General features: G+C 64.5%; 223 protein-coding genes, 1 tRNA gene, 1 pseudogene and 1 riboswitch. Of the genes and pseudogenes, 100 read left to right on the forward strand and 125 right to left on the reverse strand.

The window, feature by feature from the left end:
• Positions 1-1,027, forward strand: a 1,027-nt coding sequence (locus AAG821_RS02715; RefSeq protein ID WP_341916207.1) for an ABC transporter substrate-binding protein, incomplete at its 5' end; no start/stop codon positions are given.
• Here the strand turns inward: AAG821_RS02715 and AAG821_RS02720 are convergent.
• Entirely contained in the window at positions 1,024-1,890 is an 867-nt protein-coding gene (locus AAG821_RS02720; RefSeq protein WP_341910379.1) for an EamA family transporter, read from the reverse strand. The genes AAG821_RS02715 and AAG821_RS02720 overlap by 4 nt on opposite strands.
• A gap of 78 nt (positions 1,891-1,968) precedes the next feature.
• On the opposite strand from AAG821_RS02720, the gene AAG821_RS02725 reads away from it, so the two are divergent.
• Positions 1,969-2,571, forward strand: a complete 603-nt coding sequence (locus tag AAG821_RS02725) for an alpha/beta hydrolase (protein ID WP_341910378.1) — start codon at positions 1,969-1,971, stop codon at positions 2,569-2,571.
• Between the two features lie 321 nt (positions 2,572-2,892).
• Here the strand turns inward: AAG821_RS02725 and AAG821_RS02730 are convergent, their stop codons facing one another.
• Positions 2,893-3,846, reverse strand: coding sequence for an acetyl-CoA carboxylase carboxyltransferase subunit alpha (locus tag AAG821_RS02730; protein ID WP_341910377.1), 954 nt, complete (start codon positions 3,844-3,846; stop codon positions 2,893-2,895).
• Between the two features lie 145 nt (positions 3,847-3,991).
• Here AAG821_RS02730 and purH point away from each other — a divergent pair, with 145 nt between their 5' ends.
• From purH to AAG821_RS02745, 3 genes are all read left to right on the forward strand, one after another.
• A complete protein-coding gene (gene purH, locus AAG821_RS02735; protein WP_341910376.1) occupies positions 3,992-5,581 on the forward strand; it encodes a bifunctional phosphoribosylaminoimidazolecarboxamide formyltransferase/IMP cyclohydrolase in 1,590 nt (529 codons plus the stop codon).
• 2 nt (positions 5,582-5,583) lie between these two features.
• Positions 5,584-6,243, forward strand: coding sequence for a glutathione S-transferase family protein (locus tag AAG821_RS02740; RefSeq protein ID WP_341910375.1), 660 nt, complete (start codon positions 5,584-5,586; stop codon positions 6,241-6,243).
• Between the two features lie 128 nt (positions 6,244-6,371).
• Complete coding sequence (locus AAG821_RS02745; protein ID WP_341910374.1) at positions 6,372-7,616, forward strand: cyclopropane-fatty-acyl-phospholipid synthase family protein; 1,245 nt, start codon at positions 6,372-6,374, stop codon at positions 7,614-7,616.
• An 18-nt stretch (positions 7,617-7,634) separates the two neighbouring features.
• Here the strand turns inward: AAG821_RS02745 and AAG821_RS02750 are convergent, their stop codons facing one another.
• Positions 7,635-9,014 (reverse strand): MFS transporter, encoded by a 1,380-nt coding sequence (locus AAG821_RS02750; RefSeq protein ID WP_341910373.1) that lies wholly within the window; start codon positions 9,012-9,014, stop codon positions 7,635-7,637.
• A 260-nt stretch (positions 9,015-9,274) separates the two neighbouring features.
• Here AAG821_RS02750 and AAG821_RS02755 point away from each other — a divergent pair, with 260 nt between their 5' ends.
• From AAG821_RS02755 to AAG821_RS02795, 9 genes are all read left to right on the forward strand, one after another.
• The gene (locus tag AAG821_RS02755) at positions 9,275-9,694 is read left to right on the forward strand and encodes a globin family protein (protein WP_341910372.1); all 420 of its coding nucleotides are present in this window, start codon (positions 9,275-9,277) and stop codon (positions 9,692-9,694) included.
• A gap of 13 nt (positions 9,695-9,707) precedes the next feature.
• Positions 9,708-10,652 carry an alpha/beta fold hydrolase gene (locus AAG821_RS02760; protein WP_341910371.1) on the forward strand — a complete coding sequence of 315 codons (945 nt, stop codon included), beginning with the start codon at positions 9,708-9,710 and terminating at the stop codon, positions 10,650-10,652.
• Between the two features lie 94 nt (positions 10,653-10,746).
• Positions 10,747-11,457, forward strand: coding sequence for a response regulator (locus tag AAG821_RS02765; RefSeq protein WP_341910370.1), 711 nt, complete (start codon positions 10,747-10,749; stop codon positions 11,455-11,457).
• A 23-nt stretch (positions 11,458-11,480) separates the two neighbouring features.
• Entirely contained in the window at positions 11,481-13,391 is a 1,911-nt protein-coding gene (locus AAG821_RS02770; RefSeq protein WP_341910369.1) for a PAS domain S-box protein, read from the forward strand.
• A gap of 188 nt (positions 13,392-13,579) precedes the next feature.
• Positions 13,580-14,557, forward strand: coding sequence for a TRAP transporter substrate-binding protein (locus tag AAG821_RS02775; RefSeq protein WP_341910368.1), 978 nt, complete (start codon positions 13,580-13,582; stop codon positions 14,555-14,557).
• 62 nt (positions 14,558-14,619) lie between these two features.
• Positions 14,620-15,129: a TRAP transporter small permease gene (locus AAG821_RS02780; protein ID WP_341910367.1), complete on the forward strand. Its 510-nt coding sequence runs from the start codon at positions 14,620-14,622 to the stop codon at positions 15,127-15,129.
• Positions 15,130-15,141: 12 nt separating this feature from the next.
• The gene (locus AAG821_RS02785; RefSeq protein ID WP_341910366.1) at positions 15,142-16,455 is read left to right on the forward strand and encodes a TRAP transporter large permease subunit; all 1,314 of its coding nucleotides are present in this window, start codon (positions 15,142-15,144) and stop codon (positions 16,453-16,455) included.
• A gap of 13 nt (positions 16,456-16,468) precedes the next feature.
• Positions 16,469-16,822, forward strand: coding sequence for a RidA family protein (locus AAG821_RS02790; RefSeq protein WP_341910365.1), 354 nt, complete (start codon positions 16,469-16,471; stop codon positions 16,820-16,822).
• Between the two features lie 4 nt (positions 16,823-16,826).
• Complete coding sequence (locus tag AAG821_RS02795; protein ID WP_341910364.1) at positions 16,827-17,180, forward strand: RidA family protein; 354 nt, start codon at positions 16,827-16,829, stop codon at positions 17,178-17,180.
• Positions 17,181-17,186: 6 nt separating this feature from the next.
• On the opposite strand, the gene AAG821_RS02800 is transcribed toward AAG821_RS02795, so the two are convergent.
• Positions 17,187-17,750: a cupin domain-containing protein gene (locus AAG821_RS02800; RefSeq protein ID WP_341910363.1), complete on the reverse strand. Its 564-nt coding sequence runs from the start codon at positions 17,748-17,750 to the stop codon at positions 17,187-17,189.
• A gap of 157 nt (positions 17,751-17,907) precedes the next feature.
• On the opposite strand from AAG821_RS02800, the gene AAG821_RS02805 reads away from it, so the two are divergent.
• Positions 17,908-19,257, forward strand: coding sequence for an aspartate aminotransferase family protein (locus AAG821_RS02805; RefSeq protein WP_341910362.1), 1,350 nt, complete (start codon positions 17,908-17,910; stop codon positions 19,255-19,257).
• Between the two features lie 61 nt (positions 19,258-19,318).
• Here AAG821_RS02805 and AAG821_RS02810 read toward each other — a convergent pair whose 3' ends face one another.
• The 3 genes from AAG821_RS02810 to AAG821_RS02820 are packed head-to-tail and all read right to left on the reverse strand — an operon-like array spanning position 19,319 to position 21,694.
• A complete protein-coding gene (locus AAG821_RS02810) occupies positions 19,319-19,723 on the reverse strand; it encodes a carboxymuconolactone decarboxylase family protein (protein ID WP_341910361.1) in 405 nt (134 codons plus the stop codon).
• Between the two features lie 17 nt (positions 19,724-19,740).
• Entirely contained in the window at positions 19,741-20,346 is a 606-nt protein-coding gene (locus tag AAG821_RS02815; RefSeq protein WP_341910360.1) for a 2-hydroxychromene-2-carboxylate isomerase, read from the reverse strand.
• Positions 20,347-20,371: 25 nt separating this feature from the next.
• The gene (locus AAG821_RS02820) at positions 20,372-21,694 is read right to left on the reverse strand and encodes a deoxyguanosinetriphosphate triphosphohydrolase (protein ID WP_341910359.1); all 1,323 of its coding nucleotides are present in this window, start codon (positions 21,692-21,694) and stop codon (positions 20,372-20,374) included.
• 129 nt (positions 21,695-21,823) lie between these two features.
• On the opposite strand from AAG821_RS02820, the gene AAG821_RS02825 reads away from it, so the two are divergent.
• From AAG821_RS02825 to AAG821_RS02845, 5 genes are all read left to right on the forward strand, one after another.
• Positions 21,824-23,527, forward strand: coding sequence for a PAS domain-containing sensor histidine kinase (locus tag AAG821_RS02825; RefSeq protein WP_341910358.1), 1,704 nt, complete (start codon positions 21,824-21,826; stop codon positions 23,525-23,527).
• Between the two features lie 96 nt (positions 23,528-23,623).
• A complete protein-coding gene (locus AAG821_RS02830; protein WP_341910357.1) occupies positions 23,624-24,604 on the forward strand; it encodes a tripartite tricarboxylate transporter substrate-binding protein in 981 nt (326 codons plus the stop codon).
• A gap of 8 nt (positions 24,605-24,612) precedes the next feature.
• A complete protein-coding gene (locus AAG821_RS02835; protein WP_341910356.1) occupies positions 24,613-25,086 on the forward strand; it encodes a tripartite tricarboxylate transporter TctB family protein in 474 nt (157 codons plus the stop codon).
• Positions 25,086-26,567, forward strand: coding sequence for a tripartite tricarboxylate transporter permease (locus AAG821_RS02840; protein ID WP_341910355.1), 1,482 nt, complete (start codon positions 25,086-25,088; stop codon positions 26,565-26,567). The genes AAG821_RS02835 and AAG821_RS02840 overlap by 1 nt, the downstream gene beginning before the upstream one ends.
• A gap of 258 nt (positions 26,568-26,825) precedes the next feature.
• A complete protein-coding gene (locus AAG821_RS02845; protein WP_341910354.1) occupies positions 26,826-27,260 on the forward strand; it encodes a PaaI family thioesterase in 435 nt (144 codons plus the stop codon).
• Positions 27,261-27,281: 21 nt separating this feature from the next.
• On the opposite strand, the gene AAG821_RS02850 is transcribed toward AAG821_RS02845, so the two are convergent.
• Complete coding sequence (locus AAG821_RS02850) at positions 27,282-28,172, reverse strand: hypothetical protein (protein WP_341910353.1); 891 nt, start codon at positions 28,170-28,172, stop codon at positions 27,282-27,284.
• A 200-nt stretch (positions 28,173-28,372) separates the two neighbouring features.
• On the opposite strand from AAG821_RS02850, the gene AAG821_RS02855 reads away from it, so the two are divergent.
• Entirely contained in the window at positions 28,373-29,116 is a 744-nt protein-coding gene (locus AAG821_RS02855; protein ID WP_341910352.1) for a transporter substrate-binding domain-containing protein, read from the forward strand.
• A gap of 5 nt (positions 29,117-29,121) precedes the next feature.
• Here the strand turns inward: AAG821_RS02855 and AAG821_RS02860 are convergent, their stop codons facing one another.
• From AAG821_RS02860 to AAG821_RS02975, 24 genes and pseudogenes are all read right to left on the reverse strand, one after another.
• Complete coding sequence (locus tag AAG821_RS02860; protein ID WP_341910351.1) at positions 29,122-29,940, reverse strand: sulfotransferase; 819 nt, start codon at positions 29,938-29,940, stop codon at positions 29,122-29,124.
• A 147-nt stretch (positions 29,941-30,087) separates the two neighbouring features.
• On the reverse strand, positions 30,088-32,232 hold the full coding sequence (gene pnp, locus AAG821_RS02865) for a polyribonucleotide nucleotidyltransferase (protein WP_341910350.1): 2,145 nt from the start codon (positions 32,230-32,232) through the stop codon (positions 30,088-30,090).
• A 274-nt stretch (positions 32,233-32,506) separates the two neighbouring features.
• Complete coding sequence (rpsO, locus tag AAG821_RS02870) at positions 32,507-32,776, reverse strand: 30S ribosomal protein S15 (protein WP_341894269.1); 270 nt, start codon at positions 32,774-32,776, stop codon at positions 32,507-32,509.
• 17 nt (positions 32,777-32,793) lie between these two features.
• A complete protein-coding gene (truB, locus tag AAG821_RS02875; protein WP_341910349.1) occupies positions 32,794-33,666 on the reverse strand; it encodes a tRNA pseudouridine(55) synthase TruB in 873 nt (290 codons plus the stop codon).
• 46 nt (positions 33,667-33,712) lie between these two features.
• Positions 33,713-34,150, reverse strand: coding sequence for a 30S ribosome-binding factor RbfA (gene rbfA, locus AAG821_RS02880; protein ID WP_341910348.1), 438 nt, complete (start codon positions 34,148-34,150; stop codon positions 33,713-33,715).
• Between the two features lie 37 nt (positions 34,151-34,187).
• The gene (infB, locus tag AAG821_RS02885; RefSeq protein WP_341910347.1) at positions 34,188-37,079 is read right to left on the reverse strand and encodes a translation initiation factor IF-2; all 2,892 of its coding nucleotides are present in this window, start codon (positions 37,077-37,079) and stop codon (positions 34,188-34,190) included.
• A 129-nt stretch (positions 37,080-37,208) separates the two neighbouring features.
• Entirely contained in the window at positions 37,209-37,691 is a 483-nt protein-coding gene (locus AAG821_RS02890; protein WP_341910346.1) for a DUF448 domain-containing protein, read from the reverse strand.
• A 31-nt stretch (positions 37,692-37,722) separates the two neighbouring features.
• Complete coding sequence (gene nusA, locus AAG821_RS02895; RefSeq protein ID WP_341910345.1) at positions 37,723-39,243, reverse strand: transcription termination factor NusA; 1,521 nt, start codon at positions 39,241-39,243, stop codon at positions 37,723-37,725.
• A 37-nt stretch (positions 39,244-39,280) separates the two neighbouring features.
• The gene (gene rimP / locus AAG821_RS02900; protein WP_341910344.1) at positions 39,281-39,802 is read right to left on the reverse strand and encodes a ribosome maturation factor RimP; all 522 of its coding nucleotides are present in this window, start codon (positions 39,800-39,802) and stop codon (positions 39,281-39,283) included.
• Positions 39,803-40,020: 218 nt separating this feature from the next.
• Positions 40,021-40,662 (reverse strand): hypothetical protein, encoded by a 642-nt coding sequence (locus AAG821_RS02905; RefSeq protein ID WP_341910343.1) that lies wholly within the window; start codon positions 40,660-40,662, stop codon positions 40,021-40,023.
• Positions 40,663-40,681: 19 nt separating this feature from the next.
• Positions 40,682-41,401 carry a tRNA (guanine(46)-N(7))-methyltransferase TrmB gene (locus tag AAG821_RS02910; protein ID WP_341910342.1) on the reverse strand — a complete coding sequence of 240 codons (720 nt, stop codon included), beginning with the start codon at positions 41,399-41,401 and terminating at the stop codon, positions 40,682-40,684.
• Positions 41,402-41,419: 18 nt separating this feature from the next.
• Entirely contained in the window at positions 41,420-42,634 is a 1,215-nt protein-coding gene (gene metK, locus AAG821_RS02915; RefSeq protein ID WP_341910341.1) for a methionine adenosyltransferase, read from the reverse strand.
• A gap of 164 nt (positions 42,635-42,798) precedes the next feature.
• Positions 42,799-43,239 carry a helix-turn-helix domain-containing protein gene (locus AAG821_RS02920; protein WP_341910340.1) on the reverse strand — a complete coding sequence of 147 codons (441 nt, stop codon included), beginning with the start codon at positions 43,237-43,239 and terminating at the stop codon, positions 42,799-42,801.
• Between the two features lie 69 nt (positions 43,240-43,308).
• Positions 43,309-44,886, reverse strand: a complete 1,578-nt coding sequence (gene lnt / locus AAG821_RS02925; RefSeq protein WP_341910339.1) for an apolipoprotein N-acyltransferase — start codon at positions 44,884-44,886, stop codon at positions 43,309-43,311.
• A gap of 6 nt (positions 44,887-44,892) precedes the next feature.
• Complete coding sequence (locus AAG821_RS02930; protein ID WP_341910338.1) at positions 44,893-45,774, reverse strand: hemolysin family protein; 882 nt, start codon at positions 45,772-45,774, stop codon at positions 44,893-44,895.
• A gap of 128 nt (positions 45,775-45,902) precedes the next feature.
• A pseudogene (gene ybeY / locus AAG821_RS02935) lies at positions 45,903-46,397 on the reverse strand (rRNA maturation RNase YbeY); the annotation flags it as partial.
• A 35-nt stretch (positions 46,398-46,432) separates the two neighbouring features.
• Complete coding sequence (locus AAG821_RS02940; RefSeq protein WP_341910337.1) at positions 46,433-47,497, reverse strand: PhoH family protein; 1,065 nt, start codon at positions 47,495-47,497, stop codon at positions 46,433-46,435.
• A 47-nt stretch (positions 47,498-47,544) separates the two neighbouring features.
• The gene (miaB, locus tag AAG821_RS02945; protein WP_341910336.1) at positions 47,545-48,924 is read right to left on the reverse strand and encodes a tRNA (N6-isopentenyl adenosine(37)-C2)-methylthiotransferase MiaB; all 1,380 of its coding nucleotides are present in this window, start codon (positions 48,922-48,924) and stop codon (positions 47,545-47,547) included.
• 301 nt (positions 48,925-49,225) lie between these two features.
• Positions 49,226-49,546: a DUF3325 domain-containing protein gene (locus AAG821_RS02950; RefSeq protein WP_341910335.1), complete on the reverse strand. Its 321-nt coding sequence runs from the start codon at positions 49,544-49,546 to the stop codon at positions 49,226-49,228.
• Complete coding sequence (locus AAG821_RS02955) at positions 49,543-51,018, reverse strand: PepSY-associated TM helix domain-containing protein (protein ID WP_341910334.1); 1,476 nt, start codon at positions 51,016-51,018, stop codon at positions 49,543-49,545. Before AAG821_RS02955 ends, AAG821_RS02950 begins: the two co-directional genes overlap by 4 nt.
• A gap of 14 nt (positions 51,019-51,032) precedes the next feature.
• Positions 51,033-51,278 carry a hypothetical protein gene (locus AAG821_RS02960; protein WP_341910333.1) on the reverse strand — a complete coding sequence of 82 codons (246 nt, stop codon included), beginning with the start codon at positions 51,276-51,278 and terminating at the stop codon, positions 51,033-51,035.
• Between the two features lie 64 nt (positions 51,279-51,342).
• Positions 51,343-53,820, reverse strand: a complete 2,478-nt coding sequence (locus AAG821_RS02965; RefSeq protein WP_341910332.1) for a TonB-dependent siderophore receptor — start codon at positions 53,818-53,820, stop codon at positions 51,343-51,345.
• Between the two features lie 101 nt (positions 53,821-53,921).
• A complete protein-coding gene (locus tag AAG821_RS02970; protein WP_341910331.1) occupies positions 53,922-54,857 on the reverse strand; it encodes a FecR domain-containing protein in 936 nt (311 codons plus the stop codon).
• A gap of 35 nt (positions 54,858-54,892) precedes the next feature.
• Positions 54,893-55,429, reverse strand: a complete 537-nt coding sequence (locus tag AAG821_RS02975; RefSeq protein ID WP_341910330.1) for an RNA polymerase sigma factor — start codon at positions 55,427-55,429, stop codon at positions 54,893-54,895.
• Positions 55,430-55,542: 113 nt separating this feature from the next.
• Between AAG821_RS02975 and AAG821_RS02980 the strand changes: the two genes are divergently transcribed.
• The gene (locus tag AAG821_RS02980; protein WP_341910329.1) at positions 55,543-57,366 is read left to right on the forward strand and encodes a tetratricopeptide repeat protein; all 1,824 of its coding nucleotides are present in this window, start codon (positions 55,543-55,545) and stop codon (positions 57,364-57,366) included.
• On the opposite strand, the gene AAG821_RS02985 is transcribed toward AAG821_RS02980, so the two are convergent.
• The 4 genes from AAG821_RS02985 to tsaB form a co-directional block, all read right to left on the reverse strand.
• A complete protein-coding gene (locus tag AAG821_RS02985; protein WP_341910328.1) occupies positions 57,363-58,196 on the reverse strand; it encodes a lysophospholipid acyltransferase family protein in 834 nt (277 codons plus the stop codon). The two genes, AAG821_RS02980 and AAG821_RS02985, sit on opposite strands and share 4 nt — an antisense overlap.
• Before the next feature lie 39 nt (positions 58,197-58,235).
• Positions 58,236-58,670, reverse strand: a complete 435-nt coding sequence (locus AAG821_RS02990; RefSeq protein ID WP_297685249.1) for a Fur family transcriptional regulator — start codon at positions 58,668-58,670, stop codon at positions 58,236-58,238.
• Between the two features lie 134 nt (positions 58,671-58,804).
• The gene (locus AAG821_RS02995) at positions 58,805-59,233 is read right to left on the reverse strand and encodes a MucR family transcriptional regulator (protein ID WP_341910327.1); all 429 of its coding nucleotides are present in this window, start codon (positions 59,231-59,233) and stop codon (positions 58,805-58,807) included.
• 145 nt (positions 59,234-59,378) lie between these two features.
• The gene (gene tsaB / locus AAG821_RS03000; protein ID WP_341910326.1) at positions 59,379-60,518 is read right to left on the reverse strand and encodes a tRNA (adenosine(37)-N6)-threonylcarbamoyltransferase complex dimerization subunit type 1 TsaB; all 1,140 of its coding nucleotides are present in this window, start codon (positions 60,516-60,518) and stop codon (positions 59,379-59,381) included.
• Positions 60,519-60,571: 53 nt separating this feature from the next.
• On the opposite strand from tsaB, the gene ddpX reads away from it, so the two are divergent.
• Complete coding sequence (ddpX, locus tag AAG821_RS03005) at positions 60,572-61,141, forward strand: D-alanyl-D-alanine dipeptidase (RefSeq protein ID WP_341910325.1); 570 nt, start codon at positions 60,572-60,574, stop codon at positions 61,139-61,141.
• Here ddpX and AAG821_RS03010 read toward each other — a convergent pair.
• The 5 genes from AAG821_RS03010 to sppA are packed head-to-tail and all read right to left on the reverse strand — an operon-like array spanning position 61,078 to position 64,853.
• Positions 61,078-62,280 carry an FAD-dependent oxidoreductase gene (locus AAG821_RS03010; protein WP_341910324.1) on the reverse strand — a complete coding sequence of 401 codons (1,203 nt, stop codon included), beginning with the start codon at positions 62,278-62,280 and terminating at the stop codon, positions 61,078-61,080. The two genes, ddpX and AAG821_RS03010, sit on opposite strands and share 64 nt — an antisense overlap.
• Positions 62,277-63,236 carry an ornithine cyclodeaminase family protein gene (locus tag AAG821_RS03015; RefSeq protein WP_341910323.1) on the reverse strand — a complete coding sequence of 320 codons (960 nt, stop codon included), beginning with the start codon at positions 63,234-63,236 and terminating at the stop codon, positions 62,277-62,279. The genes AAG821_RS03010 and AAG821_RS03015 overlap by 4 nt, the downstream gene beginning before the upstream one ends.
• 29 nt (positions 63,237-63,265) lie before the next feature.
• Entirely contained in the window at positions 63,266-63,559 is a 294-nt protein-coding gene (locus tag AAG821_RS03020; protein WP_341910322.1) for a LapA family protein, read from the reverse strand.
• A gap of 20 nt (positions 63,560-63,579) precedes the next feature.
• The gene (gene ihfB, locus AAG821_RS03025) at positions 63,580-63,885 is read right to left on the reverse strand and encodes an integration host factor subunit beta (protein ID WP_341910321.1); all 306 of its coding nucleotides are present in this window, start codon (positions 63,883-63,885) and stop codon (positions 63,580-63,582) included.
• Positions 63,886-63,923: 38 nt separating this feature from the next.
• Positions 63,924-64,853 (reverse strand): signal peptide peptidase SppA, encoded by a 930-nt coding sequence (gene sppA / locus AAG821_RS03030; protein ID WP_341910320.1) that lies wholly within the window; start codon positions 64,851-64,853, stop codon positions 63,924-63,926.
• A gap of 77 nt (positions 64,854-64,930) precedes the next feature.
• On the opposite strand from sppA, the gene AAG821_RS03035 reads away from it, so the two are divergent.
• On the forward strand, positions 64,931-65,857 hold the full coding sequence (locus AAG821_RS03035) for a hypothetical protein (RefSeq protein ID WP_341910319.1): 927 nt from the start codon (positions 64,931-64,933) through the stop codon (positions 65,855-65,857).
• A gap of 2 nt (positions 65,858-65,859) precedes the next feature.
• On the opposite strand, the gene AAG821_RS03040 is transcribed toward AAG821_RS03035, so the two are convergent.
• Together AAG821_RS03040 and AAG821_RS03045 are read right to left on the reverse strand one after the other, a co-directional pair.
• Positions 65,860-66,435, reverse strand: coding sequence for a PAS domain-containing protein (locus AAG821_RS03040; RefSeq protein ID WP_341910318.1), 576 nt, complete (start codon positions 66,433-66,435; stop codon positions 65,860-65,862).
• A gap of 137 nt (positions 66,436-66,572) precedes the next feature.
• A complete protein-coding gene (locus AAG821_RS03045) occupies positions 66,573-67,103 on the reverse strand; it encodes a sigma-70 family RNA polymerase sigma factor (protein WP_341910317.1) in 531 nt (176 codons plus the stop codon).
• 180 nt (positions 67,104-67,283) lie between these two features.
• On the opposite strand from AAG821_RS03045, the gene AAG821_RS03050 reads away from it, so the two are divergent.
• From AAG821_RS03050 to AAG821_RS03060, 3 genes are read left to right on the forward strand one after another with little or no spacing between them, the layout of a single operon-like run.
• Entirely contained in the window at positions 67,284-67,913 is a 630-nt protein-coding gene (locus AAG821_RS03050; protein WP_341910316.1) for an invasion associated locus B family protein, read from the forward strand.
• A gap of 2 nt (positions 67,914-67,915) precedes the next feature.
• On the forward strand, positions 67,916-69,109 hold the full coding sequence (gene rlmN / locus AAG821_RS03055; protein ID WP_341910381.1) for a 23S rRNA (adenine(2503)-C(2))-methyltransferase RlmN: 1,194 nt from the start codon (positions 67,916-67,918) through the stop codon (positions 69,107-69,109).
• Between the two features lie 3 nt (positions 69,110-69,112).
• Entirely contained in the window at positions 69,113-69,607 is a 495-nt protein-coding gene (locus AAG821_RS03060; RefSeq protein WP_341910315.1) for a hypothetical protein, read from the forward strand.
• Positions 69,608-69,613: 6 nt separating this feature from the next.
• On the opposite strand, the gene AAG821_RS03065 is transcribed toward AAG821_RS03060, so the two are convergent.
• From AAG821_RS03065 to AAG821_RS03085, 5 genes are all read right to left on the reverse strand, one after another.
• Positions 69,614-71,779 carry a methyl-accepting chemotaxis protein gene (locus tag AAG821_RS03065; RefSeq protein WP_341910314.1) on the reverse strand — a complete coding sequence of 722 codons (2,166 nt, stop codon included), beginning with the start codon at positions 71,777-71,779 and terminating at the stop codon, positions 69,614-69,616.
• Positions 71,780-71,974: 195 nt separating this feature from the next.
• Entirely contained in the window at positions 71,975-72,424 is a 450-nt protein-coding gene (gene cynS / locus AAG821_RS03070; protein WP_341894236.1) for a cyanase, read from the reverse strand.
• A 40-nt stretch (positions 72,425-72,464) separates the two neighbouring features.
• Complete coding sequence (locus AAG821_RS03075) at positions 72,465-73,316, reverse strand: ABC transporter ATP-binding protein (RefSeq protein WP_341910313.1); 852 nt, start codon at positions 73,314-73,316, stop codon at positions 72,465-72,467.
• A 4-nt stretch (positions 73,317-73,320) separates the two neighbouring features.
• The gene (gene ntrB, locus AAG821_RS03080; RefSeq protein WP_341910312.1) at positions 73,321-74,160 is read right to left on the reverse strand and encodes a nitrate ABC transporter permease; all 840 of its coding nucleotides are present in this window, start codon (positions 74,158-74,160) and stop codon (positions 73,321-73,323) included.
• Between the two features lie 24 nt (positions 74,161-74,184).
• Entirely contained in the window at positions 74,185-75,576 is a 1,392-nt protein-coding gene (locus AAG821_RS03085; RefSeq protein ID WP_341910311.1) for a CmpA/NrtA family ABC transporter substrate-binding protein, read from the reverse strand.
• Between the two features lie 189 nt (positions 75,577-75,765).
• Here AAG821_RS03085 and AAG821_RS03090 point away from each other — a divergent pair, with 189 nt between their 5' ends.
• From AAG821_RS03090 to AAG821_RS03100, 3 genes are all read left to right on the forward strand, one after another.
• On the forward strand, positions 75,766-77,694 hold the full coding sequence (locus AAG821_RS03090) for a sigma 54-interacting transcriptional regulator (RefSeq protein ID WP_341910310.1): 1,929 nt from the start codon (positions 75,766-75,768) through the stop codon (positions 77,692-77,694).
• Between the two features lie 128 nt (positions 77,695-77,822).
• Complete coding sequence (locus tag AAG821_RS03095; RefSeq protein WP_341910309.1) at positions 77,823-78,068, forward strand: AbrB/MazE/SpoVT family DNA-binding domain-containing protein; 246 nt, start codon at positions 77,823-77,825, stop codon at positions 78,066-78,068.
• Between the two features lie 164 nt (positions 78,069-78,232).
• Positions 78,233-79,042 (forward strand): MipA/OmpV family protein, encoded by an 810-nt coding sequence (locus tag AAG821_RS03100; RefSeq protein ID WP_341910308.1) that lies wholly within the window; start codon positions 78,233-78,235, stop codon positions 79,040-79,042.
• 132 nt (positions 79,043-79,174) lie between these two features.
• On the opposite strand, the gene AAG821_RS03105 is transcribed toward AAG821_RS03100, so the two are convergent.
• The gene (locus AAG821_RS03105) at positions 79,175-80,371 is read right to left on the reverse strand and encodes a M20 aminoacylase family protein (RefSeq protein ID WP_341910307.1); all 1,197 of its coding nucleotides are present in this window, start codon (positions 80,369-80,371) and stop codon (positions 79,175-79,177) included.
• A 149-nt stretch (positions 80,372-80,520) separates the two neighbouring features.
• On the opposite strand from AAG821_RS03105, the gene AAG821_RS03110 reads away from it, so the two are divergent.
• The gene (locus AAG821_RS03110) at positions 80,521-81,804 is read left to right on the forward strand and encodes an MFS transporter (RefSeq protein WP_341910306.1); all 1,284 of its coding nucleotides are present in this window, start codon (positions 80,521-80,523) and stop codon (positions 81,802-81,804) included.
• A 60-nt stretch (positions 81,805-81,864) separates the two neighbouring features.
• On the opposite strand, the gene AAG821_RS03115 is transcribed toward AAG821_RS03110, so the two are convergent.
• From AAG821_RS03115 to AAG821_RS03130, 4 genes are all read right to left on the reverse strand, one after another.
• Positions 81,865-82,695, reverse strand: a complete 831-nt coding sequence (locus tag AAG821_RS03115; protein ID WP_341910305.1) for a DUF4886 domain-containing protein — start codon at positions 82,693-82,695, stop codon at positions 81,865-81,867.
• A gap of 95 nt (positions 82,696-82,790) precedes the next feature.
• The gene (locus AAG821_RS03120; protein WP_341910304.1) at positions 82,791-84,167 is read right to left on the reverse strand and encodes an MATE family efflux transporter; all 1,377 of its coding nucleotides are present in this window, start codon (positions 84,165-84,167) and stop codon (positions 82,791-82,793) included.
• 41 nt (positions 84,168-84,208) lie between these two features.
• The gene (locus tag AAG821_RS03125) at positions 84,209-84,433 is read right to left on the reverse strand and encodes a hypothetical protein (RefSeq protein ID WP_341910303.1); all 225 of its coding nucleotides are present in this window, start codon (positions 84,431-84,433) and stop codon (positions 84,209-84,211) included.
• Positions 84,434-84,441: 8 nt separating this feature from the next.
• Complete coding sequence (locus tag AAG821_RS03130) at positions 84,442-85,509, reverse strand: class I SAM-dependent methyltransferase (protein ID WP_341910302.1); 1,068 nt, start codon at positions 85,507-85,509, stop codon at positions 84,442-84,444.
• A 124-nt stretch (positions 85,510-85,633) separates the two neighbouring features.
• Between AAG821_RS03130 and AAG821_RS03135 the strand changes: the two genes are divergently transcribed.
• Entirely contained in the window at positions 85,634-86,653 is a 1,020-nt protein-coding gene (locus AAG821_RS03135) for a helix-turn-helix domain-containing protein (protein WP_341910301.1), read from the forward strand.
• A 71-nt stretch (positions 86,654-86,724) separates the two neighbouring features.
• Positions 86,725-87,759, forward strand: a complete 1,035-nt coding sequence (locus tag AAG821_RS03140; protein WP_341910300.1) for a methionine synthase — start codon at positions 86,725-86,727, stop codon at positions 87,757-87,759.
• 8 nt (positions 87,760-87,767) lie between these two features.
• Here AAG821_RS03140 and AAG821_RS03145 read toward each other — a convergent pair whose 3' ends face one another.
• From AAG821_RS03145 to AAG821_RS03155, 3 genes are all read right to left on the reverse strand, one after another.
• Positions 87,768-89,090 (reverse strand): Hsp70 family protein, encoded by a 1,323-nt coding sequence (locus AAG821_RS03145; protein ID WP_341910299.1) that lies wholly within the window; start codon positions 89,088-89,090, stop codon positions 87,768-87,770.
• Positions 89,091-89,199: 109 nt separating this feature from the next.
• Positions 89,200-89,691 (reverse strand): hypothetical protein, encoded by a 492-nt coding sequence (locus AAG821_RS03150; RefSeq protein WP_341910298.1) that lies wholly within the window; start codon positions 89,689-89,691, stop codon positions 89,200-89,202.
• A gap of 3 nt (positions 89,692-89,694) precedes the next feature.
• Positions 89,695-90,510, reverse strand: coding sequence for a MipA/OmpV family protein (locus AAG821_RS03155; RefSeq protein ID WP_341910297.1), 816 nt, complete (start codon positions 90,508-90,510; stop codon positions 89,695-89,697).
• A 165-nt stretch (positions 90,511-90,675) separates the two neighbouring features.
• Here AAG821_RS03155 and AAG821_RS03160 point away from each other — a divergent pair, with 165 nt between their 5' ends.
• Together AAG821_RS03160 and AAG821_RS03165 are read left to right on the forward strand one after the other, a co-directional pair.
• Entirely contained in the window at positions 90,676-91,434 is a 759-nt protein-coding gene (locus AAG821_RS03160; RefSeq protein WP_341910296.1) for a response regulator, read from the forward strand.
• Between the two features lie 10 nt (positions 91,435-91,444).
• The gene (locus AAG821_RS03165; protein WP_341910295.1) at positions 91,445-92,872 is read left to right on the forward strand and encodes an ATP-binding protein; all 1,428 of its coding nucleotides are present in this window, start codon (positions 91,445-91,447) and stop codon (positions 92,870-92,872) included.
• On the opposite strand, the gene AAG821_RS03170 is transcribed toward AAG821_RS03165, so the two are convergent.
• The 6 genes from AAG821_RS03170 to groES all read right to left on the reverse strand — a co-directional run bounded on the left by AAG821_RS03170 (position 92,869) and on the right by groES (position 98,075).
• On the reverse strand, positions 92,869-93,279 hold the full coding sequence (locus tag AAG821_RS03170) for a DUF2177 family protein (protein ID WP_341910294.1): 411 nt from the start codon (positions 93,277-93,279) through the stop codon (positions 92,869-92,871). The two genes, AAG821_RS03165 and AAG821_RS03170, sit on opposite strands and share 4 nt — an antisense overlap.
• 187 nt (positions 93,280-93,466) lie before the next feature.
• A complete protein-coding gene (locus AAG821_RS03175; protein ID WP_341910293.1) occupies positions 93,467-93,991 on the reverse strand; it encodes a PAS domain-containing protein in 525 nt (174 codons plus the stop codon).
• Between the two features lie 231 nt (positions 93,992-94,222).
• Positions 94,223-94,864, reverse strand: coding sequence for an isochorismate family cysteine hydrolase YcaC (gene ycaC, locus AAG821_RS03180; protein WP_341910292.1), 642 nt, complete (start codon positions 94,862-94,864; stop codon positions 94,223-94,225).
• A gap of 150 nt (positions 94,865-95,014) precedes the next feature.
• The gene (locus AAG821_RS03185; protein WP_341910291.1) at positions 95,015-95,968 is read right to left on the reverse strand and encodes a LysR family transcriptional regulator; all 954 of its coding nucleotides are present in this window, start codon (positions 95,966-95,968) and stop codon (positions 95,015-95,017) included.
• A 91-nt stretch (positions 95,969-96,059) separates the two neighbouring features.
• Positions 96,060-97,715: a chaperonin GroEL gene (gene groL, locus AAG821_RS03190; protein WP_341910290.1), complete on the reverse strand. Its 1,656-nt coding sequence runs from the start codon at positions 97,713-97,715 to the stop codon at positions 96,060-96,062.
• A gap of 42 nt (positions 97,716-97,757) precedes the next feature.
• Positions 97,758-98,075 carry a co-chaperone GroES gene (gene groES / locus AAG821_RS03195; protein WP_341894209.1) on the reverse strand — a complete coding sequence of 106 codons (318 nt, stop codon included), beginning with the start codon at positions 98,073-98,075 and terminating at the stop codon, positions 97,758-97,760.
• 241 nt (positions 98,076-98,316) lie between these two features.
• On the opposite strand from groES, the gene AAG821_RS03200 reads away from it, so the two are divergent.
• From AAG821_RS03200 to AAG821_RS03215, 4 genes are all read left to right on the forward strand, one after another.
• Positions 98,317-98,709, forward strand: coding sequence for a PaaI family thioesterase (locus tag AAG821_RS03200; RefSeq protein ID WP_341910289.1), 393 nt, complete (start codon positions 98,317-98,319; stop codon positions 98,707-98,709).
• 13 nt (positions 98,710-98,722) lie between these two features.
• The gene (locus AAG821_RS03205) at positions 98,723-99,868 is read left to right on the forward strand and encodes an alanine racemase (protein ID WP_341910288.1); all 1,146 of its coding nucleotides are present in this window, start codon (positions 98,723-98,725) and stop codon (positions 99,866-99,868) included.
• A gap of 77 nt (positions 99,869-99,945) precedes the next feature.
• Complete coding sequence (locus AAG821_RS03210; protein WP_341910287.1) at positions 99,946-101,700, forward strand: HAMP domain-containing sensor histidine kinase; 1,755 nt, start codon at positions 99,946-99,948, stop codon at positions 101,698-101,700.
• Positions 101,701-101,863: 163 nt separating this feature from the next.
• The gene (locus tag AAG821_RS03215) at positions 101,864-103,615 is read left to right on the forward strand and encodes a HAMP domain-containing sensor histidine kinase (protein ID WP_341910286.1); all 1,752 of its coding nucleotides are present in this window, start codon (positions 101,864-101,866) and stop codon (positions 103,613-103,615) included.
• 5 nt (positions 103,616-103,620) lie between these two features.
• On the opposite strand, the gene AAG821_RS03220 is transcribed toward AAG821_RS03215, so the two are convergent.
• The 7 genes from AAG821_RS03220 to rsmI form a co-directional block, all read right to left on the reverse strand.
• Positions 103,621-104,775 (reverse strand): DUF2336 domain-containing protein, encoded by a 1,155-nt coding sequence (locus tag AAG821_RS03220; RefSeq protein WP_341910285.1) that lies wholly within the window; start codon positions 104,773-104,775, stop codon positions 103,621-103,623.
• Positions 104,776-105,084: 309 nt separating this feature from the next.
• A complete protein-coding gene (locus AAG821_RS03225; protein WP_341910284.1) occupies positions 105,085-105,219 on the reverse strand; it encodes a hypothetical protein in 135 nt (44 codons plus the stop codon).
• A 100-nt stretch (positions 105,220-105,319) separates the two neighbouring features.
• Positions 105,320-106,276, reverse strand: a complete 957-nt coding sequence (gene gshB / locus AAG821_RS03230; protein WP_341910283.1) for a glutathione synthase — start codon at positions 106,274-106,276, stop codon at positions 105,320-105,322.
• 60 nt (positions 106,277-106,336) lie between these two features.
• The gene (locus tag AAG821_RS03235; protein ID WP_341910282.1) at positions 106,337-107,164 is read right to left on the reverse strand and encodes a transglutaminase-like domain-containing protein; all 828 of its coding nucleotides are present in this window, start codon (positions 107,162-107,164) and stop codon (positions 106,337-106,339) included.
• Between the two features lie 26 nt (positions 107,165-107,190).
• Positions 107,191-107,814, reverse strand: coding sequence for a BON domain-containing protein (locus tag AAG821_RS03240; RefSeq protein WP_341910281.1), 624 nt, complete (start codon positions 107,812-107,814; stop codon positions 107,191-107,193).
• Between the two features lie 17 nt (positions 107,815-107,831).
• Positions 107,832-108,200, reverse strand: a complete 369-nt coding sequence (locus AAG821_RS03245; protein WP_341910280.1) for a YraN family protein — start codon at positions 108,198-108,200, stop codon at positions 107,832-107,834.
• Positions 108,187-109,005 (reverse strand): 16S rRNA (cytidine(1402)-2'-O)-methyltransferase, encoded by an 819-nt coding sequence (rsmI, locus tag AAG821_RS03250; protein WP_341910279.1) that lies wholly within the window; start codon positions 109,003-109,005, stop codon positions 108,187-108,189. Before rsmI ends, AAG821_RS03245 begins: the two co-directional genes overlap by 14 nt.
• A 223-nt stretch (positions 109,006-109,228) precedes the next feature.
• Between rsmI and AAG821_RS03255 the strand changes: the two genes are divergently transcribed.
• The 3 genes from AAG821_RS03255 (at position 109,229) to AAG821_RS03265 (ending at position 111,914) form a co-directional block, all read left to right on the forward strand.
• Positions 109,229-110,638, forward strand: coding sequence for a penicillin-binding protein activator (locus AAG821_RS03255; protein ID WP_341910278.1), 1,410 nt, complete (start codon positions 109,229-109,231; stop codon positions 110,636-110,638).
• A 227-nt stretch (positions 110,639-110,865) separates the two neighbouring features.
• Positions 110,866-111,399: a response regulator gene (locus AAG821_RS03260; RefSeq protein WP_341910277.1), complete on the forward strand. Its 534-nt coding sequence runs from the start codon at positions 110,866-110,868 to the stop codon at positions 111,397-111,399.
• A gap of 26 nt (positions 111,400-111,425) precedes the next feature.
• Entirely contained in the window at positions 111,426-111,914 is a 489-nt protein-coding gene (locus tag AAG821_RS03265) for a hypothetical protein (protein WP_341910276.1), read from the forward strand.
• Positions 111,915-111,926: 12 nt separating this feature from the next.
• On the opposite strand, the gene AAG821_RS03270 is transcribed toward AAG821_RS03265, so the two are convergent.
• Complete coding sequence (locus AAG821_RS03270; RefSeq protein WP_341910275.1) at positions 111,927-112,685, reverse strand: sulfite exporter TauE/SafE family protein; 759 nt, start codon at positions 112,683-112,685, stop codon at positions 111,927-111,929.
• Entirely contained in the window at positions 112,678-113,292 is a 615-nt protein-coding gene (locus AAG821_RS03275; protein WP_341910274.1) for a HupE/UreJ family protein, read from the reverse strand. The genes AAG821_RS03270 and AAG821_RS03275 overlap by 8 nt, the downstream gene beginning before the upstream one ends.
• A 101-nt stretch (positions 113,293-113,393) precedes the next feature.
• A riboswitch (cobalamin riboswitch) is annotated at positions 113,394-113,637 on the forward strand.
• Positions 113,638-113,770: 133 nt separating this feature from the next.
• Here AAG821_RS03275 and cobW point away from each other — a divergent pair.
• The 10 genes from cobW to cobM are packed head-to-tail and all read left to right on the forward strand — an operon-like array spanning position 113,771 to position 125,863.
• On the forward strand, positions 113,771-114,811 hold the full coding sequence (gene cobW, locus AAG821_RS03280) for a cobalamin biosynthesis protein CobW (protein ID WP_341910273.1): 1,041 nt from the start codon (positions 113,771-113,773) through the stop codon (positions 114,809-114,811).
• A gap of 18 nt (positions 114,812-114,829) precedes the next feature.
• Positions 114,830-118,597 (forward strand): cobaltochelatase subunit CobN, encoded by a 3,768-nt coding sequence (cobN, locus tag AAG821_RS03285; protein WP_341910272.1) that lies wholly within the window; start codon positions 114,830-114,832, stop codon positions 118,595-118,597.
• Positions 118,594-119,238 carry a cob(I)yrinic acid a,c-diamide adenosyltransferase gene (gene cobO / locus AAG821_RS03290; protein WP_341910271.1) on the forward strand — a complete coding sequence of 215 codons (645 nt, stop codon included), beginning with the start codon at positions 118,594-118,596 and terminating at the stop codon, positions 119,236-119,238. The genes cobN and cobO overlap by 4 nt, the downstream gene beginning before the upstream one ends.
• Entirely contained in the window at positions 119,235-119,618 is a 384-nt protein-coding gene (locus AAG821_RS03295) for a RidA family protein (RefSeq protein ID WP_341910270.1), read from the forward strand. Before cobO ends, AAG821_RS03295 begins: the two co-directional genes overlap by 4 nt.
• 16 nt (positions 119,619-119,634) lie before the next feature.
• Positions 119,635-120,717 (forward strand): sirohydrochlorin chelatase, encoded by a 1,083-nt coding sequence (locus tag AAG821_RS03300; RefSeq protein ID WP_341910269.1) that lies wholly within the window; start codon positions 119,635-119,637, stop codon positions 120,715-120,717.
• On the forward strand, positions 120,714-121,358 hold the full coding sequence (locus AAG821_RS03305; protein ID WP_341910268.1) for a precorrin-8X methylmutase: 645 nt from the start codon (positions 120,714-120,716) through the stop codon (positions 121,356-121,358). Before AAG821_RS03300 ends, AAG821_RS03305 begins: the two co-directional genes overlap by 4 nt.
• A complete protein-coding gene (cbiE, locus tag AAG821_RS03310) occupies positions 121,355-122,560 on the forward strand; it encodes a precorrin-6y C5,15-methyltransferase (decarboxylating) subunit CbiE (RefSeq protein WP_341910267.1) in 1,206 nt (401 codons plus the stop codon). Before AAG821_RS03305 ends, cbiE begins: the two co-directional genes overlap by 4 nt.
• A complete protein-coding gene (cobI, locus tag AAG821_RS03315; protein ID WP_341910266.1) occupies positions 122,557-123,276 on the forward strand; it encodes a precorrin-2 C(20)-methyltransferase in 720 nt (239 codons plus the stop codon). The genes cbiE and cobI overlap by 4 nt, the downstream gene beginning before the upstream one ends.
• Entirely contained in the window at positions 123,273-125,075 is a 1,803-nt protein-coding gene (cobJ, locus tag AAG821_RS03320; RefSeq protein ID WP_341910265.1) for a precorrin-3B C(17)-methyltransferase, read from the forward strand. The genes cobI and cobJ overlap by 4 nt, the downstream gene beginning before the upstream one ends.
• Entirely contained in the window at positions 125,072-125,863 is a 792-nt protein-coding gene (cobM, locus tag AAG821_RS03325) for a precorrin-4 C(11)-methyltransferase (protein WP_341910264.1), read from the forward strand. Before cobJ ends, cobM begins: the two co-directional genes overlap by 4 nt.
• Here cobM and AAG821_RS03330 read toward each other — a convergent pair.
• Positions 125,860-126,633 carry a cobalt-precorrin-6A reductase gene (locus AAG821_RS03330; protein WP_341910263.1) on the reverse strand — a complete coding sequence of 258 codons (774 nt, stop codon included), beginning with the start codon at positions 126,631-126,633 and terminating at the stop codon, positions 125,860-125,862. The two genes, cobM and AAG821_RS03330, sit on opposite strands and share 4 nt — an antisense overlap.
• Positions 126,617-127,753, reverse strand: a complete 1,137-nt coding sequence (locus AAG821_RS03335) for a cobalt-precorrin-5B (C(1))-methyltransferase (protein ID WP_341910262.1) — start codon at positions 127,751-127,753, stop codon at positions 126,617-126,619. The genes AAG821_RS03330 and AAG821_RS03335 overlap by 17 nt, the downstream gene beginning before the upstream one ends.
• Positions 127,754-127,797: 44 nt before the next feature.
• Here AAG821_RS03335 and cobA point away from each other — a divergent pair, with 44 nt between their 5' ends.
• The 4 genes from cobA to AAG821_RS03355 all read left to right on the forward strand — a co-directional run bounded on the left by cobA (position 127,798) and on the right by AAG821_RS03355 (position 131,214).
• Positions 127,798-128,619, forward strand: a complete 822-nt coding sequence (gene cobA, locus AAG821_RS03340; protein ID WP_341910261.1) for a uroporphyrinogen-III C-methyltransferase — start codon at positions 127,798-127,800, stop codon at positions 128,617-128,619.
• Complete coding sequence (locus tag AAG821_RS03345) at positions 128,601-129,911, forward strand: cobyrinate a,c-diamide synthase (protein ID WP_341910260.1); 1,311 nt, start codon at positions 128,601-128,603, stop codon at positions 129,909-129,911. Before cobA ends, AAG821_RS03345 begins: the two co-directional genes overlap by 19 nt.
• 112 nt (positions 129,912-130,023) lie before the next feature.
• Positions 130,024-130,632, forward strand: a complete 609-nt coding sequence (locus tag AAG821_RS03350) for an SH3 domain-containing protein (protein WP_341910259.1) — start codon at positions 130,024-130,026, stop codon at positions 130,630-130,632.
• A 57-nt stretch (positions 130,633-130,689) separates the two neighbouring features.
• A complete protein-coding gene (locus tag AAG821_RS03355) occupies positions 130,690-131,214 on the forward strand; it encodes a group III truncated hemoglobin (protein WP_341910258.1) in 525 nt (174 codons plus the stop codon).
• Between the two features lie 4 nt (positions 131,215-131,218).
• On the opposite strand, the gene AAG821_RS03360 is transcribed toward AAG821_RS03355, so the two are convergent.
• The 7 genes from AAG821_RS03360 to irrA form a co-directional block, all read right to left on the reverse strand.
• Positions 131,219-131,887: a glutathione S-transferase family protein gene (locus tag AAG821_RS03360; protein ID WP_341910257.1), complete on the reverse strand. Its 669-nt coding sequence runs from the start codon at positions 131,885-131,887 to the stop codon at positions 131,219-131,221.
• 11 nt (positions 131,888-131,898) lie between these two features.
• Entirely contained in the window at positions 131,899-132,312 is a 414-nt protein-coding gene (locus tag AAG821_RS03365) for a VOC family protein (RefSeq protein ID WP_341910256.1), read from the reverse strand.
• Positions 132,313-132,322: 10 nt separating this feature from the next.
• A complete protein-coding gene (locus AAG821_RS03370; protein WP_341910255.1) occupies positions 132,323-132,931 on the reverse strand; it encodes a pyridoxamine 5'-phosphate oxidase family protein in 609 nt (202 codons plus the stop codon).
• Between the two features lie 114 nt (positions 132,932-133,045).
• The gene (locus AAG821_RS03375) at positions 133,046-133,636 is read right to left on the reverse strand and encodes a DUF3501 family protein (RefSeq protein ID WP_341910254.1); all 591 of its coding nucleotides are present in this window, start codon (positions 133,634-133,636) and stop codon (positions 133,046-133,048) included.
• A 45-nt stretch (positions 133,637-133,681) separates the two neighbouring features.
• The gene (locus AAG821_RS03380; protein WP_341910252.1) at positions 133,682-135,046 is read right to left on the reverse strand and encodes a heterodisulfide reductase-related iron-sulfur binding cluster; all 1,365 of its coding nucleotides are present in this window, start codon (positions 135,044-135,046) and stop codon (positions 133,682-133,684) included.
• A 92-nt stretch (positions 135,047-135,138) separates the two neighbouring features.
• The gene (locus tag AAG821_RS03385; RefSeq protein ID WP_341899001.1) at positions 135,139-135,558 is read right to left on the reverse strand and encodes a rubrerythrin family protein; all 420 of its coding nucleotides are present in this window, start codon (positions 135,556-135,558) and stop codon (positions 135,139-135,141) included.
• A 217-nt stretch (positions 135,559-135,775) separates the two neighbouring features.
• Complete coding sequence (irrA, locus tag AAG821_RS03390; RefSeq protein ID WP_341910250.1) at positions 135,776-136,231, reverse strand: iron response transcriptional regulator IrrA; 456 nt, start codon at positions 136,229-136,231, stop codon at positions 135,776-135,778.
• Between the two features lie 255 nt (positions 136,232-136,486).
• On the opposite strand from irrA, the gene fabA reads away from it, so the two are divergent.
• The 8 genes from fabA (at position 136,487) to AAG821_RS03430 (ending at position 142,802) form a co-directional block, all read left to right on the forward strand.
• Positions 136,487-137,011, forward strand: a complete 525-nt coding sequence (fabA, locus tag AAG821_RS03395; RefSeq protein ID WP_341910248.1) for a bifunctional 3-hydroxydecanoyl-ACP dehydratase/trans-2-decenoyl-ACP isomerase — start codon at positions 136,487-136,489, stop codon at positions 137,009-137,011.
• 127 nt (positions 137,012-137,138) lie between these two features.
• Complete coding sequence (fabB, locus tag AAG821_RS03400; RefSeq protein ID WP_341910246.1) at positions 137,139-138,374, forward strand: beta-ketoacyl-ACP synthase I; 1,236 nt, start codon at positions 137,139-137,141, stop codon at positions 138,372-138,374.
• A gap of 47 nt (positions 138,375-138,421) precedes the next feature.
• Entirely contained in the window at positions 138,422-139,255 is an 834-nt protein-coding gene (locus AAG821_RS03405) for an SDR family oxidoreductase (RefSeq protein ID WP_341910245.1), read from the forward strand.
• A 100-nt stretch (positions 139,256-139,355) separates the two neighbouring features.
• Positions 139,356-139,868 carry a PAS domain-containing protein gene (locus AAG821_RS03410; RefSeq protein WP_341910243.1) on the forward strand — a complete coding sequence of 171 codons (513 nt, stop codon included), beginning with the start codon at positions 139,356-139,358 and terminating at the stop codon, positions 139,866-139,868.
• A 25-nt stretch (positions 139,869-139,893) separates the two neighbouring features.
• Positions 139,894-140,529, forward strand: coding sequence for a glutathione S-transferase N-terminal domain-containing protein (locus tag AAG821_RS03415; RefSeq protein WP_341910241.1), 636 nt, complete (start codon positions 139,894-139,896; stop codon positions 140,527-140,529).
• 60 nt (positions 140,530-140,589) lie between these two features.
• Entirely contained in the window at positions 140,590-141,159 is a 570-nt protein-coding gene (locus tag AAG821_RS03420; RefSeq protein ID WP_341910239.1) for a PAS domain-containing protein, read from the forward strand.
• Between the two features lie 109 nt (positions 141,160-141,268).
• The gene (locus AAG821_RS03425) at positions 141,269-142,174 is read left to right on the forward strand and encodes an MBL fold metallo-hydrolase (RefSeq protein WP_341910237.1); all 906 of its coding nucleotides are present in this window, start codon (positions 141,269-141,271) and stop codon (positions 142,172-142,174) included.
• Positions 142,175-142,232: 58 nt separating this feature from the next.
• The gene (locus tag AAG821_RS03430) at positions 142,233-142,802 is read left to right on the forward strand and encodes a PAS domain-containing protein (protein WP_341910235.1); all 570 of its coding nucleotides are present in this window, start codon (positions 142,233-142,235) and stop codon (positions 142,800-142,802) included.
• 12 nt (positions 142,803-142,814) lie between these two features.
• Here the strand turns inward: AAG821_RS03430 and AAG821_RS03435 are convergent, their stop codons facing one another.
• A complete protein-coding gene (locus AAG821_RS03435) occupies positions 142,815-143,978 on the reverse strand; it encodes an aminotransferase class V-fold PLP-dependent enzyme (protein ID WP_341910233.1) in 1,164 nt (387 codons plus the stop codon).
• 201 nt (positions 143,979-144,179) lie between these two features.
• On the opposite strand from AAG821_RS03435, the gene AAG821_RS03440 reads away from it, so the two are divergent.
• Entirely contained in the window at positions 144,180-145,070 is an 891-nt protein-coding gene (locus tag AAG821_RS03440) for an EamA family transporter (RefSeq protein ID WP_341910231.1), read from the forward strand.
• Here the strand turns inward: AAG821_RS03440 and AAG821_RS03445 are convergent.
• The 5 genes from AAG821_RS03445 to AAG821_RS03465 form a co-directional block, all read right to left on the reverse strand.
• A complete protein-coding gene (locus AAG821_RS03445; RefSeq protein WP_297685710.1) occupies positions 145,060-145,212 on the reverse strand; it encodes a hypothetical protein in 153 nt (50 codons plus the stop codon). The two genes, AAG821_RS03440 and AAG821_RS03445, sit on opposite strands and share 11 nt — an antisense overlap.
• Before the next feature lie 97 nt (positions 145,213-145,309).
• Positions 145,310-145,591, reverse strand: a complete 282-nt coding sequence (locus AAG821_RS03450) for a hypothetical protein (protein WP_341910229.1) — start codon at positions 145,589-145,591, stop codon at positions 145,310-145,312.
• Between the two features lie 76 nt (positions 145,592-145,667).
• Positions 145,668-146,258 carry a hypothetical protein gene (locus AAG821_RS03455; protein ID WP_341910227.1) on the reverse strand — a complete coding sequence of 197 codons (591 nt, stop codon included), beginning with the start codon at positions 146,256-146,258 and terminating at the stop codon, positions 145,668-145,670.
• Between the two features lie 140 nt (positions 146,259-146,398).
• Positions 146,399-146,758: a hypothetical protein gene (locus AAG821_RS03460; protein ID WP_341910225.1), complete on the reverse strand. Its 360-nt coding sequence runs from the start codon at positions 146,756-146,758 to the stop codon at positions 146,399-146,401.
• Positions 146,759-146,864: 106 nt separating this feature from the next.
• On the reverse strand, positions 146,865-147,050 hold the full coding sequence (locus AAG821_RS03465; RefSeq protein WP_341910223.1) for a hypothetical protein: 186 nt from the start codon (positions 147,048-147,050) through the stop codon (positions 146,865-146,867).
• 238 nt (positions 147,051-147,288) lie between these two features.
• Between AAG821_RS03465 and AAG821_RS03470 the strand changes: the two genes are divergently transcribed.
• Together AAG821_RS03470 and AAG821_RS03475 are read left to right on the forward strand one after the other, a co-directional pair.
• Positions 147,289-147,633, forward strand: a complete 345-nt coding sequence (locus AAG821_RS03470) for a hypothetical protein (protein ID WP_341910222.1) — start codon at positions 147,289-147,291, stop codon at positions 147,631-147,633.
• A 19-nt stretch (positions 147,634-147,652) separates the two neighbouring features.
• The gene (locus AAG821_RS03475; protein WP_341910220.1) at positions 147,653-148,216 is read left to right on the forward strand and encodes a cysteine hydrolase family protein; all 564 of its coding nucleotides are present in this window, start codon (positions 147,653-147,655) and stop codon (positions 148,214-148,216) included.
• A gap of 12 nt (positions 148,217-148,228) precedes the next feature.
• On the opposite strand, the gene pssA is transcribed toward AAG821_RS03475, so the two are convergent.
• The 3 genes from pssA to AAG821_RS03490 all read right to left on the reverse strand — a co-directional run bounded on the left by pssA (position 148,229) and on the right by AAG821_RS03490 (position 150,922).
• On the reverse strand, positions 148,229-149,119 hold the full coding sequence (gene pssA, locus AAG821_RS03480; RefSeq protein WP_341910218.1) for a CDP-diacylglycerol--serine O-phosphatidyltransferase: 891 nt from the start codon (positions 149,117-149,119) through the stop codon (positions 148,229-148,231).
• 68 nt (positions 149,120-149,187) lie between these two features.
• On the reverse strand, positions 149,188-149,880 hold the full coding sequence (locus AAG821_RS03485; RefSeq protein ID WP_341910216.1) for a phosphatidylserine decarboxylase: 693 nt from the start codon (positions 149,878-149,880) through the stop codon (positions 149,188-149,190).
• Positions 149,881-150,019: 139 nt separating this feature from the next.
• On the reverse strand, positions 150,020-150,922 hold the full coding sequence (locus tag AAG821_RS03490) for a LysR family transcriptional regulator (RefSeq protein WP_341910214.1): 903 nt from the start codon (positions 150,920-150,922) through the stop codon (positions 150,020-150,022).
• Between the two features lie 105 nt (positions 150,923-151,027).
• On the opposite strand from AAG821_RS03490, the gene AAG821_RS03495 reads away from it, so the two are divergent.
• Both AAG821_RS03495 and AAG821_RS03500 read left to right on the forward strand, forming a co-directional pair.
• The gene (locus AAG821_RS03495) at positions 151,028-151,642 is read left to right on the forward strand and encodes a glutathione S-transferase (protein ID WP_341910213.1); all 615 of its coding nucleotides are present in this window, start codon (positions 151,028-151,030) and stop codon (positions 151,640-151,642) included.
• Between the two features lie 14 nt (positions 151,643-151,656).
• Entirely contained in the window at positions 151,657-152,595 is a 939-nt protein-coding gene (locus tag AAG821_RS03500; protein ID WP_341910211.1) for a pyridoxamine 5'-phosphate oxidase family protein, read from the forward strand.
• On the opposite strand, the gene AAG821_RS03505 is transcribed toward AAG821_RS03500, so the two are convergent.
• Positions 152,592-154,421: an ABC transporter ATP-binding protein/permease gene (locus AAG821_RS03505; RefSeq protein WP_341910209.1), complete on the reverse strand. Its 1,830-nt coding sequence runs from the start codon at positions 154,419-154,421 to the stop codon at positions 152,592-152,594. The two genes, AAG821_RS03500 and AAG821_RS03505, sit on opposite strands and share 4 nt — an antisense overlap.
• Before the next feature lie 143 nt (positions 154,422-154,564).
• Here AAG821_RS03505 and AAG821_RS03510 point away from each other — a divergent pair, with 143 nt between their 5' ends.
• Complete coding sequence (locus tag AAG821_RS03510; RefSeq protein WP_341895488.1) at positions 154,565-155,413, forward strand: fumarylacetoacetate hydrolase family protein; 849 nt, start codon at positions 154,565-154,567, stop codon at positions 155,411-155,413.
• A gap of 155 nt (positions 155,414-155,568) precedes the next feature.
• Here AAG821_RS03510 and AAG821_RS03515 read toward each other — a convergent pair whose 3' ends face one another.
• From AAG821_RS03515 to AAG821_RS03565, 11 genes are all read right to left on the reverse strand, one after another.
• A complete protein-coding gene (locus tag AAG821_RS03515; RefSeq protein ID WP_341910207.1) occupies positions 155,569-156,615 on the reverse strand; it encodes a quinone-dependent dihydroorotate dehydrogenase in 1,047 nt (348 codons plus the stop codon).
• A complete protein-coding gene (locus tag AAG821_RS03520; RefSeq protein WP_341910205.1) occupies positions 156,612-157,244 on the reverse strand; it encodes a hypothetical protein in 633 nt (210 codons plus the stop codon). Before AAG821_RS03520 ends, AAG821_RS03515 begins: the two co-directional genes overlap by 4 nt.
• Positions 157,241-157,588 (reverse strand): DUF952 domain-containing protein, encoded by a 348-nt coding sequence (locus AAG821_RS03525; protein WP_341910203.1) that lies wholly within the window; start codon positions 157,586-157,588, stop codon positions 157,241-157,243. The genes AAG821_RS03520 and AAG821_RS03525 overlap by 4 nt, the downstream gene beginning before the upstream one ends.
• A 72-nt stretch (positions 157,589-157,660) precedes the next feature.
• Positions 157,661-158,107 (reverse strand): hypothetical protein, encoded by a 447-nt coding sequence (locus AAG821_RS03530; RefSeq protein WP_341895484.1) that lies wholly within the window; start codon positions 158,105-158,107, stop codon positions 157,661-157,663.
• Between the two features lie 49 nt (positions 158,108-158,156).
• The gene (locus tag AAG821_RS03535; protein ID WP_341910201.1) at positions 158,157-158,561 is read right to left on the reverse strand and encodes a 3TM-type holin; all 405 of its coding nucleotides are present in this window, start codon (positions 158,559-158,561) and stop codon (positions 158,157-158,159) included.
• Between the two features lie 12 nt (positions 158,562-158,573).
• Entirely contained in the window at positions 158,574-159,002 is a 429-nt protein-coding gene (locus AAG821_RS03540; RefSeq protein WP_341910200.1) for a cell wall hydrolase, read from the reverse strand.
• Positions 159,003-159,230: 228 nt separating this feature from the next.
• Positions 159,231-159,965: a hypothetical protein gene (locus tag AAG821_RS03545; protein ID WP_341910196.1), complete on the reverse strand. Its 735-nt coding sequence runs from the start codon at positions 159,963-159,965 to the stop codon at positions 159,231-159,233.
• A gap of 42 nt (positions 159,966-160,007) precedes the next feature.
• The gene (locus AAG821_RS03550; RefSeq protein ID WP_341910194.1) at positions 160,008-160,235 is read right to left on the reverse strand and encodes a hypothetical protein; all 228 of its coding nucleotides are present in this window, start codon (positions 160,233-160,235) and stop codon (positions 160,008-160,010) included.
• Positions 160,232-161,878 carry a portal protein gene (locus tag AAG821_RS03555; RefSeq protein ID WP_341910192.1) on the reverse strand — a complete coding sequence of 549 codons (1,647 nt, stop codon included), beginning with the start codon at positions 161,876-161,878 and terminating at the stop codon, positions 160,232-160,234. Before AAG821_RS03555 ends, AAG821_RS03550 begins: the two co-directional genes overlap by 4 nt.
• 11 nt (positions 161,879-161,889) lie before the next feature.
• Entirely contained in the window at positions 161,890-162,063 is a 174-nt protein-coding gene (locus tag AAG821_RS03560) for a hypothetical protein (protein WP_341910190.1), read from the reverse strand.
• Between the two features lie 115 nt (positions 162,064-162,178).
• A complete protein-coding gene (locus AAG821_RS03565; protein WP_341910188.1) occupies positions 162,179-162,571 on the reverse strand; it encodes a hypothetical protein in 393 nt (130 codons plus the stop codon).
• A 227-nt stretch (positions 162,572-162,798) separates the two neighbouring features.
• Between AAG821_RS03565 and AAG821_RS03570 the strand changes: the two genes are divergently transcribed.
• The 3 genes from AAG821_RS03570 (at position 162,799) to AAG821_RS03580 (ending at position 166,748) form a co-directional block, all read left to right on the forward strand.
• Positions 162,799-163,434: a helix-turn-helix transcriptional regulator gene (locus AAG821_RS03570; protein WP_341910186.1), complete on the forward strand. Its 636-nt coding sequence runs from the start codon at positions 162,799-162,801 to the stop codon at positions 163,432-163,434.
• Between the two features lie 2 nt (positions 163,435-163,436).
• Positions 163,437-166,211 (forward strand): ATP-dependent DNA helicase, encoded by a 2,775-nt coding sequence (locus AAG821_RS03575; protein ID WP_341910184.1) that lies wholly within the window; start codon positions 163,437-163,439, stop codon positions 166,209-166,211.
• Positions 166,212-166,316: 105 nt separating this feature from the next.
• Positions 166,317-166,748: a tellurite resistance TerB family protein gene (locus AAG821_RS03580; RefSeq protein ID WP_341910182.1), complete on the forward strand. Its 432-nt coding sequence runs from the start codon at positions 166,317-166,319 to the stop codon at positions 166,746-166,748.
• 8 nt (positions 166,749-166,756) lie between these two features.
• Here AAG821_RS03580 and AAG821_RS03585 read toward each other — a convergent pair whose 3' ends face one another.
• Positions 166,757-167,710: a diacylglycerol kinase family protein gene (locus tag AAG821_RS03585; protein WP_341910180.1), complete on the reverse strand. Its 954-nt coding sequence runs from the start codon at positions 167,708-167,710 to the stop codon at positions 166,757-166,759.
• A gap of 105 nt (positions 167,711-167,815) precedes the next feature.
• Here AAG821_RS03585 and AAG821_RS03590 point away from each other — a divergent pair, with 105 nt between their 5' ends.
• The 8 genes from AAG821_RS03590 to AAG821_RS03625 all read left to right on the forward strand — a co-directional run bounded on the left by AAG821_RS03590 (position 167,816) and on the right by AAG821_RS03625 (position 173,470).
• Positions 167,816-168,346, forward strand: a complete 531-nt coding sequence (locus AAG821_RS03590; protein ID WP_341910178.1) for a thermonuclease family protein — start codon at positions 167,816-167,818, stop codon at positions 168,344-168,346.
• A gap of 87 nt (positions 168,347-168,433) precedes the next feature.
• A complete protein-coding gene (rplU, locus tag AAG821_RS03595) occupies positions 168,434-168,742 on the forward strand; it encodes a 50S ribosomal protein L21 (RefSeq protein WP_341910176.1) in 309 nt (102 codons plus the stop codon).
• Positions 168,743-168,776: 34 nt separating this feature from the next.
• Positions 168,777-169,037: a 50S ribosomal protein L27 gene (gene rpmA / locus AAG821_RS03600; RefSeq protein ID WP_297687143.1), complete on the forward strand. Its 261-nt coding sequence runs from the start codon at positions 168,777-168,779 to the stop codon at positions 169,035-169,037.
• Positions 169,038-169,129: 92 nt separating this feature from the next.
• Positions 169,130-170,179 (forward strand): GTPase ObgE, encoded by a 1,050-nt coding sequence (gene obgE, locus AAG821_RS03605; RefSeq protein ID WP_341910175.1) that lies wholly within the window; start codon positions 169,130-169,132, stop codon positions 170,177-170,179.
• Positions 170,172-171,287, forward strand: a complete 1,116-nt coding sequence (proB, locus tag AAG821_RS03610) for a glutamate 5-kinase (RefSeq protein WP_341910173.1) — start codon at positions 170,172-170,174, stop codon at positions 171,285-171,287. Before obgE ends, proB begins: the two co-directional genes overlap by 8 nt.
• A gap of 23 nt (positions 171,288-171,310) precedes the next feature.
• Entirely contained in the window at positions 171,311-172,597 is a 1,287-nt protein-coding gene (locus tag AAG821_RS03615; protein ID WP_341910171.1) for a glutamate-5-semialdehyde dehydrogenase, read from the forward strand.
• A gap of 43 nt (positions 172,598-172,640) precedes the next feature.
• Complete coding sequence (locus AAG821_RS03620; RefSeq protein WP_341910169.1) at positions 172,641-173,249, forward strand: nicotinate-nucleotide adenylyltransferase; 609 nt, start codon at positions 172,641-172,643, stop codon at positions 173,247-173,249.
• Positions 173,246-173,470: a hypothetical protein gene (locus AAG821_RS03625; protein WP_341910167.1), complete on the forward strand. Its 225-nt coding sequence runs from the start codon at positions 173,246-173,248 to the stop codon at positions 173,468-173,470. The genes AAG821_RS03620 and AAG821_RS03625 overlap by 4 nt, the downstream gene beginning before the upstream one ends.
• A 7-nt stretch (positions 173,471-173,477) precedes the next feature.
• On the opposite strand, the gene AAG821_RS03630 is transcribed toward AAG821_RS03625, so the two are convergent.
• The 4 genes from AAG821_RS03630 to thrS form a co-directional block, all read right to left on the reverse strand.
• On the reverse strand, positions 173,478-174,692 hold the full coding sequence (locus tag AAG821_RS03630) for a class I SAM-dependent methyltransferase (RefSeq protein WP_341910165.1): 1,215 nt from the start codon (positions 174,690-174,692) through the stop codon (positions 173,478-173,480).
• Positions 174,689-175,681, reverse strand: a complete 993-nt coding sequence (locus AAG821_RS03635) for an NADPH:quinone oxidoreductase family protein (protein WP_341910163.1) — start codon at positions 175,679-175,681, stop codon at positions 174,689-174,691. Before AAG821_RS03635 ends, AAG821_RS03630 begins: the two co-directional genes overlap by 4 nt.
• Before the next feature lie 90 nt (positions 175,682-175,771).
• A complete protein-coding gene (gene infC / locus AAG821_RS03640; protein WP_341896672.1) occupies positions 175,772-176,314 on the reverse strand; it encodes a translation initiation factor IF-3 in 543 nt (180 codons plus the stop codon).
• A gap of 71 nt (positions 176,315-176,385) precedes the next feature.
• On the reverse strand, positions 176,386-178,371 hold the full coding sequence (gene thrS / locus AAG821_RS03645) for a threonine--tRNA ligase (protein WP_341910162.1): 1,986 nt from the start codon (positions 178,369-178,371) through the stop codon (positions 176,386-176,388).
• Positions 178,372-178,636: 265 nt separating this feature from the next.
• Here thrS and AAG821_RS03650 point away from each other — a divergent pair, with 265 nt between their 5' ends.
• The gene (locus AAG821_RS03650) at positions 178,637-179,668 is read left to right on the forward strand and encodes an amino acid ABC transporter substrate-binding protein (RefSeq protein ID WP_341910159.1); all 1,032 of its coding nucleotides are present in this window, start codon (positions 178,637-178,639) and stop codon (positions 179,666-179,668) included.
• 58 nt (positions 179,669-179,726) lie between these two features.
• On the opposite strand, the gene AAG821_RS03655 is transcribed toward AAG821_RS03650, so the two are convergent.
• Complete coding sequence (locus tag AAG821_RS03655; RefSeq protein ID WP_341910157.1) at positions 179,727-180,863, reverse strand: glycosyltransferase family 4 protein; 1,137 nt, start codon at positions 180,861-180,863, stop codon at positions 179,727-179,729.
• Positions 180,864-181,029: 166 nt separating this feature from the next.
• Between AAG821_RS03655 and AAG821_RS03660 the strand changes: the two genes are divergently transcribed.
• From AAG821_RS03660 to AAG821_RS03670, 3 genes are read left to right on the forward strand one after another with little or no spacing between them, the layout of a single operon-like run.
• Positions 181,030-182,280 (forward strand): DUF2927 domain-containing protein, encoded by a 1,251-nt coding sequence (locus tag AAG821_RS03660; RefSeq protein WP_341910155.1) that lies wholly within the window; start codon positions 181,030-181,032, stop codon positions 182,278-182,280.
• Positions 182,281-182,319: 39 nt separating this feature from the next.
• Positions 182,320-183,561, forward strand: a complete 1,242-nt coding sequence (locus tag AAG821_RS03665) for a DUF2927 domain-containing protein (RefSeq protein WP_341910153.1) — start codon at positions 182,320-182,322, stop codon at positions 183,559-183,561.
• Positions 183,562-183,566: 5 nt separating this feature from the next.
• Positions 183,567-184,322, forward strand: coding sequence for an alpha/beta hydrolase (locus tag AAG821_RS03670; protein ID WP_341910151.1), 756 nt, complete (start codon positions 183,567-183,569; stop codon positions 184,320-184,322).
• Here the strand turns inward: AAG821_RS03670 and AAG821_RS03675 are convergent.
• Complete coding sequence (locus AAG821_RS03675) at positions 184,312-185,184, reverse strand: SDR family oxidoreductase (protein ID WP_341910150.1); 873 nt, start codon at positions 185,182-185,184, stop codon at positions 184,312-184,314. The genes AAG821_RS03670 and AAG821_RS03675 overlap by 11 nt on opposite strands.
• 90 nt (positions 185,185-185,274) lie before the next feature.
• Between AAG821_RS03675 and AAG821_RS03680 the strand changes: the two genes are divergently transcribed.
• Entirely contained in the window at positions 185,275-186,045 is a 771-nt protein-coding gene (locus tag AAG821_RS03680) for a tetratricopeptide repeat protein (protein ID WP_341916210.1), read from the forward strand.
• Here AAG821_RS03680 and queG read toward each other — a convergent pair.
• The 3 genes from queG to AAG821_RS03695 are packed head-to-tail and all read right to left on the reverse strand — an operon-like array spanning position 186,032 to position 188,124.
• Positions 186,032-187,093: a tRNA epoxyqueuosine(34) reductase QueG gene (gene queG, locus AAG821_RS03685; RefSeq protein ID WP_341910146.1), complete on the reverse strand. Its 1,062-nt coding sequence runs from the start codon at positions 187,091-187,093 to the stop codon at positions 186,032-186,034. The genes AAG821_RS03680 and queG overlap by 14 nt on opposite strands.
• Positions 187,077-187,427 carry a RidA family protein gene (locus tag AAG821_RS03690; RefSeq protein WP_341910144.1) on the reverse strand — a complete coding sequence of 117 codons (351 nt, stop codon included), beginning with the start codon at positions 187,425-187,427 and terminating at the stop codon, positions 187,077-187,079. Before AAG821_RS03690 ends, queG begins: the two co-directional genes overlap by 17 nt.
• A gap of 28 nt (positions 187,428-187,455) precedes the next feature.
• Positions 187,456-188,124, reverse strand: a complete 669-nt coding sequence (locus AAG821_RS03695; RefSeq protein WP_341910142.1) for a glutathione S-transferase family protein — start codon at positions 188,122-188,124, stop codon at positions 187,456-187,458.
• Between the two features lie 60 nt (positions 188,125-188,184).
• Between AAG821_RS03695 and AAG821_RS03700 the strand changes: the two genes are divergently transcribed.
• The 5 genes from AAG821_RS03700 to AAG821_RS03720 all read left to right on the forward strand — a co-directional run bounded on the left by AAG821_RS03700 (position 188,185) and on the right by AAG821_RS03720 (position 191,118).
• The gene (locus AAG821_RS03700) at positions 188,185-188,811 is read left to right on the forward strand and encodes a glutathione S-transferase family protein (RefSeq protein WP_341910140.1); all 627 of its coding nucleotides are present in this window, start codon (positions 188,185-188,187) and stop codon (positions 188,809-188,811) included.
• 395 nt (positions 188,812-189,206) lie between these two features.
• Complete coding sequence (locus AAG821_RS03705) at positions 189,207-189,593, forward strand: metalloregulator ArsR/SmtB family transcription factor (RefSeq protein WP_341910138.1); 387 nt, start codon at positions 189,207-189,209, stop codon at positions 189,591-189,593.
• 35 nt (positions 189,594-189,628) lie between these two features.
• Positions 189,629-190,168, forward strand: a complete 540-nt coding sequence (locus tag AAG821_RS03710; protein WP_341910136.1) for an SRPBCC family protein — start codon at positions 189,629-189,631, stop codon at positions 190,166-190,168.
• Positions 190,169-190,191: 23 nt separating this feature from the next.
• The gene (locus AAG821_RS03715) at positions 190,192-190,665 is read left to right on the forward strand and encodes an SRPBCC domain-containing protein (RefSeq protein WP_341910134.1); all 474 of its coding nucleotides are present in this window, start codon (positions 190,192-190,194) and stop codon (positions 190,663-190,665) included.
• Between the two features lie 30 nt (positions 190,666-190,695).
• Complete coding sequence (locus AAG821_RS03720) at positions 190,696-191,118, forward strand: YciI family protein (RefSeq protein WP_341910132.1); 423 nt, start codon at positions 190,696-190,698, stop codon at positions 191,116-191,118.
• A 4-nt stretch (positions 191,119-191,122) separates the two neighbouring features.
• Here AAG821_RS03720 and rutD read toward each other — a convergent pair whose 3' ends face one another.
• The 10 genes from rutD to phhA all read right to left on the reverse strand — a co-directional run bounded on the left by rutD (position 191,123) and on the right by phhA (position 198,631).
• Complete coding sequence (gene rutD / locus AAG821_RS03725) at positions 191,123-191,896, reverse strand: pyrimidine utilization protein D (protein WP_341910130.1); 774 nt, start codon at positions 191,894-191,896, stop codon at positions 191,123-191,125.
• 6 nt (positions 191,897-191,902) lie between these two features.
• Positions 191,903-192,295, reverse strand: coding sequence for a pyrimidine utilization protein C (rutC, locus tag AAG821_RS03730; RefSeq protein WP_341910128.1), 393 nt, complete (start codon positions 192,293-192,295; stop codon positions 191,903-191,905).
• Positions 192,296-192,331: 36 nt separating this feature from the next.
• The gene (gene rutB / locus AAG821_RS03735; protein ID WP_341910126.1) at positions 192,332-193,078 is read right to left on the reverse strand and encodes a pyrimidine utilization protein B; all 747 of its coding nucleotides are present in this window, start codon (positions 193,076-193,078) and stop codon (positions 192,332-192,334) included.
• A gap of 212 nt (positions 193,079-193,290) precedes the next feature.
• Positions 193,291-193,578, reverse strand: a complete 288-nt coding sequence (locus AAG821_RS03740; protein ID WP_341910123.1) for a copper-binding protein — start codon at positions 193,576-193,578, stop codon at positions 193,291-193,293.
• Between the two features lie 3 nt (positions 193,579-193,581).
• Positions 193,582-194,046, reverse strand: coding sequence for a cupredoxin family protein (locus AAG821_RS03745; RefSeq protein WP_341910121.1), 465 nt, complete (start codon positions 194,044-194,046; stop codon positions 193,582-193,584).
• Positions 194,047-194,056: 10 nt separating this feature from the next.
• Positions 194,057-195,421 carry a copper oxidase gene (locus tag AAG821_RS03750; RefSeq protein ID WP_341910119.1) on the reverse strand — a complete coding sequence of 455 codons (1,365 nt, stop codon included), beginning with the start codon at positions 195,419-195,421 and terminating at the stop codon, positions 194,057-194,059.
• A gap of 10 nt (positions 195,422-195,431) precedes the next feature.
• Positions 195,432-196,844: a TolC family protein gene (locus AAG821_RS03755; protein WP_341910117.1), complete on the reverse strand. Its 1,413-nt coding sequence runs from the start codon at positions 196,842-196,844 to the stop codon at positions 195,432-195,434.
• On the reverse strand, positions 196,841-197,185 hold the full coding sequence (locus AAG821_RS03760; RefSeq protein WP_341910116.1) for a hypothetical protein: 345 nt from the start codon (positions 197,183-197,185) through the stop codon (positions 196,841-196,843). The genes AAG821_RS03755 and AAG821_RS03760 overlap by 4 nt, the downstream gene beginning before the upstream one ends.
• Before the next feature lie 79 nt (positions 197,186-197,264).
• Positions 197,265-197,696, reverse strand: a complete 432-nt coding sequence (locus tag AAG821_RS03765; protein ID WP_341910115.1) for a hypothetical protein — start codon at positions 197,694-197,696, stop codon at positions 197,265-197,267.
• 56 nt (positions 197,697-197,752) lie between these two features.
• Entirely contained in the window at positions 197,753-198,631 is an 879-nt protein-coding gene (phhA, locus tag AAG821_RS03770) for a phenylalanine 4-monooxygenase (protein ID WP_341910113.1), read from the reverse strand.
• 135 nt (positions 198,632-198,766) lie between these two features.
• Here phhA and AAG821_RS03775 point away from each other — a divergent pair, with 135 nt between their 5' ends.
• Both AAG821_RS03775 and AAG821_RS03780 read left to right on the forward strand, forming a co-directional pair.
• Positions 198,767-199,234 carry an Lrp/AsnC family transcriptional regulator gene (locus tag AAG821_RS03775; RefSeq protein WP_341910111.1) on the forward strand — a complete coding sequence of 156 codons (468 nt, stop codon included), beginning with the start codon at positions 198,767-198,769 and terminating at the stop codon, positions 199,232-199,234.
• Between the two features lie 139 nt (positions 199,235-199,373).
• On the forward strand, positions 199,374-199,718 hold the full coding sequence (locus tag AAG821_RS03780; protein ID WP_341910109.1) for a hypothetical protein: 345 nt from the start codon (positions 199,374-199,376) through the stop codon (positions 199,716-199,718).
• A 55-nt stretch (positions 199,719-199,773) separates the two neighbouring features.
• On the opposite strand, the gene AAG821_RS03785 is transcribed toward AAG821_RS03780, so the two are convergent.
• A complete protein-coding gene (locus tag AAG821_RS03785; protein ID WP_341910108.1) occupies positions 199,774-200,100 on the reverse strand; it encodes a cytochrome c in 327 nt (108 codons plus the stop codon).
• A 5-nt stretch (positions 200,101-200,105) separates the two neighbouring features.
• Positions 200,106-201,038: an N-formylglutamate amidohydrolase gene (locus AAG821_RS03790; protein ID WP_341910106.1), complete on the reverse strand. Its 933-nt coding sequence runs from the start codon at positions 201,036-201,038 to the stop codon at positions 200,106-200,108.
• Between the two features lie 176 nt (positions 201,039-201,214).
• Between AAG821_RS03790 and AAG821_RS03795 the strand changes: the two genes are divergently transcribed.
• Positions 201,215-201,289: transfer RNA gene (locus AAG821_RS03795), tRNA-Val, on the forward strand.
• Between the two features lie 19 nt (positions 201,290-201,308).
• On the opposite strand, the gene AAG821_RS03800 is transcribed toward AAG821_RS03795, so the two are convergent.
• A complete protein-coding gene (locus tag AAG821_RS03800) occupies positions 201,309-202,208 on the reverse strand; it encodes an alpha/beta fold hydrolase (protein WP_341910104.1) in 900 nt (299 codons plus the stop codon).
• Between the two features lie 94 nt (positions 202,209-202,302).
• Here AAG821_RS03800 and AAG821_RS03805 point away from each other — a divergent pair, with 94 nt between their 5' ends.
• The gene (locus tag AAG821_RS03805) at positions 202,303-203,262 is read left to right on the forward strand and encodes a glycosyltransferase (RefSeq protein ID WP_341910102.1); all 960 of its coding nucleotides are present in this window, start codon (positions 202,303-202,305) and stop codon (positions 203,260-203,262) included.
• Positions 203,255-203,710 carry a GtrA family protein gene (locus tag AAG821_RS03810; RefSeq protein WP_341910100.1) on the forward strand — a complete coding sequence of 152 codons (456 nt, stop codon included), beginning with the start codon at positions 203,255-203,257 and terminating at the stop codon, positions 203,708-203,710. The genes AAG821_RS03805 and AAG821_RS03810 overlap by 8 nt, the downstream gene beginning before the upstream one ends.
• Here AAG821_RS03810 and AAG821_RS03815 read toward each other — a convergent pair.
• A complete protein-coding gene (locus AAG821_RS03815) occupies positions 203,659-205,086 on the reverse strand; it encodes a hypothetical protein (protein ID WP_341910098.1) in 1,428 nt (475 codons plus the stop codon). The two genes, AAG821_RS03810 and AAG821_RS03815, sit on opposite strands and share 52 nt — an antisense overlap.
• A 309-nt stretch (positions 205,087-205,395) precedes the next feature.
• Here AAG821_RS03815 and AAG821_RS03820 point away from each other — a divergent pair, with 309 nt between their 5' ends.
• The 4 genes from AAG821_RS03820 to AAG821_RS03835 form a co-directional block, all read left to right on the forward strand.
• Positions 205,396-205,614, forward strand: coding sequence for a hypothetical protein (locus AAG821_RS03820; RefSeq protein ID WP_341910096.1), 219 nt, complete (start codon positions 205,396-205,398; stop codon positions 205,612-205,614).
• A 157-nt stretch (positions 205,615-205,771) separates the two neighbouring features.
• Complete coding sequence (locus tag AAG821_RS03825) at positions 205,772-208,063, forward strand: methyl-accepting chemotaxis protein (RefSeq protein ID WP_341910094.1); 2,292 nt, start codon at positions 205,772-205,774, stop codon at positions 208,061-208,063.
• Positions 208,064-208,224: 161 nt separating this feature from the next.
• A complete protein-coding gene (locus tag AAG821_RS03830; RefSeq protein WP_341910092.1) occupies positions 208,225-210,627 on the forward strand; it encodes a methyl-accepting chemotaxis protein in 2,403 nt (800 codons plus the stop codon).
• 292 nt (positions 210,628-210,919) lie between these two features.
• Positions 210,920-212,787, forward strand: a 1,868-nt coding sequence (locus AAG821_RS03835) for a methyl-accepting chemotaxis protein (RefSeq protein ID WP_341910090.1), incomplete at its 3' end; no start/stop codon positions are given.

Here is a 212,787-nt window from a genome sequence, read left to right on the forward strand (position 1 = left end):
CATGCTGGCCGGCACCGGCGCCGCCACCCTGGCCGCCACCGCCGCTTTCACGCCGAAGCGCATCTTTGCCCAGACCACGGCGAAGACGCCGGTGAAATTCTCGCTCAACCTGCCGCGCAACGGCACCAACTCGCCGTTCATCTACGCGCTGGAAAAGGGCTACTTCGCCGCCGAGGGCATCGAGATCACCGCGATGGACCCCGCCGCCGGCGCCGATGCGCTGCAGCGCGTGTCGTCCAACACCTATGATGTCAGCTTTGCCGATCTCACCTCGCTGGGCGAGTTCTATGCCAGCTTCCCCGAGCAGGTGCCGCTGGCCGTCTTCAACATCTACAAGATCACGCCGGCTGCCATCATCAGCTGGAAGACCGCGAAGATTTCCAAGCCGGCCGACCTGGTGGGCAAGACCGTGGGCGGCCCGCTGACCGACAATGCCTACAAGCTGTTTCCGGTCTTCTTCAAGGCCAACGGCCTCGACCCCGCCAGCGTGAAATTCAACAACGTCGACCTGCGCCTGCGCGAAAGCCAGCTGATGCGCCGCGAGGTGGATGCCGTCACCGGGTTCGATTCCACCGTGTGGATCAACCTGAAAAGCCTCGGCATGAAGCGCGAGGATGTGTCGATCATGCTCTATGCCGATCACGGCCTGGATTTCTATGGCAACTCGGTCGTCGTGTCGCGCAAGTTCCTGAAGGACAACGAGGCCGCGATTCCGGGCCTGTGCCGCGCCGTGTGCCGCGGCTGGCAGGATGCGATGAAAGACCCCAAGGCGGTGACCGATTCACTGCTGAAGGCCGATGCGCTGCTCAAGCACGATATCGAGCAGGAGCGCCTGCAGTGGGTGATCGACAACCAGGTGAAGACGGCGGAAGGCAAGCAGCTCGGCCTCGGCGCCATCGACCCGGCCCGGCTGCAGCGCGCCATCGCCACCATTGCCGGCGCCTATAACCTGGCGAAGGTGGCGCCGGTGGAGGCGATCTGGTCGAGCAAATACCTGCCCTCGGCGGAGCTGCGCAAGATCGCCTAACCCACCGTCGTCACCAGGCAGATCACGCCGATCACCGTGAGGCCTGCCCCGATCAGCATGCGGGGCAGGCTCTCGCGCTGGCGCAGCGCGATCCAGCCGATCAGCAGCGTGAACAGCGGGAAGGTGGCGACCAGCGGCGCCACCACGGCGACCTCGCCGCTGCCCAGTGCCGCGAACATGCACAGCACCGCCGCGCCGTTGCATAGCCCTAAGCCGACAAACCACGCCGCGCCCGGTCGCCGCAGCTGCAGCACCGGCCGGCGCAGCAGCAGGCAGGCTGAAAAGATCATTGTCACCGAGACCACATAGCCGATGGCGGCGGCGGCCAGCGGATCGGGCCACAGCGCCAGGCCGAGCTTGGCGATCGGCTGCACAAAGCCGCGGATCGCCGCCCCCAGCACGGCACAGCCAATCGCCAGCCAGAGCGGACCATGCACGGTGCCGGCGCGGCGTGGCGCGCGCAGCAGCACCAGAAGTCCTGCGGCGATCACCAGCAGGCCGATCCATTGCAGTGGTCGCGGCAGCTCACCCAGCAGCAGCGCCGCCAGCGCCACGGCAAACACCGGCGAGAGATTGCCGATGCTGGCGGTCAGCACCGGGCCGACGCGCCGGTTGGCCTCGAAGCCCAGCAGGGTGACGGCGGCGGGAAACAGCACGCCGCTGAGCGCGAAATACAGCGCGGCCTCGCTGTTCCACAATGCGGCATCGAAGCGCAGCGCAAACAGCAGGCACAGGATGGCGGTGGCGCTGGGCAGGCTGATGGCGGCGCCGGTCAGCGGCTCGATCCGGCGCAGGCCCTGCTGACCCAGCACTAGCGCCAGGCCGAGCAGAAAGGCGGCCGCCAGGGCAAGACCGACCACCATCTCTGCGCATCCTCCAGGGTATCAATCGGGACAATCTAAACATCGGCGCCCGGGAAGATCGATGATAATTCTATCGGCATGACCCATCTACTCTTCCTGCCCGGGGCCGGCGGCTCTGCTGCATTCTGGCAACCGGTGGCAGACCTGCTGCCCGATACCTATGCCAAGACGCGGCTGAACTGGCCGGGGCTGGGCCATGAAAAGCACAAGCCCGGCTTCGACAGCCTGGACGCGCTGACCGCCCATGCCGCCGCGCATCTGCGCGACGGCAGCAACGTGGTGGTGGCGCAGTCGATGGGCGGCATCTTCGCGCTGCGGCTGGCGCTGCTCTATCCGCAGAAGGTGCACAGGCTGGTGCTGACCGCGGCCAGCGGCGGCATCGATGTGATGCGCTTCGGCGCCAGCGACTGGCGCCCGGCCTACCGCGCCGAATATCCGCAGGCGGCCGCCTGGATCACCGAGGCGCGCCCCGACCATACGGCAGAAATCGCCAGCATCGCGCAGCCGTCACTGCTGTTGTGGGGCGATGCCGATACGGTGAGCCCGCTGGCCGTCGGCCGGCATCTCTCCCGCCTGCTGCGCAACAGCCGGCTGCAGGTGATCGCCGGCGGCACGCACAGTTTCGCGCAGGACCGCGCCGCCGAGATCGCGCCGCTGGTGCGGGATTTCATCGCATCATAAAAAAACCGTCGTCCCCGCGAAAGCGGGGACCCAGTCCAGCCGACGCCTGGATGCCCGCTTGCGCGGGCATGACGTGGTATATCTTGAATGTGCCGTACACAGCGCCATCTGTTCTGCGCTGCTGTTGGACATCGTCTATCTGAGTACCGAACCAGACTGGATCGAACCGGATCGCATCGGATCGAATGGGATCGTATCGGATCCAATTGGCTTCACTTGGCCTGCAATGGGATCGACTTGGCGCGCGATTGGATCGCATCGGCGGCCAACCGGCCCGCGCAGGGCCTGCACAATCAGCGACTTAGCCGTGATCAGAGCTGATTAAAGCCCGTTTGAGCCCATATCGAGGAATTTGCGCCGCCGCGCTTCGCGCAACGACCCCGGCTCCTGGCCGGCGAGGCTGCGCAGATTGGCATCCAGCGCGTCGCCGAGCGCCGAAATTGCCTGGGCCGGATTGCGATGGGCGCCGCCCAGCGGCTCCTTCACGATCTCGTCCACGACTTTCAGCTTCAACAGGTCTTCGGCGGTGATGCGCAGCGCCTCGGCGGCATCCTGTGCCTTGGCATTGTCGTTCCACAGGATGGCGGCGCAGCCTTCGGGCGAGATCACCGAATAGATCGCGTGCTCGAACATCAGCACGCGGTTGGCAGCCGCCAGCGCCACCGCGCCGCCCGACCCGCCCTCGCCGACAATGGCGGCGACCAGCGGCACGCGGATGTCGAGGCAGCAGTCGATGGCCCGCGCGATCGCCTCGGCCTGGCCGCGCTCCTCGGCCTGCACGCCCGGATAGGCGCCGGCGGTGTCGACCAGGGTGACGACCGGCAGGCGGAAACGGTCGGCCATGCGCATCAGGCGGATCGCCTTGCGATAGCCTTCGGGCTTGGCCATGCCGAAATTGTGCTTGAGCCGGCTTTCGGTGGTGCGGCCTTTTTCATGGCCCATGATCATCACCGCGCGGCCGCGCAGGCGGCCGATGCCGCCGGTGATGGCGCCGTCCTCGGCGAAGGCCCGGTCGCCGCACAGCGGCACGTAATCCTGCACCAGGCCGGCGACATAGTCGGCGAAATGCGGGCGGTCCTGGTGGCGCGCCACCTGGGTTTTCTGCCAGGCGCCGAGCTTGGCATAGGTGGCCTGCAGCTGCTGGGCCGCCTTGGCCTCCAGCCGCTCCAGGTCATCGGCAATATCGCTGTTGCCCTGATCGCTGAGCTGCTTCAGCTCGGCGATTTTCGCCTCAAGCTCGGCGATTGGCTTTTCAAATTCGAGATAGGATCGCATGGGGGCCTCGTTTAGCATGGATCGGCCCCCCGCACAAACCCCGCAAGTCCTTGTTTAAGACCGATTTTACACCGCTTTTGCGCGTAGCATCGGCATGCTATAGCCCTGCCGCCCATCCCTCTCTGCCCGCCCGAGGCCTCCGCCCATGTCATCCGTCGATCTCATTCCCGTCCGCCGTGCGCTGCTCTCGGTTTCCGACAAGACCGGCCTGATCGAGTTCGGCAAGGCACTCGCCGGCTTCGGCATCGAGATCCTCTCCACCGGCGGCACCTACAAGGCGCTGAAAGATGCCGGCGTGGCCGTGAAAGAAGTGGCCGAGCATACCGGCTTCCCCGAGATGATGGATGGCCGCGTGAAGACGCTGCATCCCACCATCCATGGCGGCATCCTGGCCCTGCGCGACCATCCCGAGCACAAGGCGGCGATGGACAAGCACAACATCCCGCCGATCGATCTGGTGGTGGTCAATCTCTATCCGTTTGCGGCGACGGTGGCCAAGGGCGCCGACTTCCCCACCTGCATCGAGAATATCGATATCGGTGGTCCGGCAATGATCCGCTCGGCAGCGAAGAATCACGGCTTCGTCAATGTGGTGGTCGATGTCGCCGATTACACGAAGATCATCGACGCCCTGAAGACCAACAACGGCGCCACGCCGCTCGGCTTGCGTCGCGAACTGGCCGCCAAGGCCTATGCCCATACCGGCGCCTATGATTCGATGATCGCCACCTGGTTCGCGCGCCAGAATGGCGAAGCCTTCCCGCCGACCCTGCTGGTCTCGGCCGAGCGCAAGCAGACGCTGCGCTATGGCGAGAACCCGCATCAGCAGGCGGCCTTCTATGTCACCGGCGACAAGCGCCCGGGCGTCGCCACCGCGCAGCAGCTGCAGGGCAAGGAACTCAGCTACAACAACCTGAACGACACCGATGCCGCCTTCGAGCTGGTGTCGGAATTCGCCGACAAGCCGACGATTGCCATCATCAAGCATGCCAATCCCTGCGGCGTCGCGATGGCGGACAGTCTGGCAGCGGCCTGGGATGCGGCCCTGCGCTGCGACAGCACCTCGGCCTTTGGCGGCATCGTCGCCATGAACCGCAAGCTCGACAGGGCCACGGCCGAGAAGATCGGCGCCATCTTCACGGAAGTCATCGTCGCGCCAGAAGCGGATGAAGACGCCAAGGCGTTTCTCGCGGCGAAAAAGAACCTGCGCCTGCTGATCACTGGCGGCATGGCCGATCCGGTGGCGGCCGGCTGGTTCGTCAAATCGGTGGCCGGCGGCTATCTGGTGCAGACCCGCGACGCCGGCCGCATCACCGAGGCCGACCTGAAAGTCGTGACCCAGCGCGCGCCGACGCCACAGGAGCTGGCCGACATGCTGTTCGCCTTCCGCGTCGGCAAGCATGTGAAGTCGAACACCATCGTTTACGCCAAGAATGGCGCCACCGTGGGCATCGGCGCCGGCCAGATGAGCCGCGTGGATTCGGCCCGTATCGCCTATCGCAAGGCCCAGGACGCCGCCAAGGCCGCCGGCCTGAGCGACGCGCTGACCAAGGGCTCGGTGGCGGCGTCTGACGCCTTCTTCCCGTTCGCCGATGGCCTGGAAGTGCTGGTCGAGGCCGGTGCCACTGCCGTGATCCAGCCGGGCGGTTCGATCCGCGACCAGGAGGTGATCGATGCCGCCGACAAGGCCGGTCTCGCCATGGTCTTCACCGGCATGCGCCATTTCCGGCACTGATCATGTACATACTCTACTGGGCGCCGGGCACGGCGGCGATGGCACCGCAGGCGGTGCTGGAGGAAATCGGCGCACCCTATGAAATGGTGAAGCTGGATATCGCCAGCAGGCAGCATGAACAGGCCACCTACAAGGCGCTGAATCCGAATGGCCGCATTCCCACACTGGTGCATGACGGCTTCGCGATCTTCGAGACCGCGGCGATCTGCCAGTATCTCAGCGACCTGCATCCCGAGGCGCAGCTGTCGCCGCCGGTGGGGATGCAGCTGCGCGGCCGCTATTACCAGTGGCTGACCTATATGACCAACACCCTGCAGGTGGGCTTCATCGACTGGTTCCATCCCGACTGGACCTTTCCCGATGCCGCGGATCAGGCTGCGCTCAAGGTCCAGGCGGAAGCCAAGCTCTACCGCAATTTCCAGGTGCTGGATGACGGTATCGGCCGCGGCGACTACATGCTGGGCTCGAGTTTCAGCCTGTGCGACATCTATCTCGCCATGCTGACACGCTGGAGCCGCTTCCTGGACCGGCCGATGTGGCAGTGGGCGAATATCGAACGCGTGGTCGGCGCAACCTACACCCGCCCGGCCTTCCAGCGCATGATGCAGAAGCAGGGCATCGCCTGGGCCGAGAACTGGCCCGGGAATAGGGCCGGAGCCTAACCAACCACGCGGATATACAGCACATCCGGATGTGGAATGCGCCTAAATTGACCTCTTGCCGCGCATGGGGCTGAGCCCCAATATGAAGACCGGGATGGGGCGTTATCTCTTTGAGTTGGAGATTCCGCATGCTTCTTGGTTATGTCTTTAGCAAGGTGATCAAGGCCGGTTCGCTGACGATGATCGATCATCGCGGCGCGACGCGGCATTTCGGCGAGCCTGCGGGCCCCGATACGGTGGTGATCCGGCTGACCAAGCCGAGCACCGCATGGCGCATCGCGCTGAATCCGAAACTGGCAGTCGGCGAAGCCTATATGGATGGCGAGCTGGTGCTGGAAAAAGGCACGATCTACGACTTCCTGGCCCTGGTGGTGCGCAACCTCGGTGTTCATGGCAGGCTGCCGCTGTCGGGCCTGCAGCGCATTTTCGAACGCACCATGCGGCTGTGGTACCAGTTCAATCCTGAATCCACGGCGCGCCGCCGGGTGCAGCATCACTATGATCTCGACGGCCGGCTCTACGATCTTTTCCTCGATACCGACAAGCAATATTCCTGTGCCTATTTCCCGACGCCGGACACCACACTGGAACAGGCGCAGCTGGCCAAGAAACGCCATATCGCCGCCAAGCTGAACCTGCAGCCCGGCATGCGCGTGCTGGAGATCGGCTGCGGCTGGGGCGGGCTGGCGCTGTATCTGGCCGAGACCTGCGGTGTGCATGTCACCGGCATCACGCTGAGCCAGGAACAGCTGGCGATTGCCCAGCGTCGCGCGCAGGAGCGCGGCCTGAGCGAGCAGGTGACATTCGAACTGGTCGATTATCGCAAGATGGACGGGCAGTTCGACCGCATTGTCTCTGTGGGCATGTTCGAGCATGTCGGCGTGCCGCACTACCGCGAATATTTCGACGGCATCCGCCGCCTGCTGAAAGACGATGGCGTTGCCCTGGTGCATTCGATCGGCCGGTCCGATGGCCCCGGCACCACGCCCGCCTTCATTCGCAAATACATCTTCCCCGGCGGCTATATCCCGGCGCTGTCGGAAGTGATGCCGGTGATCGAGCAGAGCCAGCTCTGGGTCACCGACATGGAAATCCTGCGGCTGCATTATGCCGAGACACTGTGGCACTGGCGCGCCCGCTTCATGGCGCAATGGGACAAGGCGCGCGCGCTTTATGACGAACGCTTCTGCCGCATGTGGGAATTCTATCTGGCAGCGTCGGAAATCGCCTTCCGGCTCTGGGGCCAGATGGTGTTCCAGGTGCAGCTGACCAAGCAGCTCGACACCCTGCCGATCACCCGCGACTACATGCACGAGACCGAACTGGCACTGGCAGGCCGCGAGAAGCCGCAGCGCTTTGCCAAAACGGCGTGACGGATCGCCGGCGCGTTATTACTGCCGCGCCGGCTCCTCCACCTTCCACAGCAGTGCGAAGCCGACGGCAAGAAACACCAGGATTACGATGACGGCGATACGCTGGGTGGCGAACACCGCCGTGGCGATGCCGATCAGCAGCGGCGCCAGGAATGTGGTGGCGCGACCCGACAACGCGTAGATGCCAAAGAATTCTCCCACCATGTCGGGCGGCGACAGACGCGCCACCAGGGTGCGGCTGGCCGCCTGCATGGTGCCCATGCCCAAACCCAGAAAGGCGGCGCAGAGGAAAAACACCTGCTCGCCGGCCGATGAGAATAATCCGGCGCCGGCGGCACGCGGCGCGACATCGAGGACAAACAGCACGCTGCCCGATGAAATCGACAGAATGCCGAAGGTGCCAAGACCAACGATGATGATGGCCAACTGCACGGCGCGTTTGGAACCCCAGCGGTCTTCCAGCCAGCCGCCAAAGATGACGGCCGGAATCGCGATCACGTTGAGGGCAATGCCAAACAGGCCAAGTTCGGTGGTGCCCCAACCGAAGATGCCGGCAGCATAGATCCCGCCAAAGCCGATCACCGCCACCAGGCCGTCGTAGTAGATCATATAGCTGAACAGGAAGCGCAGCAGGTTGCGATACTGCCGCATATGCCGCACGGTGTTGACCACACGGCCGATACCGTCGCGCACCACAGTGCGGAAGGGCTGGCCCGATCCTGGCCGATCCGGTGTGAACAGGAACATCGGCAACACGAAGATCCCGAGCCAGATCGCCGCGACCGGACCGATGATGCGCTCGGCTTCGAAGGCGTCGCGCTTGAGGCCCAGCAAAGCCTCGCCCGGCGGCGGCGTGATGCCGATCAGTTCGGGCTGCGACACGATCAGCACGCCGAACAGCGCGATCAGCCCGCCTATATAGCCCATGCCCCAGCCCAGACCGCTGAGTCGCCCGACATGGCGCGGGGTTTCCAGCGCCGGCAGCAGGGCATTGTTGAACATGATCGAATATTCCGCCGCGATATTGGCCAGCACCAGGCCGAGGATCACCAGCGGCAGCAGTTGCGGCTGGCCCGGCTGGGCGAGCCAGAGCAGCGCACAGCCGAAGGCCAGCTGAATCTGGAATGCAAACAGCCAGGGTTTGCGCCGGCCGCCGGCATCGGCGATGGCGCCCAGAAATGGCGCTCCCAGCGCCACCAGGGCCGCCGAGAAAGCCTGGGTGAAGCCCCAGAGCGACTGACCATCGACGGAATTGCCGATCACCTTGGCGGTGAAATAGGGCGCGAAGATGAAGGTGGTGATGACAGTGAAATAGGGCTGGTTGGCCCAGTCGAACATCGCCCAGGACAGACGTGCCCGCCACGAGGCCGGGCGGCGATCCTGTCCTGCAGCCGGCATCTGCCCCGCCGGTGGCTGCGGGGCTGGAGTCTGGTCCGTCATGCCCATATGGCCGCCCGTTTCCCTGTCCGGCCGGCACCATAGCCCGCCATGACGGCAGCGCCAATCGCTGTGGGCTGATCTGTCGCCGCCGTCACACGCCACCGCTGAAACAACTGAAACATTTATTGCAGTTGCGAGACACAGAGCCGAAACCCCGCGCCCCGATAAACCCGGCCAGCGAAACACCGGCACCGCCGGCCAGCCCCAGGAGACCCAAGATGACCCCGCACCAGATCACCCTCGTCAAGACCAGCTTTGCCAAGGTTCTGCCGATCAAGGATATTGCCGCCGCGGCCTTCTACGACCGTCTGTTCACTGCCGATCCAGCCCTGAAGCCGCTGTTCAAAGGCGACATGAAGGCGCAGGGCCAGAAGCTGATGATGGCGATTGGCACCGTGGTGGCCTCGCTCGACCGTCTGGACGCCGTGATCGGCACCGTGCAGGACATGGCCCGCCGCCATGTCGGTTATGGCGTGCAGGACAGCCACTACGCCACCGTGGGCGCGGCCCTGCTCGACACCCTGGCCAGTGCCTTTGGCGATGACTTCACGCCGGAGACGCGCGACGCCTGGGCCACCGCCTATGGCATTCTCAGCGGCGCTATGATCGACGCTGCCAAGACCGTGAAGGCCGCCTGAGGATACCGCCATCATGACTGCGATCCTGCACAGCATTCCGACCGAACCGGCCACCGCACCGCGCCTGGTCCCCACGCATCCGGCATTGATGGCCCTGATGAACCATGTGCCGGTGCAAGCCTTCGTCGGACCGCGCGGCACCATGGTCAACATGTTCACGGCCGGCAGCGGTACGCCGGTGCTGGCCGTGCATGGCTCCGGGATGCAGGGCAGCATGTGGCGCGGCCTGCAGCCGCATCTGGGCGATGAGTTCCGCTTCCACTGCCCGGACCTCTATGGCTATGGCCGCAGTGAATCGCTGCCGATGCCGCAGCGCATGTCGCTGGATGACAATGCCGCCCTGATCGGCGCACTGCTGCGCCGCTTTGACCGTCCGGTGCATCTGGTCGGTCATGCCTTCGGCGCCGCCGTGGCACTGCGGGCGGCACTCGACCATCCCGACCGGCTGGCCAGCATGACGCTGTACGAGCCGATGGCGCTGCATCTGCTGAAGCCGGAACATGGCGGCCATGCGCCGGCCCAGCGTCTGGTCGAGACCCTGGCGGGCGACATGCGCGCCGCCTGCCTGCGCGGCGAAAGCCATATTGCCGCGCGGCTGTTCTACGATCACTGCAGCGGCGCCGGCGCTTTCGCGGCCCTGTCGACCGCGCGCCAGGCCAGCCTCGCGGCCCATGCGCCGCGGCTCTGCCTCGACATCGCCATGGCCTTCAATGCACGCCAGTCGCTCGGCAGCTATGCCGGCCTGAAGCTGCCGGTGCTGCTGCTCAGCGGCACCCGTTCGGCCGGTGCATTGCGCCTGATTGCCGACCGCCTGGCTGCCACCCTGCCGGTGGTGCGCCATGCCATCCTGCCCGACCAGGACCATTTCGCCCCGGCCACCCAGCCCGAGGCCGTGGCCCGCGTGATGCAGCCATTCCTGCAGGCCTGTGCGCGCATCACGTTGCGCGCCTGCGCCTGATGCCCCCAGATCCCGGCTGACGATGGCAAACGCCGCTCTGGACGGTATGGGTCCGCGCTTGCTATCACAGCCGGGGGACAAGCTGCGACAACCGATGGCAAACGAGCCGCATATCATCGTCGTTGATGACGAGCCGGGTATCCGCGAAATGATCGCGGAGTATCTCGGCAGTCATGGCTTTCGCGTCGATACGGCCGCCGATGCCGTGAGCTTCAGAGAATTACACGCTGCGCGACCGGCCGATCTGGTCATTCTCGATATCAATATGCCGGGCGAGGATGGCCTGAGCGTCGCGCGCTGGCTGCGTGGCCGCTCCAAGACCGGCATTATCATGTTGACCGCGGCTGGCGAGGTGATCGATCGCATTATCGGACTGGAGATCGGTGCCGATGATTACCTGTCAAAGCCCTTCGACCTGCGCGAACTGCGCGCCCGCATCCGCACCGTGCTGCGGCGTCTGGGCGATGCCGCGCCACAGAACGCCGAGGACAACGAGGTGGTGCGATTCGGCGCCACCTTCCTCAATCTCGCTGCACGGAAGCTTTACGATGCCGCCGGCGGCGAGATCGTGCTGACCGCCATGGAATTCGACCTGCTGGCCGCCTTTGCCCGGCATCCCGACCGGGTGCTGAGCCGCGATCAGCTTCTGGACCTGGCGCATCACCACCATTGGGAACCCTACGACCGCAGCATCGACATTCGCATCGCCCGCCTGCGCCGCAAAATCGAAAGCGACCCGACCAAGCCCGAAGTGATCAAGACGGTGCGCGGCGCTGGCTACCTGTTCAGCCGCCGGATGCCCTAGAAGCCCGATAGACACAGCGCATCATGAGCCCAGATTACGATATCGACCATCTGCGGCCGCTGCTCAGCGCCTCGCTGGATGGCGTCATCCTTACCGATATCCAGGGCAGCATCATCGAATTCAATCCCGCCGCGGAGCTGATGTTCGGACGCCAGCGCAGTGCGGTGCTGGGCCGCCCGGTCGGATCCGTGGTGGTGCCGCCGCATCTGCGCCCCTTCCATGAGCGGGCCATGACGCGGCGCCTGAGCAATCCGGCCGACACGAAAAACCGCCAGCGCTTCGAGACCGAAGGCATGCGGGCCGATGGCAGCGTGTTTCCCGTTGAACTGACGGTTACCGAAATCGTGCTGCCCGATGGCAACCGCGTGATGGTGGCCTATCTGCGCGACATCACCGCACGCCAGCAGCTGCGCCTGAGCGAGGAGCGCTATCGCCTGGCCGTGCGCGGCGCCAATGATGGCATCTTTGAATGGGACGTCGAACATGGCACGGCGTTCTATTCCGAGCGGCTGGAAGAAATCGTCGGCCGCAAGGCCAAGGATCTTGAAACCATCGATTCCTGGCATGCCAATGTGCATGCCGATGACCTGCCGGCCCTGAAGGAAGAAACCCGCAAGCTGCTGCGTGGCGAGATCGACCGCATCGTGATGGAATACCGTATCCGTCGCGCCGATGGCGTGGAACGCTGGGTGCAGGTGACCGCGGCAACCGAACGCGATGCACAAAACCGCGTGCTGCGCGTGGGCGGATCGATCGGCGACATCACCGAACGCAAGACCGCCGATGCGGAAATCCAGCGCCAGCGTGAGGCGCTGTACCAATCGGAAAAACTGTCCGCGCTCGGCTCGCTGCTGGCCGGCGTAGCCCATGAGCTGAACAATCCGCTGTCCATCGTGGTGGGGCAGGCGCAGATGCTGAAAGAGAGTGCGGCCGACACGCCCTTTGCCGAACGTGCCAGTAAGATCGAGGTGGCTGCCGTGCGCTGCGCCCGCATAGCCCGCACCTTCCTGGGGATGGCGCGGCAACGCAAGCCGGCACGGCGCCCGGTGCAGCTGGAGCGCATCGTCGAGGATGTGCTGGGCCTGCTGGAGTACAACCTGCGCAGCGCCGGCATCGACATCGAACGCCACTTTGACGACCACCTGCCAGCCATCAATGTCGATCCCGACCAGATCAATCAGGTGCTGAGCAACCTGATCGTGAATGCGCAGCAGGCCCTTGCCGCACAGCCGGCGCCGCGCCGCATCCGCATTGAACTGGCGGTTGCTGATGGCCAGTGGCTGCAGGCCCGCATCTGCGACAATGGCCCGGGTATTCCGGCCAATCTGCGGCGCCGCGTGTTCGAACCCTTCTTCACCACAAAGCAGACCGGTCATGGCCCGGGGTCCGGCACCGGCATCGGCCTCGCCGTCAGCCACGGCATTGCCACCGCCCATGGCGGCACGCTGGAAGCGGAAGATGCCGCCGGCGGCGGTGCATGTTTTGTCCTGCGCCTGCCGCTTGGCACTGCCAGCACACAACCCACCGCCAGCAGTGTGCCGGGCAAGACGCCAGCCCTGACACCGGGCCACACCGCACTGGTGGTGGATGACGAAGATGGCGTTGCCGACCTGCTGGCCGAAATCCTGTCCAACAGCGGTTTCGCGGTGACCATTGCCGAAGACGGCCAGAACGCCCTGAACCGCCTGCGCAGCGAAAACTTCTCGGTGATCCTGACCGACCTGCGCATGCCCGGCCTGGATGGCCCCAGCCTGTTTGCCCGCCTGCGCGACGAACGGCCGGCACTGGCCGAGCGTATCGTTTTCGTTACCGGCGACATGCTGAGCCCCGATGTCGCGGATTTCCTGCGCGACAGCGGCCAGCCCTGCCTGGAAAAACCCTTTGCCCCCCAGGACGTGCTGCGCGCCGTAACCACAGCGATGGCCGCAGACTGATTGGTCCGTCGCCATTGGTCCGGTGTCGCACCAGATTGATTGCGCCGCAATCATCCTGCCCGTTTCGGCGCCAGCCTGTTTTCCGGGCGCCTTGGCCTTGCCAAAACCGGTCATACGATGACAAACTAATTTGATGCGCGCCGCGCTTCAGGCCCTGGGCGCATCGGTTCAACGGGGAGAATATTCAAATGACTCGCAAGATGTGGCTTTCCGCCGCCGTGTTCGGCGTTGCGCTGGTCAGCGCTGGCGCTTCGGCGCAGACGAAATGGGATCTGCCCGGTGCGTATCCGGCCGGCAATTTCCACACCAAGAACATGGTGCAGTTTGCCGAAGATGTGAAAAAGATGTCTGGCGGCAAGCTGGAGATCACCGTGCATCCGGGCGCCTCGCTGTTCAAGGCGCCGGAAATCAAGCGCGCGGTGCAGACCGGCCAGGTGCAGATCGGCGAAGTGCTGATGGTCAACATCGAAAACGAAATCCCGACCTTCGGCGCCGATGGCGTGCCTTTCCTCGCCACCAGCGTCCCCGACGCCGCCAAGCTGTGGAAGGCGCAGAAGCCGGTGATCGACAAGAAACTGGCTGACCAGGGCATGATGGCGCTGTATGTCGTGCCGTGGCCGCCGCAGGGCATCTACTCCAAGAAAGACATCAACACGGTGCAGGATCTGAAGGGCGTCAAGTGGCGCGCCTACAGCCCGGCCACCTCGCGCATCGCCGAACTGGTGCAGGCCCAGCCGGTCACCATCCAGGTGGCCGAACTGGCCCAGGCGCTGGCCACCGGCGTGGTCGACACCATGATGACCTCGGGTGCGACCGGCCGCGATTCCAAGGTCTGGGAAAGCCTGACGCATTATTACGATACCCAGGCCTGGCTGCCGAAGAACATGGTGTTCGCCAGCGTGGATGCCTTCAAGAAGCTGGACGCCGCCACGCAGAAGGCCGTGCTGGACGCCGCTGCTATCGCCGAGAAGCGCGGCTGGGAAGTTTCGGTTGTCGAGTCCGAGTCCGCCAAGGCCGACCTTGCCAAGAACGGCATGAAGGTGCAGCCGCCGAGCCCGGCACTGAAGGAAGGCCTGCAGAAGATCGGCGCCACGATGATTGAAGAGTGGGTCAAGAAGACCGGTGCCGATGGCGCCGCCATCGTCGACGCCTACAAGAAGATGTAAATCCCAGCCGGGCGGGCCTCAAAACCCGCCCGGCGCTTTTCTACCTCCCTGCGAGTCTTTCCATGCGCTCTCCCCTTGCTCCGCTCTACCATGTCGCCCTCTGGCTGGCGGGTCTGTTCATGATCGCGCTGCTGGCGACGATCGTGCTCAGCATCCTTGGGCGCCAGTTCAATTTCTATATCCGCGGCATCGATTCCTATGCCGGATATTTCATGGCTGCCGCCTCCTTCCTGGCGCTCGCCGGCACCCTGACCAAGGGCGACCATATCCGCGTCACCCTGATCATCAGCCGCTTCACCGGCAAAGCACGGCGCGGCCTCGAACTGTTCTGCGTGCTGATGGCCATCATCGTCAGCGGCACCTTCGCTTTCTACAGCGTCAAGATGGCCTGGTGGTCGTACAAGTTTAACGACATCAGCACCGCCAACGATGCGACGCCGCTGTGGATTCCGCAGCTCGCGATGGCGCTCGGCACGGTGATCTTCTGCATCTCGTTTATCGAGGAATTCGTTCTCGTCCTGCGCGGCAAGGCGCTGGATGGCCAGAACGCTGAACTCGCGCGCACTGAATAGGACGACTGAATTATGGATCAGATTCTGATTGCCGCTTTCCTCATTGCGGCGCTGTTCGTCCTGTTTGCGGCCGGCCTGTGGATCGGCCTTGGCCTGCTGAGCTGCGGCTGGCTTGCCATGGCGGTGTTCACCTCGCGGCCGGTCGGCGACGCCATGGTCACCACCATCTGGGGCGCGTCGTCCAGCTGGACACTGACCGCCCTGCCGATGTTCATCTGGATGGGTGAAATCCTGTTCCGCACCAAACTGTCGGAAGACATGTTCCGCGGCCTGGCGCCCTGGATGACGCGGATCCCCGGTCGCCTGCTGCACACCAACGTGATCGGCTGCACCATCTTCGCTGCCGTCTCCGGTTCATCGGCCGCCACCTGCGCCACCATCGGCAAGATGACGGTGCCCGAGCTGCGCGCCCGCAACTATCCGGAAGACATGGTGATCGGCACGCTGGCCGGCGCCGGCACGCTGGGCCTGCTGATTCCGCCGTCGCTGATCATGATTGTCTATGGCGTCGCCACCGACGTTTCGATCTCCAAGCTGTTCATCGGCGGTGTTATCCCCGGCATCCTGCTGGGCGGCCTGTTCATGGGCTATATCATCGTCTGGTCGCTGCTCAATCCGGGCAAGATTCCGGAACCGACCGAGCGTTATACCCTGAGAGAAAAAATCTTCGCCTCGCGGCATCTGCTGCCGACCGTGGGCCTGATCGTTGCTGTGCTGGGCTCGATTTACACCGGCATCGCCACCGCGACCGAAGCGGCAGGCCTCGGCGTAGTGGGTGCATTGATTGTGGCCCGCTTGCAGGGCAGCCTGAACTGGCAGACCTTTGTCGACAGCCTGCTGGGTGCCACGCGACTGAGCTGCATGATTGCCCTCATCCTCGCCGGCGCCGCCTTCCTGACGCTGGCGATGGGCTTCACCGGCCTGCCGCGCCATCTGGCCGACTGGATCGACAAGATGCAGCTCAGCGCCGGCGCGCTGATCATGGTGCTGATGGTGTTCTACATCATCCTCGGCTGCTTCCTCGATGGCATCTCGATGGTGGTGCTGACCATGGCCATCGTGCTGCCGATGATCGAGCGGCTGGGCATCGACCTGGTGTGGTTCGGCATCTTCATCGTGCTGGTGGTGGAGATGGCACAGATCACGCCGCCGGTCGGTTTCAACCTGTTCGTGCTGCAGGGCATGACCGGGCACCAGATCACCTATATCGCCAGGACCGCCTTCCCGCTGTTCCTGCTGATGTGCGTGGCCGTAGCGCTGATCTATTACTTCCCCGGCCTGGTCACCTGGCTGCCGAGCAAAATGGTCGGCAACGCCGGCGGCTAAGGAGAGTCTGAGCATGCGTCCGATCACCCGCTTCCCCGGCAGCGTCGCCGGGCGCAGCAGCCTTGTCGTCTTCAACGGCATGGTCTTCACGGTTGCAACTGCCGACACCTACGAACTCGACATGCGCAAGCAGACCGCCGAGGCGCTGGCCAAGATCGACCAGTTCCTGGCCGAGGCCGGCACCGACAAGTCGCGGTTGTTGTCCTGCACCGTCTACATCACCGACATGGCGCTGAAGCCGCAGATGAACGAGGTGTGGGACAGCTGGGTCGACATGCGCAACCCGCCGCAGCGCGCCTGCATCGGCGCCACGCTGGAAGAGGGCGACCTGATCGAGATCGTCGCCGTCGCCGCCACCAAGGAGTGAACCGATGCTGCCGATCACCCGCTTCACCGGCATGACGCCGACCCGCAGCCGCGCCGTCGTGCATGGCAATCTGGTATTCACCGTTGCCGTGGCCGATACCACAGAGCTGGACATGCGCAAGCAGGCCGCCGAGACGCTGGCCAAGATCGAACGACACCTGAAGGATGCCGGCACCGACAAGTCGCGGCTGCTGTCCTGCACCGTCTACATCGCCGACATGGCGCTGAAGCCGCAGATGAACGAGATGTGGGATCAGTGGGTGGATATGGACAATCCGCCGCAGCGCGCCTGCATCGGCGCCACGCTGGAACATCCGCATATGATCGAGGTCGTTGCCGTCGCGGCGACGAAGGACTGATCCAGCCTAGAAGGTGGGCGGCGTGCAGGCGCTGATCAGCTCGCAGGGTTCGCGGCCGACATTGCGGAAGCGGTGCGGCTGGTCGCTCTCGAAATAATAGGCATCGCCCGGTCCCAGAACGCGCACCTGATCTGCCACCGTCACCTCCATGCGACCGCGGATCACCACGCCGCCTTCCTCGCCTTCGTGGCGCAACATGACACGGCCGGTATCGGCGCCGGGCGCATAGCGTTCGACCAGAATCTGCAGCGCGCGGCTGCGCAGGTCGGCACCGACCTGCCGGTAGCTGATCTTGCCCTTGCCCACTTCGGCCAGCTCGTCGGCGCTGTAAAACGCCTTGCGCGGCGCCGGCGCGTCTTCCATGGCGAAGAATTCCGCCAGACTCATCGCCAGGCCATCCAGCACGCGTTTCAGCGCGCCGACCGAGGGATTCATCTGGTTGGCCTCGATCAGCGAAATGGTGGCATTGGTGACCCCGGCCCGGCGGGCCAGTTCGCGCTGGGAGAGCTTGGCGGCCAGCCGTACTGCCTTGAGCCGGCTGCCAATATCGATATCCGGGGCTTTTTCCATGCTAGGGGCCGTTTTACTGTTCAGGATCGTGAACATTCTGCTGATCACTTCATAAATATCAAGGGGTTATGAAAACGCAGAAAAGCACTGTTTCACTATGCCGAAACCCCCGATGATGCTGCCCAAGCCCCTCCCCATCAGCGTGCCGGAGCCCGCCATGTCCGCCAAACCCGCCCTCGTTTCCAACGAAAACACCGCCGTGCCGAATGACCTCGAATCCTGGTGGATGCCCTTCACGGCGAACCGCCAGTTCAAGGCCAATCCGCGGCTTCTGGTTGGCGCCAAGGACATGCATTACACCACCCATGACGGCCGCCAGGTGATCGATGGCAGTGCCGGCCTGTGGTGCGTCAATGCCGGCCATTGCCGCGAGCCGATCGTGAAGGCGATCCAGAAGCAGGCGGCCGAGATGGATTTCGCGCCCACCTTCCAGATGGGCCATCCCAAGGCGTTTGAATTCGCCGCCCGCCTCGCGCATCTGGCGCCGGCCGACATCAATCATGTGTTCTTTGCCAACTCCGGCTCTGAAGCGGTCGACACCGCACTGAAGATTGCCATCGCCTATCACCGCGCCCGCGGCGAAGGTGCGCGCACCCGCCTGATCGGCCGCGAGCGCGGTTATCACGGCGTCGGCTTCGGCGGCATCTCGGTGGGCGGCATCGTGTCGAACCGCAAGGTGTTCGGCCCGCTGCTGGCCGGTGTCGACCACCTGCCGCATACCCACAGCCTGAAGGACATGGCCTTCTCCAAGGGCCAGCCCGACTGGGGCACCCATCTGGCCGACGACCTGGAGCGCATTGTCGCCCTGCATGATGCCAGCACCATTGCCGCCGTGATCGTGGAGCCGGTGGCGGGTTCCACCGGCGTGCTGATCCCGCCGAAGGGCTATCTGCAGAAGCTGCGCCAGATCTGCGACAAGCACGGCATCCTGCTGATCTTCGACGAAGTGATCTGCGGCTTCGGCCGCACCGGTGCCGCCTTCGGCGCCGATACCTTCGATGTGGTGCCCGACATGATGACGGTGGCCAAGGGCCTGACCAATGCCGCCGTGCCGGCTGCCGCGGTCTTCACCCGCAAGCATGTGCATGATGCCTTCATGAGCGGCCCGGAGAACATGATCGAGCTGTTCCACGGCTATACCTATTCGGCCCATGCGCTGGCCTGCGCTGCCGGTATCGCCACGCTCGACCTCTATCGCGATGAAGGCATCTTCGAGAATGCCAAGGCGCTGGCGCCCTATTGGGAAGAGGCCGCCCACAGCCTGAAGGGCGTGAAGAACGTGATCGACATCCGCAATATCGGTATCATGGCCGGTATCGAAATGGCGCCACGCGAAGACGGTGTCGGCAAGCGCGGCTACGACATCTTCGTGAAGGCGTATGAGAAGGGCCTGATGTGCCGGCTCACCGGCGACACCATCGCCCTGTCGCCGCCACTGATCCTGAACAAGGGCCATATCGACGACATCTTCGGCATCCTGAAGGATTCGATCCAGAGCGTGAACTGATCCGCAGCCGGTTCTCGCGCCATGGAAAGCCCGGTCTCACGACCGGGCTTTTTTTGTGCGCCTAGCCCTTCGATACGGCGCCGGCTTCCACCAAAACCTCGTTCGCCGCCTTGAAGGCATCAAGGCCTGCGGGAATACCGCAATAGATGGTGGCGTGCAGCAGCACTTCCTTGATCTCGTCGACCGTGACGCCGTTGTTCAGCGCACCCTTCACATGCAGCTTGATTTCCGGCGCGCGGTTGAGCGCCGTCAGCATGGCGAGATTCAGCATGCTGCGGGTCTTGCGATCCAGGCCCGGGCGGTCCCAGCCATAACCCCAGCACCATTCCGTGGTGATGTGCTGGAATGCCATCATGAAGTCGTTTGCCTTGGCAAGCGACGTGTCGACATACTCCTTGCCCAGTACCTCGCGGCGCACTTTCAGGCCGGCTTCGAACAGGGCCTTGGTTTCGGTTTCCTTCGTCATCGTCTTTCTCCCTGCTGTCAGCCGCGCGCCAGCTTGCGCTCAACGAATTCCAGGCGATCCTGGCCCCAGAAGGGCTCGCCATCCACGATATAGAATGGCGCGCCGAAGGCGCCGGCCTCGATGGCCTGCCGGGTGCCGCGCTCGTATTCCGTCTGCACCGCATCGCCATCGGCGGCGGCGAACAGTTTTGCCGGATCGAGTCCGGCTTCGTTGATAATCTCTTCCAGATTTTCAGGATCAGCGATGTTGCGCTCTTCGGCCCACAACCCCTGCATCATGGCATGGGCCAGCTGGATGGCCGCGTCGTTTCCAACGAGGTCGCGGGCGGCAACCACCAGCTTGCCGGCCAGCGTCTCGTTCACCGGAAAGCCGGCCGGCCGCAGGTTCAGCTTGACACCGAGATGACTGCGCCAGCGTTCCAGTTCAGCAAAACGGTAGTCCTGGCGCTGCTGCGAGCGCTTGGCCAGCGGCAGGCCGCCGGTCGCCTCAAAGATCATCAGCGGCGCCATCGGGGTGATCTTCACCCGCGCACCGTATTTCGCCGCCATCGCCGCAAACCGCTTCGATCCGAAATAGGCCCAGGGCGAACTGATGAAGGTGTAATAGTCGATCTCTGCCGCCATGGTTTCCTCGTCGCTGTTCGGTGTTTTATTGCAGGCCGCGCAGCCGCTGGAATTGCGACAGCGCATAGGTATCGGTCATGCCGCTGATGAAATCGGTGACGCTGAGCAGCCAGTCATAGCGCCGGGCATCGCCCTTCGGCGCAGCCGGCATCAGGCGCAGCAGGGCACGCTGGCGCGGCGCCAGTGCAGCCTGGTCGCCACCAGCCTGTTCGAGCCCATGATGGGCATCGCAGAAGGCGGCCAGCAGGCTGGTGAGAATCTCGCCGCCCATAACCTCGGTCTGGAAACGCTCCCGCGTTTCGAAGATGCGCTGGCGGGTAAAGCCGGCGATCTCGTCCAGATGCGGCGCCATCGCCGTTTTGGACAGCAGATCGCCGCTGAACTTGCCCTGCAGGATCTCGCCTTCATGGTCGAGGAATATCTCAACGGCCAGATCAATCAGGTCGCCGATCACCTTGGCGCGCAGATAGGCGATCTTCCAGGTCTCGTCCTCGATCTCGCGATAGCGCGGCGGCACCTGGCGCAGCAGGCTCTTGAGATGGCCCTCGGCCTCGGCAAAGGTGATGCGGCCAAGCTTGAAGCCGTCTTCGATATCGACGACCGAGTAGCAGATATCATCCGCCGCCTCGACCAGATAGGTGAGCGGATGACGGGCAAAACGATCCTGGCCCAGCGCCAGCAGCCCGGCAGTGCGTGTCACTTCTTCGAACAGCGCAGCCTCGGCGGCAAAATGGCCGAACTTCTTTTTCTGCGGATCGGCCGCCTGGCTGCCAAAGGGATATTTCATGAAGGTGGCGAGCGTGGCGCAGGTGAGCCGCAGACCGCCGGCATCGCGCCAGTTCTGCAGCCGGGTCATTACCCGGAAGCCCTGCGCATTGCCTTCGAAATAGAGGAAATCGCGCTGTTCTGCCGCGCCAAGGCCAGCGATCAGGGCCGCACCCGGGCCCGAACGAAACCAATGCTGGATGGTGGCTTCGCCGAAATGGCCGAATGGCGGGTTGCCGATATCGTGGCCCAGACAGGCCGCCGCGACGATATGGCCGAACTCGGCCGCCCCGATGCCATCGGCCGCTGCCCTGCCGTGCCGCTGCAAAACGGTCTGCCCCACCTGAGCGCCCAGCGAGCGGCCGACCGAGGAGACTTCCAGGGAGTGGGTCAGCCGGTTGCGCACATAGTCGCTCTCGGGCAGCGAGTGAACCTGCGTCTTGTCCTGCAACCGGCGGAAGGCCGAACAGAACACCACACGGTCCCAGTCTTTCTGGAACGGATTGCGTGCCGGGGTCACCGGCTCGGCGCCCTGGTGACCCAGGCGCTGGGCGGAAAGCAGCCGCGACCATTGCATTGTCATGGGCGGCACTGTGGAGAGAAGAATACGTGTTTTCAAGGGTTTGGAATCTTTATCCGAAAGGAGTGCTTTAAGGAAAATGCAAGAGTCCTGCACAATAGAGTAGGTGTATTCGCAACCCGCAGATCCTGCATGACCTATCCGGAAATCGCCATTACAGCCGTTGCCGCCCCCCTGGTGGTCAGCCTGATCTGCCTATTCGCCTGGCGGCGTTTTGGTGGGGGCCGCCACCTGCTCTACTGGGCAGTGGGGCACGCTTGCATCTCGGTTTCCTTTGTCGTCCTCGGCTTTACACCCTGGTGGGACGACAGCAGATTTGAACTCCATCTGGCCGCGATCGCCGGTAATCAGGCCTGGGCTGTGACCCTGGCAGCCGGCGCATTGGCGCTGACAGGGCGGCCGATCAGGCCGTGGCTGACAGGTCTGATCGTTGTTGGCGCAATCCTGCTGGCGCTTGGTATGCAGCAGATCTCCGACATTCTGCATTACGCCAGCTCGCCTTTGCTGAGCAGCCTATTCACCTGCATTGCAGCCATTACGCTGCTTCGCGCCGAAGGCTCAATATTCTTTCGATTTACCGGCCTGCTGCTATTGGTCCGCGCGGCCTTGACCCTATCGCTGGCAACAGACCTGGTCCGGGTGGAGATGGTCCTGAATTCAGGCCTCTCCATCACTGCGTTCATGAATCTCTTGACCGGTCTTGGGCTGATCATGATCGAGTTCGATGCTGCGCGGCAGCGCGAGCAGGAGAACCGGCTGTTTTTCGAAACGCTGCTGGAGTCTATGCCAGTCACCATCAGCTATAAGGATACCAATCTGCGCTACCGCATGATGAATCGCTGCATGCGCGATCTGCGGATCAAATACAATCCGGATTATCTCAATAAAACCTGGTCTGAAATTGCCGGATCGGCTGCTGCCGCAGTGGTGGAGGATCTTGATCGGCACGTTTTAGCCACTGGGGAAACAACCCATATGGAGCAGGCCTGGACCGGCCCTGACGGTCGACCTTTGGTAATTTGGGCACTCAAGGTTCCGCTCCGTGACCAAACCGGTCGCATTCTCGGTATCATTACCTGTGGATTGGATATCACCAAGCTCAAGGCTGCCGAAGCGGAACTGATTGAACAGCGCGAGGCAGCAGAAAGTGCCAGTCGCGCCAAAACAGCTTTTCTATCGAATATGAGCCATGAGCTGCGCACCCCGCTGAATGCGATTATCGGTTTTTCTGAAATGCTAAAAGAAGGCTATGGCGGCCAGCTCACCGACCGAAAGGCCAGCTATGCCAGTCACATCGAGCAGTCGGGCAAACATTTATTGCGACTGGTGAACGACATCCTCGACCTATCGCAACTAGAAAGCGGTCGCCTCGACATCGCGATGGAACCCTGTGATTTCGACCAGATCGCCGCAAGCGCCTTGGCGATGGTGCTGCCGCAGGCCCAGCAGGCCAAGGTCGAATTACAATACACACCTACAGCGCTGAGACTGACCGCGGATGGGCGGGCGCTGACGCAGATTCTGATCAATCTGCTGGGTAATGCTGTGAAATTCAGCCCGCCGCAGAGCCGGGTTCGACTGGAAGCCGAGCAGAGCAATGATGCGGTGCGCATCCGCGTGATCGATAACGGCATTGGCATGAGCACCGCGGAAAGCCGTGCCGTGATCCAACCGCTGCACTTGCCGCGTGGGGACGTATTCCGTACTCGGGCGAATAGCGGCGCCGGCCTCGGCCTGTCGATCTGCCGCAGTCTGGTCGACCTGCATGGCGGACGGCTGGAAATCCGCAGCCGGCCGGGCCTGGGCACCACCGTGGAAGTAGCGCTGCCAGCCTGACCTGACTGCTTTTTATACGATATTTTCTTGTTTTCCGCACAGCTGCGGGTCTCTACTGCCCATCATACAAAAACACCGTTTCGGGAGAGAAATGCCATGATCAATCGCCGCAGCTTCCTGCAGTCCACCGTCAGTGCCGGTGCGGCCGCCGCCCTGCTGCCGACTGCTTTCGGCCGCGATGCGCAGGCTGCCATCGATAGCCTGCAGCTTTTCGTACCGGCCAATCCCGGTGGCGGCTGGGACCAGACCGCACGCAGCATGGAACAGGCGCTGAAGCAGGCCAACCTGATCAAGGGCGCGCAGGTGACCAATGTGGGCGGCGCCGGCGGAGCGGTCGGTCTGCCGCAATTCGTCAACCAGTGGAAAGGCCGCGGCAATGCGCTGATGGTGGCCGGCATGGTGATGGTGGGCGCCCTGATCACCAACAAATCGCCGGTGAAAGTGACGCAGACCGTGCCGATCGCGCGCCTGACCGGCGAATTCGAAGTCATTGTCGTGCCGCCGAACTCGCCGTTCAAAACCCTGCCGGATCTGGTTGCCGCTTTCAAAGCCGACCCGACCAAGGTGTCCTGGGCCGGCGGCTCGGCCGGCGGTACCGACCATATCCTGGCCGGCATGATCGCCAAGGCGGCCGGCGGCGACGCCAAGAAGGTGGCCTATGTCGCCTATTCCGGCGGCGGCCCGGCCCAGGCCGCCCTGCTGGGCAGCCAGGTGACCTGCGGGGTCTCCGGCTGGGGCGAATTCAGCGAGCAGATCAAGGCCGGCAAGCTGCGGGCCCTGGCGATCTCGGCCGACAAGCGCCAGCCCGGTATCGATGTCCCCACCATCAAGGAACAGGGCATCGATGTCGAACTGTATAACTGGCGCGGCGTCTTCGCGCCGCCGGGCATCAAGGATGCCGAGAAGGCGGCGCTGATCGGGCTGATGACCCAGATGAAGGACAGCGCGCCCTGGAAGGATCAGCTGAAAACCCGCGAATGGACCGATATCTTCCTGGCCGGCGATGCCTATGGCAAATATCTCGACGATGAAATCGCCCGCATCGAGGCGATCCTGAAAGACCTCGGCCTCGCCTGAGCCGCATCGTGGACCGCATCCGCAAGCCCGAGACCCTGCTGGCGCTGGGTATCGTCGCGCTGGGTCTGCTGGCGCTGTTTGAGACCACCCGGATTCCGGTCTCGCCGATGTATGCCCAAGTCGGGCCGACGCTGGTGGCGTATGTTGCCAGCGCACTGCTGATCGTCCTGGGCATTGCCCTGCTGGTGCAAAGCTGGCGCGGCGAATGGGCCAGCGCACCGGAGGAAACTGAAGTCAGGCTGGATATCCGTGCGCTCGGCTGGCTGCTGCTCGGCCTGGTGCTCAATATTGGCCTGATCGGTCCGCTGGGTTTCATTCCGGCCTCCGTGCTGCTGTTTGCCTGCACGGCGCGCGCTTTCGGCAGCCGGCGCCCGGGCCGCGATGCCCTGATCGGCTTCGTGTTTGCCGCCACCGCCTATTTCGGTTTTGCGCAGCTGCTCGGCATCAATATCGGCGCCGGCCTTCTGGAGGGCTGGATCTGATGGAAACGCTTTCGCTGCTGGGAGATGGCTTTGCGGTTGCACTGCAGCCGATGAACCTGCTGTGGGCGCTGGTCGGCGTCACGCTAGGCACCGCCATCGGCGTGTTGCCCGGGCTGGGTCCGGCACTGACCATCGCGCTGCTGCTGCCGATCACCTTCAGCGTGCCGGCGACTGCCGCCTTCATCCTGTTTGCCGGTATCTATTACGGTGCCATGTATGGCGGCAGCACCACCTCGATCCTGCTCAACACGCCCGGTGAAAGCGCCACCATCATCACGGCGCTGGAAGGCCACAAGATGGCCAAGAAGGGCCGCGCCGCCGCCGCGCTGGCCACGGCAGCCATCGGCAGCTTTGTCGCCGGCACCATCGGCACCCTGGGCCTCACCTTCGTCGCCCCGCCGCTGGTGGAGTTCGCCCTGCGATTCGGTCCAGCCGATTATTTCTCGCTGATGGTGGTGGCCTTCGTGGCGGTCTCGGCCGTGCTGGGCAGTTCGGTGCTGCGCGGCCTCACCGCGCTCAGCTTCGGCATCCTGCTGGGCCTGGTCGGCATTGACCTGCAGACCGGCCAGCCACGCTTCACCCTCGGCCTGCCGGAACTGCTGGATGGCATCAATGTGATCGTTGTCGCGGTCGGGCTGTTTGCGGTGGGCGAGACGCTCTATCTCGCCAGTCGGCCCAAGAGCGAAGCCACGGTGATTCGGCTGCAGGGTCGTGCCGGCATGACCAAGGAAGATTGGCGGCGATCCTGGAAGCCGTGGCTGCGCGGCTCGTTTCTCGGCTTCCCGTTCGGCGCGCTGCCGGCGGGCGGCGCAGAGGTGCCCACCTTCGTCAGTTATTTCCTGGAAAAGAAACTGTCGAAGACACCGGAAGAGTTCGGCCATGGCGCAATCGAGGGCGTGGCCGGACCGGAAGCGGCGAACAATGCCTCTGCCGCCGGTGTGCTGGTGCCGATGCTGGCGCTCGGCCTGCCAACCTCGGCGACGGCTGCGATCATGCTGTCGGCCTTCCAGTCCTACGGCATCAATCCTGGCCCGCTGCTGCTGCAGAGCCAGCCCGAGCTGGTCTGGGGCCTGATCGCCTCGCTCTATGTCGGCAATGTGATGCTGCTGCTGCTCAACCTGCCGCTGGCAGGTCTGTGGGCAAAGATCCTGACCATCCCCTCGCCCTGGCTTTATGGCGGCATCCTGGTTTTTGCCACCATCGGCACCTATGGCATCAGCCAGTCATGGGTCGACCTGGTGTTGCTCTACATTATCGGCGGCGTCGGCTATCTGATGCGGCGCTTCGATTTCCCCACTGCACCCGCTGTGATCGGGATGATCCTCGGGCCATTCGCGGAGCAGGAATTCCGTCGCGCCATGACCATTTCAGCCGGCGACCTGACCACGTTTGTCACGCGCCCCTTAAGCCTGACACTGCTGATCATCGCCGTACTGCTGCTGGTTACGCCGCTGGTTCTGCGGGCGCGCAAATCCGCCTGAAACATACTGAAACAAAAGCGTCTTTCAGCCTCTGTGCAGAATCGTGACCACCATCACTGCGCGCTGGCATGGGACATCCTATATAGGAAGCATGGAACGGAGAGATTTTGCAGAGTCGCTTCGTTTCTTATTTCCTCCCCTATGAATACCCCCCTTTGAGGGGCGACCTCCCCCCCGGTCGCCCCTCAATTTTTTTGTGCATCCCTGCATCGGCTGCATGACTTGCCTTCCGTGGCTGCATAGGCCATCAAGCCTTTCATGAAACAGCGCCGACAGCCGGCGCCGGTGCCGCCGGGATTTGCCGTGCTGCCGCCGGTGTCGCCATTCTTCCGAACCCTGGGCAAGGTCTATATCCGCGATGACGCCACGGGCGCGCCGCCGGTTTACGGCCTGCATGTGCGCCCCAAGCATGCCAACCGCCACGGTACCGGGCATGGCGGCTTTCTGGCCACGCTGGCCGATACCTTCATGGCCGCCTTCATCTATCACCAGCGGTCTGATGTCGGAAAAATGTGGACCACGCAGCTCAGTATGGACTATCGGCGGCCGGCACCGATGGGCGCCTGGCTGACCTGCCATCTGACCGATCTGGTCCGCGAGGGCGATATCCTGACCGTGCAATGTGAACTCAGGGTCGGCAGTCTGGTGACCAACCGGGCGACGGCAACCTTCAAGGTTTTCGACAAGGCCTGAGGGCCTGGCCGGATGCGCGACTCAGCGCGCCGGCGGGTCCGAGGGCGGCAGCGATGATGGCGGCGCGGCGGCCGAAACGATCCGGCAGAGCATGGCGCGGCCACCGGCCTCTTCAAGCCGCAATTCCTCGCCGCGGCGCTGGGCACCCCAGCCGGCTCCGAAATAATCGTAGCGCATGCCGACCGACTGCCGTTGCAGTGTGACCGGATCGCGGCCCTGGGTTTCCACCACCAGCCGTTCCTGCGCCGCACCCAGCACGGCATAGAGGGTATCGCTGCAGCGGAACACGATTTCGCCGCCTGCGCCGGCCAGTCGGCGTGCCTCGGCACTCGGGCCGGCCGGCTGCGGAATCGACGTCATCGAAAACCCGGTACCGCGACTTTCCTGCCAGGCCGGCTTGGAGACGGCCAGCCGTTCCAGCGCTGCCACGGCCTGCAGATTGGCGCCGCGGATTTCCGCATCGGTCGGCTCGGTCTCGATACCATCGATGGTCTTGCGGCCACCGGTATAGCGGCCGTTGGCGAAGGAGAGATTGAGCTCGACGCGGCGGAGTCCATCCATGGACCCGGCCTGGCCGCCACGCCGGCGGCCGTGCTCGGCGTAATGCATCAGATCGCCGTTATGAAAACTGAAGACGACATTGGCGCTGCCCTTGTCGCCATAGTCGCGCCACTCGGCGATGCGTTCGGGTTTTCCGTCGCGTACGGCAGCTTCCCAGTCGGCCCTGGCATCGCCAGCCGTATACTTGCCACGCACGATGGTGGCTCCATCGGTGACATCCTCGGTATCGGCCGGTTCGGAGGCCTGGGACTGGGCCAGCTGATGCTGGGCATAGGCATCCGATGCCGGGCCGGGCGCTGCCATCAGCAGCGCCGCCAGCAGAAAACCGGGGACCGGAGGAAACCTATACATGCCTGTCTCCACGAAGACTGGGGCTGCTGTAATAGAAATACAGAAAAACGGCAAGAATCAGGCCGCGCCGCACCGACAGAGGGGCAATCCCGTCCAGATTGCCGATTCGCCGACAGTCTCAATCTTATACATTGCCGGAAAATAACCGGTTTCCTCCCGAACTTTCGGTAAACTGAACACTGATCGGAGGCCAATCGCCCTTGCTCAGGACCGCAGGCATCCTTGTGCTCGGCATCGGACTGTTCGCCAGTGGCGGCACGGCCTGGGCCCAGCCGACCGCAATCCAGATCATCGCCGCCGCCCGCCCCCCCTACGTGCTGGAGCAAGACGGCATCGGAGCTGGGCCGGCGGTGGAACTGGTGCAGCATCTGGCACGCGCCACCGGTATTGACCCAACCGTGCGCGTCGTGCCCTTCCAGCGGGCGGTGATGGCACTGGATCAGGGCGGCAGCCTGTATCCGGCCCTGCTGCGCACACCACCACGGGAAAGCCGCTATATCTGGATTGGCGAGGTCTATGCTGACCGTGCCGTCTTCTTCACCCGCTCCAGCAGCCCCCCGATCAGCAACCTTGATACGGCGAGCCGACTGCCACGCATCAGCGTCATGCGCGGATCAGAGCTGCAGGTCATGCTGCAATCCTTTGGGCTGGAGAATTTTGAAACCAGCAACAGCGAGACAGACAATGCCCGTCTGTTGCGGGCAGGCCGGATTGACAGCTGGTTCACCCTGCGCGCCATTGGCCGGGCCACCTGGGCCGAGCTTGGCTTTGGACCGGATGAACTGCGGGCGGGCGAATCCTTTGCCGTGCTGCCGTTCTGGATTGCCGGTTCACCCGACTTGCCACAGCCGCTGGTGTCTAAATTACGCGCCACCTATCAGGCCATGCGCGCCGATGGTCGCTATCGCCGCATCGTCGCGCCGCTGGCCGAGCCGCGCTCGTAACGCGCCTAGACCAGCGGCACACCAAGCGCCTGCATCTGCGGGGCACAGAGCTTTTCCACCAGCGCCACCTGCGCCTCGTCCAGCAGCTTCCTGTAATTGCCGACCGAGTCCGCATTCAGCGGCTTGCCATATTGTTCGGTGTTCCAGGCATTGCCCTCGGCACGAGACACGTCCGTCAACTCCGACTGCCACACCCGATCCTTCCGGACGGCAATGCCCATGAAATCCTCGATCGACTTCATATTGCCGCTTTGCGCCAGCGCCTCATAGGGAACCAGCAGGGCGCGGCCGGCAAAGATGTCGCCCATATTGATCAGGGCAGTGTAGGACGCGTTGAATTCTTTGCAGATCTTCTCGATATCGCGATCACCGATAACGGCATTCGCATCGGTCTTGCGCATCACCACCACGCGGGACGCCATCACATCGCGCGGATCGCGAATAGTGATGATATATTTCGATGTCGGCACCAACTGTGCTGAAAGATGCATGCTGCGACTCAGCACCGGATCCTTCAGTACCAGCTTTTTCGGTTTTCCCAGTTGTTCCCAGGTGTCATGCAGCACGCCGCGGATCAATTGGCCGTGGTAATCGATAAAGCGCTGGCGGCTGTCCCCGAAATAGGCCTTGGTGTGATCGTCGAAAGTCTTCCAGCCGACCATGAACGGCTGCAAAAGCGCCGTGAAATAGCTGCATTCATTGATGTAGTCGTTCACCGCATCGTCGGTGCAGATCAGCGCATGCAGAACCGAAGTGCCGGTGCGCGGCGCACCGGTGACAAAATAGGGTTCAAACGGCAGGTCGGTCAGTCCGGAAAATTGCAAAATGTATCTCCTGCGCCGGTGGCGACGCATACCCATCCAGCTTGCCGTGCGGCGCTTAATATTTTCTAAACCAAGACCAGACCTGGCATCATAACGAAAAAAGGCCGGGATCGCTCCCGGCCTTTCACATTCGGTCTGCCCGAAGGCTTACTCGGCCTGAATGGCTTCGTCGGTCTTCGGCTTGTTCGACAGGTCTTCGCCGGTGGCCTGGTCGACCACCTTCATGGACAGGCGCACCTTGCCGCGCTCGTCGATGCCGAGCACCTTGACGCGCACTTCCTGGCCTTCCGAGACCACATCGCTCGGCTTGTTGATGCGCTTGGGCGCCATTTCCGAGACATGCACGAGGCCGTCGCGGCTGCCGAAGAAGTTCACGAAGGCGCCGAAATCGACCAGCTTGACGATCTTGCCCTTGTAGATCATGCCGACCTCGGGTTCCGAGACGATCGACTTGATCCACTGGATCGCGGCATCCGAGGCGGCCGGATCGGACGAGGCAATCTTGATCGTGCCATCATCCTCGATGTCGATCTTGGTGCCGGTCTTCTCGACGATCTCGCGGATCACCTTGCCGCCCGAGCCGATCACTTCACGGATCTTGTCCTTCGGCACGGTGATGGTGGTGATGCGCGGGGCGTTTTCCTTCACGCCGCTGCGGTTCTGCGACATCGCCTTGGCCATCTCGCCCAGGATATGGACGCGACCGGCCTTGGCCTGCTCCAGCGCCACCTTCATGATCTCTTCGGTGATGCCGGCGATCTTGATGTCCATCTGCAGGGCGGTGATGCCCTCGTCGGTGCCGGCCACCTTGAAGTCCATGTCGCCGAGATGATCCTCGTCGCCGAGGATGTCGCTCAGCACGGCAAAGCGCTTGCCTTCCAGGATCAGGCCCATGGCGATACCGGCGACCGGAGCGGTCAGCGGCACGCCGGCATCCATCAGCGCCAGCGAGGTGCCGCAGACGGTGGCCATCGAGGAGGAACCGTTCGACTCGGTGATCTCCGAAACGACGCGGATCGTGTAGGGGAAGGCTTCCTTCGCCGGCAGCAGCGGACGCACGGCGCGCCAGGCCAGCTTGCCATGGCCGATTTCGCGGCGACCCGGCGAGCCCATGCGGCCGGCTTCACCGACCGAGTAGGGAGGGAAGTTGTAATGCAGCATGAAGGCTTCGCGGTATTCACCGTCCAGCGCGTCGATGATCTGCTCATCGGTGCCGGTGCCCAGCGTGGTGACCACCAGCGCCTGGGTTTCGCCACGGGTGAACAGGGCGGCGCCATGGGCGCGCGGCAGCACGCCGACTTCCGACACGATCGGACGCACGGTCTTGGTGTCGCGGCCGTCGATGCGCAGGCCTGTGTCGAGGATATTGAAGCGCACGACCTGGGCCTCGAGATGCTTGAAGGCATCCGAAACGTCGACCGGGTTGGCTTCGCCCTCAGCGAACAGCGCCTTGGCCTTGGCCTTCACTTCGCCGACCTTGGCGTAGCGGGCCTGCTTGACCTTCTCTTCATAGGCGACGCGCAGTTCGGCTTCGATACCCGAATCCTGCAGTTTCTTGAAGGCGGTCTCATAACCGGTGCGAGCCTGCAGCGGCATGGCATCCTTGGCCGCACGTTCGGCCAGGCCGATGATGGCTTCGATCACCGGCTGGAAGCCCTTGTGACCGAACATCACGGCACCGAGCATGACGTCTTCCGGCAGCTGCTGGGCTTCGGATTCCACCATCAGCACGGCGTCGGCAGTGCCGGCGACGACGAGATCCAGCTTGTTGCCCGCTTCACCCAGCTGGGTCTTGGTCGGGTTCAGCACGTATTCGCCGTTGATATAGGCGACGCGGGCGGCACCGATCGGGCCCATGAAGGGAATGCCCGAGATGGTGAGCGCGGCCGAGGCGCCGACCATGGCGACGATATCGGGATCGTTCTCCATGTCATGCGACAGCACGGTGGCGACCACCTGGGTCTCGTTGCGGAAACCATCGGCGAACAGCGGGCGGATCGGACGATCGATCAGACGCGAGGTCAGGGTTTCCTTCTCGCTCGGGCGGCCTTCACGCTTGAAGAAGCCACCGGGAATTTTGCCGGCGGCAAAAGTCTTTTCCTGGTAGTTCACGGTGAGCGGGAAAAAGTCCACGCCCGGCTTCGGGGTCTTCGCGGCCACGGCCGTGCACAGCACGATGGTGTCGCCATAGGTCACCATCACGGCGCCGTCGGCCTGGCGGGCGATCTTGCCGGTCTCGATGGTGAGCTTGCGGCCGCCCCACATCAGTTCGGTCTTATGGATATTGAACATAGTCTTTCTTCCTTCCTCGGCGCCCTTGGTCCTTCGGACTGTCCCTGACCTAGGCACCCGGCGGGACGGCGCCCATCGCCTCCCGCCCGGCCGGTACAACTGTGTTCAGTCGCACGCGGCAAACCGGCGCATCGAGTCCATCCCGATGCCGCCGGCCAATTTCCGAACTACGATGAAACAACAACGCCCGCCCCGGCGGTCCGGGAGCGGGCGTGTGTCATCATGTCCGGAATACGGCTGCTGGCGATCGTGTTCGCGGCAGCGGCCATAATCGTTACTTGCGGAGACCCAGACGCTGGATCAGGGCGTCGTAGCGCGGCATGTCGATCTTCTTCAGATAGTCGAGCAGGCTGCGACGCTTGCTCACCATCATCAGCAGACCGCGACGCGAATGCACGTCCTTCTTGTGGGTCTTGAAATGGTCGGTGAGGTTGTTGATGCGCTCGGTGAGCACCGCCACCTGGACTTCCGGCGAACCGGTGTCGCCCTTCTTGGTGGCATATTCGGCAACCAGCGCGGTCTTGCGCTCGGCGGTAATGGTCATGGTCTAACTCCGCGACATCAAAGGTTGAACAAACGCACCGGCCTGACTTCGTCAGCGAGCCGCTCGGCGATGCCGACGGGCTTTCCATCGGCGGTCACCAGCAATTCTCCTTCAGGCGGGAGCCCGGGGGCCGTGAGCGCGATCTTGATCGGCTGACCGTGTTTGAGACGGTCGGCCTGCGGGCCGGTCAGAACCAGGGCCGGGATGTCGTCCAGCGCGGTTTCAATCGGCAGCAGATACGCGTGCGCGGCGTCCTTTTGGCACAGTTCCTCCAGTGAATCCAGCGAAAAGGCCGCGGTTTCCCCATAGCGCCCGACCCGGGTGCGCCGCAGGGCCGTGATATGGCCATAAGTCCCTAAAAATAAAGCAAAATCCCGGCCCAGCGCACGCACATAGGCGCCCTTGCCGCAATCCACCTCGAAAATGGCATGGTCCGGGTCCGGACAGTCGATCAGGCGCAGGGCATCGATGCGGATCGGCCGGGCGGCCAGGTCCTGGACATCGCCCTTCCTGGCCAGGTCGTAGGACCGCTGGCCATCCACCTTGATGGCCGAATAGGCCGGCGGGCGCTGCATGATCTCGCCGGTGAATTTCGGCAGCATGGTCTCGATGGCGGCCCGGTCGGGCCGGATATCGGAGCGCTGCGTGACCGGCCCCTCGGCATCGTCGGTTTCGGTGCCTTCTCCCCAGCGCACAGTGAAGCGGTAGGTCTTGCCTGCACCCATGACCCAGTTGACCGTCTTGGTGGCCTCGCCCAGCGCAATCGGCAGGATGCCAGTGGCGAGGGGGTCGAGCGTACCGCCATGGCCGGCCTTGGCCGCATCGGTGAGCCGGCGCACCTTGGCCAGGCATTGCGTCGAGGTGAGGCCGAGCGGCTTGTCGACGATCACCCAGCCATGGACCGGGCGGCCACGCTTCTTCATAGGCAGCGCCGCTTCATTCCTCGGACTCGGGGTCTTTGGTCAGATCGGCCCGCACGGCGGGCTGCTGCAGCAGCTTGGTCACCCGGGCCGCTTCGTCGAAGCTGTGGTCGAGCTTGAAGGAGAATTGCGGCGCCACGCGCAGATCAATCTGCTTCACGGCCTCCATGCGGATATAGGAGGTGGCGCGATTGAGTCCGGCAATGATCTTCGGTGCGTCCTTGCCGGCCAGCGGCATCACGAAAGCCGTGGCCGCCTTCAGATCGGGGCTGACGCGCACTTCAGTCACGGTGACGACGAGATCGGCCAGATCGGGGTCGCGGAAATGACCGTTGCGCAGCACATCGGACAGGATGTGTCGCAACTCCTCGCCAACGCGCAGCTGGCGCTGGCTGCGACCGCCGGGCAACTCATCGCGGCCAGATTTACCACTGCTGCGCTTGCGCTGCGCCATGACAGGTTCTTCCCGAAACAGAGGTGGACGCGCGGCCTTACAGCGCGCGCGCCACGCTCTCGAGTTCGAAACACTCGATCATATCGCCGACCTGGATGTCGTTGTAATTCTCGAACGACATACCGCAATCCATGCCCTGCTTGACCTCGCGCGCTTCGTCCTTGAAGCGCTTGAGGGTGGACAGCGCACCTTCGTGGATCACCACGTTGTCGCGCAGCAGGCGCACCTTGGCGCCACGCTTGACCAAGCCTTCGGTGACCATGCAACCGGCGACCTTGCCGACCTTGGTGATGTTGAACACCTCGCGAATTTCGGCATAGCCGAGGAAGTTTTCGCGGATGGACGGTGCCAGCATGCCCGAGAGCAGTGCCTTCAGGTCGTCGATCAGGTTGTAGATGATCGAGTAGTAGCGGATATCGACGCCTTCACGCTCGGCCAGCTCACGCGCCTGCTTGGAGGCGCGCACGTTGAAGCCGATGATGGCGCCCTTCGAGGCACCCGCCAGCGAAACGTCGGATTCGTTGATGCCGCCGATGGCGCCGTGCAGGAAGCGGACAACCACTTCCTCGGTGCCCAGCTTGTTGACGGCGGCCTGGATCGCCTCCAGCGAGCCCTGCACGTCGGTCTTGATGACGATCGGCAGTTCCTTGGCTTCGCCAGCCTGGATCTTGGAGAACATCTGCTCGAGCGAACCACGCGCCGAAATGGCGGAGCGGGCTTCGCGCTGCTTGCGCTCGCGGAACTCGGCAACCTCGCGGGCGCGCGCCTCGTTCTCGACGACGACAAATTCGTCGCCGGCTTCCGGGTTGCCCTGCAGGCCGAGCACCTCGACCGGCACGGCCGGGCCGGCCGAAACAACATTCTTGCCATGATCGTCGATCAGGGCGCGCACACGGCCCCAGGCACTGCCGGCGACGAAGACATCGCCGACATGCAGGGTACCGCGGGCCACCAGCACGGTAGCGACCGAACCGCGGCCACGCTCGAGCTTGGCTTCCACCACCACACCCTCGGCCTTGCGGTCGGGATTGGCCTTGAGATCGAGAATTTCAGCCTGCAGCAGGATGGCTTCTTCCAGCGCGTCCAGACCCATCTTGGTCTTGGCCGACACCTCGATGGACTGCACTTCGCCGCCCATCTGTTCCACGACGATCTCATGCTGCAGCAGTTCCTGCCGCACCTTCTGCGGATTGGCAGCCGGCTTGTCGCACTTGTTGATGGCGATGACGATCGGCACGCCGGCCGCCTTGGCATGATGGATGGCTTCCACGGTCTGCGGCATCACGCTGTCGTCGGCGGCAACCACCAGCACAACGATATCGGTGACCTTGGCGCCGCGGGCGCGCATCTGGGTGAAGGCTTCGTGGCCAGGCGTGTCGAGGAAGGTGATCGCCTTGCCCGACTTCATCCGCACCTGGTACGCGCCGATATGCTGGGTGATGCCGCCAGCTTCGCCGCTGACCACATCGGTCAGGCGCAGCGCGTCGAGCAGCGAGGTCTTGCCGTGGTCGACGTGACCCATGACGGTGACGACCGGCGAACGCGGCAGCATCACCGCATCCTCGTCCTTCTCGCCACCCAGGCCCACTTCGATATCAGACTCCGCCACGCGCTGTACGCGATGGCCGAATTCACCAACGATCAGCTCGGCGGTATCGGCATCGATGGTCTGGTTGATGGTCGCCATCACGCCCATCTTCATCAGCGCCTTGACGACGTCGACACCACGCTCGGCCATACGGTTGGCCAGTTCCTGAACGGTGATGGTTTCCGGCACGATCACGTCGCGCAGAACCTTCTGCTGCTCGGCAGAATCCTGGTGATGCGAGCGCTTCTCGCGCTCGATACGGCGGCGGAAGGATGCCACCGAGCGCACGCGCTCGTTGTCGTCCAGGGCCTTGGTGACACTCAGCTTGCCGGTGCGGCGTTCGCCGGTATCGCGGCTGGGGCGCAGCGTCGTCGGCTTGGCCGGCGTGACCTTGGCACCCGGGCCGCCGCGGCGCTTGGCACCGCCTTCATCTTCGTCATCCAGGACCGGGCGCACGCCGGTCGGTGCCGCACCCGGCGCCGCTGCACTACCGGTCGTGGTCGCAGCCTGCTCGGGATTGTTCAGGCGGCGGGCCGCTTCGGCCTCGGCCTTCTTGCGGGTCTCGTCCTCGGCCTTCTTGCGGGCATCCTCGTCGGCCTGACGGCGCAGCGCGGCTTCGCGTTCGGCATGAATCTTGGACTGGTCGTCCATGCGGCGGCGCATGCCCTCTTCGGCAACGCGACGCATCTCGCCTACGCGATTGCGGAGATCGGCATCGCGGTTGCGGGCCTGCTTCTCCTCATCCGACATCGGCTTGAGCACCATGCCGCTGGTGCGCTGTTGCGCCCGCTGCTGGGCCGTGGTGGCCCGCTCGGACGCGACGCGGTCGCGGCCACTGGTGGGACGCACATCGCCGGTCGGCTGCGCGGTCATGCGCGGGCCGCTGCGCGGCTCGACAATACGGTTGGTCGGTGGCGCCGCAGCCGGCTTGGGCTCGGCCGGAGCAGCGGCAGGAGCCGCAGCAACCGGTGCGGGGGCCGGCTTGGCAGCAGTCTCGGCAGCCGCGTGGGCGGCCTCCTCGGCAGCCTTGGCTGCCTGGGCAGCATCATGCTCGGCAAGGATCTCGGCGCGCGAGGGTACATGCACACTGGGTGCAGGCGTGCGGGCAGCAGCGGCCGGCGCCGGCGCAGCGGCGGGCGCGGCGGCAGCCGGCGCTTCGGCAGCAGGCTTCGAACCCGGCGGCACAATGGTGCGCTTCTTGCGCACCTCGACCGTCACCGCCTTGGTGCGCCCATGGCTGAAGCTCTGGCGCACCTGGCCGGTCTCAACGGTCTTTTTCAGCTCAAGCCGCTTGGGCTTTGCTGCCGCCTTGTCCTTGTCCTGCTCGTTCACGTCGCTCATACAGTCCGCTTCCGCCTACCGCCTAAAACTACATGCATGGTGCCGACGGCACCGATGCTTACTCCCGGTTTCACGCCCGGGCCTTAACCTGTGGCGCGCCCAGCCTCATGGCACCCCCCACCCGACCCGTCAACGTCCGATGTCCTGCGACACCGGCAACAGCCGGGCGAGCAGGGCCAGATCGGCCGCAGCACGCCGGGTCAGCGGAGCGCTTTTCAGCACCAGCGACCCGAGGCCGAGTGCCGCCGCATCGCAGGACAGCGGTGTTTCGCCATCCCCGTCTGCGGCCGCATCGGCCAGTACCAGCCCAGCACGCCGGGCTTTCGTCACCTGCCCGGCCGCATGGGCCGTCCAGGCTGCAAGGCTGCGGGCCGGCAGATCAGCCGGTACCTGCAACTTGCGTTTGGCGGCCCGGGCAAACATTCCCTTGGCCACCGCCATCGCCACCGCATCCGGTGCCGGTGCGAGCCACAGCCCGCGTCCCGGAAACAGATGGGCCGGATCCGGCTCCACCGCCTCGCCCTGTCCGGCTGCCATCGTCACGATGGCGAACCGCAGCAGGGTTTCGGCCTCCGCGCGCTGGCCGGTCAGCAGGCAACGCCGCTGCGGCATGGCGCGCGATACTCTTTCGGCAGCCGCCGGCTTACGCCTGGCCGCCTTCTTCGCCCTCGAACCAATGCTGGCGCGCCGCCATGATGATGGCGTTCGCATCGTCATTGGAAAGCCCTTCGCCGACGATCTCCTGCAGTTCGTCGCCCGCCAGGTCGCCGAGGTCGTCGAGCGTCTTCACGCCCTTCTCGCCCAGCGCGACCAGCATGGCCGGCGTGATGCCTTCGATGCCCGCGATCTCGTCGGTCACACCCAGCGCCTTGCGCTTTTCTTCAAACTCGGTGTTGCGCTTCTCGATGAATTCCAGCGCGCGCTCATGCAGCTCGTTGGCGATATCGCCATCGAAGCCTTCGATCTCGGCCAGTTCTTCGACCGGCAGATAGGCGAGTTCCTCGACCTTGGTGAAGCCTTCGGTGACCAGCAGCTGGGCCAGGGTCTCGTCGACATCCAGCGAGTCGATGAACAGCTGGCTGCGCTCGCGGAATTCCTTCTGGCGGCGCTCGCTCTCTTCTTCCTCGGTCAGGATGTCGATGTCATAGCCGGTCAGCTGCGAGGCCAGACGCACATTCTGGCCGCGACGGCCGATGGCCAGCGATAGCTGGTCGGTCGGCACCACCACTTCAACGGCATTGGCTTCCTCGTCCAGCACCACCTTGGCCACTTCGGCCGGGGCCAGCGCATTGACGATGAAGGTGGCCGGATCGGGCGACCACTTGATGATGTCGATCTTTTCGCCCTGCAGTTCGTTCACCACGGCCTGCACGCGGCTGCCGCGCATGCCGACGCAGGCGCCGACCGGATCGATCGAGTTGTCGTTGGAGAGCACGGCGATCTTGGCGCGGCTGCCCGGATCGCGCGCCACGGCGCGGATCTCGATGATGCCGTCATAGACTTCCGGCACTTCCTGGGCAAACAGCTTCGACATGAACTGCGGATGCGAACGCGACAGGAAAATCTGCGGGCCACGCGGCTCGCGGCGCACGTCGTAGATATAGGCGCGCGCACGGTCGCCCTGGCGGAAGGTTTCGCGCGGCAGCAGCTCGTCGCGACGCAGGATCGCTTCGGCGCGGCCCAGGTCGATGGTGACGTTGCCGTATTCCACGCGCTTGACCAGACCATTCACGATCTCGCCGATGCGGTCCTTGTATTCGATATACTGGCGCTCACGCTCGGCTTCGCGCACCTTCTGCACGATCACCTGCTTGGCGGTCTGGGCTGCGATACGGCCGAAATCGATCGGCGGCAGCGGCTCGGCGATCACATCGCCCACCTGGGCATCGGGATTGCGGCGCTGCGCTTCCGTGATGCCGATCTCGATGGCATCGTTCTCGATCTTGTCGACCACGGCGAGATGGCGCTCGAGGCGGATTTCGCCGCTCTTGCGGTCGATTTCGGCATGGATGTCATTTTCCAGGCCATAGCGCGAACGCGCCGCCTTCTGGATCGCATCTTCCATGGCCATCAGCACGACATCGCGCTCGATTGCCTTTTCACGGGCCACGGCATCGGCCACCTGCAGCAGCTCAAGCCGGTTGAAACTGGTTACCGTTTCCATTGTTCCTGTTCCTCGAAACTCGTTACCGGTAAAGACTCTAGTTCACCGCCGCACTGCGTCCCGCGAGGCTCGCGGTAATCAGGTCGTCGGTGACAATCAGTTTGGCGCTGGCGATTTCGGCGACCGGCAGACGGGTCTCGTCGCCCTTCGTCTCGTCACGCAGCACAACAGCATCGCCGGCCAGGCCACCCAGGCGGCCCTGAAAGCGCTTGCGGCCTTCATGCGGGCGGCCCAGCTCAACCTTGGCGGCAAATCCCTTGAAGCGTTCGAAATCCGCCGGCTTGGTCAGCGGCCGATCCAGGCCCGGCGAGGACACCTCAAGCCGATAGGCGCCGCTGATCGGATCTTCCACATCGAGCACCGCGCTCACCGCCCGGCTGACCTCGGCGCAATCATCCACCGTGATGCCGCCGTCATGGGGCGCGCCACCGGTGTCGCGCTCGAACATGATCTGCAGCACCGGACGTTCGGTGCCCATCAGCTTGACGCGCACAAGCTGAAAGCCCATCGCTTCGAGCGTGGGGGCAATCAACTCTGCAATACGGTTCGCCGCATCCATGCGTGCGCTTTTATCCTCTAGAACACTCTTGCCGATATCTGTGGACAGGCCGGCCCGGGACACTGCCGGACGGTTCTGCCCGGCAGAAACAAAAAATGGGCCAGCCGGCCCATGTCCTCTTCCCGATCCGACCATGGACCAGGCCAGCAATGTCGGACGCTGTTATAGCGGCAAATTCAGCCAATGCAAGGCTTTTGACCCCATTTCGGGCGGCCGGATCAAGGCCGATCCGGCCCCGCACCGGCGCCGGTTTCACCGGCCGGGCGCTGGACCACCCGGCGGGCCGAAAGCACCGAAAACACCCCGAGCAGCAGCCAGAACAGCAGATTGAGGGCCAGGCCGCGCCAGACCCCAAAGTCTGGGTCCGCAGCATCTCCGGGATCACCCCCCATTGCCCCGCCATCGGCCGGGCCATCGATGGTGCCGGCCAGCAGGGGCAGCAACAGCAGGGCCAGCCCACCCAGACGGCGCAGCCGGGGCGGTTTGCCGGTGTGCGGCCACCACAGCAGCCACAGGCCGGCGGCACTGACCGCCACGACGAAAAGCCAGAGCAGCGGCTGGCCGGGCGAGACCTGGCCCGGCACGGCATCGGACAGCACCAGCCAGGGCATCAGGGTCAGCACGAAATAGCCGGCCACGCCCCAGCCCAGACCGCGATGAATGCCAGGCTGCTTGTAGAGAAACACGATTTGCAGGACTAAACCGCCAAAAAACCCAAGCGCCACATGGCGGAACAGCAGAAAATCACCCTCGGCGACGCTCAATTCGGCCACCGGAGTCGTGGCCACCCGGGCAAACAACAGCCCCAGGGTGGCAAGCAATGCCGCCATGAAGGCGGCTGCCAGCAGGCGGAAGGGCATCACGGCCTCGTTCTGCGAGTCAAATCCGGCGCAGCCGATAGTAATGCGGGGTGCGGCCGGCGGCGATGGCCTTTTGCTCGTATTTGCTCGGCGGCCAGTCGGCCGGGCGCTGCAGCCAGTCGGCGCTGGTTTCTGCCTGCCAGTCAAAGCGTGGTTCCGCTAGGATATGGCGCAGCATCCAGCGCTGGTAATCCGGCACATCGGTGGCAACCCGCAGCTCGTCATCCGGCGCGATCAGCCGGGCCCAATCGGCCAGGGTGTCGGTATTCACGATGCGGCGCCACTGATGACGCTTCTTCGGCCAGGGATCGGGAAACAGCGTGAAGCCGCGCTGCACGGATGCGTCGGGCAACGCCTTGAGCAACAGCCGCGCATCGTCGGTGAGAATGCGGATGTTGTCGGCGCCTCCGGCTTCCACCTTTTCAGCAACCCGCATCACCAGCTTGGCGACGCCGTGTTCGTAGGGCTCGACGCCGAGGAAACCGATCTCAGGATGCTGCGCGGCCAGCGCAAACAGATGGCCGCCATCGCCGAAGCCGACCTCGACCCAGTAGGCCTTCATCGGTTTTGCAAACAGCGATGCGGGATCGAGCGTGACGCCCGGCGCGGGCAACGTGATGCTGAGGCGCGGCAGCCAGTCACCAAACGTGCTTTCGCGGGTGGGCGAAAGTTTACGGCCGCGCCGACGTCCAAAAATCAGACGTCGTGGCGCGGCCGCATCATCAGACTCGTCGGTCACGAAACCTCGTAGACGTCCTTAGCGGACGTTGAAGGCCGACTTCAGATCCTTGACCAGGTCGGTCTTCTCCCAGGAGAAGCCCCCGTCCTTTTCCGGCTTGCGGCCGAAATGGCCGTAAGCGGCGGTGCGGGCGTAGATCGGGCGATTGAGCTTCAGATGCTCGCGGATGCCGCGCGGGCTGAGCTTCACCAGCTCCTGCAGGATCTTGGAGATCTTGTTCTCGTCAGCCTTGCCGGTGCCGAAGGTGTCGACATAGACCGACAGCGGATAGGCGACGCCGATGGCGTAGGACAGCTGGATCAGGCACTTGTCGGCCAGACCGGCAGCCACCACGTTCTTCGCCAGATAGCGCGAGACATAGGCGGCCGAACGGTCAACCTTGGTCGGATCCTTGCCCGAGAAAGCGCCGCCGCCATGCGGGGCCGCGCCGCCGTAAGTGTCGACGATGATCTTGCGGCCGGTGAGGCCGCAATCGCCGTCCGGACCGCCGATCACGAAACGACCGGTCGGATTGACGTAGAAATGCTCGTCATCGCACATCCAGCCCTTCGGCATCACCTTCTGCACATAGGGCTTCACGATGCGCTTGATGTCGCCCGACTCAAGCTCGCGGCCCTTCTTGTCCTTGGCGGCATGCTGGGTCGAGACAACGATGGCGGTGGCGCCGGTCGGCTTGCCGTTCTTGTACAGCAGGGTGACCTGGCTCTTCGCATCGGGGCCGAGCAGCGGCTCCTTGCCGCTGTGGCGGACGGCGGCGAGCGCCGACAGGATGTTCTGCGACAGTTGCAGCGGCGCCGGCATCAGTTCCGGCGTTTCGTTGGTGGCGTAACCGAACATGATGCCCTGGTCGCCGGCGCCTTCGTCCTTGTTGCCGGCGGCATCGACACCAACGGCGATATCAGCCGACTGGCCATGCAGCAGCACGTCGATCTTGGCGGTCTTCCAGTGGAAGCCCTTCTGCTCGTAGCCGATCTTCTTGATGGTGGCGCGCGCCACCTCTTCGATCTTCTTCTTGTTCACCGCACCCGACTTCGACACCAGGCTCTTGGGGCCGCGCACTTCGCCGGCAATGACGACGCGGTTGGTGGTCGCCAGGGTTTCGCAGGCGACGCGGGCATAGGGGTCTTCCTTGAGGAAGAGATCCAGCACACCGTCAGAAATCTGGTCACAGACCTTGTCCGGATGACCTTCGGAAACCGATTCACTGGTAAACAGATAAGAAGAACGCGCCACGTTTTTATCTCCTCACGACCGCGCCAACCGGCCCGAAGCCTGCGTATCCCCGCACCGGTCGCTTGGCGCACGCCGGGATTGGGAAAACGCGAAAGTCCGGTTATTTCGCAGAGCTAGGGGCAGGGGTCAAGCGGAATGGCGTGATCGAATCGAGCCCGACCCGGTTACGCGGCGTCATCTTCGGCCGGCGGGGCGACCAAATCAGCATTCGGACCGTCATTCATGGCCCAGACCAGGTCGATGATCCGGCGCCGCAGGGCCTGCTGCCCCAGGCCGTGGAAGGCCCTCAGCAATTCTACATCTTCCCGCGTGAATGACGCCGTGGGGCTGTCGGCCGGCACGGCAGCGGCCAGCTGGCGGCCATCCCGGCTGGTCACCGGCTGGCCTTCCAGACCCTCGAAGAAATAGGCCGGCGGCACGCTCAGCAGCGTGGCGAACTGGTACAGCCGGCTGGCGCCGATGCGGTTGGCGCCTTTTTCGTATTTCTGGATTTGCTGGAAGGTCAGGCCAACCATCTGGCCCAGGCGGTCCTGACTCATGCCGACCATGGTGCGGCGCAACTTCAAACGGTTACCAACATGCACATCAACCGAGTTCTTCGGCACTGAACTGCCCTCTACTCTGTACGGAAATCACAATCACACTCTGGAATAAACCTGTCGCGACGCATGGGGTCAATGGCTTCTGGTCTTGCGATTGAATACAAACGCTGTGATCAGAATCACGATCGCGATGACGAGCAGAAGTGTGTCGCCGATACGCGCGTAGAATGGCCGCTGTGCCGTTGCGGCTGGCAGCGGGCCGTCGACGACGCCGACGGCATCAAGGCCAAGGCTGGCTGTGATCCGGCCATAGGGATCGACAATGGCACTGATGCCATTGTTGGCGGCACGCACCAGCGGCAGCCCCTGTTCCACCGCGCGGAACCGCGCTGCGGCAAGATGCTGGTGCGGCCCGGACGAACGGCCAAACCAGGCATCATTGGTGAGGTTCAGCAGCAGGCCGGCAGCCGGCACGGGACCATCCAGAACCTGCATCGATTCATCGGCGAAGATCGCTTCATAGCAGATCAGCACACGGGCAAATGGCAGGCCGGGAATGGCAATCGGCGACGCATCGCTGCCGGGCGAGAAATCGACCGCGCCGGCGGCCAGCGCATCAAGGCCCAGCGGCTTGAGGATGCTGCGAAATGGCAGATACTCGCCGAACGGCACCAGATGCACTTTGTCATACCGTGCGACGATCTCGGTATCGCTGGTCATGGCAAAGATGCTGTTGTAGATCAGCGCGCCGCGCGAGGCCGCTTCGCGTCTGGGCGCACCGGTGATCAGCACGGTGCCTGGCGCCAGCAGGCGGCCCAGCGCCGTGCGCAGGCCAACCTCTTCATCCAGCAGATAGGGGATCGCGGTTTCCGGCCAGATCACATGGGTGAGCGGTGTCTCGGCCGGCTGCAGACTCAGCGCGACATGCTGCTGCAGATGCTGCTGGCGCAGATCGTCACGCCATTTCAGGGTCTGCACGATGCTGGGCTGCACCAGACGCAGCTGCACACCCGGCGTCATGGCGATTTCGGCCGGCATGCGCAAGGCCGCAAGACCCATCGCGGCGGCAAACAGCAAGGGCAGCAGCAGGGCGAAACGCGCGCGCGGGACTGGCAGCAGGGCAATGGCAAGGCCGCTGGCCGCCAGCATGGTGAGCAGGCCAAGCCCCTGGGCGCCGATCAAAGCCGCAAGCTGCATGGCGGCCGGCCAGTCGCCCCAGATATAACCGACCAGATTCCATGGAAAGCCGGTGGCGACATGGCCGCGCAGCCACTCGCCAACCAGCCAGCCGAATGGCAGCAGCAGGAAATAGAGCACGCGGCGTTGGCCGGAAACCAGCCGCGCCAGCCAGACACCGGTGGCCGGAAAGGCCGCCAGCACCAGCGGCAGGCCGAGGATCGGCAGCGGCAGCAGCAGCGCGTATTTCTCGGCATCGACGAAAAAGGCGATGCCGATCCAGTAATGGCCGGCGACAAAATAGCCATAGGCGAAAGCGAACTGGGTGAAGAAGCTGCGCCGGCGAGCGGCGGCATCGGCTGCCATATCGGCATCGAGATGCAGCAGCGCAACGAAGGCCACGAAGGCCAGCGGCCACAGCGACACCGGCGCCTGCGCCCCGGCCAGCAGCACACCGAGCAGGATGGCAGCACCATAGCGGCGCCAGCCGCGCAGAGCCTGCCACGCGGCCAGGGCGGCGCACACAGCCTGCATCAGGACTTACACCGCATCAGCACTGGGCTGCGACACCAGCGTGCGGATACGCACGCGCTTCACCCGGCGCGGATCGGCTTCCAGCACCTCGAACGTCAGCCCGGCAGGATGTTCGATCTGTTCGCCGCGCAGCGGTACGCGACCGAGATGCGACACGATCAAGCCGCCAACGGTGTCGACATCCTCGTCCTTCTCAGGATCGAGCAGCGCATGGCCGATCTTTTCTTCCAGATCCTCGATCGGACAGCGGCCAAGTGCCTCGAACACGCCATCCGCGCGCTGGATCAGCATGCCGCCGGCCGCCACGTCATGTTCGTCATCGATCTCGCCGACGATCTGCTCGACCAGATCCTCGATGGTGACCAGGCCATCGAGGCCGCCATATTCATCCACCACGATCGCCATATGCACGCGCGTGTCGCGCATCTCGCGTAGCAGTTCGAGCACCGGTTTCGACGGCGGCACCACTAGCAGCTTGCGTAATACTTTTTCCAGCGAAAAGTTGCTGCGGGCACCAGACAGATAGGGCAGCACATCCTTCACGTGGATCATGCCGATCACATCATCCAGCGTGCCGCGATAGATCGGCAGGCGGGAATGCTCGGCATCCACCAGGGTCTTCACCAGCTTGTCGAATTCGATCTCCGCCGGCACGGCGATGATATCGGTGCGCGGCACGCGGATTTCACCGACCCGCAGCTCGCCCACTTCCAGAACATTGCGCAGCAAGGCGCGCTCCGCCGTTTCCTCCGGCGTGGCGCTGTCATCGGCGTGCTCTTCCAGCAATTCCTCGATGCTGTCGCGCAAGGACTCGTCGTTGCGGCCACGCAGCAGCGACAGCAGCCGGCGCCAGAATGTGCCGGAGCCGTTTTCGCGGGTCTCGCTCATCGCGCCGACACCTTCTTCTTCACCTTTGTCTTGGCGCGCTTGGGCGCGGCCTGCTTTTTCACAGCGGATTTTTTCTTGGCTGGCGCCTTTTTGGCCTTGGGGCGGGCCGGCTTCGACGGTGCGATTTTATAGGGATCGGCAATCCCCATGGTTGCCAGGATCGCCGTCTCCAGCGGCTCCATCGCCTCGGCCTGGTCATCGTCCATATGATCGTAACCCAGCAGATGCAGCACGCCATGCACCGTCAGATGCGCAACATGATCGGCAAAGACCTTCTTCTGCTCCCGTGCTTCGCGCTTGCAGGTGGCAAGCCCAAGCGCGATATCGCCCAGATAGGCCGGCGGCTTGGCCGGATCAATGGCGGATTCCGCCGGGAAGGACAGCACATTGGTCGGCTTGTCCTTGGCGCGCCAGCCGGCATTGAGCTTGCGCATCTCGGCATCATCGGTGAGCAGGATGCTCAGCCCGGTCCTGGCCGGTTTCCCTTTCGCCGGGACCGGCAACTCGGCCTTCAGGGCCGCCAGCACCGCACGGCGGATGGCCGCCCCGGGGTTGGGCAGGGCCGCACGCCAGGCGCTGCTGGCAATGCGGATATCAATCTCGATACTGGAACCGTCGGGCATGATGCAGGGCTTTGTGGCAAATTCGGCGGCTCAATTCAACGGCGAGGACGCCCTGCGGCATCCGGGCGGGTCAAACCAAGCTCCTGTTCGTGTTGCGAATAGGCCCGCACGATCTTGGTGACCAACGGGTGGCGCACCACGTCGGCCTCGCCGAAGCGCACGAAGGCGATGCCTTCGACACCCTCCAGGATATCCAGCGCATGGCGCAGGCCCGACGGCACCCCGATCGGCAGGTCGATCTGCGACATATCGCCGGTGACCACCAGGCGCGAATTCTCGCCCAGGCGGGTGAGCAGCATCTTCATCTGCACCGGCGAGGTATTCTGCGCTTCGTCCAGGATGACAAACGCATTCGCCAGCGTGCGGCCGCGCATGAAGGCCAGCGGCGCGACTTCCACTTCACCGCTTTCCAGGCCCTTGGCCACCCGTTCGGCCGGCAGCATGTCATAGAGCGCGTCATACAGCGGGCGCAGATAGGGATCGATCTTGTCGCGCATGTCGCCCGGCAGGAAGCCGAGCCGTTCGCCGGCTTCCACGGCGGGTCGTGAAAGGATAATGCGGTCGACGCGACCTTCCAGCAGGAAGTTCACCGCCATGGCAACCGCAAGATAGGTTTTACCGGTGCCGGCAGGCCCGAGGCCGAAGACCAGTTCGTGCTTCTGCAAAGCATCGAAATAGACCTTCTGGGTGTGCGAACGCGGCAGGATGATGCGCTTTTTGGTGCGCACCGCGCCGTCTGGGATCGGCCGGTCATCGCGGATCAACTCGGCCTTGTCGCGCAGTTTTGCCGTCACCGGAGCATTCATTGGACCTCCCTGGGTCATACGGATCGCACCATCGACATCGCCCATTTCGATCTCGGTGCCGGTTTCCAGCCGGCGATAGAGATCGGTCAGCACTTTCTTGGCCTGCGCCTGCGCATCCACCGGCCCGCTGATCATCAGCCGGTTGCCGCGCGAGGCCACCGCCACGCCGATGCGTTCCTCGATGCGCGCCAGATGGCGATCATGTTCGCCAAACAGCAGCGCCAGCAGGCGGTTGTTATCGAAATCGAGAATGACCGGTTGCCCGGCAGTATCCGAACCGCGCGTATCGCTCACAGGCTTCAGCCTCGTTGCTTCCAAAAGATCTGTCTGCCGCGCCCGCGTCACGCGGCCTCGCGCCGGGCGATCTCGCCGGCGAGGGAATTGGCATAGCCGCCGGTGATCGTCACCGGCAGGAAATCGCCGATCCGCAGCGAGGGATCGGACACATAGATGGCCTGCAGATACTGCGAGCGGCCGATCAACTGGCCCGGCAGCTTGCCCGGACGATCGAACAGCACATCCAGCACGCGGCCTTCGCAGGCCCGATTGAAGGCTGCCGACTGTTCCTGCAGCAGGGCCTGCAGGGCGTAGAGCCGCTCGCTGCTCACGGCATCCGGCACCTGCCGAGCCAGCAGGCTGCCCGGCGTGCCCGGACGGGCGGAATACTTGAACGAGTAGCCGGCGGCATACCGCGCCGCGCGCACGAGTTCGAGTGTCTGTTCAAAATCGGTATCACTCTCGCCGGGGAAGCCGGTGATGAAATCGCCGCTCAGCGCAATATCGGGGCGCGCAGCACGCAGCTTCTCGACGATGCGCAGATAGTCCTCGGCACGATGGCCGCGATTCATCGCCTTCAGCACCGCATCGGATCCGGCCTGGATCGGCAGATGCAGGAAGGGCATCAGGCCGGCCACCTCGCCATGGGCGGCGATCAGGTCGTCATCCATCTCGCGCGGATGCGAGGTGGTGTAGCGCCAGCGCAGCTGCGGATGTGTTTTCGCAAAGCGGTCGTTGAGCACGCGCAGCAGGCGGCCGAGCGACCAGGCGCCGCCATCCAAGCCCTCGCCGTGCCAGGCATTCACATTCTGCCCCAGCAGGGCGATTTCGGTGACGCCGGTGGCGACCAGGCGATCGGCCTCGGCGATCACGGCCTGCGCGGGCCGCGAATATTCCGCGCCGCGCGTATAAGGCACGACGCAGAAGGTGCAGAACTTGTCGCAGCCTTCCTGGATCGCGAGATAGCCCACCGGGCCCGGTGCCGTGCTGATTTCGTCAGGCAGGTGATCAAATTTGGAATCGACCGGAAAATCGGTGGCGAGAATGCCGCGACCGCCGGTGCCCTTGACCCGGGCGCGTTCGGCGCGCGCCAGCAGTTCGGGCAGCTGGTGATAGGCCTGGCTGCCGACCACCAGATCGACAAAGGGCGCGCGGTTGATCAGCTCGGCGCCTTCGGCCTGGGCCACGCAGCCGGCCACCGCAATGGTGACATCGCCGCCGCGCGCCTGGGCGGCATGCTTGCGGATGCGCCAGTGGCCCAGCTCGGAGAAGACCTTTTCGGCGGCTTTTTCGCGGATATGGCAGGTATTGATGATCACCATGTCGGCGTCATCGGGCGTTTCGGTCTTGGCGTATCCCAGCGGGGCCAGCACATCCGCCATGCGGGCGGAGTCATACACGTTCATCTGGCAGCCGTGGGTCTTGATGAACAGCTTCTTGGCCAAATCCGGGTTTCAGCGGGACGGCCTGCCAGGTGGAGTTCGGCGGCGCCCCAGACGCTCCTGTAAGTAAATGACGACCGAATCCGAGGGTATCACCCGAATCGCCACAAGAAAAGCGAAAGCACGCCCATCCGAGCCAGGCGTCACAGATTCTTCACAGGAATTTCAATGAGTTAAATATTCAGCCCGGTGAAAGGGTTGGGGACCGGACGCTGCTGGCTGGCTGGCTGGTCTGGAAGCGGCGACGCTCCCCGGGGGCTGGCTGGCGGGTCTGGAAAACCGGGTCACATCCGGTCCCTGTCCATTATGACGAATGAGACCGGCGATTCTTCACCGAACGACGCAAAAAAATTTCGGCCCGGCCCAAGCTTGGCAGCATGAATACCAGCAACAAGCCCGTCGCGGTCAACAGACCCAACCAGGCCACCGGACCGATTTTCCAGTCCCAGATCGATCCGCAAAGCAGAAAAGACAGAGCAAGCATGAGACTGCCGCCGAAGCGCAGCATGATCTGGCGTCGCCTGCCCGGTGCGGTTTCCCAGAGCTGGCGATGATGGCGGGGCATGGCAAAACAGAGCGCGGCAAAGCCCGCAAGCGCACAGAATGTAGCGAGTAGCATCATCATGCGCCGGACCGTCGCTGCAGATAGAGAGCAAGCGCACCACAGAGCAGGCCGCTGCCCAGCAGACCCAGATCAATACCGGCCATCGACCAGTCGCCGGCAGGCAGGCTGACCAGCAGATGGTGGCCTGTGGTGAGGGCATTCAGCACCGGCAACAGCATGAACAGCGCCGCCGCCGTCCAAAACTGCTCGCGCCAGGCTTTGACTTCCGGCCGCAACGCGGCATGCAACAGCGTAAAGGCCCAGGACATGAAGAAGCACAACCCCTCTCGGTCAGCACGGTCGGCAAGTTGCAGCGGCAATAGACGGTTGGCCCAGAAAAACACGGCAACGGCCACCAGCAATCCGGCGATGGCCGCGATGTTGAGCCGGCCGACCAGATGAAGGCCGAAGTGAACTGCGCCCTTCCGGCGGCGGGCAACCAGCCAGAGTACCAGGCCGGTCGCCACCATGGCGCTGCCGGCGAGCCCTGACGCGAAGAACAGCCCACGTAACGCTGGACCGCCGAAACGGCCGAGATGCAAACCATACATCGCGCGTTCGGTTGCAGCCGGCCAGGACAGATTGTCGTCTGTTTCCAGCAGGGCACTGCTGACGCCGTCGAACACCATGCGGCCGCGGTAATGCGACACATGGTCGTCATCGGCGGCAATCAGTTCGATCCGCGCATTGGCATCGCCTGGCCGGTAGATGTTGATACGACCGACGGCTGCGCCCTGCCAGCGCGCTTCCGCCTGCACCAGCAGCGGCGCCAGATCGATCAGCGGTGCAGGCACGCCGGCAGGCGGCGGCGGCGCAATGCCGCGCGAGGCCTCGGCCTGGAAAGCCGCGCGATCATTGGCATAAGCGCGATCTAATCCCCAGGGCAGATAAAGAAACATCAGGGTCAGCAGCCCGGTGTATGTGATCATCAGGTGATAGGGCAGCGCCAGCACCGCGGTCGCATTATGCGCATCGAGCCAGGAGCGCTGCGCCTTGCCCGGACGGAAGGTGAAGAAATCGGCGAAGATGCGACGATGCGTGATCACGCCACTGATGATCGCCACCAGCATGGCCATGGCGGCGACGCCAACGATGATACGGCCGACAGCGCCCGGCATCTGCAGATCGAAATGGAAGTAGTAGAAGAAATCACCGCCATGAGTATCGCGCACCCTGGCCGGCTGGCCGCTGGCAGCATCCAGCATGACGCGCTGGAAGCGCGGCGCGCCATGGTCGCGCCACAGTGCGACATGCGTTGCTGAACCGCGCGTACCGGGCAGATCGATCAGCCAGCGGCTGGCGCCCAGTCCGGTTTGACGCAGATACTGCATGGCACTGAGGGCTGCGATATCGGCAGTGTTTGCGGTGCGATGCAGTTCAGGCCGCATCCATTGCGAAATCTCGGGGCGGTAATAACTCATGGTGCCAGTGAGGAAGATGGCAAACAGCAACCAGCCGAGTAACAGGCCACTCCAGGTATGCAGGGCTGCCATGGCTTTCCGCATGCTCAACGGCCCGTCAGTACAAGCGTGCCGAGCATCGCCACAGCAAGAGCGAAGCCGACAAGCATGCGGCGCAGGGATATGGCCGCAAAGGCCCAGATCGCCGTGCCGGCGCTGACGGCAAAAGCGCTGACCGTGCCGACCAGCACGGCATCGGCACGCGAACCCGGCCACCAGTCGACGACAGCAAGCGTCCACAACATCCCCAGCAGATAGCTGCCTGCGATGGTCACAAGGATGCGAAGAGTCAAGCCAAGGCGCTGGGGCAAGTGATGCCATGCGGCAGCGGCCAAAGCCGCCGCCGCATTCCTTCCGTTACCAACTGTATTTCAGCGACGCAAAGATGGTCCGCCCGGTGCCGTAGTAGCAGCGTACCGCGGCCGAACAGGCCGAGACATATTCCTTGTCGAATAGGTTGGTCGCCGTCAGACCGGTCTTCCAGCCCTGGAGGGAAGGATTAAGGCTGGCGAGATCGTAGCGCAGCGACGCGTCGACCAGCGTGAAATCCGGCACCATGAAGCTGTTTGCGGGGTCGCCGGCGGTTTCGCCGACATAGCGTACACCACTGCCTAGACCCAGGCCGCGCAGCGTGCCGCTGGAGAAGGTGTAATCGAGCCACAGCGAGGCGGCGTGTTCGGGAATCTTGGCCGGCTCCTTGCCAAGCAGCGGCACGGTGCCGCCGCTGAGTGTGGTGGTGGTCGCCTGGCTGGCCGTGACTTCGGCGTCCAGATAGGTGTAGGCGGCGGTCACATTCAGGCCGTTGACGAGGCTGGCCTTGCCTTCAAGCTCCAGGCCACGCGTGGTGACCTCGCCGGTCTGGATCACATATCCCGCGCGGGCCGGGTCGCTTGCCGTCACGTTGCTGCGCACGAGATCGAAGACCGACGCAGTGATGAAGCTGTTGTAGCCCGGCGGCTGGTATTTGACGCCGAATTCCTGCTGCTGCCCTTCGCTCGGCTTGGCTAGGATGCCTGGGCTGAGGAAACTGCCCACCGTGGGATCGAAAGACTCGGTATAGCTGATATAGGGCGAAATACCGCTGTCGAAGGCATACATCAATGCACCGCGCTTGGTGAAGGCGCCATCGCGCTGCGTGCTCATGGTGCGCGTCAGCTCGTTATGGGTCTGGCTGTTCGCCCAGTCCTGCCGCAGGCCGAGCAGCACGATCCAGTTTTCGTATTTCATCTGGTCCTGCGCATAGAGGCCGTTCTGCTCAGCGCGCGTGTTGCTCTTCTGATAGGTGCCGGGCGAGAAGGTCTGATAGTAGACCGGCGCATAGATGTTCAGCGTCGGCGCCGTGGATTGCAGGACGCGGTTTGTGTCGTTCATCAACACCTGGTTGTCCATGCCCGCCAGCACGGTGTGCTTGACACCTGCGGTATCGAATTTAGCCTGCGCCTGGTTGTCGATGGTGAAATCATCGGAATGCTCGATCATGCCGAACGCTTGGCGGTTGGCGGTGATCTGGTTGGCCTGCATCGTGCTGATATAGACGCCTTTATAATCCAGCGTGTTGTGCATGTAGCGGGCGTTCTGACGTACCGTCCAGGTGTCGTTGAATGTATGTTCCAGCACATAACCGACCGCATAATTCTCGCGATCCCACTGCATGTAATTTGGATCGCCACCAAAGAAGTTGCTCGGCAGATGGTTTCCGTTCGCGCCGGGCAGCACGGTGCCGCGCGCTGGCAACCAGTTCAGCGCCGATCCTCCGAAATCATCGTTCTGATAGCGCGTCAGGAAGGTAAGCGACGTATCATCGCTGGGCCGCAGCGTAATAGCGGGTGCAATGGCAACCCTCTTACGGTCAGAAAAATCGGTCTGTGTTTCGGTATCAAAGGCCAGGCCGGTCAAACGATAGAGAACCTTGCCGCCTTCGTCATAGCGTTCGCTGATGTCGAAGCTGGCCTGCATGCGATTATAGCTGCCGGACTGAACCTCGACTTCGTGAAACGGCGTCTCGGTCGGCCGCTTGCTCAACATGTTGACGATACCGCCCGGCGTGCTCTGGCCATACAGCACCGAGGCCGGGCCCTTCAGCACTTCGACGCGTTCGAAGAAGAACGGGTCGAAGCCGGCGGCCACATAGCCGGCGCCGCCGATGCGCAGCCCATCGATATATTCGTTCGATGATGCACCGCTGGTACCATCACCGCCGAAACCGCGGATAGACGTGCTGTCGCCACCATAACCGCTGGAATCGCCCATGGTGCCTGCGCGCACACCGGCGGTGTAGCCCAGTGCATCACCCAGCGTGCGGGCATTGCGGATATCCATCTCGTCACGCGTAACCACCGAGACCGATTGCGGTGTCTCGTTCAGCGGTGTGTCGGTCTTCGTGGCGCTGACAGCGCGGGTGGCGACATAGCCATCGACCTGACCATAGGCGGATTCGATGCGGGGCGTACTGCCCTGTACCACCACCGGCGGCAGCACGGCGGCGCCGCTGCTGTCCGGTGGCAGTTCGACCAATGTGACCGTGTTGGGTCCGGTGACGCGATAGGTCAGGCCGCTGCCTGCCAGCAGACGCGCCAGAGCTTCAGGGGGGGTTAAGCTGCCCTGTACGACAGTCGAGGTCTTGCCCTGCGCCATGGCGGCGGGATAGCCGACCTGCCAACCGGAATTGCGCGCGAAGGTATCAAGGGCCGCATTCAAAGGCTGGGCTGGAATGTTGAACTGCTGCTGGGCCGGCTGGGCCTGACCACTCTGGGCTTGCAGCGGTCCACTATTGATCGTTGCCGTAAAAGCCAGTGTGCCGAGCAGCAAAACCGCCTGCCGCGAAAATCCACGCATACTGAAATCCCCCAGTCCATATTTACGCAAACGCCTCGCATTTGCATGCTCAGGGCCGAGACGTGCGTGGAGACGGGAACCTGAAGCACTTTCTGAAAAAATTAGCGGGACAGGATCAGGAGCATGCCGGCATAGCTCGCCACTTGCGCTCCGGTAGCAGCGGCAAGAGCGGCTACCACTTCCGGTGGGTTATTCAGGCGATAGCTGCCAGAGACCCTGAGCCCGGTCAGGTCGTCACCCCGGACCCAGATTTGCCCGCCCCAATAGCGATCAAGCTGCGCCACCACATCGCCCAACGGCCGGTTGGTGAAAACCAGGCGACCATCGGCCCAGGCAAAGTCGTCGGCCTCATCCAGCATCTTGGCCCCTTCTGCAGCAACGCCAATGGTGGCGCTATCCCCGGCACGCAGCACCATGGGTGCAGCTTTGTCGGCGCCACCGACCAGCACGACGCCCTCGCGTACTGCTACCGCCGTATCGCCATCGCGACCAAGCGTAACGCTGTAAACAGTGCCAAGCGCCTGGGCCGTCACGCCCCGCGCCGTCACGATGAAGGGCCGCGCCTTATCCGGCTGTACATCGGCCAGCACGCGGCCACGCTGCAGTGTGACGCCGCGCGTCTTGGCGCTGTAATCGATATCGACAGCACTGCCAGCATCGAGCAGCAGCAATGAGCCATCCTCCAGCGTCACACGCTGGGGCAACCCGGCGCCGGCCACGTGATCGGCTGTGAGTGTCACAATGGCACCACTGAGATGAAGCGTGCCGCCGATACCAATCAGCAGCAGGGCCACTGCAGCGATGCGGCGCAACATGCTGGTCATGCGACGTGGCGCTGCCGCGCTGGCAAACAGCGCCGCTGCCAGGTCAGGATCATCCCACAAAGCCACGACGCGCGCATAGGCGGCGGCATGGGCTGGATCGGCTGCCTGCCAGAGAGCGAAGGCGGCCTGCGTTTCGGCATCCACAGTGCCACGCAGTCGCGCGAACCAGTCGGTGGCCTGCTGCTGCAAGGTTTGGGTATCGGGGGCGGACATATCCATATGACGTGCGGGGCTGGTCAAACCTGAAGTCAGGCGGAATCGATCGAGAGGCAGTGCTTCAGCGCCAGGGCCAGATCCTTGGCAATCGTTCGCTCGCTGACACCGAAACGCTGCGCGATTTCCGCCTGGCCGAGACCATGAATGCGATGCAGGACCAGCACCTGACGCGCCCGCTCGGGCAGCCCGGCCAGGGCCGCCTGGAAGCGTCGCACCCGATCTCGGTCCAGCAGGCGGGTTTCAGGCGATGGATCTGTGGTCGGAACCGCCGCAATAACGGCATCCAGCGTGGCGCCGGCACGCGGATGCACCACTGCGCGCACCTTCTGTTTTCGTAAATGATCGAAGGCCAGGTTGCGGGCGGTCTGATAGAGGAAGGGCTGCAGGTGTTCGATCTCACCGGTTTGCGCCGCAACCGCGACTTTCAAATAGGCATCTTGCGCCAGATCCTCCGCCACATGGCGGTCGCCGGTCAGTCGCGCCAGCAACCGCACCAATGTGCTGCGCTGGTTGGCAAACAGCGTTGCAAACTGCGCCCGCAAGCCGGCTGATGCGATATCGTCGGCCACGTCGCCTCCGTGAGAATGCATTTCATGTTATTCCAATTGAGAATAATTCGCAATATTCACACCCAAGCCGTATAAGGTCGCCTTAACCCACGCCGCCTAGTTTGCCTGCAGCCATGACCGTGCTTCCGCCCGACGATGCCAACCGCCTGCAGGCCGCCATTGCGCTGCATACCGGCAATCGCCCGGCCGAGGCGATTGCCGCCTATCAGGACTTTCTGCAGCGCCAACCTGCGCATAGCGGGGCACTGCGGCTGCTCGGCCTGCTGCTGGGCCAGCAGCAGCGTCATGCCGAGGCGCTGGGCTGCTATGACCGCGCGCTGGCGATCGATGCCACGGAACCCAAGCTGCATCTGTCGCGCGCACTGAGCCTGCGTGCGCTGGGTCGGCTGGAGGACGCGCTGGCAGCCTTTGATGCGGCCCTGAAACGCGCGCCGGAGAATCCAGCCATGCTGGCCGAGCGCGCGGTGCTGCTGTTCGATCTGGGCCGCCATACCGACGCGCTGCCCGGGCTCGATATCGCCACCGCGCAGTCTCCCGGTCGCGTCGATCTTGCCGTGGCACGACATTTCTCGGCCGGCATGCTGTGCCGCTGGAACGATGCAGAGGCGGCCACCGTACAGGCCCTGCTGAATGCGGCACAGGATGGCGGCGGTGGGGATGCGGGCAACACGGTGAATCCGTTTCCACTGGTGTTCTTCACCGAAGATCCGGCGCTGCAGCGGCGCTGGGCCGAACGGCGGGCCGCGCAGATTGCGCAGAGCCAGGCGATCAGCCTGCCGCCGCCAGCCTGGCCGCAACCTGCGAACACCCAGCCCATCCGCGTGGGCTATCTGAGCCAGGATTTCCGCAACCACGCGGTCGGCCATATCATGCCCGAGCTTTTCGAGCTGCACGATCGCACGCGTTTCGACATTGCCCTGCTCTCCACCGGCGACGATGATGGCAGTGGGATTCACCGGCGCTATCGCGCCATTCCCGGCTTCTGCGATCTGGCCGGCAGCGATCATGCAACGCTGGGCCGCCGTATCCGCGATATGCAGATCGATATCCTGGTCGACCTGCAGGGCTACACCACCGGCAGCTTCGCGCATCTGCTGGCCCAGCGACTGGCGCCGATCCAGATCGATTGGATCGGGTTTCCCGGCACCATGGGCGGCCGCCTGAATGTCGACTACATCATGGCCGATGCACAGGTGATCCCGCAGGATGCAGACAGGCATTACAGCGAGCAGGTGATCCGCCTGCCGCATTGCTATCAGCCGAATAACCGCCAGCGCGTGGTGGGCGAACCCAAGTCACGCGCAGATTATGGCCTGCCCGAGAATGCCCCTGACAAAGCAATTGTCTTTGCCTGCTTCAATCGCCCGGTGAAAATCCGCAAACCCATCTTCACGGCCTGGATGGATATTCTGCGGGCTGTGCCGGACAGCGTCTTGATGCTCTATGTGCCGGCAGACGAGGCGCGCGACAATCTGCGCCGTGAAGCGCAGCACTGCGGCATCGCTGCGGACCGGCTGGTCTTTGCCGGCACCTTACCGCAGGAAGAGTATCTGGCGCGCTATCGTGCCGTCGACCTGGTGCTCGACACCTTCCCCTATGGCTCGCATTCCACCGCCAGCGACTGCCTCTGGGCCGGCTGCCCGCTGCTGACACTGACCGGCGAGACCTTTGCCTCCCGCGTGGCCGGCAGCATCCTGCAGGCGGTTGGCCTGCCCGATCTGGCCATGACGCGGCTGGAAGACTATGTGGCCATGGCCATCCGGCTCGGCACGGATCGCACAGCCCTGGCGGCACTGCGCAAACGCCTGCAGGGCAATCTGGCTGCCGCACCACTCTTCGATACCCCGCGCATGACGCGCGATGTCGAGGCGGCCTATCAGGCCATCTGGGACATGCACTGCCGCGGCGAGGCGCCGCGCGCCGTTACGCTGCTTTAGGCGTGGTGATGGGCCGCGCCCGGCAAGGGCTTGGGCAGGCTGCGCTGGCCCGGTTCGCGGCCGGCATTGATGTCGCTCAGGCCTTCCAGCACACGCTGGTGGCACCAGGCCGCGAGGCCCTTGCGCGAGTTGAACTGCTCGATCGTCACCGGCTGATGGAATTCGACCACCACTTCGCAGGGGCCGACCTTGAGGAAGCGCCACAGATGCGGCAGCAGATCCTCGTCGCCGACCCAGGCGAACAGTCGCATCCAGCGGCGGCCGACCGGCATGTGGTTGAGCCGCGCATAGCCGATCGACACCGGCTGCACGGTCAGCTGCGGCTTGCCCACCGGACGTTCGGCAGCAGCAAAGAACGCCGACTTGAAACTGTGGATGCGCAGGCCATCCGATGATGTGCCCTCCGGGAACAGGATCAGGCTGTCGCCCTTGCTGAGCCGCTCCACCATCTCGTCGCGATGCTCGGCGGTGCGGTGGCGTTTTTCACGCTCGACGAACACCGTGCGCTGCAGGCGGGCCAGGGTGCCGAAGAAAGGCCAGGTGCCGACTTCGCGCTTGGCGATGAAGCTGACATTGGGCATCGCCGCCGACAGCACGATGATGTCGAGCCAGGAGATATGATTGCTGACGAACAGCGTGGGCGCTGCTGCCGAGGGCACGCCGACCTTGCGGATCGTCACCTGCATCATCCAGGCGACGGTGCGATGATAGAAATGCGGCAGGGTCCGCATCATCGGCGAGCCGAGGCGGATCAGCAGCATCTGCACGGGAATCAGCAGCACCGTCCAGAACAAGAAAACGATGAGGATGAAGACGGCTCGGGCGGTCATGAACAGGGAACAATCATCGGAAGGCGGCAGACATCAGGCTCAGGCCTTGCCCTTCTTGCCGTCCTTGTCATCCAGCGGAACGCCGAACAGTTCAAGCCGGTGATCGACCAGACGATAGCCCAGCCGCGCAGCGATCTTCTCCTGCAGGGCTTCCAGTTCCGGGTCGTTAAATTCGATGATCTTGCCCGAACGGGTATCGATCAGATGGTCGTGATGCGATTCCGGCATCTCTTCATACCTGGCGCGGCCATCGCCGAGATCGAGACGGCTGAGAATGCCGTTCTCCTCGAACATGCGCACGGTGCGATACACGGTGGCAATCGAGATGCGCGGATCGACCGCGACAGAGCGGCGGTGCAATTCTTCCACATCGGGATGATCATGCGATGCACTCAAGACCCGGGCGATTACGCGCCGCTGGTCGGTCATCCGCATACCAAGCTGTTCGCAGAGTTGTTCGAGGCGGCTGCTCATGCGCCGAACGCCTTCTTTTGTGAATGAGAATCCCTGTCAGAACGATCCGCAAGAATCGCCGGCGCAGTCTAGCATGCCTGTTGCGCCGATGGAACGCGCTGGCGACCCGCTACAACAAAGGCTTAGCCCCTGGCTCACCGGCGACGGCGGCCCTTGCCCAGGCCGATCTTGCGGGCCAGAACCTGGCGGTGGATGGCATAGTTCGGCGCCACCATCGGGTAGTCCGGCGGCAGGCCCCAGCGTTCGCGATACTCTTCCGGCGTCAGCTTGTAATGGCTCATCAGGTGACGCTTGAGCATCTTCAGCTTCTTGCCGTCTTCCAGGCAGACAATGTAGTCGGGCATCACCGACTTCTTGATCGGCACCGCCGGTGCCGGCAGCTCGGCATTGCCTGTGGTCCCGGTCAGGGCTGGCGCCGTGCCGTCGATGCCGGCCAGCGTGCCGTAGATCTGGCGGATCAGGGCCGGCAGGTCGGCGGTCTCGACCCTGTTGTTGGAGACATGGGCGGCCACGATCTCGGCCGTCAACGCCAGCAGTTCGGACCGGTCTGCGGTATTGGCCATGGCGGGCTCCCGACTATTCGCAGATGAAATTCTGTTGAATGCCCAAGTATATAAGGGCGCAGACCACCAAATCCAGCGAAGCGGCACTGTATTAAAGCGTGTCTGGCCGGCCTTGCTTCAATTTATACTTTAGCCATGGCCGGTGTCACTTCCGCATCACGATGGCGTCGCGGGCGCCGCCCGCCGCATCGCGGTAATAACCTGACCGGCGACCAACATCGATGAAGCCTGCCGCCGCATACAGCGCCCGAGCGGGTGCATTATCCTCAGCCACCTCGAGAAAGCACTGCTTCGCCCCCAGGCCGGCCATCTTGTCCAGACCGACATTGAGCAGCCGGCGCGCTACGCCGCGCCGCTGCTGCCGCGGATGCACCGCCAGCGTGATGACCTCGGCCTCGTCGGCCGCCTGGCGCAGCAGGATGAAGCCGGCCGGCTGATCCCCATCGGTGATCCCCAGCAGGGCAAGGGCGCCGGGCATGGCCAGCAGTTCGCACAGGTTCGGCTCCGTCCAGGCTTCGCTGCTATGGCCGCTGGCGAAGGCATCGGCATGCAGGGCCGCCAGCACGGCAGCATGCTCGGCACCGACCATGCGGATGTTCAACACCAGCCGGGCAGCCGGCTGCACGACGGATGGCAGGGCAGCGTCCGGCGGACGGATATAGAGCGGTGCCGGCGGCCTGGCCGGCGGCGGACGCGATGCCGCCAGACGCGCCACCAGCACCGGATCAGGATCGGGGGACTGCGGCGACAGGATGAGATCATCGCGCATGCCTGCAGCGGCCTGCAGCAACGCGCTGCCACTGCCGACCAGTACAGTCGGACCGGCCGGCAGGATCGCCGCGGCATCGATAATGCGCAGCAACTGCGGTGCGGTAAGCGCGGCGCCCAGAGCCGAGGGATGGGCCGCGAAGCACTGGATGTACACTTCATCGCGGCGGGCATCGATCACCGCGACAGTGGCATGACCAGGCTGTGCAGCGGCAACGGCCAGCACGTCCGTGGTGGTGATGCCCCAGACCGGCTTGTGCAGGGCCAGCCCCAGGGCGCGCGCCGTGGCCAGCGCGGTGCGGATGCCGGTGAAGGAGCCGGGGCCAACGGTGGCAGCGATCCCGTCCAGATCAGCCAGGTCAATACCGGCCGCAAGACGCGCCTGTTCCAGCAGTGGCAGCAGGCGCTCGGCATTGCCCTTGCCGCCAGCCGAGACCACCCTGGCCAGAATCGCGTCGCCGTCGATCACGGCAACCGAACAGGCATTCAACGCAGTATCGATGCCGAGCAGCTTCACGCCGGCGTGCTCCAATGGTAGGAAAACCAAACTGTCATCCCGGAGTCCACCGCATGTCGCTCGTCGAAATCAAGCCGCCCGCGTTTCCGGTGCTGCTTGACCTGCGCTATGCCACGGCTGACAACCTGACGGGTGCGCCGATCTATCATCGGGCGGCCTGCTTTCTCAACCCGGAAGCCGCCGATCTGCTGCACAAGGCCATCGCGCTGGCGGGCCAGATGCAGCTGCGCCTGAAAGTGTTCGATGCCTTCCGGCCGACGGAAGCCGCCTGGGCGCTGTGGAATCACACGCCGGACCCGACCTTCCTGGCCGATCCGCGCAAGGGCTCGCCGCATTCGCGCGGCGCCGCGGTGGATGTCACGCTGGTGGATGCCGATGGCGAAGACCTCGACATGGGCACCGGCTTCGATGCCTTCACGCCGCTTGCCTTCCACGGCACGCTGGAGATCACACCGGAGCAGCAGGCCAACCGCGCACTGCTGCTCGGCATCATGACCGCTGCCGGGTGGGACTTCTATCGCAATGAATGGTGGCACTACCAGCTGTTCCAGCCGCGCCGCTATCCGCTGCTGTCGGATGCGGCGGCAGGCACACTGCTGATGGCACCGTCTGGCGTGATGTGATCGGCGGTGATCGCCACGCGATCGACATCGCCGGCCAGCCATTGCGCCGTCTTGTCCATCTCGGCTTTTTCCATCAGCACATCGCCGATCAGTTCGCCGACCAGCGGCCCGAACTTGAAGCCATGGCCTGAGGTGCCGCAAAAGGCAAAGCCGCGCGGCCCGAGCTGGCGGAACTGAAATTTCTCGTCCGCCTCCACATCGTAGAAACAGGTTTTTGCCTGAGCCACCTTATACTGGTCCAGATCTGCGATGCGGTGTTTTGCCTTGGCGAGGATCGCCTCGATCTCGTCTTTCCGCGCCTCGCGGTCACTGCCGGGATCGGCGGTTGGGCCGAACGTATGGTCGCCGATCTTCAGCCCCGTGCGCATGCCATCGCGGGTGATGCGCGGCGGCACCAGATAGAAACCCTGGCTCTGGCCGATTTCCAGCAGCATCGGCGCGCCATACCACGCGGCGCCGAGATCGCCCGGCGGCTGCAGATACACGATCACCTGCCGCGATGCCCGCGAGACCGGCGCCAGATCCGGCAGCAACCGCGTGGTCCACGGCCCGGCGGTGACCAGCACGCGATCGGCCTGCAGCACGGTTTTATCTGCCAGCGTGACGCGGCCATGTTCAGCGTCGATACCGACAACCGTTTTTTTGGTCAGCAGCGTCACGCCGCGATCGCGCAGATGCGAGCTCAGGGCCGCGACAATCGCCTCGGCAAACAGCACGCCACCGGAAGGGCAATAGAAGGCATCCTGCAATCCTTCGCCACTCAGCATCGGCCAGCGACCGAGCACAGTCGCCGTATCGAATGGCAGATGCTCGATATCTTCTTCCGCCAGGATCGTCGTGCAGCTCTTGGCCCAGTCATCGCCTGCACCGCTGATCACCAGGGTGCCGGTCTCGGCATAAAGCGTCATCTTGAGATCACGCCAGACACGATCCCAGGCGTGATAGGCATGCCGCACCATGCGCGTGTAGCCGCGCTGCGCCCCATAGGGATAGCGGATCAGGCGATGCTGATCGACGGAAGAGCCCAGCGGATTGGGCAATGCGCCCTGCTCGATCAGAACCACCTCATGACCGGCTTTTTTCAGCGCCCGCGCGGCGCTGAGTCCCATGATGCCGCCGCCGACAATGATGGTCTTCATGCTGTAAGCCCCTGCACCACCAGTTCAGCCGCCGCCAGATCTTCCAGCGCCAGGCCAACCGATTTGAATACGGTGATCTCCCGGTCATCGCGCCGCGCATAGGCATCGGCACGGCACAATGCAAACAGATCGCCGCGCACATCCTCAGGCCGCAGCAGACCATGCTTAAGCGGCACCACCAGATCGCCAGCTTCCTTCAGCGCACCTTCACGGCTATCGACCCAGACGCTGCCGCGCGTCAGCGTAGCATCGTCGGCCTCGCGCATCTCTGGCGTGAAGCCGCCGACCAGATCGACATGGGTGCCTGGCTTCAGCCATTCCCCCAGCACCAGCGGCTGGCGCGACAGCGTGGCGCAGGAAATCGTATCGGCGACGCGGATCGCGGCTTCCAGATCGTCGATCACCGCAATCGCGGCATTGAGATCGGTGAGTTTCGCTGCCGCCTCTTCCGCGCGGGCGCGATTGCGATTCCAGATTTCGATGCGGGTGTAGCTGCGCACGGCACAATGGGCACGGATCAGATGTGGCGCCAGCGAGCCGGCACCGATCATCAGCAGATGACGGGCATCCCGGCGCGCGAGATAGTCAGCGGCCAGCGCCGAGGCGCAGCCGGTGCGACGCAGCGTCAGCGCCACGCCATCAATCACGGCCTTGGGCAGGCCGGTGCGCGCATCCAGCAAAAGATAGGCGCCCGTCACCGAGGGCAGGCCGACCTTGGCATTGTCGGGATAGACGCTGACCGCCTTGATGCCGACATGGCGACCGGGCTGCCAGGCCGGCATCAGCAGCAGCGTGCCGCCGGCACCGCCCGCCCCAATACCCTCTTTGGGGGCGGCGATGTGATAGTGGCTGCGCACCGGCACCTCGCCACCGGCGCGAAAGGCCGCGCGCAGATGGGGAATCAGTTTGCCGTAGGGCAGCGCCGCATGAACGGTGGCGGCATCGATCGAACGCATGTCCGGATTGTCCTAGATGAGGCCTGTGCTTAAACGATAGGCGCTGGCGGCAGCGGTGGCGACTGGCTTGCAGGCGTTTGTTCCGCCTTGCGCTTTTCCGCTTCTGCCCGGTGCCGAGCTGCCGACCATGCGTTCAGCCGGCCGATGATCACGCCGACCACAAGACCGCCAAAAAACACTGCGAAGACCAAGAGATAGAGCGGCAGCTCGATCTCAAACGGCAGCGGGTCGACGCTCACCGTCACCGCATTTTTATTGGCGACGGCAAAAACAATCAAAATGAGGAGAAAAACGGCGCCGATGAAAACGCGCAGAAAGCGCATGCGGCACCTCCATGAAAGATTTATTCGGCGTCGACGGTCTGTTTGCCCGACAGATTCAGCTTCTGGCGCAATTCCTTACCGGTCTTGAAGAAGGGCACGAATTTCTCCTGCACTTCGACGGCCGTGCCCGTGCGCGGGTTACGACCCGTGCGTGCCGGACGACGCTTGACCGAAAAGGCACCGAAACCGCGCAATTCAACACGATCACCACGCGAGAGCGCGTTGGCTATCTCATCGAAGATGGTGCCGACAATGCGCTCGATATCGCGCTGAGTCAGATGCTGATTGCGTTCGGCAAGACGATTGATGAGTTCGGACTTGATCATCGGTTTTCCCTGCGCAGCGGCCGCGGGCCCCTCGTTCTCTACTCAGGGTGCCAAAGGGAAACCAGCCCGTCAAGCCTAAGCCGTTCGGAGAAAAGGCTTTTTCCAAACAGGGTGGCAAAAGTGCGACTCCCCAGCCCATCCAGCATCCCGGCTGGCGGGTCGGGCGGGATGTCCCGGAGCGGCAGGGCGACCGGGATGCCCCGGCTTTCGGCCAGCCAGCTGCGGGCCTCTGTCAGACCGCCCAGGCCATCGATCAGCTTGCTCTGCAGGGCCGCCCGGCCGGAATAGACCCGGCCGTCGGCCAGCTTTGCCACCTCCTCGCGGGGCAGGGCGCGGCGGTTGGCCACCAGGCTGACGAACCAGTCATGGGTCTCGTTGACCATGCCCTGGATCTGGGCCCGGCCCGCCGGGCTCATCGGCCGGGTCGGGTTGGGTTCGGCCTTGAGCGCCCCCGAAGTGATGGTTTCGGCGCTGACGCCGACCTTTTCCATCAGCTTGGAGAATTCCGCGGTCTGGAACAGCACGCCGATCGAGCCGGTGAGCGAGGTTTCCCGCGCCAGCACATGGTCGCCGGCAATGGCGACCATATAGCCGGCCGAGGCGCCCAGGGTGCCGATCACCGAAACCACCGGCTTTTCCGCGGCCACCTTGCGCACCGCCTGGAACAGCGCCTCGCCGCCATAGGTGCTGCCGCCCGGGCTGTTGATATGCAGGATTACGGCCCGCACGCGATCATCCTCGGCGGCCTCTTCCAGCTTTTCCAGCCACCAGTCGTTTTCGGCGATCACCCCGCTGATCTCCAGCCGCGCCACATGGGTCTGATGGCGGGCCAAGAGGTTGCCGGGGTCGAGCCGGTACAGCACGGCCAGGGTGAGAATCAGCAGCGCCAGAACGGCGATCACGCGCCAGCGGGTGACCCGGCGGGCAAGCGCGCGGCGTTCGAGCCAAGCATCGGTATCTGTGGACATGGGCTAAACTTAAGTATCAATGGGGTTTTTGCCAAGGGGTGCGGACAAAACCGGCCAAGCGGGGCTATGGTTCCGTCATGCTCTCCCTCCGGCCCAGCCTCCCGCTGTTTGTCTTTGCCCTGCTGCTGGGCGGCCCCTGGGGTTTGGCGGCGCAGACCCCCATAGGGGGCGAGGCCCCCGGCTATACCGCGCGGATGCTCTCGGCCACACCCATGGATGCTGCGATCCGCCAGCGCCACTGGGCGCCGGGGCTGAACCAGGGCTATGTGCCGCAGGGCCTCAGCTTCGTGCGCGGCACGCTGTTTGTCGGCGCCTATCGCAGCACCGAGGCCCAGACCAACCGCGGCCCGGCAAAAATCTTTGCGGTCGACCCCAGGAACGGTGCCGTGATCGGCGGCTTCGATCTGCCGGCCAGCATCGGCCATGCCGATGGCCTTGCCACCACGCCCGATGGCGGCCTGCTGTTCCTCGCCGATAATGGCCGAGTGCTCTACGCCTTCGACCTTCCCAGATCGTTACAGGCTGGAAACGCCGTTGCGGCCGGCACGCCGCGCACGCTGGAAAAAGACCCCGCGTTGGGCAGCAACTTCCTCAGCTTCGATGGCCGCCTGTTGTGGTTTGGCCGCTACAGTCGCGACGATGGTGCTGCGCGCCTGATCGCCGCCGACCCGGCCGTCATTTTCAATGGCAGCGACCGGCCCTTCCGGGCCGCCGAAGCCGCGCGCAGCCTGCCACTGCCGTTCCATGCGCAGGGCGCCACCTTCGATGCCGCCGGCAACCTGTGGGTCAGCGCCAGCAATGGTACGATGGGCCGGCTGTATCGCCTCGATCCGCAGACTGGCGCGGTGCTGGCCGAGCACACAGCGATGGCCGGCCTGGAAGACCTCGCGCGCGACAGTAATGGATTGCTGTGGGCGGTGGGCGAAGCCGGATCGCAGCGCTGGAACAGCTGGAAGACATTTTTCCCGCTGCTGTTTTCTTTCGATCCGGCAGCACTGAAATAGCCTTACGGCGGATCAAGAAGACCGCGCAACGTGGCCTGCAGCACGCCTTTTTCCAACGCCTCGACCGCGATCTGGCGCTGCTTGGATGGCGGCGGCTGATGACCATCTGAGTGTTCGGCCGTGCTCCAGCTGATCGTGCTCAACACGAAGCCGACCCGCTCGCTGCCGGCTTCTGCCGCCACCGGCAACAGCAGGCGACGCACCCGGCCGCTGCCCTCTTCCATGAAGCGGCGCATGTTGTCGACATACAGCGGCTGCGCCTGCGCAATCACGCTGCCGTAGATCTGCTCGACATACTGCCGGTATTCGGTGTCGCCATACAGCTCGCGGCTGGTCTTGCCGGTGGCATCGCGCCCGAAGCGCTGCACCAGTTCGGTGCCGACCAGGCGAAAGCGGATTTCACCGTCGCGGCCGGTCGGCTCCAGCAGCGCCAGATGCGGCAGCAGGCGCCGCGGCATGTCGAGCGGGTCGATGGCGGCGCGCGGGGGCAGCGGATAGCCACCCCGCTTGGCCGACCAATAGGCCGCCAGGTTGAGCAGGATACGATCGTCGGCGAAAGGGAGAGGAAAACCTGACACGGAACACGAAATCTCAAAGCCGACGGAACGAATCGGGCAACGGTAACATGATCCGAATGTCAGCTAATTTTCATTCCACTTCAATGAGTTGCAACTGTGCGGTGAATGGTTTCAGTCTAAAATATCGTGCAGGGGTGTTATTCTGGTTTTTCGCTGTCTTCGAGCTGGATTTTCAGCTTGGCCAAAGCCAAACGGATGCGTGATTTCACAGTGCCAAGCGGCAGCTGTTCTTTTTCTGCGATGTCGCGATGCGAAAGTTCGGAAAAGAAGGCGAGCTGCAACAGATGAACCTGCTCGGCCGGCAAACGGCTCAGGGCCGCGCGCAAGCGCGTTTCATCGCGCGCCACATCCAGACCCGCATCGGGCTGTGGCGGTGCATCCGGCACCAGGGCCGGATCGTTCGGATCGAATTCTGGCCGTTTTTCGCGGCGCAGCCGATCGATCCGCTTGTTGCGCGCGATGGTGAACAGCCATGTCGCCACGGAAGCCTGCAGCGGATCAAAGCTGGCCGCGCGGCGCCAGGCAATGATCAGACTTTCCTGGGCGAGTTCTTCCGCCACATCCTCGGGCGTGCCCAGGCGCATCAGATAGGCTTTCAGCCGGGGGGCGAAATGGTCGTAGAGCGCGGCGAAGGCAGCACGATCGCCAGCCTCCGCCACGGCTTGCATCAAGCCGGCCTGGCGCTCCCTATCCATAAGTGCATGGTGCTGAATGCCAGCCGATAAGGCAAGGGCACCAAAGGTTTATGCAACAATCCGTGATCGCGACCACAGGCCTGGCGCCGGCCGCCATGATGTCGCCATGAAATCGGGTGGAAATCACGCATCGTCACAGCTATGTTCGCCGCCATGACCGACAAAAAGGCCCACCGACCGGCAGTTTCGCTGCCCGCCTCGCTCCTTCTGTTGCCTGCGCTCGGGCTGTTGCCTGCGCTTGGGCTTGCCCTTGCTTTTGGCATCGGCGCGTCCGATGCCGTGGCGCAGGCGAAGAAAGCCGAGCCGAAAGCCGCTGCCGTGGCCAAGCCGGAAACCAAGCGCATTGGCAGCTTCAGTGGCTGGGATGCCTATGAGCATACCGACAAGGGTGCCAAGCTCTGCTACCTGCATGCCCTGCCGCAGAAGAAAGAGCCGGCCAGCGCCAAGCGCGGCGAGATCTACATCCTGGTGACGCACAAGCCGAAGGAAAAGATCCGCAACGAGGTCAGCATCTATTTCGGCTATGGCCTGAAAGACAGCGTACCGGCCCAGGCCGTGATCGGCCCCACCACGGTGGAAATGTTCACCCACCAGGAAGCCGCCTGGGCTGCTGATGCCAGTGTCGACCAGAAGCTGGTCGATGCCCTGCGCAAGGGCAAGACGCTGGTGGTGAAAGGCGAGAGCGCCCGCGGCACCAAGACCACCGATACCTATGACCTGGGCGGCTTCGGCCAGGCCCTGCAGGCGATCGACAAGGCCTGCGGCATGCCGGCAACGTCGTGACCATGTCTGCCGCCATTCATCCCGATGTGGGCGTGCGCGACCGTGCACCGCAGCCGGAGTCTGGCCGCACCGAACTGCTGGGCCTGACGCGGGCTGAAATTGCCGCCGCCCTGGTGGCCGCCGGCGAGGCCGAAAAATCGGCCAAGATGCGGGCCGGCCAGCTGTGGCACTGGATCTATTATCGCGGCAGCCGCGACTTCGCCGAAATGACCACGCTGTCGAAAGAGCTGCGCGAGCGATTGGCGGTCCGGTTCAGCGTTGGCCGCCCGGTGGCCAGCAAAGACCTGAAGAGCACCGATGGCACGCGCAAATGGCTGCTGAAATTCGCCGATGGCGAAGAAGCCGAATGCGTGCATATCCCGGAAGATGACCGCGGCGCGCTCTGCGTCTCCAGCCAGGTCGGCTGCACGCTGACCTGCCGCTTCTGCCACACCGGCACTATGAAGCTGGTGCGCAACCTGAATGCCGCCGAGATTGTGGGCCAGGTGATGCTGGCCCGTGACCATCTGGAAGAATGGCCCTCGCCCCCGGATGGCCGCATGCTGTCCAATATCGTGATGATGGGCATGGGCGAGCCGCTGTACAACTTCGACAGCGTTGCCAAGGCGCTGAAGATCGTGATGGATAACGAGGGCATCGCCATCTCGAAGCGCCGCATCACGCTCTCCACTGCCGGCGTGGTGCCGATGATCCCGCGCTGCGGCGCCGAGCTGGGCGTCAATCTCGCCATCAGCCTGCATGCCGTGCGCGACGACATCCGCGACGTGATCGTGCCGATCAACAAGAAATACCCGATCAAGGATCTGATGGCCGCCTGCGCCGCCTATCCGGGCCTGAGCAACGCGCGCCGCATCACCTTCGAATATGTGATGCTGAAGGGCATCAACGACAGCCCGGCCGATGCCAGGGAACTGGTGCGGCTGCTGAAGGGCGTGCCGGCCAAGGTCAACCTGATCCCGTTCAATCCGTGGCCGGGTGCGCCGTATGAATGCTCCAGCAACGAAGCGATCCGCAAGTTCAGCGACATCGTGTTCAATGCCGGCTATTCCTCGCCGGTGCGCACCCCGCGCGGTCGCGACATCATGGCCGCCTGCGGCCAGCTGAAATCCGACAGCGTGAAACGCAGCAAAGCCGATATCCTGCGCGAACAGGCCGCCAAGGAGGCGGCTGCCGCCAGCGCCGCGCTGCCGGCCTGATCCATGCCTGCGATGCCGCGCCGTGCCATCCTGTCTGCCTCCGGCCTCGCCGTTGCATTGGCCGTCGCGTTGCCCACCATGGCGCAGCAGTTGCTCGGCCCCAACCTGGCACCGCCGCCTTCAGCAGCCATCGCCGCACCTGTCGCGCCACTGACCACCATCGCCCGCACCACGACTGATGACCGCCTGGCCTTCAACGCGACGGAAAGCTGGCTGATCCCACATTATTTCGAGCAGGTGCGCGAAAAGCAGAAGCGCGCCGCGCGCAGCAAGAAATACGAGCGTGCCCTGCCCGAAGGCATCCGCGCCAATCCGGCGAAGGGCGAGCTGCTGCCGCTCACGGTTCTGGCACAGCTTGACCGCCTGCCCGGCCCGCTGCAGCGCGAACTGCCGCCCAACCGGCCCGATACCGATCGCGTGGTGGTTGGCAAAAATGTGCTGATGGTGCGCCGTTCGACCGGCGAAGTGCTCGATATCCTGCCCAATATTCTGCACTAGGCGCGTTCAGCGCCGGAAGAAGCCGACCAAGTCTGCCAGCTCGGTGGACTGATGCGCCAGGGCCTGGGCCGAGGCGGTGGTTTCCTCCACCAAAGCCGCATTGCGCTGCGTGGTCTCATCCATCTGCGCCATTGCCGTGCTGACCTGCTCCAGGCCAGTGGCCTGCTCGCGGCTGGCGGCGGCAATCTCGGCAATGATATCCGACACGCTGCGGATCGCGGCATTCACCTCGCCCAGCGCACCGCCGGCCTGTTCCACCAGGGCGGCGCCGCTGCGCACATGGCCGTTCGAGGTTTCGATCAGGCTTTTGATCTCTTTGGCCGCATTGGCCGAGCGCTGCGCCAACGCCCGCACCTCATGTGCCACCACGGCAAACCCCTTGCCCGCTTCGCCGGCGCGCGCCGCTTCGACCGAGGCATTCAACGCCAGCAGGTTGGTCTGGAAGGCGATTTCGTTCATCACCGCGATGATGTCGCCGATCTTGCCCGCACTCGCCTCGATCTTCTGCATGGCGGCGATCACGCCCTGCACCACCTCGCCACTCGCCGCCGCCTTGTCGCGTGCGGTATGGCTTAAGGCATCGGCCCGGGTGGCATGATCGGCATTCTGCTTCACCGTGCTGGTGATCTGCTGCATGGTCGCCGCCGTCTCTTCCAGCGCCGCGGCCTGGCTTTCGCTGCGCTGGGCAAGGTCGAGACTGCCTGACGAGATTTCCGCCGACGCGGTCTTCACTGCCACGGCGCTCTCGGCCAGGCGGCCCGAGAAATCGCCCAGCAGACCGGCCATGCCATTGGTGCTGTCTTTCAGCTGGCCGAACAGGCCGGCATAGTCGCCCTGCACCTGCCGCGTCAGATCGCCACTGCCTAGTGCCGCCATCACTAGCGCCATCTCATCCATCATGCGCTGCAGGATTTCGGCAAAGCGGTTGAGCTGCCGGCTGAGATCGAGGAAGAAGCCGCTCTTGCCCTCCTGCGACAGCCGGCTGCCGAGATCGCCAGCCAGCAGGCGGTTGACCAGATCTGTGACCTCGGCGGCCGAGACGCGTTCACGTGATTCGGCTTCGGCGCGCCTGAGCTGTTCGCCATCGCGCACCACCTGGCGGTCGCGTGAATTTTTGCGCCGTGCCGTCATACCGCGCTGCCAGTCACGCCAGTCCTGCTGCAACTGTCGCAGCCGCGCACCGCCGCCGGCCAGCATGCCGAAGGTGGCAATCACCGGCAAACCAAGCATCAGGCAAAAGCCGAACACACTGGCAAGACGGTCCGGTTTCTGCGCCAGCAGGTCACTGCAGGTGCTGCGCAGATCCTCGGCCACCCGGTCGCGCACGCGCACGATCTGGTCGATGCGCTGGGTGGTGATCTGGAACCAGTGCGGAGCGGCAATCCCACCGGTGGAATTGCCGTGCGCATAACCGTCGTAAATGGCGGCACGCAGCTGCGATACCTCGGCAAAGACCGGGCCGGCGCAGACCTCGTCGAAAAATGTCGCCTGCGGCTTCGCAGCATGGGATTTGAAGACCGTGAAATCGGCCTCCTGCAGAAAGCCCAAGCTCATCAGGCGCTGGAACACCGCCAGCTCAAACTTGCCGGCTGCCAGCGCCCCCGACCCGGTGGCGCGTTCCTGGGCCGATTTCTCCAGGCCTTCCAACAGCGCGAGATAGGCATCCAGGCCGCGGGCAATCGTCATGTTCTGCAGCATGTAACCCAGGCTGCGCACACTGTCCAAAGCCTGGCGGATCGGCGCGGTCCAGTTGGCAAAGGATTCCTGCGTGGTGAAGGCGAGCTGGTCGATGTGCGTGCGCGCCTGTCGCGCGGTATCCAGCGTCTGGCTCAAGACCGCACCGGCGGCCATCAGATCCTGCAACGCCGCGAAGCCGCGACAGTCATCGAGCGCGGCGCGCAGAGCCAGCACCTTCTGGTCGACGCCGGTGCGCGCGGCCTGCAGCTGCTCGCGGAATTCCTTGCCGCGACTGCCGAGAAACAATGCGCTGGAACCACGCTCGCGCTGCAGGTCATGGCACAAGGCACCGACGGCGATGGCATAGGCGATGGCCTTGGCCGCGGCCGGTGCCTCAGCCGTCAGCTGCCGGGCTTCAAACATCTGGCTGGCGGCATATCCGATGAAACCCAGTACGGAAAGACGACGCGACCTGCTGCGAACACCATCGGACATACACGCACCTCTATCGCTTTTTGCGATGCTGCAATCCTGTGATTGCTGACTAAAATCAAAGCATGATCTGTGCCAAGAGCACGTTTACGGGGATGGCGCGACAGCTTCTACGCGGCAAGCGTGCAGCGTCGGCCATGAAAAAGCGGGATGCCGCATCACGACATCCCGCTTTGCCTCGCGCCGGTGCGGCGACGATCAGTAGCGTTTGTATTCGAGATACTTGCCGGTCATCACGATCTTGACGCGATCGCCCTTGGGATCAGGCAGGCGTTCCATCGTCATGTTGAAATCGATCGCCGACATGATGCCGTCGCCGAACTCTTCATGGATCAGCTCTTTCCAGGTGGTGCCATAGACCTGCACCAGCTCGTAGAAGCGATAGACGGTCGGATCGGTCGGCGGACCCGGCGGCAGCGAGCCGCGATAGGGAATCTCGCAGAGCAGCTTTTCTTCCATCTTGCCCAGACCCAGCAGCTTGGCGGCCTTGGCGGCCTGCGCCGGCTCCAGCTTCATCTGGCCGAGCAAAGCGGCAGTGATCAGGATATGCGACTCTTTCGGGTCGATCTTCTTGGCGATCGCCTTCCAGGTCAGGCCTTTCAGGCGTTTCGCATCGCAAATCTTTTCGGTAACGGCTTCGCGCTTCACGGGGTCATCTCCTCTTTTCTGGCCTGTGCTTTCTGGTTGGTTATTCCGCAGCCGCGCCCACGCCGGTGGCGCGGACCTGTGGCGGCCGTTTGGCATCCCAGCCTGCCGGCGGGGTGAAGTTCTTCGACCGCCGCACCAGGAAATCGAGCAGGTGGTTGCGCATCGGGTAGTAATCGGCGAGCTGGTGCAGGGTTTCGCGCGTGCGCGTCCTGGGCAGGGTGTTGACCAGGATTTCAGCGATCCGCGCGCCCGGGCCGTTGGTCATCAGCACGATGCGGTCGGCCAGCAGGATGGCCTCGTCCACATCATGGGTGATCATGAAGACGGTGAGATTGGTGGTGGCGCGGATGCGCAGCACCTCGTCCTGTAATGTACCGCGCGTCAGGGCATCGAGCGCCGAGAAGGGCTCGTCCATCAGCAGGGTTTTCGGTTCGATGCTGAGCGCACGCGCAATGCCGACGCGCTGCTTCATGCCGCCAGACAGCTGTGCGGGCTTCTTGTCCTCGGCGCCGGTCAGGTTGACCATGGCGATGTATTTGCGTGCATGTTCGGCAGCCTGGAACCTGCTCCATTTCGGCCAGCGCGACTGCACGGCGAACATCACGTTATCCAGCACGGTCATCCACGGCATCAGGGCATGGCCCTGGAAGACGACGGCGCGGTCCAGGCTCGGCCCTTCGATGGCGGTGCCATCGAAGATGATGCCGCCTTCGCTGGCGTGATCCAGCCCGGCCATGATGTTGAGCACCGTGGTCTTGCCGCAGCCGGAATGGCCGATCACGCAGACGAATTCGCCCTTATCCATGCCGAACCACAGATCCTCGAACACCGCCTTGTCGGTACCGGGGAACTGGCGCTTGAGCGCTTCGACGGAAATGAAATGCTGGCCCATGCGACTACTCGGTGAAGGTGACGAGACGCGTGAGGAAACCGAGCAGCTGGTCGAGCAGCATGCCGATCACGCCGATGAACAGGATGGCGTTGATCACATTGGCAATCGACAGGTTGTTCCACTCGTTCCACACGAAGTAGCCGATGCCGGTGCCGCCCACCAGCATCTCGGCTGCCACGATCACCAGCCAGGCAATCGAGATCGAGATGCGCATGCCGGTCAGGATCGTCGGCGCTGCCGCCGGTAGGATGACGCGGAAAATCTTTCTGAGCGTGCCGACTTCCAGCGTGCGCGCGACATTGAGCCATTCGCGCCGCACATTCGCGACTGCAAAGGCGGTGTTGGTCAGCATCGGCCAGACCGAGCAGATGAAGATGACGAAGATCGACGAGATCGCGCTGTCCTTGATGGTGTAGAGCGCCAGCGGCATCCAGGCCAGCGGCGAGACCGGCCGCATCACCTGGATGAACGGATCGAGCGCCTGGCGGAACAGCGGCGACAGGCCGATCAGGAAACCGAGCGGCACGGCGACGATCACCGCAAGCCCGAAGCCCAGCGCGACACGGCCGATCGAATAGGCCAACTGGATGCCGATGCCCTGGTCGTTCGGTCCCTTGATGTAGAAGGGATCGGCCAGATGGCCCCAGAGAATCTTCGCCACATCCAGCGGCCCCGGCATCGCCGATTTGCCCTGCGTCGCCGTCAGGCCCATCAGCTTGGCGTATTCCGGGTCCATCGCCTGCGTCTGGCCAACACCCGAGGTGGCGATATGCCAGGCCGCAAGCAGGGTGACCAGCAGGGCCACCGAAACCACGGCAGCACGCAGGCGGAACGACATCTTCATCGACTGGACTCCGAAGCGCCGGCTTTAGACGCGCTTGATCTTGAACGAGTTGACATATTCGGCCGGCTTGGACGGGTCGAACACCTTGCCCATCACCGAGAAGGTCTTGTACGGGCTGCTCGGCGGTGTGAGGCCGACATCCTGCATCAGCTTCTGGGTGTCGGTGGCGAGGAACACCTGCTCGGCCACCTTCTGGTAATCGATATCGCCCTTGAGCTGGCCCCAGCGCTTCATCTGCGTGAGAATCCAGATGCCGAAGCTCTGCCAGGGGAAAGGCGCGAAATCGATGCGGTCGGGGGCGCGCTTCACATTGCCCAGGCCATCGGCGTAGGTGCCGGTCAGCACCTGTTCCACCACCGTCACCGGCTGGTTGAGATAGGCGGCCGGTGCGATGGCCTCGGCAATCTGTTTGCGGTTCTCCGCCTTGGTCGCATAGGCGGTGGCTTCGATGATGGCACGCAGCAGGGCGCGGTAGGTGTTGGGCTGGGTGGTGACAAATTCCTGGCTGGCGGCAAAGGCGCAGCAGGGATGGCCGTCCCAGATTTCCTTCGACAGGATATGGATGAAGCCCACCCCGTCGTAGACCGCACGCTGGTTGACCGGATCGGGCGCCAGGAAGCCGTCGATATTGTCGGCGCGCAGATTGGCCACCATTTCCGGCGGCGGCACGGCGCGGATCTGCACATCGGTATCCGGGTCTAGGCCGTGTTCGGCCAGGTAGTAGCGCAGCAGATAGTTGTGCATCGAATAGTCGAAGGGCACCGCAAGCTTGAAGCCCTTCCACGACTTCGGATCGCGCTTGTCCTTGTGCTTCATCGCCAGCGTGATCGCCTGGCCGTTGATGTTTTCCACCGCCGGCATTGTGTAGGGGATCGGGTTCGACCCGGTGCCCGTGGTGATCGCCAGCGGCATCGGCGACAGCATATGGGCGGCGTCATATTCCTTGTTGATGGTCTTGTCGCGGATCACCGCCCAGCCGGCCGTCTTGATCACTTCGACATTCAGGCCGTGCTTGGAATAGAAGCCCATCGGATGCGCCATGATGATCGGCGTGGCGCAGGTGATGGCGATGAAGCCGACCTTGAGATCCTTCTTTTCCAGCGGGCCCTTGTCCTGCGCAAACACCTCGCGCGCGGTGGCCAGCGGGAAGAACTGCTCGATGGCGGCCAGCAGGGTGCCGGCACCGATGGTGTGCAGCACGCGGCGGCGCGTCATGTCATCGGGAATCAGGGCGCGGACCACGGCCTGGTCGACCGCATTGGTCAGGCGCTTTTCGGAATCGGCGGCGGTCTGCAGCTGCTGGTCGCGCTGCAGCAGGGCCAGCTCGGCATTGTGATGGGCCAGGGATTTATGGGCGCCGCAGGGGCAGGCGGACAGATCGGCTGTGGAATCGAATGGATTCTTGAACAACGACATCGTCGGTATCTCCCCCTGAATGGCTGCCTGGCTTCAGAGGGAGCAAGGAGTATGCCAGCGCTGTCGGCATTCGCCGCGGGGCCCCAGGGCTCAGTAAATCCGGCATAAACCCGAAATGATGCGCTCAAAGCGTCATTACGATATTTCGTAGTATACGAGACTTCGTAGTATGAATTACAATTCTTCGTAATGACCACCCTTGCCACCGCATCCGTCGCCCCCGAGGCCATCGACCCCGTTTTCGAGGGCGCGCCGCAGGCCATGCTGGTGATCGATCCGGCCAGTGACCGGGTGCTGGATGCCAATCCCGCCGCCTGCCGGCTGTTCGGCTATGATCGCGCCGCGCTCTGTGCGACCCGGGTCACCGACCTGCATCCGGACCAGCGCCCGGCGCTGATCGTGTTCAGCCAGGCGGTGCTGTTGAAAGGCCGCTACTGGACGCGCGCCTTGAGCCCCCGGCATGCCAGCGGGCGCGAACTGAAAGTCGAATATGTCGGCGCGCCCTTCGGCAGTGACGGAAGACTGCTGCTCACCGCTACCGACCTGGACGAACTGCGCCGCCGCAATGTCGATTCAGAGGCCGACTTCTATGTGCGCGGCGGCATCGCCGAATGGCAGCGCGTCGAGCGTTTCTTCCGCGATATCGAGCGCGAGAACCAGCTGATCCTCTCCGCCGCCGGCGAAGGCATCTACGGCGTGAATGCCGAGGGCAAGACCACCTTTGTCAATCCCGCTGCCGAACGCATGCTGGGCTGGAGCGCCGACGAGCTGGTCGGCCAGGACATCCATTCGATGGTGCATCACAGTCATGCCGACGGCTCGCACTATCCCGGCCATGACTGCCCGATCTACGGCGCCTTCCGCGACGGCCAGATTCACACCGTGGCCAACGAGGTGTTCTGGCGCAAGGACGGCACGGCCTTCTGGGTCGAATACACCTCGACGCCGATCCGCGACCGTGGCGCCGTGGTCGGCGCCGTCGTTGTCTTCCGCGATGTCAGCCTGAAGCGCGAGGCGGATGAAAAACTGCATGCGGCACTGGAGGAGGTGGAATCGCTGCGCCAGAAACTGGAGCTGGAGAACGCTTATCTGCAGGAGGAAATCCGCGCCGAAAGCAATCATCGCGGCATCATCGGTACTTCGGCAGCGATCCAGAGCGTGCTGCGCCAGGTCGAACTCGTCGCGCCTACCGATGCCACCGTACTGGTGACCGGTGAAAGCGGCACCGGCAAGGAGCTGATTGCACGTGCCATCCACGAAGCCAGCAAACGCAGCGACCGCCCGCTGATCCGCGTCAACTGCGCCGCCATCCCGCGCGAGCTGTTCGAGAGCGAATTCTTCGGCCATGTGAAGGGCGCCTTCACCGGCGCCCTGCGCGATCGTATCGGTCGCTTCGAGCTGGCCGATGGCGGCACGCTTTTTCTGGATGAAGTGGGGGAGATTCCACTCGAGCTGCAGGGCAAGCTGCTGCGCGTGCTGCAAGAGGGCCAGTTCGAGCGCGTGGGCGAGGAACGCACCCGCAATGTCGATGTGCGCGTGATCGCCGCCACCAACCGCGATCTGAAGGCCGAGGTGCGGCGTGGCCGCTTCCGCGAGGACCTGTATTTCCGCCTCAACGTGGTGCCGATCGAATCCGTGCCGCTGCGCGAGCGCCGCGCTGACCTGCCGCTGCTGGCAGCGCATTTCCTGCGCGGCGCCAGCCGCAAGCTGAAAACCGACGGCCTGCGCCTGAGCGAGGGCGACATGCGGCGGCTGTCGACCTATGACTGGCCGGGCAATGTGCGCGAGCTGGAGAATATGATCGAGCGCGCCGCGATCCTGGCGCGCGACGGCCGCCTGCGGATCGAACTGCCGGATGCAACGACGCCGCCGGCGAAACCTGCAACACCCGCCCAGGACATCACAGCACCGGCGCTGCTGACCGATGCCGACCGGCGCAGCCGCGACCGCGCCAATATCCAGGCCGCCCTGCACAGCTGCGGAGGCCGGGTTTTCGGCCCGAACGGCGCCGCCGCCCTGCTGGGGGTGAAGCCAACCACGCTGGCCTCGCGGATCAAGGTGCTGGGGATCAGCAAATCCGCCGCAGATCCCACCGTTGCCGAAACAGCAGGCAGCTAGCCCGCTTTCTGGGCATCGCTCCGCGCACGGCTGAGCTGGCACTCCCGGCCCCTTGTCTGCCAGCCGGTTTCGGCGCTTCACTGGCCGCCTTCCCGGACGCACTCCCCTTATCTTTTTGCGAGGCGATCATGGCGACCCATCTGAAACTGGACAAGAAAGGCAGGCTCGACCTGCCGCAGGACATGCGCGACGCCCATCATTGGCACGCCGGCACCGAATTCACCGTCGAGGACCGGCCCGAGGGCCTGCTGCTGCGCCCCCTGAGTGATCCGGCGAAAACCCTGAAACGCCAGTCTGCCGCCCATGCCGGCAGCGGCTGCGACCGCATGCTGGCCGCGGCCATGCGCGACCGCTACGCCAAACTGGGTCACTAAGTCCTTCTGCTGCCTGAAATATTGTGTTTTGGCGTCGCCGTGACCGCAGTCACGGCGGCCACGGTCCATTGCTGCCAAGATACAGCCGCAATTGACCGTCATGACTATTCCTTGGATATCGATGTCGATCCCGGTCGTTTGTGATCAAAGGTCACCATAGAGCTATGCGCCGTTTTCTGCTCACTGCCGCCCTGTTCGCCTGCACCGCCGTTCTGGCGGTGTCGGCGGCGCATGCGCAGACGGCGGCGACGAAACCGGCCGAGACAAAGCCGGCCGAGCAGCCCCTGCGGCTCACCATCGGCGGCGGTGCGATGTACGCACCGAGCTATCTCGGCTCCGATGATTACGACGTCGATCCGATTCCGCTGTTCGACCTGCGCTACGCCGACCGCGTTTTCCTTTCCACCCGCGATGGCCTCGGCGCCAACCTGATGGAGTCTGGTTCGAACTGGAAAGCCGGCCCGGTGGTGAAATACCGCATGGGCCGCGACCAGGATGATGACAGCGCCCTGCGTGGCCTGGGCGACATCGACCCGGCCGGTGAGGCCGGCGGCTATGTGCATTACGACCTGCGGCCCTTCACCATCGGCACCGAAATCCGGCATGGCTTTGGCGGCCATGACGCCGTGATCGGCGATGCCTTCGTCAACTGGAGCACCAAGCTGAGCGACAGCCTGATGCTGACGGTCGGCCCGAAGGTGACGATGGCGAGCAAGGATTTCACGCAGACTTATTTCGGCATCACGCCCGGCCAGGCCACGCGCAGCGGTTATCGCGCCTATAATCCCGATGGCGCCTTCATGAGCTATGGCCTTGGCGCCAGCTTGCGCTACAAGCTGACCGACCAGCTGTCGCTGGGCGGTTTCGCCGGTATCGATCGCATCGTCGGCGATGCCGCAGACAGCCCGCTGGTCGATCAGGCCGGCTCGCCGACGCAGGGGCGACTTGGCGTCACACTCGGCTTCGGCTGGTAAAAAAGCCGTCACCCTCGGGCTTGTCCCGAGGGTCCATTCCAACCATCCGCGTATCGGAACGCACAGATGGGCCCTCGGAATAAATCCGAGGGCGACGATCTATGAGAGCGCAATCTTACTCATGCGCAAATCCTACCGCGCGTCGCCCAGCTCCACCCCCACCAGATTCACCCAGTAGGCGGCACCGGTCAGGATGATCTGATCGTTGAAGTCGTAATGCGGCGTATGCACCGAATGGCAGGAGCCATCGGCGATGCTGCCGCCATTGCCGATCAGGATATAGGCGCCGGGCTTCTTCTCCAGCATGAAGGCGAAATCCTCGGCACCCGTCAGCGGCTCGACATCGCCATCGGTACGCGCCTCGCCAACGGTGAGGGCCGCCGCCTTCAGCGCCAGCTGGGTCTGCTCGGCCGCGTTGCGCAGCGGCGGATAACGGCGCAGGTAATCATACTCCACCGTGCAGCTATGCGCCGCCGCGATGCCGCGCGCGATCTCGCCCAGCCGGCGGTCCAGAAGGTTGCGGTCATCCGGCGTGTAGCTACGCGCGGTGCCGCGCACGATCACTTCGGATGGAATCACATTGGCGGCGCCATACTGGCCGGCGGCGATATGCCCGACGCTGACCACGGCGGCATGCTGCGGATTCACATTGCGGCCGATGATGCTCTGCGTCGCGGTGACAAACGCCGCCGCCGGCTGCGTCGGGTCGGTGCCGAGATAGGGCATGGCGCCATGGCCGCCGGTGCCGCGGAACACGGCTGTCCAGGTGTCCGACGCTGCCATCATCGGGCCGGGCCGGATGGCGAAATCACCGGTCTTCAGGCCGGGCATGTTGTGCATGCCATAGACTGCATCGCAGGGAAATTTCTCGAACAGGCCGTCCTCGATCATCACCCGCGCGCCGCCCTCGCCCTCTTCGGCGGGCTGGAAGATGAAATGCAGCGTGCCGGCGAAATCGGGATCGCGCGCCAGATGCTTGGCGGCGCCGAGCAGCATTGTCGTGTGGCCGTCATGGCCGCAGGCATGCATCTTGCCCTGATGCACCGAGGTGTAATCGAAGGTGTTCTTTTCCTGCATGTTCAGCGCGTCCATGTCGGCGCGCAAAGCAATCGTGCGCTGGCCCGGACGCTTGCCCTTCAGCGTGCCGACCACGCCGGTCTTGCCCAGGCCGCGATGAATCGGGATGCCCCATTCGGTCAGCTTCGCCGCCACCACATCGGCGGTGCGGTTTTCCTCGAAGGCGGTTTCGGGATGCTGGTGGATGTCGTGGCGGATCGCGGTCAGTTCATCGCGATACTTTTCCATATCCTTCAGGATATCCTTGCTCATGCGAGCCTCTTTTGCGTCAGGGGTTTGTGTTACCTCAGCATTCCGGCGCCGGGCTGGCAAGATGTAGGGGTACATTTCCCCCTCTGGACTTGTGCAAATCCGCCCCTATCATCGCCGACACCCGAGACAAGAACGAACAGAGCCCCGTCATGGCCACCGACACCGCCTCCCCTGCCGCTTCCCGCCATTCTTTCCATCATCCCTCGCTCAGCCAGTGGCAGAGCATCTCGATCCTGGCCGGCGCTGCCATCATGCTCTCGCTCGCCATGGGCATGCGGCAGAGCCTGGGCCTGTTCATGCAGCCGGTGACAAAAGACATCGGCATTTCAGCCGCCGACTTTGCGTTTGCCCTGGCCATCCAGAATATCGTCTGGGGCGTGTCGCAGCCCTTTGCCGGCGCGCTGGTCGATAAATTCGGCACCCGCTTCATCGCCTTCTTCGGCGGCCTGCTCTATGCCGGCGCGCTGATCCTCACCGCCTATGCCTCGGCCGCCTGGATGGTGACGCTGGGTTCGGGCCTGATGATCGGCGTGGCGCTGGCCTGCACCACCTCGGGTATCGCCGCCAAGATCGCCGCCAAAGTGGTGCGGCCCGAACGCCGCAGCCTGGCCTTCGGCCTGGTCTCTGCCGCCGGCTCGATCGGCACCTTCTTCTGCGCGCCGCTGGCACAGAGCGTGATCCAGACGAGCGGCTGGCAGATGGCGATGTTTGCCTTTGTCGCCCTCGCCGCCGCCATGCTGCCCGCCGCGCTGATGGGCGGCAAAGCAGACAAGGTTCCCGTGGATGCCATGCCCGGCGCCGCCGAAACCATGCGCAGCACCCTGGCCGAGGCGCGCCGCCATGGCGGCTATATCGTGATGGCCGCCGCCTTCTTCGTCTGCGGCCTGCAGCTGGTGTTCCTCACCACACATCTGCCCACCTTCCTGGCCGATTGCGGCGCCGACCCGATGCTGAGCGCGCAGGCGCTGGCGGTGATTGGCGCCTTCAACGTGTTTGGCAGCTGGCTGTTCGGCTGGCTGGGCGACCGTTATCACAAGCCGATGCTGCTGGGCCTGATCTACCTGATCCGCTCGGCTGCCATCGCGGTCTATTTCATGATGCCGGTGAGCCAGTTCAGCACACTGGTGTTTGCCGCCGTCATGGGCACGCTGTGGCTTGGCGTGATCCCGCTGGTCAACGGGCTGGTGGCGCAGATCTTCGGCATCCGCTATCTCGCCACGCTGACCGGCATCGCCTTCTTCAGCCACCAGGTCGGCAGCTTCCTCGGCGCCTGGGCCGGCGGTGTGATCTATGACGCGCTCGGCTCCTACACGCTGGCCTGGCAGCTGGCCGCCGGCATCGGTGCCGCCGCCGGCGTGATGCAGCTGTTCATGAACACGCGGCCGACCGAACGCGTGCTGGCGGCGCAGCGCGCCGCGGTCGCGGCAGAATAAGCAGCCCAAAAGCAAACGGCGGCGGAGTCCCCTCCGCCGCCGCCAATGCTTCAGACGCCGTCAGCGCGCCAGATACTGCTGTACGGTATCCTGCGCCACCTTCTGCAGATGCGCCGCCGTATCGGCGCCCAGCCCGGCATCGTATTTCAGCCCGACCGGCGACTTGCCGAACAGCGTGGCATAAGTGGTTGCCGCGGCAAGGTATGTCCCTGCCAGGCTGGGATGCCGCTTGTCGGCAACATAGAGATTCAGATCGGGCTTTTGCTTGATCGAATTCGCAAAGGCCAGGCCAGCCGGAATCACCAGCGCGTTGTTGGCATTGGCCGCTACCGTATAGGCCTCGGCCAGCTGCTGCGTCATCTCCGGCTTGTCCTGATAGGCCCAGGACATGAAGAAGACCGGCTTGCCGCCGTTCTTGCGCACGGTGTCGCTGTGCTTCTTGGTATATTCGGTGAAGCTCTTGCTTAAGGTCGGATGCACCGGGCACTGGCTGCAATCCATCATCACGGCGACTTCAAACAGCTTGTCGGTCGGCGGATTGAACACCACCTCGTTGTCGCCGACGAAGGAATACTTGCCGATCCCGGCCGGCCGGAAATACGACCCGACATCATGCCAGTCGAGGCCCGAGCCGCTGATCGTCACCGAGGAGGCGCGGTGTTTGAAATCGCGCATGCCCTCGCGCAGCATGAGCGCGATATGCCCGTGCATGCTGTTGTTGTAGTAGAAAAAGCTGTTGCCGATATAGATCACCGATGCAGGCGGCGTGCCGCCCAGGTCTTTCACCGCCGGGCGGGTCTGCGCCCAGCCGGCGGTCGCCGTGACCGACAGCAGCAAGGCCGTCGCAATAGCCAGCTTCACGAATCTGGGTGTGGTGTGCCGCAGGGACATGGATATTTCCTCCAGTTGTTTTTGTATCTCGGGCGGCGCGAGTCTAATGCGCCCGGCAACGGGAGGCAAATCCACGCCCTGCGGGTGTGGCGCCGCTAGCGGCGGGCAAGCAATCGCGCCAGCGTCAGCACGGTGGTGAGGCAAGCGCCGGTGACGAGGCCGATCCACAGGCCGGTCACACCCAGCGCCTGGATTTCGCAGAGATAAATGCCGACAGGCGCACCGATGCCCCAGTAGGCGATCAGCATATAGACCATGGGCGCCCGGGTATCCTTGCGCCCGCGCAGCAGGCCCGAGGCCGCCAGCCCTGGATAGGCGGCAAACTCCAGCAGCCCGAGCAGCAGCAGCAGCCCGACCGCAACCTGGATTGCCGCGATACCCGCCGCGCTGGTGTCGAAAAACCATGTCGCCAGCGGCTGGGCGCCCAGCGCCAGCAGCAGGCACAAGATTGTGCCGCCGGTGCAGGACAGGATCAGGCTGCTGGTGACAACGGCCTGGGCCGCGCGCGCATCGCCCAGGCTGTCTGCCCGCGCCATGCGAACCATCGCTGCCTGCAGCATGGCTGCAGATCCGGCATAGACAATCCCCGCCATCCGCAGGGTCAGCGTATGCGCGGCCACATCGGCAGCACCGAGCGTCGCGGCATAGAGGGTCACCGCCAGGAAGATACCGGTTTCGGTGGCCGTGGTGATCCCGATGGGAATACCGACCCGCAGCACGGCCATCAGGCCGCGCCAGTCGATATCTGCCACCAGCGATGCGGCCGGCGCAACGCGGCGCGCCGTGACGACCAGCGCCGCCAGGCTGGCCACTGCGACCAGCAGGGTGGAGATGCCGGCACCGGTGGGGCCGAAGGCGGGAATCGGCCCCGCACCCATCATCAGCACGTAGTTGCCGGCCGCATTCAGCGGCAGCATCACCAGCGTGACTTTGAGAAAGACCTTCGGCTTCTCTGCCGCCGTGAGGATGGTGCGATAGAGCATGACGCCTAGCATCGGCAGCAGGGTGAGCGCCATGGCGCGCGTGTAGCCCTGACCCAGCGCGAGCAAGGCGGGATCAAGGCCAAAGAGCCGCAGCCAGGCGGGTGCGAACCAGACGGCCGGTACGGCCAGCGCCGCCAGCAGGGCGACCATGACCCAGCCGATCCGTTCGAGCCGCTGCCGATCCGCTGCATCCGCCCGCGCGGCCGCCGCGGCATAGAACGGCGCAATGCCGCCGAGCGTGCCGGCACAGAGGTAGAAAAGGATCGAGTAGAGATCGCTGCCCACCGCCACCGCTGCCAGCGCATCGGTGCCGAACAGAATCGACACCATCAGCGTGTCGGTCACGCTCATGCCCATGTTGACCAGTGCGATCAGCATGATCGGTATGGCCAGCCGCAGCAGCGCGCCGCCTTCCTTCAGGCGCAGGCGCCAGGCGGTATCGGTTGCCGGGCCGAATCCGGCCGCAGCATCGGTATGTGCCATCGACATCGAATGATTCCTCTATGGCCGCCCGCGGGCGGCACTCTCTGTCACAGGTCGCGCAGGCGCCGTTCCGCGACCCAGAAGGGCAGCGAAGCTTCGTAGGTTGCGGCAACCGGATCGATCCCCGCATCCCGCAGGGTGCGATGATCGATCCGCGCCAGAGCCTGGCGGGCCCGGATTCTCCGGTGTTGCACGCGCAGGGCCTCCAGCAGTCGCGTCAGCCAGGGCGTGTGGCGGTCCTCGGCGCGCCGGCCGAGAACCGCCAATGCCATCGCCCGCATCAGAGCCGCGCTTCGAGGATCAGGTTGAACGGCGTGGCGGTGGCGCGGCGGAACTGCGAGAAGCCGTTGGCCTTGGCCAGCTCGGCCAGCCGCCCCTCGCCGGCCTGGGCCCCCAGCACATGGCTGCCGTTTTCCGAGATCGCATGCGCACAGCACAGCGCAGTTGAGCCGGCGTAATACATGCGGCCGATCGGGTTGAGGTTGTCTTCCACCTTGTCATTGGCAAAAGGCTCGACCAGCATCAGCGTGCCATCCTTGGCCAGCGCCTTGGCCGCCTGCTGCAGCGCGCGATCGGGATGGCCCATGTCATGCAGCGCATCGAAGAAGCAGATGAGGTCGAAGCCGGTTTCCGGATAGGCGCCGGCCTGCGCCACGTCGAACTGCACCCGGTCGGCCACGCCGGCCTTTTTCGCATTCTCGCGCGCCGTGGCAATCGAGCCGGCATGAGTATCGAAGCCCCAGAAGCGTGCATGCGGAAAAGCCTTGGCCATGATGATGGCGGAGTGGCCGTGGCCGCAGCCGATATCGGCAACCCGGGCGCCCTTTTCGAGTTTGGGCACAACGCCCTCCAGCGCCGGCAGCCAGTCCGGCACCAGATGCGCGGCATAGCCGTTGCGGAAGAACGCCGCGACGCCGCAATAGAGACGCTCATGGTGGTCGCCCCAGGCGACGCCCTTGCCGGTGCGGAAGGCCTCGATGGTCTTGGCTTCGTCATGCCACAGTGAGGCGGCGACCTCCCAGGCATTCGGCACGAAGACCGGGCTGGTATCGTCGGCCAGCAGCAGCGTCTGTTCGGGCGTGAGTTCGTAGGTCTGCGTGGCCGGGTGATAGGCCACATAGTTGCCGGCGGCGTTGCAGTTCAGCCATTCGCGCACATAGCGTTCGGCGCAACCGGCGCGCTTGGCCAGGTCGGCCGAGCTGATCGGGCCCTGACCCGCCATCGCCTTGTAGAGGCCCAGCTTGTGGCCGATGCTGATCATCACGCCGCCGTTACTGGCCGACATGTCACCGACCGCCATGCCGACCAGGGCATGCAGCTTGTCTTCGTTAATCGCAATCGCGTTCATGGACGATCTCACCTGTATCTGCTGCCCGGGGGGAGTGGGCGGCCGGCACAATGGCGATTGTCAGGGCCAAGCGTGAGAGCGTAACTTGTCAATCCCGGTTCTCTTGTGCCATTGAGGCGCCAGAATGAAGCCTCGATCCACCCATGTCAGCCTGATCGCCATCCCCGAAGCCTCGGCCTCGGTGCTGTTTGGCATGTATGACCTGATGAATGCCTTCCCGCAGATGCAGGACATCATTCCCGGCCTGCCCAAGATCACGCCGTTTCAGGTGGAGGTGGTGGGCGAGGCCGCCGGCGCGCTGGTGGTGGCCGGCGGCACGCCGATCCAGGTGCATCGCGGCTTTCGCGACGTCGACCATACCGACATCATCATCGTGCCGGCCCTGGTGATGCAGACCTGGAAAACCGGGCGCTATGGCGGCCTGGTGGATTGGCTGGCGCGGCAGCATGATGCGGGCGCCACGCTTTGCTCGGCCTGTTCGGGGATTTTCCTGATCGCCGAAACCGGCCTGCTGGATGGCCAGCGCAGCACCGTGCACTGGTCCTACGGCCCGCATTTCCGCAGCATCTTCCCCAAGGTGCCGGTGTTTCCCGAGCAGACGCTGACCATCGCGGGCGAGCGGCAGCAGTTCGTCTCCTGCGGCGCATCAATGTCATGGCATGATCTCGCGCTCTATCTGGTGACGCGGCACAATGGCGAAGCGGCGGCGCGCGCCGTGGCAAAGTTCTACGCGCTGCAATGGCATCGCGACGGCCTGCAGCCCTTCATCACCTTCGAGGGCCGCCGCGACCACGGTGATGCCGCGATCCTGGAGGCGCAGAACTGGCTGGCAACGCATTACTCGGTGGCCGATCCGGTCGAGCAGGTGGTGCGCCAGTCCAGCCTGGCCGAACGCACCTTTAAGCGCCGCTTCACCAAGGCGACCGGCCTGGCACCGCTGGCCTATGTGCAGCAACTGCGCATCGAGGAGGCCAAGCGCCGGCTGGAGGTGACCCGCGATGCGGCCGATGAGATCGGCTGGCAGGTGGGCTATGAAGACCCGGCCTTTTTCCGCCGCCTGTTCAAGCGCGTGACCGGCCTGTCGCCGGGCAGCTACCGCCGCCAGTTCCAGATTCCCGCCTATGCTGCAGCGCCCGCCGACTGACCGGCCGGACCATTTCTGAACCTGAGTCGGGCCATGCTATGGTGCTGCCCCGAATCGGGAGGAGCAAGACAATGTCCGCAGCCCATCTGTTTCCCACCGCCGTCGCCGGCAGCCTGCCGAAACCCGCCTGGCTGGCCGAGACGCACAAGCTGTGGCCGCAATGGAAGGCGGAGGGCAAAGGCCTCGAAGACGCCAAGCGCGACGCGACGCTGCTGTGGCTCAAGCTGCAGGAAGATGCCGGCCTCGATATCGTTGGCGACGGCGAGATGTCGCGCCAGCATTTCGTGCATGGCTTTGTCGAGAACATCGCCGGCATCGACCGCCAGAACAAGGTGGAGATGGGCATCCGCGACAACCGCTACAAGGCGATGGTGCCGCGCGTGGTGGGCAAGCTGGAACAGAAGAGCCGCGCACATCCCTGGGAGGGCGCTTTCTGCCGCACCCATACCAAGCGCAAGCTGAAATTCACCCTGCCCGGCCCGATGACCATCATCGACACCATTGCCGACGAGTATTACGGCGACCGCATCAAGATGGCGATGGCCTTTGCCGACCTGCTGAATGCCGAGGCGAAAGCGCTGCAGGCCGAAGGCGTGGATATCATCCAGTTCGACGAGCCGGCCTTCAACGCCTATACCAAACAGGCCGGCGAATGGGGCATCGAGGCACTGCATCGCGCCATCGACGGCCTGACCTGCAAGACCGCCGTGCATATCTGCTACGGCTATGGCATCAAGGCCAATATCGACTGGAAAGCCAGCCTGGGCGAAGAATGGCGCCAGTATGAGGATTTCTTCCCGGCACTGGCGAAAAGCAAAATCGACCAGGTGTCGCTCGAATGCATCAACAGCCGGGTGCCGCCGCATCTGATGGCGCTGCTGGACGGCAAGGAGGTGATGGTCGGCGTGATCGATGTCGCCACCGACGCCATCGAGACGCCGGAGCAGATCGTTGCCACGATCAGGACCGCGCTCCAGTATGTGCCGAAGAACAAGCTGATCCCCTGCAGCAACTGCGGCCTGGCGCCGCTGGATACTGCGGTGGCCGCCGCCAAGCTGGAGGCGCTGGGCAAGGGCGCCAAGCTGGCGCGCGAACAGTTCAGCTAGGTCGGGCCTTAAGCCGCCGGGATCTCCACTCCGGCCAGCCACTGCGCCGGGTCGGCCTCCAGGCCGATCAGGGCCAGCCCTGAGGCAATCGACTGCAGCTGGTCGCCGGTGGCCAGACGCTCCGCGCCGAAGCGGGATTCGAACAGCGCGCGCAGGGCCGGCACGAAGGACGAGCCGCCGGTCATGAACACCTGGTCGACGGCAGCCGGCGTCAGCCCCGAGACCGCGAAGACCTGATCCAGCGCTGCATCGATCTGCGAAAGCTCGGGCGAGATCCAGCGTTCGAAATCCCGGCGCCGCACGGTCTCGCGGATCTCGATGCCTTCCATGGCAAAGCGCAGCACGGTCTGCTCGGCCGAAGACAGCGCGGTCTTGGCATCCGAAACCGCGCGATAGAGGCCGAAGCCGAGATCCATCTCGACCACGGTGATGAAATCCTCCAGGGCAGCCGGATCGACGGCGGCTTTCGCCAGCGCGCGCAGCTCGGCCAGCACCTTGGGCGATTTCAGCATGGCGAGCTGGTGCCATTGCGCGAACTGCGCGTAATGCTGGCCGGGGATCGGCAGCGTCTTGCCGTCGTTGCGATAGCTGCCGCCCTTGCCCAGGCGCGGCGCCACCACGTTGTCGATGATGCGGAAATCGAAGGCATCGCCGGCAACGCCGACGCCGGAATGGCCGAGCGGTTCGGCGCTGATACCCTGCGCTGTCTTGCGAAAGCGCATCAGCGAGAAATCGCTGGTGCCGCCGCCGAAATCGGCCACCAGGATGGTGGCGTCCTGTTGCAGCCGGCGGGCAAAGAAAAACGCCGCGCCAACCGGCTCGAAGGCATAACGCATGGCGGGGAAACCGGCGCGCGCGTAGGACGCATCCATGCGGGCCAGCGCCAGTGCTGGATCGGGCGCGGCACCGACAAAGCGCACCGGGCGGCCGGCGATGACCGGCAGGCTGGCCATATCCTGCAGCGCGGCACCGGCATGGCGGCGCAGCAGCGTGAGAAAACCGCTCAGGATGTCTTCATAGGAAAAGCGCTTGCCGAAAATCTGCGTCGAGGTGAACAGCGGACTGGCGGCGAAGGATTTAAATGACTGGATGAAGCGATGCTCATGCGGCGTGGCAAGGAACTGCTCGATGGCCCAGGGCCCGGCCGAGGTTTCGATATGGCGCGGATTGCCCGGCACATCCTCGTAGCACAGCGCCGAACGGAAGATCTCATGCACCACATCGGCATGGGAAAAGCGCACCGGCGTGACCGTGCCATCGGCGCCGGCGATGGCGACGACCGTGTTGGTGGTGCCGAAATCGACACCGATGGCGCGCTGCACTGAGGCCATGGCGGGGAGGGTTTTATCCGGGGTGGCTTTGAAGGGCGCCCCTTATAGGCGGTCAGGGCCCAGGGCTCAAGCACCAATACCCGGATTGTCATGGCCTGGCTTACTCCGCCTAGCGTTCCTGCAGCAGGCTGTAGCGGTGGGCCAGCGCGCCCATATGGCGCAGCTCGGCATGCACATAGGGCCAGAGCACGATGAGGAAACCTACGCTGACCACATCCAGCATCAGGACACCGAGATCATAGGCACTGAGCGGATGCGCCATGGTGGCGACGATGCGGAACAGCGCCATGCCGCCGCTGCCGGCGACGAAGATCACCACGCCGAGCAGATGCAGGCGATAGCTGGTGACGACCAGGATCGCCACCGCGATGCCGAGCTGCAGGCCGGCCAGCATGATGTCTTCTTCCAGATGGATCGAACTCAGCACCGTGGCCAGGCAGGAGCAGAGATAGAGCGCGATCGCCAGCACGTTGACGATATACCAGAAGGGCGAGAGCCGGCGGCCCAGCACCGAGACCAGCACGCCCGCCATCAGGCTGCTCAGCACCACGGCCCAGTTTGCCCAGTACCACGGCGCAATCATGGACCATGGCTCGCTCATGGCTCAGAACCTGTAGCTGAGCATCAGGCCAGTGCTGAACTGGTCGGCCGAGCCCTTGCCATCGACCAGCGGGCTGTCGGCCGCATCGCCGAGCAGGCGCTTGTAGCCGAGCCGGCCGGTGATGCCCCAGTTCTCCGTCAGGCTGTAATCCAGATCGAGCGACAGGCCGACATCCTTGATGCCGCCTTCGGCGGTATACTGCCGCAGGCCGCTGCGCCGCGCCTGTGCCGCGGTGATGCCGAAGAAGGTCTGCGTGTAATTGTCATCCGCCCAGGTGGTGTAGAGTTCGGTGCGGGCGCGCAGCTTGGGGCCGAAGCTGTGCATGTAGCCGCCGCTGGCTTTCGCCGTCAGGCCGTCATGGGCATCGGTGACATCGCGGAAAACCGTGAGGCCGGTGGACCACGGGCCGGTGCGATAGGTGATGAAGGCGCCGACTTCGGCGCCGGCATCGATATCGCCGAGGCCACGCAGCGCGTCGTTGTCGCCTTCGTCGCGGCCCATCTGGTAGCGCAGCAGCGGACCGATCTGCAGCTTGTCGCCCTCGCGCGGCCCCTGCAGCGTGAAGAGATTGGCCCCCAGCATGGGGCCGCGCAGGAAGACCAGATCCTTGTAGCTGACCATGAGCAGCGGGATCGGCGAGACTTCGTAATCGTCGCTGCCTTCGTAATCGGGCTGATAGGACGCCCCGGCGCCGAGGCGGATATCCCAGTCCTTCTTGGCCGGCTTTTCCGGCTGCTGCTGGGCCGGCTGCTGCTGGGCGGTGGCGGCCAGCGGCAGGGCGAAAAGGGCGGCGGCGACCAGGACGACAGTGCTTTTCATCGGGAGAGCGCTCTTTTTCTTGAATCCGGGGGTTGGTATGGCCGGCACCTTAGCCGGGCCGGGGGCCTAACGGGTGTCTGCCCCGTATCGATATGTTTCAGAATGTTGCTGGGGCAATGCCAGGCCGCAGCCGGCTGCTATACTGGCCGCATCCCGGAGAGACACGTGAATACCCCTGCCGCCACACACGTTCTGATCGTCGACGACGACCACCGCATCCGCGCCATGCTGGCGCGGTTCCTGACCGACCATGGCCTGAAGGTGAGCCAGGCCAGCGACGGCCGCGAGATGTTCAGCCTGTGCGAGGCCGCCCGCATCGACGTGATCGTGCTGGATATCATGATGCCGGGCGAGGATGGCCTGTCGCTGTGCCGGCGCATGCGGGCGCAGAGCGCGGTGCCGATCATCCTGCTGACCGCGATGACCGGCGATACCGACCGCATCATCGGCCTGGAGATCGGCGCCGACGATTATGTGGTGAAGCCGTTCAACCCGCGCGAGCTGCTGGCGCGCATCCGCGCGGTGACACGGCGGCTCAGCGCCGCCAGCATCAATGCCGATACCGGCACCGCCGCCCAGCGCGCCATGGCGACAGCCTATGAATTCGGCGGCTGGCAGCTGAATGCCAGCCGGCGCACGCTGACCTCGCCGGCCGGCGCGCTGACCGACCTGACCAGCGGCGAATTCGACCTGCTGCTGGCCTTCCTGGAGCATCCGCAGCGCGTGCTGACCCGCGACCAGCTGCTGGACCTGGCGCATGGCCGCATGAGCCAGGCCTATGACCGCAGCATCGATGTGCAGATCAGCCGCCTGCGCCGCAAGATCGAAGCCAATCCGCAGGATCCGGCCTTCATCAAGACGATCCGCAACGAAGGCTATTTCTTCACCGCGACGGTGACGCTGACGCGGGATGCCGCAGCATGAGGCTGGCCGCGTGAGGATTCCGCTGTGGTCGCGCCTGCGGCTGGCGCCGCGCATCGGGCTGGTCATCATTTGCGGCCTGCTGGCGGTGAAGGCGGTCGACAAGCTGTTGCCGCTGGTGATCCGCCCGCCCGAGATCATGTTCTTCGATCATGCCTGGTTGCTCGCCAACCTGCAGGAGATTCACAGCCGCAGCCTCGCCGTACCGGCGGCCGAGCGGCAAACCATGCTGGAGACCCTGCCGGTGCGGCAGTGGCTCGACATCACATCGCTGACTGCGCAGCCGGATTTCCATCATCTTCCGGAAGCTGCCATCTTTGAAAGCCTGCGCCTGCAGATCGCCGGCACGCTTGGCTTGCCGCAGCAGGATGTGCTGCTGAAGGCGGACGATCCCGATGATCCCGAATATTCACCGCGGCCGCTGGTGATCATCCTGCCGCCACTGCCGACGGTGATGCAGGACGTTCTGGATGATACCAAGCTCAACAATCTGCTGAGCAGCGACCTGCGCATCGCCTTCCGCATCGGGCCGGAAGAGTGGCTGCTGATCATGCCAAAGAGCGACGGGCAGGAAATGGCGCGCATAATCCGCAATGTGGTGCTGCCGATCCTCGCCGTGGCGATGATCGCGCTGCTGTCAGTGTGGGTGGCGCGCGGCATCGTCAAGCCGCTGGACGACCTGGCGGCGGCGGCGGAGAAACTGGGACGCGACCGCGAGCTCAGCCTAGTGCGCGATTTTAACGCGCCGGAGCTGCAGGCGATCGGCAGCTCCTTCAACAGCATGCAGCTGCGGCTGAAGCGCTTCGTCGATGACCGCCTGCAGATGATCGCCGCGATCAGCCACGACCTGCGCACGCCGCTGACCCGCCTGCGGCTGTTCGCCGAATACCTGCCCGACCAGGACCAGAAGCGCCAGGTGCTGTCTGACATCAACGACATGGAAGCGATGATGAGCGCGACGCTGACCTTTGCCAGCAATCAGCTGAAAGACGAGCCGCGCAGCGCCATCGATCTCGCCGCCATGCTGATCAGCCTGTGCGACACCGCCGCCGATGCCGGCTGCGCGGTGATCTATGAGGGGCCGGACCATGCCGACCTGCCCTGCCAGCCCATCGCCATCCGCCGCGCCTTCGCCAACCTGATCGACAATGGCTGCAAGTTCGGCGACGCCGTGCGGGTCAGCCTGCGCAATGATGCAGATGCGATTGTCGTCACCGTCGCCGATGACGGCCCCGGCATTCCCGCCGACCAGGTGGAAACCGCCTTCCGGCCATTCACGCGGCTGGAGACCTCGCGTAACCGCGACACCGGCGGCACCGGGCTGGGGCTGACCATCGCGCGCGATGTGATCCTGGCCCATCGCGGCGGCATTGAACTCTCGGCCGCGGCGCCATCAGGCCTGCTGGTGACCGTCACGCTGCCGCGGCAGGGTCGCGCCTAGCTGCCCCACCGTTGCCCGGCCCAGATGCCGATGCCGGCCGCTGCTGCCGTGAGCAGCGCCCCCCAGGCCATGTCGATCACGGTGACGATCACTGGCCAGTCCCTGATGGAAGCCTGGTTGGTGAGATCGTAGGTGCCATAGGCGACCAGGCCGAAGGCAGCACCGAACAGCGCCGCCGTCAGCGGCGACCAGCCCTCGCTCAGCGCCGGGCGCAACACGAACAGCATCACGCCGGCGGCATAGAGCAGGTAGAAAGCGATCGCAGCCCACCAGACCGGCATCTCGTTGAGCAGCGCACCGAGCCTGGGCCGGTAGAGCAGCTTGGTTGCCGTGCTGAGCCAGACCGCATCGAGCACAGCGAGCACGGCCAGCATGGCGGCGGTGGCGACGACAAGGGACTTGGTCATACAGGGCCTCGATGGCAGCGGAACAGGATGCTGCCATGATGTAGGCCGGAATCGCCGGGGGAAAGGGCCGGACCACCAACGAAAAGGCCTGGGATACCTCCCGGGCCTGTAGATCTAGACCCGCCGTTTCAGCGGCCGGTGCGGTTCCGGAAGTTCGCGATACGACCGTGATCGGTATCCGTGTCTATCAGGCGGCGAGGCTGAAGACGAATTCATCGTAGCTCTGCCTGGCCTCGTCCAGAGTAGCCTGCAGCATCGCGGCGGCCGCATGCATACCCTGCTTGCGATCCGGATGGCGGTTCTCTTCTTCGAGCAAGCGCCGGTAGATCGGTTCGATGCGTTTCAGCGACTCGCGCTGCGGCAGGCGCAGGTTGGAGTGATAGCCATCGATGCGGCCCTGCCGATCCCGGCTCGGCGCAACATGGGCGAGCACCCAGTAGTAGTCGCCGTTCTTGGCCATGTTCTTCACAAAGGCGAAGATTTCTTCGCCGTTCTGGATGCGCTGCCACAGCATATGGAAGACGGCGCGCGGCATGTCCGGATGCCGCACGATGCTGTGCGGCTGGCCGAGCAGTTCGCCCTCCGTGTAAAGGCCGACCTGGCAGAAAACATCGTTGACGTAGGTCAGGCGGCCGTTGAGATCGGTCTTGCTGACGATGAGCTCGTCTTCGGAGAAAGTGCGCTCGTGGGTGGTGGGTGACGGGCGGGACATGATGGCCTCGGGCGTGATCTGAAGTGACCTGCGCCATTCTTGTCAGACCGCGCGCGACAGCAAATTTCATTTCTATAATTCGGGTTGCCCGGCCAATCGGACCGATTGATTTTCGGTTATGTGCAGCCAGGCGATACATGGCAGCGCCTCGCTGATATCCAGGCGGATGCAAAAGAAAAGGCCCGGCCACCACGCACGGCGACCGGACCTTTTCCGCGGGCCACGCCCCGCTTACTTCGCCGCGGAATTGCGGGTCTGGGCGAAGTAGCTCGTCATCAGATTCTTGTAGTCGGGGATATGGTCGGCAAACAGCTTGGCCAGACCCTCAACATCGTTGCGCCAGTCGCGATGCAGCTCGCAGGCCACGCCGAACCAGTTCATCAGCTGCGCGCCGGCCTGGCTCATGCGGTTCCAGGCCGCCTGCTGGGCGATCTCGTTGAAGGTGCCAGACGCATCGGTCACCACGAAGACCTCGAACTCTTCTTCGAGCGCCGAGAGCGCCGGGAAGGCAACGCAGACCTCGGTGACGACGCCGGCGATGATCAGCTGCTTCTTGCCGGTGGCCTTCACGGCTTTCACGAAGTCTTCGTTATCCCAGGCGTTGATGTTGCCCGGGCGGGCGATATAGGGCGCGTCGGGGAACATCTCCTTCAGCTCCGGCATCAGCGGGCCGTTCGGGCCGTTTTCGAAGCTGGTGGTCAGGATGGTGGGCAGCTTGAAGTATTTCGCCAGATCGGCGACCGCCAGCACGTTGTTGCGGAACTTGTCGGGGTCGATGTCGCGCACCAGCGAGAGCAGGCCGGCCTGGTGGTCGACCAGCAGAACGGCGGCGTTGTTCTTGTCGAGGCGGTTGTAGGTGAAGGTCTTGGTCATGGTCGTCATCCTTATGCGTGGGTCAGGGTTTCGATCTGTGGCGGCGTGTCGTTCGCCGGTGAGAAGACCCTACGCAAAAGCGATGGTAGCGATTAGCTAGCATGGTCCGGACCCACTGTCCGGCCAGGCCGGACAATCTGGGCCGGACGATCAGGCGCGGCGGGATTTCGCCGGTTTCGCCGGTTTCAGCGCCAGCCACGGCGGCGTGCCGGCAAAGCTGGCGGCCAGGTGATCGACCATGGCGCGGAGCTTGCGCGGCATGTGGCGGGTCGGCGGATAGACGGCATAGATCGCATCCGGCAGCGGGCGGATTCCCGGCGGCATCGCCTCGACCAGGGCGCCGCTGTGCAGCGCATCGGCAATGATGAAACGCGGCAGCACGATGATCCCTAAACCAGCAATCGCCATGTCGCGCATCGCCTCGCCGTTGTTGACCACGATGCGGCTGCTGGTCTCCACCACGCGCGGCTCATCGCCAGGCGTGGCTGGCTCGAAGCGCCACAGCCGGCCGGCATGCAGGTTGGCATAGTCGATGGTGGCGTGCTGCGCGAGATCCTCGACGCCTTTCGGCCGGCCATGCTGTTTGAGATAGCCCGGACTGCAGCAGACCACACGGTCGCTGTCGCAGAGCTTGCGCGCCATCAGGCTGGAATCGGTCAGGCGGCCGACGCGCAGGGCGAGATCGTAGCCGGCGCCGATGATGTCGACGGCGCGGTCGTCGAAATCGAGCGCGATCTCCAGCTGCGGATGCGCCTGGGCAAAGGCGGTGATCACCGGCGTGAGATAGCGCATGCCGAAGCTGATCGGCGCCGTCATGCGCAGGCGACCGGTGAGCGGCCCATCGGCGGCGGCGGCGGCATCCACTGCCGCGGTGACGCCCTGCACCAGGGGATGGAGCGTCTCAAACAGTTCGGTGCCGCGGTCGGTCGGCGTCACGCTGCGGGTGGTGCGGCGCAGCAGTTCGACGCCCAGCGCATTTTCCAGGTTGCGCACGCGGTCGCTGACCACCGACTTGGCCAGACCGAGCCGCGCGCCGGCAGCAGTGAAACCGCCGGCCTTCACCACTTCAAGGAAAGCGAGAATGTCTTCGTAGCGCTGGGTCATGGGCGTGATGCTAATGGAGCGGCGCGCCACGAAAAAGGCCCGGTGTTTCCACCGGGCCTTCTCGTAAGCTCTGAACGAAAGAGCGTCGGACTTAGAAGTCCATGCCGCCCATGCCGCCCATACCGCCCATGCCGCCCGGGGCGCCGCCGCCGGCCGCACCCTTGGGCTCCGGACGATCAGCAACCATGGCTTCGGTGGTGATCAGCAGGCCGGCCACCGAAGCGGCACCCTGCAGCGCGACGCGCACGACCTTGGTGGGGTCGATGACGCCGGCCTTCACCAGGTCGGTGTATTCTTCGGTCTGGGCGTTGAAGCCCCAGCTGGTGTCCTTGGACTCCAGCAGCTTGCCGGCCACCACGGCACCATCAACGCCGGCATTCTCGGCGATCTGACGGACCGGAGCCTGCAGGGCGCGGCGGATGATTTCCACGCCATGCTTCTGGTCGGCATTGTCGACCTTGACCTTGTCGATGGCGCGCACCGAGTACAGCAGCGCAGTGCCGCCGCCCGGAACGATGCCTTCTTCGACCGCGGCGCGGGTCGCATGCAGCGCGTCATCAACGCGATCCTTGCGCTCCTTCACCTCGATCTCGCTGGCGCCGCCAACCTTGATCACGGCAACGCCACCGGCCAGCTTGGCCAGACGCTCCTGCAGCTTCTCACGGTCGTAGTCCGAGGTGGTTTCCTCGATCTGCGCCTTGATCTGGCCAACGCGAGCCTGGATGTCCTTGTTCTTGCCGGCGCCGGCAACGATCGTGGTGTTTTCCTTGTCGATCGTGACCTTCTTGGCGGTGCCCAGCATCTGCAGGGTGACCGACTCCAGCTTGATGCCGAGGTCTTCCGAGATCAGCTGGCCACCGGTCAGGATCGCGATGTCTTCCAGCATGGCCTTGCGGCGATCGCCGAAGCCCGGCGCCTTGACGGCGGCAACCTTCAGGCCACCGCGCAGCTTGTTCACCACCAGGGTGGCAAGGGCTTCGCCCTCGACATCTTCGGCGACGATCAGCAGCGGACGGCCGGTCTGCACGACGGCTTCGAGAACCGGCAGCATGGCCTGGAGACCCGACAGCTTCTTCTCATGGAGAAGAATGTAGGGGTTTTCCATGTCGCAGATCATCTTCTCGGCATTGGTGATGAAATACGGCGAGAGATAACCGCGGTCGAACTGCATGCCTTCGACGACGTCCAGCTCGGTCTCGAGGCTCTTGGCCTCTTCCACCGTGATGACGCCCTCGTTGCCGACCTTTTCCATGGCCTTGGCAATCATGTTGCCGATTTCGGTGTCGCCGTTGGCCGAGATGGTGCCGACCTGGGCGATTTCCTTGGCGCCCGAGATCTTCTTCGAACGGCTCTTCAGATCTTCGACGATCTTCTCGACCGCGAGGTCGATACCGCGCTTCAGATCCATCGGGTTCATGCCGGCGGCAACGGCCTTGCCGCCTTCGCGGACGATGGCCTGGGCCAGCACGGTGGCGGTGGTGGTGCCGTCGCCGGCCTGGTCGTTCGCCTTCGAGGCCACTTCGCGCACCATCTGGGCGCCCATGTTCTCGAACTTGTCGGCGAGCTCGATTTCCTTCGCGACCGTCACACCGTCCTTGGTGATGCGCGGCGCGCCGAACGACTTGTCCAGCACCACGTTGCGGCCCTTCGGGCCCAGGGTCACCTTGACGGCATCGGCGAGAATGTCGACGCCGCGCAGCATCTTGCCACGCGCATCGGCGCCAAAACGGACATCTTTAGCAGCCATAGCTGTATCTCCTTGGATGATTCTTACGGATCAGGCGCTTGCTTAAGCGGCCTTGGACTTCTTGGCCGGGGTGCCTTCGATGATGCCCATGATGTCGGACTCCTTCATGATCAGGAGCTCCTCACCATCGAGCTTCACCTCGGTGCCCGACCACTTGCCGAACAGCACGCGGTCGCCAGCCTTGACGTCGAGCGGCTGAACCTTGCCGGCCTCGTCGCGGGCGCCGGCGCCAACGGCGACGACTTCACCCTGCATCGGCTTTTCCTTGGCGCTGTCGGGAATGATGATGCCGCCAGCCGTGCGCTCTTCTTCAGCAACACGCTTCACCACCACGCGATCATGCAGCGGACGAAACTTCATGCGATCCTCCTAAGGTATCTGTCGCATCTTAAATTCGGAAAATTCAGGAAAATCAGCGAGTTAGTCGCACAGTCCCCGAATTGTTAGCACTCCCCACGGGAGAGCGCCAAACACTTAAGCAGCCCGCCCCCGCCCGTCAAGGAGGGGTTGCCCGGATTCCGCCATAATTTTTCGCGGACCGTAATTTTCACGACCGGGCTGAAGCGGCTAGGGTCAGGAAAACCGAACCCGGGAGGAAACCATGCCTGATCTGCCCGCCCTGCCTTTTGCCGCGCTGATGGGCCTGAAGATCACCTCCGTCACCCCGGAAAAGGTGACAGCCGAACTGCCGGTGACGGCGGCGCTGTGCACCGTGCCGGCGATCCTACATGGCGGCGCGGTGATGGCCTTTGCCGACACCTTGGGTGCGGTGGCCACCGTGGCCAACCTGGCGGAGGGGTTTTCCACCACCACGATCGAGAGCAAGACCAATTTCTTTGCCGCCATTCCGGCCGGCGAAACCGCCCATGCCGAGACCACACCGCTGCATCGCGGCAAGACCACCATGGTGTGGCAGACGAAGATCAGCCGCGCCGATGGCAAGCTGGCCGCCATCGTAACGCAAACGCAGCTTGTGCTGGCGCCACGCAAGTAATATCGGAAGAGTTATGACCCAGACCCTGAACGACCTGCCCACCCCGTCGCTGATCCTCGATCGCAGCCGGCTGCTGAACAACATCGCCCGCATGCAGGCCCGCGCTGCCGCACTGAAGGTGCAGCTGCGCCCGCATCTGAAGACGGCAAAATCGGCGATGGTGGCCGAACTGGCGGTCGGCAAAGCCGGCGCCATCACCGTCTCGACCCTGGCCGAAGCGGAGTACTTCGCCAAAGCCGGCTTCCGCGACATCACCTATGCCGTGCCGATTGCGCCGCAGAAGCTGGAACAGGTGGCGGCCATCATGAATGGCGGCGTCGACCTGAAGATCATCACCGACCATCCGGCAGTGGCGCAGGCGATTGCGGAAAAAGGCCAGGCGCTGGGCATCACCTTCAGCACCATGATCAAGATCGATTCCGGCCTGGGCCGCGCCGGCATCCCGCCCGACTCCGCGCTGCTGCTGCCGCTGGCGAACGCCTTGTCACAGCCGGGCAGCCGCCTGGCCGGCGTGCTGACCCATGCGGGGCATTCCTATGATGCGAAAAGCACCGCCGATATCGAGCGCATCGCCGAGGAGGAACGCCTCGCGGTGGTGACGGCGGCAACCCGGCTGCGCGAAGCCGGCTTTGCCTGCCCGATCGTTTCGGTGGGCTCGACGCCCACGGCGCTGTTTGCCAAACACCTGGACGGCGTTACCGAAATGCGGCCGGGCAACTTCGTGTTCTTCGACCTGTTCCAGGCCGGGCTGGGCACCTGTGCCATGGAAGATGTCGCGGTTTCGGTGCTGGCCACCGTGGTGGCCCATCATCCGGGCCGCAACCATGTGCTGATCGATGCCGGCGGCCTGGCCCTGTCGAAAGACACCGGCGCCAACAAGAATGCACCGGGCACCGGCTATGGCCGGGTCTGCCGCCCGGAGGCAGCCCTGCCGCTGCCCGGCCTGAGCATCCATGACGTGCATCAGGAGCATGGGCTGGTGGGCGGGCCGAAGGCCGCACCGGTGGATTTCGCCAGCTATCCGCCGGGCAGCCGGCTGCGGGTACTGCCCAATCACTCCTGCATGACGGGGGCGATGTATGATCGCTATTTCGTGATCGATCCGGCGCAAGCAGGCGGCGCGATCCTTGCCGAATGGGACCGCGTCAACGGCTGGTAAGGCGAACAGCCGGCACATAATGCGTCAGGGCGGTTGCGGCGCCGGCCGGTTTCGGCTTGAGTGAAGCCGGTCCGACCATGTCCGAGACGATCGAAACCGCTCCACGACCCACCGAGGCCGCGTCAACCGCGCCGCAGCGGCGCAATTATGCGCTGAACAGCTTCCGCCAGGTGGTGCCGATCAATGCCGGCGTGACGCTGGTGAATGTCACCGCCATCGCCCTCCTGCTGCTTGGCCAGATACCGCTCAACTGGCTGATGAGCTGGTGGCTTCTGCATGCCGCGGGCCTGAGCTACATGCTGTATCGCTGGGTCAGCCACAGCCGGGCGCAGGCACGCAACGAACACCGCTCGGCGCGTCTGCGCACGGCCGATGTATGGGGCGCCGCCTTCTCAGGCGCGGCCTGGGGCGCGGCCGCGCTGTTCCTGCCCAGTCTCGACCCGGCACATCAGATGCTGGTGATCATGGTGGCCGCCGGCATGATCGCCGGTTCGGCCGCCACGCTGGCCGTGGTGCCCAAGGCAGCACTCACCTACATGCTGCTGATCGCGGTGCCCTTCGTCACCTTCTTCCTGTGGCAGGGTGGCGTGGTGGGCATGGCCATGGCCGTGATGTCGACGCTGTATACCGGCGCGATGATCCTGACCAACCGCATCGTCAACGGCGTGATCCGCCGCAACCGCCGCCTGCATGAGGAAAACACTGCGCTCTATGCCCGCATCCGCGCGGCGCAGGGCGAGTTGCTGGACATCGCCGAAAGCACCGAGGCCTTTGCCTTCCTCGATGCGGAGAACCGCCTGCAATTGTGGAACCGCCGCCTGCCGGCCCTGCTGGGCCTCGACGAAGGCCTGTTCGTGCGTGGCACAGATCTGAACGTGCTGCTGCGCCGCGCCGGCCTGCCCGATGCTCTGCTGACCAGCGAGATCGCCGGGGGCGTGCTGCAGCTGCCCGGCGGGCGCTGGGTGCAGGTCGGGCGCCGCACCACGCCCCAGGGCGACCGCGCCCTGATCGTCATCGATATCACCGAGCAGCAGGCTGCCAGCGCCAAGCTGCAGCAGACCAATGACCGGCTGGAAGAGCTGTTCCGCGAGGTGAGCCAGGCGCGCGACGCGGCCCTGCGCGCCAGCCAGGCCAAATCGATCTTCCTGGCCAATATGAGCCACGAACTGCGCACGCCGCTGAATGCCATCATCGGATTTTCCGATATCGTGCAGCAGAAGATGTTCGGCCCCGACTGGGCGAAATACGATGAGTACCTGCGCGACATCAACGGCAGCGCCCGCCATCTGCTGTCGGTGATCGATGACATACTCGACCTCGCCCGCATCGAGGCCAACCAGATCGTGCTGCATGAGCAGCCGGTGATGCTGGACGAGGAACTGCCGATCTGCGCCCGCCTCGCCGCCTCGCATTACGGCCGCAATGCCGAAGCCGTGCGTGTCACCGCGCCCGAGGATCTGCCGGCCCTGCATGCGGATGCGCGGCTGGTGCGCCAGATCCTGATCAACCTGATTGGCAACGCGCTGAAATTCTCACCCTCCGGTCTGCCGGTGGAGGCCCTGGCGCGGCACGATGCCGAGAGCAACGAGATTCTGGTCAGTGTGCGCGATTACGGCATCGGCATCGCGCCCGAGGACCAGACGCGCATCTTCGACCCCTTCGAGCAGGCCGACAGCCAGCTCAGCCGCAAATATGGCGGCGTCGGCTTAGGGCTTTCCCTGGTCCAGGCCTTCGTGCGCGCCCACCAGGGCAGCCTGAGCATCGACAGCGCGGTGGGCAGCGGCACGCGGATCACCGTGTCCTTCCCCGCCAGCCGGACCAGCCCCGTCTAGGGGCCACCCGCAGGAGCCATATTGCCGCAGGGGCAATTCTAGGGGTGGTCGGGCCCCCGACAATCCTGTAGGGGTCCGTCCGTCACCCTCCGAACCCCCGCCGCTGGCGGGAGATCTGTCATTTCGGTTGAGCGACCCCCCCCTCCCCGCGACGATATTCTAGATGCCCACGCCCATTCCCCCCCGCGCCGCCGGTCCATCCGGCCCGGGCGCCGCCAGCAGGCCCGCGGCGCCGCCCTTCCAGGGCAGCTTCCAGCAGGTTCTGCTGATCAATGCCGGCGCCACCGTCTGCTTCCCCAGCGTCACCGCCCTGCTGCTGCAGGCCCAGGTGCCGGGCGACCTGCTGCTGGGCTGGTGGCTGCTGCACATGCTGTCGGCCTGCATCGTCCTTGCCGACTGGTTCCTGCGCCGGCATCGCCAGAACGAGGCGACGCCGCGCTGGCAGATGCCGCTGGAACTCTTTGTCGCCGGTTTTGCCGGCAGTGTCTGGGGCCTGAGCGCGCTGGTGCTGCCGATGATCGATGCCGATGGCCGGATGCTGCTGATGGCCGTGATCGCCGGCGTGATCGGTGCCTCCGCGCCGGCCCTGGCGCTGCTGCCGGTGGCCGGCGCCACCTTCATCATCGCCATCGCGGTGCCCTATGCCGTGCATTTCCTGAGCATTGGCAGCTTCATCGGCTATGGCCTGGCCGGGCTGCTGGTCGGCTATGTCGTGGCGATGATCGGCGCCAACCGTGTGGTGCATCGCATCCTGCTGAACAATTTACAGCTCAACCGCGAGAACAGTGGCCTCTACGACCGCATCCGCAATGCCCAGAACGAGCTGCTGGATGTCGCCGACAGCAGCGAGGCCTTTGTCTTCTGCGACGCCGACAACCGCATACAGTTGTGGAACCACCGGTTCCTCGCCCTGCTCGGCCTTGCCAATGATGACGTGCAGCACGGCGCACCGCTGGCGCCACTGCTCGGCCGTGGCGGCCTGCCCGCCGATCTGCCAGACCGCCTGGCCGATGCGCCGGTCGCCCAGAGCCGCCCGGTGCTGGAACTGCCCAACGGCCACTGGGTCCGCGCCAGTCTGCGCCGCCTGCCCGATGGTGACCGTGCGCTGATCCTGATCGATATCACCGAACAGCAGCAGCAGAATGCCCGGCTGGAAGAGCTGTTCCACGAGGTGAGCCAGGCACGCGACGCGGCCCTGCGCGCCAGCCAGGCGAAATCCAGCTTCCTGGCTCATATGAGCCATGAACTGCGCACGCCGCTGAACGCCATCATCGGCTTTTCCGACATCATCAAGCGCAAGATGTTCGGGCCCGACTGGGCGCGCTACGATGACTATGTCGGCGACATCAACAGCAGCGGCATCCATCTGCTCGGCATCATCAACGATATCCTCGACCTGGCCCGCATCGAGGCCAACCAGATCCTGCTGCAGGAAGACACCGTCGATATCGGCGAACAGGCCGCCACCTGCATCCGGCTCGCCGCGCAGCAGTTCGGCCGACCGGCCGACAGCCTGGTTGCGACTATCCCCGACGATCTGCCGATGCTGCATGCCGATGCGCGGCTGCTGCGTCAGATCCTGATCAACCTGATCGGCAATGCGCTGAAATTCTCACCGGCCGACCTGCCGGTCGGCATCGGTGCGCGGCTGGATGCGGCCAGCAACGAGATCTCGGTCTGGGTGAGCGACCGCGGCATCGGCGTGGCACCGCAGGATCAGGCGCGCATCTTCGATCCCTTCGAGCAGGCGAATGCGATGCTGAGCCGCAATTACGGCGGCGTCGGTCTCGGACTGTCGCTGGTGCGGGCTTTCGTCACGGCCCATCAGGGCCGCATCGGCATTAACAGCGCACCGGGCCAGGGCACCACCATCACCATCACCTTCCCGGCCGCGCGGACCATCCGCGCGGGCTGAGGGCATCAGGCCGCCGAAACTGCCATTCTCTGCGCCGCCTGGGCGCGGCTGCGCCGGCGGGTCAGCCAGCGCTGTTCCTGGGGATCCCACAGCATGGCGAAATCGGCCAGCATCATCGCGGTGACCACCTCGACGAATTCGGCGCGCTCGACGGCGCCGCGCACGAAATCGAAGCCGCGCGCCAGATCGATCACCGCCTCGACCATCTTGAAATGATCCTGCGGCAGACGGCTGCGCTGGTAGATCGCGGCGAGGCCGCGCTTGCCGGGATCGTGCATCAGCAGCCGCGTGTTGTTGAGCGGCACGCCGGTCAGCAGACTGACACCCTGTTCGAAGAAAGCGAGATCGCCGCCGGCCAGCGCGCGCAGCAGCAGTGTATCGGACAGCTGGCCGCGCTTTTGCAGATCGGCGACCAGATCGGCCAGCGCCGGCGGCTCGGCACCATCGCCGAGCAGGCCGAGCAGGCTGCGTTCGCGCAGCTGCAGCATGGTATCGGCGGCCATGGCCGGCGGAATCTGGTAGCGCGCGATCATCGCATCGCGCATCGCATCGGAGACCTGGGCGATCAGCCGGGCGGCGAATTTCGGCGGCATGTCGGGATGGCGTGCCAGGGCCTCGCCCAGCGCGCGGCTGTCGGGGAAACGGTCGAGCGCCCGCTCCATCATCGGGCCGCTGACCGTGGCGCCGCGATTGGTCATCAGCACGGCCACCGCCGGCTCGGCGCCATGGGTGACCAGCGCATCGGCCAGCGGCGCCGAGACGCGCGCCCGACCGGCAATCGCGCTCTGATGCAGCGGCGACACCGCCTGCACCAGCTCGATCAGGTCGGCATCGCTGAAAACGGGTGAGAATTGCAGCAGAGGCGTGGCGACGGCAGCGGCATCGCGCGCCAGCTTCAGCGCCACGCCGCGCGGCAGCTGCGGGGAATCCTTCAGCTGCTCGGCCAGCGTCTGGCGCACCAGCAGCTCGGCATCGCGGGCCAGGGCGGCAATGATCGCCTGCGCCAGCTCCTTCTCGACAGCGGTTAGGGCCGGGCCGCCCTCGTTTTCATTGGCATAGGCACGGGCGACTTTCGCGGCCGTGTCGGCGCGCGCCGCTGGCGAAGGGTCCGCCAGCAGTCGCTGTACATCCTGAATGCCGAGAAACGCCCCCTGAACCACTAAACGCCGCAGCCCCCGCCCATAACATCGTTCGTTGGTGCCGATTGTTGGCGGCGGACAATATCAGGCATCCGCCAAATGTCACGGTGAAACATCCTGACCAATCCTGACGGGGCTGCGATGGCTGACAGCCTGCATACAGGCGCAATGAAAGCGCCCGTTTCAGCGGCAAAACGCCGACAAATGCCCGCGCATTCAGCGGGGCATTAATATGTATGCAGGCCGATGAACGGCGCGGCGATTGACGTATGCGTTAGCCGGGATGCCGGAGCATCAGGTCATAAAAGACGCCAGAACCGATTCGACCGCTCAGCAGCTGGGATAACCCGGGGCGCAGACGCGATCCTGGAACGGGCGGTCAGCCGGGTCGATCGGGGCGCCGCAGGCGGCCAGCAGAGGGGCGGCGAACAGGCAGGCAAGGACGATCAGCAGGGTCTTGCGCATGGGATGTCTCCCTTTCCGTGCGGTGGAACCGCAGCACGAGGATAAGCCTGTAACGGCCGGCGGCCAAGCCGGTTCCATCCTGACTCCGGCGGAATGACGCCTAGGCCATCACGCGCCGGCTCAGCGCATCCTCGATCGCGTCCCAGATCTCGGCCTCCAGCTGCACGCCATCGAAGCGGTTGATCTGCTGGATGCCGGTGGGCGAGGTGACGTTGATTTCAGTCAGGTAATCGCCGATCACGTCGATGCCGACGAAGATCAGGCCCTCACGCTTCAGATGCGGCCCGATGATCTCGCAGATTTCATGTTCGCGTTTGGTGAGCCCGATCTTTTCCGGCCGGCCGCCGACATGCATGTTGGAGCGCGCCTCGCCGGCGGCGGGCACGCGGTTCACCGCGCCGGCCGGGCGGCCGTCGATCAGGATGATGCGCTTGTCGCCGGCGCGCACCTCGGGCAGGTAGCGCTGCACGATCACCGGTTCGCGCGCCAGCTTGGTGAACATTTCCAGCAGCGAGCCGAGATTCTCGTCATCGGGCTTGAGATGGAACACGCCGGCGCCGCCATTGCCGAACAGCGGCTTGAGGATGATGTCCTTGTGCTCGGCGCGAAACGCCTTGATCGCCTCCATGTCGGATGAGATCAGCGTCGGCGGCATCACGCCATCGAAATGGGTGACATACAGCTTTTCCGGCGCATTGCGCACCGAGACCGGGTTGTTCACCACCAGCGTCTTGGGATGGATATGCTGCAGGATATGCGTCGCCGTGATGTAGGACATGTCGAACGGCGGATCCTGGCGCATCAGCACCACATCCATCTCGGTCAGGTCGGCCAGCTCGGGTTCGCCCAGCGTATAATGGTTGCCGCGTTCGGCCCGCAGCCGCATGGCCCGGCCGCGCGCCAGCACCTTGCCATCGCGGAAGCTCAGGTCGCGCGCCAGATAGTGAAACAGCGCATAGCCGCGCCGCTCGGCTTCCAGGCCCAGCATGAAAGTGCTGTCGCCATCGAAGTCGATGCTTTCGATGGGGTCCATCTGGATCGCCACCTTGAGGGCCATGACACAGTCCTTTTTTTATGAAAACCAGGCTTTCCTATTTAGGGAAGCCGGGCGAGACGTCTAGTTCAACTGCAGCCGAATGTGGCGCAGGAAGGCCTCGGCCTCAAGGCTTGCCGCCTCGTCGCCGGCCAGCATCAAAAACCGCTCGGTGGCCGCCATGGCCTGGCGGATGCGGCCGAGCTGGCCTTCCACCACGCCGAGTTCACGCCAGGCCGGTGCGAAATTCGGCGCCACCAGCAGCATGCGACGCAGTGTCTCGGCGGCGCGTTCCACATCGCCGCCGCGCCAGGCACGGGCCTTGATGTTGTTCTGCAGGCGCAGCAGCACCTCGCGGCCGGTCATGGCCCGCACATGTTCCGGCCGCAATTCGGCATCGTCGCCGCCGACCCGGCGCAGCAGGTCGTTCATTTCCGGCGGCGCGGCAATGCGCCCCTGATGGAAGGGATCGAGGATCAGCGCGCCGTCCTCGCCCTCCAGCCGGATCAGGAAATGACCGGGAAAATCGATGCCGGCCACCGGCCAGAGCTGCGCACGCGCCGCGAAGATATAAAGAATGCCAAGCGAAACCGGCAGGCCCATGCGGCGATCGATCACGCGGATCAGATCGGCATTCTGCGGATCGTCGTAGGACTCAGTGTCGCCGCGGTAACCGAATTCCACGCCCAGCACGCCGGCCAGCGCCATGGCGCGCGGCGCCACCTCGGTGCCGGCTCCGATGCGGCTGAGCGCAGCGGCGATATCGGCGAGATGGCGGCGATAGGGCCCGAGATCGAGGCCCGGCTTGTCGAGTGCAGCAAACAGCAGCGCGGCCTCGGCAATGTCGAGGCCATCATCCGGCGCGGCACCGAGAGCCTTGAGAGCCGTTTCGATCGCCGCCCGATCTGTCATGCAATCCCGTCTGTCATCACATTTCCTTAGACCGGACGGCGACGCGGATCGGTTTTCAGCCAGACATGGCTGACCACCCGGCGCACGCCTTTGATCGTGCGGGCATAGTCGGTGACCTTGGTGATCTCAGCGTCGCTCTGCGCCAGGCCGATGAGATAGATGGTGCCGTTCACCGTTTCGATCGAATAGTTGATATCGACCACATCGGTATCGGTGGCGATCTTGGCGCGCAGCTGGGTGCTGATCCAGGCGTCGTTGGCGCTGTCGAGCAGATCGCCCGATGTGGTCACCTGCACCTCGTTGATCACCTCCTGGATGCGGTCGCTCGCCGCCCAGGCCAGCCGCGTTGCTTCATCGCGGGAGAATTCGGTGCCGACCACACCGGTCAGCAGCACGCGTCCCTCGACCACCGTGATCGAGAGTTTGCGCCAGACATACTGGTTTTCCTTCAGATAGCGATCATTGATGGCGATCTGGATGCCCTTGTCATTGGCAGCATTCTTGATGCCGCGTTCCTCGGCCGCCGCCACGCCGGTGGCTGCACCGGCGCCAAGCGCGAGGCCGACACAGCCCTGCAACGCCGGCATCGCCAGCAGAAGAATGGCGAGCGGCGCAAAATGCAGGGCACGGGAGAATGAAACGTGACGCACGCGAAACTCCTTAAAAGTCAAATCCGCCAGGCATCGCGGACATGATGCGGCCAGCGGCCGGGGACCAGCAGCATGGCATCGAAACGTAGCGAAAGTGTTTCCGCATCGGCCTGCTGGCTCAAGAATATCGCAGCCGCCTGGGCAATGCGACGGCGTTGCGCGGGCTGCACCGCCTCGGCGGCCTGCGCGAGGCTGTCGCGCCATTTCACCTCGACGGCGACCAGCAGCCGGCCGCGCCGGGCCAGGATGTCGATTTCGCCCAGCGGATGGCGCCAGTTGCGGGCCAGAATCCGATAGCCCTGCAGGCGCAGCCACCAGACCGCCCGGGCCTCCCCCAGCCGGCCACGGCTGTGCCGTTCCCCCCCGTGGCCTTCAGCCCTGGCCATCCCGCAGCTCCAGGGCCCGGGCATAGACCGGCTTGCGGCCCAGCCCCAGCAGCACGGCCACCTCGTCCACCGCCTGGCGCAGCGGCAGCCGCGCCATCGCCTCGGCGAGCGCGGTATCGAGATCGGCCGCCGTGGCCGCGGCCTGTTCCGCCGGCGGGGCAATCACCAGGGTGATCTCGCCCTTGGGTGCGCCGGCTTGCGCATAATGGGCCGCCAGATCCTGCAGGGAACCGCGGCGCACCTCCTCGAATTTCTTGGTCAGTTCACGCGCCACGGCCGCCTCGCGCGCCGGCCCGAGAACAGCGGCCATGTCCGCCAGGCTGTCGGCCAGGCGTTGCGCGCTTTCCAGCAGCACGATGGTGGCCTGGATGCCACCCAGTTCAGCCAGCCAGCGCCGCCGTGCGGCGGATTTCGGCGGCGGGAAGCCGGCATAGAGGAAACGGTCGCTGGGCAGGCCCGACAGGCTGAGGCCCGTCAGCACCGCCGAGGCGCCGGGCAGCGCGGTGACGGCCACGCCGGCCTCGATACAGGCACGCACCAGCTTGTAGCCCGGATCATTGATCAGCGGTGTGCCGGCATCCGATACCAGCGCCACCACCGCGCCGGCCTGCAGTTTTTCGATCAGCTGGGGCCGCACTTTCGCCGCATTGTGCTCATGATATGGGAATAGCGGCGTGCCTACGCCGTAGCGTTTCAGCAGCGGCCCGGTGACGCGGCTGTCTTCGCAGGCCACAAGATCGGCCCGCTGCAACAGGGCCAATGCCCGCAGCGTGATATCGGCAGCGTTGCCGATCGGGGTGGCCACCAGATATAAGCCGGGGGTGAATTGTGCCGCGTCGACCCCGAAGTTTGAGCGTTCCGGGGCAGAACGTTCGGGCGGCGACTGAAGTGGATCTGTCATGGACATCGGGATGAGCTGCGTCACGCATTGTAGAGTGGGCCTTTCCACCCAGTCTATGCTTCAATCCCGGCCTATGCTTCAATCCCGGCTGATGCTTCAATCCCGGGCGATGGTGCAAACCCTGTCCATGCTTGCGCGACGCGTCGTGCCGGTTCTTGCGGTTCTGCTGCTGGCGGCCTGCCAGAGCGGTCCCGCCACCCAGGGTGGCCTGCCCGGCCTGCTGGAACGCGTGGTACCCGGCGCGCCACAGCGCGTTGCCCCCTCGCCGGGCACGCCGGTCGCACAGCCCGGCAGCGCCGGCCAGACCAATCTGCCCCCCGCCATGGCACAGGCGCTGCAACAGCAGCAGACCCTGCCGGTTGCCACGCCGTCACTGGCCATCGAAACGCAGCCGCTGCCGCCGATCACCGCACCAGCCCTGACGCCGCCAGCCAGCGCCGATGCCATCTGCATCGGTTTCCTGGCGCCGCTGTCGGGCCCCAATGCCGGCCTGGGCCGCGCCTTATTCGATGCTGCGCAGCTGGCGCTGTTCGATCTGGCCGACAACCGCCTGGTGCTGCTGCCGCGCGATACCGAGGGCAATCCGGAGAAAGCCACCGAGGCTGCGCGCCGCGTGATCGCCGAGGGGGCGCAGATCATCATCGGCCCGCTGTTTGCCAACGAAGCCGCCGCCGTGGGCGCAGTGGCACGCGAGCGCAATGTGAAGGTGCTGAGCTTCTCCACCGACCGCAGCGTGGCCGGCGGCGGCGTTTACCTGCTCGGCTTCACGCCCGACCAGCAGGTCGAGCGCGTGATCGGGTATGCCCGCACCCGCGGCCTGACGCGCTTTGCCGCCCTGGTGCCGGACTCGGCCTATGGCAACGCGGTGGCGCAGGTCGCCAGCGCAGCCGCAGCGGCAAACGGCGCGCAGATGCTGCGGCAGGATCGCTATCCGGTCGATACCGGCGACCTGACGCCCACCGTGCGGCGCTTTGCCACCGGCCTGCGGGCCCTGCCGGCCCGTGGCCTGGAAGAACCGCCGGTGGATGGCGTCGATCCCAATATCGCCCGCCCGGTCGACGGCCTGCTGCTGCCCGAGGGCGGCGCGCGCCTGCGCGCACTGGCCCCGCTGCTGCCGTTTTTCGATATCGATCCGCGCGCCGTGCGCTTCCTCGGCACCGGCCTGTGGGACGATCCCTCGCTCAGCACCGAACCGGCACTGGTCGGTGGCTGGTATGCCGGCCCGGCACCGGAGGGCTTTGCCGATTTCAGTCGCCGTTTCGAGCAGGGCTTTGGCCGCCGGCCACCGCGGTTGGCCAGCCTGGCCTATGATGCCACCGCCCTGGTCGGCATCCTGGCGCGGCGAACCGATACGACAACGCCCTTCGATGATCGCGGCCTGAGCAATCCGGACGGATTTGCCGGGTATGACGGGATTTTCCGCTTCCAGGCCGATGGCCTGGTGCAGCGCGGCCTGGCCGTGCTCGAAATCCAGCGGCGCGGCGGCGGCCGGGTGATCGACCCGGCGCCGACGAGTTTCCAGCAACCGGCCAACTGACGCTGTTCCACTGGCACCGGTCCACTGACACCGGTCCACTGGCACCGGCCAGCAGCCGCCCCGGATCGTCCGGGCTGTGGGTTTTCTTATTACTAAGAATTTATTCGGCCAGTCCGGCTTGCCGTGATACTACCCGTTAAAGCCAAATACTACTCAGGCGAGCTTTCACCGAGTGGTTCTTTCTAGTAGATTTCACGTCCTGCCCCTTCAGCGGGAGGAACGAAGCGGTGAGCGAAGACATGGCCGATCATGAGCGTATCGATTTCTCGAAGATCAGTTTCCTGGTCGTCGAGCCGAACCGTTTGATGGGGCAGATGGTCCGCGATGTGCTGCAGATGCTGGATGCCCAGTATATCGATCGCGCCCGCGATTTCGACACCGCCGTCAACGTGCTGCGCATGGGCCGCACCGATGTGATCATCACCGAATGGGCGCTGAGCCAGGAAAAGCTTGGCCGCGACGGCATGGATATCGTGCACTGGGTGCGCAATGACGCCGCCTCGCCCAACCGCATGATGCCGGTGGTGATGATGACGGCGAATTCGGAAGAGGAATATGTCTGCCGCGCCCGCGACTGCGGCGTCTCGGAATTCGTCGCCAAGCCCTATACCGTGAACGGCTTCTACACCCGGCTGGCGGCTGCCGTGGCGCGCCCGCGCCAGTTCGTGCGCATCGGCGAATATTTCGGACCGGATCGCCGCCGCCGCAAGCTGCTTGAATACGGCGGCCCCGAGCGCCGCGTGATGGCTGAAGCCTACTGACCGTTGTGCTGGGCCAGATTTCCGGGATGAGCAAAAAACCTGTCTTCGTGCCGCCTGCGCAGGACTTGCGGCGCAAGGCCGTCAACTTCAAGAAGGGCTTCAAGCTCAAGCTGGAACCAGAGGAACTGAAGCGCCTTGAGGCCGTGGTCGAAAAGGCCACCGACCAGTTCACCGTGGAAGTGGCGGAAAAACTGAAGCTGCTGCGCCTGTCGCTGGACGATGTGGCGCGCGGCGCGATCGGCTCCGATCAGGCGATGCAGGCGATCCGCAGCGCATCGCTCGAAATCAAGGGCATGGGCGGTATGTTCAAATATCCGCTGCTGACCGCCTTTGCCAAATCGCTCAACGATTTCACCAAGGATATGGGCATTCCGAGCCCGATCCAGCTCGATATCATCGCAGCCCAGATCGACGCGCTGTATGTGGTGATGGCCCGACGCATCCAGGGCAGCGGCACCAAGGTCGAGACCCAGCTGCTCGAAGCGCTGGAACAGGCGGCCCGGAAACACCGGTAGCCGGTCCAGGCCCTAAAACATCTTCCACAGCGGCAGGCCCGACAGGGCGGCAAAGGCGCAGAGCGCCAGGGCAACGCGGCGGAACTGTGCCTCGTCGGCACGCGCGAACAACCGCATGCCAAAGCGCAGCGGCAGCAGATAGGCCGGGATCAGCGGCAGCGATGACAGCAGGCTTTCCGCCGTGAACAGGCCGTTCCACCAATAGGCGATGGCGGTGGCGATCGCCGTGAAGCCAAAGAACACCACCAGATTGGCCCGCACGGTGGCGGCCGCGCTCTGGCCGCCGAGCCAGAGCAGCACCACCGGCGGACCCGGCAGGGCAACGGCACCGCCGCTGAGACCCGCCAGCGCACCGGTGCCCAATGTGGCCGGCAGGCCGAGCCGGCCCTGATAGCGCCAGCCGCGCGCCATCAGCGCGACGGCCAGCAGAATCACGCCGCACACCATCCAGCGCATCAGGTCGGCATCGGCCACCACCAGCAGCGCGACACCGAGCGGAATGGCGGCAACGGCAGCCAGCGCCAGCGGCAACACCTCGCGCCACACGCAGCGCCGCAGCGCATCGCGCAGCATGGGCAGGGCGGCCGCATCGTCGGCGATCAGCAGCCAGACGGCAGCCAGCTTGGGTTCGTACATCAGCCCGGCGATCGGCATGAACATCATGGCGCCGCCAAAACCGGAAAAGCCGCGCACCAGGCCGGCCAGCGCTGCCGCGCCGACCACCGCCCAGTAGCGCGGCTCGTTCAGGAAACCGAGAAGTGTATCAGCCAACCAGGATGACGAGGCCGACCAGCGCCACGGCGGCACCGGCACTGCGGGTCAGCACCGGCAGGCTGAAGCGCTGGGCCAGATGGGCGCCGGCGATCCCCATACCATGCAGCCCGGCCGTGGCCAGCAGCATGCCGCCCGCATAGGTCAGCGCCTGCGACGCATCGCCGATCTCGGTCGCATGCGCATGGCCGTGCAACAGCGCGAACAGCGCCGTCACCGCCATGCCGGCAACCAACGGCGGCCGCACGGCAAAGGCAACCAGCAGACCGAGGATCAGTACCGACAGGGCGATGCCCGCTTCGACGCCGGGCAGCGCGATGCCGGCAAGGCCGAGCGCGAAACCGGCAGCCATGGAGAGGACGAAAGCGGCCGGCAGCAGCCAGAGCGCGCGCGGCGTCTTGCCCGACTGCTGGGTGGCCCAGAGGCCGACCGCCAGCATGGCCATCAAATGGTCGAACCCGCCGAAGGGATGCGTAAAGCCTGCCGCAAAGCCGGCGACGACCGGCTCGCCGCCCGGATGGCCGGGATGGGCCAGTGCCGGAAGGGCAAGGCTTGCCAGAACAACGGCCGGCACAACCGCCTGACCCAGCTTGGACTTGAACGACATGGCGAACCTCTTGTTATGCGCGCTGTGGAATACGCGCGTCGTGCGAACCACCCGCCCCTTTGTGCCCAAGGCCGGCCGGTTTGACAAGACCGGTAGCGCGGCTTACCGTCCGCCGCGATGGTTCGTGGCGTTGTCTTTTCGGATGGCGTCGCGATGAAAAGGGAACGCGGTGCCGGCTTTCTGTGCAGGACTTTTCTGCCGGATGCCGCAAGCCGCGGCAGCCCCCGCTACGGTAGGCGGTGAGCGGCGCGCAATACGCCACTGGACAGTCTGTATGGTCCGGGAAGGCGCGCGAACCGCGATGAACCGCAAGCCCGGAGACCTGCCATCGGAATTGGTCGAAACGGACGTGTCGGACGGGGTGTGCCGGCGCCCGGCCTGTGTCATTCTCGCCCACCCAGCCGCTGGAGGACTGGCGCAGCGGCAGGATCGGCACGGCCATGGTCCGCGTCGGCGTCATGCAACAGGACGCTAGAGAATGCAGAAGAGTCCCGCCCAGAAAATTCCCGCGACCGTGGTGACTGGCTTCCTCGGTGCCGGCAAGACTACGCTGATCCGCCACCTCATCACCCATGCCAATGGCCGGCGCATTGCACTGATCGTCAATGAATTCGGCGAGGTGGGTATCGATGGCGAGCTGCTGAAAAGCTGCGGCGCGCCCGATTGCACGGAAGACGACATCGTCGAACTGGCCAATGGCTGCCTGTGCTGCACGGTGGCCGACGATTTCCTGCCCACCCTGCAGAAGCTGCTGGATCGCCCCAATCCGCCCACGCATATCGTCATCGAGACCTCCGGTCTCGCCTTGCCCAAACCCCTGGTCCAGGCCTTTGCCTGGCCCGGCATCAAGAGCCGCACCACCGTGGATGGCGTGATCACCGTGGTGGATGCCGCCGCCGTGGCCGAAGGACGGTTTGCCGATGATGAAGAGGCGCTGGCGCAGCAGCGCGCCGCCGATCCGAATCTCGATCACGACAATCCGCTGGAGGAACTGTTCGAGGACCAGCTCGGCTGTGCCGACCTGGTGCTGCTGAACAAGGCCGATCTGCTGGATGAAGGCGCCATGGCGAATGTGCGCGCCGAGATCGGCACGCATCTGCGCCAGGGCGTGAAGACGCTGGCGATCAGCAAGGGCGAAATCGCCGCCGATATCCTGCTCGGCCTGCAGGCTGCCGCCGAAGACGATATCGCCGCGCGCAAGTCGCATCACGATGATGAAGACGACCACGACCATGAGGACTTCTTCAGCTTCAGCATCACGCTGCCGGAACAGACGGCGCCCGAAGCGCTGCTGCAGCGCCTGGCTCCGGTGATCGACGAACACGACATCCTGCGCGTGAAGGGCTTTGTCGCCATTGCCGGCAAGGCCATGCGGCTGGTGCTGCAGGGTGTCGGCGCGCGGTTGTCGCATTACTACGACCGCGACTGGCAGAGTCATGAACCGCGCGCCACGCGCCTGGTGGTGATCGGTCGCGCCGGGCTCGACGAGGCGGCGATCCGCGCCGCCCTCGCGGCCTGACGCAACGCTGGCGCCCCCGTGCATCTGCTCAATGCCATACCCGGCGGCGCGGCAGCGACGGAGGGTGCCGTCGACCTGAAGCAGTCGCCGGGCGACATTGTCATCCTCAGCGCGGCCGATACCGAACTCTCAGCGCTGAGCAGCGCCTATGCGGGTCTGCCCGAGAATTTTCCCTCACTCAGACTCGCCAACCTGTTACAGCTCAGCCATCCCTACGCCGTCGATCTCTATGCCGACAGCGTGATCGCCCATGCCCGGCTGGTGATCGTGCGCCTGCTGGGCGGCCAGAGCTACTGGGCCTATGGCGTGGAACGCCTGAGCGACCTGTGCCGCGCGCGCGGCATCGCGCTCGCCTTCCTGCCCGGCGACCGCCAGCCCGATCCGGGACTGGACGGATTTTCCACCGTCGATGACGAAAGCCGCTCTGCACTGTTCGGTTATTTCCGTGAAGGCGGCATCGAGAATCTGCGCCATTGCCTGCGCCGCGCCGCCGCCCTGATCGGCCATGACGAAGACCCGCCGGATGCCAGGCCGCTGCCGGCTGCCGGCCTGTACTGGCCGAGCCTGAGCGATCCGGATCTCGACAGCCTGCGCCAGGTCTGGGCCAGCCGCAAGGCGATACCCCAGCCGGTGGCCGCGATCGTGTTCTATCGCGCCCTGATGCAGGCCGGCGATCTGGCCGCCGTCGATGCGCTGATCGAATCGCTGGGCGCCGAAGGCCTCAATCCGCTGCCGATCTTTGTCACCAGCCTGAAGGACCGGCTGTCATCGGATATTGTCAGCACGCTGCTCGACCATGCATTGCCCGATGTGATTCTGAATGCCACCAGCTTCGCGCTCGGCAGCCCGACCGGCAATGACGGCGGCAGCGAAGATCCGCTCGGCCAATGCGACTGCCCGGTGCTGCAGGTGGTGTTCGCCACGCAGCCGGCGGAAGACTGGAAGGCCGGCACGCGCGGCCTCAATCCGCGCGATCTTGCCATCGCCGTGGCCCTGCCCGAGATCGATGGCAGAATCCTGAGCCGTGCCGTCGCCTTCAAGGCCGAGGCACAGTTTGATGTCCGCACCGAATGCAGCATCGTGCGCCTGCAGCCGGATTACGGCCGCTGCCGCTTCGTGGCCAGGCTGGCCTGTGCCTGGTCGCGGCTCGGCCGGCTGGCGCCGGCGGAACGCAAGGTCGCCCTGGTGATGGCGAATTATCCCAACCGCGACGGCCGCATCGGCAATGGCGTGGGTCTCGACACGCCGCAGAGCGCGGTGGAAATCCTGCGCGCGATGAAAGACGCCGGCTATGAACTCAACGCCCTGCCGGTCAGCGGCAATCGCCTGATCGAGGCGCTGATCGAGGGTGTCACCAACGATTTCGCCTCCGCCGCCGGCCGGCGCGTGCGCGTGGTCTATCCGCTGGTGCTGTATCGCCGGTTCTTCGAGCGTCTGCCGCCGGCGATCCAGCAGGCGGTGAGCGAACGCTGGGGCGAGCCGGAAGACGATCCGCATATCGATGCCGGCGCCGACGGACGCAACGGCTTTGCCCTGCCGGTGCTGCCGCTGGGCAATGTGGCGGTGATGATCCAGCCGGCGCGCGGCTACAATATCGATCCGGCGCGCAGCTATCACGATCCCGACCTGGTGCCGCCGCATCACTATTTCGCAGCTTACGCCTGGTTACGCGAAAGCTTTGGCGCCGATGCGGTGATCCATTGCGGCAAGCATGGCAATCTGGAATGGCTGCCCGGCAAGGCACTGGCGCTGAGCGAAGACTGCCTGCCCGAGGCCGTGTTCGGCCCGATGCCGCAGCTCTATCCCTTCATCGTCAATGACCCCGGCGAAGGAACGCAGGCCAAACGCCGTACCGCGGCGGTGATCCTGGATCACCTGACGCCACCACTGACGCGCGCCGAAATCTATGGCGATCTTGCCGCCCTGGAACAGCTGGTGGACGAGTATTACGAGGCTGCCGGCATGGATCGCCGGCGCCTGCCGCTGCTGGCCGAACGCATCATTGCCGAAACGCGGCGGCTTGGCCTCGATGCCGATTGCGATATCCAGATCGGCGAAGCCACCGAAACCGCGTTGCTGAAACTCGACAATCATCTGTGCGACCTGAAGGAACTGCAGATCCGCGACGGCCTGCATGTCTATGGCACCAAGCCGCATGGCGAGCAGCTGATCGACCTGCTGGTGGCGCTGGTGCGCCTGCCGCGCAACGACGGCAAGGATGGCAATGCCTCGATCCTGCGCGCGCTCAGCCAGGATATCGACCTGGGCTTCGATCCCCTGGGCACCGATTACGCCGCCGCCTGGACCGGGCCGCAGCCGGCCGTGCTGGCCAGCCTGGCGCCGGGGGCGTGGCGCAGCCATGGCGACACCATCGAGCGTCTGGAGATTCTCGCCAAGCAACTGGTGGCCGACCGGCGGCTGCCTGACGAAGCATGGGCGGCCACAAAAGCCGTGCTGCAGGAGATCGACTATCGCCTGCGCCCCGCCGTGCTGAGCTGCGGCCGCGCCGAGATCGAGAATCTGCTGCGCGGCCTGGACGGCCGTTTTGTGCCGCCGGGGCCAAGCGGCGCGCCGACCCGCGGCCGACCCGAAGTGCTGCCGACAGGGCGCAACTTCTTCTCGCTGGACGCACGCAGCCTGCCGACACCGGCGGCCTGGACGCTGGGCTGGCAATCGGCCGATGCGCTGCTGCAGCGCCACCGCCAGGATCATGGCGAATGGCCGCGCGCCATCCTGCTGAATGCCTGGGGCACAGCCAACATGCGCACCGGCGGCGACGATATCGCCCAGGCGCTGGCGCTCATTGGCGCACGGCCTACATGGGAAGGGGCGTCTGGCCGCGTCACCGGATTCGAGATCGTGCCGCCCGACCTGCTGGATCGCCCGCGCATCGATGTGACCCTGAAGGTGAGCGGCTTTTTCCGCGATGCCTTCCCCGCACAGCTGAACCTGTTCGATGCCGCCAGCCGCGCGGTGCAGGCGCTGGACGAGCCGCCGGAGGTCAATCCGCTGGCCCAGCGCGTGCGCGACGAAATCGCCACCATGACCGCACGCGGCATCGATGCGGCGGAAGCGCAGCGCCGCGCCGGCTATCGCGTGTTCGGCTCGCAGCCGGGCGCCTATGGTGCCGGCCTGCAGGCCCTGATCGACCAGGGCGGCTGGACCGAGACGGCCGACCTGGCCAAGGCCTATATCGCCTGGGGCGGCTATGCCTATGGCCAGGATGCGGAAGGCATCGCCGATGCGGAGGTCTTCGTACAGCGCCTGAGCGGCGTCGACACCATCGTGCAGAACCAGGACAACCGCGAGCATGACCTGCTCGACTCCGATGACTATTACCAGTTCGAGGGCGGCGCGGTGGCGGCCGTTCAGTATGCGTCGGGCGCCGCGCCGACTGCCTATCATAACGACCATTCGCGCCCCGAGGCGCCGCGCATCCGCCGTCTGGAAGAAGAGATCGCCCGCGTCGTGCGTGGCCGTGCCACCAATCCGAAATGGATCGAAGGCGTGAAGCGCCACGGTTACAAGGGTGCCTTCGAGATCGCCGCCACGGTGGATTACCTGTTTGCCTTTGCCGCCACCACCGGCCTGGTGCGCGACCACCAGTTCGAGGCGTTGTATGACGCCTATCTCGCCGACCCCGATACGCGCGGCTTCCTGGAGAGCAATAACCCGGCCGGTGCGCGCGAGATTGCCGAACGCTTTGCTGAGGCGATCCGCCGCGGCCTGTGGCGACCGAAAGCCAACTCGGCCGCCGAACTGCTGGAAAGGATGCTGGCAGCATGAAGATCAAGGAACCCGGCCTGAGCGAGGACGAGGTCAACGCCCGCGCCAACGAGAAAGCGAAGAAGCGCAAAGAAGTGCGCGACCGCATGCTGGCGACCAAGACCATCGAGAAGGGCCTGCTCATGGTCCATACCGGCAAGGGCAAGGGCAAGTCGACCGCCGCCTTCGGCCTAGCCGTGCGCGCCATCGGCAACGGCTTCCGCGTCGGCATCGTGCAGTTCGTCAAGGGCAAGTGGCAGACCGGCGAACGCCCGGTGCTGGAAATGTTTCCCGAGCAGGTGACGATCAAGGCGATGGGCGAGGGCTTCACCTGGGATACCCAGGACCGCGCCCGCGACATCGCCGCGGCAAACGCTGCCTGGACGGAAGCCAAACGCATGATCGAGGCTTGCCGTGGCGCCGAACCGGCCTATGACATGCTGGTGTTCGACGAACTCAACATCGTGCTGCGCTACGACTATCTGGATCTTGCCGAGGTGGTCGCGGCACTGCAGGGCCGGCCCGAAAAGCTCCACATCGTGGTGACCGGCCGCAATGCCAAGCCGGAGCTGATCGAGGCTGCCGACCTGGTGACCGAGATGACCGAGGTGAAGCACCCCTTCCAGGCTGGTGTGAAAGCCCAGAAAGGTATCGAATTTTGAAACGCGACCTGCTCGATCCCAAGACGATTGCCGCCCCGGTCGGCCAGTATGCCCATGGCTGCCTGGTGACCGAGGGCACGCGCATCCTGTTCATCAGTGGGCAGATCGGGGCTGCACCCGATGGCAGCGTGCCGCCGGATTTCGAGAGCCAGGCCCGCAATGTCTGGCGCAATATCGAGGCGGTGCTGGCCGAGGCCGGCATGAGCTTCGACAATCTGGTCAAGACCACCAACTTCCTGACCGACCACAGCCAGTTGATACCGAACCGCAAGATCCGCAACGAAATCCTCGGCGACCGCAAATGCGCCTCCAGCGGAATCGTGACCCAGACGCTGGTCAGCGACTGGCTGCTGGAGATCGAAGCCATAGCAATGGCATAATGCAGCGATGACCAGCATGTTCCAGAAGCCCCCGATCGATAACCCGTTCCAGAAGACCGGCGTAATGCTATGCGGCCATGGCAGCCGCGATGCGCGTGCGGTGGCCGAATTCACCGCGCTGGCCGCGCATCTCAAGGGCCGCCTGCCGCAATACGATGTGGATTTCGGCTTCCTGGAATTCGCCACGCCGATCATCCGCGACGGCCTCGATGCCCTGCGTGCCAAGGGCAACACGCGGATTCTCGCCCTGCCCGGCATGCTGTTTGCCGCCGGCCACGCCAAGAACGATATCCCGAGCGTGCTCAACCGCTATCAGGCCGAGCATCCGGATGCGACGATTTCCTACGGCCGCGACCTCGGCATCGACCTGAAGATGCTGCGTGCCGCCGGCGACCGTATCCAGGCCGCATTGGATGCGGCTGGTGATGACGTCGCCCGCCATGAAACCTGCCTCGTCGTCGTCGGCCGCGGCACGTCTGATCCCGATGCCAATTCCAACATTGCGAAAGTGATGCGCATGCTGTGGGAGGGCTTCGGCTTCGGCTGGGGCGAGACCGCCTATTCCGGCGTCACCTTCCCGCTGGTGCAGCCCGCGCTGGAGCATGTCACCCGGCTGGGCTACAAGCGCGTCATCGTGTTTCCGTATTTCCTGTTCACCGGCATCCTGGTCGAACGCATCTACGATTACACCGATATCGTCGCCGCCGCGCATCCGCAGATCGAGTTCATCAAGGCCGGTTACCTGAACGACCATCCGATGGTGCTGGAGGTGTTCGAGGACCGGCTGCAGGAAATCCTTGCCGGCACCAACAACATGAACTGCCAGATGTGCAAATACCGCGCCCAGGTGCTCGGCTTCGAGGACGAAGTGGGTCTGGCGCAGGAAAGCCATCACCATCATGTCGAGGGCATCGGCACCGGCCACAGCCATGACCACCACGGCCATGATCCCCACGGCCACGATCATGGCCACGATCACGGGCATGATCACGCGCACGGGCATAACCATGCCCATCATGACCACGGGCATCATCCCTATCCCCATGCCGATCATCCGCTGGGGCCGAAGACCCTGAAGAAAAGCGACGCGGCCACATGATGGCGTTCGACTACCTACGCGACCCCGACGCGATTTATCGTCTCAGCTTCGAGATGATTCGCGGCGAGGTCGACCTGTCGCATCTGCCACCGGGCATCGACGAACTGGCGCTGCGCCTGATCCATGCCTGCGCCATGCCCGAGATCCTGCCCGACCTGGCCTGGACGCCGGATCTGCCTGATGCAGTCCATACTGCATTGCAAAGCGGCAAGCCGATCCTGAGCGATGTCGACATGGTGGCCTATGGCGTGATCCGCTCGCGCCTGCCGGCCGACAACCCCGTACTCAGCTTCCTCAACACGCCCGAGGCGCGCGCGATCGGCCAGACAAAGCAGATCACGCGCTCGGCCGCGGCGGTCGAATTATGGCTGCCTCATCTTGAGGGGGCCGTTGTCGTCATCGGCAATGCGCCGACCGCGCTGTTCCGCCTGCTGGAAATGCTGAATGACGAAGCCGCGCCGAAGCCGGCCGCCATCCTCGGCTTCCCGGTCGGCTTTGTCGGTGCGGCTGAATCGAAACAGGCGCTGATCGACCATGCGCCGCCTGGCGTGGCCTATGCCACCCTGAAAGGCCGCCGTGGTGGCAGCGCCATCGCCGCCGCCGCAATCAACGCGCTGGCCACCTGGGAGCCCGCCCAATGACGAAGCTCTGGCTCAGCATTGTCGGCATCGGCGAGGACGGCCTGGACGGCATCACGGCCGCCGCGCGCGTGGTGATCGAAACCGCGGATATCCTGATCGGCGGCGAGCGGCATCTGGCCATGGTGCCCACGAAAGACGGCGACCAGCGCCGCATCACCTGGAGCACGCCGCTGCTGGCCCAGGCCGACAGCATCAACGACCACAAGGGCCGCCGCGTCTGCGTGCTGGCCAGCGGCGATCCGATGTGGTTCGGCATCGGCACGACGCTGGCCAATCGCGTCGCCGCAGACGAGATCGCCGTCATCCCCCATGCCGGTGCCTTTTCGCTGGCGGCTGCACGCCTGCTCTGGCCTCTGGATGCCGTGGATTGCCTTTCACTCCATGGCCGGCCGCTGGATCTGCTGTCGGCCTTCCTGCATCCCGGCGCCCGCCTGCTGCTGCTGACCGAGAATGGCGCGGCGCCAGCGAAGATCGCCGAATATCTGACCAAGCGCGGCTTCGGCAGCGCCAGCCTCACCGTGCTGGAGCATCTGGGCGGTGCGCAGGAAAACATCCTGACCGGCACGGCCAAGACCTGGCCGCACGGACCTTGCGCCGATCTCAACACCCTGGCGGTGCAGGTGAACGATGGTCCGGGGCTGACACGCCTTGCCGGACTGGACGATGATCTTTATTTGCATGACGGCAACATCACCAAGCGCGAGATCCGTGCGATGACGCTGGCCCGTCTGTCGCCGTTTCCCGGCGACCTGCTGTGGGATGTCGGTGCCGGCTCGGGCTCGATCTCGATCGAATGGCTGCGCGCCGACCGCCGCAACCGCGCCATCGCCATCGAGAACAAGGATTCGCGCCGCAGCATGATCGCGCAGAATGCGGCAGCGCTCGGCGTGCCGCAGCTGGAGATCAATGGCAACGCCGTGCCGGGCGCGCTGGACGGCCTGCCCGAGCCCGATGCCATCTTCATCGGCGGCGGCGTCACCGCTGAAGGCCTGATCGAGCGCTGCTGGCAGGCCCTGAAACCCGGCGGCCGGCTGGTGGCCAATGTGGTGACCCTGGAAGGCGAAGGCCTGCTGGTGCAGGCGCGGCAGACCCATGGCGGCGACCTCGCGCGCTTCATGGTGCAGCGCGCCGAACGCGTCGGCCGTTTCCATGGCTGGCATGCGATGATGCCGATCACGCAATGGAGCGTCATCAAGGAATGAGTGCGACCCTGTATGGTCTCGGCATCGGCCCGGGCGACCCCGAGCTGATCACGCTGAAGGCGCTGCGGCTGCTTCAGAGCGCCGACGTCGTTGCCTATCCGGCGCCGGAAGACGGCGACAGCTTGGCGCGCCGGATCGTTGCGCCGCATCTGAGCGGGAAACAGACCGAACTGGCGATCCGCATGCCACTGACGGTGGCCCGCTTCCCGGCCCAGGCGGTCTATGAGCAGGCGGCGGAAGACCTGAGCGCGCATCTGGTCGCCGGACGCAATGTCGCGGTGCTCTGCGAGGGCGACCCCTTCCTCTATGGCTCGTTCATGTATCTGTTCGGCCGGCTGGCAGAAAAATTCTCCGTCGAGGTGGTGCCCGGCGTGTCGTCGCTGACTGCCTGCGCTGCCGCGCTGAAACATCCGCTGGTATCGCGCAACGACGTGTTGACCATCATCCCCGCCCCGCTGGATGACGAGACCATCACCGCCAAGCTGCTGCATACCGATGCGGCAGCGATTCTCAAGCTCGGTCGCCATGGCCCGCGCATCGTCGCCCTGCTGCGGCAGCTCGGCCTGGCCGATCGCGCCCAGTATATCGAGCGCGCCACCATGGCCGAACAGCGCATCCTGCCGCTGCAGGACGTCGACCCGGCCAGCATTCCCTATTTCGCCATGATCCTGGTGCACCGGCGCGGAGAACAGCATTTCATGGAGTTCCGGTCGTGAGCGGCAAGCCTGCCCTTGTCATGCTGACGCCCAACGCGCGCGGCACGGCGCAAGCACTGATGACCGCCTTCCCGGCCTGGGAGGTCTATGCACCCGATGATGCGGCGCTGGTGCATGCCTTGCCGCTCGGTAAACCCACCGAGACGATTGCCCGGCTGTTTGCCGCCGGTCGCCCGGTGATCGGCATCTGCGCCGCCGGGATTCTCATTCGCGCAGTCGCCGCACAACTGAACGACAAGCACAGTGAACCGCCGCTGATCGCCGTCGCCGCCGATGGCTCCAGCATCGTGCCTCTGCTCGGCGGTCATCATGGCGCCAATCTTCTCGCGCGCCGCATCGCCGCTGTGCTGCAGGGGATTGCCGCCGTCACCACCGCCGGCGACCTGGCCTTCGGCCTCGGCCTCGATGAACCGCCCGAAGGCTACACGCTGGCGAATCCTGACGATGCCAAGGGCCTGATGGCGAATCTTCTGCGTGGCAACGGTGTGCGCATCGAAGGCCATGCCCCGTGGCTGCGCGAGACCAACCTGCCGATCCGCGATGACGGCGCCCTGCTGATCGAGGTGACCCATCGCGCCATCGAAGGCAGCCCCGATCATCTGGTGTTCCATCCGCGCAGCGTGGCCATCGGGGTCGGCTGCGAACGCAACACGCGGCCGGTGGAGCTGATCCGCCTGGTGCAGGGCAGCCTGGACGAGGCCGGCATCGCACGCGACGCGATTGCCGGCGTCTATTCGCTCGATCTCAAATCTGATGAACCGGCGATGCAGGAACTGGCGAAATGGCTCGGCGTGCCATTCCGCGTTTTTGATGCCGCCACGCTGGAGGCCGAGACCCCGCGCATGGCCAATCCTTCGGCGGTGGTGTTTGCCGAAGTCGGCACCCATGGTGTCTCGGAAGGCGCGGCCCTCGCCGCTGCCGGACCGGACGCCAGGCTGATCGTGCCGAAGCGCAAATCCGAGCGTGCCACCTGTGCCATGGCGCTGGCGCCTGCGCCCTTCGATGGCGCCTCACGCGGTGCAATGCGGGGAGAACTGCACGTCGTCGGCACCGGCCCGGGCGATGCGCACTGGCTGACGCCGGAAGCGCGCATCGCGCTGAGCGAGGCGACCGACTGGGTCGGCTATGGCCTCTATCTCGATCTCTATCCCGAGCTGCAGGCCGGCAAGACCCTGCATCGCTACGAGTTGGGCGAAGAGGAAGTGCGCGTGCGTGCGGCGCTGGATCTGGCGGCCACCGGCAAACGCGTGGCACTGGTCTGCTCCGGCGATCCCGGCATCTATGCCATGGCGACGCTGGTGTTTGCCCTGCTGGAAAAGGAACCGGAGCAGAAAGCCTGGCAACGCGTCGCCATCACTGTGGCACCCGGCATCTCGGCACTGCAGGCGGCCGCCGCCCGGTCCGGCGCGCTGCTGGGCCATGACTTCTGCACCATTTCGCTGTCTGACCTGCTGACGCCGCTGGAAGCCATCCTCGAGCGCATCAAGGCCGCCGCCGAGGCCGATTTCGTCATCGCCTTCTACAATCCGGTGTCACAGCGCCGCCGCCACCAGCTGGAGCTGGCGAAAGATATCCTGCTGCAGCATCGCCCCGCCGAAACGCCGGTGGTGCTGGCGCGCAACCTCGGCCGCGAGGGCGAGCGCGTGACATTGTCTACTTTGGCCGCGCTTGACGTCGACAAGGTCGACATGCTGACCGTGGTGCTGGTCGGCAGCAGCGCCAGCCGTGCGATCGCCTTGCCCGATGGCCGCCGCTTCGCCTATACGCCACGCGGCTACGAGAAGAAGTTCACAGAATGACCGTGCATTTCATCGGCGCCGGTCCCGGTGCGCCCGACCTGATCACCCTGCGCGGCGCCGCGCTGATCAAAAAATGCAAGGTCTGCCTCTATGCCGGCTCGCTGGTGCCCGAGGCGGTGGTGGCCATGGCGCCGAAAAAGGCCCGCGTGATCGACACCGCGCCGCTGAATCTCGACGAGATCATGGCCGAGATCGTGGCCGCCCATGACAAGGACCTGGATGTGGCGCGCGTGCATTCCGGTGATCCCTCGCTCTATGGCGCCATCGCCGAGCAGATCCGCCGCCTGAAAAAGCTGGATATCCCCTTCACCATCACGCCCGGCGTGCCGGCCTTCGCCGCCACCGCCGCCATCCTGCAGACCGAACTGACATTGCCCGAGATCGCCCAGAGCGTGATCCTGACCCGCACGGCGATGAAATCATCGGACATGCCGAAGGGCGAGACGCTGGCGAATTTCGCCAAGACCGGTGCGACACTCGCCATCCATCTTTCCATCCGCAACATCCGCCATGTGGTCGATGAACTGGTGCCGCAGTATGGCGCCGACTGCCCGGTGGTCGTGGTGGTGCGCGCCACCTGGCCGGACCAGGAGATCATTCGCGGTAGCTTAAGCACCATCGCGGCAAAAGTGCGCGCGGCCAAGATCACCCGCACGGCGCTGATCCTGGTTGGCCGCGTGCTGGCGGAAGACACAGACTTCCGCGACAGCGCACTGTATGACCCCAAGCATGTGCATGTGCTGCGGCCGAAGCCCAAAGCCAAACTGACGGCAAAAAAGAAATCCTAAACCGCGTGAATGTTGATCCAGCCGAGCGCGGCACCGACCGAGTCGAGCGTCGGGCCGGGTGGCAGCGGCGGACGCTCGATCATCAGTACCGGCAAATGCAGCTCGGCGGCGGCAGCGATCTTGCCCGCAGCCCCGCCGGAATTCTTGGTCACCAGCAGATCGATGCCGTGTTGCTGCATCAGCGCCTTTTCATCATCCGGTGCAAACGGACCGCGCGCCAGGATGGTCTCGCCCGGCGGCACGGCGATGCCATCGCCCGGCGGATCGATCATGCGGGTGAGAAACCAGCGACCGGCCTCGCGCCCGCCATCGCCGCGACCCAGCGGAACGAACGGCCCGATTTCCTGCCGGCCGACAGTGAGAAAAATCCGCCGGGCCGGATGAAAGCGCAGGAAGGTCGCCGCCGCCGCCACGCTGGGCATCATCGTCCAGCGGTCGCCGGGCGAAGCCACCCACGGCGGCCGCACCAGCTTGGCGCGCGGAATGTTGAGCGCGGCGCAGGCCTCATGGGCATGGTGCGCCATCTGTGCCGCAAAAGGATGCGTGGCATCCAGCACCAGGTCGATCTTTTCGGCGACCAGATAATCGCGCAGGCCGTCGATGCCGCCAAAGCCGCCGACCCGGAGATCGCCCGGCGGATGGTCGGGATTCTCGGTCCGGCCGGCCAGAGAGGAGATGCAGCGCACGCGCGCATGGCCCTGCAGCTCGCGCGCCAGGCGCAGCGCCTCGCCGGTGCCGCCGAGCAGCAGGAGGTTACGCAGCCGTGCCATCGCTGTGCCCCACAATCATGCCCGCACGGTCCACCGCCACCACATCAATCGCGATCTGCGCCGGTGCGACGAGGTCAAGCGCCGTATCGCGCGCCTTCGCCGCCACCAGATCGGCCAGCGGCAACTGTGCCGCCTGTGCCAGGGTCAGCACCTCGAGCGCGGTGTTCGCCGCGCCGGCCTGGGCGATCAGCGCCGGTGCTGCGCCCAGATCACCCAGCCATTGCGCCAGCACCAGTTTATCGACCTGGCTGCGGCCCGAATGCAGATCCATCTGGCCCTGCGCCAGCTTCACCAGCTTGGCGAAGCCGCCGCCGATGGTGAGTCGCGCAATCGGATGCTGCCGCAGGTATTTCAGCAGCGCGCCGGCAAAGTCGCCCATATCGAGCAGGGCCATCTCGGGCAGGCCATGCAGGGCCTGCACGGCCGCCTCCGAGGTCGAGCCAGTGCAGCCGGCGACATGGGTAAGCCCGGCGGCACGGGCGACATCGACACCGCGATGGATCGAATGAATCCAGGCCGAGCAGGAAAACGGCACGACGATGCCGGTGGTGCCGAGAATGCTGAGGCCGCCGAGAATGCCGAGGCGCGGATTCCAGGTCTGTTTCGCCAGCTCGGCGCCGCCCGGCACGCTGATCTCGATTTCGACATCGCCGCCAGCGCCATGCTGTGCGGCCAGCGCGCGCACGGTGTCGGTCATCATCTGGCGCGGCACCGGATTGATCGCCGGCTCGCCCGGCGGCAGCGGCAGGCCGGCGCGGGTGATGGTACCGACACCCTCACCGGCGCGGAACCGCACGCCCTGGCCGGCAGCGGCAGGACGCACGCGGGCGAGGATCATCGCCTGGTGGGTGACATCGGGATCGTCGCCGGCATCCTTCACGATGCCGGCTTCGGCCCACGGGCCACGCGCATCGGTGCCGCGCCGTTCCACGGCCAGGGCGAAGCTCGGCTGTTCACCCCTGGGCAGGGTGATGGTGACCGGATCGGGGAAACTGCCGGTCAGCAGCGCCTGATAGGCGGCACGCACGCCGGCGGTGGCGCAGGCGCCCGTGGTCCAGCCGCGGCGGAGCGCAGAGGCGGAGTCGGCAGATTCCGACGCAACGTCAGGGGTTCCGGACATGCCGCCAATATACACCGTTGCCCCGCTGCTGTACCCTGCGCGGCATGCAGTTGCCCGCCCTCGATATGCCCGTTTTCCAGCCCGGCTGGGTCTGGCTGGCCGGCGCCGGCCCCGGCGATCCGGGGCTTTTGACCCTGCATGCGGTGAATGCGCTGAACCAGGCCGATGTGGTGATCTACGACGCCCTGGTGGGTGACGGCATCCTGCGCTGTGCCAGAGCCAACACCGTGCTGGAGTATGCCGGCAAGCGCGGCGGCAAGCCGTCGCTCAAGCAGCGCGACATCTCCGAACGGCTGGTCGAGCTGGCGCGCCAGGGCAAGCGCGTGCTGCGCCTGAAAGGCGGCGATCCCTTCGTGTTCGGCCGTGGCGCCGAGGAAGCGCTGAGCTTACGCGAGGCCGGTATCCCCTTCCGTATCATTCCCGGCATTTCGGCCGGCATCGGCGGCCTGGCCTATGCCGGCATTCCGCTCACCCATCGCGACACCAATTCCTGCGTCACCTTCCTGACCGGGCACAATGCCAGCGGCGAAGTGCCCGACAGCCTCGACTGGGCCGCCATGGTGCGCGCCTCGCCGGTGCTGGTGATCTACATGGCGATGAAGCATCTCGATATCCTGGTCGCCAAGCTGAGCCATGCCGGCCTGGCCGGCGAGCGACCTGCCGCCCTGGTGCAGAACGCCACGCTGCCCGAGATGCGGATTCTCGTCAGCCGCCTCGACCGCATCGTTGCCGATGCCGAAGCTGCCCAGATGGCGCCGCCGGCCCTGCTGGTGGTGGGCGAGGTGGTCGACCTGCAGGCCGCCTTCGGCCGCAGCGACCTGCAGGCCACCCTGACCATGGGGGCAGCATGCCAAGCGGCGTCGTAATCGCAGCACCCGCTTCGGGCAGCGGCAAGACCACGGTGACGCTGGCGCTGCTGCGCCTGTTGGGCCGCGAGGGCCGCATCATCGCGCCGTTCAAGATCGGGCCGGATTACATCGATGGTTCGTTCCACCGTGCCGCCGGTGCCGGCCGGCCCTGCTACAATCTCGATGCCTTTGCCATGCGGCAGGAGACCATCACCGCCGTGGTGGCCGCCGGCGCCGAGGATGTCGAGCTGGTGGTGATCGAAGGCGTGATGGGCCTGTTCGATGGTGCTGCCAACGGCCAGGGCTCGACCGCCGATCTCGCCGCCCTGCTCGGCCTGCCGGTGATTCTGGTGATCGATGCAGCACGCCAGAGCCAGTCGGTGGCCGCCCTCGTGCATGGCTTCCGCAGCTTCCGCTCCGACATCACGATTGCCGGCGTGATCCTCAACCGCGTCGCCTCGCCGCGCCACGAAGCCCTGTTGCGCACGGCGCTGCAGCGCATCGAGATGCCGGTGCTGGCCGCCCTGCCGGCCCAGGCGGACCTGAAACTGCCGAGCCGGCATCTGGGCCTGGTGCAGGCGGTGGAACGCGACAATCTGGAACTCTTCCTCGACCGCGCCGCCGACTGGCTGCATCGCCGACTTGACCGTTTCGCGCTGGAACAGACCCTGCGCAAGCTGACGGTGCAGACTGGTGCGACGCTGAAGCCGCTGCCGCCGCTGGGCCAGAAGATTGCGGTGGCGCGCGATGCCGCCTTTGCCTTCTGCTACCCGCATCTGCTGCAGGGCTGGCGGGCACAGGGCGCCGAACTCACGTTCTTCTCGCCGCTGCATGATGGCGTACCCGAGGCCGACGCTGATGCCGTGTTCCTTCCCGGCGGCTATCCCGAACTGCATGCCGGCCGGCTGGCCGGCAATCTGGCGCTGCTGCGCGGCCTGAAGGCTGCGGCGGCGCGCGGCGCGGCGATCTATGGCGAATGCGGCGGCTTCATGCTGCTGGGCCAGAGCCTGACCGATGCGGAGGGCCACAGCCACCAGATGGCCGGCCTGCTGCCGGTGGCGACCAGCTTCAAGATGCGCAAGCGCCAGCTTGGGTATCGCCGCATCGCGTCGCTGGCCGATACCCCGCTCGGGCCCAAGGGCAGCCGTTTTCGCGGCCATGAATTCCATTATTCGGTGCAGATGGGCCAGGCCGCCGGCGCCCCGCCGCTGTTTGCCGCCTCGGATGCCACCGGTGCCGATCTGGGGCCCACCGGTTGTCGCCAGGGCAGCGTGTTCGGCAGCTATCTGCATCTGATCGACCGGGAATAGGCCGTCCGGCGAATGCCCTTGCAGGCTGACTCGCCCCTGATACGATCCGCCTGCTGAGGACCGATTCGGTCTTAACCCTTCCTTTGCCGGTTCTGCGCTAGTCACCGCATTCATGTTGTCGCGAGTCGTCCTTGGTCTGAGTCTGGTTCTGATCGCCCCGCCGCTGCTGGCGGCCGAGGCGAAGAAAACCCCGCTCACCCCGGTCGCGACGACCTCCGCCCCCGTCAGTACAGCTCCCGCCACCACCGCCCCGGTTGTCGCCACCCAGGCGGCGCCCGCGACCATCCCGGAAAAGGGCATCGATTCCGGCCTGCCGCTGCCGCGCTTTGTCAGCCTGGCATCGGAGAAGGTGAATGCCCGCACCGGCCCAGGCTCGCGCTACCCGATTGCCTGGCAGTACCAGCGCCGCGGCCTGCCGGTGGAAGTGGTGGCCGAATACGAATACTGGCGCCGCATCCGCGACCATGACGGCACCGAGACCTGGGTGCACAAGAACCTGACCTCGGGCAAGCGCTATGCCACCGTCGAGGGCAGCGTGCGCTCGCTGTACAAGAAAGCCGACACCGCCACCGAAGTGCTGCTGACCGCCGAACCCGGCGTGCAGGCCCGGGTGCGCAAATGCCCCGATGTCGCCTGGTGCCAGGTGGAAATCGCCGGCACGCGGGGCTGGATGCCGCGCGCGCATCTGTGGGGCATCTATCCCAGCGAGACCTTCGACTAGCGGCAGCCAGGCTGCGACACCCGGTCGCGGCTATCAATCACCGATGGCTGCCCTATCATGGACCGCATGGCCCATCAGGACGAAACCGACACCACCCTGGCCGAACGCCAGGCCCGCCGCGCGGCTTTGGCGCCCGGCGCACAGGTCGGCATCGACGAGGCCATGGTGCAGCGCGTGGTGCACAGCTTCTATGGCCGCATCCGCACCGATGCCCTGCTCGGGCCGATCTTCAACGGCGCAATCGGCGACCGCTGGGATACGCATCTGGCCAATATGGTGGATTTCTGGTCCTCGGTGGTGCTGATGACCGGCCGCTATGCCGGCCGGCCGATGCAGGCGCATCTCAAGCTAGATCACACGCGCGGCGAACAGGGTATGCCAAGGCTCGACCAGCCGCATTTCGATCACTGGCTGGCGCTGTTCCGCGCCACCGTGGCCGAGATCTGCCCGCCTGACGCCGCCGCACTGTTTGTCGCGCGCGCGGAAAAGATCGCGCAGTCCTTCGTGCTCGGCATCCGCTTCAATCGCGGCGAGACACCGGACTGGCTCGGGCCGGCCAGAAGCGAGCCGGTGAACAGCTGACCGTTCAGGCGTGCAGCGGTTCGGCGTTCTTGGCGTAATGCGTCAGGCGCTGGCCCGGCAGCAGGTCATAGGCGGATTGCCAGCCGGGCAGGGCCGCGATGCGATCCAGCCATGCCCTGATGGCGGGATGCGTGGCGGCAAAATCGTAGCCGGTCTCGTCGGCCGGAAAATGCAGATAGGCCATCATCGAAAAATCCGCCACCGTGGGCCGGTCGCCGATGGCGAAGGCCGTACCCTGCAGATGCGTCTCCAGGATGGCGAGGAAGTCATCCAGCCGGCGACGGAAATAGGTCAGCACCTGCGGATTGGGCTTCGGCGTGAAGCTGCGGTGAAAGCGGTAGGTCGCCATATAGCCGGTGAGCTTGTGGTTGTCCCAGAACAGCCAGCGCAGCACCTCGTATTTCTCGGCCGCGGTCTCGCCGCCGAACCTGCCATACTGCTCGGCCAGTTTCATCAGGATCGGTGCGGTCTGGGTCAGCTTGACGCCACCCTCCTCCAGCACCGGAATCTCGCCCATCGCATTGACACTGGCGCGCCAGGCCGGCGTGCGGGTGACGCCGCTGCCGAAATCGGTCCAGACCGGCTCGAAGCGCTGGCCGCAAAGTGTCAGCATCAGTGCCAGCTTGTAGCTGTTGCCCGATTCCGGAAAGTAATGCAGGCGGTAGGCGGGCATTGCGACCTCGACTAGATATCGGCAAACACTTCCAGCACATTGCCATCGGGATCGCGGAAGAACAGCGTGCGATGGCCAAAGGGCTGATTGGTGGGCGGCGACAGCAGGCTGACGCCCTGCTGCAACAGTTCCTCGGCGCAGCGATCGACGTCTGGCACGGCCACCTTGAAGGCAAGCTGCAGCGCGGCACTGCCCTTGGGCGTTGGCGCATCCTCTGCAAACCGCTTCGGGATCGCCAGGGCCAGGGTGTTGCCGCCCACCTGATACTCGATCCAGTGCGGCGACAGTTCGCGCAGCAGAGGAAACTGCATTATGTCTTCATAGAAGCGGCGCATCGCCGCCATGTCGCGCACGAAGATGACGGTATAGTCGATGGCGCGGATCGCCTGAAACGCCGAAGCCGGCTTCTGCGTCTGCCCGTTCACGGTCGCAGCCCTAGTACAGCCGCGTCCTGTAACCTTCCTCGATCACGGCCTCGACGACCTTGACCTCCAGCCCCGCCACCTGGTCGGCGATCACCTTGCCGAGCGTGGGGAAGCTTGAGCGCGGCACATGCTTCTCCGGGTTCCACAGATCCGAGCGCATCATCGCCTTGGCGCAGTGGAAGAAGACCTCGCGCACGGTGATTTCCAGGGCAGAGCTGGGCAGCTTGCCCTGCGCCGTCATCGGTTCCAGCCGCGCCGGATCGGTGATCACCTTGGCGGTGCCGTTGACGCGCAGCGTCTCGTTGATACCGGGCACCAGGAACAGCAGGCCGACATGCGGGTGCTGCACCACGTTGCGCAAAGAGTCGATCAGGTTGTTGCCGCGGCGGTCGGGCAGCAGCAGCGTGTTGTCGTTTTCCACATGCACGAAGCCCGGCGCATCGCCGCGCGGCGAGCAGTCGGCACCATCGGGCCCGCTGGTCGACAGAGTCAGGAACGGCGACAGCGCAATGAAGGCTTTGGCATGCTGGTCGAGGCGGGGAATGATCTTCCGCTGCACCGTGTCGTTGGGCATGTCGTAGCAGTCACGCAATGCGGCTTCGGTGGCAAGAACGGTCATGGCGGACTCCGCGCAAAGCTTCAGCTGGGGGCAATCCCAGCATGACGATTTACGCGGCGCAGGCCAACCCGAAAATTGTCCCTATTGCTGCGGTTCCGCCCAGAGGGCGGCGCCTTAAGCGAAGTCTTTCGCCAGCGCCTCGCGCGTGGTTTCCGGCATCACGGCGATATGGCCGTAATTGGGATGCTCGATGGCGAGCAGCACGCGGGTGCCGGGCGCCTTGAATGCCGCCACCTGTTCGGCTGTAAACGGGAAGCGCAGGAAATGCACCGACGAGGTCTTGCCATCCTCGCGGTTACGCTCGGCGTCATCTTCCGGAACGGCGCGCACTTTATGGGTGCCGAATTCCAGCACCACCATCTGGTCGATATTGGTCAGCTGCGCCAGCACGGCGGGACGGCGCACGGCATCGTCCACCTCGATCATGAAGGTGCAGACCAGTTCGCTGCCCTTGGGGATCAGCGGCGCATAGGCGTGCAGCTCGTCGCCGATCTGCTCCTCGCCGCCCTTTTCGATGAACAGCATTTCGTGAATCTGCCACCACATGGTGGCGTAATTCTCGAAATAGAAGGTGCAGAAGGGGCCGACGCCGACGCGGCGATGCTTCTTGATGCCGACGATCTCGGTGCGCTTGTCCTTGCGCACCTTTACGAACTCGTCCATCGGCAGAATATCGGCGCGGGTGATCGTGGTCTTCAAACTCATGCTACTCTCCTGTGTGCCGGAAGCCCCTCCGTCACCGGATATCCCTTACAGCAAACCGTAAGCCTTCGCGAACAGCTCCACCGGATGATCGGCCTTGGCCGGCAGGGTGAAGCCCTCTTTGTCCTTGCCCTCGCGCTCCATGCCCTGGCGGATATGGATGGCGGCGAGCGGGCATTCCGATGCGATATGCGCCTTGGCTTCCTTCACCGCCGTGCGCGCCACCGGCTTGCCCACCTTCATGCCGACCTCGAAGAACTCTTTCCGCACGCCCCAGCTGCCGCCATGGCCGGCGCAGCGTTCGATCACGGCCAGGTCTTCGCCCTGTTTCATCTCGGGGATCAGCTTCATCAGCTCGGTGGCCTTGGCACCCATATTCTGCGCGCGGGCATGGCAGGCCAGATGCAGCGTGACGCCGCCGGCCAGCGGCTTCAGCCCCGGCGCCAGGCCGTCCTTCTTGGCGATATCGACGATATATTCGGAAATATCGAAGGTCGCCTGGGCCAGCTTCTTCACCAGCGGATCGTTGGGCAGAATCAGCGGCCATTCGAATTTCAGCATCAGCGCGCAGGATGGCACCAGCGCCACGATGTCGTAGCCCTGGTCGATCAACGGCGCGTAGAATTCCGCAACCACACGGGCTTTTTTCGCCACATCCTCGATATCGCCCTGTTCCAGCCGCGGCATGCCGCAGCAACCGGGATAATCGACCCGCAGGTCGACGCCGTTATGGGCGAGGATCTTCTGCGCCGCGACGCCGATATCGGGATTGTTGTAGTTGCCGAAGCAGGTGGCATAGATCGCCGCCTTGCGCTTGCCGTAGCCTGGCGCAGCGGCATTGACCGCGGCCGGTTCGGCTTTCGCGCGCGCCACCAGCGTCTTCGCATTGAACTTCGGCAGTTCGGCATCGCGATGGATATCGGCCACCGCTTCCATCACCGGGCGGGTCAGCGCATTGCCGCGTTCCGATGCCCAGTTGGCAATCGGCGCCACCAGGCCGGCGAGCTTGCCGTTGCGGTCGGTCTGCGACAGCTGGTCGCCGATCGCATCCTTGTGGCCGTGATGCCGCTCGGCGGCACGGTAGCGCAGCATCAGATGCGGGAAATCGAGATTGAACTCGTGCGGCGGCACATAGGGGCACTTGGTCATGTAGCACAGGTCGCAGAGCGTGCAGGCATCTACGATCGGCTTGAAATCTTTCGAGTCGACTTCATCGAGTTCGCCGGTCGGCGAGGCATCGACCAGGTCGAACAGGCGCGGAAATGAGTCGCAGAGATTGAAGCAACGGCGGCAGCCGTGGCAGATGTCGAGCACGCGCCGCATTTCGGCGTCGAGCTTTTCCAGATCGTAGAAATCGGGATTCTGCCAATCCAGCGGATGCCGGGTCGGCGCCTCCAGGCTGCCTTCGCGCATTCAGTCCCCCAGGAATTTGGTGCGTCTAACGCATGAGAGACCGGCGGACACTTTCGCGTCCGCCGGATCGTCACGTCACCGGTCGCGGGACCTTAACCGAGGGTGTCGAGGGCCTTCTGGAAACGGCCGGCATGGCTCTTTTCGGCCTTAGCCAGCGTTTCAAACCATTCGGCGATCTCGTCGAAGCCTTCCTCGCGGGCGGTCTTCGCCATGCCGGGATACATGTCGGTGTATTCGTGGGTCTCACCGGCAACGGCAGCCTTCAGGTTCGACGCGGTCGGGCCGATCGGCAGATCGGTGGCCGGGTCGCCCACTTCGGCCATGAATTCGAGATGGCCATGCGCATGGCCGGTCTCGCCTTCGGCGGTCGAACGGAAGACGGCGGCGACGTCGTTGTAGCCTTCAACGTCGGCCTTCTGGGCGAAATACAGATAGCGGCGGTTCGCCTGGCTTTCGCCGGCGAAGGCTTCCTTCAGGTTGCCATGGGTCTTGGTGTTCTTGAGTGCAGGCATTGCTGGTCCTCCTTGTTGGCCTCGCTGCCGGATGGGGCCCATGATGATGGGATCTGGCAGCGGCATGTCCCGTCCTGGCCCCCGGACTGCCATACCCAAATCAGCGGGGCGGGGAGCAGCGGGACAGAGATTCGGAACGCGAGGATTATGAACCCGCGCGAAGCACAGTCAAGGTTAGGTTAGAATGATTCTAAAAGCTGCGAATGGGTCGCAGCTATCAATCCTCAAGACGGAGGATCACATCCACGCGGGCGATCCTGGCGCCCGCCGGTGCGGTCGGCAGCCGGGCCACGGCGATCTCGGCTTCCGGGATGTCGCGCAACTCGCCGCTGCGCTCGTAATAGAAATGATGATGTGCCGACAGGTTGGTATCGAAATAGGCCCGGCCGGCATCCACCGTCACCATGCGCAGCAGGCCGGCGGCGGTGAACTGATGCAGGCAGTTATAAACGGTGGCGAGCGAAAGCCGGGCGCCGCGTTCGGCGGCCTCGGTGAACAGGCTTTCGGCGGTGACATGGCGATGGCCCTGGCCGAACAGGATTTCGGCCAGCACCAGACGCTGCCGCGTGGTGCGCAGACCAGCAACACGCAACTGCTCGGCGGCAGCCTCAAAGCGGGGTTCAACCGTCTTGACCATATATTCGATATATAGCACGCCGACACAGACGGCCACAGGAATGTCATCCAGGCTGAATCTGCTTGCAATCACAATCGTTTGACTGGTGATGCCATGGTTTTTTGCCCGCGCCCTGACAGGCTGATCGCGCTATTGTAACAAGATGCAACGAAACTGTTGCGGCTGGCCCCCGGATCACTACATTGTCCCCGGAAGGCGATGGTAGGCCCGCGACTTAGCGGAATTCGCCATGGAGGATCGCGCCTGTCCGGATGTTCCGGGGGCGCCAGACGGGTTGAGGATTTCACGACCGTGGAACGGAAGAACAGTTACAGCTACGAGGATCTGCTGGCTTGCGCGCATGGCAAGCTGTTCGGCGAGGGCAATGCCCGTCTGCCGCTGCCGCCCATGCTGATGCTCGACCGCATCGTGAAGATCGTCAGCGATGGCGGCAAATACGGCAAGGGCGAGATCGAAGCCGAGCTCGATATCAAGCCCAACCTGTGGTTCTTCCCCTGTCATTTCGAGAATGACCCGATCATGCCGGGCTGCCTGGGCCTGGATGCCATGTGGCAGCTGGTCGGCTTTTTCCTCGGCTGGATGAAGGCGCCCGGCAAAGGCCGTGCGCTCAGTGTCGGCGAAGTGAAATTCTCTGACATGGTGACGCCGGCGGCCAAGAAGATCACCTTCAAGATCGATATCAAGCGGGTGCTGATGCGCAAGTTCGGCATCGCGATTGCCGATGGCACCATGTTCATCGACGGCAAGCCGGCCTATGAATGCAAGGACATGCGCGTTGGCGTGTTCCCCGAAGGCATGGCCCCTGCTGCTGCGTAAACGGCTGCTGCTGAATGCCGCGGCCTGATCGAAAAGCCTGCTGGCCGCGAGCTGTAACGGTTCTTGCACTATGATTGTTGTGGCCCGGCCATAAGGATCCGGCCCGCATTTGAGGAGTCTCACGCCCATGCGTCGCGTCGTCGTCACCGGTCTCGGCATCACCTCTTCCATTGGCAACAACGCCGAGGAAGTCGCCGACAGCCTCAAGGCCGGCCGCTCCGGCATCGTGTTTGCCGATGAATATGCCAAGCTGAATTTCCGCAGCCAGGTGCATGGCACGGTAAAGATCGACCTGGAAGCCGCGGTCGACCGCCGCCAGAAGCGCTTCATGGGCGATGGCGCGGCCTATGCCTATCTCGCCATGGAACAGGCGATTGCCGATAGCGGGCTGGAAGCCGGCGACATCATCAACCCGCGCACCGGGCTGATCGTCGGCTCCGGCGGCGCCTCGACGCGCAACCTGGTGGCCGCCGCCGACATCACCCGCGAGAAGGGCGGCCCGCGCAAGATCGGCCCCTTCATGGTGCCGCGCGCGATGTCGAGCACCTGCTCGGCGGTGCTGAGCACCGCCTTCAAGATCAAGGGCGTGAATTACTCAATCAGTTCAGCCTGCTCGACCTCGGCGCATTGCATCGGCAATGCCGCCGAACTGATCCAGATGGGCAAGCAGGACATCATCTTCGCCGGCGGCGGCGAGGAACTGGACTGGACCCTCAGCGCCCTGTTCGACGCCATGCCGGCGATGAGCAGCAGCTTCAATGCCACACCGGAGAAGGCCTCGCGCGCCTATGACAAGGATCGCGACGGCTTCGTGATCGCCGGCGGCGGCGGCATCCTGATCATGGAAGAGCTCGAACATGCCAAGGCGCGCGGCGCCAAGATCTATGCCGAGCTGGTCGGCTATGGCGCGACGTCAGACGGCGCCGACATGGTGGCGCCCTCGGGCGAAGGTGCCGTGCGCTGCATGCAGCAGGCGCTGAATGAGGCCGGCGGCCATGGTCACAACGCGCCGATCGATTACATCAACACCCATGGCACTTCCACGCCGGCGGGCGACATCACCGAACTGAATGCGATCAAGGAAGTGTTCGGCGACAAGGTGCCGCCGATCAGCTCAACCAAGTCGCTGACCGGCCACAGCCTGGGTGCGGCGGGCGTGCAGGAATCGATCTATTCGATCCTGATGATGCGCGACGGTTTCATCGCCGCATCGGCCAATATCGAAAACCTCGACCCTGGTGCCGAGGGCTTCCCCATCGTGCGCGAGCGCAAGGATAACGTGACGCTGAACCGTGTGATGTCGAATTCCTTCGGCTTCGGCGGCACCAACGCCTCGTTGATCTTCCAGCGCTACGCCGCCTGATCCCACCCGCCTTTCCCCGACACCGATATTCATTCACCGGATTTGACATGACCGATATGCCTGCATTGATGCGCGGCAAGCGTGGCCTCATCATGGGAGTCGCCAACGACCACTCGATCGCCTGGGGCATTGCCTCGATGCTGCACCAGCATGGCGCCGAGCTGGCCTTCACCTTCCAGGGCGAGGCTTTCGAGCGCCGCGTGCGGCCGCTGGCCGAGAGCGTGAACGCCAAGGCCGTGGTGCCCTGCGACGTGGAAGACGAAACCTCAATGCGCCAGGCCTTCGAGAAGGTCGGCGCCGCGTTCGGCAACCAGATCGATTTCGTGGTGCATGCCATCGCCTATTCCGACAAGGAAGAGCTGAAGGGTCGCTATCTCAACACCACGCGCGGCAACTTCAGCCGCTCGATGCTGATCTCCTGCTACTCGCTCACCGAAGTGGCGCGCCTGGCGCAGCCCTATATGAGCAAGGGCGGTTCGCTGATCACGCTGACCTATGAAGGCTCAACCCGCGTGATGCCGAACTACAACGTGATGGGCGTGGCCAAGGCGGCCCTGGAAGCCTCCGTGCGCTATCTCGCCGTCGATCTCGGCCCGCAGAATATCCGCGTCAACGCGGTATCGCCCGGCCCGATGCGCACGCTGGCCGGTTCGGCCATTGGCTCGGCGCGCGCCACCTTCAAATTCACCGCCCAGCACAGCCCGTTGCGCCGCAATGCCTCGCTCGACGATGTCGGCGGCGCCGCACTGTTCCTGTTGTCGGATCTCGGCGCCGGTGTCACCGGCGAGATCATCCATGTGGATTCCGGCTTCCATGTGCTCGGCATGCCGAACCCGGCCGACCTGCAGAACGGCAACGGCAACGGTAACGGCGAAGGTTAGACCGCCAACGCCGGCGGATGCGCAACGGATCTGCAGGCCTGATTACATGAACGGTCCGGCCGGCTATGCTGCCCGGACCGTTCATTTTTGTAACGCCGCCATGGATCGCGATCTCGACACGCTGCTGGCCGATCTGGAACTGCCCGGCCATCGCGCCGTGGCCGAACACTGGCTGGGGCTCTATCGCCTCCACCGTCGCATTCCCACGCTGGCCGAGATCGATCCGCTGCATTTCCCAAAGGCCCTGGCCGATGCCTGGATCGTCGATGCCACGGATGACGGCCGCTTCCGCTTTCGCCTGATGGGCGAAACTCTGGTGGAGTGGTATGGCCGCAGCCCGAAGGGCCTGTATTACGAAGACCTGTTCCCGGCCGCCATGGTGTCGATCCTGATCGAACAGTCGCAACAGGTGCTGAGGCGGCCCTGCGCCGGATTCCAGCGCGTGCATACCCAGGCGCCGGAACGGCACTGGCCGCGATTCTTCGAGCGCCTGACCTTTCCGCTGCGCGGCGCCGACGGCCAGATGCGCCATATCCTCGGCAATTCGATCTTCAACCGCGACCGTGATGGCGATGCCGCGCCCGAGATCAATTACTGGTATCCGATCGCCTGAACCCGCGCCGACAAGGGAAACGCCGATGCTGAACCTGTTCTATGCGGCCCATACCTGCGCACTGGCCTCGCATATCGCCCTGGAGGAGGCCGGCGCGGATTACAGCCTGACGCGCATCCGCTTTGCCAGCAACGACCAGCGCAAGCCGGAATTCCTTGCGATCAATCCCAAGGGCCGCGTGCCCGCGCTGGTGACCGGGCGGGGCGTGCTGACCGAAACCCCGGCCATGCTGGCCTTCATCGCCCAGCAGTTTCCGGCAGCACAGCTGGCGCCGCTGGACGATGCCTTTGCCTTCGCCCAGGTGCAGGCCTTCAACAGCTATCTGTGTTCCACCGTGCATGTCGCCCATGCCCATCGCATGCGCGGCTATCGCTGGGTCGAGGCCGGGAACACGGCCGCCATCGCCGCCATGCAGGCGAAAGTACCCGAGAGCGTCTTTGAGGGCTTCGCCCTGGTAGAACAGGGCATGCTGGCCGGCCCCTGGGTGATGGGCGAGGTCTACACAATTTGCGATCCCTATCTCTTCACCCTGGCGCAATGGCTGGAAGCCGATGGCGTGGATGTGGCACGGCTGCCGCGGGTTGCCGATCACCGCCGCCGCATGGGCGAACGTCCCGCAGTGCAGCGTGCCCTGGCCGCCGAACTGGCCGATCCGGCATAGCCGATTCAGGTTGCCGGGGCGCCGACCCGACCGCATAATGACCATAGCGGCGAGGGTGCGATGATGTCCTATGACTTCAATACCCTGTTGGACGACATGAAACTGCCGGCCCACCGCGCGCTGGTCGCGCATTGGCTGGATCTCTATGCCGCGGCCGGCAACCGGATTCCACCGCTGCATGGCATCGACCCGCTCAACTTGGGCAAGCATCTCCCCGATATCTGCATCCTCAATCACGAGGGCGGCAATGTCTTCCGTTTCCGCCTCTCCGGCGGCAACGTGAATGAGTTCTATGGCCAGGATGTGCGGCAGAAAAACCTGGGCGATCTGGTTGAATCGCCCACCCGCGAACGTCTGCTCGACATGGCGCATGCGATCCTGCACCAGCCCGCCGCCGCGCTGCATGGCCTGAGCAGCATGCAGCCGCAGTGGAACTACTCCGTCGCCCTGCAGCGCATCAGCCTGCCGCTCGCCGATGCCGACGGCGTGCCGCGCCATATCATCAGCGCCACGGTGTTCTTCCGTTTCGACCGCGACGACACCCAGTCGCTGGCGTCGACCGATTTCCAGCATCGCTACCGCATCCCCTGCAGCGGCAGCCTGCAGGCACCGGTGCGCTCCGCCTGCTAGGCGGGGGAAGCGGGCCGATCACCAAAAGTTGCCCGGCATCTGCCGTCATCTTGCGCTAGCCTGCTCCCGTGCGGCCGTCTGCAACCGGCCGGCTAAAAAGGGGGGAGACATGACACTCAAGCCGTTTCTGCTGGCAGCGCTGGCCGCTTTTGCACTGACGACCGCCACCGCGATGACCAGCGCGGTTCAGGCGCAGCAACCCGCCCGCCCGCCGATTGCCACGACCAAGGTGGCGGGCACCGACAATGTCTATGTCTTCCGCAATGGCAACCATCAGGCCATGTTCGTGGTGACATCGGCAGGCGTGATCGCCACCGATCCGGTCGCCTATGGCAAGCCGTTCGGCGGCCAGCAGTATCTCGATGAAATCCGCAAGGTGACCGACAAGCCGGTCAAATACGTGATCTACAGCCATCACCATTACGACCATATCGCCGGCGGCAAGGCCCTGAAGGAGGCCGGCGCCACCTTCATCGCGCACAAACGCGCCAAGGACCGGCTGGTCAAGCTGAAAGACCCGCATACCGTGATCCCCGATGAAGTGGTGGGCGACAAGGGCCGCACCATCACGCTGGGCGGCACCGCGCTGGAGCTGACCTATCACGGCCTCAATCATTCCGATTCCACCCTGGTGATGCGCCTGCCCAAGGAGAAGATCGTCTTCATCGTCGACACCATCCCGGTCGGCGCCGTACCCGGCCGCGGCATGATCGATTTCCATCCGCTGGAAACCGAAGTCTTCATGAAGAAGGTGCTGACCATGGACTGGGAACGCCTGATCCCCGGCCATCCCGGCCCCAATGACCGGCTCGGCACCAAGGATGACGTGCGCGCCCAGCTGGAATTCCTGCAGGATGCCTCGGCGGCGATGAAGCTGCTGGCCCAGGACGGCAAATGCTGGGACACGGCGGAGAAGGAATTCAAGCTGCCGAAATACGAAAGCTGGCCGGGCTATGCCAACAACCTGCCCTTCGTGGCGCGGCGCTATTGCGGCCTGTGGGGCCGCGGCACGTAAGCAGGCGCCACGACGATCAATGTGATGCAACGGCCAATCTGGTAGATATACTGGCGCCGTGAATCGCCCGTTATCGTCCCTGACCGAAAGCCTGACTCTGCCGGGCCAGTGCGCCGTCGCGCAGCATTGGCTGACGCTGTATCGCGCTGGCGGCAACCGGGTGCCGGCCCTGCGCGATCTCGATCCGCTGCAATTCCCTGCCGCCCTGCCCGATATCTGGATCGTCAACCACGATCCCGATGGCCGCTTCCGCTTCCACCTGCTCGGCCAGAACATGATCGAGTGGCACGGCAGCAATCCGAAGGGATTGAGCCTGGAGGATATCTACACGCCGGAAATGCTGCCGGTGGTGACGGCCCTGCTCCGCGGGGTGATCGAGCGGCCGGCCATCTGTTACCAGCAGGCACAGAGCATGACGCGCAACCGCAGCCTGCCGGTGCCGATCGAGCGGATCGCATTGCCGCTCGCCGATGCAGACGGCAACATCCGCCATCTGTTCGGCGTCACCGTGTTCAAGACCAATGAGGGCCATGGCGACGGGCCGCTGCGCACCGAAATCCAGCTCGATGCCTGGTATCCGGTGGCGGCAGCGGAAATTGCCGTTGCCACCGGCATGGCGCCGGCCTGACGGCCGCCTCGTCTACAGCGCCGCCTTCAGCACGGCGAACAGCCGCTCGATATCGGCTTCGGTGTTGTAGACATGCGGCGTCACCCGCATCGCCTTGCCGCGCACGCTGACAAACACCTGCTGCGCTGCCAGCTTGCCCGGCAGGTCAGCCGGCACTGCATCACCGAAACGCAGGCCGAGATAATGCCCGGCGCGGCGGTCGGCGCGCACGGTGTCGAGCCCCAGCTCCGCCCTGGCGCGTTCGCCAATCGCATCGTTGCGCGTCTTCAGCGTCGCGTAAATCCGCGCCGTGCCGAGACCCAGCAGGTATTCCAGCGATGCCTTGGCCGCCGGCGTCAGCGCAAAGTTGCTGCGCTCACCCACATCGAAGCGACGCGCCCCGGGCTGGTAATCGCTCTTGTAGTCGACCAGGCCGGCGAAGTTTTCCGAATCTTTGCGCGCGATCCAGTTCTGCTCGATCGGCATGCCATTCTGCCAGCGCGATGCCACATAGAGATAGCCATAGGTGTAAGGCCCGAGCAGCCATTTGTAGCCGCCGGCCACCAGGAAGTCGGGCTGGATGGCAGCGACATCGAAGGGCATCACGCCCATCGACTGCGTCGCATCGATGCACAGCGCCGCGCCCACCTTGCGACAGGCGGCGCCGATGGCAACCAGGTCGAGCAGGCCACCATCGGTCCAGTGGCAATGCGGCAGGGCGACAATACCGGTGCTCGCGTCGATGCGCTCCAGCACCCGCGCGGTCCAGTCATCATCAGATGGACGCGGGATGGTGATGAAGTGGGCGCCGCTTTTCTTGGCCAGCTCGATCCAGGGATAGACATTGGACGGAAACTGCTCGGCCAGCGTGATCACCGTCTGGCCGGCGTGCAGCGGCAGGATATTGGCCGCCACCGCCATGCCATAGGATACCGAGGGCACCAGCGCGATATCGTCGGCTGTCGCATTCACCAGCTGCGCGAACAGCGCGCGCACGGCTTCCGATTCGGTGAAGAAATCGACCGGCGCGATTTTCCAGGGCTGCCGCTTGGCACGCATGCCGGCTTCGCCGGCGGCCACCGCCAGCTTCGGCATCGGCCCCATATAGGCGCTGTTGAGATAGGCGACATCCTCGGGGATATCGAACAGGGCGCGCTGCGAGGGCAGAAGAGTCTGGTTTGGAGCTTGCTGATTCATCGAGACCATCCGGTGTAAAGCCCTGTCTCTGCCCAGCGGCAGCCGGCCTGTCGAGCGCCATATTGCCGCCCGACAATTTACCTTAATGGTAAGTGTCGGACAGATCGTAGTCTGTTGAATGTACCCCGACAATTTTCCTCTGGCCCGGGAGCGCCGCGGCGGGCATTTTCGCCGCCATAAAAGAAAAAGGCCGCCCCGCCCATGCCCATGCCCCATGTTGCCCTTGCCGTCCTGATCGCCGCGATCTGGGGTTTCAACTTCGTCGTCATCCGGCTCGGGCTCGATGCCTTTCCGCCTTTGCTGTTCAACGGCCTGCGCTTTGCCGTTGCCAGCCTGCCCTTCCTGCTGTTTTTCCGCAGTCCCGGCGTGCCGTGGCGCTGGGTGATCAGCACCGGGCTGGTGCTGGGCGTGATGAAGTTCAGCCTGCTGTTCCTCGCCATGGCGCATGGCATGCCGGCGGGCCTGGCCTCGGTGGTGATGCAGGCGCAGGCGCTGTTCAGCGTGGTGTTTGCGGCCCTGCTGCTGGGCGAACGGCCCGGTCAGGTGCAATGGGCCGGCTTGTCGATTGCCGCCTTCGGTCTCGTTGTCATCGCCGCGGACATGGATATGGGCGCCGGGCTGATCGCCTTTGCCACCTTGATCGCTGCCGCCGCCTGCTGGGGCTTTGCCAATATCCTGACGCGCCGCGCCGCCGCGCCGCAACCGCTCGCCTTCATGATCTGGGTCAGCGCGGTGCCGCCGCTGCCGATGCTGGGCCTGTCCTGGATCTTTGAGGGGCCGGAGGCCATCGCGGCCGCCTTTGCGGCGCTGGATACGCGCGGCATCATGGCCGTGCTGTATATCGGCTTGCTTTCCACCACCGCCTGCTTCGCCGCCTGGAGCCTGCTGCTGCGGCAGTATAAGGCATCGCTGGTGGCGCCGTTCACCCTGCTGGTGCCGGTGTTCGGCCTGCTCAGCGCCTGGATGGTGCTGGAGGAAATCCCGTCAGCGATCAAACTCGGCGGCGCCGCGCTGATCCTGATCGGGCTGATGGTGAATGCCGGCCTGCTGAAATGGCTGACCGGCTGGCAGACTGTACGCTCTAGAGCTTGATCGCCAGATCGCGGATCGCCGTGCGGCAGGCATCGGCAGTGCGTTCGAGATAAGCGCGCGCTTCGGGGCGAAGACCGTCCTGCTGCAGCTGTTCGTTGATGGACGCGAGAATAGTGCGCAGGTGCCGAATACGGGCCGGCATGTCTTTATCCCCCAAGAATGAATCGCGTGTCGAATCGGTTGTCACGCGAGGGAGAGTGACGGCCTTTGGTTAACAAAATCTGTCGCGACGAGTCCGCTCAGGCCGCAGTGGCCGCTCTGCCATGGCGCGCGGCATCGACAAAGTCGCGCAGCGAATCGCGCATGCGATAGGGGATCGGATCGATGCCCTTGAGCATCAGCACCAGCGCCGTGCGCGTGGTGCCGAGGCGGGCGGCATATTCGTCGAAGCTTATATTGTGGCGACGACAGGCTTCCAATACTACGGGCTGCACATCGCGGGTGAAAAACAGTTTGTTCGCGGGTCCGCTGGTTTCCAGGTTGGCCATCGCGGACGCCAGCAGGGTGCTGGAGTGCTGCACAGTGAATCTCCCCTTTCCAAACACTGCGATCGCGCCAGATATTGCCCCGGCAAAAATGAATTTCAAGCCGCTTTTTTCAGTGCTGTTCGCGCGAGGCCCGGCTGATATAGGTGCGGCGCAGGCCGGGGGTGAAGGCCGGGGGTGACCCGATTCGCGGCGGCGCCGGCGGGGCCCCGACGGGTGGTGCAGCCGGTGGCGCCACTGGCCGGTGATCGAGCGAAACACCCTGCGGGATCAGCACCTCTTCCGCCGCCACGGTGATGATCGTGCCCATCATCTTTGTGGATGACGCCTCGACCGTGGCCGTCACTTCATTGAGCGTCACTTCCTTGACCGGGGCTGCATGGGCCGGCATCCGCTCGGCCGGAATCTCGCAGTAGCTGGTGGGCGGCTGCAGCAGGCCCACCTGCGCCACCAGCCGGTCGATCATGCTCTTCAGCGGCAGGGGGACCGGGTCATAGCCTTTCAGGATCAGCAGCAGGGCGGGCCGGGTCATGCCGAGTTTCTCGGCGAGTTGCTCGAAGCTGAGATCGACCCGGCGGCAGGCCTCCAGCACGCGCGGCTGCATGTCGCCGAGATAATACAGCGTGCCGTTCCGGCGCAGGCAGGGCAGGCCGTCATCAAGCAGGAAGTCGTCATCGGGCTGGATGGCGGGGTGCAGGGTCATCGGGCTCTCCGGATGCCGGCGCGGCCCATGTTGACGCCGCCGATCACGAAGACCAAACAGTAAAACGGCCGGGAAAGTTTCCCCGGCCGGGCCGCCCGCGGTGACCAGTGCGGGACAAAATGCGTCAGCGAGACTGGGCCTTACAGCCGGTCCTGCGCCGTGGCAGCGGCGCCCTGCCAGGAGGTGATGCCGGCACCCAGGCTCAGACCCCGCAGCACGAAATCCTCGATCGCGTGCTGCGCCGGCCTTGGCACCGGATCCTGTCCCTTCCGCACCAGGACCAACGCGCCGCGCGGCATGTTGAAGCGGGCGGCAAACAGGTCGAAGCCGATGCCATGGGCGCGGCAGGCCTGCAGCACCAGTGGCTGCACATCCTGGGCGAAATACAGGCGCGCGCCGCGTTCCACGGTGGTCAGGCCGCAGCGCGACAGCTCCGACATCGGCACGCCGGTGCGCGGCAGGCCCTGACGGGCGTAACGGGGATACTGCATCGGGTTCACGGCGCGACCTCCATCTGCGGATGCAGACAGAACGCGGCAGTAGGCCGGTGGTTTCACCGACGCGGCATTTTCACAAATGAAATGTCAGAGGAAGAAGCAGCGGCGATCAGACGCTGAGATCGGCCCGGCGGCCCATGCCGCGCGGGCGGGCATGATCGGTCTTGGTCTCGGTGGCCGAAGCCTGCGAGTCGGCTTTTTTGCCCTTGTCACCCTTGGCCATGGCAGTGCCGCCGCTGTTGCCGGACGCACTGGCCGCCATGCGGGTCTGGTTGCCCACCGGCACAGCCGTCACCGCTGCGGCCGCCTGGACCGCATTGGGAGCTTGGTTCGCCTGGTTCAGACCCTGAGCCGCGGTGGTCGGCTGGGTTTGAGGCAGCGACGTAACGGGTGGTACAAATAAGCTCATGGTTAAGATGTATGATGGCACCTGATGCTTGACAAGGAATTAAAGTATTGTGGCACCTATTAGAGCGAATCGTTAATAACCACAGGGAAACGCCTGGGTTGAATACCGGGGAAAGAAGCCAGTCTTGACCAAGCCCAAGCCGTCCAAACCTGCCGCAAAACCGGGCCTTCTGGCCCGGCTGTTCGGCGCGGAGCCGGCGCCGGCCGCAGCCAAGCCGGCCCAGCGCTATACCGGCCCGGCCAAAGACCCCCGCATCCTGCTGGCCCAGCAGATCAAGGCAATCCGGGCCAAGCTGAACCCGCAGATCGTGCGGCTGGCCGAGAAGGTGGCCCGCAAGGGCCCGGCGGTGACCGACCAGGAACGCGCCACGCTGGCCATCGAGCTGTTCCTGGCCCAGAAGCAGGATGGCGGCGATTTTGCCGCCAAGCTGAGAGAGAAGCTGGCCGAGCAGAAACGGCGCAGCCATTGACCCTGGGGATTTTAAGCCCGTGAGTCCGCTGCCCCGCACGGCCGCCCTGCTGGTGATCGACCTGCAGCAGGCGATCGACGCCCCCTATTGGGGGCCGCGCAACAATCCCGATGGCGAACGCAACATCGCCGCGCTGATCGCCGCCTGGCGCAGCAGCGGACGGCCGCTCTATCACATCCGCCACGATTCCACGCGACCGGACTCCGCCTATCGCCCCGGCCAGCCGGGCCATGCGTTCAAGCCGGAGGCGATGCCGCTGCCCGGTGAGCCGGTGATTGCCAAGCGCACCAACAGCGCCTTCATCGGCACCGGCCTGGAAGCGCGGCTGCGCGCCGCCGGGCATACCACGCTGGTGATCTGCGGCGTGCTGGTTCACAACTCGGTGGAAGCCACCGTGCGCATGGCCGGCAATCTGGGCTTTGACACCCATCTGGCGGCGGATGCGACCTGGGCGGTGGACAAGCGCTTGCTGGATGGCCGCGTGATGCCGGCTGCGGACGTGCACGCCCTGTCGCTGGCCAATCTCGATGGTGAATACGCGACCGTCAGCACCACGGCCGCCCTGATCGCGGCGCTGACGTGACGGCCTGAAGCCTCAGTGAAGGATGCTGCGCGGCGGCTCGGTGGTTTCGCTCTGGCCCGCGCCCTCACCCGCACTCTGGGCCGGCTGGTCCGCCGCCGGCACGCCATCCTGGGCGTCACCGGCCGCCACGGTCTGGCCCTCGCCGCGCTTGAAGCGGTTATGCGCCTTCACCGAGAAGGGAATCGACACGATATAGGCCAGCTCCATCGCCGCCAGCGTGTACCAGGGCTGATTGAGCAATCCCGCCACGAACACGCCGACGCCCAGCAGCACCAGACCGACATATTCGCGCTTTACCCGCACGCGCTTGAAGGAATAGGTCGGCACGCGGCTGATCATCAGGCCGCCGATGCACAGCATCCAGATCGCGTTGAGATAGGGTGAGCGGAAAAACTCGCTCTCCAGTTCCAGATTGATGATGAGGAACAGCAGGCTGAGGCCCGCACCCGCCGGCGCCGGCACGCCGGTGAAGAAACTGCCGGTCCATTGCGGCTTTTCGGCATCGTCCAGCGCGGTGTTGAACCGCGCCAGGCGCAATGCGGCGCAGACGCTGAAGGCCAGCACCACCAGCCAGCCGGTGTTGCCGCTGCCGATCTCATGCATGGTCCAGAAATACAGCACCATCGCCGGCGCCACGCCGAAGCACAGGAAATCCGACAGCGAGTCCAACTCGGCGCCGAATTTCGACGCGCCTTTCAGCAGGCGGGCGACGCGGCCATCCAGCATGTCGAAGAAAGCCGCGGTGGCAATCGCCAGCACGGCGAACTTGAACTGCCCGAGCAGAGCGAAGCGGATCGCGGTGAGGCCCGAGCAGAGCGCGATGATGGTGAGGATATTGGGCGCCAGCGTGTTGAGCGGCAGCTTGCCCAGGCGATGCGGCGTCTTCAGCTTGATCGACTTCATGTCAGGCCTCCTCGTACCACTGCCCGGCCGGAACCCTAGCCGGGCAGCGTTACGACAGGATTAAAGCGTCAGCGCACTGCGCCGCTGCGCGGCTGTTCGGTGGCGCCATCCTCGGCGATCACCGTCTCGCCGGCGATGCAGCGCTGGCCGGTCACCACCAGCGGCACCATGCCATCGTCGAGATAGACATCGACGCGGCTGCCGAAGCGGATCAGGCCGAAGCGTTCGCCGGCCTTGTAGGTCTCGCCCTCGCGGGCCTCGCACAGGATGCGGCGGGCGACCAGGCCGGCAATCTGGACCACGGCGATCTCCTTGCCGTTGGTCAGCTTCAGCCGCATCGACTGGCGCTCGTTGTCGATGCTGGCCTTGTCGAGCGCGGCATTGAGGAACTTGCCCGGGCGATAGGCGAGCGCGGTGACCACGCCATCAATCGGCACGCGGTTCACATGCACGTCAAACACATTCATGAACACCGAGATGCGGGTGCGCGCATCGCTGCCCATGCCGAGTTCTTCCGGCGGCACGGCGCGTTCGATCATCTGCACCACGCCATCGGCCGGCGAGATCAGCAGCCCCTCGCGGGTCGGCGTCACCCGGGCGGGGTCGCGGAAGAAATAGGCGCACCAGCAGGTCAGGATCACGCCGAGCCAGCCCAGCGGGGTGGCGACCCAGAACAGCAGCAGGGTCACGATCGCGAAGATCGCGATGAACTTCCAGCCTTCGCGATGGATGGGCACCAGAACGGAACGGATCGTGTCCATGGACAGGGTAAACCTTTGGAATTAAGTGACAGGGGCAATGTAGCCACTGCGGCGGCGGGCTTAAAGACCCACCTCGCCGATTTATGCGCCGCCAATAGCCCGGTTGCCGGTTTTCTCTGCCTAAAGATGGTATTGCCGCCTACTGCCGCAGCACCGGCAGCGCGCGCAGCCGTTCGGCGGCGAAATCGAGGAAGGCGCGGACTTTCGCATTGGTGCGCCGGCCTTCGGCATGCACCAGGCTGACCGGCACCGGCGGCAGTTGATAATCGGCCAGCACCACCTGCAGTGCGCCAGACGCCACCAGCGGCGCCACCATGTAGGACAGCACCAGCGTCAGGCCATGACCGGCCAGCACCGCGTTGATCGCCGCTTCGGAGGAGTTGACCCAGAAGCGTGTCGGCGGATTCAGCGACAGCGCATGACCATCCACCATGAAATCCCAACTGTTCGCGGCGATGCCGGCCGAGAACATCACCGTGCTGTGCCGCATCAGGTCGGATGGGATTTTTGGCATGCCATGCCGCGCCAGATAAGCCGGCGAGGCCACCACCACACTGCGCACATGGCCAACTCGGATGGCACTGAGCGATGAATCGCGTAAGTGTGCGATGCGCACGGCGATGTCGAAGCCTTCTTCGATCAGATTGGCGACACGGTCGAGCAGCAGCAGCCGCGCGCTGACATGCGGATGCAGGGTGAGGAAATCCTGCACCACGGGGGCGACATGAATCCGCCCGAACATCTGCGAGGCGGTGATGCTGAGTTCGCCGCGCGGCGCGCCATGGTCGCCGGCCACCGAGGCCTCGGCCTCCTCCAGCTCGGCCAGGATGCGGCGCGCATCGGCGAGAAACCGCTCGCCGGCCTCGGTCAGCCGCACATGGCGGGTGCTGCGCTGGAACAGGCTGATGCCCAGCCGCTCCTCCAGCCCGGCGATGGCGCGCGTCACCGAGGGCGGCGACAGATGCAGCTGCCGGGCGGCCTCGGCGAATCCGGCCTTCTCGGCCACCGAGATAAAGATGCGCATGGCGTCCAGACGGTCCATGGTATTATTTCATAATATGAAATAGTGAGTTGTAAAAGCGGGTTATTATCATTTCTCGCAGGAATGACATTTTAGGCGGCATCCGCTTTGCCCAAGGAACCCGCCATGACCCTCCGCCTGCACCGCTTCGCCCTCTCCGGCCATGCCCATCGCGCCGAACTGCTGCTCAACCTGCTCGGCCTGCGCGCCGAGCTGATCGATGTCGATCTGGGTGGCGGCGAACACAAGCAGCCGGCCTTCCTGGCCAAGAATGCCTTCGGCCAGGTGCCGGTGCTGGAAGACGGCGACACTGTCATCGCCGACAGCAATGCCATCCTGGTCTATCTCGCCAGCCGCTATGACGAGCAGCGCCGCTGGCTGCCCGTCGATCCGGTGCAGGCCGCCCAGGTGCAGCGCTGGCTCTCGGTCGCCGCCGGGCAACTGGCGAGCGGGCCGGCGGCGGCGCGCATGGTGACCCTGTTCAAGGCGCCGTTCGATCATGACCGCGCCAAGACGGTGGCCACCGCTCTCTTCGCCGTGCTGGAACAGCATCTGGCGCAGCAGACCTTCCTGGTCGGCGCCGCACCGACGATTGCCGATCTGGCGCTGTATTCCTACACGGCGCATGCGCCCGAGGGCGGCGTGTCGCTGCAGCCCTATCCGCAGATCCGCGCCTGGCTCGGCCGCATCGAGGCCCTGCCCGGCTTCGTGCCAATGCCGAAGACCGCTGTGGCGGCGTAAGACAGGAGAGACAGATGGGACGCTTTCATGAAGGCGAACAGGCGTTGCAGCGGCGGGTGAGCCCGGTGCTGCAGGCCCGCATGGCCAAGACCGCCGAGGTGGTGCTGCGCGACTATATGCCCGAGCAGCATCGCGACTTCTTCACCCTGCTGCCGACGCTCGTCGTCGGCAGCGTGGACGAGTGCGGCCGGCCCTGGGCCTCGATGCTGGCGGGCCGGCCGGGCTTCGTGCTGTCGCCCGACCCGGTGACATTGCACATTGCCGCCAAGCCGATTGCCGGCGATCCGCTGGAGCGCCATCTGGCACAAGATGCGCCGCTCGGCATCCTCGGCCTGCAGCCGGAAACGCGGCGGCGCAATCGCATGAACGGCCGCGTCAGCGCGCTGGATGAGAGTGGCTTTACGGTGCATGTCGAACAGAGCTTCGGCAACTGCCCGCAGTATATCCAGGCCCGCGCGCCGCGCCTGGTCGGTGCGCTCGGCACGCCGCCGCGCCAGATGGAAGTGGCGCAGCTGTCGCCGCGTGCCACGGCGATGCTGCATGCCGCCGATACCGTTTTCATTGCCACCCATGCGGCCAATGAGGGCGTCGATGTCTCGCATCGCGGCGGCAAGCCCGGCTTTGTCAAGGTCGAGCAGCGCGATGGCGTTGCCGTGCTGACCCTGCCGGATTTCCGCGGCAACAATTTCTTCAACACGCTGGGCAATATCGCGCTCAACCCGCGCGCCGGGCTCTTGGTGGTGGATTATGCCACCGGCGACCTGCTGCAGCTGACAACTACTGCCGAGATCATCTGGGACGGGCCGGAGGTGGACGCCTTCGAAGGCGCGCAGCGCCTGCTGCGGCTGCGGGTGGAATGCGGCCAGATCATCGAAGGCGGATTGCCGGTGCGCTGGAGCGAACCGGCCTATGCGCCGCAGCTGATCGAGACGGGCAGCTGGGCGGCGGCCTAGTCCCCCGCCGCCGACAGCACGGCCACCGTCTCGCCGGTGACCTTTTCCTCTGCTTCGCGCGCCTGCTGCTGCTTCTGCCACAGCGCCGCGTAGAGCCCGCCCTGGGCCAGCAGGGCATGATGACGGCCGCGTTCAGCGATGCGGCCCTCCTCCAGCACGATGATCTCGTCGGCATCCACCACGGTGGAGAGCCGATGGGCGATCACCAGCGTGGTGCAGCCTTCGGCCGCCGCCGCAAGGGCTGCCTGGATCTCGCGTTCGGTATGGGTGTCGAGCGCCGAGGTGGCTTCATCAAACACCATAATCTTCGGGTTCTTCAGCAAAGCGCGGGCAATCGCCACGCGCTGCTTCTCGCCGCCGGACAGTTTCAGCCCGCGTTCGCCCACCATGGTGGCCATGCCATCGGGCAGGCGGGAGATCAGGTGATCGAGCTGCGCCAGCCGTGCCGCTTCCGCCACATCGGCATCCGAGGCACCGACGCGGCCATAGCGGATGTTGTAGAGAATCGTGTCGTTGAACAGCACGGTATCCTGCGGCACGATGCCAATGCACTGGCGCAAGGAAAGCTGCGTGACATCGCGGATATCCTGGCCGTCGATTGTAATCCTGCCGCCCTGGATGTCGTAGAAGCGATAGAGCAGGCGCGACAGCGTCGACTTGCCGGCGCCTGACGCACCCACCACCGCCACCTTGGCGCCGGGCGCGATGCGGAAGCTGACGCCGGACAGGATCTCGCGGCGCGGATCATAGGCAAAACGCACATCGGAGAACTCGACCTCGCCGCGCTCGCAGGCCAGCGCCGGCGCGCCGGGCTTGTCCTGGATTTCCTGCGGCACATCCAGCAGCTTGAACATCGCCTCCATGTCGATCAGGCCCTGCTTGATCTCGCGATAGGCAAAGCCCAGGAAATTGAGCGGCAGATACAGCTGGATCAGATAGGCGTTGACCACGACGAGATCGCCCAGCGTCATGGTCTTGTCGCGCACACCCAGCACGGCCAGACTCATCACCGCGATCAGGCCGACGGCAATGATGGCGCCCTGGCCGAGATTGAGATAGGCCAGTGTGGTCTGGCTTTTCACCGCGGCGCGCTCGTAACGCATCATCGCATCGTCGTAGCGATCGGCCTCATGCGCCTCGTTGGTGAAATATTTCACCGTCTCGTAATTCAGCAGGCTGTCGATGGCCCGCGTGTTGGCGCGGGTGTCCTCGTCGTTCATCTGGCGGCGGTATTTGGTGCGCCATTCGGTGATCGCCAGCGTGTAAAGGATATAGCCGCCGATGGTGGCAACCGTGATGACGGCAAAGGTCCAGCCATACATCCACCACAACACGCCGCCGACCAGCGCGATCTCCACCAGGGTCGGCACGATGTTGAAGGTCATGAACTGCAGCACGAACTGGATGCCCTTGGTGCCGCGTTCGATCACGCGGCTCAGGCCGCCGGTCTGGCGCTCCAGATGGAAGCGCAGGGACAGCGCATGCAGATGGTTGAAGGTTTCCAGCGCCAGGTTGCGGATGGCGGCCTGCGCCACCTTGGCAAACACCGCATCGCGCAATTCGCCGAAACCCTGGGCCAGCATGCGGGCGATGCCATAGGCCAGCACCAGGCCGAGCACCGCACCTATCACCAATTGGTCCAGCGCGATGCCCTGGTCGAGCAGATCGAGCGCCTGCTTGAAGAAATACGGCACCGTGACGTTGACCAGCTTGGCCAGCAGCAGGAAGACAAAGGCGATCACCACCCGGCGGCGCAGGTCGGGACGGCCGGTGGGCCAGAGTCGCGGAATCAGCAAGCTGGCTAGCGATTTTCTCAAGGTGGTCATGGCTGGGCGGGCCTGCGGGGCTGGACTAGACTGGCGGGACGTTTGGGGCTGGCCGGGTCGATGCTTGTTTGCAGACCGCCCCGAGCGTATCGTTTGGCCCCCAAACTATACTGAATTTTCTTTTTCCGGCAGGGAGCAGTCTGATGAAAGTGGTGAGCTTCGTCCGCAATGGCAAGAGCTCGTATGGTGTCGTCGTCGGTGACGGCATTGTCGATATGGGCGCCAAGCTGGGCGCCAAATACCCCGATCTGGTTGCGGTGCTGAAGGCCGGCGCGCTCGCCGAGGTGGAAGCCGCCGCCAAGGGCGCGGCTGCCGACCTGCCCTACAAGGGCACGACCTTGCTGCCGGTGATCCCGAACCCGGGCAAGATCGTCTGCGTCGGCGTCAACTATGACGAACACCGCCGCGAGATGGGCCGCGAACCGCCGGGCCATCCCACCATCTTCGTGCGCTTCCCGGAAAGCCAGGTTGCCCATGACCAGCCCCTGCTGAAGCCTGCCGAATCCGACAAGCTGGATTACGAAGCCGAACTGGCCGTGATTATCGGCAAGACCGGCTACAAGGTGTCGGAAGACGATGCCTTCAGCATCGTCGCCGGCTACAGCTGCTACAACGATGGCTCGGTGCGCGACTGGCAGACCCATACCGGCCAGTTCACCCCGGGCAAGAATTTCAACGCCACCGGCGGCTTCGGCCCGTGGATGGTGACGGCGGACGAAATCCCCGATGCCCAGGCCCTGGCGATCCAGAGCCGCCTGAACGGCCAGGTGATGCAGTCCTCCAACACCGAACTGATGACCTTTAACATCCGCAAGATCATCAAGTATGTGACCACCTTCACGCCGCTGCAGCCTGGCGATGTGATCGCCACCGGCACGCCGGGCGGCGTCGGCACCAAGCGCAACCCGCCGGTCTACATGAAGGATGGCGACATCATCGAGATCGAGATCGAAAAGGTCGGCCTGCTGCGCAATCCGGTGAAAAACGGGTAAGGCTCCACAACACTGCTTTACGGACGGGGCGCTTCGGCGCCCCGTTTTCGTTTACACGTCACCCTCGGATTTATTCCGAGGGTCCATCCCAACCATCCGCGCATCGGACCATGCAGATGGACCCTCGGGACAAGCCCGAGGGTGACGATCTGCGTTTACTGTGTGTCCCTGCCCACCGCCTCGGCCACGCTCTTGAAGCCATCCCGCTTCAGCAACGCCGCCAGCTCGGTCTTGATGCGGCCGACAAGACCGGGGCCTTCATAGACCAGCGCCGAGTAAAGCTGCACGGCCGAGGCGCCGGCGCGGATCTTGGCATAGGCCTGCGCGCCAGAGGCGATGCCGCCGACACCGATCAGCGGAATCCGCCCCCCCAAAAAGCCATACAGCTGTTTGAGCACAGCGGTCGAATGCTCGAACAACGGCTGGCCTGACAGGCCACCAGTTTCTCTCGCATTGCCGCTGCGCAGGCTGTCTGGCCGGGCAATCGTGGTGTTGGTGGCAACGATGCCATCGAGGCGGAATTGCAGCGCCAGTTCGGCCACAGCCTGGATGTCTTCGTCCGCCAGATCAGGCGCAATCTTGACCAGCAGCGGCGTCTTCAGCCGCTCATGCAGTGGCTGGATACGCGTCAGCAGTGCCGTCAGCTCCTCGCGGCCCTGCAGGTTGCGCAGGCCGGGCGTGTTGGGCGAGGACACATTGACGACGGCGAAATCGACCAGCGGTGCCAGGCGCTCATAGGAAATCGCGTAATCGCCGGGGCGGTCGCCGCTGTCCTTGTTGGCGCCGAGATTGGCGCCCACTACACCAGGACGACCCTTGCGCAGTTCAAGCCGGCGGGCGGCGGCCTCGAGACCATCATTGTTGAATCCCATGCGGTTGATCACCGCGCGGTCTTCGGGCAGGCGGAAGACGCGCGGGCGCGGATTGCCCGGCTGCGGCTTCGGCGTCACGCCGCCGATCTCGACGAAACCGAAACCGAGCCGCAGCATGGCATCGGGCACGTCGGCATTCTTGTCGAAGCCGGCGGCCAGGCCGACCGGATTGGGCAGCCGCTTGCCGAACAGCGTGGTGGCGAGCAGCGCATCGTCGGCGCAGGCCGGCGGCAGCGGGGCATGCCGCAGCAGTTTGAGCGTCAGCCGATGCGCGGTTTCGGCATCGATGTTGCGCACCAGCGGAAAAACCAGATTGCGATAGAGGCTCATCGAACGGTCTCCGGAGCTTTCAGCGCCCGCGTTTCGACCGGCGCGCCGGCGAGCAGAGGATAGGCGGTTTCGCGCATCAGGCTGGCCTGATGCAGCGGCGCATCGATCCGCAACGGCAGGGCCGCGACCCGGGCGGCGAAATCGGCCGGAAACATCTCCGGCCGCGCGTAGCGCGCCAGCGTCATATGGATCATGTCATACTTCGGCGTGCCACCCGGCGGCTGCGGCACTTCCGCCTCCATCATGCGGCGGAGCGTCCAGACCGCCTCGTCAGGCTCGGCCATGGCGATGATCGCGGTGGAGGTCGCACGCAGCTGGCGGAAGCGCAGCGTGGTGGCAACCTGCGTATCACACCAGCGGCGGAAGACCGAGCGTGCCAGATCGCCATGGATCGCCCACCAGGCATCCTTGTCGAACTCCGACCGCACCGGCGCGATGGCATAGAGCGAGAGATGGAAGGTCTCAGCCGGCGCCACCAGCAGATGGTCGGGCGAACCGGCGATGGCGGCGACCTGCCGGACCGTCTGCACGCTCTGTTCGCGCGATACGTCATCAAGCAGATTCATCACCGTGTAGGAAATCAGCGGGCGCGCCCAATGGGGGTCGCGGATGAAGCCCTCACTGCTCACGCCATGTCTCCCGGGAAGATATGGCGGCCGGTTGCGCTGTCGAGCGGCAGCGTTTCGACGCGATACACGGCCGTCACCGGCAGAACGCCATAGAGATGCGGGAAGAGATCGTCGTTGCGGGACTTTTCCCATTTCAGCGGGGACATCAGATCATCATCGCGCACGAACAGCAGCAGCAGGTCGGTCTTGCCGGCATAATGCTTGGCGGCGGTCTCGGCGGCCTGCTTCGCAGTGGAGAAATGAATGAAACCGTCGCGGAGGTCATGGGCTGTGCCGCTGAAGGCGCCGGCGGCCTGCGCCGCTGCCCAGTCGGTTTCCGAGATGATGCGGTAGATCACGGTCATGATTTTAGGCATATCACGCTTTTATCGGAGCCGGAATTTTCCGGCCTGCCGAGCCTTGGGAACTAAAGGAAATCATTGCTTGTTGCGCCTCAACAATAGAATTCCACCATCGTACCAATAAAGAAGGACTGTTGAAGAATCGACGGGCAATAAAACAGGTACGTCCCATCGACTTCCGCACATCACTTTGTAACCTCCATCGACACGATAGGCATACTCATCGCGCTCGATCCGATGCAACGAGGCTAACTTTGGTGGCTGAGTGCAATTGAAGAAAGAAAGAACTGGCAGCGGTCGCGACTTAGTGCCTTTTATCCAGCTGATACCATCTCCCCGAAACTCTATAACCGCTCCCATATATTGAGCGTCATTTGGCAGCAGGGCCTGAACGCCGCTTTCGTCGACCAGGCGCACCCCACGCACGACCCATTTCCCTAACATGTTCGAATATTGAAAGTCGGCTGCAAGAGCTGTAAACGGCATTAGCAAAGCGGCCACAATGATCAGTATATGCTGCATGATTCCTGACTATCCTGTCGTACCGGTGTCATAGCTTATACGACTCGAATCATCTCGTCTTCCCCGCCGTCTTCTCGAAGCTGCGCAGCCCGGCCATGCCAAGCATGGCCAGCACCAGTTCGAACAGGCTGTCGGTATGGATCTCCGGCGGCTTGAGGCCCGGCGACCACAGCGCCGCCGCCCAGAGGAACAGCGGATGGCCGAGATAGGCCCAGCCGACACCGGCCGCGCAGATCCAGCCCACCGCCGGGCGCCAGCCGGCGACGAAAACCGAGCGATGCCCTGCCTCGATCTTGTTCAACTCGACCTGCAGCGCGGCCGGATTTTGCCGCAGTTTCTCCAGCACCGCTTCCGCCTGGGCGCGCTCGGCATCCGAGGTGAAGAGTTTATCGAAAACATTGCCAATGGCTTCGATGGGTGAGGCGATATTGGCGACCAGCAGCTTGTCGAGCATGACCGGCTCTCCCTAGTCGATGTCGTTGTAGAAGGCGTGCCGTCCGATCACCACGCAGGGGGTGCGGCCCCTGGCCCAGTCCGGCGCGCAATCCACGGCATGGTAATGGGTGGCGCCGAAGGTGTAGTCGGGCAGGATGCCGGCGAGTGCATCGGTGGCGACCGACAGCGCGGTGGCATAGGCGCGATCGCGGCCATCAACCGCCAGCAGCTTGACCCGGTTGGGATCGGACTCCAGCCAGCAGGAGAATTGCCAGGGCTTCAGACACACTTCGGCAATGCTGCGACCCCACCAGCCGGGCCGGGCGGCGCGGTTGCAGATCACCGAGGCCACGCCGCGCATGCCATCGCGGCCCTCCCCCCTGGCCTCGCCCCAGAGTGTACGGGCCAGCACATCGTGCTCGAACTGGCGGACGAAGGATTGTTCAATCGTCGGCGTCATCAGACGCTCCTTTCGTCAGAGTTGTCAGGGCCGGTTGCCCGGCCGGTTCATGCGGCCCGCAGCGTTATCCCGCTGAAATAAGCGGGGCGCCGTCGCCGCCGCGCCATCCGGCCGCGCCGGAAAAAACCCGGTTCGCGGTTGTCGGTTGGCGGGAATGTCGTCAGCCGGCATCTGCGGTGCAGCGATGACGCGCCCATCGCCGCTGTCGCGAGCGCCAGCCGTGCGCGATCAGCCCGGGTACAGCCTCTTGAAGCCGTCTGTTACCTTGGCGAGGAACTCGGGGTCGCGTTTCTTCCAGTAGCGCGGGTCGCGCATCATGCCGACCAGCTGGTCTTCACTCAGCGCTGCATCCGCGCCGCGTTCGCCGCGGCTGAGCGCGGGATCGCCGTTCTGCATCATCGACTCCAGGGCACAGATGCCCTCGTATGAAGAAGCCAGCGCACTGAAAACCGATTCCGGCAGGTTGCGCCGGCCCCAGGCCTCAAGCGCACGCGCTGTTTCGGCGAACCGCGCTTCGCTGCCATAGCGCTGCACCAGACGTTCGCGTTCGCCGCGATGCCGATATTCGCCAGCCATGCGCTGCAACTGCGGCACCACATGGTCGCAGGCCAGGTCATAGACCAGCTGTGCCTGGGCCGGCGTGAAACCGGCTTCATGCAGACGACGGTTCACGTCGGGGTCCGTCGACAGGGCAGGATTGCCCAGCGTGATCTCGTAGCCATCGGGCGAGTCCGGCACGCCCAGGGCACGATGAAACCGCAGGCGTGTCTCCTCGTCACTGTCATCGCCCGGCAGGGCCACCATGCCCGCCAGCTTCTGCTCCAGCGCCCGATAGGATTTCAGCAGCAGATCCGCGCGCAGCGCGCCGGTTTGCGGATCGCGGAATTTCTCCGGCACGCCACCGAGATCGGCCTCGCCGCCGGCACCGTCCGGCATATCTGCATCAAGCAGGTTGGCTGTCATCGCATATCCCTTTCGTTGATCCCGAAATGTTCCGATAAAGCTTCACGAACCCAATTGGCCGCGCGCGACCAGCTGCGCGATGTAGGCGGCGAGATGACGCTGGCCTTCCAGATGCCGCAGCTCTGCATCGCTGCAATCCGGCGCCGGCCGTCGCTCGATGGTGATGCGGCGCAGATGCGCCAGTACGCGCTCGCCGTCATTGCCGCGAAAGCAGCGTGCAAAAGCCGCGGTAAGATCGCCCTGAATCGAATCCATCATCGTCTCGCTCACTGCACGGCTCCCGCGGTTTGCTGTGCGCCGGCCAGCTGTTGCAGCATCTGCTGCAGCTGCGGCGCGGCCTGGGCAAGGTTCTGCGTCAAATGCTGCGGCAGGCCGCCGCCGGTGTCGGCCGGAGCCTCGCCGGCCTCGATCAGGAATTCGCCGGGAACACCCAGTGTGCGGCCGAGCCAGCGCGCGACGGCAACGCTGTCCACCACCTGCATGGCTGCCGGCCCGAGCGCCTGCAGCTGCTGCAGCCAGCTCAGCACGCCCTGCACATCGCCCTGGGCCTGCAGGCGCGCCAGCGGCGACTTCTGCACCAGCGCCACCTCGCGACCATCGAGCGCAAAGCGCGGAATCTCGCCACGCCGCTGCAGGATCGCGACGCTGCGCATCACCAGCGGAGTCAGCAACTCTGACTGCAGGCGTCCAAAGGTGGCGCCGAGCTGGCGCGCCATTTCGGCGGCACGTTCCATCACTTCGGTCGCCGTCATGCGCGGCGCATTGATCTGGCCAAGCTGGTCGGCCAGCAGGGCATGGCGGATACGGCCGCGCAGGTCATCGAGCACGATCTGCGAGATGTCGAAGCGGCCCGGTGCCGAGAGTGGCGTAAGGCCAGAGGAACCGACCGCCTTCGGGATGATCGCACCGGGCACCAGCTTCACATTGGCCGGATTGAGCACGCCGTCGTCGTCAGCCTGCCAGATGCCGGTGACGGCAATCGAGGCATTCTTCAGCACAAGCTCGACCACCTTGTTGGCGGTCTTGATATCGGGCAGCGCCTTCATCACCGGCGAGCGGCCATAGACCTCGCCTGGTGCCTTGAGCCAGCGGAAGGCAATGAACGGCGCCTGTTCGAACCGCCCGACGCTCAGCAGGCTGGCGGCTTCATCCAGCGTGCCATCTTCCAGAACGGTGGCAAACAGATAGCCGTGGCGCGGCGCCGGCGCCGGCAGCAGACAGTCGAGCACGCCCAGCCGCGCATCGGGCTCGCGCTGGCGTCGCGCCGCGAACCATGCCTGGTTCTCCAGCGCTGGATAGCGCTGGCCCAGCTGTTCGAGCGAGAGTTCCTGGCGACGGAAGACAATGTCGATGCGACCGCTGCCGCTTTCATCGAGTGCCAGATCGGTCAGCGGCACGGCACTGAAGCGGAACGCACTCGGCTCGCCCAGCGGTGCTTCCTCGCAGGCCAGGCAGGCGGTGCCGGCCACCACGAGATCGAGCATCGCCTGGTGAATCTCGACCGCCAGGTTCGAGCGATCGAACTGTGCCTGCAGAAGTTCTGCCGCGCGATCGAGTTCGCTGGCCATGACACCGCGCTGTTCCTGTGGCACATCGCGGCCGGGCTGGAAAGCGAACCAGCGCGACCAGGGCGGTGTCAGTTGCGCCAGCAGCGTGGCGGCGAGTTGTTCGGCAGCATCGGCTGCGGTGGCGTCGAACAGTCGCTCGCTGACACGGTTTGCCGTGCCGCCCAGATTGTTGGGGCGCCGGGCCGGCAGGGAATAGTCGTAGCAATCCTGCCACAGCGCTTCCCACCCACCGCGCTGATTGCGGATGCGCTCGTAGCGACGACGCAGGGCATCAGGGCGCAGCGGGTCATGCGCGTCCGCTGCGGAGCCAGCCGCGCCAGGCATCATGCGATCGGTCGTCGCCATTCTTCTCTGCCTCACTCGCCGAGCAGGCGCTTGGACGCCTGGCTGTTTGACGACGCGCCGCTGAGGGTTGCACCAGCAGGGTCGTTGATGCCGCGCCATGAGGTGGCGATCGTCTCGCCCTGGGCGCGGCGACGGCGTTCGCGCGCCGCCTTCTCGGCCAGTTCGGCATCGCTTTCAGTCGGCACCGGCTCAGGCGGCGGGGGTGGCGGCGGAGGCGGCGGCGGTGACGGAGAGCTGAAAATCCCACCCATGGCGGTAAGTCCTCGTTGCGTATCGACCGGGAGTGTTTGCTATTTGTTCCTATTGAAGGTGAATGTAGAACGAATGATGGTCATCGTCAAGGCATATTTTCCGCAAATGCAGAAATAGTTCCCAAGGTGTTCTTGTCGACCAGCTCTGCAGGCCAATCAGACGCTTCACCACCTCGACACAGGAGAACGGCAGCGGCGGGGCCAGCCGGCGGGGCGGCTGCAGCACCGGAACCGTGAGCGCGCAGTGGCCCAGGCGACGCAGATGCCCGGCCAGGTCCGCATCGGCGGGCCAGTCATAGAATCCTTTGATTTCAGTCATATAGGCAAGAGGATCGATGCCAACCCAGCCGCCGGGCAGGGCCATGTAGGCATAGCAATGGCGAAAGCCGGGCTTGAGGCAGCGCAGCTTGGGCAGCCGGGTTTCCTCGGCAAAGACCACCACGGCCCGGGCCGGGCGCGCCGGCAGGGATGCAGCCGCAGAGGGCGAATGAAGTCCCGGTTTAGCTGGATTTTCACTCATCTGTTTCACATCCAGACCTGATGCGAGCAGAACGCAGGCGCCATTCGCGCCTATATGAGTGTTATAATTCCTATTATGTTCTCATGTCAAACCCGTAATCAGAGAATATTCCTGTAGGCAAAACATCTGTTTTGCAAGACAATCTTCCCATGCTGACACACCGCGCGATCTGGGCCGCCATCGACGGCCTCGCCGACCGTTATGGCCTCACGGCCTCGGGGCTGGCCCGCAAGGCCGGCCTCGACCCCACCACGTTCAACCGCTCCAAGCGGGTATCCCGCGATGGCAAGCAGCGCTGGCCATCCACGGAATCGATCGCCAAGGTGATCGAGGCGACCGGTGCCAGCGTGCCGGAATTCATGGACCTGCTGAGCGAGACCGGCGGCGTGCCGCGCAGCATCCAGCGCATCCCGCTGATCGGCCTCGCCCAGGCCGGCAAGGACGGCTTTTTCGACGATGCGGGTTTCCCGACCGGCGAAGGCTGGGAAAAAGTGCCCTTCCCGGAGCTGGGCGACACCCAGGCCTATGCGCTGGAAATCAGCGGCGACAGCATGCTGCCAGTCTACCGCGACGGCGATGTGGTCATCGTATCGCCAGCGGCCAGCGTGCGCCGTGGCGACCGCGTGATCGCCAAGACCATCCAGGGCGAGGTGATGTGCAAGCTGCTGGCGCGCCGCACGCTGACGCGCATCGAACTGGCTTCGTTCAATCCCGCCTATCCTGATCGTGGCTTCGACGTGCAGGACATCGCCTGGATCGCCCGCATCGTCTGGGCGGCGCAGTAAACATGACCACCTCCCTGGCAGCCGCGCTGGGGCGACTGCCGGCGCTGGTGGCCGGCGGCGGTTTTGCCTGGTGGTTCGAGAACGGCCAACTGGAAAAACTGTCGCCCGAGGCTGCCGCCCGCCGCGCCCGCGCCACGCCGCCCTTGCTGGTGCATGCCAAGGCGACGGCGACGCGGCTGGGCATCGAACCGTTCCCGGCCTACGACCTGCTCGATCTGTTTGCCTTCGTGCGGCCGGCGCGCTTCTGCCTGCCGACGCCACATGGCCTGCTGGCGCGCATCAACCTCGATGCCGCCGATGACGAAGAGGCCGTGCAGTATCTGCATCATGCCGCGCAGATTCTGCTGGAGGATCTGCCGCGTCAGCAGCCGCGTGCCTTGCGCCGGTCGATGCGGCTGGCGCAGACACTGCACAGGGCGGGCTGGCCTTGGGCGATTTACCTGCTGACAGCACTGGGCCCCGAAGCCACCACGGTGCCCAGCGGCGGTGCCGGCGGGCTGGATATCTGGCAGGAACTGCCGGAATGGGTGGACTACGCGCCGCCGCCACCACCCGATACGCAGGCGGTGTCGCCGACCGAAGCGCGCGAACGTCTGGCCCGCCTGCTTGGCACCACATCCGAGCTGCGCGAGACCCAGGCCGATTATGCCGCCACCACGGCGCAGGCCTTTGCACCGCGCGAAATGCTGGGCATGCCCGAACTGGTGCTGGCCGAGGCCGGCACCGGCATCGGCAAGACGCTGGGGTATATCGCCCCCGCCAGCGTCTGGGCCGAGAAGAATGGCGGCACCGTGTGGCTGTCGACCTATACCAAGAACCTGCAGCGCCAGCTGGATCATGAACTCGACCGCCTGTTTCCCGATCCGGCCGAGAAGCAGGCCAAGGTCGTCGTCCGCAAGGGCCGCGAGAATTACCTCTGCCTGTTGAATCTGGAAGATGCCACGCAGGGCGGCGCGGCGCGGCCACAGGATCTGGTGCCGCTCAGCCTGATCGCGCGCTGGGCCGGCGCCACCCGCGATGGCGACCTGGCCGGCGGCGACTTTCCCGCCTGGGCCGTCGACCTGCATGGCCGCAACCGCACATTAGGTCTTACCGACCAGCGCGGCGAATGCATCCATGCCGGCTGCCAGCATTACCGCAAATGCTTTATCGAACGTGCCGTGCGCAAATCGCGCAAGGCCGAAATGGTGATCGCCAATCATGCACTCGTCATGATCCAGGCGGCGATGGGTGAGGACGACAGCCAGAAGCCGCTGCGCTATGTTTTCGATGAAGGCCATCATCTGTTCGAAGCAGCAGATAGTGCTTTCGCCGCCCATCTCACCGGCATGGAAGGCGTCGACCTGCGGCGCTGGCTGCGCGGGCCCGAAGGCGGACGGCGCAGCCGCGCACGCGGCATCGCCAACCGCATCGGCGACCTGGTGGCGCAGGATGAACGCGGCAAGACGTCGCTGGAAGCCGTGGTGGAAGCCGCACGCTGCCTGCCCGGCGAAGGCTGGCTGGCGCGCATCGCCGAGGGCAATCCGGTCGGTCAGGGCGAGGCATTCCTGGCCAAGGCGCGACAGCAGATTTTCGCCCGCAGTCCACAGCCGGACAGCCCCTATGGCCTGGAATGCCCGACGAAAGAACCGGTCAGCGGCCTGATCGAGGCGGCACAGGCTTTCGCCACTGGCATCGACCGTGTGCTGGAGCCGCTGAACGCCCTGACCAAATCCTTAGGCGACATGCTGGCCGATGAAACGGCCGAACTCGACACGGCGACGCGGTCGCGCATCGAGGGCGCGCTGCGCGGGCTGCTGCGCCGCAAGCTGGAGCTGGATGCCTGGCGCAGCATGCTGCTCGACCTGCAGACCGAAACGCCGCCCACTTTCGTCGACTGGTTCGGGCTGGAGCGCATCGATGGCCGCGATCTCGATCTCGGCCTCTATCGCCATTACCTCGATCCGATGCAGCCGTTTGCTGCCGCTGTGCTGAAGCCCGCCCATGGCGTGGCGATCACCTCGGCCACCCTGCGCGATATCCCGCCGGCCAAGGCCGATGCAGCCCCCGAAGCCGCCTGGGTCAGTGCCGAGATTCGCAGCGGCGCGCGCCACCTGCCGCAACCGGCACGGCGCGCCGCCTTCCCCTCGCCCTTCGACTATGCCAATCGCACACGCGTCTTTGTCGTCACCGATGTGCGGCGCGATGCGATGGATCAGGTGGCCGCCGCCTATCGCGAGCTGTTTCTGGCTGCCGGTGGCGGCGGGCTGGGCCTGTTCACCGCGATCTTCCGCCTGCGGGCCGTGCAGAAGCGCATCCTGCGACCACTGGCCGAGGCCGGCCTGCCGCTCTATGCCCAGCATGTCGATCCGCTGGATAACGCCACGCTGGTCGATATCTTCCGCACCGAGGAGCATGCCTGCCTGCTGGGGACGGATGCGATGCGCGACGGTGTCGATGTACCGGGTGCATCGCTGCGGCTCGCCGTCTTCGACCGCGTGCCCTGGCCACGGCCCGATCTGCTGCACAAGGCGCGCAAGGCGGCCTTCGGCGGCCAGGCCTATGACGATCTGCTGACCCGCCTGAAGCTGAAACAGGCTTATGGCCGGCTGCTGCGCCGCGCCGAGGATTACGGCGTGTTTGTCGTGCTGGATGCGCAATTGCCCACCCGCCTGCTCTCGGCCTTCCCGGCCAGCGTGGACGTCCGCCGCATCGGCATCCGGGAAGCAGTGGCGGAAACCGCGGCATTTCTGCATGGCATGCGGGCCACCACTGGCGAACAGCAGAATCTTGCCTAAGATACCCGGCGCTGGCGCCATGCTTTCGCCGCAGTCTGCCACTAGCCAGTTTGCCCGTCCTCCCGCCCTATCCCATCACGTTCTGCCCCGAAGGCTCAACCGCTCATGTCGACCATCACGCCCCAGAATGCCCTGATCTATGCCATGGTGATCGCTGCCGTGGCGGATGGAAAACTGAAAGACACCGAAGTGTCGGCTATCGACGTGGCCGTGCGGCATTTGCCGATCTTCCGCGGCTATGGCCTGGATGCCATGCAGGTGGCGGTGGGCGACTGCGTCGCGCTGCTGGACCAGGATGATGGTGTTGATGCAGCCCTTGGCCTGGTGAAAGAGGCGCTGCCGACCGACTGGTGCGAGACGGCTTACGCACTGGCCTGCGATATCGTCGCCGTCGATGGCCATGGCCGGCAGGAAGAGCTGCGCTGGCTGGAAATGCTGCGGCATGAGCTGCGCGTCGAGCGCCTGCATGCCGCCGCGATCGAACGCGGCGCCGGCGTGCGGTACAAGCGCCTGCCGGGCGACCTGTCGAAGGCCTGAAGCGACGTTTACTCCGCAGCGCTACGCAGTGCCGTCGCCGCCAGCGCGCTATCCTTTGGTACGATCAGCGGAATGGCGCGCGCACCGATCCTGATCTGCGCCGGCAGTCTTGCTGCGATATCGCCATCGGCCTGCACGGGCTCAAGCTCCGCGCCTGCAATCGCAACCTCGCGGCCACGCACAAGCTCAATCTCCGGCAATTTCGGCAGCAATCCGAGCGCCAGGGCAACAGTGGCGCGCAGCGCGCCGACGCGACCGCCCATCTTGAACAGGCAGACCTCGAAGGCCGGATCGTCAAGCCGCGCATGGGGCGCGCAGATAAACTTGCCGCCGTAGAAATGCCCCTTGGCGATCACCGCCGAAGCGCAGTCATACTCTTTGCCATCGATGCTGACGCGGTAGCGCGGCACTTTGTAATCAACAAGCTGGCGCAGGCTTTCGATCACATAGGCGCCCTTGCCAAGCCAGCGCTTCAGTTGCGGCGGCAGATCGGCCACCACATGGGCATCGAAGCCGACACCGGCCATGATGGTGAACAGGCGATCATTGACGAAGCCCGGCCAGATTTGCACCTGCGGTCCATGCAGCACCGCCTGCATGACTGCGGGCGGATCGAGCGGCAGGCCGATTTCCATCGCCAACACATTGGCGGTGCCGAGCGGAAAGATGCCGAGCGGGGCGCTGTGCTGCGGCAGGCCGTTGGCGACCTCGCCGATCGTGCCGTCGCCGCCGGCCGCCACCACGGCATCGTATTTCTCAGCCGCGCCCTCGGCGGCAAAAGCTTCGGCATCGCCGCGCTTTGTCGTCGGGCGGAATTCCACCGCGCAGCCGGAATCCTCCAGCAGGTCGAGATAGGCCTCCAGCCGGGCACGCTTGCGCCGACCCAGCTGGCCGGCGCCGGCGGTCGGGTTGTAGATCACCAGCAGACGCCGGCGGTAGGTCGCGTGCTGAGATGCAAGCATGGCGGCCCGGATAGCAGATTTTCGCCTGCCGGGGCAGGGACGGTTTTATGACAGGGCCGGCATAACCACTGCCGTTTGCATAATGACGTATGCTATGCCCGGTGCATGACATGGTATGCGATTCGCCAAGGCGCCTTCCTGTTCCTCCTGATCCTGCTGGCCGGCCCGGCCAGTGCCCAGACGGGGGCCCAGGCCGGCGCGGTGACCGTTCTGGATGGCGATACACTGAAGATCGCCGGGGTGAATTACCGCCTGCATGGCATCGATGCCCCGGAAAAAGCCCAGCATTGCCAGAGGGATGGCATAGACTGGCTATGTGGCCAGGAGGCGGCGGGCTACCTGCGCCGCCTGATCCGTGGCCGGGTGGTGACCTGCACCGAGAAGGATCGCGACCGCTATGGCCGGGTGGTGGCGGTCTGCCATGCCGGCGACACCGACCTGAACCGGGCCATGGTGCGGGCGGGGCTGGCCTGGGCCTATCTGGCCTATAGCCGGGATTATGAGGCCGCGGAGTGGGAAGCCCAGATCTTAAGGAACGGCGTCTGGGCCCCGTCGGTCCAGGCCGAGCCGGCCTGGGACTGGCGGCGGGAGCGCCGCGCCAAACCGCCGCAAAACCTGCCCCGAATCCGGGGTTGACAGCCCCTTAGCCCCGGCTATAGTGCGCCCCTCGAATTCAGGCGGCGCCGGACGGCTGGCGCTGCCGCTTTCTTATGGAATATCAACATGTTCGCAGTAATCAAGACCGGCGGTAAGCAGTATAAGGTGGCGGCGGGCGACGTGCTCGAGGTCGAACTGGTCGCCGGCGAAGCGGGCGACAAGATCGAATTCGGCCAGGTTCTGGCCATCGGCAATGGCGGCGACGTCAAGCTGGGCAAGGCCGTCGAAGGCGCCAAGGTGAAGGCTGAAGTGGTGGGTCTGACCCGCGGTCCGAAGCTGATCATCTTCAAGAAGCGCCGCCGGCAGAATTCGCGTCGCAAGAACGGTCATCGCCAGCGCTACACCGCGGTGAAGATCCTCGAGATCGCCGCCTAAGCGCCGCGCAGACAGAATTTAAGGAGACAGTTCCATGGCACATAAAAAAGCTGGCGGCTCTTCGCGCAACGGTCGCGACTCCGAGTCCAAGCGCCTCGGCGTCAAGAAGTACGGCAGCGAAGCTGTCGTCGCCGGCAACATCATCGTCCGCCAGCGTGGCACCAAGGTGCATGCCGGCAAGAACGTCGGCATGGGCAAGGATCACACCCTGTTCGCCACCGCCGATGGCAAGGTGAAGTTCCACGAGGGCAAGGGCAGCCGCTCGTATGTTTCGGTGTTGCCGCCGGAGGCGTGATCACACGCGCCTTTCCCGCAAGCATCACAATCGATCAAGGGGAATGGCGCAGGCCATTCCCCTTTTTCGTTTCCGCACCACAGTGAACTGCAATGAAATTTCTCGATCAGGCCAAGGTCTTTGTTGAAAGCGGACAGGGCGGACCCGGTTCCGTCAGCTTCCGCCGTGAGAAGTTCATCGAATACGGCGGGCCCGATGGCGGCAACGGCGGCAAGGGCGGCGATGTCTGGGCCGAATGCGTCGACGGACTCAACACGCTGATCGACTATCGCTACCAGCAGCATTTCCGCGCTGCCCGCGGCGGCCATGGCTCGGGCCGCCAGCGCTCGGGCGCCAATTCCGAGGACGTGATCCTGAAAGTGCCGAAGGGCACGCAGATCCTCGCCGAAGATAACGAGACGCTGATCGCCGACCTGACCGAGATCGGCCAGCGCGTATTGCTGTGCAAGGGCGGCGATGGCGGCTTCGGCAACGAGCATTTCAAATCCGCCACCAATCGCGCGCCGCGCCGCGCCGATCCCGGCTGGCCGGGCGAGGAAAAATGGATCTGGCTGCGGCTGAAGCTGATCGCCGATGCCGGTCTGGTCGGCCTGCCCAATGCCGGCAAGTCCACCTTCCTCAGTCGGGTGTCGCGCGCCAAGCCCAAGATCGCCGACTATCCCTTCACCACGCTGAAGCCGCAGCTCGGCGTGGTGAAAGCCAATGACAAGGAATTCGTGCTGGCCGATCTGCCCGGCCTGATCGAGGGCGCGGCCGAAGGCGCTGGCCTCGGCCATCGCTTCCTCGGTCATGTCGAGCGCTGCGCCGTGATCCTGCATCTGCTGGATGGCACCGCCGAAGATCCGGTCAAGGACTGGAAGCTGGTGCGCAAGGAACTGAAAGCCTATGGCGGCGGGCTGGACAAGAAGCTGGAGATCATTGGTCTGAACAAGATCGATGCGATTCCGGCCGATGAGCTGAAAGAGAAAATGGCCAAGCTGAAACGCGCGGCCAAGCGCCCGGTTCTGGCGCTGTCGGGCGTCACCGGCGAGGGCGTCGATGCGGTTTCCACGCAGCTGTTTGCCATCATCGCCGAAGCCCGCGCCGCCGAGAAGGCGGCCGCAGGAGTGGAAGTTGGCGAAGTCGAGACCGGTGATGCGTAACCGCCTCGAGACATCAAAACGCATTGTCATCAAGGTCGGCTCGTCGCTGCTGGTCGATGCCGAGAAGAACACGCTGCGCGATGCCTGGCTGACCGCGCTGGTCGAAGACATCGCCAAGCTGCGCACTGATGGCAAGGAAGTGCTGGTCGTTTCCTCGGGCGCCATCGCCCTGGGTCGCCGTATCCTCGGCCTGAACGGCAAGGCGCTGCGGCTGGAAGAAAGTCAGGCCGCCGCCGCCGCCGGCCAGATCAGGCTGTCTTCGGCCTGGCAGGACGCCCTGGCGAAGCATGATCTGAAAACAGCCCAGCTGCTGCTGACATTGGGTGACACGGAATCGCGCCGGCATTACCTGAATGCGCGCGAGACGGTGAACACGCTGCTCAAACTTGGCACTGTGCCCGTGGTCAACGAGAACGACACGGTGGCGACGGCGGAAATCCGCTTCGGCGATAATGACCGTCTGGCCGCCCGCGTCGCGCAGATGATCTCGGGCGATTGTCTGGTGCTGCTGTCGGATATCGACGGACTCTACACCGCCGATCCCGGTGTTGCCCCCCATGCAAAGTTCCTGTCCGAGATCGAGGCAATCACACCCGAGATCGAGGCGATGGCCGGTGTATCGCGCTCCGGTCTCGGTCGTGGCGGCATGATCACCAAGATCGTCGCGGCCAAGATTGCTGTCGGCGCCGGCTGCGCCATGGTAATCGCCAACGGCAAGCAGATGCATCCGGTGCAGGCTGTGCGTGATGGCGGGCGCTGCACCTGGTTCCATGCCCATTCCACGCCGGCGGCCGCGCGCAAGCAGTGGATCGCCGGCCATCTCAATCCGCAGGGCACACTGATCCTGGATGATGGGGCCGTGACGGCGCTGCGCTCGGGCCGGTCGCTGCTGCCTGCTGGCGTCACCCAGGTGGATGGCAGCTTCCAGCGCGGCGATCTGGTGCGGGTCTGCACAACCGATGGCACCGAGATTGCGGTTGGACTTTCCGCCTATGCCGATGAGGATGCCCGCCGTATCAAGGGGCACAAATCCGGCGACATCGAGGAAATTCTCGGTTACCGTGGCCGCGATGAAATGATCCACCGCGACGAGCTGGTGCTGCGATGACCGCACAGGCTTCTATTAATCAGATGGCCGCCATTGTCGATACAGCAGCCATGATCGACTCCGCCGCCCTGATGAACAAAATGGGCGCGGCGGCAAAGTCTGCGGCGCGCATGCTCGGCACCGCATCGACCGCGCAGAAGAATGCCGCCTTGAAAGCTGCCGCTGCCGCGTTGCGGGCCGGTGAACAGACGATTGTCGCCGCCAACGCACAGGATATGACGGCCGGCAAGGCAAAGGGCCTGACAGCCGCCCTACTCGACCGCCTGATGCTGGACGGCAAGCGCGTGGCCGCGATCGCGCAGGGCCTGGAAGACATCGCGGGATTGCCTGATCCGGTCGGCGGTGTGATCGCCAGCTGGACGCAGCCCAATGGCCTGAAATTCGAGCGCGTGCGCACGCCGCTGGGCGTGATCGGCGTGATTTACGAAAGCCGCCCGAATGTGACCGCCGATGCCGGCGGTCTGTGCCTCAAGGCCGGCAACGCCTGCATCCTGCGCGGCGGATCGGAAAGCTTCCACTCCAGCATCGCGATCCATGCCTGCCTGGTCGAAGGCCTGCTGGCCGCCGGACTTCCTGCCGAGGCGATCCAGCTGGTACCGACGACCGATCGCGCCATGGTCGGTGCCATGCTGACGGCGGCGACCTGGCTGGATGTGATCGTGCCGCGTGGCGGCAAGTCGCTGGTGGCCCGCGTGCAGTCTGAGAGCCGCGTACCGGTCTTTGCCCATCTGGAAGGTAATTGCCATGTCTATGTCGAGGCCAGTGCCGAGATCGAGATGGCGAAGCGGATCGTGCTGAATGCCAAGCTGCGTCGCACCGGTGTCTGCGGTGCCGCCGAGACCCTGCTGGTCGAGCGCGCCGCCATCGGCACTCATCTCAAACCGCTGCTCACCATGCTGCTGGATGCCGGCTGCGAAGTGCGCGGCGATGCCGAGGCGCAGAAGGTTGATACCCGCGTGAAGCCCGCCACCGAAGCCGACTGGGCGACCGAATATCTCGATGCCATCATCGCCGTGCGCGTGGTGGATGATCTCGATGCCGCGATTGAACATATCTCCACCCATGGCTCCAGCCATACGGAAGCGATCCTGACGCAGGATACCGCCCATGCGGCCGATTTCATGAACCGGCTCGACAGCGCCATTCTGCTGCACAATGCGTCCACCCAGTTCGCCGATGGCGGCGAGTTCGGTTTCGGCGCCGAGATCGGCATCGCCACCGGCAAAATGCATGCGCGCGGCCCGGTCGGTGTGGAACAGCTCACTACCTTTAAATATCGCGTGCACGGCAACGGGCAGATTCGGCCCTGACGATGCCTGTCCAGGCCATAACGACGGAGCAGCCAAGCCCCGCATGATTCCGCCCCTCGGTTCATCCATCGGCCTGCGCATCGGCCTGCTCGGCGGCTCATTCAACCCCGCCCATGCCGCCCATCGCGAAATCAGCCTGACCGCGCTGCACCGGCTGAAGCTGGATCAGGTCTGGTGGCTGGTCAGCCCGCAGAACCCGCTCAAGCCTGTGCGCGGTATGGCGCCGCTCGACAAGCGGTTGGCCCAGGCCCAGGCCGTGGCGGCGCATCCGTGCATCCGGGTCACCGCCGTCGAGACCCGGCTCGGCACGCAGTATACGGCCGATACCCTGGCGGCCCTGCACCGGCATTACCGGCAGGCCCGCTTTGTCTGGCTCATGGGGGCCGACAATCTGGCGCAACTGCATCGCTGGCGCGACTGGCAGGGCATCGCCCGGACCATGCCGATCGCCGTGCTGGATCGTCCGGGCTTCAACCTGACGGCGATGCAAAGTCCGGCCGGACAATGGCTGTCGCGGCACCGCGTGGCGCGCTATGATGCCTCTGCCCTGCCGGGCAAGGCCACGCCGGCCTTCCTGCTGCTGAAGTCCAAACTCAATCCGCTCTCGGCCACAGCGATCCGGCAGAAGAAAAACGGAAGGCACCTAGGATGAAGAGCTTTCTTGTTGCTTACGACTTCGGCACCGGTGGCCTTTGGGCGATCCTGAATGCCGAAAGCAAGGACCAGATCACCAAACGCTTCCCTGACCTGACCATTCTGGAACAGCGTCCGGACTCGATGTCGGAAACGGATTACGGCCGCATCACGGCGCAGGAGACCTACGCCTTGTCCGGTCCGCTGCCACAATGGCTGGCCGATCTCGACAAGAAATAAGACGCCGTCACGGCTGCCGCAGGAACAGCTTATTCACGCCGGTCAGCATCCTGTGCACCGGCGCGTAAGCCGCAGCAAAGTCATCCCAGCCTAGATTCATCATCTGCGCCATGGCGCCGAGCGTGCGGCGCCCGTCAATCAGCGCCACGATCTCGGCGGCCTGCGGCGGTGCGGTAAAGACCAGCCGGGCGGATTCAAAAGCTACCGCCAGTTCGCCGCGCTGGCCTAGCGTTTCCGCGAGTGCCTTGGCCGGCACACCATTCAGCCAGGGCGCCAGATCAGGCGCCGGCTGTGCCACCGCCTCGGCGGCGCGGGCTTGCGGCACCACATACATCACATGGGTCTTCAGCGAGCCGCAGAGCCGCTCGGCCAGCGCCTGTTGCTCGGGCAGCGGCAGGGCTGCCGCGCGACGGCGCAATGCATCGTCCTTCAGATAAGTGAGCGGATCGTAGCAGCAGGGCTCGATAAAGGCCGCGATATGCAGGCCGGCGCCATCGATCAGCGCATGCAGTTCCGGCACCGTATAGGCGCGATCCTGGCTGTGCAGCAGCAGGTCATACAGGCCAGAATCATTGTTCTTGTGATCGACCAGGAAAGGATTGCGCTGGAATTCGTTGGTGTCTGGCAATTCGGCCAGCAGGGCTTTGGCCAGCGCCACCTGCTGGTGCGGCGGTTCGCCACCGACCAGCTGCCGCAGCGCTGCCTGCATGGGATAGACACCGGCACGGCCATATTGCCCGTAGACCATCAGCCCCATGCCGCCATGGGGGCTGAGCTGATCCATCAGCGCCTGGAGGCCCACGGCAGGTTCAGGCAGATGATGCAGCACGCCGCAACAGTCGATGTAGTCGTAAGGCCCTGGCGCCAGCTGCGGCAGATCGAGCAGCGAGCCGGTGAGGAAGCGGATATTGGTCAGACCACGCACCTTGGCACGTGCTTCGGCAATGGTGCGTGAGGCGGTGGAAAGGTCGAGATAGACCACCTCATGCTGACTGCCGCTGGCAGCGAGATATTGTGCCAGATGGATCAGCCCGTCGCCGGTGCCGCCGCCGGCCACCAGAACCCGCATGGAGTGATGGAAATCGCGCCGGCCGCCAAAAACATAATGATTAAGCTCGGGCAGGAAGCTCGGGCTGCCGGTGATTAGCCGGCGTGCCTCGTCGGCCGGATCGCGGGCCGGATAGGGATAGGCTTCGTATTGCTGCTGAACCGGATCTGTCACGAGACCTTGATGACCACCTTGCCCGTGGTCTTGCGCGACAGCAGGGCCTGCATCGCCTGCGGCACCTGGTCGAGCGCAAAAGTGCCGGAGACATGCGGCTTCAGCTTGCCATGTTCATACAACGCCAGCAGGGCGGCAAAATTGGCGCGGTTCTTTTCCGGTTCGCGCGCGGCAAAGGCGCCCCAGAAGACACCGACAATGCTGCAACCCTTGATCAGTGCCAGATTGGCCGGTGCTTCCGGAATGCGCCCCGAGGCGAAGCCGATCACCAGCAGGCGGCCATCCCAGTTGATGCAACGCAAGCTCTGATCGAAGGCATCGCCACCGACGGCGTCATAGATGACATCGGAGCCATTGCCGCCGGTAAGTTCTTTGACGCGGTCCTTGATGCTTTCCGTCGAGTAATTGATCACATGAGAAGCGCCATACTCTTTCACGATGGCGGCCTTTTCATCGGACCCCACGGTGCCGATCACGGTGGCGCCGAGTTCACGACCCAGTTCGACAGCATTGAGGCCGACGCCGCCGGCAGCGCCATGCACCAGCAGAACCTCGCCCTTCTTGATGCGACCACGGTCGACCAGCGCGTGATAGGTGGTGCCGTACGTGATCGGGAAACCGGCCGCAATCTCGTAAGGCATTGAGGCTGGAATCTTGAACACATTGCTGGCCGGGCAGTTCACCTGCTCGCCGAAGCTGCCGCTGCCGGTGGTGGCCATGACGCGGTCGCCCACTTTCAGATCGGCGACCTTTTCACCTACGGCAGCGATCTCACCCGCGCATTCCATGCCGGGTGCGAACGGGAAGCTCGGCTTGAACTGGTATTTGCCGGCGATCATAAGGGTGTCGGGGAAGTTCAGACCCGCGGCATGCACGCGGATGCGCACCTCCTTGGGGCCGAGCGCCGGCAACGACAGATCATCGAGCACCAGGCTCTCCGGTCCGCCCCAGGCCTTGCACACCATCGCCTTCACAGTGACTGCCGACATCGCACGACTCCCTTAGACATCTGATTTTTTGTTGTGCTGCAGATACAGAAATGGCGCCGACTTGCATCGGCGCCATGGCAGAGCCCCGGGTTATTTCGGGGCCATAACCATCGTCATCTGTCGCCCTTCCATCTTGGGCGTCTGTTCCATCTTGGCCTTGTCGCCAAGATCGTCGCGCACGCGGTCGAGCAGCTTCATGCCCAATTCCTGGTGCGCCATTTCGCGGCCACGGAAGCGCAGGGTCACCTTGACCTTGTCGCCTTCTTCGAGGAAGCGCTGCATCGCCCGCATCTTCACGTCATAGTCATGCGTGTCGATCATCGGACGCAGCTTGATTTCCTTGATCTCGATGACCTTCTGCTTCTTGCGTGCCTCGGCGGCCTTCTTCTGCGCCTCGTACTTGTACTTGCCATAATCGAGAATCTTGGCGACGGGCGGGTCGGCGGTGGGCGAAATTTCGCAGAGATCGAGGCCGGCTTCTTCAGCCAGGCGCAGGGCTTCACGGATGGAAACCACGCCACGATTTTCGCCAACGGCGTCAATCAGGCGGACGTTCGGGACATCAATCTCGAAATTAACCCGCGGGCCATCGGTTTTCGGCGTCGGCGGGGCATTGAACGGGGGACGGGCTATGACGCGCTCCTAAAGCAGTTGCAACAAAATCAGTAGGTTAAGGCGAATTGGACGGTTTGATCCCACGGGGGTCAGCCGGGCATCCGGGCCTCGGCGGACAATTTAGCAATCGCCTCGGCCAAAGCAATGGTTTCCTGCTGCTCCGATCCCAGGCGCCGCAGGGTGACGGTACCCTGCTCCGCTTCCTTTTTGCCCACCACCAGGATGACCGGCACCTTGGCCAGGCTGAGTTCGCGGATCTTGTAGTTGATCTTCTCGTTGCGCAGGTCGGTATCGACACGCATGCCGGCAGCATCGAGCTGATCGGCGACGCTCTGCGCGTATTCATCACAGTCTGACACGATCGGCGCGACGACAGCCTGCAGCGGCGCCATCCACAGCGGCAGGCGGCCGGCATACTGCTCCAGCAGGATACCGATGAAACGCTCAAAGCTGCCGAGGATCGCGCGATGTAGCATCACCGGGCGATGCCTGGCGCCATCGGCGCCGACATAATCTGCACCCAGCCGCTCGGGCAGCACGAAGTCAACCTGCAGGGTGCCGCACTGCCAGTCGCGGCCAATGGTGTCGCGCAGCACGAATTCCAGTTTCGGGCCATAGAAGGCGCCTTCACCGGGATTGAGCGTGTATTCCAGGCCCGATGCGACACAGGCTTCCTTCAGCGCGGTTTCGGCGCGATCCCAGGTTTCATCCGTGCCGGCGCGCTTAGCCGGACGGTCGGAGAACTTCACCTTGATCTCGGCAAAGCCCATATCCTTGTAGATGCTCTGCAGCAGGTCGCAGAAAATCTTGCTCTCCGAGATGATCTGGTCCTCGGTGCAGAAGATATGTGCATCATCCTGGGTGAAGTTGCGCACGCGCATGATGCCGTGCAGCGCACCGCCCGGCTCGAAGCGGTGGCAGGAGCCGAACTCGGCCATGCGCAGCGGCAGGTCGCGATAGCTCTTGAGGCCCTGGTTGAAGATCTGCACATGGCAGGGGCAGTTCATCGGCTTCAGCGCGAAGATGCGCTCGTCGGGATTGGCAGCGAAGTCGCGGATGCCCTCTTCGTTTTCCGCGATATACATGCTCTCGCGGAACTTCTCCCAGTGGCCCGAGGCTTCCCACAGCTTGCGGTCGACCAGCTGCGGCGTCTTCACTTCCACATACTTGGCCTTTTCCAGGCGCTGGCGCATGTAGCGTTCCAGAGTCCGGTACAGCGTCCAGCCCTTGGGGTGCCAGAACACCATGCCGGCGGCCTCTTCCTGCTGATGGAAGAGGCCCATTTCCTTGCCGAGCCGGCGATGGTCGCGCTTCTCGGCTTCTTCCAGGCGCTTCAGATACGCATCGAGTTCCTTCTGGTCGCGCCAGGCGGTGGCATAGACGCGCTGCAGCTGGCGGTTCTTGGCATCGCCGCGCCAGTAGGCACCCGACACCTTCATCACCTTGAACACCGGCGGCAGCTTGCCGGTGGAGGGCAGATGCGGGCCCATGCAGAGGTCGAGCCAGCTGTCGCCCTGGCGATAGATCGAGATCGCCTCGCCACGCTTGGCGATCTCGGCGACCCACTCGGCCTTGTAAGTCTCGCCGATCGACTTGAAATACTCGACCGCCTTTTCCGGCGCCCATTCCTCGCGCTCGATCGGCAGGTCGCGTTTGACGATCTCGGCCATGCGCTGCTCGATCTTGCCGAAATCTTCCGGTGTGAAGGGCTCGTCGCGCACGAAATCGTAATAGAAACCGTCCTCGGTGGCCGGGCCGAAGGTGATCTGCGTGCCGGGGAACAGCTCCTGCACCGCCTGCGCCATCACATGGGCGCCGTCATGGCGGATCAGCTCGAGCAGCTCGGCCTCGTTCTTGTCCTTCATGGTCACGATCTCGAGCTTGGCGTCGCTCTTGATCGGCGTCTTGAGATCCTTCAGCACGCCATCCAGGCGGATGGCGAGCGCCGCCTTGGCCAGGCCGGCGCCAATGCTGGCGGCCACATCGGCCCCGGTGCTGCCGGCCGCGTAAGTTCGCACACTGCCATCAGGCAGGGTGACGCGGATTTCGGCGGCAGAAAGGGCTGAGCTGGACATGATTTAGCGGACCTCCAAGGGGGCGCAGCCTAGCCGCCACGGCCCCCCTGTCAAGCCGGCCCCGGGCCGTTCCGGCTGCCGCCCCGGCCCGATTCAGGGCAGCGCGACGCAACGCCTGCCGCTTTCGGCAGCAGCGCGGGGCCGACCCCGGCTGGCGTGATCGAATCTGCTGGGTCCGGGACCGGGAATATGCTGGCATGGGCTTCGCATAACCGGACGGGTCAACCGTCGTCCACAGGGCGTCGTTCAACAGGGGGCTTTATCCATGCGTATCCGAACCATTCTTGCCGGACTTGCCGTTGGCGGTCTGACCCTGGCCGGGCTGGCCGCACCGGCCATCGCCGGCACCACCTTCGATGCCGTCAAGGCCAAGGGTTTCGTGCAATGCGGCGTCAACGGCAGCGTTGCCGGCTTCTCGGCCCCGAACAGCCAGGGCCTGTGGACCGGCATCGATGTCGACATGTGCCGCGCGGTAGCGGCGGCCATGTTCGGCGATTCCAGCAAGATCAAATACACCGCCCTGACGGCGCAGCAGCGCTTTGTCGCCCTGCAGTCGGGCGAGATCGACGTGCTGACCCGCAACGTGACCCAGACCCTCTTGCGCGATGTCTCGCTGGGCCTGCGCGAAGCCGGCGTGAATTTCTATGATGGCCAGGGCTTCATCGTGAACAAGAAGCTGGGCGTGAAATCGGCCAAGGAGCTGAATGGATCGACCATCTGCGTGCAGCCCGGCACCACGACAGAACTGAACCTATCGGATTACTTCCGCAAGTCGAACATGACCTTCAAGGCCGTGGTGATCGAGAAGGTGGATGAGAACATCGCCGCCTTCAGCTCCGGCCGCTGCGATGTCTACACCACCGATGCTTCGCAGCTCGCCGCCGTGCGGGTCACCGCGCTCAGCCCGCCGGATGATTACATCATTCTGCCCGAGCGCATCTCCAAGGAACCGCTGGGCCCGATGGTGCGCCAGGGCGATGACCAGTGGTACCAGGTGGTGAAATGGGCCCTGCTGGCGCTGAAGGAAGCCGAGGAGCTTGGCATCACGCAAACCAATGTGGACGAGATGCTGAAAAGCGAGGATCCGGTGATCAAGCGCTTCCTCGGTGTCACCCCGGGCTATGGCAAGGCGCTCGGCCTGGATGAGAAATGGGCCTACTGGATCGTCAAGCAGATCGGCAATTACGGCGAGAGCTTTGAGCGCAACCTGGGCAAGGGCAGCCCGGTGAAGCTGGAGCGCGGCCTGAATGATCTGTGGACCAAAGGCGGTCTGATGTACGCCATTCCGTTGCGCTGAGCATCAGCGGATCGCAAGGGATCGTGGCCGGGGCTTCATGCTCCGGCCATTTTCTTTTTCAGCTGTGATCGGGGAACAGCAGGCGCGTGTAGACCTTGATATAGGCCTCGCACATCGCATCCACGGTGAAATGCTCCTGCACATGGCGGCGCGCCCGCTCGGCGATCTGCATGCGCCGTTCCGGCGTAAGTTTCAGGGCTTCGTCCAGTGCATCGGCCAAGGCTTCGGCGTCGCCCGGCGGCACCAGCCAGCCGGTTTCGCCCGGCAGCACGGTTTCACGCGAGCCGCCATGATCAGTGGCGACCACCGGCTTGCCCATCGCCTGTGCTTCGACGGCAACACGGCCGAAACCTTCAGGGAAGGTGGAGGCCGAAACCACCACATCGGCCAGCATGTAAGCCGCCGGCATATCCTTGCCATCGCCCGGCATGCGCACGCTGCGATCCAGCCCGAGCTGCACGATCAGGCCCTCCAGATCGGCGCGATAGCCTTCGCGGCCCTGGGTGGAACCCAGCAGCACGGCGGTGAAATCCTGCTCACCATGGCGGTCGGCCAGGATTTTCAGCGCCCGCAGCAGCACCGTATGGCCCTTCCAGCGCGTCAGCCGGCCGGGCAGCAGGATCACCGGGCGACCATCGGTCAGGCGCCACTGCTGCTGCAGGTTGGACATGCGTTCGGGATAGATGCGGGTGGGATCGAATTTGGCGAGATCGGTGCCGCGCGGGATCGTCACCAGCCGGGCGCGGGCCACCCCGAAAGCCTTGTTGGCGTAATCGGCGACGAAATCGGAAATCGCCACCACCACATCGCCCTTGGACATCGGGCCGGCCCAGAATTTCTTGAACCAGCTATGCGACTTGTAGGCATTGTGGAAGGTGGTGACCAGCGGCACGCCGCAGCGCTGCGCCGCCAGGCGCGCCGACCAGGCCGGGGCGCGGGAGCGCACATGTACCAGGTCGACCGGCAGGCTGCGGATCAGCTCTTCCAGCCGTGCGGCATTGCGCCGGATCTTGAACGGATTCTTGCTCGCCACCGGCAGGGTGATGTGCTTGGCGCCGGCGCGTTCGAGCTCACGCACCATCGGGCCGCCTTCAGACACCACGTAGGAAACCCAGCCGGCCTTGGCGAGCGCCTTGGCGGTATCCACCGTGCCGCGCTCGACGCCGCCGGTCACCAGGGCGGGCAGCACCTGCATGACAGCGGGTGGTCTTCCCGAACTGGGTGTCTCTAGGGTAGAAATTGGGCTATCGGACATCGCGGCTGAAACGGCGGGGAGTTGGACCACTATAGGCCGCATGCCGGGTAGCGCAAAGCCGGACCGCTGGCAAGGCGGGCCAGCATCCATGGGGACAGAAACCGCGATGCAGGACGTAAAAAGCCTGACCCGGATGGCCGCGGCGGCGGCGGTGCTGCTCGGGCTCGGGCTCGGCTTCGGCCCGGCTCTGGCCCAGACCACCGGACGCAACCCGTCTCATGAAGACATCCTGCGCGGTTTCGATGCCAGTGCGCTCTGGGCCAGCCGCGAGGATCTCGGCTATGGCGCTACCTACAATCCGGTCGGGATGATCGTGAAATGGCAGAAGCCGATCCTCTACAGGATCGACGGTTTCCGCTTCAAGCCGGAAATGATCACCTTTGCCATCGCCGCGCTGCAACGCCAGGCCGGCATCGCTGGCGTTGAAGTGCGCGAGGCCGCCGCCGGCGATGAAGCCAACTACACCATCATGTTCCGCGATGTCGAACGCTTCGAGATGTCCTCGGGTTGCAAGGCAAGCTGCTACATGACACCGCGGTTCGATCACGTCAGCGGCCACATGATATCCGCCACATTGCAGATCAACCTGTCTGCGGCCAATCTCGAGCGCTGCATTGTGCATGAAATTCTGCATGGTTTCGGGCTGTTCAACCATCCACACCGCCTGCATTCGGTGCTCAGCTACTATACGAATGCTTTCGTCCACGACCTCACTGAGCCTGACGAAGTGATGCTGCGCAGCCTTTACGATGCGCGGCTGAAGCCCGCGACCTCACGGCTTGGCGCGCTGGTCCTGGCCGATGGCCTGATCGAAGAGAAACGCCGCGCGATCAACCCGGCCGCACCGCCGAAAAGCGATCCGGCACCCGTGCTGCGCGATGTGGTGGCTGATCTCGAAAAAGCCGCCGATGGCGGTAGCCAGCGCGCCATGCTGTACCTGGCCGAGGCTGCACGGCGCGGTTATGGCATGGCAAAAGATACCGGGCGCATGAAGGCGCTGCTCGACCGGGCCGAGGCCATCGATACACTGCCGGCGCGGTTTGATCTGGCCCACGCCCTGGCATCAGGACGCTATGTCGCAAAGGACGAAGCGCGTGCCGCGCGCCTGTATCGGCAGAATGCCGAGCTGGGGCACCAGGCTTCGCAGAACAATCTTGCTGTGCTGCTGCGCGACGGCAAGGGTATCGAGATGGACAAGGCCGCAGCCCTGGCGTGGTTCACCATCGCCGCGCGTGACAATTATGCTCTGGCGGAGCGGAACCGACAGAAACTGGCGGAAAGCCTGCCGCCGGAACAGCAGGAGGCGGCCAGAGCGCGCGCCGCGGCATGGAAACCGCCCACGGAAGCCGCTAAATAAGCCAATGCCATCGACGGATGCGGAAGGCCGGATAGACGCGTGACTGGGTTGGGAAAGCATCGAACAAGTCTCGTTGCACTGGCTGCCCTGCTGTGGCTGGCCATCGGTTTTGGCCCGACTACGGCCCGCACCCCGCCCAATACCAACCCATCCCATGAAGAGATTCTGCGCGGTTTCGACGCCAGCGCGCTCTGGGCCAGCCGCGAGGATGTCGCCCATGGCGGCACCTACAATCCCGCCGGCATGATCGTGAAATGGCAGAAGCCGATCCTGTACAAGATCGAGGGGCTCACCTCGAGACCGGACCTGGTCAATCTTGCCATCGCCACGCTGAAGCGGCAGGCAGCGATTGCCGGCATCGAGGCCCGCCCGGCCAGTGCACAGGAACCGGCCAACTACACCATGGGATTCCGCAATGTCGCGAGTTTCGATCTCGGCGACCGCAAGGCGATCTGCTATGCCGGCCCCAATTACAATACCAGCGGCCATATCCAACATGTGAACCTGCAGATCAATCTGGCTGCGCCCAATATCGAACGCTGCGTGCGGCATGAAATCCTGCACAGCTTCGGCCTGCTGAACCATCCGCACAGCCTGCATTCGGTGCTGAGCTATTACACCACGGTGGCCGACCTGACCGAGGCCGATCAGGTGATGCTGCTCAGCCTGTATGATCCGCGCATCCGGCCCGGCATGTCGCGACTGGCCGCGCTCACCGTGGCCGATGGCCTGATCGAGGAAAAGCGCCGCCAGATCAACCCGCGCGCGCCGCCAAAAACCAGCCCGGCGCCGGTGCTGCGCGATGCCGTGGCCGACCTGCAGGCCGCTGCCAACACCGGGACGGTTCGCGCCCAGCTCTATCTCGCCGAAGCGGCCTGGAAGGGCTATGGCATGGCGCCCGATGCCGCCCGCATGCAGGCCATGCTGGACCGCGCGACAGCGACGCAGGATATCGTCTCCCGCTTTGACGTGGCCTTTGCCCTGCTGGCCGGCAGCTATGTGCCGAAAGACGAGGCGCGCGCCGCGGCGCTGTTTCAGCGCAATGCCGACCTTGGCCATGAGGTCTCGCAGAACAACCTGGCCGTCCTGCTGCGCGATGGCCGCGGCGTGGCGATCGACAAGGTGGCGGCGCTGACCTGGTTCACCATTGCGGCGCGTCGCAACTACGCGCCAGCCGAACGTGCCCGTGTCAGCCTGGCGGCGACGCTGCCGCCCGACCAGCAGGAAACCGCCCGCCTTCGGGCCGCAGCATGGAAACCACGCCCCGAAGGCGCTAGATAGAGCGGATGAGCGAAACACAGTATCTGTCCAGACCCGACGGCACCCGCCTCGCCTATTGCGCCACGGCCGCCAGGCGCACCGACAAACCCGGCATCCTGTTCTGTGGCGGCTTCAAATCCGACATGACCGGCACTAAGGCCATGGCGCTGGAGGCTGCAGGGCGGCAGCAGGGCCTGGGCTTTGTGCGGTTTGACTATTTCGGTCATGGCCAGTCGGATGGTGCCTTTCTCGATGGCACCATCGGCCGCTGGAAAGAAGACACGCTGGCGGTTCTGCGCGAGGTCTGTGTCGGGCCACAGATCATTGTCGGCTCCAGCATGGGCGGCTGGCTCGCCACGCTCGCCGCCCTCGCCCTGCCCGATCGCACCGCCGGCCTGGTGCTGATCGCGCCGGCGCTGGATTTCACCGAAGACCTGATGTGGGCCGGCATGAGCGAGCAGCAGCGCGCCGTGCTGCTGCGGGATGGCATCCTGCGCGAACCGTCGCAATATTCCGACCAGCCCTATGAATATACCCTGAAGCTGATCACCGAGGGCCGCGAGCACATGATCCTCAAGCCCGGCATCGCCTATGACCGGCCGGTGCGCATCCTGCAGGGCATGGAAGACCCCGATGTGCCCTATATGCATGCGGTGAAAACCGTGGCGGCCTTCCAGGGTGGCGATACGCGGCTGACGCTGATCCGCGATGGCGACCATCGCCTCTCAAGACCGCAGCATCTGGCCCTGCTGACCGAAACCGTGCTGGGCCTCAGCCGCTGACCGTTGGCAGCAGCGCAGCCAAACCTTCGCGATAGGTCGGATACTGCAGCGTCACGCCCAGTTCGGTCTTGATGCGGTCGTTGCGCACACGCCGGCTATCGGCATAGAAGCTCACCGCCATCGGTGAGAGATTGGCCGCGGCAAAGGGAATCTCCGGCGGCACCGGCAGCTTCAGCAGTTCGGCGGCATAGGCCACCACATCCTGCGGCGGCGCCGGCTCGTCATCGGCCAGGTTATAGATCGCGCCCGGATTGGGGCGCGCCATCGAGGCCTGCAGCACACTGGCGATATCCGCGACATGGATGCGGCAGAAGACCTGGCCCGGCTTGTTGATGCGATGCGCCGTGCCGCGTTTGACGCCTTCCAGCTGGTTGCGGCCCGGGCCGTAAATACCGGCGAGCCGGAACACATGCACCGGCACACCATGCTCGGCCTGCAGTCTCAGCCAGCCGGCCTCGGCTTCAGCCCGGCGCCTGCTGCGCCCCTGGGTCGGATGGATCGGCGTGGCCTCATCCACCCATTCGCCTTTCCGGTCGCCATAGACCCCGGTGGTGGAGAGATAGCCGAGCCATTTCAGGTTTGGCAGCTGCGCAATATGCGCGCTGTGCCAGCGCAGCACGGCATCGGCTTCTTCCTCGGCCGGCACCGAGATCAGCATATGCGTGGCTGGCGCCAGCACGGCTGGATCGCTGAGCGGCGCAGTGCCGTCGAAAACATGGCTGTCATAACCCAGAGCGGCGAGATTGGCCGCTTTTTCCAGACTGCGGCTGGTGCCGATCACACCCCAGCCTTCGGCATGCAGCCGCGCGGCTAGCACCTTGGCGCTGAAGCCCAGCCCGAAGCAGAACAGTGTGCCACTCATCGCAATCCGATACCTTGCTTTTGTCCGATGCCTTGCTTTTGCCATGTCACGGCGCCACTCTGCCGCGCCATGATCCCTGCCCTCAAGATAATGCGCCTGACGGCATTCGCCAGCCTTGGCGTGCTGCTGATTCTGCCGCTCGCTGTTATGGCACAACAGGCGACCCAGCGCTCGACCGTGCTGCAGGATGCCGCCTATCAGGACTGCCTGGCGGCAGTGCGCAAGAATCCGGAAGAGGGCTTCGCCCATGCCCAGCTCTGGCAGGCCACTGGCGGCGGCCTGCCGGCCCAGCATTGCGCGGCACTGGCGCTGGTGGAACTGAAGCATTACGGCGATGCCGCCGACCGGCTGGAAAAACTGCTGCCGCTGGCCGAGAAGCAGGCACCGCATCTGACCGTGGCGATCCTCGACCAGGCCGCCAATGCCTGGCTGCTGGCCGAGCAGCCCCAGCGTGCCAGGCAGTTGCTCGACATTGCGCTGAAGGCCGCGCCCGATACGCCGGACCTGCTGATCGATCGCGCGCTCGCCTCGGCGGCACTGAACGACTATGCCGCCGCGCGCAAGGATCTCGATATCGCGCTCTCAGCCGATCCGACGCGCGAGGATGCCCTGGCGCTGCGCGCTTCGGCCCGCCGCCAGACCGGCGACATGACCGGCGCACTGGAAGATGCCGAAACGGCACTGGCGATCCAGCCGCGCCTGCCCGAAGCCCTGCTGGAGCGCGGCATTCTGCGGCTGAACAAGGGCGACAAGCGCGGCGCGCGCGAAGACCTGATCCAGGTGCGTCTGCTGGCGCCCGATACGCCGGCCGCGGTTTCCGCCGGCCAGTATATCGAACAGATGGACGTCAGGCAGGATTAGCGGCGCGCTGCTGCAGCGCCTGCAGGGCCTGCGCGCGTACCACAGCGGCAGGATCCTGCGACAGCTGCTGCAGGACCGCCGTCGCCGCCGGATCGCCGCTGTTGCCCAGCGCGACACAGACATTGCGCATGAAGCGGTCGCGGCCGATGCGTTTCACCGCCGTCGTGGTGAAGCGTTCGCGGAAGCCGGCATCGTCAAGCGCAGCCAGTTCCAGCAACAGCGGTGCATCCAGTTCGGGGCGCGCCTGCAGCGTGATTTCGCGCGCGGCAGAGGCAAACTTGTTCCACGGGCAGACGGCGAGGCAGTCATCGCAGCCATAAATGCGGTTGCCCATCACATCTGCGAATTCCGAAGCGATCACACCATCATATTCGATGGTGAGATAGGAAATGCAGCGCCGCGCATCGAGCTGGTAGGGTGCCGGAAAAGCCTGGGTCGGGCAGATGTCGAGGCAGTTGCTGCATGACCCGCAGTGATCGATTTCCGCATCATCAGGCGGTAATTCGGCCGTGGTGAGGATCAGGCCGAGAAACAGCCAGGAGCCGAAATCGCGCGAGACTAAATTCGTGTGCTTGCCCTGCCAGCCAATGCCGGCCGCAGCGCTCAACGGCTTTTCCATCAGTGGCGCGGTATCGACGAAAACCTTTACGTCGTTGCCGGCCTGCCGGTGCAGCCAGCCGGCCAGGCTTTTCAGCTTCTTCTTGACCACCAGATGATAGTCGCGGCCCTGCGCGTAAACCGAAATTGCCGCGCGATCTCTCTGCGCCAGCACCTCAAGCGGATTGCGGTCGGGGCCATAATTGAGGCCCAGCGCGATGATGCCGCGCGCTTCGGGCCACAAGGCATTGGGATGGCGGCGGCGCTCGGCCTTGTCTTCCAGCCAGCGCATCTCGCCATGACGCTGCAGCGCCATGAATTCGTCGAGCCGCGCGGCGAGTTCGGGGCCGATGCGGTCGGCCGCTGTGAAGCCGACCGCATCGAATCCTTCCGCCAGCGCCTGCTGGCGAATCCGTGTCTTCAGGTCGTCTGGATCAACCGATCGCGGCAATGCAGGCGATCTCGACCTTGTAGTCCGGCGCCGCCAGCTTGGACTCCACGGTGGCGCGGGCCGGTGTGTTGCCCTTCGGCACCCAGGCATCCCAGGCTTTGTTCATGTCAGCGAAGGTGCTCATGCTGGCGAGCCAGATGTTGGTCGACAGGATCTTGGTCTTGTCGGTGCCGGCTTCCTTCAGCAGCCTGTCGATCTGCGCGAGAATCTGTTCGGTCTGGCCGGTGACATCGGCCTTCGGATCGGCGGCCACCTGGCCGGCCAGATACACGGTGTTGCCATGCACCACGGCCTGGCTCATGCGGGGGCCGACATCGATGCGACGGATGCTCATAGGTAATCTCCTGGGTTGGGTCGGTTTTTCAGAAATCCAGATCGGCGTAATGCTTGGGCGGCGGCAGGCCGGGGATATGGTCGGCAAGCAGCGGACGGAAACTGGGCCGCGACTTCACCCGCGCATACCAGTCATGGGCACCGGGATGATCGGCCCAGGACACATCGCCCAGATAATCGAGGCAGCTGATATGCGCCGCGGCCGCGATATCGGCGAGCGAGAAATCGTCGCCGGCGAGCCAGTTGCGGCGCTCGGTGAGCCAGGCGATGTAGTCGAGATGGATTTTCATGTTCTGGTGCGCAATGCGGATCACGGATGATTCCGGATGCCCCATGCCCATGAAGCGCTTCATCACCTTTTCAAACACCAGCGGCTCGGAGGCCTCGGGCCCGAATTTGTGATCCCACCACGACACCAGCCGGCGCGTTTCGGCGCGGCTCGGCGGATCGAAGCCGATCAGCATCTTGTTGGGATAGACCTCGTCCAGGTATTCGCAGATCGCCTGGCTGTCGGCCAGCACGCGGCCGTCATGCTCCACCAGGACCGGGCCGTTGCCGCTCGGGTCCATGGCGAGGAATTCCGGCCGCCGCTCCCACAGCTTCTCGACCTCGAGATCGAATTCGAGCGCCTTCTCCTTGAGGAGGACGCGGACCTTGCGGGACTGCGGGGAGAGCCAGAGATGGTACAGCTTGCGCATGGCGGCAGAGTCTAGTCGTATTCGGACGAACGAAAAAGCTTGAGGGAGCAACGAATCGCCATGCTGAAAATCTGGGGCCGTGCCAGTTCTGTCAACGTCCAGAAGGTGTTGTGGGCGGCCGAGGAGCTTGGGCTGGCCTATGAGCAGATCAATGTCGGCGGCGCTTTCGGCGGCAATACCACGCCGGAATATCGCGCGATGAATCCCAATGGCCTGGTGCCGGTGCTGGTCGATGCCGATGGCAGCATCCACTGGGAGAGCAACAGCGTGGTACGCTACCTCGCCGCCAGATACGACCCCACTGGCACCGGCCTGTGGCTGGCCGATCCGGCGCAGCGCAGCCTGGCGGACCGCTGGATGGACTGGGCGTCGAGCCTGATCGGCGAGCCGATGCGGGTGCTGTTCTGGGGCTTCGTGCGCGATCCGGTCCATGCCGACCTCAACGCCATGAGCCGCGCGGAGGAGCAGGCGGCCGAATACTGGGCCCGGCTGGACGCACATCTGGCGGGCCAGCCCTTCGTGGCCGGCGACCGGCTGACTGCGGGCGATATTCCGGCCGCCTGCCAGCTGCAGCGCTGGCTGAATTTCCCGATCACCCGGCCCGATCTGCCGCATCTGGGCGCCTGGCATGGACGCCTGGCCCAGCGCGCCGGCTATGCCCGGCATGTCATGGTGCCGATGACCTGAAACGGCCAGAATCGTCCTGGAACAGCGTTTACCGCGTTGCTCGCATTTGCGCAAAAACCGCGTTTTTGCCCCTATTTTAAGGGAACTCTGGTCAAAAGCGGGCTGATTTCGACAAAAACAGCCTTAAGCAGGCCTGAAATAGCCTCTCTGAAGGGTGTTTTGGGCTGTTTTGAACGAAAACGCTCGAAAACGCCCCTCTCGGGTTGCCCGAAATGGCTATAGCGGGGGATTTTAAGGGCGATTTTCTCCCAGAATAGCTATGGCTTCGATTCCTCCTGCAGTTGGATTTTCTGCGTGGCGACCAGCCGGCGCGGAGCCTGAAATTCTGTCTTGACGGTCAGGATCGCCTCCTATATTTAACCTATTAGTTATTTAACCTAATTGGAAACTATAGAATGTCGCCGGCGCAGCATCGCCATGTTCCCGACCATCTCAGCGCCACCCTGTCGGCGCTGGCCGACCCGAACCGGCGCGCCATCCTGGCGCGGCTGGCGCAGGGTCCGGCGCCGGTCGGCAGCCTGGCGGCCCCGCTCGGCCTCAGCCTGCCGGCAACCTCGAAACACCTGACGGTGCTGGAGCGGGCCGGACTGGTGTCGCGACACCGGCGGGCGCAATGGCGCGACTGCCGGCTGGAGGCCGCACCCCTACGCGAGCTGGCCGGCTGGCTGCAGACCTATCGCCGCTTCTGGGACGACAGCATGGAGCGCCTGCACGCCTATCTCGAACAGCTGCAATCCCAGCCGGACCCTGCGGCCGGCGATCAGAAGCATCCCGGCCGATAACCCTCCCCTGTGCCTCATCATCGAAAGAACACGCCATGCTGAAAATTCTCATTGCCGTTGCCGTCATCCTCGTCGTCGCCATCCTCGGCGTGCTCGCCTATGCCAGCACGCGGCCCGATACCTTCCGCGTACAGCGCTCGGCCAGCATCAAGGCGCCGCCGGAAAAGATTTTCCCGCTGATCAACGATCTCCAGGCCTGGCGCGGCTGGTCGCCCTACGAGAAGAAAGATCCTGACATGCAGCGCCGCTATAGCGGGCCGGCCGCCGGCAAGGGCGCGCATTATGCCTGGGATGGCAACAAGGAGATCGGCGCCGGCAGCCTGGAAATCGTCGAAAGCGTGCCCAGCAGCAAAATCGCCGTGCGGCTGGATTTCATCAGGCCGTTTGAAAGCACCAACCGCGCCGAGTTCACGCTGGCGTCGAACGGCGACAGCACCACCGTGACCTGGGCGATGACCGGGCCGCTCACCCTGATGTTCAAGCTGGTCCATATGATCTTCAATTTCGACCGGATGGTTGGCAGCGATTTTGAAGCCGGCCCGGCCGATCTGAAGATGCTGGCCGAAACCCGTTGATCCCGGAAAGGAGACCGCATCCGATGTCTGCAACACCGAAACCCGACAAGGCCCCCGATCTTGTGCTCAACCGCGTGTTCAACGCGCCGCGCGAGCGTGTTTTCCGCGCCTGGATCGATCCGCAGCAGATGGCGCAGTGGTGGGGACCGGAAGGCTATACCGCGCCGGTCTGCGTGCTGGACCCGCGGCCCGGCGGCGCCTGGCTGGTGCATATGCAGGCGCCCGACGGCCATGTACAGCCCATGGGCGGCCTCTATCACGAAATTGCCGAGCCTTCGAAGATCGTCTGCACCACCTGGGTGAAGGACGATGCCGGCCGCTACCTGGTCGAGGCCTTTCATATCGTCACATTCGAGGCGACGCCCGACGGCAGGACGAAACTGCGGCTGGAATCCACCCTGGTGCAGCTGGCGCCGGAATGGTCGGCAGCGCGCGACGGCATGAAAGAAGGCTGGAGCACCAGCCTCGACAAGCTCGACGGCCTGATGACGGCTTAACCGGATTTTCTTTTCAGAGGAGAACAGCCAATGCGCGTGATGGTGATCGTGAAGGCGACGAAGGACAGCGAAGCGGGCATCATGCCTTCGACCGAGCTGCTGGAAGCCATGGGCAAGTATAACGAGGAACTGGCCAATGCCGGCATCATGCTGGCCGGCGACGGCCTGCACCCGTCATCGAAGGGCAAGCGCGTGGCCTTCGATGGCCCGAACCGCACGGTCATCGACGGGCCGTTTGCCGCCACCAGCGAGCTGATCGCCGGTTTCTGGATCTGGCAGGTGAAAGACATGGCCGAGGCGGTCGCCTGGGTGAAGCGCTGTCCCAACCCGATGCCGGGCCCAAGCGAGATCGAGATCCGGCCGCTGTTCGAGATGGCCGATTTCGGCGAGGCCCTGACACCGGACGTGGCCGAACTGCATGAGCGCGTCGGCGAAAAAATAACCGGGCGTTGACGCCTCAGCCGGCAGTCAGGAACTCGACCAGGCGGCGGTTGAACGGCGCCGGGTCGCTGACCGTGCAGGCATGGCCACCCTCGGCGGTGAGCCAGAAGCGGGCCTGCGGCAGGCCCGCCGCCAGCTTCTGCGAGGCCGTCCAGGGCACCAGGATATCGTCGCGCGAGGCCGCCACCAGGGTGGGCGCGACGACCTGATCGAGCCGGTCGCTGGCATCATAGCTCAGCAGCGCATCGATACGCTTGAGCAGATTGGCGCTGCCCTGGAAATGCCGCTGCGCCTGCACGGCCTCTTCCGCCAGCTGCGCACTGCGCTGCGCCAGCCATGCGGCGGGATAGAGGAAAATCGGCTGTGCCTGCAGATAGGCTTCCACGCCGACATGCAGCAGCAACTGCCGGCGCATGGCAAAGCAGCGCGCCGTATGGGCCTCGGCCCGGCCCCAGGCATTGACCAGAACCAGGCGATCGAGCCGCGCGGGTGCACGCAGCGCCAGTTCGAGGCCGATCAGGCCGCCGAGCGCATGGCCGACCATATGGACGCGGGCAGCACCGAGACTATCCAGAATCTGCACCACGTCGTCGGCCATGGCGGCGATATCGTGGCCATCGGGCAGCGGGCCGGCATTCTGCCCGGTGCCGCGATGATCGTAGAGCACGACGCGGAATTGTTCTGACAGCGCCGCCAGCTGCGGCAGCCAGAAACCGCCCAGCCCGCCAAGACCGGCCGACAGCAGCACCGTGGCAGCGGCTTCCTTGCGGCCATGAACCTCGTATTGCACGCTGCCTCAGCCCTTGCTGCCGATATGGGCGATGCTGGCGATCTCGATCAGCGCATCGGGCTTGACCAGGCCGCACTGGATGCAATAGCGCGCCGGCTTGTCGCCGGGAAAATACGTGGCATAGACGGCGTTGATCGCCGCGTAGTTGGCCCAGTCGGTGATGAAGATCGAATTGAAGGTGATGTCGGCCATGCTGCCGCCGGCGGCTTCCACCACCGATTTGATCGTATCCAGCACAACACGGGTCTGCGCCGCGGCATCGCCGACATGCAGCACATTGTTCTCCTTGTCGAACGGCAGGGTGCCGGAAACATAGAGCACGCCATCGGCCAGTGTGCCGGGTGAATAGGGTGCGAGCGGTTTGCCCGAACCGGGCGGAATGACAGCCATCATCGGCATGCAGGAACTCCCAGGTGTGATGCGGCGTGGATCGCGTCAGGCTTCGGCCGGCGGACTCTGTGCGACGGTGCCGCAGAAGTCGGCCACGGTGGACACCCAGCCGAAGAAGGTCTCGATATTGTAAAGCGCAGCGGCCTGCACGAAATCAGGGCCGGCCGCATGGGTGCCATCGGCCAGCGCGACACCGAAATATTCGAGATGGAAGGCATCGCGCAGCGAGGATTCGACGCAGACATTGGTGGCGATGCCGGTGAAGACCAGTGTGCGGATGCCGCGGGCACGCAGCAGGCTGTCGATATTGGTGTTGAAGAATCCGCTATAGCGCGGCTTCGGCACCACGATGTCGCCGGGCTGCGGCGTCAGCGCATCGACCAGCGCATAATCCCAGCCGCCTTTCGCCAGCAGCTGCCCGGCCAGTTCCGGCTTGCGCCGCATGGTCTTCAGCGCATTCGACTTATACCAGTTGGGCGAGCCCGGCCCGCCGGCCTCGATGTAATCCTTGTCCCAGCCATTCTGGAAATAGATCACCGGAATGCCGGCCGCGCGCGCCGCAGCCGCCGCACGGGCAATCTGCGCGATCACGGTTTCGGTGCCCGTGATGTCGAAGCCGGCACGATCCAGATAGCCGCCGGGCGAGGCATAGGCATTCTGCATGTCGACAATGATCAGCGCCGTTTCGCTCGGCTTCAGCCGCAGCGGTTCGGGCCGGGCCGGCAGGGTAACGACATGATCGGATGCGGCGGCAGGCGCGTAACCGGCGGCAATGGGAACGGACTCGGACATGCACACAGACTCCGGAGCGGACATCGACCCGCTCTTGGCAGGATGCCAGAGTCTTAGCAGGATGCATGCCAGAGGCGGTCCGTGCTGCCATGTCCGGCACAGGAGGCGCAAAACCCGCGCAAACCCGAGCGGGGCCCCACTGTACTGTCATAAAATAACCGGTACAGGCGAAAAAACGGGCGGTCGCTGCCTGCCGCGCAAGCAGCCGGCAATCAGCGCGGCTGTGTCTCGGCTGACTGGATGAAGAAGACGCCGTTTTCTTTCAGGATGATTGCTGCAACGCGGTCGCCGACCTTCAGTCGTTCCAGCAGCGTGGCATCCTTCACCTGCAGCACCATGCTCATGGCCGGCATCTCCAGATCACCGGCGATCGGGCCGTGACGCAAGGTGATCTTGCCGGTGTCCTTGTCGATCTTGCGGATTTCGCCTTCGGTGCGCCCGGTCTGCGCCAGCGCACCAAAGGCGGTAAACACGATCAGAATGCCCGCTATCAGTCGCATCGCTTACCTCCCCACCCGGATATCGCCCTTCATGCCTTTCTCGAAGTGACCGGGAATCAGGCAGGCGAAATCGACACGGCCGGCGGTGGTGAAATGCCAGATCAGTTCGCCGGTATGGGCCGGTGCCACGGTGATGGCATTGGGTTCGTCATGCACCATGGTGGGATGCTTGCGCATCACCTCGGCATGCTCCTGCAGGGCCTTGATTTCGCCCAGCATGAATTCATGCGGCTCCAGCCCGTCGTTCTTCACCACGAAGCGGATGGTTTCGCCACGCTTTACCGCGATGCTGGCCGGCGCGAAGCGCATCGCATCGCTCATGCTGACCATGATGGTGCGGGACACGGCCGATGCCTTGCCGGGCTCGCCAACCGGAGAATGCTGTTCCGGGCCATGGGCGGCCACGGCCAGCGGCAGGAGGCTGAATGCGGCGGCAGCAAAGGCTGCTTTCAGGAATGGGGAAGCCATCGTGATATCCTCAATGCTTGTGTTCGGAGGCGGTCGGGGGAGTCTTCGCCGCCGGCTTGCTGGCCGGCGCAGGCGCGCTGCCTGGTGCGGTGTCGACCTTGTAGGCCACGGTGCCGGGCGGGTGTTTGTACCAGCCTGGATCGCGATAATCGCCGCGCGCCAGGCCCTCGCGCACCTTCACCACGGTGAACATGCCACCCATCTCGATAGGGCCGAACGGACCCTGGCCGGTCATCATCGGCAGCGTGTTGTCGGGCAGTGGCATTTCCATCTCGCCCATATCGGCCATGCCGCGCTCGCCCATGGTCATGTAATCGGGGATCAGCGACACCAGCCGCGGCGTGAGGCCGCGATGGTCGACACCGATCATGGTGGGCACCCCATGCCCCATCGGATTCATGGTGTGATGCGACTTGTGGCAGTGGAAGGCCCAGTCGCCCGGCGCATTGGCATCGAATTCAAACGCCCGCATGGCGCCCACCGGCGCGTCGATGGTGACCTCCGGCCAGCGCGCCGAGGGCGGCACCCAGCCGCCATCGGTGCAGGTGACGGCAAAATCGTAGCCATGCAGGTGGATCGGGTGGTTGGTCATCGTCAGATTGCCGAAACGGATGCGCACACGGTCGCCCAGCCGCACCGGCAGGGTGTCGATGCCGGGAAAGGCCCTGCTGTTCCAGGTCCACAGGTTGAAGTCGGTCATCTCGGCCACTTTCGGCGTGGCGGCACCGGGCTCGATGGCATAGGCGTTGATCAGGAAGGCGAAGTCGCGGTCGACGCGATGCTGGTTCGGATCGCGCGGATGCACGATGAACAGGCCCATCATGCCCATGGCCATCTGCACCATCTCATCGGCATGCGGGTGATACATGAAGGTGCCGGATTTGCGCAGCTGGAATTCGTAGACGAAGGTTTCCCCCGGCTTGATCTGCGGCTGGCTCAGGCCGCCAACACCGTCCATGCCGCTGGGCAACAGTATGCCATGCCAGTGAATGGTGGTGTGTTCCGGCAGCCGGTTGGTGACGAAGAGGCGCACGAAGTCGCCCTCCACCGCCTCGATGGTGGGCCCGGGGCTGCTGCCGTTATAGCCCCAGAGATTGGCCTTCATGCCCGGCGCGATTTCGCGCACCACCGGCTCGGCCACCAGATGGAATTCCTTCCACTGGCCGTTGATGCGCCAGGGTGCCGACCAGCCATTCAGCGTCACCACCGGATGGAATGGCCGGCCGCTGCTGGGCTGCGGCGGCGGCACCATCTTCGGGCCGGGCGATGTGGCCGGCTCGGGCAGGGCAGCCAGTGCCGAGCGGGCGACGGTGGCGGCAGCTACGCCCCCTATGGAGGTGGCGGCGGCGGCAATGAGATTGCGTCGGGTGAACATGATGCTCTCCTTAATGCGCGACTGATGCGGCGCGGCGCGGCAGCAGGCTGTTGCCGCTGCCCGCCATGCCGCCGCTGTCGACCGGGGCAATGGTGACGAAGCTGAGATCGGTATCGGCGATCCAGAAATCGCGCTGGGCCTCCAGCGCCGCCGAGACATCGGCGATCTGCTCGCGCGCATCGGCCAGCAGTTCGAACGTGCTGATCAGCATGCCATTGTAGCGCAGCACCATCTCCTCGCTGGCCTTCTGGCGCAGCGGGATGATCTCGGTCTGGTAATGCCGCGACAGGTCATAGGCCGCGCGATAGGCCAGATAATTTTCGCGTGCTGCCGAGCGGGCCTGTACGGCAGTGTCGGCCAGGGTGTTGACCGCCTGCAGATAAACATGCTCGGCGCGCGTGGCCCTGGCATCGCCGAAATCGAACAGCGGCACTTCGAGCGCAATCTCGTAGCCCTTCTGGTCCGCCTTGCCGGTCTCGCTGTTGCGCTGGTAGCCGACCTCCAGCACGTTGATGAACCGCGTGGCGTTGGTCAGGCCATAGGCCTTGCGGGTGGCGGCGAGATCGGCTTTCGCCATCTGCACATCCAGCCGCCCCGCAATCGCCTGTGCTTCGATGTTGTCCACGCTGCGCGGCACGGCGGGAATATCGGGCAGCCGGTCCGGCAGTTGAAACGCCGTATCGCGACCCCACAGGCCCATCAGACGGGTGAGACGTTCGCGCGCCGCCACGGCCATGACACGGCTTTTCGCCAGCCGCGCGGTGGCATCGGCATAGAAGATCTGTTCGCGCAGAAGCCGGAGCGCGCTGGCATTGCCAACCTGCTTCATGCGGCGCGCCAGCTCTGCCTGGGTCTCGGCTGCATCGCGGATCTGGCCGACATACACCGCCGTCTGCTCGGCCGCGACCGCCTCGTACCAGGCCTTGCGGGTCTGGGCGGCCAGCGACAGCACCGCGGTGGCGGTGCGCAGTTTGGTGGCTTCATAACGGCGCTCTTCGATCCCGGCGGCAAATGGCAGCAGCAACAGACTGAAGGCATCGATGCTGATGCCACGGTCGATTTCGGTTTCATTGCCGCGCCGCAGGCGGGCATAGCTGAGGCTCGGATTGGCCGGCCGCCAGGATGCCGTGAGATCGGCGGCACCGATGCCCAGCTCGGCAAAGCTGCCCTGCAGGCGGCGGTTGTTCAGCAGTGCCACCTGCACGGCATCATCTGCCGTCAGCGGTCTGGCCAGCAGACGGTCGAGCGTCTCGCGCACCGCGCGTTCGTCGTCATCGCTCTTGATCCAGGCCGGACGCTGGCCGATACGCTGCTCGGTGGTGGCGGCCACATCATTGAAGGCGCGCTCGGCCACCGGCCCGGCGCAGCCGGCGGTGACGGCGGCCAGTGCGAGCACTGCGATCCGTTTCTGAACGGTCATCATGGCTGGCGTCCTCCGTGGCGATGGCCATGCGGGCCATGCATCATCGGGCTGCTCATTGTTGGGCTGTGCATCATCGGCATCGCCGGCGCTGCCTGTCCGGCATCTGCGGGCGCAGCGTCCTTCAGGGCTCCGGCATGGCCGCCGGTCTCGCGCACGGCATCGTTGGCCGCACGCCAGTCGCGTTTCTCATCGAACCCGGCCTTGCGGTAACCGGAAAAAGCCGAGCGATACTCCGGCTGCGGCACCGCAACGGTCGCGTCCGCCGGGTCAGCAGCCCATGCCGCCGGCGGCATGGCTGCAATCAGCAGCGCAACCGCTGCCCAATGACATCTCGAAAACATGGAATCACCCTCACCATGATGCGCAATACGACTGCGCTGCGACTGACGGTTGTGTCAGCAATCGCAGCGATACTGCAGATCACAGGCGCGGGGGTTCGTTCGGCTGGGCGGGTGTGATGCCGGCGGGCGCGAGAACGCGGGCCGGCTGATAGTCGTGATAGGCGCCAGCGGCGGTCACCGATGGCGCAGCCGGCAGCACGACACTGGTCAGCGAACAGCTTTTGCACAGCAGACAGCCCTGCTCACAAGGACCAGACGGCGCCGGCATATCATCGGCGGCCGTGTCATCGACTGCGGCACTGCCGCTGCAGTCATGCCCGGCAGCCGATGGCGTAGCGGCATGATGGTCCGGCATGACGGCGACATCCATCTGCACGGCCGGCATTATCGGCATCGCCACGCTATGGGTCACCGAAGCCACCGTGGCCGCGAACAGCAGGCCAAGCACCGCCGTCAGCGCGCAGAAGCGGCGCAACAGGGAAGGACGGACGCGGCGACGGTAAAACAGCATGCCCCTAGATAAGGGCTTCCCATACGGGAAGGTCAAGCGCGATCCCGGTCACGATATCAGGCATCGGCGGTATCGTTTTCCCAGCCGCCCTCCCGCGCGTTCAGGGTGCCGCGGGTGATGACGGCATCCTGCGGCATCACATCGGCGGCCGCGTAATCGGCCTGGCCCGCCAGCTGTGCATACAGCGGGGTGAAGTCCGGTTTGGTGGCCTCAAACAGCTCGTTGAAGCTGCGGATCACGAAATAGCTCTTCTGGAAGGTGTCGATGCGGTAGCGCGTGCGCATCACCCGCATCAGATCGAAGCGGATGCGGTTCGGCGCGGCACTGTCGAGGCAGAAGATGCTTTCGGTTTTCGATGACAGAATGCCGCTGCCGTAGATGCGCAGGTCGCCGTTCTTCTGCTCGATCAGACCGAATTCCACCGTATACCAGTAGAGCCGCGCCAGATGATGCAGGGCATTGAGCCCGTTGGCCTTCAGCCCGCCGGCGCCATAGGCCTGCATGTAATCGGCAAAGACTGGGTTCATCAGCAGCGGCACATGGCCGTAGATATCGTGGAAGCAGTCGGGTTCCTGGATGTAATCCAGCTGCGCACGGGTGCGAATCCACCAAGTGACCGGAAAGCGGCGTGCGGCGAGATGGCCGAAGAACACATCATCGGGCACCAGGCCGGGCACGCAGACAATGCGCCAGCCGGTGGCCTTCTCCAGCACATCCGACAACCGTTCGAAATCCGGCACGCCATCTGCCGCGACACCGAGGCCCGTGAGACCGGCAAGAAATTCGTCACAGGCGCGGCCGGGCAGCAGCGCCGCCTGGCGCCGGAACAGGTCGCGCCAGACCGCGTGGTCTTCCGCCGTGTAGCGGTCCAGCGGCTGGTCATGGGTGTAGTCGGCGCGGAGTTCGAGATCGTCGTGCTGGGCAGCGAGGGCCATGGGGCCTCCGGGGACTGTGGACTCTCTGCTGCAAGGATATGGCGAAAGCCGTGCAAAGACTTGGCAAGTTCCGTTTTATAACCGCCTTATATGCAATAATATGGCGTTTTATGACGGTTTATGCGATAAATGCGCATGCTGCCTGACCTGGATGTTTTCGACCTGCGCCTGCTGGCCGCCCTGCAGACTGATGGCCGCGCCGCCAATGCCGCGCTGGCCGAAAGCGTCGGCCTGAGCGCCAGCCAGATCAGCCGGCGCTTGAGCCGCCTGGAAGCCGATGGGGTGATTGCCGGCTATACCGCGCTGCTGAAACCCGAGGCCGTGGGGCTGACCGTGCTCGCCTTCAGCAATATCTCGCTCGACCGCCAGGCCGAGGCGATGGACGGCTTCGAGGCCGCGGTGCTGCGCTTTCCTGAAATCCTCGAATGCTATTCGGTGACCGGCGAGGCCGATTTCGTGCTGCGTATCGTGGCGCGCGACCTGAAAGCCTTCGCCGATTTCCTGTCAGAACGATTGCTGCGCGTGCCCGGCGTGCGCAGCGTGCGCTCGGCCATCGTGCTGCACCAGATCAAGCACACCACGGCGCTGCCACTATCGATCTGAATCCAACTCTGTGCATGCGTGGGTATGTGTTTTCTGCCAGACATCAATATGCCGCCGATTCGTCTCTCGACCGGCGCGGCGCTTCCCAATCAGACTATGACGCCAATCCCGGCATCATGATCTGATATGGAGTTTTTCAATGTCCTGTCCTGCAATCTTTGGTGATTATGCCCTGCCGACCAAACTGGGCAGTTCGTTTTATCATGCGCAATTGAACGGTGTGGTCACCATCGTGGCGCCGGGAACGAATGTGAATGGTATTCGTCTGGGGACTGGGACAGCACTGGCAGTCACCGACGCAGTGGTTGTTCTGTTTGCCGCCACATCGGCGCCAAGCGGCTACAGCGATACCAGTAAGCAAATCGCCTACCAGTTAGGCGGGGTTCGCGGCACACATATTGATTTGGTGATTCCGGCCGGTCTTGGCCTTTACGCAGCTACCGGCATGAACATCCAGTTCTGCCTGAACTACGATATTCTCTGATTTGAGGACGCGGCGGTCGAAAAATCGATCGCCGCGATCCTAGGATCCAAAGTCTTTACTCGCGCGCGAGCTGGCGCAGCCAGGCGATGATGTCTTCGGTTTCCTGGCGCGACAGCTCGATGCCGCGCATCGGCGGATGCGGCGCCGCCAACCAGCCGCGCAGGCGGGCTTCGTCGGCACTGCGGCCGCGCATCAGCCGCGGCAGCGAGGGTGCGGCATCGCTGCCGCGCGAAGTGGTGCCGTGGCAGGCGACGCACCAGCGGTCGGCCAGGGTGCGGCCCATGGTGGCGTTGCCAACTTCGGCCGCGCGTGCGGTGATCGAAATGCAGATCGCGGGCGCCAGGAGCATGACCGCGAGCAGCAGACGGCGTCGCGAGATCATGGCATTCAATCCTTCAGGAAATCCGGGGTGGCGGAGGCGATCAGCAGTTCGATCAGGCCGGTCATGGCACGTTGCACGCGGATGAAGCCCGCCGATTTGGTGATGCTGGTCTCGTCCATGTAGAGGTCGCGGTTGATCTCGAGCTGCAGCGTATGCAGCCCCTGGTCACGGCGCGCGTAATGCTGGGTGATATAGCCGCCGGCATAGGGCTTGTTGCGCGTGGTGCTGAAGCCGCAGGAGGCAAGATAGCCCTCGACGCGGTCGACCAGCCGGGTGGGGCAGGACACGCCGTGGAAATCGCCGATCACCATATCGGCGCGGCGCTGGCCCGCATCGGGCATGTTGTTGCCGCCGACGCTGGGCATCGAATGGCAATCCAGCAGCAGCGCCACGCCGTGGCGGGTCCTGGCCTCTGTCAGCAGGCTTTGCAGCGTATCGTGATAGGGGCGCCAGCAGGTCTCGACGCGGCGCTCGGCCTCGGCAAACGGAATCTTGCTCTTGTAGATTTCCAGGCCGCCGGCAACGACGCGGGCGATGGTGCCCAGCCCGGCGCCGATCTTGCTGCTTTCGGTAACCACATGGGGCGGCAGCGGCGCATCGAACATGCCGGGGTCGAGTTCGTAGGCCGAGCGGTTCGGGTCGCAATAGGCACGCGGGAACAGCGCCTCCAGCAGCGGCGCACCGCGCGAGGGGCCGTCGGCGTAGAGTTCGTGGATGAAGGCATCTTCCGAGCGGCGCAGCGTCAGCGGATCGAGCTGGCTGTAAGCCTTGAAGCTGGCCGGGTAGATATCCCCCGAATGGGGTGAGGACAGCACCACGGCACTGGCCGGGCCGGCAAAGCCGGCATCCTGCGGCCGGGTGACCCGCAAGGGCGGGTTGGCCGGAAATTCAGGGTCGGGCCGGAAGGCACGGGCTTTGATCGGAGCGCTGCTTGTCATCGAATCCTGGGAAGCCGGAGAACCGGGGCAATTGGCCAAGACAATTAAAGGGAGAATATGGGCCATCCGGGGGAGGCTTGCCAACCGGCCCGGCAGCGATTAAAAGCCTGCCGGTCCGGTCGACCCCCGGACTTTCCGTCCAAGAGCCTCTTTCTGGGACTGAAACAGCGCGTAACGGGCGGTTAGCTCAGCGGTAGAGCACTACCTTGACATGGTAGGGGTCACAAGTTCGATCCTTGTACCGCCCACCACGCGCCTCTCCTCCCTGCCTCAAGGCTTGAGCCCGGCGAGATAGGTCTCGACCAGCGGTCCCCAGAGCTGCGCGCTGCGATAGGCGAGCAGGAAGCCATGGCCGTCTGTGCCCTGCGCCGGCAGCATATGGAATTCCGCCCGGCCGCCACCGGCCACATAGGCCGCATGCATCGCCCGCGACAGATCAGGTGCGAAGAACGTGTCGTTCTGGGTGTAGATCCACAATGTCGGGATGCGAGCCGTCTTGCCGTAGGCGCCGGCCGCCTCGACCAGCCGCTGGGGCACGCAATTGGTGTTGGGCCGCCCGCCGACCCAGCCACCGCGCCCACCGGCGAAATTGATGATGCCGGCGACACCCTGCGGGTTGCGGCTGCTGTAGGCGAGGCTGCCCCAGCCGCCGGCCGACTGGCCGACGATCACGGTGCGGCCCGGCTGCACATAGGGCAGCCGGTCAAGATAGCGCACGGCGGATTCGATATCCTCCGCCGTGGCCAGGCCGCCACGGGCGAAATCCGGATCAGAGCAGCGGCCATATTCCTCAAGCCACGGACCGCTGGTTTCGCCATAGCCGCGCCGCAGCGGCATCGCCACGACATAGCCGCGGTTCAAAAACCATGCGGCGGGTTCGGAATCGCAAGCATAGGGTTTCACCGCCGGCCGCTGGCCGCCATTGGCCGGCGAGCCGTGGTTGAGCACCATCAGGGGCGCCGGCGTATCGCCCGGAACCTTGTCGACCGTGGGCCGGCAGACCTGGGTCACCAGCACCCAGTTCGGCGGCTGCGCGGCAAGAGACGGAATCCAGTGCATCTGTTGGCGATGCGGCCCTTCCGGGGTGCCGCGCGGGCCGCTTTCATAAGCTGGTGCCGGTGCAGGCAAAACCAGCAGAAGCACCGCCACTGCCAAGCATATTCGGATCATCAGGCCCCCCTGTCCGTCTTTGCCAAGACATAGCATAGAGCCCGATTTTCGCCTATTACGGTGACGATTACGGGAAGGCTGACGGCAGGGAATCGTGACAGCGCATACACCATCTTTGGCAGTGATCCTGCCCTGCCATAACGAGGCACTGAGCATCGCCCGGGTGGTTGCCGACTTCCGCCGCGTGCTGCCCGCTGCCCGCATCTATGTGCTGGATAATAATTCCAGCGACGGCACCGCAGCCCTCGCGGGCGGGGCCGGCGCCTCGGTGATCACCGAGCGCCAGCAGGGCAAGGGCAATGCCGTGCGCCGGGCGTTTTCCGATATCGATGCCGATCTCTACATCATCGCCGATGGCGATGGCACCTACGACACCAATCGCGCCGGCGAGATGGTGGCCAAGCTGCTGAACGAGCATCTCGACATGGTGGTGGGCGTGCGGCGCGAGACGCAAGCAGGTGCCTACCGCGCCGGCCATCGCTGGGGCAACCGCCTGTTCAACATCATTGTGCGGCGCCTGTTCGGCGACAAATTCACCGACATCTTCTCGGGCTATCGCGTTTTCTCGCGCCGCTTCGTCAAGAGTTTCCCGGCGCTGTCGACCGGTTTCGAGATCGAGACCGAGATGAGCGTGCATGCGATCCATCTGCGGCTGCCGACCGCCGAAATCGAGACGGATTACTTCGAGCGCGGCGAAGGCAGCGTCAGCAAGCTGAAAACCTACCGCGACGGCTTCCGCATCCTGCTGATGGTGATCAAGCTGCTGAAGGCCGTGCGCCCGCTGGGTCTGTTTTCCGCGCTGGCCCTGCTGCTCTTCGCCATTGCGCTGGCCCTGGGCATGCCGATCCTGTGGCATTTCGTCGAAACCCACACGGTGCCACGGATTCCGACCACGGTGGGTGTGGTTGGCCTGGTGATGCTGAGCGCGATCAGCCTGATCACCGGCATCATCCTCGACAGCATCATGCTGGCCGAGACGGCCTACAAGCGGCTGTTCTATCTGGCGCTGCCGGCCACCAACCACGTGGCGCCCTCCCGCAGCCCGGATGCCTGAGCGGCTGCTGGCACTGTTGCCCGGGGCCCTGCGCCAGCGCGCACGCGCGCATGCCGACCTGCTGCGCTTTGTAGTGGTTGGCGGTATCGGCTTCTGTGTTGATGGCGGCCTGCTGATGCTGCTGAACGATCTGGCAGACTGGACGCCGCTCGCGGCCCGCGCGATCGGTTTTCCGGTGGCGGTGACCGTGACCTGGTGGCTGAACCGGGTTTGGACCTTCAGCACCGGCCGCAGCCAGCCGGTGCGGCGGCAATATGCGCTTTATCTGGCGATCCAGCTGACCGGCCTGGCGATCAACTTTTCCATCTTCGCCCTGCTGGTGGGTGCCATGCCCTGGTTTGCCACCTGGCCGATCGCGGCGCTGGCGATCGGGTCCGTCACCGCGATGTTTGGCACCTACATCCTGTCGCGGCGGATTGCCTTCGCGGCAAAAACGCCGAGCGCATAGACCACAGCCGACAGGGCGATGGCAAAGGCCGGGATCAGCGCCAGATTGTAGCGCACGATGCTGACCGACAGCTGCGCATTGATGCCCACCATCGCCAGCGCCGGCAACAGCAGCAGCCACCACAGCCGCCGTTGCTCGCCGCGCGGCAGCAGCCAGAGCAACAGCGGGATTATGGCCATCAGACCGAACAGGCCCCATTTGCCGCCAACGAAAAGTCCGCGCATCGCAAGCAGTGCGGTGACGGCAATATTCTTCAGCGGATCACTGAGATAATATTCATTCAACAAATGCTGCTGCGCGTCGGCGGTCGACAACGCGCGCATCTGTACATGCAAGATGGCACGGGCATCGTCGTAATATCCTCCGGCATCCCAGCCCAGACGCCACACGGCATCGCGCCCGAATAGCCATGCACCCAGATCATCTCCAAAACCGGGCAGGTAATAGATCCAGCCCATCAACCACACGCGCCAAGTCATCAGGTTGAAACCGGCACGATGCGACAGCGAGCCGATGAGATAGTGAGGATCGGACATCGTCCACTCGCCGAGCTGGATGTAATTGCGCAGCAGCAGCAGGCCGGTCGGCACAGCGAAGCCGAGACCAAAGGCCATGACCGCCAGCAGAAGCTTATATGGCGATAAGCGATGCCAGGCGAAAACAAGCATGAGACCGAGCACCACCGGCCCGAGCGCCAGCCACGACGGCTTCACCAGAACTGTGAGGCCTAGGAGCAGGCCAGCCAGCAGCCAACCGATCGCCCGCTGCGGTCGTTGCCAAGCGGCCAGCCAAGCCCACAGGAACAGCCCGGCCATCGCCAGGAACAAGGGCTCGGAGAGGATATGGCGGCTGTATTGCCATGCTTCTTTACAGGCGAGGGCAGCCAGCACGGCGAGCCAGGCGCGGATTACATCCTGAGCAAAGACCATTAAGGCGATGCGATAGAGTGCGAAAAGGAAAACCGCGAGCTCGATGCCATAAAGCCATTTCAAGCCCGCCAACGATCCATTGCAGTTCGTACCCGGATAACCGACCGTTATCATACAGATGAGGGTTTGTCGTGTCGGCGCGTGTAGCTTGGCCGCCAGCCCGATCTCAAAGGCCGTAAGCGGGCCACCTTCGGCCATAGAGGGCGGCGGAGCCTTATCTGGACTAAAGTTCTGATTGGTCAGAGTGCCGTGTTCGGCAAAATTCAGTCCCATCGTAATATAGCGGCCAGAATCTGGTTCCATCACGCTAGGGGCCGCCAGGATACGGAAACCTATCAGGACAACGACCACCAGCAGACCTACGCCATGCAGCGCAAAGAGCCCGGATTTTCGCGACAGAATGTCAGTGTGTAGCATCGGATCGGCCTCAGAAAACGGGCGGCGCATCCTGTGCATCCAGTCAGCTGCTGTCCAGCAACAGCAGCTACGGCGAGTACAACCGCCATCCATATTCGCCGGAAAAAGCCGGAAAACCGGCTTTTTTATTTATACAAAATTAAGCATACTGGGCCGACAGTCGCTGCGTCGCTTCCGTTATGACACGGCTGCGGCGCCGAACAGGGGGAAGCAGGCCATGCCTGGGGTTGCCGTTTCGGTGTCAGTGAGCGCCGGTCACTTAGCCCGTACCAGTCTTTCAGCCCATAACCATCTTTCGGAATCTGTTGCCCTTGGCGCAGCGCAGCTCCGAGGCGCCGCATGAGCATGGAATCCCTCATTCCGGTCGGCACTGTTTTTCTGGAATGCTCGCGCTTTGTGCCGCCTGCGGCCCAGGCGCGTTGGCGGGTCGAACGCATCGTAGTGTTGCCGAACCTGCCGGAACATGCTGCCATCCGGAAGCTGGAGCCCGGCGGCGAAGAGCGCCTGATCACCCTGCAGGCCCTGGCCCAAAGCGGCAAATACGCCCGCGAGAACTGATCAAAGCGCGATTTCAGTCGCTCCGACCCTGGCCATGCCCTAGCATCGGCCGGCCCCTCCGGCGTGGACCGCCCTTTACCAATAGGCAAGAAATAACTTGAATATTGGATGACTTAGTTCGCATTAGACGTGTGCGGACGGTCAACGGGGGCCCATCATGTTTCGGCATTCACTCAATCGCCTGCTGCTGGCGATTATTCTGCTGCTCGGCACTGTCGGCTTGGTTGTGACCCTGGTGCAGGTGCGCGACGCCCAGATCGCCGCCACTGAAAAGGGCCGTATTCTCGCGCTCGCCAAAGCCGACCGCCTGCTGTTTGACGGGGTGGCCAATTTTCGCGTGCAGCGTGGCCAGGCCCAGGCCGACATCCTGGCGCAGGATAACGGGCGCGCCGCCATGGAGGCCATCAAGGCGGATTATGCCAAACGCTATGCCGGTGTGCAGCAGGCCTTCAACGGCCTCGATGTTCCCGATCAGGCCAAGCTGAAAGCCGCCATCGCCGAGCAATGGGGCATTGTCGATGGCAAGTTCGCCGGCCTGATCGCCGAGGGCGACAAGCCCAGGGCCAGCCGCGCCATTGCCAATACCAACGATTGGTACAACGCCACCACCGGCTTGATTAATGCTGTGAATGCAACCTCGGCCGTGGTGAGTAACGAGATCCGCATTCTCGATCCGCTGATCGCCGAACTGGTGCAGGTGCGCCGCTTCGCCTGGCAGATCCGCGACCGCTACGGTATCCAGTGCTCGATCCAGCGCCAGAACATCAACCAGAGCAAACCGCTGGACGATACGCAGCGCGCCACGCTGACCCGCAACCGCGGCATCGTCCTTGCAGGCTGGGACGGTCTGGAAGACCAGATCAGCCGCAACGGCGTGACCCCCTCCGTGCTCAAGGCCGTGCGCGATGCCAAGGCCGCCTATGACAAGGCCCAGGCCGAGATCGATGCGCTGATCCCCAAGCTGGATGGCAGCGGTGCGGCGTTGATGACGCCGGCGCAATGGAATGCGCTATGCCAGGGCCCGTTCGACCACATCGTCGGCATTGCCTATCTTGCGCTTGACGAAGCCATCGCCTATGCCGACCGCGAACAGCATGCCGCCGAACGCCGGTTGCTGATTGCCGGCGGCGCCGTGATTGTTGCCACTCTGTTGGCGGTCATCGGCATTATCGTGCTGCGGCGTCGCTTTGCTGGCCCGGTGCAGCGGTTGCTGGTGGCGGTGGATGGCCTGCGGCAACGTGACTACACCACGCCGGTGCCGGTCGCCGCCAACCCCGATGAACTCGGCCGCATTTCTGCGGCACTGGAGGGTTTGCGCGAAAGTGCTGGCGCGGCGCAACGGCTGGAAGCCGAGGAGCGTGAGCGGATCGCGATGCAAAAGCGCCTGCAGGATGAAGAAATGGCGCGCAATGATGTGATCAATCGAGAGATTGCTGCTTTCTGCGCGGCGATCTCTGCCGGCCGCATTGACAGCCGCATGGACGAAGCCGGCAAGACCGGCGTGTTCCTGGGCCTGTCGCAACAGATGAATGGGCTTGCTGCCACGCTGGATGGCATCGTTGGCGAGTTTACCGCGGTGATGGGCGGCCTTGCCGAAGGCCATGTGAACCGCCAGGTCAATGGCGCTTACGATGGCGCCTTCGGTCGTCTAAAAGACGCCGCAAACAGCATGGCCGTGCGCCTGCGTGAGATTGCCAGCCAACTGGGCGACAGCACCAATGCCGTGCACAATGCATCGGCAGAACTGATGGCCGGCAATCAGGATCTGGCACAGCGTACTGAAAGCCAGGCAGCCTCCATCGAGCAGACTGCAGCCTCGATGCATGAGATTACCACCACGGTGAAGCAGAATGCCGACAATGCCCATGCTGCCAACCAGCTGGCGAGTGCGGCGCGTGATACGGCCGAAAAGGGTCGCTCCGTGGTCAGCGATGCCGTCGCGGCGGTAACGCAGATTGAGGCAAGCGCCCAGAAGATCAGCGACATTGTTGGCCTGATCGATGAGATCGCCTTCCAGACCAACTTGCTCGCGCTGAATGCCAGCGTGGAAGCAGCCCGCGCCGGCGAGGCCGGCAAGGGTTTCGCCGTGGTGGCGCAGGAGGTGCGGGCACTGGCGCAACGCTCGGCCAATGCGAGCAAGGACATCAAGGCACTGATCAGCGCCTCGAATGCCCAGGTAAAAACCGGCGCCGCGCTGGTCAACCAAACCGGCTCATCGCTGATCGATATCGTGTCGGCGGTGAAGAAGGTGACCGATATCGTTGCCGAGATCGCTGCTGCCAGCCGGGAACAGGCCACCGGCCTTGATCAGATCAACACCGCCGTTGGCCAGATGGACGAGATGACCCAACGCAATGCAGCCCTGGTTGAGGAGAACACGGCCGTCACCCAGTCGATGGCCGATCAGGCTGCCCGGCTGGCAGAACTGGTGCGCTTCTTCCGGTTGTGAGACTGGAATCTCCTCCGCAGACTGAATATTTGCTTTTGAGGCAATGACTTAGAGATGCGATAAATAAGGTTAATTGGTTTTTTGTGTGCCCGATCGGGCAGGCCTGTGCAATCGTACCCAGAGTACTGGTATCGGCCCGCTGCCAATAAGGGGACACCACAATGCTGAGCCGTCTGCCGCTCGTCACCAAGATCGCCCTCATCACCGCAATCCTGATCGTACTGACTGCCCTGGCCGTCGGCGGCGGCGCCGTCATGCAGATTCGCGGCGAGATAGCCCAGCAGGTGATCGACCGCCAGAACAACAGTCTGCGCACGCTGGCGGTGCTGGTGCGCAAGGCCTTTCCCGATACGAAATTCGAGATCGACGCCCAGGGGCGCGTCGGTCGCGTCACCATGACGGCAATTCCCGATTTCGCCGAGCACGACATGATCGACGAGATCGGCAAGGTGACCGGCGAAACCGCCACGCTGTTCCGCTGGCAGGATGCCGAGCAGGACTTCTTCCGCCGCACCACCAATATCATCAATGCCGAAGGCAAGCGGGCGGTGGGCACCCCGCTGGGCAAGGCCAGCGCGGCCTATGCACCGGTTGCCCAGGGCCGCACCTATCTGGGCGAAGCCGTGATTCTCGGCAAACCGTATTACACGGTCTATCACCCGGTTTACGACCCGGCCGGCAAGATCATCGGCATCCTCTATGCCGGCGTGCTGAAAACCAATATCGAGGCCTTTGTCGACAAGATCGCCTGGCAGGTGCTGATCACCGGCGCAATTGCGGTGATCCTGGGTGTTGCCATTGCGCTTATCATGAATCGAATGCTGTTGCGGCCTCTGCCGCGCATTGCCGGCTGGACCGAGCAGCTGGCGCAGAATGACATGAACGTCGAGATCGAGTATCGCGACCGCCGCGATGAAATCGGCATTCTGGCGCGGGCCGTGGATGAACTCAAACAAACCTCAATCGGCGCGGCGCGAGCCCAGAGCGGCCTGGAGAATGTCACCACCAATGTGATGATCGCCGACGAAAGAAACGTGATCGTCTACTGCAACAAGGCTGTGATCGCGACACTGAAGAACGCCCAGTCCGACCTGCGCAAGGATCTGCCGCATTTCGATGCTGATGACCTGATCGGCAAGAATGTCGATGTCTTCCACAAGAACCCGGCGCATCAGCAGAAGCTGCTGGCCAGCCTGACCACCACCTACCGTACCCGCATCACCGTGGGTGGCCGCATCTTCGACCTGATCGCCAATCCCGCCCTGAACAAGCGCGGCGAACGCGTGGGCACCGTGGTGGAATGGGCCGACCGCACCGAAGAGGTACGCTTGGGCAATGAAGTCGTCGCACTGGTGCAGGGCGCCACCGATAACGGCTTTGCCGACCGTATCGACCTCACCGGCAAGACCGGTTTCATCAAATCGCTCAGCGAAGCGATCAACAGCATGTCGGACAAATGCCAGGCTATGACTGGCGAGATTGCATCGGTGATCAGTGCCATGGCGCAGGGCGACCTGACGCAGCGGCTGGACAAGGACTATCCAGGCATCTTTGGCCAGCTCAAGACCGGCGCCACAGCCATGGCTGACCGCCTGCGTGATTTCGCCACACGCCTGACCGACACCGCGCGGACCGTGCGCGATGCCTCGGGCGAAATTTCATCCGGAAGCCAGGATCTGGCGAGCCGCACGGAATCGCAGGCAGCCAGCATCGAAGAAACCGCGGCCTCGATGCATGAGATCACGACCACCGTGAAACAGAATGCCGACAATGCCCAGGCCGCCAACCAGCTGGCAGTCGTCGCCCGCGATACCGCTGAGAAGGGTGGCAGCGTGGTGGCCGATGCCGTCACCGCGGTGACCCAGATCGAGGAGAGCGCCCAGAAGATTGCCGATATTGTCGGCCTGATCGACGAGATCGCCTTCCAGACCAATCTTTTGGCCCTAAACGCCAGCGTGGAAGCGGCGCGTGCCGGTGAAGCCGGCAAGGGCTTCGCTGTCGTGGCACAGGAAGTGCGCGCGCTGGCCCAGCGCTCAGCCAATGCATCCAAAGACATCAAGGCGCTGATCGCCACCTCCAATGCGCAGGTGAAGACCGGTGCGGCGCTGGTGAACCAGACTGGATCGTCGCTGACCGATATCGTCACCGCGATCAAGAAGGTGAGCGATATCGTGGCCGAGATCGCCGCCGCCAGCCGCGAACAGGCCACCGGGCTTGATCAGGTGAATACCGCCGTCGGCAGCATGGACGAGATGACCCAGCGCAACGGTGCGCTGGTAGAGGAAACCTCGGCTTCCGCTCAGTCGCTGGCCAATCAGGGTCGCCAGCTGGCTGAACTGGTCAGCTTCTTCAAGCTCGGGAACAGCGCGGCAGCCGCGGCGATGAGACCTGCGCCCGTCGCCACACCTGTCGCCGCGCCCGCGGTAAAGTCTGCCCAGTCTGCGGTGAAACCCGCGACGGTCGTCGCGAAAGCACCACCACCCGCGCCAAAGCCTGCTGCCCCCGCGAAGCCGGCACCGGCAGCAGCGCCGGCCAAGGACGATGACGACTGGCAGGAATTCTGAGCCCGCTCCACTGCGATAAAACCGCTGCGCCAGTAGACCGGCATCAGTTCTGCTGCGCCGTTCTTGTGCAGGGCGACCCCGTAAAACACTCATAAACATCCGGGGATATAATACCTGTGGGTGTGGCTTAACTATGTTTTGACGCCTGTCGCGACTGTGTTGCGCGGCATTGAGGGTTGCACGTGTCATTGTGCAGGCGCACTCTGTGCTTCATTGGGGTTTGAGGGGGAGCGCAAGAATGCGTTTCGGGATTCGTCAAAAGTTGTTTCTTGCTGTTGGCGTGCTCGCCGCCATGGCCGTTGTATCAAGTCTGATTTCCTTCGCGTTCTTCGGCCAGGTGCGAGGGGCGCTTGGCCTGGTTACAGATCGCAGCCTGCCCGCCGTCAGCGCCGCGCTGACACTCTCGGCCCAGAGCGCCGATGTTGCGGCCTCCGCACCGGCGCTGGCCTATGCCCATAATGACGCCGAACGCAGCACGGCTGCAGCCGTGCTGCAGGGCAAGCTGACCCAGATCACCCGCACGCTGGCGCAGGTGAAGGCCGGCGACGCGCCGGAGGCACTGCGCAAGGAAGCGGAAGAGTCCTTCAGCCGGCTGTCGGAGGCGATGGCCAACATCGACAGTGCGGTGAAACAGCGCCTTGCCCTGAACGCCAAGCGCCAGGCGCTGACCAAGACGATGACCGACAATCATGCCAACTTCCTGTTCCTCGCCCAGCCGGCGGTGGACCAGGCCGTGATGGACATGACGATGGAGTTCGAGCTGGTTTCGCGCGCCGCTGGTGCCGGTGCGGCCGAAATGATCCAGAGCATCCTCGACAAGCAGGTGGCTGGTGCCCGTGCCATTCAGGATCTGGTCGCCAAGGTCAACCTGAGCGTCGGCATGCTGGCGGTGGCCGCGCAGGCCGACAGCCTGGAGGCTGTCGAATTGATCCAGGTCGACAACATCAACACCAAGGCCGAAATGTTGCGTGGCCTCGATACCGTGATCTCGGTTTACCCGAACAAGGAAATCGAGGAGATGGTGAACAGCATCGCCAAGACCAGCGAGGGCGAGGAGGGCCTGTTCCAGACCCGCCTGAAGGAACTGGCCGCGGCGCGCCAAGCATTGTCAGCCCTGAGCGAAGGTCGCTCGGCCACGCTGGCACTGTCGGATGCGGTCGACCAGCTGGTTGCCTCGGCGCGCGCCGATGCCGCCAGTTCGTCCCAGGCATCGATCGGCGCAATCAACATCGCGCAGCTGGTGATGGCCGTGATCGCCGCGATCTGTCTGGTGTCGGCCGTCGGTATCGGCTGGCTGTATGTCGGCCGCCGCGTGATTGATCCGATTGTCGCCACCACCGGCACCATGGACCGGTTGGCCAAGCGCGACTGGGAGGCCCAGGTGGTGGGCACCGAGCGCCGCGACGAGATTGGCGACATGGCGCGCGCCGTGCAGGTCTTCAAGGACCAGGGCCAGGAAGCGCAGCAGCTGCAGACCCAGATCGAAGCCGACCGCGTGCAGTTCGAAGCCGACCGCAAGGCGCAGGAAAGCCTGCTGAAGAGTGCAGTCGGCGAGATCGTTGCCGCCGCCAATGCCGGACGCCTGAGCGAACGCATCGATACCAGCCGTATCGAGGGCGTGATGCAGGAACTGGGTGAAGGCGTGAACACCCTGCTCGGCACCGTCGAGCGGGCGCTGGGCGATCTTGGCACCATGCTGCACAAGCTGGCCGATGGCGATCTGACCCATCGCATCCGCAGCCAGTATCAGGGCCTGTTTGCCGATCTGGCCGGCGATGCCAACCAGGTCAGTGACCGCCTGTCGGATACCATGAAAAAGCTTGCTGAAGCCGCCGCCATGGTGCGCGATGCCTCGGCAGAAATTTCGACCGGCAGCCAGGACCTGGCGCAGCGCACCGAGGCGCAGGCGGCGGCCCTGGAAGAAACCGCGGCCTCGATGCATGAGGTGACGGCGACGGTGAAGCTGAATGCAGACAATGCCCAGGCCGCCAACCAGCTGGCCGCCGTGGCGCGTGATACGGCGGAAAAGGGCGGCAGCGTCGTCGCCAATGCCGTCACGGCCGTCAGCCAGATCGAAACCAGTGCGCAGAAGATCTCCGACATCGTGTCGCTGATCGACGAGATCGCCTTCCAGACCAACCTGCTGGCGCTGAACGCCAG

It is taken from the genome of Ferrovibrio terrae (assembly GCF_943372915.1).
Lineage (GTDB): Bacteria > Pseudomonadota > Alphaproteobacteria > Ferrovibrionales > Ferrovibrionaceae > Ferrovibrio > Ferrovibrio terrae_A.

Bases quoted from the DNA above. Each gene is read 5' to 3' on its own strand.
- ntrB (WP_341910312.1), bottom strand. From the start codon at position 74,160: ATGAAGATGTCGTTCCGCCTGCGTGCTGCCGTGGTTTCGGTGGCCCTG.
- AAG821_RS03445 (WP_297685710.1), bottom strand. From the start codon at position 145,212: ATGCCGGCCCGTATTCGGCACCTGCGCACTATTCTCGCGTCCATCAAC.
- AAG821_RS03615 (WP_341910171.1), top strand. From the start codon at position 171,311: ATGGCCGCCATTGTCGATACAGCAGCCATGATCGACTCCGCCGCCCTG.
- AAG821_RS03175 (WP_341910293.1), bottom strand. From the start codon at position 93,991: ATGTCCCGCCCGTCACCCACCACCCACGAGCGCACTTTCTCCGAAGAC.
- AAG821_RS03265 (WP_341910276.1), top strand. From the start codon at position 111,426: ATGAGCAAAAAACCTGTCTTCGTGCCGCCTGCGCAGGACTTGCGGCGC.
- AAG821_RS03020 (WP_341910322.1), bottom strand. From the start codon at position 63,559: ATGCGCTTTCTGCGCGTTTTCATCGGCGCCGTTTTTCTCCTCATTTTG.
- AAG821_RS02755 (WP_341910372.1), top strand. From the start codon at position 9,275: ATGACCCCGCACCAGATCACCCTCGTCAAGACCAGCTTTGCCAAGGTT.
- AAG821_RS02805 (WP_341910362.1), top strand. From the start codon at position 17,908: ATGTCCGCCAAACCCGCCCTCGTTTCCAACGAAAACACCGCCGTGCCG.
- AAG821_RS03370 (WP_341910255.1), bottom strand. From the start codon at position 132,931: ATGACCGTTCTTGCCACCGAAGCCGCATTGCGTGACTGCTACGACATG.
- AAG821_RS03115 (WP_341910305.1), bottom strand. From the start codon at position 82,695: ATGTCCCTGCGGCACACCACACCCAGATTCGTGAAGCTGGCTATTGCG.
- AAG821_RS03775 (WP_341910111.1), top strand. From the start codon at position 198,767: ATGCTGCCTGACCTGGATGTTTTCGACCTGCGCCTGCTGGCCGCCCTG.
- AAG821_RS02720 (WP_341910379.1), bottom strand. From the start codon at position 1,890: ATGGTGGTCGGTCTTGCCCTGGCGGCCGCCTTTCTGCTCGGCCTGGCG.
- AAG821_RS03125 (WP_341910303.1), bottom strand. From the start codon at position 84,433: ATGGCATTGGCGGTTCTCGGCCGGCGCGCCGAGGACCGCCACACGCCC.
- AAG821_RS03210 (WP_341910287.1), top strand. From the start codon at position 99,946: ATGTCCGAGACGATCGAAACCGCTCCACGACCCACCGAGGCCGCGTCA.
- pnp (WP_341910350.1), bottom strand. From the start codon at position 32,232: ATGTTCAATATCCATAAGACCGAACTGATGTGGGGCGGCCGCAAGCTC.
- AAG821_RS03585 (WP_341910180.1), bottom strand. From the start codon at position 167,710: ATGCTTGCATCTCAGCACGCGACCTACCGCCGGCGTCTGCTGGTGATC.
- AAG821_RS03405 (WP_341910245.1), top strand. From the start codon at position 138,422: ATGACCGATATGCCTGCATTGATGCGCGGCAAGCGTGGCCTCATCATG.
- AAG821_RS03580 (WP_341910182.1), top strand. From the start codon at position 166,317: ATGTCGACCATCACGCCCCAGAATGCCCTGATCTATGCCATGGTGATC.
- AAG821_RS03790 (WP_341910106.1), bottom strand. From the start codon at position 201,038: ATGACAAGCAGCGCTCCGATCAAAGCCCGTGCCTTCCGGCCCGACCCT.
- AAG821_RS03810 (WP_341910100.1), top strand. From the start codon at position 203,255: ATGCCTGAGCGGCTGCTGGCACTGTTGCCCGGGGCCCTGCGCCAGCGC.
- rbfA (WP_341910348.1), bottom strand. From the start codon at position 34,150: ATGGCGCAGCGCAAGCGCAGCAGTGGTAAATCTGGCCGCGATGAGTTG.
- nusA (WP_341910345.1), bottom strand. From the start codon at position 39,243: ATGGAAACGGTAACCAGTTTCAACCGGCTTGAGCTGCTGCAGGTGGCC.
- AAG821_RS03440 (WP_341910231.1), top strand. From the start codon at position 144,180: ATGCCCATGCCCCATGTTGCCCTTGCCGTCCTGATCGCCGCGATCTGG.
- AAG821_RS02790 (WP_341910365.1), top strand. From the start codon at position 16,469: ATGCGTCCGATCACCCGCTTCCCCGGCAGCGTCGCCGGGCGCAGCAGC.
- AAG821_RS02820 (WP_341910359.1), bottom strand. From the start codon at position 21,694: ATGACAATGCAATGGTCGCGGCTGCTTTCCGCCCAGCGCCTGGGTCAC.
- AAG821_RS03785 (WP_341910108.1), bottom strand. From the start codon at position 200,100: ATGATCTCGCGACGCCGTCTGCTGCTCGCGGTCATGCTCCTGGCGCCC.
- AAG821_RS03695 (WP_341910142.1), bottom strand. From the start codon at position 188,124: ATGCGCAAGCTGTACCATCTCTGGCTCTCCCCGCAGTCCCGCAAGGTC.
- AAG821_RS03145 (WP_341910299.1), bottom strand. From the start codon at position 89,090: ATGGCCTCAGTGCAGCGCGCCATCGGTGTCGATTTCGGCACCACCAAC.
- AAG821_RS02730 (WP_341910377.1), bottom strand. From the start codon at position 3,846: ATGCGATCCTATCTCGAATTTGAAAAGCCAATCGCCGAGCTTGAGGCG.
- AAG821_RS03750 (WP_341910119.1), bottom strand. From the start codon at position 195,421: ATGTTCACCCGACGCAATCTCATTGCCGCCGCCGCCACCTCCATAGGG.
- rlmN (WP_341910381.1), top strand. From the start codon at position 67,916: ATGTCTGCCGCCATTCATCCCGATGTGGGCGTGCGCGACCGTGCACCG.
- AAG821_RS03455 (WP_341910227.1), bottom strand. From the start codon at position 146,258: ATGACCCTGCACCCCGCCATCCAGCCCGATGACGACTTCCTGCTTGAT.
- AAG821_RS03120 (WP_341910304.1), bottom strand. From the start codon at position 84,167: ATGTCGATGGCACATACCGATGCTGCGGCCGGATTCGGCCCGGCAACC.
- AAG821_RS03545 (WP_341910196.1), bottom strand. From the start codon at position 159,965: ATGACAGCCAACCTGCTTGATGCAGATATGCCGGACGGTGCCGGCGGC.
- fabB (WP_341910246.1), top strand. From the start codon at position 137,139: ATGCGTCGCGTCGTCGTCACCGGTCTCGGCATCACCTCTTCCATTGGC.
- AAG821_RS03700 (WP_341910140.1), top strand. From the start codon at position 188,185: ATGCTGAAAATCTGGGGCCGTGCCAGTTCTGTCAACGTCCAGAAGGTG.
- AAG821_RS03820 (WP_341910096.1), top strand. From the start codon at position 205,396: ATGAGCATGGAATCCCTCATTCCGGTCGGCACTGTTTTTCTGGAATGC.
- AAG821_RS03095 (WP_341910309.1), top strand. From the start codon at position 77,823: ATGGCGACCCATCTGAAACTGGACAAGAAAGGCAGGCTCGACCTGCCG.
- AAG821_RS02750 (WP_341910373.1), bottom strand. From the start codon at position 9,014: ATGCCGGCTGCAGGACAGGATCGCCGCCCGGCCTCGTGGCGGGCACGT.
- AAG821_RS03045 (WP_341910317.1), bottom strand. From the start codon at position 67,103: ATGCAAGCCGTGGCGGAGGCTGGCGATCGTGCTGCCTTCGCCGCGCTC.
- AAG821_RS03140 (WP_341910300.1), top strand. From the start codon at position 86,725: ATGTCCGCAGCCCATCTGTTTCCCACCGCCGTCGCCGGCAGCCTGCCG.
- AAG821_RS02950 (WP_341910335.1), bottom strand. From the start codon at position 49,546: ATGATGATGCTACTCGCTACATTCTGTGCGCTTGCGGGCTTTGCCGCG.
- AAG821_RS03130 (WP_341910302.1), bottom strand. From the start codon at position 85,509: ATGAACGCGATTGCGATTAACGAAGACAAGCTGCATGCCCTGGTCGGC.
- cobI (WP_341910266.1), top strand. From the start codon at position 122,557: ATGAGTGCGACCCTGTATGGTCTCGGCATCGGCCCGGGCGACCCCGAG.
- AAG821_RS03035 (WP_341910319.1), top strand. From the start codon at position 64,931: ATGCTCTCCCTCCGGCCCAGCCTCCCGCTGTTTGTCTTTGCCCTGCTG.
- AAG821_RS02740 (WP_341910375.1), top strand. From the start codon at position 5,584: ATGTACATACTCTACTGGGCGCCGGGCACGGCGGCGATGGCACCGCAG.
- AAG821_RS03330 (WP_341910263.1), bottom strand. From the start codon at position 126,633: ATGGCACGGCTGCGTAACCTCCTGCTGCTCGGCGGCACCGGCGAGGCG.
- AAG821_RS03495 (WP_341910213.1), top strand. From the start codon at position 151,028: ATGACCCTCCGCCTGCACCGCTTCGCCCTCTCCGGCCATGCCCATCGC.
- AAG821_RS02825 (WP_341910358.1), top strand. From the start codon at position 21,824: ATGACCTATCCGGAAATCGCCATTACAGCCGTTGCCGCCCCCCTGGTG.
- AAG821_RS02810 (WP_341910361.1), bottom strand. From the start codon at position 19,723: ATGACGAAGGAAACCGAAACCAAGGCCCTGTTCGAAGCCGGCCTGAAA.
- AAG821_RS02785 (WP_341910366.1), top strand. From the start codon at position 15,142: ATGGATCAGATTCTGATTGCCGCTTTCCTCATTGCGGCGCTGTTCGTC.
- cobA (WP_341910261.1), top strand. From the start codon at position 127,798: ATGCAGTTGCCCGCCCTCGATATGCCCGTTTTCCAGCCCGGCTGGGTC.
- AAG821_RS03185 (WP_341910291.1), bottom strand. From the start codon at position 95,968: ATGACCCAGCGCTACGAAGACATTCTCGCTTTCCTTGAAGTGGTGAAG.
- AAG821_RS03105 (WP_341910307.1), bottom strand. From the start codon at position 80,371: ATGAGCAAGGATATCCTGAAGGATATGGAAAAGTATCGCGATGAACTG.
- AAG821_RS02995 (WP_341910327.1), bottom strand. From the start codon at position 59,233: ATGGCCAATACCGCAGACCGGTCCGAACTGCTGGCGTTGACGGCCGAG.
- AAG821_RS03150 (WP_341910298.1), bottom strand. From the start codon at position 89,691: ATGAGCGAGCCATGGTCCATGATTGCGCCGTGGTACTGGGCAAACTGG.
- AAG821_RS02990 (WP_297685249.1), bottom strand. From the start codon at position 58,670: ATGAGCAGCCGCCTCGAACAACTCTGCGAACAGCTTGGTATGCGGATG.
- AAG821_RS03655 (WP_341910157.1), bottom strand. From the start codon at position 180,863: ATGCAGGTGCTGCCCGCCCTGGTGACCGGCGGCGTCGAGCGCGGCACG.
- groES (WP_341894209.1), bottom strand. From the start codon at position 98,075: ATGAAGTTTCGTCCGCTGCATGATCGCGTGGTGGTGAAGCGTGTTGCT.
- AAG821_RS03510 (WP_341895488.1), top strand. From the start codon at position 154,565: ATGAAAGTGGTGAGCTTCGTCCGCAATGGCAAGAGCTCGTATGGTGTC.
- ihfB (WP_341910321.1), bottom strand. From the start codon at position 63,885: ATGATCAAGTCCGAACTCATCAATCGTCTTGCCGAACGCAATCAGCAT.
- AAG821_RS03760 (WP_341910116.1), bottom strand. From the start codon at position 197,185: ATGTTTTCGAGATGTCATTGGGCAGCGGTTGCGCTGCTGATTGCAGCC.
- AAG821_RS03135 (WP_341910301.1), top strand. From the start codon at position 85,634: ATGAAGCCTCGATCCACCCATGTCAGCCTGATCGCCATCCCCGAAGCC.
- AAG821_RS02795 (WP_341910364.1), top strand. From the start codon at position 16,827: ATGCTGCCGATCACCCGCTTCACCGGCATGACGCCGACCCGCAGCCGC.
- AAG821_RS03650 (WP_341910159.1), top strand. From the start codon at position 178,637: ATGCGTATCCGAACCATTCTTGCCGGACTTGCCGTTGGCGGTCTGACC.
- AAG821_RS03515 (WP_341910207.1), bottom strand. From the start codon at position 156,615: ATGAGCCTCTATCGCAATCTGGTTTTTCCGCTGGTGCGCAACATCGAT.
- AAG821_RS03015 (WP_341910323.1), bottom strand. From the start codon at position 63,236: ATGCGTTCGATCGATGCCGCCACCGTTCATGCGGCGCTGCCCTACGGC.
- rpmA (WP_297687143.1), top strand. From the start codon at position 168,777: ATGGCACATAAAAAAGCTGGCGGCTCTTCGCGCAACGGTCGCGACTCC.
- AAG821_RS03525 (WP_341910203.1), bottom strand. From the start codon at position 157,588: ATGACCGTGATCTACCGCATCATCTCGGAAACCGACTGGGCAGCGGCG.
- AAG821_RS03715 (WP_341910134.1), top strand. From the start codon at position 190,192: ATGTCTGCAACACCGAAACCCGACAAGGCCCCCGATCTTGTGCTCAAC.
- AAG821_RS03420 (WP_341910239.1), top strand. From the start codon at position 140,590: ATGATGTCCTATGACTTCAATACCCTGTTGGACGACATGAAACTGCCG.
- AAG821_RS03170 (WP_341910294.1), bottom strand. From the start codon at position 93,279: ATGACCAAGTCCCTTGTCGTCGCCACCGCCGCCATGCTGGCCGTGCTC.
- AAG821_RS03060 (WP_341910315.1), top strand. From the start codon at position 69,113: ATGCCTGCGATGCCGCGCCGTGCCATCCTGTCTGCCTCCGGCCTCGCC.
- AAG821_RS02955 (WP_341910334.1), bottom strand. From the start codon at position 51,018: ATGGCAGCCCTGCATACCTGGAGTGGCCTGTTACTCGGCTGGTTGCTG.
- AAG821_RS03555 (WP_341910192.1), bottom strand. From the start codon at position 161,878: ATGGCGACGACCGATCGCATGATGCCTGGCGCGGCTGGCTCCGCAGCG.
- AAG821_RS03490 (WP_341910214.1), bottom strand. From the start codon at position 150,922: ATGGACCGTCTGGACGCCATGCGCATCTTTATCTCGGTGGCCGAGAAG.
- lnt (WP_341910339.1), bottom strand. From the start codon at position 44,886: ATGCAGGCTGTGTGCGCCGCCCTGGCCGCGTGGCAGGCTCTGCGCGGC.
- cobW (WP_341910273.1), top strand. From the start codon at position 113,771: ATGCAGAAGAGTCCCGCCCAGAAAATTCCCGCGACCGTGGTGACTGGC.
- rplU (WP_341910176.1), top strand. From the start codon at position 168,434: ATGTTCGCAGTAATCAAGACCGGCGGTAAGCAGTATAAGGTGGCGGCG.
- AAG821_RS02980 (WP_341910329.1), top strand. From the start codon at position 55,543: ATGACCGTGCTTCCGCCCGACGATGCCAACCGCCTGCAGGCCGCCATT.
- ddpX (WP_341910325.1), top strand. From the start codon at position 60,572: ATGTCGCTCGTCGAAATCAAGCCGCCCGCGTTTCCGGTGCTGCTTGAC.
- cobM (WP_341910264.1), top strand. From the start codon at position 125,072: ATGACCGTGCATTTCATCGGCGCCGGTCCCGGTGCGCCCGACCTGATC.
- AAG821_RS03010 (WP_341910324.1), bottom strand. From the start codon at position 62,280: ATGAAGACCATCATTGTCGGCGGCGGCATCATGGGACTCAGCGCCGCG.
- ycaC (WP_341910292.1), bottom strand. From the start codon at position 94,864: ATGACCAAGACCTTCACCTACAACCGCCTCGACAAGAACAACGCCGCC.
- pssA (WP_341910218.1), bottom strand. From the start codon at position 149,119: ATGAAGTCGATCAAGCTGAAGACGCCGCATCGCCTGGGCAAGCTGCCG.
- AAG821_RS03245 (WP_341910280.1), bottom strand. From the start codon at position 108,200: ATGGCCAGGGCTGAAGGCCACGGGGGGGAACGGCACAGCCGTGGCCGG.
- AAG821_RS03205 (WP_341910288.1), top strand. From the start codon at position 98,723: ATGACCCAGACCCTGAACGACCTGCCCACCCCGTCGCTGATCCTCGAT.
- AAG821_RS03755 (WP_341910117.1), bottom strand. From the start codon at position 196,844: ATGATGACCGTTCAGAAACGGATCGCAGTGCTCGCACTGGCCGCCGTC.
- AAG821_RS03100 (WP_341910308.1), top strand. From the start codon at position 78,233: ATGCGCCGTTTTCTGCTCACTGCCGCCCTGTTCGCCTGCACCGCCGTT.
- AAG821_RS03830 (WP_341910092.1), top strand. From the start codon at position 208,225: ATGCTGAGCCGTCTGCCGCTCGTCACCAAGATCGCCCTCATCACCGCA.
- AAG821_RS03590 (WP_341910178.1), top strand. From the start codon at position 167,816: ATGACATGGTATGCGATTCGCCAAGGCGCCTTCCTGTTCCTCCTGATC.
- gshB (WP_341910283.1), bottom strand. From the start codon at position 106,276: ATGGCCCTCAAGGTGGCGATCCAGATGGACCCCATCGAAAGCATCGAC.
- AAG821_RS03355 (WP_341910258.1), top strand. From the start codon at position 130,690: ATGGACCGCATGGCCCATCAGGACGAAACCGACACCACCCTGGCCGAA.
- AAG821_RS03350 (WP_341910259.1), top strand. From the start codon at position 130,024: ATGTTGTCGCGAGTCGTCCTTGGTCTGAGTCTGGTTCTGATCGCCCCG.
- AAG821_RS03410 (WP_341910243.1), top strand. From the start codon at position 139,356: ATGGATCGCGATCTCGACACGCTGCTGGCCGATCTGGAACTGCCCGGC.
- AAG821_RS03385 (WP_341899001.1), bottom strand. From the start codon at position 135,558: ATGCCTGCACTCAAGAACACCAAGACCCATGGCAACCTGAAGGAAGCC.
- AAG821_RS03435 (WP_341910233.1), bottom strand. From the start codon at position 143,978: ATGAATCAGCAAGCTCCAAACCAGACTCTTCTGCCCTCGCAGCGCGCC.
- AAG821_RS03675 (WP_341910150.1), bottom strand. From the start codon at position 185,184: ATGAGTGGCACACTGTTCTGCTTCGGGCTGGGCTTCAGCGCCAAGGTG.
- AAG821_RS02800 (WP_341910363.1), bottom strand. From the start codon at position 17,750: ATGGAAAAAGCCCCGGATATCGATATTGGCAGCCGGCTCAAGGCAGTA.
- phhA (WP_341910113.1), bottom strand. From the start codon at position 198,631: ATGGCCCTCGCTGCCCAGCACGACGATCTCGAACTCCGCGCCGACTAC.
- AAG821_RS02815 (WP_341910360.1), bottom strand. From the start codon at position 20,346: ATGGCGGCAGAGATCGACTATTACACCTTCATCAGTTCGCCCTGGGCC.
- AAG821_RS02845 (WP_341910354.1), top strand. From the start codon at position 26,826: ATGAAACAGCGCCGACAGCCGGCGCCGGTGCCGCCGGGATTTGCCGTG.
- AAG821_RS03745 (WP_341910121.1), bottom strand. From the start codon at position 194,046: ATGGCTTCCCCATTCCTGAAAGCAGCCTTTGCTGCCGCCGCATTCAGC.
- AAG821_RS02985 (WP_341910328.1), bottom strand. From the start codon at position 58,196: ATGACCGCCCGAGCCGTCTTCATCCTCATCGTTTTCTTGTTCTGGACG.
- AAG821_RS03300 (WP_341910269.1), top strand. From the start codon at position 119,635: ATGTTCCAGAAGCCCCCGATCGATAACCCGTTCCAGAAGACCGGCGTA.
- thrS (WP_341910162.1), bottom strand. From the start codon at position 178,371: ATGTCCAGCTCAGCCCTTTCTGCCGCCGAAATCCGCGTCACCCTGCCT.
- AAG821_RS03065 (WP_341910314.1), bottom strand. From the start codon at position 71,779: ATGTCCGATGGTGTTCGCAGCAGGTCGCGTCGTCTTTCCGTACTGGGT.
- sppA (WP_341910320.1), bottom strand. From the start codon at position 64,853: ATGTCCACAGATACCGATGCTTGGCTCGAACGCCGCGCGCTTGCCCGC.
- rimP (WP_341910344.1), bottom strand. From the start codon at position 39,802: ATGGATGCGGCGAACCGTATTGCAGAGTTGATTGCCCCCACGCTCGAA.
- rpsO (WP_341894269.1), bottom strand. From the start codon at position 32,776: ATGACCATTACCGCCGAGCGCAAGACCGCGCTGGTTGCCGAATATGCC.
- AAG821_RS03635 (WP_341910163.1), bottom strand. From the start codon at position 175,681: ATGTCGGCAGTCACTGTGAAGGCGATGGTGTGCAAGGCCTGGGGCGGA.
- AAG821_RS03575 (WP_341910184.1), top strand. From the start codon at position 163,437: ATGACCACCTCCCTGGCAGCCGCGCTGGGGCGACTGCCGGCGCTGGTG.
- AAG821_RS03085 (WP_341910311.1), bottom strand. From the start codon at position 75,576: ATGTCGTTGTTCAAGAATCCATTCGATTCCACAGCCGATCTGTCCGCC.
- cobO (WP_341910271.1), top strand. From the start codon at position 118,594: ATGAAGATCAAGGAACCCGGCCTGAGCGAGGACGAGGTCAACGCCCGC.
- AAG821_RS03155 (WP_341910297.1), bottom strand. From the start codon at position 90,510: ATGAAAAGCACTGTCGTCCTGGTCGCCGCCGCCCTTTTCGCCCTGCCG.
- AAG821_RS02760 (WP_341910371.1), top strand. From the start codon at position 9,708: ATGACTGCGATCCTGCACAGCATTCCGACCGAACCGGCCACCGCACCG.
- cbiE (WP_341910267.1), top strand. From the start codon at position 121,355: ATGACGAAGCTCTGGCTCAGCATTGTCGGCATCGGCGAGGACGGCCTG.
- AAG821_RS03235 (WP_341910282.1), bottom strand. From the start codon at position 107,164: ATGACAGATCGGGCGGCGATCGAAACGGCTCTCAAGGCTCTCGGTGCC.
- AAG821_RS03535 (WP_341910201.1), bottom strand. From the start codon at position 158,561: ATGCTCGACAAGCTGCTGGTCGCCAATATCGCCTCACCCATCGAAGCC.
- AAG821_RS03255 (WP_341910278.1), top strand. From the start codon at position 109,229: ATGCTTGCGCGACGCGTCGTGCCGGTTCTTGCGGTTCTGCTGCTGGCG.
- groL (WP_341910290.1), bottom strand. From the start codon at position 97,715: ATGGCTGCTAAAGATGTCCGTTTTGGCGCCGATGCGCGTGGCAAGATG.
- AAG821_RS03800 (WP_341910104.1), bottom strand. From the start codon at position 202,208: ATGATCCGAATATGCTTGGCAGTGGCGGTGCTTCTGCTGGTTTTGCCT.
- AAG821_RS03780 (WP_341910109.1), top strand. From the start codon at position 199,374: ATGTCCTGTCCTGCAATCTTTGGTGATTATGCCCTGCCGACCAAACTG.
- rutB (WP_341910126.1), bottom strand. From the start codon at position 193,078: ATGTCCGAGTCCGTTCCCATTGCCGCCGGTTACGCGCCTGCCGCCGCA.
- AAG821_RS03680 (WP_341916210.1), top strand. From the start codon at position 185,275: ATGCGCCTGACGGCATTCGCCAGCCTTGGCGTGCTGCTGATTCTGCCG.
- AAG821_RS03530 (WP_341895484.1), bottom strand. From the start codon at position 158,107: ATGCAGCATATACTGATCATTGTGGCCGCTTTGCTAATGCCGTTTACA.
- AAG821_RS03540 (WP_341910200.1), bottom strand. From the start codon at position 159,002: ATGACGCCGACGATTGAACAATCCTTCGTCCGCCAGTTCGAGCACGAT.
- AAG821_RS03815 (WP_341910098.1), bottom strand. From the start codon at position 205,086: ATGCGCCGCCCGTTTTCTGAGGCCGATCCGATGCTACACACTGACATT.
- AAG821_RS03660 (WP_341910155.1), top strand. From the start codon at position 181,030: ATGCAGGACGTAAAAAGCCTGACCCGGATGGCCGCGGCGGCGGCGGTG.
- AAG821_RS03090 (WP_341910310.1), top strand. From the start codon at position 75,766: ATGACCACCCTTGCCACCGCATCCGTCGCCCCCGAGGCCATCGACCCC.
- AAG821_RS03500 (WP_341910211.1), top strand. From the start codon at position 151,657: ATGGGACGCTTTCATGAAGGCGAACAGGCGTTGCAGCGGCGGGTGAGC.
- AAG821_RS03825 (WP_341910094.1), top strand. From the start codon at position 205,772: ATGTTTCGGCATTCACTCAATCGCCTGCTGCTGGCGATTATTCTGCTG.
- AAG821_RS03765 (WP_341910115.1), bottom strand. From the start codon at position 197,696: ATGCTGTTTTACCGTCGCCGCGTCCGTCCTTCCCTGTTGCGCCGCTTC.
- AAG821_RS03425 (WP_341910237.1), top strand. From the start codon at position 141,269: ATGACACTCAAGCCGTTTCTGCTGGCAGCGCTGGCCGCTTTTGCACTG.
- AAG821_RS03570 (WP_341910186.1), top strand. From the start codon at position 162,799: ATGCTGACACACCGCGCGATCTGGGCCGCCATCGACGGCCTCGCCGAC.
- AAG821_RS03215 (WP_341910286.1), top strand. From the start codon at position 101,864: ATGCCCACGCCCATTCCCCCCCGCGCCGCCGGTCCATCCGGCCCGGGC.
- AAG821_RS03335 (WP_341910262.1), bottom strand. From the start codon at position 127,753: ATGTCCGGAACCCCTGACGTTGCGTCGGAATCTGCCGACTCCGCCTCT.
- AAG821_RS03505 (WP_341910209.1), bottom strand. From the start codon at position 154,421: ATGACCACCTTGAGAAAATCGCTAGCCAGCTTGCTGATTCCGCGACTC.
- AAG821_RS03710 (WP_341910136.1), top strand. From the start codon at position 189,629: ATGCTGAAAATTCTCATTGCCGTTGCCGTCATCCTCGTCGTCGCCATC.
- AAG821_RS02765 (WP_341910370.1), top strand. From the start codon at position 10,747: ATGGCAAACGAGCCGCATATCATCGTCGTTGATGACGAGCCGGGTATC.
- AAG821_RS02970 (WP_341910331.1), bottom strand. From the start codon at position 54,857: ATGTCCGCCCCCGATACCCAAACCTTGCAGCAGCAGGCCACCGACTGG.
- obgE (WP_341910175.1), top strand. From the start codon at position 169,130: ATGAAATTTCTCGATCAGGCCAAGGTCTTTGTTGAAAGCGGACAGGGC.
- AAG821_RS03050 (WP_341910316.1), top strand. From the start codon at position 67,284: ATGACCGACAAAAAGGCCCACCGACCGGCAGTTTCGCTGCCCGCCTCG.
- AAG821_RS03415 (WP_341910241.1), top strand. From the start codon at position 139,894: ATGCTGAACCTGTTCTATGCGGCCCATACCTGCGCACTGGCCTCGCAT.
- AAG821_RS03380 (WP_341910252.1), bottom strand. From the start codon at position 135,046: ATGCGCGAAGGCAGCCTGGAGGCGCCGACCCGGCATCCGCTGGATTGG.
- AAG821_RS03705 (WP_341910138.1), top strand. From the start codon at position 189,207: ATGTCGCCGGCGCAGCATCGCCATGTTCCCGACCATCTCAGCGCCACC.
- AAG821_RS02775 (WP_341910368.1), top strand. From the start codon at position 13,580: ATGACTCGCAAGATGTGGCTTTCCGCCGCCGTGTTCGGCGTTGCGCTG.
- AAG821_RS03740 (WP_341910123.1), bottom strand. From the start codon at position 193,578: ATGCGACTGATAGCGGGCATTCTGATCGTGTTTACCGCCTTTGGTGCG.
- AAG821_RS03360 (WP_341910257.1), bottom strand. From the start codon at position 131,887: ATGCCCGCCTACCGCCTGCATTACTTTCCGGAATCGGGCAACAGCTAC.
- AAG821_RS03485 (WP_341910216.1), bottom strand. From the start codon at position 149,880: ATGGACACGATCCGTTCCGTTCTGGTGCCCATCCATCGCGAAGGCTGG.
- AAG821_RS03200 (WP_341910289.1), top strand. From the start codon at position 98,317: ATGCCTGATCTGCCCGCCCTGCCTTTTGCCGCGCTGATGGGCCTGAAG.
- AAG821_RS02965 (WP_341910332.1), bottom strand. From the start codon at position 53,820: ATGCGTGGATTTTCGCGGCAGGCGGTTTTGCTGCTCGGCACACTGGCT.
- AAG821_RS02780 (WP_341910367.1), top strand. From the start codon at position 14,620: ATGCGCTCTCCCCTTGCTCCGCTCTACCATGTCGCCCTCTGGCTGGCG.
- AAG821_RS03375 (WP_341910254.1), bottom strand. From the start codon at position 133,636: ATGAGTTTGAAGACCACGATCACCCGCGCCGATATTCTGCCGATGGAC.
- AAG821_RS03345 (WP_341910260.1), top strand. From the start codon at position 128,601: ATGCCAAGCGGCGTCGTAATCGCAGCACCCGCTTCGGGCAGCGGCAAG.
- AAG821_RS03720 (WP_341910132.1), top strand. From the start codon at position 190,696: ATGCGCGTGATGGTGATCGTGAAGGCGACGAAGGACAGCGAAGCGGGC.
- purH (WP_341910376.1), top strand. From the start codon at position 3,992: ATGTCATCCGTCGATCTCATTCCCGTCCGCCGTGCGCTGCTCTCGGTT.
- infB (WP_341910347.1), bottom strand. From the start codon at position 37,079: ATGAGCGACGTGAACGAGCAGGACAAGGACAAGGCGGCAGCAAAGCCC.
- AAG821_RS03305 (WP_341910268.1), top strand. From the start codon at position 120,714: ATGATGGCGTTCGACTACCTACGCGACCCCGACGCGATTTATCGTCTC.
- AAG821_RS03225 (WP_341910284.1), bottom strand. From the start codon at position 105,219: ATGCGCAAGACCCTGCTGATCGTCCTTGCCTGCCTGTTCGCCGCCCCT.
- AAG821_RS03625 (WP_341910167.1), top strand. From the start codon at position 173,246: ATGAAGAGCTTTCTTGTTGCTTACGACTTCGGCACCGGTGGCCTTTGG.
- AAG821_RS03670 (WP_341910151.1), top strand. From the start codon at position 183,567: ATGAGCGAAACACAGTATCTGTCCAGACCCGACGGCACCCGCCTCGCC.
- AAG821_RS02905 (WP_341910343.1), bottom strand. From the start codon at position 40,662: ATGCCCTTCCGCCTGCTGGCAGCCGCCTTCATGGCGGCATTGCTTGCC.
- AAG821_RS02725 (WP_341910378.1), top strand. From the start codon at position 1,969: ATGACCCATCTACTCTTCCTGCCCGGGGCCGGCGGCTCTGCTGCATTC.
- AAG821_RS02890 (WP_341910346.1), bottom strand. From the start codon at position 37,691: ATGCCGCAGCGGCGTTGCCTGCTGACCGGCCAGCGCGCGGAGGCCGAA.
- AAG821_RS02830 (WP_341910357.1), top strand. From the start codon at position 23,624: ATGATCAATCGCCGCAGCTTCCTGCAGTCCACCGTCAGTGCCGGTGCG.
- AAG821_RS02745 (WP_341910374.1), top strand. From the start codon at position 6,372: ATGCTTCTTGGTTATGTCTTTAGCAAGGTGATCAAGGCCGGTTCGCTG.
- AAG821_RS03110 (WP_341910306.1), top strand. From the start codon at position 80,521: ATGGCCACCGACACCGCCTCCCCTGCCGCTTCCCGCCATTCTTTCCAT.
- proB (WP_341910173.1), top strand. From the start codon at position 170,172: ATGCGTAACCGCCTCGAGACATCAAAACGCATTGTCATCAAGGTCGGC.
- AAG821_RS03275 (WP_341910274.1), bottom strand. From the start codon at position 113,292: ATGTCGTTCAAGTCCAAGCTGGGTCAGGCGGTTGTGCCGGCCGTTGTT.
- AAG821_RS03075 (WP_341910313.1), bottom strand. From the start codon at position 73,316: ATGGGCCAGCATTTCATTTCCGTCGAAGCGCTCAAGCGCCAGTTCCCC.
- AAG821_RS02850 (WP_341910353.1), bottom strand. From the start codon at position 28,172: ATGTATAGGTTTCCTCCGGTCCCCGGTTTTCTGCTGGCGGCGCTGCTG.
- AAG821_RS02840 (WP_341910355.1), top strand. From the start codon at position 25,086: ATGGAAACGCTTTCGCTGCTGGGAGATGGCTTTGCGGTTGCACTGCAG.
- AAG821_RS02770 (WP_341910369.1), top strand. From the start codon at position 11,481: ATGAGCCCAGATTACGATATCGACCATCTGCGGCCGCTGCTCAGCGCC.
- AAG821_RS03620 (WP_341910169.1), top strand. From the start codon at position 172,641: ATGATTCCGCCCCTCGGTTCATCCATCGGCCTGCGCATCGGCCTGCTC.
- AAG821_RS02930 (WP_341910338.1), bottom strand. From the start codon at position 45,774: ATGAGCGAGACCCGCGAAAACGGCTCCGGCACATTCTGGCGCCGGCTG.
- AAG821_RS03690 (WP_341910144.1), bottom strand. From the start codon at position 187,427: ATGAGCATCCGTCGCATCGATGTCGGCCCCCGCATGAGCCAGGCCGTG.
- rutC (WP_341910128.1), bottom strand. From the start codon at position 192,295: ATGCCGATGATGGCTGTCATTCCGCCCGGTTCGGGCAAACCGCTCGCA.